The sequence below is a fragment of the Flavobacterium sp. F52 genome (assembly GCF_000278705.1).
GTDB lineage: Bacteria > Bacteroidota > Bacteroidia > Flavobacteriales > Flavobacteriaceae > Flavobacterium > Flavobacterium anhuiense.
This window is the reverse complement of record NZ_AKZQ01000027.1, coordinates 1-230,686: the sequence shown is the minus strand read 5'-3', so window position 1 is coordinate 230,686 and position 230,686 is coordinate 1. Positions and strand designations below refer to the sequence as shown.

Genomic DNA, 230,686 nt, shown 5'->3' with positions numbered 1-230,686 from the left:
CAGCCAAATCTCAAAACTAAGAATATCGAATCATGAAAAAAATACATACTTTTTTAATCCTTATTTTCCTAACTGGAATTATGCAAGCACAAGATCGTCCACAACCCAAACCAGGAAATGCCCCAGTAGTCAACATCAAAAAACCCCAGACCTTTGTTTTAGCAAACGGTATGAAAGTTTTGGTTGTTGAAAACCACAAATTGCCAAGAGTGAGCTATACACTTACTTTAGATAATGCTCCATTTACTGAAGGAAATAAAAAAGGGGTTGATGAATTAACTAGCAGCTTAATCGGAAACGGAACCAAAAAAACAACTAAAGAAGCTTTTAACGAAGAAATTGATTTTTACGGAGCTAATATCAATTTCACTTCTCAAGGTGCTTATGCAAGTACATTATCAAAATATTCGGGACGTGTTTTAGAACTTTTGGCAGAAGGAGCCTTACAGCCAAATTTCACTCAGACAGAATTTGACAAAGAAAAAGCAAAACTTTTGGAAGGATTAAAAGCCGACGAAAAAAGCGTTCCTGCCATTTCAAATAGAGTCGTAGATGTTTTGGCTTTTGGAAAAAATCATCCTGCAGGAGAATACCTTTCTGAAGAAACTGTAAAAAATGTTACGCTGGCAGATGTTCAAAACAATTACAATACTTACTTTGTTCCAGAAAATGCTTATTTGGTGGTTATTGGCGATGTAAAATTTAAGGAGGTAAAAACAGCTGTTGAAAAATTATTCAGCGGATGGAAAAAACAAGCAGCGCCAAAAAACACTTATCCAAATCCGACGAATGTTTCAAATTTACAAATAGATTTTGTTGACGTTCCAAATGCCGTTCAATCTGAAATTTCATTGGTGAATACTATTAATTTAAGAATGAGCGATCCTGATTTTTTCCCAGCAGTTATTGCTAATCAAATTTTAGGAGGCGATTTTAACAGTTATTTAAACATGAATCTTCGCGAGCAGCACGCATGGACTTACGGTGCAAATTCAAGCATTGGAAGCGGAAAATATGTAACTAAATTCAAAGCGTCTTCGGCCGTTAGAAATACTGTTACAGACAGTGCAGTTGTTCAGTTTGTAAAAGAAATTAAAAGAATTAGAACCGAAAGAGTTGATCCAGAAGTTTTAAGAAACGTAAAAGCAGGTTATATAGGAAGATTTGTAATGCAGGTTGAAAAACCTCAAGCTGTTGCACGTTATGCCTTAAATATTGAAACAGAAAAACTTCCTGCTGATTTCTACGAAAAATACATTCAAACCATCAATAACGTAACTGCTGATGATATTTATCGCGTTGCCAACAAATACTTTTTATTGGACAATATGCGAATTGTTATTGTTGGAAAAGGATCTGATGTTATTCCTGGTTTAGAAAAACTTCAGATTCCGATTTCGTATTTCGATAAATACGGAAATCCAGTTGAAAAACCATCAGCAAAAAAAGAAGCACCAAAAGATATTAGCGCAAAAAAAGTTTTTGAAAACTATATTAATGCTATCGGCGGAGAAAAAGCAGTTACAGCTGTAAAAACATTATATATGAATGGTTCCACAACGATTCCGCAAGCTCCTACCCCATTGACTTTTACATCTAAATTAGATTCAAAAGGAAAAATGATGGTTTCGCTTTCTATGGGAACAATGAATTTAATGAAACAGGTAGTTAACGAAAAAGGCGCTTACGTTGAACAGCAAGGGCAAAGAAAAAACCTTGAAGGCGAAGATTTAGCTGAAATGAAAGCCAATGCAGCTCCTTTTGAAGAATTGCAGCTTGTAAAAAGAACCGATCTAAAAGTAGAAGGAATTGAACCAATTAACGGAAGCGATGCCTATGTCATTAAAGACGGCAAAACAAAATATTATTACGACGTTAAATCAGGATTAAAAACTGCCGAATCTAAAGTTCGCGAACAAGGCGGAAAATCAGTTGAACAAATCACTAATTTCAACGATTACAAAGAAGTAAAAGGCGTTAAAGTTCCTTTTAACTTAGTTCAAAATGTAGGCTTTGAATTGGATATCAAAATGTCTGATATCAAGATTAACGAAGGAGTTTCTGAGAAAGATTTCCTTTAAGATGCTAAGGTTCTAAGGTTCTAAGTTGCTAAGATTTTAAGGCTTTGTCAAAGTTCGAAACTTTGACAAAGCTTTTTTATTTCATCATGTTTGTCAGACTGAGTGGAGTCGAAGCCAATCCACTTATAACTCATTAATTTATAATTCATAATTCAAAAATCACTTCTTAGCCGACAGATAAACTCCAATCAAAATAATAAAAGCACCAACAGACTGAATTGGCGTCAGGAATTCATTATCCAATAATCCCCAAAAAAATGCCACGATCGGAATTAAATACGTTACTGATGTTGCAAAAACTGGCGATGACATCTGAATCAATTTAAAGAAGAGAATGTTCGCGATTCCTGTTCCTAGAATACCTAAAATTGCCACAAAAAGTATAGAATGCTGTGTTTCTGCAAAATGTATTTTTTGGCTAATATCGGTTGTGCTCAAAATAATTAATGCTGGTAAAAGCAAAACCGCAAAATTTCCTGTTGTTATACTCACCGAATTTAAATCGTGTAGATATTTTTTAATCAGATTGACGTTGATGGCGTAGCTAAGCGTTGCTATAACCACTAGTAAGACATAGAAATAATTTTGAGTTCCACTTGCAGAATCTCCACTTAAAACCAAAAGCAGACATCCTAGAAGTCCAACAAAAACGCCCAAAACTTGTCGTTTTTGAAATTGAATTCCAAATGCTATAATTCCTAAAACCAAAGTATTTAAAGGCGTTAGCGAATTTAAAATCGCCACAATAGAACTATTTACCTGAGTTTCTGCAATAGCAAAAAGATACGCTGGCATGAAAGTTCCGAAAAGCGAAGTTATGGCAACAAATTTCCATTGACGGCGTGAAATCTTTTTTAGACTATTAAACCCTACAATTAGCAAAAACAACGCAGCAAAAATAATTCGGAACGATCCTACTTGAACAGCGGTTAAACCAACCAATCCTTTTTTGATCAGAATAAAAGAGCTTCCCCAAATAAGAGAAAGAATCGCTAAGTAAATCCACTTTAACTGTTTTGTTTCCATAAATTGCATTTTACTGCAAATTTGTAATTATTTTACGAACTGACCTCTCTCTTTTTATTAATTTTGCAAACAAGTAATTAGCAATCTAAAATTTAATATATAATGAAAATTTCAAAAATCTTATTCGCTGCAGCAATCGCTGGTTTAGTGTTCGTTGGCTGTAAAAAAGCAGAAGACAAAAGTCTTGAAGTCGTAAATAAAGAAAAAAGTGCTCCAAAAGAACACAAACCAATCGCTGCTGAAAATCTTCAAACTGCAAGCTTTACAATTGACGGTATGACGTGTGCAGTTGGATGCGCTAAAACTATCGAAGAAGAATTAGCAAATCTTGACGGAGTTGAAAAAGCAACAGTTGATTTTGACAAAAAAACAGCAACGGTAAGTTTCGACAAAACAATTCAAAATCCAGAATCTTTAACTAAAGTGGTTCAAGAAACTGGAGACGGAAAAACATATAAGGTTTCGAATTTTAAGTCTTAAATTCGAACTTCAACGAAATAAAAATGGCTGTTTCTATTTTTGAAACAGCCATTTTTATTTTACTCTACACTGTTCCGTAGGAACATTTCGTTGGTAGAAAATTATATCATCATGGGCTTTTACGTTCCGTAGTAACGTCTGGTTTTGACTTTTTTTTGACAATTCTGCATATCAAACGTTCCTACGGAACGTAAAATATCTGGTTGTTTTTTTTTACCAACCAAACATTCCTACGGAATGAGACCCTAAAATATTAAAAATGAAAAAAGGATTCAAATCGAATCCTTTCTATTTTTACTTCCACTTCAACGTTTCCATCAAACGCTGCATATCATTTTTGACGTAACTCGCAGCAGGCATAATCGAATCAAAGTTTGGTTTTGCATAAAAGTACATCGAACCAATTAAAAAGTGTTTGGTACTGTCGGTAACGTAAAACTGAGAATTTGTCGCTGCATTTCCATCTACTTGGTAAAACATTCCATAAACCTTTTTCTCTGGATTTAAATATGGCTGTTCCAGAATATCATCGGCTTTAATAACGTGCTCATAAGTCAGTTTTTGAGCATCACGCAGTAATTTATCAATATTGCCATTTACTGGCTTGTACGTCAAATAAATGGTCGCTTTCATCTTTGGATACGTGATGGCAAAACCGCATTCTTTTTCTCCTTTGATAATCGCATCCTCGTTCATTTGAAAAGTGAACGGGCAAGTGTTTTCAAAATTCACATATTTTGCTTCTGGATAATCTAATCGCAGGAAACTAGCTGGTTTCGGAAGAACATCTTTTTTACAGCTTATAACCGTTAGCGCAAGCAAAATTGCTGTTATTGAAAGTATTTTGTTAAGCATTTTTATTTATGGTTACTTTTATTTGTTTTACACGCTTTTTGTCTACTGTTTCTACGGTGAAAATACAGTTTTCAAAAGGCACTTTTTGATCCTTTTTCGGGAAATTACCCAAAATCTCCAGAATAAATCCAGCCAATGTTTCGGCTTCCCCCTTATGAGATTCAAAAACATCTTCGTCAACATCTACAATTCTGTAGAAATCTTTCAAGTTTATTTTTCCTTCAAAAAGAAAATTATTTTCATCAATTTGCGAGAAGTTCAGATTTTCATCATCAAATTCATCACTAATATCGCCTACAATTTCCTCGATAACATCTTCTAAAGAAACCAATCCGGAAGTTCCGCCATATTCATCAACCACAATTGCCAAATGGCTTTTTAAACTCTGAAAATCCTTCAATAGATTATCCAGTTTTTTATTCTCAGGAACAAAGAACGCTTCTCTGATCAAAGAAGTCCAATCAAATTCTTCTTTATCAATATGAGGCAATAAATCTTTTACGAAAAGTACGCCTTCAATTTGATCGATATTATCTCGATAAACTGGAATTCTTGAAAATCCTGTTTCGATTATCTTAGGATAAATTTCTGCGAATGTTTCTGATATTTCCAATGCAAAAATATCAATTCTTGGACTCATTACCTGCTTTGTATCGGTATTTCCAAAAGAAACAATTCCTTCAAGGATTTTCTGTTCTTCTGTTGAAGTCCCTTCAGAATCCGTAAGTTCCAATGCCTGAGAAAGTTGATTGACAGAAAAATTACTTTTTTGCTTTCCTAATTTGTTTTGAAAATATATCGTAACAGCACGCATTGGCAAACTGATCGGAGAAAGCACTTTATCTAAAAATGCCAGCGGATAAGCGACACGTTTGGCAAATCGAATGCTATTTCTGCTTGCATAAACCTTAGGAAGCACTTCGCCAAATAATAAAATTAAGAAAGTAACCAGAATTACTTCTAGCGTAAATTTAAAAGCTGGTGAACCTACATTGGCAAAAATATTTTGTCCTATATACGCAAATAGGATCACTACTCCGATATTGAAGAAGTTATTTGCAACCAATAAAGTTGCTAGAAGTTTTTTAGGCTTATCTAATAAATTTGAAATAATTTTTCCTTTTGCAGGATTATCGTTTAAAGAATTGTCGATATCTTGCTGTGACAAAGAAAAAAGAGCAACTTCAGCACCAGAAACGATTGCTGAAAGAAATAACAAAACAAATATTCCGACGAAACCAATAATTAAATTGGCGTCAAGATTGGTAGAAAAAAGTAAACTGGGCTCTGGGTCCAAATTGCATAAAATTAGTTAAACATCACTCTAGAAAGGCAAATCATTAATTGGAAGCCCTTCGTTAGCAGCATCAAAGTTAGTATTTTTTGCCGACTCTACATCCTGGTTTTGTTTTGTATAAGCAGTTTCTTTTTTGGTTGTCAGAAAAGTAAACTCTGTAACCTGAATTTCGGTCGTATATTTTGTCGTTCCATCTTCTGTCTGCCACTGACGAGATTTTATTCTTCCTTCAACATAAATTTTATCTCCTTTAGAAAGATATTTTTCGCAAATCTCTGCGGCTTTATTACGCACAACCAAATTATGCCATTCTGTAGAGGTAATCTTCTCATTGGTCGTTTTATTGATATACACTTCATTTGTAGCCAGCTGAAAACGTCCGATGCAGTTTCCTCCATCAAAATAATGCATCTTTACATCATCGCCTAAATGGCCAATAAGCATCACTTTATTTAATGTTCCGTTCATAGTTTTTGGTGGTATTTCTACCAAAGATACATTTTTTTAGCAATTTATTTCTTGCTTTTCTATAAAATTATATATCGCAATAGGAAAAGGAAAGGTTTTTAATTTTTGGGAATCTATTCCGTTTTCGATTTTTTCTTGCACTTTGATTTTCCAGAATTGTATATGCAGATGCTGATGCGAAAGCTTATGTACAATGGTCGATTTACTGTAATCTTCTATACTTATAATAGTATATTCTGGAAAAATTTCATCTTTTGCTTTTTTGGAAACTTCGTTAAAACCAACAATTGATTCCGTTTCCAACAACGGAAATTCATATAAATTATGCCAGATTCCTTTTTGGGTTCTTTTCTGAATTAATGTGTTTCCTAAAACATCTTCCAAAATCAGATAATTAAAATATCGATTGGTCACTTTAAGCTTTTTAGATTTGACGGGAAGCATATTTACCTTTCCTTTTTGCAATGCAGCACAACTTTCATTGAAAATGCAAACAGAACATTCAGGGCTTTTAGGCACGCATTGCAGCGCTCCAAACTCCATTATTGCCTGATTAAAAAGCGCTGGATTATCCTTTGGCATTAATTCTTGTGCCAAAGCCGCGAACTCTTTTTTAGTTGCCGGAACCGCAATATCAGATTCGATATCAAAATAACGAGCCAATACTCTAAATACGTTTCCATCAACGACAGGAACAGGTTCATTATAAGAAAAAGAAGCTATTGCCGCTGCGGTATATTCGCCTACTCCTTTAAGCTTAAGCAGTTCTTTATAAGAATCAGGGAAAATTCCATTTAAATCATTACTTATATATTGAGCTGTTTTATGAAGATTTCGAGCACGCGAATAATATCCTAAGCCTTGCCAGAGTTTCAAAACCTTCTCTTCTGGAGCATCTGCCAAATGTTTTACAGTAGGAAATTCCTTTATAAATGAGAAAAAGTAAGGCATTCCTTGCACAACTCTCGTCTGCTGAAGCATAATTTCTGAGAGCCAAATTTGGTACGGATCGACGGTTTTTCGCCATGGCAAATCGCGTTTATTCTGTAAATACCATTTTATCAATATGTTATGAAAATTCATTGCAAAATACTTAGATTGCAAAAGTAAATGTTTATGTAATTAAAATTTAACGAATTAGCTTGATTAATTATTTTTTTAATTCCTATATTTGCAAACTCAAAAAAATAGTACACCATTTATAAAATAAAATAGGAAAGAAAATGACGAAAGCAGATATCGTAGCGAAGATTTCAGAGAAACTAGGTCTTGAAAAAGGAGACGTTCAAGCAACAGTAGAAACTTTTATGGAAGAAGTTAAGACTTCTTTAGAAACTGGAGACAATGTATACTTAAGAGGTTTCGGTAGTTTTATCGTTAAAACTAGAGCTGAAAAAACTGGAAGAAACATTTCTAAAAACACTACTATTAAAATTCCAGCACACAACATTCCTGCGTTTAAACCTGCAAAAGTTTTTGTAGAAGGAGTTAAAACTAACAACGAAGCAAAATAATATTAATTAACATAAATCTGACACAATATGCCAAGTGGTAAAAAAAGAAAGAGACATAAGGTAGCTACTCACAAACGTAAGAAAAGAGCGAGAGCTAACCGCCACAAAAAGAAAAAGTAGTTTTAAACTACTTTTTTCTTTTTAAACGTTCATTGAAATTGGAGTTTGATAGTCTCAGTCACACAATACAGTTTGCAGCTTAAACTGCTTACTGAGACTGAAAACTGGCAACTAACTCCACCGGGTTAATACCTGTTAAAATATTGTTTAATCCATCCTTACAATTCAGTTATGAGTTATGAGTTATAAGTTATGAGTTGTAAAACTTGAAACTTGAAACTTAAAACCTGAAACTAAAAGTCTGGATAAAAATTTACAGTGTGAATAAAGAATTAATCATTAGATCTAGTTCTGAAGCAGTAGATTTTGCCTTATTAAAAGATGGAAAACTAATTGAATTACACAAAGAAGAAGAAAAAAGCAACTTTCAGGTTGGTGATATTTTTATTGCCAAAATTAGAAAACCAGTTGCTGGACTTAACGCTGCTTTTGTGAATGTAGGTTTCGAAAAAGATGCCTTTTTACATTATCACGATTTGGGTCCAAATCTAGCTTCTCAGCTGAAATTCATAAAACTTGTAAGCGCAGGTAAATTAAAAGATTTCTCCCTAAAAACCTTTCAGTTTGAGAAAGAGATTGACAAAGATGGCATCATTACTGATATTTTAAGTGCCAATCAATCTGTCTTAGTTCAAGTAGTTAAAGAACCTATATCAACCAAAGGCCCAAGAATAAGTGCTGAGCTTTCTCTTGCCGGAAGATTTATCGTTCTAGTTCCTTTTTCTGATCGTGTTTCTATTTCTCAAAAAATAGAAGACAAAAAAGAAAAGGATCGTCTAAAAAAACTTGTTCTATCGATCAAACCTAAAGGATTTGGTGTTATTGTTCGTACAGTAGCCGAAGGCAAAAACGTAGCCGAATTAGAAAAAGATTTGCAGAACCTGCTTGGCAGATGGTCTGCAATGTGTAAAAAATTACCAACTGCTCATCATCCATCAAAAGTATTAGGAGAGCTTAACAGAGCTTCTTCGATATTAAGAGATGTATTTAATGATACCTTCAGCGGTATTCAAATAGATGATGAAGAGTTGTACCACCAAACGAAGGAATATCTGCAAGAAATTGCACCTTCAAAACAATCGATTGTTAAGTTTTATCAATCAAATGATACTCCGATTTTTGAGAAATACAATATAGAGAGACAAATCAAAACTTCATTTGGCCGAACTGTTTCCATGAGTAAAGGTGCTTATCTTATTATTGAACACACCGAAGCTCTTCACGTTATTGACGTAAACAGCGGAAACCGTTCTAATAAAGCGACCAACCAAGAAGACACAGCCATGGAAGTAAATATGATTGCCGCAGCAGAAATCGCTAGACAGCTTCGTCTGCGTGATATGGGCGGAATAATCGTAGTTGATTTTATCGATATGTCTAATCCAGAAAACAGGAAAGTTTTGTTCGACTTCTTGCGAGAAGAAATGAGCGACGATAAAGCAAAACATAAAATATTACCGCCGAGCAAATTTGGTTTGGTCCAAATTACAAGACAGCGAGTAAGACCAGAAGTGAATATCAAAACCAGAGAGGAAGATCCTAACAAACATAATGGTGAAATTGAAGCTCCAATTTTAATCATTGATAAGATCACCGCTGATTTAGAAAGACTTTTAAAAACCCACAACAAGGTTGTGCTTAATACACATCCGTTTGTGGCTGCATACCTCAGCAAAGGTTTTCCATCATTACGTTCAAAATGGTTTTTTGAACATAAGAAATGGGTGAAAATCATACCTCGTGACGCTTACACGTACTTAGAATACCATTTCTATGACAAAAAAGGAAATGTTATTACAGAATAAAAACATCAAACCGTCCCGACGCATCGGGACGGTTTTTTTATGCTTTTTCGGATCTCATTTTTATGTCCTATAATGGCATATAAAAAACTTCTATCAGCCATCTAATTATCTACCATACATTATGTTTGTCATATTTTAATTGATTTATATGACAGCTACTACATGTCTTTTTTCGTTAGCCAAAACAAAAAACATCCATTACCTGGTTATTCTTTTTTTGTTTTCATCCAAACTATCGGCACAAAATGACACTATTTATTTTAATTCGGAATGGAAAACTACTGTAAAAGATTCTGCTATTTATTACCGATTGAAACCTGTTAAAATAAAAACAAGAAAAGCCATTGGACGAAAAATACCATATATAGATTCTCTTTATGTTATTAAAGATTATTATGTAAAAAATAATGCATTGCAATTTGAAGGTTACACAAAAGATGTGGAGGGAAACGATAATGTCGGAAAAGCAAAATGGTTTAAGGAAGACGGCACTGTTCTTTACTCAAGAGATTTCAATAAACCTGCTCCAGGAACATTTAGAGTGCCCAGTCCGCCAATCACTTACATAAATTATAGCATCACTGACAAAAGTCTTCTAACTGCAGGTTATGAATTTTGCTTAGACTGCAAAACCAACAATAAACTATTTTTAGGCATTGGATACGGTGTCACAAATAGTTACAATGGGCAATATTATGGTTTACCCGATCTGCATTTATCACAAAACATCTCCATATTATTTGCAAAAATTGGAACCACCCACAAAAATGGCTATATAATGGGCGGACTATCACTAATGAATTTCATAGATTTAGGGTTTGGATATTCCTTACCGTATAATTCAGATAAAGCTCCGGCTTTTGAAGGATTTACGATGAGTATAAATTTAAGATTTACAAGAAATAGAAAAGCTTACAGCCAATTTATAGGCTACTAAATAATTTAAAAAATGAAAACCTGCATCACTATAATCTTCTTAATGTTACTTGCTCCATTGTCAGCTCAAAATGACACAATCTTTTTTGATAAAAACTGGAAAACAAGCAACAAGGAAATAGCTTTTTATTACCGAATTAAACCTTTAAAAGTAAAAACAAAAGATGCTATAGGTTATAAAATCAAAAACATCGATTCTCTTTTTGTTATTAAGGATTATTATCTAATCAATAATCAATTGCAATTTCAAGGCTATTCAAGTGATTATAAAGCGGAACAATTATTTGGCAGAGCGGAATGGTTTAACAAGGATGGAAAAATGATTGACTCCAACAATTCCAATTATAAGAAAAGCAATACTAATTCAAAATTTAAAATTCCAGAATGGCCAATTCTATATTTGAATTATTCAATTGCTGATAAAAGTCTTCTCACAGGAGGTTTAGAATTTTGCCTAACTCAAAGCAAAAATAAACTCTTTTTGGGCGCAGGGTACGGAATTACAAACAGCTATAATGGCAAATATTATGGACTTCCCGATATTCATTTATCATACAATACAGACTATCTTCTATTTGTAAAAGCAGGCAGTTCCTCTAAAAATGCTTATGCAGTAGGTGGTTTAACTGTATTTAATATGATAGATTTAGGTTTAGGGTATTCGTTTGCATACAACAAAGAAAAGATTCCAACTTATGAAGGATTTACTGCTTCAATCTCGTTTCGAATTTCTAAAAACAAAAACGTGTACACGAAACTCAACATCATACAATAAACCTATTCCCTCACAATTTCAATTTTTCTTCTAATTTCATTTCCGCTGGCATCCACAACTGTAATATAATGTGTTCCCGTTGTTGGAGCAATTGGCAATTCATGAAATGTTTTTGTTGTTGCTTTATAAACATCATCTACATACCAAAACAATTCTTTATCTTTTTCGGAATAAGCCACTTTTAAAATCACAGGCTGTACATTACTATTAAAATCTTTTGTCAAATAGATTTTACTATTCGCCTTTGGATAAATAAAATCCATTGTAGTAGTTTGCGTTCCTTCGCATCCTTCTTTGAATGGCGGTAAAGGCAAATATTCGATATGCTGGCTTTTGTAATACCATGCCATAACAGGAGGCAATACAAACCAGTTTTTAGTTACAATATTATCGATACTCTCGCAACTGCTGTTTACCTGAAACTGCTCTGTTTTGTCTAAATGAATTGTTCTGTGATAAGGACAAACTTTAGTCGATTTTCCTTTTTTAGTAACCCATTGCTTAATTTTCGGGCAATTATCCTTTGCCAGATAGCCACTTAAACGGCAAACCTCAACTTCGGCCAAATCATTATAAGGCGTATCAAACCATCTTTGTCTTGGCAGCAAATTAAAAACATCGAATAAAATTGGAGCCGCACTGGTTACTCCCGTCAAAGTTGGCCTTCCCTCACCTGTCGCATTCCCAACCCAAATTCCGACCACATATCTGGAATTGGTTCCAATTGCCCAAGCATCTCGGTTTCCGAAACTTGTTCCCGTTTTCCATGCAATTTTAAGCGAACTGTCGTAAAACTTCCAAGCTTCGTCTCCTTCGGGTCTATTAACCTCTTCCATTGCGTTGTAAGTCAACCAAATTGATCCTGCACCCAAAATATTCTTCTGATCAGTTTCCGAGCCAAGATCAGGCTTAAAATCGTTTTTATAGTTGAGTTCTGTAAATTCGTTAGTTCTGTATTTCGCTTGATGCTTTGTGTAATAATTTAACGTTGAAGATAAATTGGCGTATGTTCGGCATAAATCCCATAAGTTGCTTTCGGCACCTCCTAAAATTAGCGACAAACCATAATGATCAGGCGTTTTATTAATATTCTTTAATTTAAACTTTTGAAGCTCTTCGTAAAATTTATTTACAGTAAATTCCTGAAGCATTAAAACTGCGGGAATATTTAACGAACGGGACAAAGCACGATGTGCAGGCACAGCTCCGTCAAACGTTAAATTAAAATTCTGAGGCGTATATCCCGAAATCTGCGTTGGAATATCCGCCACTAAAGTATTCGGCAACAATTCGCCATCGTCAAGCATGGCACCGTACAAAAGTGGTTTCAAAATACTTCCTGTACTCCTTGGAGCATCGATAATATCAACATCTTTTTGATGGTCTTTATCCGTTGGAGAATTTCCAACATAGCTCATTACATTTCTATTCTGCACATCAATTACCAAAATGGCCAGATTATGAACTTCATTTTGTTTGTACTGATTATAATAATATCGTGCAATTTGATTAACTCTATTCTGCAAAGCATAATCAATTGTAGTTTTTACCCTTGTTCCTTCTTCATCTTTTGCCACTCTCTGCAATAAATGAGGCGCAATTTGAGGAAGATCATACGGTTTTTGAGGAAGAGGCTCTTCTACAGAAAGTTCATACGTCTGCTTGTCGATTATGCCTTCCTGATGAAGTTTTAGCAGAAGCCGGTTTCGTTTGTTTAATAATTTTATCTGATTCTTTCCTGGATAAATTAAACTTGGCGCATTGGGCAAAACGGCTAAAACTGCATTTTCCGCCCAAGATAATTGATTGGATTGTACGCCAAAGTAACGCCATGAAGCCATTTCTAATCCAACAACATTCCCTCCAAATGGTGCATGCGCTGCATACATTTCAAGAATTTCATTTTTAGAATAACCTAATTCTAATCTTGTAGCGAGAATAATTTCTATTATTTTTTCGAAATAGGTTCTGTTTTTTCCTTTTCGAGAAAGTCTGATTACTTGTTGCGTCAACGTACTTCCTCCTCTGACTACTTTTCCTGCTTTTCTATTTTGTTTAAAAGCATTTATCATCGCACCTGGATTAAATCCCGGATGTTTATAGAAATATTCGTCTTCAAAATAAACGATACATTTCTTGAATTTATCTGGAACGCTATCCTGTGCAGGAAACCGCCATTGTCCGTCACGAGCAATTTTAGCTCCTAGAAGTTCGCCTTCTCTGCTTTCTATTACGGTTGAATACGGTTCTTTGAATAAAGTTCGGGGTATCGAAAAATAGTAAATCAGCAAAAGCAGAAATGCAATTGCTGATTTTAGTTTGTTTTTTTTAATCCAGTTTATAATACTCTGGAGGAATGCTTTTAAATTATTTTTCAATACTTATTTTTTTTTCACCGCAAAGGCGCAAAGATTTACGCAATCCCGATAGCTATCGGGACGCAAAGTTTTTCTCTCGCAGATTGAGCAGATTTATTTTATCTGCTTGATCTGCAAAATCTGCGGGAGACTTTTTTTTCTCAAAGCTCACAAAGTTTTTTTGCCACAGATTACGCGGATTAAAAGGATTTTTTTATTCGCCACGAATTCACGAATTTAAATTATGACAAATTAATTTGTGAATTCGTGGCTACCAACTTTACTTCACAACCTCAACCCAGAATCCTTTTGTTCTCGCTAAGAACGTATTATCATACATCGCTTCGCATTGCAAGCCAGGTAAATAATAATTTCCTAAATACGATGCATTTAACAGAATTCTGAACACTTTAGTTTCTCTCGCTTTCATTCCGAAATAGAAATTCGTTCTGTCGTCGCGAATATCAATATAATCAGCGATGTTATTTACAGCGTCTCCATAATCTGTGAAGCGAGTATTTACAATTTCGAATCCTGATGGCAGAATTTGCGATAACGCCACGTTTTGAACACTTTCTCCTCTTTGGTTTTTAATCGTAACCTCAGCAATAAACTCCGTTCCTTGATTAATTCTTGAAACATTGATCACGCTTCCTTTTCTATTTTTGAAAACAATAGAAGCTGTAACATCGCTTTGCACTGCATTTTCTTGTCCTATCGGCAATATTCCAGTATTCAATACACGAACATAAACTGTATTCGTCTTATTGTTTTTCAAAGTAATACTGTTTGTGCCAGAAGCAACAGACAAACTGCGGTCTGCAACCGATTTACCTGTATTGATTGTCTCTCCTTTCCCGTTTTTACTAAATTGGATATTGATTCCTTTCGGACCATTGCTCACCGCAAATTTCGACATTGCATATAAACAGTAAGCTGTTGTCTGCGTACTCATCCATTGATTAGCTGACATTTCTTTGGCTAATTTTGCTGCAGTAACAAATGCTTTTTGTTTTTGATCTAAAAGAAGCATCGTTTCTAAAGCCATTGCACGGTTTCTTTCACTTGAACCATAATAGTAATAGCTGTAGCCATCTGAACTTCCATCAATGCTGGTTTTCAAGAACAAACTTTGCCCAGCCGATTTCTGACCTGCTAAAACATAAGCTGCTGCTAAACGAAGCATACTTTCATTCGAAATACCTTTTGTTTCTCTCAATCTGTTCATAGACGACAAATCGGCATTTCCTGCTAAAGCTAAAGTGTACAAACGATATGCCTGAGCTAAATCATTTCCGTATTTAGGCTCAAAACGCCATTGTTTCGCTTCTTTCTGCTGATAACCTAACCATTTCGATTTGAAATTAATTGGCAGTACATATCCTTTTTTCTCTGCTTCAATCAAGAAATGTCCTGCATAAGAAGTTCCCCAATCGTCTGCAATTGCATTTCCTTGCCAGTAAGGCATTCCGCCATTTGATAATTGGAAATTACCCAATCTCGCAATTCCAGCAGCAATATTTTTCTGAATCAGATCTTTGCGTTTCGCATCAATATCAGCCACATCACTCAAATACAATTGTGGGAAAACTGACGAAGTAGTTTGTTCTACACAGCCATGAGGATACTGAATTAAAAATTGCAATCTTCCATTCAAATTCATTGACGGCATTGACGAAACTTCTAATCTTGCTTTGTTACTTCCTGCAATTCCGAAAGTTTTCCATGAAATTGTTTTAGTGCTATTTGGCGTCAAAACAACATCGGTAAAAGTACTCGTAACTGGATTTGGATTTGTCATATCGATTTCAACATCATAAACTGATTTCTCACTTCCAGATGTTGCAATTACTTGAACTTTTGCAATTCCAGTCGCAGAACCAACAACCAAATTAAAATACGCCATTTTTTCATCAGGCTGTGCAAAATTTAGTTTTTGAACCGCACTTCCCGCAACTTTCAATCCGTTGCTTGTTTTTACCTGAATTGTTACGTTTTTAATTTTATTTTCAGTTGCAAAAACCGTCACAGGCAATGTCACTTTTTCTGATGGTGAAATTTTTCTTGGCAGCGAAGCTAAAACCATCAGCGGACTCTTAACTTGTGTTGCTTTTTCAACACTTCCGTAAGCGCTTGTAGCAGCATCTCCAGCCACAACCATTGTTCGAACTGAACCAATGTATTTTGGCAATTTTAACTGATGTGATTTTGTTTCGCCTTTTCCTAACTTAAATGGCCCGTAATACAGCACTACAGGTTTAAAACGGTTTGCTTTTTTAGCTTTTCCGCCTCCTAAATCTTGGTCGCCACCAATACTGAAAATCTGGTTTATTTTTCCTCCGTAAGCACCAATTACATCATCGTAAACGTCCCAAGTTTTTACTCCTAAAGCTTCGCGAACATAGAAGCTATCCCACGCATTTGGTGTTTTAAAACGAGTTAAATCCAAAAGACCTTCATCTACAACAGCAATTGTATAGGTCATTTCTTTACCTGATTTCTCGCCCACTTTTACTGTAAATGGCTGTTCTGGTCTTAATACATCTGGCATATTTAGAGTTGGTGCCAAAATCGTGTTTTTATCAACTACTTCAATTGGAACAATTCCGTACATGCGAATTGGCGAATCGTTTTTAGTAGAAGCGTGAGGCTGTAATAATGTAATGTTGAAATATACATTGGGCGCCATCGCTCCTGTAATTGGAACCTCAACTTTAGTTTCTCCTTTTTTAGTCTCAGCCCAAATAGTCTGCACTACTCTTGAACCGTTTTCTACAGAAATTAAAGCACGTCCGCCTTCACTTGAAGGGAACGAAATTTGTGCTTTTTCTCCAACGGCATAATTCTTTTTATCTGTAGAAAAAACCAACATATTTGCGGTTGAAGCATCTCTATTGCGTGTTTTCCCTGACCAGATTGGCCAATCGATATTTACAGTTAAAGAAGTCGCATGTCCACTTTCGCCATCTTCAACACGAATTAAGTAACGCCCCCATTCTTCATCGGTTAAAGCAAACTGGAAACTTCCTTTTCCGCTTGAATCCGTATTGATTACAAAGGTTTTGTATGAAGTTGTAGCATTTGACGAATTATAATTGGACAAATTATCGCTTGAAGAATCCCACCACCATCTCCAGTCTACTTTATAAACTCTTACTTCGAGATTACGAGCTGATTTTGGTCTTCCGTTTTCATCAACCGTTACCACATCAAAACGATTATTTGTTCTCGTTTCCAGCATGCTGTACTTGTTTAGTTCTGGCGTTTTAAGTCCAACATAGGTTTTGTACGGAGAATAAGTTGTTGACATAACATCTGTACTAAAATCTCCTCCTTCTTCATACACTTTTGTAATGAATGAAGCGCGAAGCATTCCCGGTGCCTGACCTTGCAATCTTGGCTGAATGTTTACAGATGCTTTTCCGTTTTCATTTAATTTTCCTGAGAAAATATTAATTTCTTCTGTGCTGAATTGTCGTGCTAAATCATCAAAAGTATATTTTTCATAACCTTTAAAAGTAGTTGCCTGCTGAGAGAATTTCGCCTGCATTTCTACATTCAAATTCTTTGCAATTGCGCCGTGAAGCCACGTTACTTCAAGATTATCCGTGTTTGGATAAGAAGCCGAAAGTGTTTTTCTGCTAAAGGTATTTTTTATTTTTAAACGATTTGGTTTGATCGTTTCAATCTTAATACTCTTATAGAATTTAGCTCCACCAACGCTCACCATCGCTTCCCAATTTCCTGTTGGCGCATCCTGATTTGTTGACACTATAAAAGCGTAGTGATTTAAATCGTTTGTTTTTTGAACGGTCTGATAAACTGTTTTACCATTCGGATCGTTTAATCTGAATTTAATCGGATGTGATTTAGGCAATTTATTCACCGCATCATTCAAAATAAATGACAAATACAAATTATCTCCAGGGCGCCAAACGCCTCTTTCTCCATAAATAAACCCTTTCAGACCTTTTTGTAAAGTTTCACCCGCAACATCAAAATTACTTACTGATAACGAAAGTCCGTCATCCAATTTCACATAAGTCGATTGATCGCCTAAAGTTACAATAGCAAAATAAGCGAATTTGTCCAATTGGAAAGATGCTATACCTTCACTGCTTGTTGCTTCTGTTGCTATTTTTTGCTGTTGGAAATTATACAAATCAACTCTAGCATTTGACACCGGCTCTGTTGTAACGATATTATTTACAGCAAATAAATACGATTTATTTTCACCTCTTTTAGCAATAACTCCTAAATCTGAAGCTAAAATATTGGTTGCAATTCTTGCATTGTAATAGTAAGAGCCTGTACAAGGATCTTGGCTTTCTCTCCAATCGTAATCGTCATAATAGTAATAATCGTCGTAAGAGTTTCCGCTGTAATTCACGTCGTTTTCATCTACTTCTTCTTCCTCCGCTTCGTCTTCATTACCTTCTGAAGTTTCGCATTTATAAAGCGAATATTTCTTTTTATAAACAAATTCAACTCTGTAAATTGCGCCTGGTTCTGGCTTGATAATTTTAGATAAATCTAAGGCATATGTATTCCATTTAGAGAGATTTATGAGCGTGCTTTCTCTTAAATTCAAAGTAGTTTTGGCAATTGGCTGCGCTACTTTCTTTAGGTTTTGCCCTCCATTTAATTCGTTGTATTGAAGAAACTGCAGAATATTATTTTTGTAAATCTTATATACTTTTACATCAACAGCGCTTAAGTTTACGGCTTCGAAATTTAATTTTAAATTGTTTGAACTTGGCAGAATCGTTCCATTTTTCACAAAACGAACATTTGGTTTGATCTGATCAAAAGAGATTTTTTCTGTATAATTGTTTTCCAGTTTTTTACCGTACTGGCTTTCTATTCCTTGAAAAACTTCCAGCAATAATTCGCCTGTTACAATTTGTTCAGGTTCTTCGTCTGGCACATATTCAACTACTTCTTCTGCAACTGCTGCAGCTGAATCTACAGCAACTGCGGCTGAATCAACCACAACGGCAGCCGAATCTACAGCGACGGCAGCTGGCTCTTCTGCAACTACTGCTACGGGTTCTTCTTTTTTAGGCGCGTTTTGATTCGTAAAATATACTTTAAGTAAATTTCCTTGTGTAGAAAATTTCAGATTATTAGTGTTTTGAATCGAAACCAATCCAGCAAAATCCTGACCTTTTTCTAAAGGTTCAGAGAAATTAATTAAAACCTGCTGATTGTTTCCGTCTGGAACTTCAACTTTTATAACTTTAAATTCATTGATGCTTGTAATCGGGAAATCGATTTGTCCTTTTTGATCAATATCGAAATCATTTCCGTCGTAAATAATTTCTAAGTTTGAAGCTTCTGACTGACGTTGAATACTATCAATTATAAAACGGAATTCTTTTGCCGGACCAGATACTTTCTCAAACTTAATTTTAAGATTATTTCCGTTATGTTTGGCTTCAACCAGTTTTTGAGCGGTTTCCAAATCAATATTATCAGCTGTTTTTAAAACGCAGTTTAAATATTGATATTCTTTGCTGTACGACTGAATATCGCCTGTATTAATTGTAAAATCCTGTTTTACTGTTTTGACTGTAAAATTGAATTTCGAAAGTTCCTTTTCTTTCTCTTTTGGAATGGCAGTCAGTTTATCTAAGTTTAAAGTAACCTGATATTCTGTTCCCATTTTAAGTTTTTTCTCTGGAATAAAAGCCAAAGTATTTGTCGAAAGTGCAATCACTTTTCCGCTTACACTTGGCGAAATATCAAACAAATCGCTGTCTAATTCCTGATTAGGTTTCCAATCGTTTTTATCGAAAGCCAAAACCACACGGATATCAGAATCTGCAGAAACAATACCGCCTGTGAAACTGGTTATGTAATCTTTGAATAACGAAAAATCAGAATTGAAATCTGCAGCTGATTTGCGTCCACAGGATTCAAATATAAAAACCACTAAAAATACGAGAAATAATCCTTTTGCCTTCACTTTTATTGAGAGTTAAATGGTTAACAAATTCAAAATTTAATAGATTTTACTGTTATAAGATGCAACAGAAAAATACAAATTAAATCACGATAAAAGTAAATTATTTCTTGATTTATTTAAGAAGAAAATTCTCTAATAATGATTATTTAACTTTTGTTGAAGTTTTATCATTGCTCTCAAAGCTCAGAACCTAATTTTGACAACACTTTATCCATCTCAAGAAAGTGTTCTTCGGTATTTGAGGAATAATGCATTTGATTGCCATTTATGACAACAATTACATCATCCGAATGATTTCCATAGAATTTTATTCCTTCAAGCCATTGCCTGAAAAAAACTCCTCTATTTGAAAAATTCTGAGTAATGAAATCTAATTCATTTGGTTCGATTTCATAAAATGTATCACAAGTAAAATCTAATGCGAAACTTGCTTGTAAATACGCCATTGCAGTGAAAAAATCTGTCAAAGTTTCTGTTTCCAGACTCCATTCTTTTTCATCATAACTCATGTAAACTGGAGGATTAGATTTTGACAAATCCTCTTTGTGAATTCCCCAAACGCATCCCTTTTGATTTTCAGAATAAAATATCAAATAATCATCGTTTTTATAATATTGAAAACGTTCTGGAACAATCAACAAATCCTGTGTATGATTTAAGTTTTGAATTTTACCTAATTCAGCATAATAATCAACAAAAACTTTAGGAAGCTGTCCGAAGATATCTTTTACAATTTGAATTTCATCGTTTGTAAAACCATTTGGCTCTGCAATATGAAATAGCTTTTTTATTACTGAAAAATCTGTCATGTTATTTAGTATTACTTACGTCTTTCGAGAAAGAAACGTTTCATTAAATCGGCAGCTTCGTTTGCCATTACACCAGAAACAACAGTAGTTTTAGGATGCAGTTTTGTTCCCATATTAATAAAACCGCGTTGTTCATCTCGCGCACCAAAAACGATTTTAGAAATCTGGCTCCAATACAAAGCTCCTGCACACATTTGGCAAGGCTCGAGTGTTACATAAAGCGTACAATCTTTTAAATATTTTCCGCCCAGAAAGTTTGCCGCTGCGGTAATAGACTGCATTTCGGCATGAGCCGTAACATCATTTAGCAATTCTGTCAAATTATGACTTCTCGCGATAACTTTATCGGCTACAACTATAACAGCTCCAACAGGAATTTCGCCTTTTTCAAAAGCTGCTTCTGCTTCCTGCAAAGCTTTTTTCATGAAATATTCGTCAGTAAAAGGATTTTCCATAGATGCAAAAATAGGATTTTAGAACTTATTTTTTATTACTTTTAAATCGTGATAGATAGAATATGGAAAAAAAACATAAAATAACTGTTCAGACAAACTGCAAATTGTTTTTGCCAATGCTGTCTGCGGTTATAACTGCACTTTTTTTCGGCTGTCAAAATAAAGAAGATAAAAAACAAGAAATTAAAAATGTTGAAGTTGTCACAAATATTTCAGCAACAAAATCACAAACTGTAGATACTACTATAAGCAGAAAGAAATTAGAACAAACGCAATCGCCTACACTAAAAGTTGAACAAGCTACATTAAAGAAAAATATACTAACAGTATCTGGAGAATCTACCAAAGATAAACCTTCTGAACCTGATAAAGTAAAAAAAGATGATCCAGCATCATCCCTAAAACCCTTTTCAAGTTCTAACGCTGAGTTCCCAGGCGGTATCGACCAATTTCATACTTTCTTCATGAAAGAATATAAAAAGCCAGAAAATGTAAATTATTGGAAACTTAATTTTACGCTTGCATTTGCTGTAGAAAAAAACGGAAGTGTTTCATTTCTTGAATGTTCTCCAGCAGTTGAAGAACCTTTAGAAAAAGAAATTATCAGAGTTTTAAGTTTATGCCCGAAATGGCAACCCGGAGAATCAAATGGAAAAAAAGTCAGAATGCAATATTCTGTTCCTATTTTATTGAAGTAGACTCGGCAAGAAAATTAAATTTAAAACCGTAAATTTGCTTTTTACCATACAATGAAAAGCGATTTACTTTCTAACATATACAATCCTGCCGATTTGCGTCTTTTAAAAGAAGAACAGCTTGCTCAAGTTGCTCAAGAACTTCGTCAGTTTATTATTGATATTGTTTCTGTAAAAGAAGGTCATTTAGGAGCAAGTTTGGGCGTTGTAGAACTTACAATTGCTTTGCATTATGTTTTTAATACACCAGATGATTTATTGGTTTGGGATGTTGGGCATCAGGCGTACGGACATAAAATCCTGACCGAAAGAAGAGAAATTTTTCATACCAATAGACAGATTGGAGGAGTTTCGGGTTTTCCGAAAAGAAGCGAAAGTGTTTACGATACCTTTGGTGTTGGACATTCTTCCACTTCGATTTCTGCAGCACTCGGAATGGCGATTGCTTCTAAATTAAAAGGCGAATTCGATAAAGAACATATTGCAGTAATCGGCGATGCTTCTATTGCAAGCGGAATGGCTTTTGAAGGTTTAAATCATGCCGGAGTTACAGATGCCAATATTTTAGTGATTCTAAACGATAACGCCATCGGAATTGATCCGAGCGTTGGTGCTTTGAAAAAATATCTTACCTCGGTTAAAAACGGAAAAAATCCGCGACAAAATAATATTATTAAATCTTTGAATTTTGATTATTCAGGGCCAATAGACGGTCATGATCTTCCTAAATTAATCAAAGAATTAAATCGTCTTAAAAAGATAAAAGGTCCAAAATTCCTTCATATTGTAACTACAAAAGGAAAAGGATTGCAGCAGGCCGAAGAAAATCAGGTAAAATATCATGCACCTGGAAAATTTGATGCCTCGACTGGAGAAATTCATTTAAAATCTGAAGAAAACCTTCCGCCTAAATTTCAAGATGTTTTTGGCTTGACCATTTTAGACTTAGCTAAAAAAAATGAAAAAATAATTGGAATCACACCTGCTATGCCATCTGGAAGTTCATTAAAATTTATGATGGACGAATTCCCAGAACGTGCTTTTGATGTAGGCATTGCCGAACAGCACGCTGTAACGCTTGCCGCAGGAATGGCCACTCAGGGTATGATCGTATATTGCAATATCTACTCTACATTTTTACAGCGTGCTTACGATCAAGTGATTCATGATGTTGCCTTGCAAAATCTGCCAGTTATTTTCTGCCTAGACCGTGCAGGATTAGTCGGTGAAGATGGTGCAACGCATCATGGTGTTTTTGATATCGCTTATCTGCGTTCAATCCCGAATATGGTGATCTACGCTCCGCTGAACGAAATTGAACTGCAAAACATTCTATATACGGTTCAATTTGGAATAGATCATCCTATTGCGATTCGATATCCAAGAGGTCGTGGAGTCTTACCAAATTGGGAAGTAGAAAATTTCGGACATTACGAAAAAATAAATTGGAATGAAGCAAAATGCTTGAAAGATGGTACGAAAGTTGCTGTGCTATCGGCCGGAACAATTGGAAATAATGTTATAGAAGCGCTAAAAGAATCAACTCATTCCAACGAAATTGCCCACTATAACTTTAGTTTTATTAAACCATTAGACATCAATACATTAAACGCCATTTTTTCAACTTTTGAACGTATAATTACTATTGAAGACGGGGTTAAAAATGGTGGTTTTGGAAGCGCAGTTTTAGAGTTTGCGGCATCACATAATTTTAAGAATTCTATTGAAATTTTGGGTGTTCCAGACGAGTTTATCGAACATGGAACCGTAAATCAACTGCAAGAATTGTGTAAAATTGACGTTAAAAGTTTAATAAATCTTTTTTCTAACGGTTCAAAATAATTATTTTGCGAAACCAAAAAAAAATTACCTAAATGAAATTATTGCGTTCTACCCTTTTGCTATTATTGCTTTTGTGTACTTCTAATAACTTTGCCCAGATTATACAAACCACTTTAAGCCCAAATCAAGCACCTAAACCGCCATCCAACTGGAGCAAAAAAAATCAATTAGGGTTTGACATTTCCGAAATTGCTTTTGTAAACTGGAGTGCCGGGGGAACAAGTTCTATTTCAGGTTTATTTAAAGGTGAATTTAATAGAACTTACACAAAGAAAAATCATAAATGGGTAAACGAGCTTATCGTAAAATATGGTTTAAACAAACAAGACGGAATTGAGTTAAGAAAAACAGACGATGCTTTTCAGTTCAACTCAACTTATGGTTTTAGAAAAGATACGGCTTCAAACTGGTATTACTCTTCGAAATTAAACTTCAACACACAATTTACAGACGGTTATAATTATCCAAACCGAGATGTCGCGATCTCTAGACCTTTTGCGCCAGCTTATATCTTTCTGGGAGCCGGAGCCGAGAATTCAAATAAAGAAAAAAACAGAGTATTTTACTTCTCTCCTATTACATTAAAAACTACTTTAGTACTTGACCAATATCTTGCCAATCAAGGTTCTTTCGGGGTTAAAAAAGCGGTTTATGCGCCAGACCCGCTAGATCCTACACAACAGATATTAATTGAAGAAGGCCAAAAAGTAAAAGCCGAATTTGGTATACTTTTTACAGCTTATATGAAAAACGAAATCTATAAAAACGTTTTTTATGAAAACAGATTAAGCTTGTATACCGATTACCTAAACAAATTCGGAAATGTCGATATTGATTATGATACACGCCTTGATCTTGTTGTCAACGCATATGTAAAAGCAAATATAGGCGTTCATTTAATTTATGACGATGATATTAAAACCAAAAAAGATGTGGTTGACCCAACTACAGGAGCAACGACTCAGGTAAATGACGGACCAAGAATGCAGCTAAGACAAGTTCTTGGCGTTGGTTTGGTTTACGCTTTCAAATAAATAAAATAAGAATTAAAAAAAATGCCTCTTTCATGAAATCTTGGAAGAGGCATTTTTTATTTTAAATGAAAATCAATTAACGTTTTTTCTGTCCTTGAATGGTTTCATACAATTCAAGTGCATTTCCATCTGTAAGAAGCGAAACATAATGACAGATATGCAATAAACGTTCGTATAGATTGGTTTTCTCTAAATGATGTTTCTCTGGCAGCATTTTCAAAATGAGTTTATCGTAGTTTGAAGCTGTCCCTTCATATTTATTATTGAATGCTGTTATGAATTTATCCAATAATGTTTGAATGATTTGATAACCGACAATTTCTTTTTCAATCACTTCACGGCTCTGATAGATTTTATCAACACTAAGTTTGATAATATCATTCATTTGTGCTTTGTACTTGCTTTTATCTGTTAATGCATACGGGAAGTTTCCAGCCAAAATTGCTTCTTCATTTTCAACAAAAACATTTACCGCATCATTAATTAAAGTACCAATTGCCAAAGCTCGCAAATAACTAATGCGATCTTCTTTTGTGGTTAAAGATTTATATTTAGAAACTCCAATATTGTCTTTTACCAAATTAATCAAATACTCTAAGGCAAAATCTTCAGAAACCAAACCTAAATTGATTCCGTCCTCAAAATCGATAATTGTGTAACAGATATCATCTGCTGCTTCGACTAGATAAGCCAATGGATGTCTTTCAAAACCAATATCTTCCCCAGATTTATTGGCAATCATTCCCATATCTTTGGCTACTTCTTCAAAGAATAATTTATCCGACTGAAAGAATCCGTACTTTTTATCGGCAATATTATTGGTCGGTTTTTTTGGAAGACTTTCTTTTGGATACTTCATAAAAGCGCCTAAGGTTGCATACGAAATACGAAGTCCACCCTCAATTCCTGGGCGACTTGCTGTTAATACAGAAAATCCGTTAGCATTCCCTTCAAAATCAATCAAATCCTGCCATTGTTTATCAGTAAGCTGGTTTCTATATTTCTGACCATTTCCACTAGAAAAATATTCACCAATTGCCTTTTCTCCAGAATGTCCAAAAGGCGGATTCCCGATATCATGCGCCAATGACGCTGCGGCAACAATTGCTCCAAAATCATTCATATGGTAACCGTGAACTTCTTTTAGATAAGGATACTTTTCAATGATTTTTTTTCCAACCAAACGCCCAAGCGAACGTCCAACAACAGAAACTTCCAAACTATGCGTTAAACGCGTATGCACGAAATCTGTCTTAGAAAGCGGAATAACTTGTGTTTTATCTTGTAAACTTCTAAAAGCGGAAGAAAATATAATTCGGTCATAATCTACCTCAAATCCTAAACGAGTATCATCTTGTTCTACGCGTAATCTTTTGCTTGTATCTCCCTGACGTTTTAATGATAAAAGTTGTTCCCAGTTCATTGTTGAATTTTAGATATTAGATTGATGATTTTAGATTAATCATCGAGACTTCAAAAATACATTTTATTTTTAGGATAAAATATGGCTCAGATTAATTTGATTAGAAGATTAAATGTTTTCTTTGCCACGAATTTTAGTTTTCCATAATATCACCAAACAAAAAAAGCACTCCAAGTTGGAGTGCTTTCATATTATAAGAAATCAAAAATTAAAAGTTTTTAGAAATTCCGATGTTTACTGTTTTTCCAAAATTGACGAAGAATTTGCTATAATCAGAATCATATCCTTCATCATCAAGATCATAGCTTAATGTTTCATATCCTAAACCACCAATACTAAAGTTTAAACCAAAACCTTTTTTCATATTGATAAAAAGCGCAGGAGTTATACCAGTGTAAATCCCGTTACCCCCATTGGTAGAAGTAAGTGATCCATTATCATAATATTTATTTTTCTGATTTTGATAACCGATGCCTAAATCTGCAAAAACTGAAAAAGTTTCGTTTAACGGAACTGTGTAACGTACAAACGCACCTGTTTTATATGCAGTGTATTTTCCTTCTCCGTCTTCAATACTAGATTTTGAATACGTTAAAGAAAGCTCAGCTCCAACTGTCCAGTTCTCATGAAATTGATACCCTACTTTTGGAGAAAAAGCAAGTGCATCTGTTTTGGTCGGCGAAATTTCGCGCTCATTTTTTTCAGAGTTATAACTAAAATTTCCACCAACTAAAATTGTTCCCTTTTGGGCATTTGCAAAGCTAACCATAGCTAATGCAAGAATAAGTAGCATTTTTTTCATATATGGTATTTATTAAGATTTCATACAGCAAACAATTAAAATACCAACATCGAATCGCAATGATTTTCTTAACGATTAATTAAAAAACACTTATTTCAAACAGATTAAAAATTAAAATAACACTAAGAAATGGTTATAAAAAAAGCGCCCCATTTGGAGCGCTTTCTGAAATTGAATATAAAAACTAAAGATTAGAAGTTTTTAGAGATTCCAATGCTTGCTGTTTTACCAAAATTGAAATTAAATCTGCTAACATCTGGACCGTTGTTATCATAATTTAATGTTTCGTAACCTAAACCACCAATGCTGAAGTTAAGACCGAAACCATTTTTCATGTTAATAAAAAGAGCTGGAGTTACACCAATATACATTCCATCTGCTTTATATTTTGTGTAGTTTGATCCAACGTAATCTTTTTCAGTTTGATTTTGGAAACCAGCTCCTAAATCTGCGAATACTGAGAAAGTTTGGCTTAATGGCATTGTGTAACGTACAAATGCACCAAATTTAGAACTGTTTGTTTTGTATTCATTTACACCTTGATCATCTTTTGAAGAAGCAACTGTAAACTCACCTCCAACTGTCCAGTTTTCGTGAAATTGGTAACCTACTTTTGGAGAAAAAGCAAATTCATTTGATTTTCTTTCTGCATTACCAAAATCTCTTGTTTCAGAAGAATAAGAGATGTTTCCACCTACTAATACTGTTCCTTTTTGTGCGTTTGCAAAACTGCAGATAGCTAAAGCAGCTATCACTAACATTTTTTTCATAATTTGGGTTTTATTTTAATTTTAGCATTCCCTTAACAATAACAATGCCGTGAATGCAGGGCTGCCCATTTTTTTTATGATTACTTTAAAAGATAAAATTTTAGCAATCGAGACTATTTCTGTTTACTTTTGTAGCAAATAAAAAGTCATGTCGATAGAAGTAAACAGCATATCAAAAAGTTACGGAGAGCAAAAAGCTTTAAATGAAATTTCTTTTAAAATTGAGAAAGGAGAAATCGTAGGATTTCTTGGTCCAAACGGAGCTGGAAAATCTACGTTGATGAAAATTTTGACCACTTATTTACTTGCCGATAGTGGCTCAGCCCTTGTAAATGGTCACGATGTCATGACAAACGCAAAAGAGGTGCAACGCTCGATTGGGTACTTACCAGAACATAATCCGTTGTATTTGGATTTGTATGTTCGTGAGTATTTGGCATTTAATGCCGATGTTTATAACGTGCCAAAATCAAGAATCGAAGAAGTTATTCAACTGACAGGACTGACACCAGAAAGCCATAAAAAGATTGGACAGCTTTCTAAAGGATATCGTCAGCGCGTTGGATTGGCAAATGCTTTACTTCATGATCCAGAAGTTTTAATTTTGGATGAACCAACTACAGGTCTGGATCCGAATCAGTTAATGGAAATTCGTAATGTGATCAAAAATGCGGGGAAAAATAAAACAGTTTTTTTATCCACACACATTATGCAGGAAGTCGAAGCAATTTGCGATCGTGTCATAATTATTGACAAAGGACAAATCGTTGCAGACAATAAATTAGACCATTTGGTAACTGCCGACAAAAAGCAAGTTATTGAAGTAGAGTTTGATTACAAAGTTGAAGAACAACTTTTGGCTAAACTAGAAAATATTTCTTCGTACATAAATACACATGACATGACATGGGAACTGATTTTTGTCACAGACAAAGATATGCGTCCTGCCATCTTTGACTTTGCCAACGAAAATGGATTAAAAACTTTACAATTGAATCAGAAAAATAAAAATCTGGAAGCTGTTTTTAGAGAAATTACTAAGTAAGTTAGTTTTCAGTCACAGTCACGATCTTCAGTTAGAAAAGCGGTTTGTTTTATAAAAAACAAACCGCTTTTTTTATTGTCTTTTTTCTACAAATCAGAGAAATATAGGTTTTTTCAAAAAAAATAATTATTATTTTTATTTAGACTTGTTATAAATAATATTATATTTGGCAAATCAAATTTTAAATGCCACTATAAGTCATGCATAATTCTTCTATAGCAACAATTGCATTTACATACCGTATATAAATTTCGTTCTTTAAATACCTTGTTTTTTGTTTTTTTTTGTGTTAGTCAAGAGCCTGTTCCTTCAAACAGGCTCTTCTACTTTTATAAGGTTTATATTTTTGAAAGCACTTCTCGCATTTCCTCAATTACAACTTTCACATCATCTTCTGTGGTTCTCCAATTCACAAAAGAAGCGCGAATACCTTTTCTGTTTTGATAAACTGTAGGCGTCATAAATACTTTTCCTGTATCATTCAGAGCAGATAAAAACTGACTTACTTTTTCTTGATTGTGTTCTCCTTTCAACGTAAAGCAGACATTATTCAAACGAATTGGTGCTAAAAGTTCAAAATCATTTTCTATTAAAGCATTTCCAAAATGCAAAGCCAATGCTGTGCTATCTTCAATAAGATCTCTGAAACCTTCTTTTCCGTAAGCCTTAAGCGAAAACCACACAGGGAGTGCACGCAAACGGCGTGAATTTTCGGGAAGCACATTTAGATAATTAAAGTTCTCCAGTGCATTTCCTAAATAAGGCGCATTTGAATTCTGAAAGGTTTCAATCTGAAGATTAATGTGTTCTTTTTTAATCAAATAAAAAGCACTTTCATATGGCACATTCAGCCATTTATGACAATCAATAGTAATACTGTCAGCGCCCTCCCAGCCTTTTACATAGTGTTTGTATTTTTCCGAAACCGCAGCAAATCCGCCAAAAGCACCATCAATATGCCACCAGAAATTGTATTTTTCTTTTAGTGTTGCAATGGCTTCAAAATCATCAAAATCGGCAGTATTTACCGTTCCTGCACTCGAAATAAGGATAAAAGGTTTTCCGTTTAAAGCTTTGATTTTTTCTTCTAAATCAACAATATCCAAAGCCTCACGGTTCCCTTCAATTGTTTTTACAACCGTATAATTCTGGCTTCCAATTCCTAAAAGCGACAAACATTTTATAGAAGAAGAATGGGGTGTCGCTGTTAAGATATTGATTGGTTCTGAAACTCCGTTTTTAGCAAAATCTTTTCCTAACTGTTTCCCAAACCATTGTCTAGCAACTCCAAGAGAAGTGAAATTTGACATCGTCGCGCCTGTAACGAATCCGCCTAAAAATGAATCAGGAAGCTCTAATAATTGCAATAATAAATTAATAGTTTCAAATTCTATTAAAGCTGAATTCCCGCCTTGGGATGTAACTGACTGCGTGTTTTGATCGTAAACCGATGCCAGCCAGTCTCCTACTATAGAGGCTGGTGTTGAACCTCCTGTTACAAATCCCCAATATCTTGGACCTGACGAAGAAACTATCAAAGAAGCCAATCTTTCATTAAATTCTTTTAAAGCTTCAATAGATCCCAAACCCAATTCGTTTAAGACTGTTTTAGGATCAATCGAATAAGTATTCGATGTGGGAATATTTTCGATATTATTGAGAAAATCAATTCCCTGCTGTTTTGTTTTTTCTAAAATATTCTCAAAATTATTGAGATCATGCTGTAATATTGAATTCATAAGTTTGTTGTATTAGTTATGTCGCACAGATTGCGCGGATGAGAAAGATTAATAAAAATTGTGTGTGTGTGTGTTTAAAGAAAAGCTACCACTTCGTTTTCTCTGAGAATCTCGAAACCATCATCGAGCTGATTACATCTCCGTTTGCATTTAATAAAGTAGCAATTGGATCTACCAGTGTCCCTAGAATCATGGCAACTGGCAAAGCTTGTTCCATAGGAAAACCATAAACTGTTATCGCTAAAATTTCACCAATATAACCTCCATTCGGGATTCCTCCTTCGACAATCGAAACGATAACTGTAATTCCGAGTGCCAAAAGAATCGTCATAGGGTCTGAAAAATCTTTACCAAACATGGCAAATAAAAAAGTTATTTTTAAGATAGATGACATGCTCGAACCGTCTTTATGCAAAGGCGCTCCAAGCGGAATCACTAAGTTTCTAACATGTGCTGGAATTCCCATTTTTTCTGCTGCAGCTAAATTGGCTGGAATCGTTGCGATACTACTGCAGGTTCCTACCGCTGTTAAAGAAGGCATTATATTGTTGCTCCAAAAAACTTTAAAAGCTCTCTTTCCGCCAGCAACAAGCGCATATAAACTGAAAAAAACAAAGAAATAGAAGACACAAGCCGCATAATAAACTGCCATAGGTTTTGCATAAACTCCTAGCAATTGTGGTCCGAAAACACCAACCTGATAAGCAAAATAAGCTCCTAAACCAATAGGCGCCAATTTCATGATAATATTCAAAAGCTGTTTCATTACTTCGTTTCCTGAATCTAGAAAACTTTTGAAGGAATTTCCTTTTTCTCCTGATTGTAATGTGGCAAATCCGACTAAAAAAGAGAAAATAATCAGTGCCAACATACTTTTTCGAGACAATAATTCGAAGAAATCATTGGCTGTAAGCAGTTTCGCAATTTGATCTCCTGCTGATCCTGACGCAACTTCTTCAAACGGAACTTTAGCAATTGCTATATCTTCATGAATTGGAAAAAGATAAACCGCGCAAATCATCACAATTGCCGAAATCAAAATGGTAGCGAGAAAAACCAATAACATTATGACAAACAGTTTTCCAAGCTTTTCTGTTCTTTCCAGATTAGCGACCGAAGAACCAATCGTGAAAAAGATAAGCGGAATAATAGCTGTGAAAAGTAAATTCAGAAATATATCGCCAAGGGGTTTTATAATCAAAACATCTTCTCCAAATACTAACCCGAAAATGCTCCCGATTATGATTCCGCCAAGAAGCCATAAAATACTGCTGTAACTCTGCAAAAAATTGATTTTCTTAACTTCCATAATGATAAAAGGATTTAGAATTCAGCAAGCTTTATATTTCCAAACACATAGAAACATAGTTCTCTTCATTTGTTTAAACAAACATAGACTATGTGCGAAAAATTTGTTTTTCTTTTAATTCTTCTCAGTTAAAATTAAAAAAATCTATGTTTCTATGCGTTTAAAAATTTCATTTATTTCTCCAAAACAATAGTCGTAAAAGCCCTGTCAACCAATTCTCCGGTTTTGCTTTTTACTTTTTCGGTCTGTGTTTCTGTATAAACGATTTTAAATTCTGATTTTTTGATTAATTCCTGCGCTTTTTGTGTACTGTACAATTCAAATTCGTATTGTGTAAAAGGCAATGTTTTCATAAAATCTTCTTCGGCAAATGTCAAACAGAAAGTACCGTTCGATTTTAAAACTCTATAAATTTCTGAAAGCAATTCTTCAGGCTTTTGCCAAAAATAAATCGTATTTACAGTGAAAATTTTATTGAATGATCCATCTTCAAATGGAATCGTATTTCCGTCATAAATTGAAAAAAAAGCCTGTTTTTGAGAAACAAAATTTCTATTAATCTGGCGTGCTTCCTGAAACATCAGTTCCGACATTTCCAGTCCGTAATATTTTAGTTTTTCGGCTTGTTCAAACAGAAATTCTACGTGACCTGCGTTTCCGTGGCCTAATTCCAAAATTCTGTTTTCGTTTGAAATATTGAGATTCAGAATCGAATGTTTGGTCATATTGATGTTCGTTTCGTTCATCATATTGGCCATTTCAATTCCTTTTTCTCCCGATGGATGTTTCAATTGAGAGGCTATGGCTTGTAATTCTTCTTGTTTCATGACTGTAAAAGTTAAATTCCAAAATTTAAAAATACAAAAATTCCAAGCCTGTTGGTCATTGCGAGGAACGACAACTAGACCTCAACAACTTTGTCAAAGTTTTAAACTTTGACAAAGTTCTATGCGTGTGCAATTAAAAAACCTGACTTGCAATCTGGCGTATATTCTCAGATTTACCCATTGAATAATAATGTAAAAACGGAACTCCGGCGGCTTTTAATTCTAATGACTGCTGAACTGCCCATTCGATTCCGACTTGTTTGATTTCAGCGTTGTTTTTGCATTTGTCTACTGCATCGATTAAATCTTCTGGTAAATCGATTCTGAAAATCTGCGGTAAAACTTGTAAATGTCTTTGAACAGCAATTGGTTTAATTCCAGGAATAATTGGAATTGTGATACCCATTTCTCTTGCTTTTTCTACGAAAGCAAAATATTTAGCATTGTCAAAAAACATTTGTGTTACTACGTAATCAGCTCCTGCGTCTACTTTTTCTTTTAATCTTTTTAAGTCTGATTGTAAAGAAGGAGATTCTAAGTGCTTTTCTGGATAACCTGCAACTCCAATACAGAAATCGGCTTTATTATCAGTATCAATTACCTCATGCAGATATTGTCCGCAGTTTAAATCTTTGATTTGTTTTACCAAATCAACTGCATAATGATTTCCACCGTCTTTTGGTGTAAAAGATTGTTCATGTTTCATTGCATCGCCACGAAGCGCCATTACGTTGTTGATTCCTAAATAATGACAGTCAACTAGCATGTATTCGGTTTCTTCCTTAGTAAAACCACCGCAAAGCAAATGCGGCACCGTATCAACATTGTATTTATGTTTTATAGAAGCGCAAATTCCAAGCGTTCCCGGACGCATACGAGTCAGTTTTTTATCCAAAAGTCCGTTACCGCGATCAATGTAAATGTACTCTTCACGAGATGTGGTTACATCAATAAACGGCGGATTAAACTCCATCAACGGATCAATATTATCGTATAATTCCTGAATGCTTTTCCCCTTTTGAGGCGGAATAATTTCAAATGAGAATAATGTTTTTCCTTTGGCTCTTTCTATATGTTCTGTTACTTTCATTATTTGTTTTTTGTTTCAAGTTCCAAGTTCCATGTTTCAAGTTCTCTACTGTAACTTGAAACTTGAAACCTGAAACCAAAATAACTTTTTCGTTAGTCTGCTATATTAGGGTTTAACCATTTCATTGCGTAATCAAGCGGTACATTTCGGCGTTTGGCGTAATCTGTCACCTGATCTTCTTTTATTTTTCCGAGTCCGAAATAGCGGCTTTTCGGATTTCCAAAATAATATCCTGAAACTGATGAAGCTGGCCACATTGCCATACTTTCTGTTAGTTTCACTCCAATTTGTTTTTCAACATCCAAAAGTTTCCAAATCGTTGGCTTCTCCAAGTGATCTGGACAAGCTGGGTAACCCGGAGCCGGACGAATTCCTTTATAACTTTCTTTAATCAATTCTTCGTTGGTTAAAGATTCTTCGCTATCATAACCCCAGAAATCTTTACGCACTCGCTCGTGAAGATATTCGGCGAAAGCCTCAGCAAAACGATCCGCAAGCGCTTTCACCATAATCGAATTATAATCGTCTAAATTCTTTTCGTATTCAGCAGCCCATTCATCTACACCAAAACCTGTGGTTACGCAAAACGCTCCCATATAATCTTCTATTCCACTTTCTTTTGGCAGAATAAAATCGGCTAAAGCGATGTTTGGAGCACCTTTTGTTTTTTGCGACTGCTGACGAAGCGTTAAGAATTTCTCTAATACTTTTCCGTTTTCATCGCGCAATTCGATATCATCGTCATTTACCTGATTCGCAGGGAAAATTCCGTAAATACCTTTTGCTTTTAGTTTTTTCTCAGCTAAAATAACTTTCAGCATTGCCTGAGCATCATTAAAAACAGAAGTGGCTTCTTTACCCACAACCTCATCAGTCAAAATCGCTGGATATTTTCCGTACAATTCCCAAGTCTGGAAGAATGGCGTCCAGTCGATATACGGAACCAAAACATCCAATTCTACTTCGATGGTTTGTGCGCCAATTACTTTTGGTTTAGTCGGCGTATATTCAGACCAATCCAATTGCATTTTGTTCTTACGAGCATCTTCGATCGTTAAGAAATTTTTATCTCTCGAACGATTTAAAAACGTTTCTCTAAACGAATCGTATTCTGCACGAATATCTGCCGCATATATTTTTCTATTATGATCTAACAGATTTCCAGCAACAGTAACGGCTCTCGAAGCATCGTTTACGTGAATTACGGTTTCTCTGTATTGTGGCGCAATTTTCACGGCTGTATGCGCGCGCGAAGTCGTTGCTCCACCAATCATAATCGGGATTTTAATATCTTGTTTGTCTAATTCTTTGGCCAAATAAACCATTTCGTCAAGCGAAGGCGTGATCAGTCCGCTTAATCCAATGATATCTACATTATGTTCGATTGCAGCCGAAATAATTTTCTCTGGAGGAACCATTACTCCTAAATCTACAATCTCATAATTGTTACAAGCCAAAACTACCGAAACAATGTTTTTTCCAATATCATGAACGTCTCCTTTTACGGTTGCCATCAGGATTTTCCCGTTTCCTTGTTTATCTCCGGCTTGTTTGCTTGCTTCAATAAAAGGCAATAAATAAGCAACTGCTTTTTTCATTACACGAGCCGATTTTACAACCTGTGGCAAGAACATTTTTCCACTTCCGAATAAATCTCCAACTACATTCATTCCGGCCATCAAATTGATTTCGATAACTTCAATTGGTTTTGTGGCAGCCAAACGAGCTTCTTCTACATCTTCTTCAATAAAAGTATCGATTCCTTTTACCAATGAATGTGTAATACGATCCTGAACCGATCCTAAACGCCATTCCTGAACGGCTTTTTCATCTGTTTTTGCTTCACCTTTTACACTTTCAGCAAAATCCAAAAGTCTTTCGGTTGCATCGTCGCGTCTGTCCAGAATTACGTCTTCAACGTATTCTAATAAGTCTTTTGGAATATCATCGTAAATCGTCAGCATTTCCGGATTTACGATTCCCATCGTCATTCCGTTTTTAATGGCGTGGTATAAGAACACCGAGTGCATCGCTTCACGAACAACGTCATTTCCTCTAAAAGAGAACGAAACGTTACTTACTCCACCGCTGATATGTGCATGCGGCAAGTTTTCGCGAACCCATTTTGTTCCTCTAAAAAAATCCAATGCGTTCAATCTATGCTCTTCCATTCCAGTTGCAACTGGGAAAATATTCAAATCGAAAATAATATCCTGCGGAGGGAAGTTTACCTTATTCACCAAAATATCATACGAACGCGCACAAATTTCCACTCGACGATCGTAATTGTCGGCCTGACCTACTTCATCAAAAGCCATAACAATAGCCGCAGCTCCATAACGTTTGATTAATTTGGCGTGGTGAATAAAGGCTTCTTCTCCTTCTTTTAACGAAATCGAGTTTACAACGCTTTTTCCTTGCACTACTTTTAGACCAGCTTCGATGATTTCCCATTTCGAACTGTCGATCATAATCGGCACTCTTGAAATGTCTGGTTCTGCAGCGATTAAATTCAAAAATTTAGTCATTGCAGTAACACCGTCAAGCATTCCTTCATCCATATTAATATCGATGATCTGTGCTCCACCTTCTACCTGCTGTCTTGCAATATCAAGTGCTTCGTCATATTTCTCTTCCTTGATTAATCTCAAGAATTTTCTTGAACCTGTTACGTTTGTACGCTCGCCAACATTCACGAAAACACTTTCTGGCGTAATAATCAACGGTTCTAATCCTGATAATACAAGGTCTCTTCTTTTTTCTGTCATTTTTTTTTAAAGTTACTAAGATCCTGAGATACTAAGGTTCTAAGTTTTTTATTCTATTTTTTTCTGTGAGGTTTGTAAAACCTTATAGGTATATTCTTTTTCAATATTTTAATTTGGGCGTGCCCCTCCGGGTCGGGCTATCCGTTACAAGTCCTCGCTCTTCCTTCGTCAGGCTGTGGGCTTTTCACTTCTATCCCTCACGCAATCTCGGTTTCATAAGACTATTTATGTTTTCCAAGTTTCAATTTTTATTATTTTATTCTTCCAGCAATTTATCCAATTGATTTTGAAGTGTTTTTTTATCTGGTAGATACAATTGATATTTACTCAAGAGCACTTTATTTGTTATACTATCCGTTGCATATTCAACCAAAATATGATTTTTATGTGCGCCTAAAACAATCCCAATTGGTTCATTATCTCCCTCAGTTGCTTCTTCTTTTTTGAAATAATTCAGATACAAATTCATTTGACCAATATCCTGATGGTCAATTTCGCCTCTTTTCAAATCTACCAAAACAAAACATTTTAGTATTCGATGATAAAAAAGCAAGTCTAAATAAAAATGTCTTCCACCAATACTCATTCGATATTGTCTGCCTATAAAAGCAAAACCTTTTCCCATTTCCATAATGAATTGCTGTAGATTAGAAATAATTTTCTCTTCCAGCTCATTTTCTAAATATTGATATTGTTCAGGAATATTTAAAAAGTCCAGTACAAATGGGTCTTTAATCAAATCTTCCGCATTTTCTACAACATGTCCTTCTTTAGCCAATCTCAAAACGCCTTCTTTATCTTTGCTCAAAGCTAATCTTTCAAACAGTGAACTCTTCATTTGACGTTTTAATTCTCTTACACTCCAACGCTCATGCTGACATTGTTTAGCATAAAAGCCTAATTCTAAATCATTATTTGATTTTAATATTTCTGTATAATGACTCCAAGTCAATTGTCCAGACAGTGTCTGGATATTTTGAAACTTGATATAAAATTGGCGTATCTGAAAAAGATTCGAGCGACCAAAACCTTTACCATACTTTTGTGTCAAATCATTAGAAAGCGTATCCAGTAATTGACTTCCGTATTCAGCTTTTTCATTTCCTTTTTGCTCAAACTCTACAATATGCTGACCTACGTACCAATATGTCTGCACCAAAATTGTATTGACTGATTTTACAGCTTGCTGCCTTCCTTGTTGCAACAAACTGCCAATTTTATCTATAAGTTCATTATAAGGTTGTTTCTCTAAACTCATAATTGTCTTTTACAATTTTAATGTAATAAATTCCGATGATATAGAACTTTATTTCTTCTTAAAACATACCTACAAGGTTTTGAAAACCTTGCAGGAAACGTCACTCAAAAACTGGCGCAACTCTCGGCTTATAATCCTTCGCAACCTCAGCCATTAATCGAATATGATCTGGCGTTGTTCCGCAACAACCTCCTATGATATTAATTAAATTATCCTCTAAATATTCTTTAATGAATGCTTGAGTTTGTTCTGGTGTTTCATCGTACTGTCCGAAAGCGTTTGGTAATCCTGCATTTGGATGCGCCGAAACATTAAAACTTGTGTTATGCGCTAATGTTTTCAAATACGGTTTCAACAAATCGGCACCAAGAGCGCAATTGAATCCTACGCTTAATAACGGAATATGTGAAACTGAAATCAAAAATGCTTCAACAGTTTGTCCAGAGAGTGTTCTTCCTGAAGCATCGGTAATTGTTCCAGAAACCATGATTGGAATATCAAGATTGCGTTCTTCTTTTACTTCTTCGATTGCAAAAAGTGCCGCTTTTGCATTTAATGTATCGAAGATGGTTTCTACTAAAAGTAAATCACAGCCACCATCCATTAAAGCTTCTGCTTGTTGTTTGTACGCAATTCGTAAATCGTCAAACGTTACGGCTCTGTAACCTGGATCGTTTACATCTGGCGACATACTTGCAGTACGGTTTGTCGGGCCAATTGAACCGGCTACGAAACGTGGTTTTTCTGGATTTTTTGCGGTAAACTCATCGGCAACCTCGCGCGCAAGTTTTGCCGATTCATAGTTTAACTCGTAAACCAAATCTTCCATGTGATAATCGGCCATACCGATTGTTGTTCCAGAGAAAGTATTGGTTTCTACGATGTCGGCACCTGCTTCAAAATAAGCGGCATGTACATCGCGGATTGCTTGTGGTTGTGTTAAGGATAGTAAATCGTTGTTTCCTTTTAACGGATGCGGAAAATCTTTGAAACGCTCTCCTCTGAAATCTTCTTCTGAGAAATTATAGCGTTGCAACATTGTTCCCATTGCTCCGTCAAGGATTAAGATATTTTTTTTTATTGCTTCTTGAATTGTTATTGCCATGGCTCTTTTTTTAGCTTCTGAGATACTAAGGTTCTAAGATGCTAAGTTTTTTTATTATGATTGTGAAGTTTAAACCTAACAGGTTTTAAAAAACCTGTTAGGTTTGCTTCGGATACTTTTTTCACTTTATTTCCAAAAGTGCACTATTGCTGGCTCATTAGCCCCGATTGAGCCGGTATCCTCGCAATGAAATGGAGAGATATAGGCGAAAGCGGGAACTACTGACTGCAAAATGCGCCAATGATTCGCTCCTTCTACTGAATTGCTTCGGTAAATATTGTACGTTGTCTGGAAAAGTTTTGAGAAATACTTGTAATGTATTTGTGTTATCTATCTTTAATACTTGAAAATTAGTAAAAAGTAGAATTTAGCACCTTCTTTATGGTAAAGGGTTGCTAAGGTTTCATTGGGTCTGTCCCTCCGCCTTTCGTGATAACTAACAATAATTTTAAGAACAGTGCAAAGGTATGAAATGGCAATTCGATTTGCAAATGTTTTTTTTAAGATGCTGAGACTCTAAGATTCTAAGTTTCTAAGTTTTTTTTAGTTTCTGTTTTTCAAATATAGCCCGCGGTTTCAACCGCGGGAACGTATTGTGATTATGCGATGCGTTTATTCGTTGTCTTCCAGTGGTTGAAACCACTGGCTATATTTTTTTATGTGTTTTGTGTTTATAAAAAATGTTTAAGATTTTCATTGTGTTTTTGCCTGTGCCTTTTAGCTCCGGAGGAGCATAATATTTATAGAAAAACAATGAGCATAACACAAAAGCTCCAGCGGAGCGACATATATGTCGCTCCGCTGGAGCTCTTTTGCAAAACGAATAATTTCTTTTCTACAAATATTTCATCTCTCTGGGATTATTCATGGTAATAAAAAAAAGCCCAAACTAAAAGTTTGAGCTTCTATATAAATCTTAGCGTCTTAGAATCTTAGCGTCTTAGACAATCGCCTTCACAACTGCTTTTGGAGCTTCTTTACGAGTTCCGTCGAAACCATCAACTCCAGAAACTGTTGTATATTTCAATACATATTTTTTACCTGGATTGATGATTTGGTAAGCGGCCTGACACATTAAAGTGGCTTCGTGGAAACCGCAAAGGATTAACTTTAATTTTCCTGGGTATGTATTTACGTCTCCAATTGCGAAGATTCCCGGAATGTTAGTTTGGTAATCTAATGCATTGTTTACTTTGATAGCATTTTTCTCGATTTCTAATCCCCAGTCACCGATTGGACCTAATTTTGGTGTTAATCCGAAAAGTGGAATAAAATAATCCGTTTCGATTTTACGGTGTGCTCCATTTTCTTCGATGTCCAAAGATTCTACGTGCTCTGCACCGTTGATTCCGATAACTTCAGCCGGAGTAATTAATTTAATTTTTCCTGCTGATTTTAATTCCTGTACTTTTTCTACTGAATCAAGAGCTCCTCTGAATTCGTTTCTTCTGTGGATCAAAGTTACTTCTGAAGCTACGTTTGCTAAGAAAATTGACCAGTCTAATGCTGAATCTCCTCCTCCTGCAATAACAACTCTTTTATCTCTGAATTTCTCAGGATTTTTAATGAAGTATTTTACTCCTTTATCTTCATAAAACTCGATATCTTCAATAAGTGGCTTACGAGGTTCGAAACTTCCTAAACCTCCCGCGATTGCGATAACCGGCGCGTGGAATTTAGTCCCTTTGTTTGAGGTTACAATGAAAGTTCCGTCTTCTTGCTTATCGATTGTTTCTGCACGTTCTCCTAAAGTAAATCCTGGCTCAAATTGCTTAATTTGCTCCATTAATCCGTCGATTAAGTCTCCGGCTAAAACTTCTGGGAATCCAGGAATATCATAAATTGGCTTTTTTGGATATAACTCTGATAGTTGCCCTCCTGCTTGTGGAAGCGCATCTAAAATGTGGCATTTTAATTTTAACAATCCTGCCTCAAATACGGCAAATAAACCTGTTGGCCCTGCTCCAATTATAAGTATATCTGTTTTAATCATTATGTTATTGTTTATAATCATTCTTAATAACGCAAAGAAACGAATAAATCCTTGTACTTTCAATGATTTTTATCATTAATTTCTTTCCGAAACTTTTTACTCTCTATTTTTTAATGAAGAGGTAATCTCGTTCATTCTTTTAACCTTTTCTTCAAAATTGCCTTTTAAGGTTTTTCGGTATTCATTCAGATTCTCAACCATTTGATTGATATCTTCTGGAATTACTTCTTCGAAAAACTCCCGAAGTCTTTTGGCTGTCGTCGGCGATTTTCCGTTTGTTGAAATGGCGATTTTGACATTTCCTTTTGTTACGATTCCGCCCAGATAATAATCGCATAAATCTGGCGTATCGGCGATATTGCAAATCAAATAGCGCTTTCTCGCTAAATCGTAAACCTTTTTATTTACTTTCAAATCGTCTGTACAGGCAATTACCATGTGACGTTTTTTGAGCATTTTCTTTTTAAACTTCGATCTTGTTAATGTTATCGAAGGATGTTTTTCGGCCAGAACTTTTATTTCTAAATGAAATTCTTTTGCCACTACCTCAACATTTGCATTCGGACTTGACTTGAGCAAGAAAGAAAGCTTTTCCAGACCTACATTTCCTCCACCAACAATCAATACATTTAAATTGTGAAGCTTTAGAAATATGGGATATAATTCGTTTTGTTCCATGTTACCAATATGTTGTTCCTAACGGAACAATTAATAATGCAAACTTCGGGTTAAAACCTGACGCTACAAAATCGGTTGTCAATCAAATGTTCCTGAGGAACATGCAATTTTAACGAATGGTTTCTTTTGATAGAAATTCTTCGTAAAATCCTTTTAGCTTATTGCTTTCACGGACAACTTCGCCTAAAACAATAATCGCTGGTGAACCTAATTCTTTTTGTTTTACAACTTCTAAAATCGAATCGACTGTGCCTACGCCAACTTTTTCTTCAGCTGTTGTTCCGTTTTGGATGATTGCAACAGGTAAGTTTCCTTTATCTTCTTTTTGAAATAAATCGATAATTTGAGACAATTTGTGCATTCCCATCAAAATCACTACTGTGGCAGAGGATTGTGCTGCTAAAGCTACATCTGATGATAATTTTCTATCAGAAGTTGTTCCCGTAATTACCCAAAAGCTTTCTGAAACTCCTCTTTTTGTTATCGAAATTCCTTGAATTGCTGGAACTGCGACTACAGATGAAATTCCAGGAACTACGATTGTTTCGATTCCGAAACTTTCTGCAAAATCAACTTCTTCTCCACCTCTTCCGAAAATAAATGGATCTCCACCTTTTAATCTCACCACGTTTCCGTATGTCAGTGCATTATCTACAATCAATTGATTGATTTGATCTTGCGTATAAGCATGATTCCCAATTCTTTTTCCAACAAAAATTCGGATGGCATTTTTTGGCGCGTAATCTAGAATTTCTTCGTTGGCCAAAGCGTCATATAAAACCACATTAGCTTCAGCCAATGCTTTTACAGCTTTGAGCGTCAGTAAATCGGGATCGCCCGGACCTGCACCGACTAAAGTTATTTTGGGTTTTATATTATGCATTTGCTAATTCCTGTGCTCTGAAAGTTTCGATTTTATCAAAGAAAACTGTTGCTTGTGCAATGTAATCTTTAGCGAAAGCTTCAGATGGTTCGTTTTTATTGATTTGGTAAACCAAGTCTTTAAAAGTTGAGTTTAATTCGATTTTATTAGTATCAATAAAAACAGTATCAAACAAATCCACGATTCCTGCGTGATTATTTGTTTTTTGGTTTTCTGCCAATAGTAAAGCTTTTGCACCGTTTACAAATCCGGCGTAAGCATGGTAAATCGCATCTGACCATTTTTTCTCATCGAAAGATTCCTGAGCCAAAATCAATTTTTCTTTAGCTTCAAACAATAATGTAGCTACTAAATCGATCACAACTCCGGCACATTCTCCAACTCCAACTGCTTTTACGTAATTGTCCGCGTTACCCCAATCTACAAAATCAGCTTCCGTTAAATTGGTAACATCAGATAATGGTTTTAAAATTTCGTAGAAGTATTTTTCTCCTTTTGAATCGTAATAATTCAGGAATTTTTCTCCATTTCCATTAGCATCAAAATCATTTAAAATAGTGCGTAATGCTTCTGGCCCTCTACGGCTAGGAATTTTGATTACTTTATCAGCAAAACGTCCTTCTCCGTTTCCTAATCTTCCTCCTCCTAACAAAACTTGTAAAGCCGGAGCTACTAATTTTCCTGAGTTGATAGACATTCCTTGGAATCCAATTGCAGACATATTATGCTGCCCGCAAGCATTCATACAGCCTGAAATTTTAATTTCGATTTCACGGTTGTTTAAATACTGAGGATATTCTGTTTTTAAAACTCTTTCTAATTCTTCTGCAATACCGGTACTACTTGCAATCCCCAAATTGCAAGTATCTGTACCCGGACATGCCGTAATATCTCCAACTGAATTATATCCTAAATGAACAAAGTCAAGTTTGGCTAATTCTTGATAAAAGAAAGGAAGATTCTCTTCTTTTACGTGACGTATTACAATATTTTGACGCAATGAAAAACGTAATTCGTTTGCTGCGTAATTTTTAATTAAATCGGCTAATAATCTTGCTTTATCAGTGTAAAAATCTCCCAATAAAACTTTGATTCCAATAGCGTAATAACCTTCTTGCTTTTGCTTAATTACATTCGATTTTTTCCACGCTTCATACGCTTCTGTATCTTCAATTGTAACTTGCGGAACTTCTAAAACTGGTTCTGCAATTGGCCCTTCAAAAGCAGTGGTGTCGATTTCATATGTTTCAAAAGCAATCGCTTTTTTCTCATTTTCAACCAATTCTAAAAAGGCATCTTTCCCGATTTCTTTGATTAAGAATTTCATACGTGCTTTCATTCTTTTAGCACGTTCTCCATATCTGTCAAAAATACGGATGATTCCTTCTGCCGTTGGTATAATTTGGTTAACTGGAACAAACTCTGAAAGCAATTCTGCATGTGCTGGCTGAGATCCTAAACCTCCTCCAAACATGATTTTGAAACCTTTTTGTCCGTCTTTAATTTTCGGTATAAATCCTAAATCGTGCAAATAGCTCAAAGCCGTATCTTCGTCTGAAGAAGAGAACGCAATTTTGAATTTACGCCCCATTTCCTGACAGATTGGGTTTCTTAATAAGTATTGGAACATCCCGTGCGCATAAGGCGTAACGTCAAATGGTTCGTTTACGTCAACTCCTGCCAATTCACTTCCTGTAATATTTCTAACTGTATTACCACATGCTTCACGCAATGTAATATCGTCTTTTGCTAATTCTGACCAAAGCTCAGGTGTTCTGTCTAAACTCACGTAGTGAATCTGAATATCCTGACGTGTTGTAATATGCAGACGGCCTGTTGAATATTTATCTGAAACCTCTGTAATTCTTCTCAACTGCTCGCTGGTTACTTTACCATAAGGCAATTTGATACGAATCATCTGAACACCTTCCTGACGCTGACCGTAGATTCCACGAGCCAAACGAAGACTACGAAAACGCTCATCATCAATTTTTCCTCCGCGGAATAAGTGAATCTTTTTTTCTAATTCGATAATCTCCTTCTGAACTACCGGATTTTCTATTTCTGTTCTAAAACTTTCCATTTCTTTTTAGTTTTTGGTTGTCAGTTGCTGGTTGTTGGTTTGCTGGCAGATAACTATCAACCAAAACCATTTACGATCAATTATCGAATAAACCCTACTCCTGCTGTTGTGTTTGTTGCTGTATCAATTAAGATGAAAGCTCCGTTTGATTTGTTTTCGTTGTACGGATCAAAATATAACGGTTTGCTTAATTTGATGCTCACTTCTCCGATTTCGTTAATTGCTAATTGTGTTGCCGGAGTTGTTCCTGAATAATCTGTTGCAATAGTATTTTTAATGCTTTCTACTTTTGCTAAAACTCTGTTTGTATTATGTTGTACCAAGTATTTTGTTCCTGGAACGAGTTTTTTGCTGTCCATCCAGCAAACTGTTGTCGTAATATCTTTTTCAATTTTTGGGAGCTCATCTGATTTTACAATCATATCACCTCTCGTTACATTGATATCATTTTCTAATTCGATTGTAATTGAAGAACCTGCTGTAGCTTCATCAAATTGCTTATCGAAAAAGTGAATTTTAGATACTTTTGATTCTGTTAACGATGGAAGAACTGTAACTGCATCTCCAACTTTAATAGAGTTTCCGTACAATTTTCCAGCGTATCCTCTGAAATCGTGGTATTCTTCTGTTTTTGGACGAATAACGGTCTGAACTGGAAAACGCGCTTTTCCTGCTTCGTAAACATCATGAGAATGCAATCCTTCTAAATGCTCTAAAACCGTTTGTCCTTCGTACCAAGGCATATTTTCTGATTTATCAACCACGTTTCCACCATTGATCGCGCTTAACGGAATATAGCTTACGTTTTGCTCTTTGAAAGTACTTTTTGCATTTAAAGCCTCAAAATCAGCTTTGATTTTATTGAAAACCTCTTCTGAGTAATCAACCAGATCCATTTTGTTGATGGCCACGATTACTTCTTTTACTCTCAATAAATTGTTGATGAAAAAGTGACGGTATGTTTGCTCAATAACGCCTTTTCTGGCATCAATCAAAATGATAGAAACCTGAGAAGTCGAAGCTCCTGTAACCATGTTTCTAGTGTATTCTACGTGTCCAGGAGTATCGGCAATAATGTAACTTTTCTTTGCAGTCGAAAAATAAATGTGTGCAACATCAATCGTAATTCCTTGCTCTCTTTCTGCTACTAGTCCGTCAGTTGCCAAGGAAAAATCAAGGTAATCGTATCCTTTTTGTTTACTGCTTTTTTCGATTGCTTCTATTTTATCAGTTGTCAACGATTTTGTATCGTACAATAATCTTCCGATTAAAGTACTTTTTCCGTCATCTACACTTCCTGCTGTTGCTATTTTTAAAACGTCCATCTTATATATTGTTTCAGGTTTAAAGTTTCAGGTTTCATGTTCTCTCGAAACTTATAAATCTGTATGTTTTTGTTTTTTTGATTCTACTTTTTAATTATCAATTGTTAATTATTAATTATCAATTAAAAATATCCTTGTTGTTTTCTTTTTTCCATTGCAGCTTCAGAACGTTTGTCGTCGATTCTGGCGCCTCTTTCAGAAATGGTTGATGATCTGATTTCGCCCACAACCTCTTCGATTGTTGCTGCGTAAGATTCAACTGCTGCTGTACAGCTCATATCTCCAACGGTTCTGAAGCGAACAATTCTTTCTTCGATTTGTTCGTCTTCTTCTTGGTACACAAAAGGAGAATGCGACCAGATTAAACCGTCTCTCAAAAAAACTTTTCTTTTATGTGAGAAATAGATTGATGGAATCTCGATTTTTTCTTTCTCGATATAACTCCAAACATCTAATTCTGTCCAGTTTGAAATTGGGAAAACACGAACGTTTTGTCCATTTTCAATTTTTCCATTTAAAATATCAAACAATTCAGGTCTTTGATTTTTCTCGTCCCATTGTCCGAAATCATCACGAACAGAGAAAATACGTTCTTTAGCTCGCGCTTTCTCTTCATCACGACGCGCACCCCCAATACAAGCATCAAACTTAAATTCTTCAATTGCATCTAAAAGTGTTGTTGTTTGCAAACTGTTTCTACTAGAATATTTTCCAGTTTCTTCCACCACTTTTCCTTCATCAATAGCATCCTGAACATTACGAACAATCAACTCTAAACCTAACTCTTCTACCAATTTATCTCTGAAAGCGATTGTCTCAGGAAAATTGTGTCCCGTATCAACGTGCAAAAGAGGAAACGGAATCTTAGCAGGGAAAAATGCTTTTTGCGCCAAACGCACTAACGTAATAGAATCTTTTCCTCCTGAGAAAAGTAAAACCGGTTTGTCAAACTGTGAAATTACTTCTCTGAAAATGTATATCGCTTCACTCTCTAAAGCGTTTGTTTTTAATACTGAACTCATTGTTTTTTTGTTTGATATTTTTTAGTTTCAAGTTTTAAGTTTCAAGTTTGCCTGATCTAAAAATCTCCACTCTTTATTCTATAATCTATTTTCTATTCTCTAAAAAAGTCTTGCCTCTTGCTTCTTTCTTCTATCTATTCTTTCTTAGCACTATGCAGCCCGCACTCTTTATGGCTTGATTCCCACCACCATCTTCCAGCTCTAATATCTTCTCCAGGGAAAATCGCTCTGGTACATGGCGCGCATCCAATACTTACGAAACCTTGTTTATGTAAAGCATTTTGTGGAACATTATTTTCTGAAAGATATATTTCAACTTCTTCTAAAGTCCATTTTAATAACGGATTGAATTTGATGATTTCGAAGTTTCCATCGTATTCAAACAAACTTAAATCTTGTCTGTTTTCTGATTGTTCGGCTCTTAATCCTGTAATCCAAACTGAATTTCCGGCCAAAGCTTTTCTCAACGGAACCACTTTTCGAATAAAACAGCATTCTTTTCGGTTTTCAACTGAATCGTAAAAGCTGTTTGGCCCTTTAGTCTGAAGCAGATTTTCTACTGAAGTTGCTTCTGGAAAATAAACTTCAATCGGTCTTTTGTATTTTTTTAATGTTTTATGAAAAACATCATACGTTTCCTGAAATAATCTTCCTGTATCTAAAGTAAACACCTTAATATCTGTATCACTTTTTGCAATTAAATCGGTAATTACCTGATCTTCTTGTCCAAAAGAAGTCGAAAAAATGACTTTTCCCGGAAATTCTTTTGCTAAAAAAACTAAGGTTTCGTCAAGCGAAAGATTTTTAGTTTTCTCTAATAATTCTTGTACAATAATCGCACTCATAAATCTTTTCCTTTCTAAAATTATCTTTACAATAATTTAGATAATGTTTTTAAACTCAATATTATAATTAGAATCCCAACGGCAACCATCATTGGTTTTCTCTTGATTTTATTTACTAAATAAGCTGCCAAAGGCGCTGAAACGACTCCTCCTAAAATCAATCCGATGATCACCTGCCAGCCGTGGATTCCTCCAAAAAGCATAAAGGTGATACCGCTTGCAAATGAAATCGCAAATTCAGCAGCGTTTACTGAACCAATTGTATATCTTGGGTTTCTTCCTCTTCCTAATAAAGTCGAAGTTACGATTGGCCCCCAACCTCCGCCTCCAACAGAATCCATAAATCCGCCAAAAACAGCTAAAGCGCCCAATTTTTTAGTTTTCTTTTTTACTATACTCTTTTTCAATGCCTTTCTGATAATAACAATTGCTAAAATCATCATATAAACTGCAATAAAAGGCTTAATAACGTCGCCATCAATTACATCAGACAATAAGTAAGCTCCTGTAATCGAGCCTAAAACTCCGGGAATCAATAAATGCTTTACCAGTTTTTTATTAATGTTTCCGAAACGATGATGCGAAAGTGCAGATGCACCCGTTGTAAACATTTCTGAAACGTGAACTGCTGTACTACTTACAACTGGTGGCACTCCGTAAGCCAATAAAAATGACGTTGAAGTTGCTCCGTAACCCATTCCTAAAGTACCATCAACCAATTGAGCAAAAACTCCAATGGCCAAAAACACTAAAAACTCCGCATTAAAACCATTCACAAATCCATCCCACGTAAATTCTGCGTGATGATTATATATTAAAACAGATAATAAACCTACTAGTAAAACAACAGGAATTCCAATCCAAAGCTTTTCCTTAAAAGAATCAGCACTATTTATTTTCAGTTCTTTCTCCATATTTAACATGTTTAAATTTGTTTCAAACCCATTACCCTATCGGGTTAGTAGATTACTTTGCAAAAATACTACTTATTTCTAAATTACAAAGCAATATTATTATTTTTTTAAACCCTAAAACCTTCATTTATTATGTTCTAAAATAGAGCTTTAAGAATTTTGCAGTATAATTTCACAAATAAGGCCGTATTTCAAGATATTCCAACAATTTATGAGTCAAAAACATTTGTTTGTTAAATACATTTTTTAATCTCTATAAAATCGATAGGATTATTATAAAAATATTGTATTTTAGCGCCAAATTTTTTAGCATGGATTTTCAAATAGGTCTTGTAATTGCCGGATTAACTGTTGGTTTCATTGTAGGATTAACTGGAGTTGGCGGCGGTTCCTTAATGACCCCCATTTTATTATACTTTAATATCCCCCCAACAACAGCAGTAGGAACCGATTTACTTTATGCCGCTTTTACTAAAGCCGGAGGAATATTTGTACACAATAAAAAAGGAAACATCAACTGGAAAATTACAGGCTGGCTAACTTTAGGGAGTGTTCCCGCTGCATTGCTGACTTTGTGGATTTTAAACAGCATTAAAACCGACATCGAAACTATAAATCGCGTCATTAAATATAGTTTGGGCTGGGCATTACTATTTACCTCTGTGGCCATTATATTCAAAAAAAAGCTTTTGAAATTTTCTCAAAAACATGCTGGCGATAAATTCCACAGCGAAAGTACTACACAAAATATGCTGACGATTGGAATTGGCGTTTTATTAGGAGCAACTGTAACCTTAACCTCTATTGGAGCAGGCGCATTAGGAACCGTAACTTTATTTTTCTTATATCCTCTATTACCAACACCTCGATTGGTTGGAACTGAAATCGCACATGCTGTTCCGTTAACTTTAGTTGCCGGAATCGGACATGCTTCTATGGGAAATCTAGATTTAAGCTTACTAGGACAATTACTAATGGGATCGCTTCCAGGGATTTATATGGGAAGTATGCTTAGCGGGAAAGTGCCAGATCAGTTTCTTAGAAATGCTATTGCGGTAATGCTCTTCTTGGCTGGATATAAATTAATATTTTAAATAAGCTTTTAAACACAGTATTAGAAATATAAGTTCATGTTAGACTTTGTGTAAAGTTTTTTTGCTGAACTTATATTCCTTATATAGTGAAAAATTAAAAAGCAATATCTGCTAAAGAATTGCTTTCTAATATTTTAAGGGTATTATCTCGAACTTCAGTCATTAATCGGCGTGCTGCGCAAGTTGATTCATCATCGCAATCATCGCATCTTTCGTAGAAATTATGACTTGCACATGGAAGCAATGCAATTGGCCCCTCCAAAATTCGATAAACCTTTGCCATACTGATATCTTTTGGGTCTTTTATCAGATAATAACCTCCGCCTTTTCCTTTTTTAGCCCCCAGAAAACCAGAATTTCTCAGAAGCAACAAAATACTTTCTAAAAATTTAATTGAAATATGCTCGCTTTTTGCAATTTCTGCAATTTGTACAGGCTCATTATTCTCACGTCTAGCTAAATAAGTTAAAGCTTTAATTCCGTATTTTGTTTTCTTTGAAAGCACTATTTTATATTTTAGATTATAGAATCTAGATTTTAGATTTTCCTAAAATGAACAATTCCATATTATTCTGCAACAAAAATAGGCTTTTTAAATGAGAAAAATAATAGTTAGATAGTTAAATTCTACTAATTCTATCAAATTACTTCGTTAATTCCAATTAAATTGAATTCTTGAAACATTCTCATTTCTTCTTCCAAAGCTTTTTTGTTAACTACATAAGTGTGAGAAAGAGAATCATGCCATCCTCTTGATCCTCCTAAAAAAGTGAGTGCATCAAACGGAATAAAACGGCATAAGCTTCTCTTAAAAATAGTGGCAAAATCAGGTTTTTGTCCGTTTTCATCAACTACTACAGTTCCAGTGATAAATTTTGCAATCGATCTTGCAAACAGTCCTTCCATTACCAGATAATACGTAAGCGAAATAACAATTGCAATAATATTCCATCCAAAATCTCCCAAATTGTCCATCCAAATTCCCAAATCTGTAAATCCTAAGCCAATTAAAATGCCGAGAAAAAAAATAATCATCATAAAGACAATGAAAAAAAATAATAGATCTAGAATATAATTTAAAAAACGTGCTCCACTAGAAGCTAATAATTTATCATCAAGAATGTAAGTAGAGTTGCTCATATGCTAATTGGTGTTTTTACTAAATATATTTTGTTGATTCACAACAAAAATATACTTTTTACATCAACAACCATTAAAAAGAATGACGATTTTTAACAGTAATAAATTTACAGTTAAAAATCGTCATTAATATAATTCAGGAATCTAAAAAACCTTTAATTAAGAAAGTGCTTGTTTTAAATCAGCAATTACATCTTCAACCGTTTCTAAACCAACAGAAACACGAACTAAACCTTGTGTGATTCCAACCGCCAACTGATCTTCTTCGGATAATTTGCTGTGTGTTGTAGAAGCCGGGTGCGTAACAATGGTTCTTGTATCGCCAATATTTGCAGATAATGAGCAAAGTTTAATGCTGTTCAAGAATTTTCTTCCTGCTTCGATTCCGCCTTTGATTTCAAATGCAATGATGTTTCCACCTGCTTTCATCTGTTTTTTAGCAATTTCGTATTGCGGATGAGATTTCAAGAACGGATATTTTACACTGTTTACATTTGGATGGCTTTCTAAAAATTCAGCTACTTTTAAAGCATTTTCGCAATGTCTGTCTACTCGAACAGCCAAAGTTTCTAAACTTTTTGACAAAACCCAGGCATTAAACGGCGCTAAAGCTGGCCCAGTATTTCTAGAGAATAAATAAATCTGTCTAATTAATTCTGCATCTCCAACTGTTACTCCTCCTAAAACACGTCCTTGTCCGTCGATTAATTTTGTTGCTGAATGGATAACCAAATGTGCTCCAAATTTAATTGGCTGCTGTAAATATGGTGTTGCAAAACAGTTGTCGATAATTAGAATCAAGTTGTGTTTTTTAGCGATATTTCCAAGCAATTCTAAATCGATAACATCTACTCCAGGATTTGTTGGCGATTCGGCGTATAATATTTTGGTGTTTGGTCTAATAAAACTCTCGATTGTCTCAGGCTTGCTGATTTCGAAATAAGAAGTTTCGATATTCCATTTTGGGAAATAAGTCATAAACAAAGCGTGAGTAGAACCAAAAACACTGCTAGCAGAAACAATATGATCTCCAGAATTTAACAAAGCTGCAAAAGTAGAATATACTGCTGCCATTCCGGTTGCAAAAGCATAACCAGATTCAGCACCTTCCATTTTGCAGATTTTGTCTACAAATTCTGTAGTGTTCGGATTGCTAAAACGGCTGTAAATATTTCTTTCTTTTTCTTCTGTAAAAGAAGCTCGCATGTCTTCTGCATCTTCAAAAACGAAGCTTGATGAAAGGTACAAAGGCACCGAATGTTCTAAATATTGAGATCTTTCTAATTGTGTTCTAATGGCTTGTGTTTCAAAACCAAATTCTTCTGTATTCATTGTGTTGCTTTTTTGTTTTTTTTGTTTGCTTCGCCAGTTCGGCTTCCAGCCTCGTGTCAAGTTTCAGGTTACAAGTTTTAAAACTGAAATCTAAACTTAAACAAGTCAATTATTTATGTGCAATCTGAGCATTTTCTAATTCCCAAATTGACAATTTATCTAATTTACAAAGCTTCGTTATTCAAGACAACTTTGTAGCTAATTGTTGCTGTTGGTTCGACTGTTTTGGCCGCTGAGCAGTATTTCTCAAAAGAAAGCTGCGCTGCTTTTTTCGCTTTTTCAGGGTTGATTTCTCCTTCTAAATAGAAAACCACGTCGATTTCTTTAAAAGGTTTTGCTTCTTCGATTTGTACACGAGTTCCTTCAACCTCAGCATTAAAAGAAGTGATTTCCTGACGCTGTTTTTTCAAGATTGAAATCATATCAATAGCGCTGCAACCTGCAACACCCATTAATACCAATTCCATTGGGCTTGCTCCTAAATCGCTTCCGCCAAATTCGGCTCTGCTGTCAACGTCAACTACGTGGCCGCGTTCATTTTTTACTTTGAAATGAAATGCGTCATTTACTCTGTTTAAAGTTACTTTCATTGTGTTGTTATTTTTTTGTTTTGTTTCGTTTCAGATTTCAATCTAAAATCTAAAATCTAAAATCTAAAATCTAAAATCTGCAATCTAAAATCGTATTTACCCTTTATCAGACAATCTCAAAATATCTCCGAAAACCCCTCTTGCTGTTACCGCAGAACCTGCACCAGCTCCCTGAATAACGATTGGACGATCTCCGTAAGATTCTGTGTAAATTTCGAAGAAAGAATCAGAACCTTTTAATCCGCCTAATGCAGTATCTTTTGGCACTGAAACTAATTTGACTTCTAGATTTCCTTTGTCGTTTTGCAAATCTCCAGACAATTCACCAATGTATCTCAATACATGATTTGGCTGTTGATCTGCTTTTATTTTAGCATAAATTGGATCGAATTCTTTCAATTTCGTCAAGAAATCGGCAGCGCTTCCTTCACGTAAATGCTCTGGAATTAAATTCTGAATTGATATTTCTTCAAACTCATTTTGCAAGTCTAATTCTCTAGCTAAAATTAATAATTTTCTTCCCACGTCGTTTCCGCATAAATCCTCACGCGGGTCTGGTTCTGTATATCCGTTATCAATCGCTTCTTGCAAGATTTCGCTAAACGGAGCATCTTTTGCAGAGAAATTATTGAATAAATAACTCAATGTTCCAGAGAAAACTCCTTTAATTTTAGTAATATTTTCTCCTGAAAGGTGCAATAATTTAATGGTATCAATTAACGGTAAACCTGCACCAACGTTAGTTTCGTATAAATAATTCTTTTGGTTTTCAGCCAGAGCTTTTCTTAATTCTTTATAGAAACCATATGTCAAAGTATTAGCCACTTTGTTAGAAGAAATCAAATCGAAACTGCTTTCTACTAGCGGAATATAGTTTTCAACGAAAGTCGCGCTTGCAGTATTGTCAATCGCAATTAAGTTTTCTAAATGATGTTCATTAGCGAAAGCAATAATATCTTTGATGGTGTAAGCTTCTCCTTTAGTTTCAATTTCATTTTTCCAATTGCTGCTCACTCCATATTTGTTTAGAAGCAATTTTTTAGAATTCGCTATAGCGAAAACATTCAGCTTAATGTCTTTACGTTTTTCAATCGCTGCAGCCGACTCTAAAATCTGGTTGATTAAAGTTCCGCCAACTAATCCGTGACCGAAAATTGCAATGTTGATTTTCTTTGAAACTCCAAAAATCTCTCCGTGAATTACATTTAAAGCTTTGTTTAATTCCTCTTTTTTAACAACCAAACTTACGTTTTTACCTGTTACGGTGTTGTTGAACAAAATCGGGACGATTTTATTTTTAATTAAAGCAGTATATGGTTTGTGGAAAGTGCTCAAATCCTGTCCGATAATCGAAATTACAGATACATTATCTGTAACCGTAATCTGATTTACATCTTTAGAATAAAAGTCATTTTCGAATTCTTTTTCTAATTCTACAACTGCTGTTGTTGCTTTATCAGTTGCAACCACAAGTCCGATTCCTCTTTCTGAAGAACCTTGAGAAATGATGCTTACACTGATATTATTATCTCCCATTACTTTAAAAATTCGAGCGTCAACTCCAGCTTTTCCAAGCAATCCTCGTCCTTCAAGATTTACAAGAGATACATTTTCTAAAACAGAAAGTGTTTTAATTCCTTCTTTAGAAGAATCTGAAGTGATTAATGTTCCGCGGTTTTCGTGGTTGAAAGTATTTAGAATTCGTAACGGAATATTCTTTTCTAACAAAGGAATAATCGTTTTAGCATGAAGAATCGTCGCACCGAAATTTGCCAACTCATTTGCTTCATTAAACGATAAATATTCGATTTTCTTAGCATCTGCAACCAAATCCGGATTTGCAGTGTAGATTCCGTCTACGTGCGTGAAGTTCTGCAATTCTTCAGCATTTAAATAATTTGCGATTAACGAAGCGGTATAGTTACTGCCATTTCTACCTAAAGTAGTTGTGTCGTTGTTGTTATTAGATCCAATGAAACCTGTAACTATATTAACCGTTTCTCCGTTATGTTCTTTAAAATAATTGACTACGTTTTTCTTAGAAAGCTGTTCTAATGGCTGTGCATCACCAAATTTAGAATCCGTTTTCAATAATTCTCTTGTATCTACAAAATTGGCTGGAATTCCTTTTTCTAGTAAAATAGCCGTCAATAATTTAGCCGAAAGCAATTCGCCTTTTGACAAAATCTGATCTTTGATTTTTTTGCTGTAATCGCCAATTAAGCTAACACCCTCGAAAAGTTTATCTAAAACATTAAACTCTTCAGACAAATCAACTTGCGGATAATCTGATATTTGATATTTTTTAAAATTCTCTAATAATTCTTTATAACTGCCATTTTTAGCAGCAATGCTTAAGATAAATTCAAGCTCATCTGTCGCATTTCCACGTGCAGAAACGACAACGGCAATTTTTTCGCCTTGATTTACTTTATCTGAAATGATTGAAACAACTTTGTTAAGTCCTTCTCCGTTTGCTAATGATTTACCTCCAAATTTTAATACTTTCATTTTTATTTCTTTATTGTTTCTGCCTTAAAAATGTCGGCAAGTAAATGATCTAATTGTTTGTACTCGATTAAAAAAGCGTCATGTCCATGAACCGAATCAATTTCGCTGTAGAAAACATTGTCTTTAAACTTCTTCAATTCTTCATAGGTTTCTACGTTTTCTTTTGCCGTAAAAAACAAATCTGAATTGATTCCGATAATATGAATTGAGGCTTTTGTTTTGGACAACAAGTTTTCAAAACTTTCACTATTTCTAGTAATATCAATTGATTTAAGCAATTGGTTCATTAATTTATAAGAAGACAGTTGGAATCTTTTCTGCAATTTTTTGCCGTGATGTGCCAGCCAGCTTTCGATATTAAAAATCAAAAGATCTTGATTGATTGTTCTTTGGAATTTCTCTTTGAATGATTCTGGCGAACGATAACAAAGCATGGCATGAATTCTTGCATCTTCGATTGGTTTTGAAGAATTGTTTAGAATTTGTTCCTGAAGAAAACAATTGGCAATAAGCCAGTCAGTAGATTTCCAGTCACTCGCGATCGGAATAAGGTTTTCTGTTATATTAGGTTCTAAAGCTAAGATTTCCCAAGCAATTCCTCCTCCTACAGAGCCTCCGATAACTGCAAAAAGCTTTTCAATATGTAAAGCTTTTACGCCTTCAATAAAGATTCTCGCGACATCTCTGGCTGTAAAGTCAAGATAATTTTCAATTAAAAAAAAATTGCTTCCATTTCCAGGAACATCAAAGGCTAAAATGGTATAAACAGCAGTATCTATGGTTTTACCTTCGCCAATTAAGTCATTCCACCAGCCGTTTTCTCCAGTTACTTGCGCATTTCCTGTTAAGGCGTGATTAACCAATACAATTGGCGCACTATGCAAAGGCTGTCCTGCCAATGTAAAGTGCAAAGGTATAGAATGGTAAGCTGCACCACTTTCTGTGATGAAATCTTGAATTATAATAGGGTTTGGTATATTTTCCAATTTCAAATCTATTGTATTATCTGATTTGTATATGGAAATATTAGAAAGAAAAACTAGGTTTAACTAGAAAAAATCTTGTTGTTATCTTTCCACGTTTGGCGTGGTAGAATGTAGCACCTTCTTCGTTTTACCGAAGGGTTGCTAAGGCTTCATCGGGTCTAATCCCTCGTCCTTTCTTTATAACATTTCAATACGTGTTTGAACTTAACGGTGCAAATTAACTACTAATTTCTCTAACAAACAAATTTTATCTAAAAGTGTTTGTTAAATTTCTGAAACTTACTTTAGCAAAAACTATTATACGCAAAAATTTACCGAACAAAAATGCCCAGTAAAATTAAGCAGGTTTTACCCTAAATTTATGATGCTTTTCTGTTTAGATAAAAAGCGTTTCATTTTCTTTTGAATACATCAAAAACAATAAAGAGTTCGGCGCTTTTTTTCCAGTTGCCTTACCTTCCTCTGCGATTCCAGCCTCAGTTATTCCGAATCTTGGATGAGCCAATTCGTTTGTTGGTGGCGGATTATTTTTTCTTGTCCTTCTGTTTTTCAAATTTGAAATTTTTTCTGCTAAGTAGTTCAATGTGCTCATGATTTTAAGTTTTAGTTAAGTTGTGTTTTATAATCTTTATTTCTCGTTTATCTTTTTGTTAAATCGCTTTCTGGAATAAAAAAACCCTTTTGGATTTTTCAGATACCAAAAGGGTTTAAGTTTTTACACTCACATATACTTTTAGTATCAACAGACGTATGCGCAAATAAGCGCGACAGAAAACATCTTGTTCATCTGTAAGGATTTATTCATCTGTGATTTATATTGTTTATTTAAATTCTGCATTTGTATTAAATTAAAAAGCCTCCCAAAATTTCTCGGGAGGCTCTTACTATATTATTATTGTATTCTTACAATTTTTTAAGCAATAGACACCCCAACCTCGGTCTTAACCGAAATGGCACAAAACATTTTGTTGACTTTTAAGTTCATTTGATTTCTAGTAGTTTTTGGGTATAACAAATATGCAATTATTTTTTTTATTACACAAATTAAATTCAAGAATTTAATTACAAAAATCGTTAAAAATCAATTTTTTAACGTCAAAAAACATCTTACAAAAACGAAAACGAAATAATACAAGTAAAAAACTTACAAAACAAACTCGTTTTTTCTTAATAATTCCATTTGACAAATCAGTTTATCAAAGAACCTTTTTCTTTTTCGGCTAAAAAATTATAACCAGACTGCCTCCTTAGTCCTAATTCGTTCCACTATTTTTAGGATATCAGTTATAATTCCTCTCGAAATTGCTTGTTTACATGGCGGAGCACTTTGAATTACGATTGGAATATCGGCGTAAGATTTGGTATAAATTTCAAAAATAGTATCGGAACCTTTCAATTGCCCGATTGGAGAGGCTATTGGTTCCGAAATTAATTTGGCTTCTAAAGTGCCTTTTTCTACATCAAACTCTCCTACATAACGGAGTACATGATTTTCTGCTTGAGTGATTTTGGCAATTTTAAATGATTTATCTACAGCCTCTTTATCGAGCACTCCATTTTTTTCCAAATGCTCTTCGGTTATAAAAGGTTTTATATTAATATCTGAGAGATCAAAATCTTTTCCTATTTCTCTGGCCAATATTAGAAGTTTCCTTGCAGTATCATTTCCAGACAAATCTTCTTTAAAATTTGATTTCATCAAACCTAAAAGACTCGCATCTTTTAAAACAGATGAAAACGAAACATCTTCAGATGAAAATCTATTAAAGACGTAACTCAGATTATCGGAAAAAACGCCTCGAATCTTTGTGATTTTTTCTCCCGAATAGTACAAATCTCTTAAGGTCTGCAAAACAGGAATTCCAGTTTCAACCGATGTTTCATACAAAAACTCTTTGTCGTACTTTTTAAGATCTGCTCTTAGTTCTTTATATAAGTCTATTGGGAGCGTATTGGCCTTTTTATTTACTGCTACAATATTAAATCCGTTTTTGATTAACGTATTATAATGTTTCACCAATTCATCGCTAGCTGTTGCATCGACAGCTATTAAGTTTTCAAATTCGTTTTCTTGTGCAAATTCGACAATATCTTCTACCTTAAAAGGAACTGCCAATTGTCTAAAATTGGTTTCCCAAGAATAACCCACGCCTTCTTTCTCAAAAAAAGCAACCGTCGAATTGGTTATAATTGGAAAATGAAAATCGACATTTTTGCTCTCGAGAAAAAAATCCTGACTTTCAATAATCTGATTAATCAAAGTACTTCCGATATTACCAATTCCGAAAAGGATAATGTTTATTTTAAGCTTTGACATAATTTCTATTTTTTAATTTTTGAAACCATATAAGTGATGTAAGTTTATTTCATGTTTTGCAGCAAAAAGCAGACGCATGTGGTGCGTCTCTAGAAAATGCACTTATATTCCTTATATGGTTTAAATTTTATAAAGATGCTTTTCATAAAAAATTACCTTTAGCACATAGGCTAAAGGCAATCTTTCAAACAAAAAACAAAAAAACCTAATTTTTATTGATGCTGAATTGAGAAAGCGAAACGCTCTCAAAAACAGTTTGCAGATCTGCAATTAAATCTTCGATATCTTCAATTCCCACAGATAGACGAATTAAATCTTTAGAAACCCCTGTTTCTATTTGCTCCGATTCTGTCAACTGCTGGTGTGTAGTGCTTGCAGGATGTATAATCAGTGATTTTGTGTCACCGATATTGGCTAATAAAGAGAATAACTTCGTGTCATCTACCACTTTTTTAGCCGCATCAAAACCTCCTCTTAATCCGAAAGTGATAATTCCGCTTTGTCCTTCTGGAAGATATTCTTTAGCCAGATCATTATATTTACTCGATTTTAAACCTGGATAATTTACCCAGACAACCTCATCTTGTTTTTCTAGCCATTCAGCCAGAGCCAAAGCATTTTCACTATGTTTTTTGATTCGGATTGGAAGTGTTTCTAGTCCCTGAATAATCTGGAAAGCATTAAATGGACTCAAAGCAGCACCAAAATCACGCAACCCTTCAATTCGCACTTTTGCTATAAAAGCCGCATTTCCTAAAGCTTCATGATATACTAATCCGTGGTATCCTGCAGATGGCTCGGTAAACTCAGGAAATTTTCCGTTTGCCCAATCAAAGTTTCCAGCATCAATGATAACGCCTCCTAATGAAGTTCCGTTTCCTGCGATATATTTAGTTAAGGAATGAATTACAATATCGGCACCATATTTAATCGGGTTTAATAAATAAGGTGTCGCAACTGTATTATCTACTATAAATGGCACTTTGAATGCTTTGGCTTCTGCCGAAATTGCTTTTAAATCTAATACGTCTAATTTTGGATTTCCAAGAGATTCAACAAAGAAAGCTCTTGTATTTTCTTTTGCCGCTTTTGTAAAATTTTCAGGCTTTGACGGGTCTACAAATGTGGTTGTGATTCCTAATCTTGGCAATGTAACTTTTAAAAGATTATACGTTCCGCCGTATAAACTGTTTGAAGCCACGATATGATCTCCTGCTTTTAGCAAAGTCAATAAAGTTGTTGAAATTGCAGATGCTCCCGAAGCTGTAACCACAGCTCCGATTCCGCCTTCTAGTGCTGCCAAGCGCTGTTCTAGAATATCATTTGTTGGGTTGTTTAATCTTGTATATATAAATCCGGCTTCGGCAAGACCAAATAAATTGGCCGCATGATCTGCATTGTTAAATACGTATGATGATGTCTGGTAAATTGGCACGGCTCTAGTTCCTGCGTTTTTAGTTACGTCATGTCCTGCGTGTAATGCGTTTGTTGCAAATTTTTGTGTACTCATGATTTCTTAGTTTTTTAGGTATTGTTAATACGTTTATATATTGTTATTGTTATTGTTATTGTTATTGATTTAAGCTAAAATATCTTCAGCTTCTTCTTCAAGATCATATAGATGAAACAATAATGATTTCTTCGTTTTTATCTGTAGCGCAGGATCATATTTTAAAGTTTCAGTTGATGATTCTTCCGAATTATTATTTCTTAATAAGTATTGAAATGCGATTGTATTTATATCTAGTGTATTCATGATTTAAAATTTAAAATGTTGGAAATAAAAAAGCCCTTTCGGATGGCGACCAAAAGGGCTTATAGTTTAACTATAACAAAGATTGTCTCTTTCACTTTTGGCAACAGCAAATTGGGATGCACATTTGCATCATCTCACAACACATCATATTTCTTTTTGCTATTGTTTTCATTTTATTTAAAAATTGAATTTGACTATTTTTTTTAAACTCGACTAATTCTATATAGTAAATTTAATAAGTATTTTTTTAACGACCAAATTAAAATGGAAGTTTTATATTATTTTTTTTTGAAATTCCTTTCAAACCTTTATTTAAAAGGCTTGAAAGAAATTATTTTAATTAAAATTTAAAGCTTAAACGAGCAAAACCAAATCTTCCGTTTAATCCAAATTGAGAAACTGCTCTTGAATAGGCAAACTGATTCGCATTTGTCAAATCTGTACTTGGCGCTGGCGACAAAGTTGGAGTTGTATTTGTAAAGGCTGGAGTTGCAGGATTATTTCTGTCTGGATAAACATCTCCTATATTATTAACTCCAATTGTTGCTCTCAAATGTTCGTTGATCTGATATCCCAAAGATAAATCGGTAACCAATTTTGCGCTGTATTCTGGATGTTCGTATACAGAAGAAAATCCGTCTAGATTAACATCTGTTGCTCCTGGATCGGTAACTTTTCCAAAATAGCTGTTTCTTAAATAAATATCCAGTTTTTTAATATTGAAAGTGGTCATCAAATTGGCTTTCAATTTTGGAATAGCTTCTTCTAAATATACTCGGCTTGATTCTGGAAAGAAAGAATAAATATAAGGCTCACCCCCAGCATTCACTATAGATTGCGGAATATGCAAATCTCCTACTCTTTTAGTTTCATTAAAGCTTAGGGCAAAATCGTTTCTAATTGTGAAATCCTGAATTACATCATATTTTTGAGAAATTACTAGATCAATTCCTTTTGTTTCAGAATCGATTCCGTTTGTCCAAAACGAAGCTCTTTCTACTCCTTTTAAATCAAATGCCTGCTGAAATAAAGTCAATGCCTCAGCTTGTTCTGGAGAAGTTGCCGCCGCTATCTGTGCATCTGTTGGTCTTGAATATTGTCCAGACAGTACAATTCTGTCGTTGATTCTTGTAAAATAAGCATCAGTTGCAATGGTTATGTTAGCTTCAGGAATTTTGAATGTAAATCCTGTACTGATGCTTTTTGATTTTTCTGGCTTTAAACTTTCAATTCCAATGCTTTTTGCCGCTTGCGAATCATTGGTAAAATAACCAACTTGATATGGAGCACCGTTTATAAATTGTGTTGAACTTGATTCAAAATATCTTTGCTGTAAAGAAGGCGCTCTAAAACCTGTTTGTCCAGAAATTCTCCAATTGATGTTGTCATTTAGTTTTAAAAGAGAAGCCAGTTTGAATGTAACTGTATTTCCAAAATCTGAATAGTTTTCATAACGTGCTGCTCCATTTATAAGCCATTTTTCTGTAGCATTCAATTCTAAATCAACGTAAGCCGCTCCACTTTGTCTGTCTTTTTCTTTAGCATCAGAAGGCTGAAATCCTGAAAATCCTTGTGCTCCTGCTCCACGTTTGTTTCCGAAAAAGTCAGTTACAATTAATGGTGAATTGCTTGGCAAAATTCCTGAAACTAAATTTCCGTTTACATCATACAATCCGTAAGAAGCTTCTTCTCCTGCTTTAATCTGATAATTTTCGTATCTGAATTCACCTCCAAAAGCAACATTCAACCCAGAAAGAACATCTAGTTTTTTACTAAAATCCAAATTGGTTGTACTTTGTAAAAACGAAACTTTTCCTGCATCAAAACTAAACGGAGAGTTTGTTCCTAAAGTTGCATTGATCGTATTATTTACATCATAATTAAAGGAGTTCGTTCCTAAATTGGTACTTAAATCGGTATCAAATCCAAATAATTGTGTGTTAACCCCAACAGCCGCAGAAGCATCTAAAATTTTTGATTCAATTTCTGGCAAGAATCCATTTTCATACACTTGCGTGAAAGTTCCAGAACCGTTTGGCAATCTGTTAAACGCATACGATTTACCGCCTCTATAAGAAACACCTCCAAAAGAATATAATGAAGTGATTTCGCTCAAAGGATATTTTGCATTAAAATACAATTGTCCTGCAGCCAATTCTGACTGCCCAACACTCATATTATAGTCACTTCTCTGCTGACCTCTATAAGCCAGTTCATTATTAGTAACATCAAAATTTAAAGCCGTTTGCATCTGTGCAATTGTCGATGCTGATGCAATAGCGTTTTGCTGTGCCGTCGTAAAATAGCTTACTTGTGGCGCATACTGTTTTAAAGAAGACAAAATCTGAGCTGAATTTGTGGTCGTATTAATGTTGCTAAATAGCGAGTTAATCTCTACTCCATCTTGCGCCGCTCTATTTTCGACCGCATTGTAAGCATTAAAAATGGCATTGCTTCTAATTCCTGCTCGACTTGTTGCTTGTCTAGTTACCGCAGTTCCTGTAATATTTAAGAAACTTCCTGGCTTGCCTAATGAAGTTCCGTAGTTTAAATCGATTTGGGCAGTTTGTCCGTCTGCTCCTCCTTCAAAATTATTTGATCCTGAAGATAGATTGGCTCCATACTGAATTCCCCCTGTTAGATAATTAGCATTCTTTTTCAGAACAATATTAATAACTCCTGCAATTGCATCAGAACCATATTGCGCTGCAGCTCCATCTCTTAAAACTTCAATTCTTTCTATAGCAAAAGACGGAATCGCATTTAAATCTGTTCCGACAGATCCTCTTCCTGGCGATCCGTTTATGTTTACCAAAGCACTGGTATGTCTTCTTTTTCCGTTTACTAAAATTAAAACCTGATCTGGTCCTAATCCTCTTAATTGTGCGGGATCAACGTGGTCTGTTGCATCTGCTGTAGATGTTGGGTTACTCGTAAATGATGGAGCAACATAATTTAAAATCTGAGTTACGCTCGTTTGCGGTGCTCCTTTTGTTATTTCGGATACGTTAAAAACATCAACCGGAACTGGTACATCTGTTTTAACTCTGTTTTTACTTCTTGATCCAATAATAGTAACTTCAGACAGTTCGTTGTTTTTTAAACTATCCTGCTCTTTTTTATTGTCCTGAGCATAAAGTCCTGAAAATGTCACAAGACCTAAAACGATTAGTACATTTTTCTTCATTTCTTCTTTACTGATTAATTAGTGTTTTTGGCTTAAAAAAAATCTTACAGCTTTTATTTTTTGAATAAAAAAAACCTCTGCGGTTCTGCAGAGGTTCTATTTATATATTTTGAAAAATATTTTACAATAGTGTCTCTGCGGAGAACTCCGGCATCTTACAAGACATCATATTGCAAACTGTAAATTTCATTTGTTTCTTTTGTTTTAACGGGGCAAAGTTGCAAACTATTTTTTAATCGACCAAACAAAAAACCAAATATTTTCTATTACCCTATCAAAATAGTATGTTATTGTTAAATTTCTGCTAGAAAAAATAAAAAAAGTTGAACTTTAATTTGCAAATCAAAATGGTTTCATACCTTTGCACCCGAAACAGAGGAAAAATTTGAACTGATTGCAACCTCTTCATAATGAAATGGTTTCGTTATGAATGCTGAAAGATTCATTTCAGTAGTAAAAAATGCTAAAGCAGAAACTCTCCTTTAGCCCTTTTTAGCAATTACTTTCTCTGCTTAATTTTTAAAAAAACTAATATATTATTATTACATTATTATGGCTTATTTATTTACGTCAGAATCTGTTAGTGAAGGGCATCCAGACAAAGTTGCAGATCAAATTTCGGATGCATTAATTGACAACTTTTTGGCATTTGACGCTGACTCAAAAGTAGCTTGTGAAACATTAGTTACAACAGGTCAGGTGATTTTAGCAGGTGAAGTAAAATCGAATACTTATCTTGATGTTCAGCAAATCGCTCGCGATGTAATCAAAAGAATTGGATACACTAAAAGTGAATATATGTTTGAAGCGAATTCTTGTGGAATTCTTTCAGCTATTCACGAGCAATCTGCAGATATTAACCAAGGTGTTGACAGAGCTAAGCCAGAAGAACAAGGTGCTGGAGACCAAGGAATGATGTTTGGTTACGCTACAAACGAAACTGAAAACTTCATGCCATTGGCACTTGATCTATCTCATAAATTATTACAAGAGTTAGCAATCTTAAGACGCGAAAACAAAGAAATCACGTATTTACGCCCAGATGCTAAATCTCAGGTTACTTTAGAATATAGCGACGATAATAAACCAACTCGTATTGATGCGATTGTAATTTCAACTCAACACGATGATTTTGATACAGAAGCTGAAATGTTGGCTAAAATCAAAAAAGATATTATCGAAATCTTGATTCCTAGAATTATCGCTAAAAACCCAGAGCACGCTCATTTATTCAACGATAAAATCAACTACCACATCAATCCAACAGGAAAATTCGTTATTGGAGGACCTCACGGAGATACTGGTTTGACAGGAAGAAAAATCATCGTTGATACTTACGGCGGAAAAGGTGCTCACGGTGGTGGTGCATTCTCTGGAAAAGATCCAAGTAAAGTGGATAGAAGTGCTGCTTATGCAACTCGTCATATTGCTAAAAACCTAGTTGCTGCCGGTGTTGCTGACGAAATCTTAGTTCAGGTTTCTTACGCAATTGGTGTTGCTGAGCCAATGGGAATTTTTATTGAAACTTACGGAACTTCTAAAGTAAACTTAACTAACGGTGAAATCGCTAAAAAAGTAGAAGCTATCTTTGATATGCGTCCTTACTTCATCGAACAACGTTTGAAATTAAGAAACCCAATCTATAGCGAAACTGCTGCTTACGGACACATGGGACGTAAACCAGAAACTGTTACTAAAACTTTCTCTGCTCCAGGCGGAAACGAAAAAACAGTTACTGTTGAGTTGTTTACATGGGAAAAACTTGATTTTGTTGACCAAGTAAAAGCTGCATTTGGATTGTAATTCAGATCTATAGACTAACTTAGATTATCAGACATCTTAGATTAGCCGAACATAAAAAAGCCGATTTCTAAAAAATAGAAATCGGCTTTTATTTTATATGCTAGTTTTATTAATATGTTCCGTTACTCATTTTAGTTAAAACTTCCTTCATTTGATTTGCAGTTTCTTCATCAACGTCACTAGTAATAAACTTTACTGCTAAAACCTGTGTTTCGATAGCTTTTTGTGTCTGTCCATCTTTATAATACAATTGCGCTAAAGTGTCTAAGTAGTACGGATTGTTTTTAGATATCACCAAACTATATTCAGACCATTTAATTGCCTCTTTAATAAAATTTGAGTTCTGTGGTTTTAATACAACTGTCCATGCCGCGTTATTGCAAATATCTGAATGGTAAAGTTTAAACGAACTCCATCCATCATAAGAATAACTTGAGCTAGAATCTAAACCTCCAAAAATAGCATCTAATTTTTCTATTGGGCTTGGTCCAGCTAATGTGTTATCAAAATAAGAACTGAACTCTTTTAAGTAAGTCGTATTAGACCCATCCTGATCTTCAAGCTGGCTTAAATAATAAAAATAATTTCTATAGGCATCAAAATTTCCTTTTCCAGATGCAATGATCTTTTTGTAAACAGAATTAATTTTCTCTTTATTCATTTCGCCTGTAAGACCGTCCTGAGAAGCGTACAGATTCTGCTGTAATGCATTAGAAATTTCAGAAACAGCACTTCCTATATTATGAACTTCTGGCGCACTATTATTGAAAGCAACTTTATTATTTTCAATATCATCAGAATGTTTTAACAAATAATCTATCGCTAGAAAATCGGTATCATTAAGAATTCTGTCTTGATTAAAAAGCTGTTTTGTAAATCCTTGATTTTTGATTTCTTTTATAATAGTCTCAGCCAAATACATATTTACAGTTTTATCTTTTTGGTGTGCTTCAATCAATTTTTTCCATGTTTGATCTACTTCTTTTTGGTCTAAAGCCGTTTTGGTAATTACAAAATCAGTAGAATTAGGATCGCTTACTGAATAATCTGAATCATAATCATAAGACGTTTCTAATAAAGTCGCTTTATTAAAAGCGTTAATTAAGTCTGCATCTGAGGCTTTTTTGTTCTTTAAAACTTTATCTATAGAAAGGAAAGCATTTGCTTTTTGAAGTTTTCTATAAAAATCGCCATAATAGCTAAACTGATATTGCTGTGTTGTTAAATCTGATTTTGCAACAGCAAGTACATCGCCATTTCCGTTTAAAACCAATACGCTTGGATCATTAGTTATTTTATTATTTTTCAGCCATTTTTTATCATCGGCTCCAGCCAAATAATAATTGTATGTATCATAAAGTGCATTATACGAATCATACATATTATAGCCTGTCTGCGTTTCTTGTTCTTTTATAAAAGCATCAAAAGTTTCTTTTGCCGTTTTATTCTTGCTGTCCACCACAACTACCAAAAATTTGTTGCTGGCTGTTTTGGTAGATTCTATTGCCTTTTTGAGATTGTCTTCTATTTTTAGCTTAAAATCATATTTGGTATAAGAAGCTGGAGGATCAAGAGGATATGCTGCTGCAGGTACCGCAGTTGTATCAACTGGCAGACCATTATATATACTATCTACTACTGCGCTTCCATAAGAACCGTAATCAGGATCTTTCCCAGGATAAGTCCAGTTTGTAACAGACTGTGTTTCTATCGGGACTACTGTTGGAGCTTTAGCCGGCTTCTCATCTTTTTCGTTCACAAACACTAAAGGATCTTTTCCTGCTTGATCAGAAATTTTTAATTCTTTTGTATTCTTATCAAAAGATCCAACAAGATTTAAATCGCTGAGAACTGCCAAATCATAATTGATTGTTATCTCTGAAACATCTTTTGGCAATGCATATTTATTAACATCACTTTTTCCGTTATAATCTTCGTAAACCAAATAAAGGAAATCCGTTTTTTCTATTTCAAAATCTAAATCTGTTTTGATATATTCAGGATCTACTTTTGCTTTTATATCTGAAAGTCTCTGGTATTGAACTGCTTCTGTTCCTTTTTGAGTTCCTATGTAAAAGGAATAATAAGACGGATTCAAAAACTTAATCTTAATTTTTTTTGCTTTTTTATCTTTAACAAAAGAAAGATCAAATCTATTATCTACGGTATTTTTACTTTTTAAGAAAACCAAAGAATCGCCTTTAATTTCATATCCTCCCGAATAAAAAACCAATTCATACTTATTATCATCCAATAAATTTAATTTGATTTTTCCTCCTTTATTTGTAGATAAATAAGTTCCTTTTTCTATTCCATTAGTTTGGGCGAAAGAGATAGAAATTCCGGCAAACAGGAGTGACAAACTCCAAATAAAATTGCGCATAACTACATATTTTGTTGTTAATAATATAGCGCAAAGATATCTGATTCTTCTTTAAACAAATCACAAAAAGTCACAATATTTGCAATTAAAATACTACAAATTGTATTTCAATGAAAATATGATATAACGCGGCTGCACAGTGTATTGCGAAACTCTTGTAGAGAATTGCGAGAAGCTGTCATCATTAAGATATTTTGTGTTCAATAAATTAGTCGCAGAGATTTTATATTCCCATTTGCTGTTCTTTTTTTGATAAATTAAACTGGCGCTTAAAAAATCATACTCATTATCAACAGTCTTATCTCCATTATAATAATGGTAAAATTCATATTCTGAAACAAAAGAAAAACTATCCAAGAAGTAATAATCTAATCTTGCAAATGGTTTATCAGTGTAAAAGGTTGAACCACTATATTTATTTATCAAAAGATTGTAGCCAAATTCGATATTGGGAAGATTTTTATAATTTGTTGAAGCTCGAACGGTATAGCTTTGGCTGAAACTTTCTGTTGTTGACAATTGATTGTTCTGAATATTATTGAATTTCGACCAATTAAAACTAGCATTTGCAGAAGCTTTATAATTCTTTAAAAACGAACGCCCGTAATTTCCCATTCCGCTAAAAGTTTCATCAGCTAAATTGGAGTTGTAAGGAACTGATGATTGGTTAATTCCGTCAAAATCTGCCTTTGTTTTAATCGCATCAACTTTTCTGGTGTAAGTTGCGTTGGCAAAAATGTTCTCAAAATTGAACATATTATACTTGAAATAACGTAACGAATGCACTTGTGAAGTCGCATTTTCTAAGAAACGATTTCCGCGAAACAAACTGCTATAATTAGACAAAACATAACCCGCAGCCAACTGATTTATATCTGTAAAATCGTTTGTTAGAGAGAAATTATACGTCAGCGTTTCTGATTTTTTTATTTGGTATAAAGCGAAGAAATCTGGGAGCACTTTCGTGAAATTTTGGGAATAATCGGTTCCTAATTGTCCGTTTGTCATTTGATACGTATGAAAGCTTACTCCTGGCGTAAACGTAAACTTTCCTGTGAGGATTTTATAATGAAAACCTAAAAAAGCATCATTAAAACGATAATCTACATCATTATTATTTTGAGCATTATTCAAATCGTTTCTCGTTCCATCATCTAACATTTGGAAAATGTGAGAATTAAAGTTCTGATACGAATACGTATTTCCTAAAGTAATATTGAAATTACTTTTTGGTGTAACCATATAATAATAATCTAGTTTTGCATCTAGTTTATTGGTTTTTACAAATCGGTCTTGATTATAATCATTTCTGTTTTGTCCCGAAATATATCCTGATAAATCAAAAGGAAGTGTTTGCAAATTAGCATTATAAAAAGGATTTTCGTCCTGATATAAATGCTGCATTTCAAAAGCAAAGATATTTTTAGCACTTTGCGTATAATACAAACTCAGATTCTGATTAATCGAAGTAGGATCTTGTTTTTTTGTTGTAAAAATATCTTCTGAAGTCGCAACGTTTTGAACAATCTGTTCTCTAAACAAATCTGAGTATTCTTCTTGTTTAGTAAGCTTGGTTAAAATATCATAATCAAACTGAAATTTGTCGCTTGGCTTATAAGTTGAGCTTAATTTAAAAAGTCCCAAATTATTTTTCTGATTGGTATTTTCGTTACTTTTCTGCTGATCTCCAGATTCTAAAATTGTTGTTTGCGATTTAGTTTCTAAGTCGGTTTTTGAAGTTGAAAGAATTCCAAAACCGCTTATATTCCACGATTTTGTAGCTGAATAAGCAAAGTTTGTTGCGCCAAATTTGGTTTCAATTTCTTTTGCACGATTATTACGCAATAACGAAATTCCTAAATCATTTGAAGAAACATTAAAACTGCTTCCGCCTTTTTTCATCATATTTTTAAATCCTCCAGTGAACTTAAAATAATCTTGAGCCGTAAGAGGCAATTCACCAATATTATTAAAATTGGTAATTAAATTGATACTGTATTTTGGGCTGTAGTAGAACAGTTTTGGATTAATAATATATCGGCTGTCCAATTCTGCAACTCCAATTCCTGCGGTCACATCTCCAAACCAAAAGTTCTTTTTTCCTTCTTTCAGTTTAATGTTCATCGCCACATTTTCCTGATCGTTTTCTAGACCTTTTAATTGGCTTATTTCGTTATAATTTCTTAAAACCTGAACTTTATCAATTGCATCGGCTGGAATATTTTTGACGCCCAATTTGGTATCTCCGTCAAAAAAATCTTTTCCCTCAACCATCAATTTGCTGACTTTTTTCCCTTCAACTTCAATTTCTCCATCGGCATTTACCTCAACTCCTGGAAGTTTCTTTAAGACATCTTCAAGCTTTTTTTCTGTTCCAGATTTAAAAGAATCTGCATTATAAACAATTGTATCGCCTTTTATAGAAACAGGCATTTCGCGAACAATTTCTACGCCTTCCAATTCTATTCCAGCGCCATCCAAAACAATATTCTGGGTCATGTTTTCAGACTTCGTAGACACTGCGATTTCTTTAGACTTCATCCCTAAATAACTTATTTTAATAGTATAAGCTGTATTTGGTTTCAAAGTCAATTGAAACTTTCCTTTATCATTGGTTATTCCATAGGAATCCATTGCTTTTGTCCCATTATTGATAGCCATAATATTGGCCATTTCCAACGGATTTTTCTGTTCATCCTGAATAAAGCCATCAAAGCGAACACTTTGAGAAAAGCATATCGAAGTAAAAAGTAAGGCAAATACAAAGAGTGTCTTATTCATTATAAGAATATTGAAAGTTTGGACCCGAGCGATAGCGAACAGGCGAAGCAATTTGGATTTCGGATTTTGAAAAATTGGAATTTTAAAGATATTATCTTCCCATAGGAGGAGGTCCGCCAGCACGGCCGCGATTCATCTCTCTAAATTCTTCCATCTTTTTAATTACTGTTTCGTCATATTCTTTCTGAGAAACTACTTTTCCTTTTTTAGAAGGTTTTATTTCCACTTTATCTTTAGCATTCAAAACAATTTTTGAACATAAAATAGTCGTTGTTCCATCATTGATTTCTAAAATTAATCCTGGAAGTCCCCAATAATTTTCTGGCCCTTGATTGATCGGAATTTCTGGCGTATACCAGGCTGTCACGACAATTTCTTTTGGCATTTCGAAATTATCTGCAAAATTCGTTTTGGTATCTCCAGAAGTCTTTTTCTCTTCATGCTTTTTGTCATCATTTTTTTTAGGTCTGAAGTTTCTAAAATCGGTTTTACTTGCCTGTTTTACAGCTGTCGCTTTGAAGCAATTGTAACCGCCAATTTGCTTGGTTTCTTGTTCTAATTTCCATTCTAATTTTGGAAGAGAATCTACAACAAGAAATTCCTTGCCCATAAATTCTTTATCAACTGTATATGTTTTTGCTTTCACATCCTTATAGAAAGTCCCTCCACCGCCAGTAAGCGAACCAAACATAACTCGAAAACCTCCTTGCTGTTGGCCAGGCGCTTCTAATTTTTCTTCTTCTTTATAAATTGATGCTGCTTTATCGAAATTTAAAATGAATGTTTTTTCGAGCATTTTTTTCATACGCTCTTCCATATTTTTCTGCATTTCTGGCGTAATATCTCTATTACCGCGCATCCCCTCAAACTTTGGCGCTTGTGTTTTTGACTCGTAAACAGCCATTCCCTGGAAATCTTTTTGCGCCTGAATTTGGGTAGAAACAAGCATCAAAGTCATATAAAAAAATATTTTTTTCATTTCATTTTCTTTAAGTGAGTAAATCCGACAAAACTTACATTCAAATGTATTATTTATTTTAAAATTCAAAAAACTAAATATATAAACGGTATTAAGGCATAGACAGAACCGCTTATTTTTTAGACTATTAGATTTCAAAAAGGTTTAAGGCATAAAATTAAAATTTATAAGAAGAGTTTTTGTAATTTGGTACTCTTGTAAAATAATTTCTCATGCTTAAAATAGTGCAAAAAATTTTATTTGCTGTATTTCTTTTCTGCACTTTTCAGGCGCTTTCTGCTCAGGAATGGAGTATAAATCCAACCTTGATTTCGCAGTATAAAAATACCTCAGATACTTTTTTAGGATACGATGCGTTTGGTTATTCATACCAGATAAAGAATAATGTTTTTAGCAAGATTAAAGGAAAAGAAATCTTTGAATATAAGAATGTTTCCTTGGGAAAAATCACAAAAGTCGATCTTCAGAATCCGCTAAAGATTGTTTTGTTTTATGAAGATTTCAATAGTGTTGTTTTATTGGACAATCAATTAAATAAAATGACCGAAATTAATTTTTCGCAGAATGCCACTCCAATTGTGGTGAGTGCCATTGGAATGTCCACACAAAATCAGCTATGGATTTACAATACTTTAAACCAGCAAATTGGTCTTTTTGATTATTTAAAAAATGAGTACAAAACCGTTTCAATTCCACTTACAGAACCAATACAATATTATCAAACTGATTTTAATACTTTCTATTGGATTGACAAGAAAAACAATTTTTACGCTTGCGACATTTTCGGAAAGATAACATCATTGGGAAAGATTGCTGATTTTGATAGAATCGCAATAGTTAATACTTCACAATATCTTTTTAGCAAGGATAATTTATTGTATTTTAAAGGGTTCAACAAATTAAATCCTGAAGTACTTTCTGAGATTAAAATTTTAGAAAAAACCTTTGACAATTTTTATTACAAAGACCAAATTTTATCTATTTTTACAGCTACAGATATATCAAATTATAAAATCGTAACACCGTAATGCACATAGCAATAGCAGGAAACATAGGCGCAGGAAAAACAACTTTGACCAAATTATTGGCAAAACATTTCAAATGGGAACCTCATTATGAAGATGTAGTTGATAATCCGTATTTGGATGATTTCTACCATCAGATGGAGCGCTGGTCGTTTAACCTTCAGATTTATTTCCTAAACAGCCGTTTCCGTCAAGTGCAGCAAATTCGCGAAAGCGGAAAAAAAATCATTCAAGACAGAACGATTTATGAAGATGCGCATATTTTCGCACCCAACTTATATGCAATGGGATTAATGACAAGCCGTGATTTTGAAAATTATACGTCTTTGTTCGAATTGATGGAATCGCTGGTTAAAGCTCCAGATTTATTGATTTATTTAAGAAGTTCTATTCCGAATTTAGTTGGACAGATTCACAAACGAGGGCGCGAATACGAAAACTCTATTTCTATCGATTATTTAAGCCGTTTGAATGAAAGATATGAAGCTTGGATTCAGACTTATACTAAAGGAAAACTTTTAATTATTGATGTGGACAATATCAATTTTGTTGACAATCCCGAAGATCTAGGAGATATCATTAGTAGAATTGATGCTGAATTGAACGGATTGTTTTAAAACAGAAGTTCCTAATTTGCACAAAAAATAACCGCCTCTAAAATTAGAGGTATTTTTTATTTAAATATTTTCTTACATTTGTTTTGCTTTAATAAGATTTCCCTATTTGGGAAAAAATAAATATATTTGCAATGTAAGTTATGAGAATAATAGCGAAAAGAACCCTGCAAAATTTTTGGGAAAGATTTCCAAATTCAAAACAGCAATTATTATCCTGGTATCAAGTTTTTGATAAAAATAGTTTTTCTAATTCTAACGCTATAAAATCTTTTTTTGGGACTGCTGATTTTGTTGGTAATAATAAAGTAATCTTCAATATTTGTGGAAATCATTATCGTTTGATTGTAAAAATCAATTATGAAACTCAAATCGTTTATATTCTTTTTGTTGGAACACATAATGAATATGACGATTTAAAAGATATTAAAAATTTGTAAACTATGAATATAAAACCAATAAAAACAGAACATGACTATAGTTTAGCATTAGAAAGAGTTAATCTTCTTTTTGATGCCAAACCAGATACTGCTGAAGGAGATGAGTTGGATATTCTGGTGACACTAATAGAAAAATACGAACAAATTAATTATCCTATTCCTGAACCCGATCCTATTGAAGCCATTAAATTTATGATGGAGCAAAATGGATTAAGTGATGCCGACTTAGGAATTATTTTGAATAGCCGCTCAAGAGTATCTGAATTGTTTAATCGCAAAAGAGCATTAACAATAAAACAAATAAGAGTTTTAACCGAAGCTCTTCATATTCCAGCTTCAACGTTGATTAAAGAATATGCTTTGAATCAATAAAAAATGCCTCTAAATTTAGAGGCATTTTCTATTTTTAAAACTTTGACAAAGCTATTATTTCGCAGCTTCTACTTTTGCTAAAACTTCTTCCTCAGTACCTTCAAAAACTTCAGTTGTAGTTTTTCCGTCCACTGTTTTGGTAACAGTTCCAGTAGTTTTTCCGTTGATATTTTTAACCTCAACACGAACTGATTGACTTTCTGCATGAGAGTATTTTCCGTTTGCATAAAAATGAGCTAAACATTTAGCTGTTTCTTCTTCAGAACAACCTTTTTCTTTACACATTTTAATACATTCTTCCTTCGTCATTCCAGACATATCGCCGCATTTAGACATTCCTGCATGCATTTCAGTTTTAGCACAGCAAGACGCTTTTCCAGCAATATCTGACGGAGAATGGCCTTCACCCAAAATTGGGGCAATTACCAATCCAATCAAACAAGTTAATTTGATTAAAATATTCATTGAAGGCCCAGAAGTATCCTTAAACGGATCTCCAACTGTATCTCCAGTTACCGCGGCTTTGTGCGCATCAGAACCTTTATAAGTCATTTCTCCATTAATCATAACTCCTGCCTCAAAAGATTTTTTAGCATTATCCCAAGCGCCACCGGCATTGTTTTGGAAAACAGCCCAAAGTACTCCAGAAACGGTAACTCCAGCCATATATCCTCCTAACATTTCAGCAATTAATTGATTGTTATCTGAATAAACTAATTTTCCAATTAGAACAATTGCAATCGGAAAACCAATCGTTAAAACTCCTGGAAGCATCATCTCACGTAAAGCGGCTTTTGTAGAAATTTCAACACATTTTCCATATTCTGGCTTTCCTGTCCCTTCCATAATTCCAGCAATTTCTTTAAACTGGCGACGAACTTCGTACACCATATCCATTGCTGCTTTTCCAACAGAATTCATTGCTAAAGCTGAGAAAACTACCGGAATCATTCCACCGACAAATAACATCGCTAAAACCGGTGCTTTAAATATATTAATTCCGTCGATTCCTGTGAAGGTTACATAAGCTGCAAATAAGGCCAATGAAGTTAAAGCTGCGGAAGCAATAGCAAATCCTTTTCCTGTTGCTGCTGTTGTATTTCCAACTGAATCTAAAATATCGGTTCTAGTACGAACTTCTTTTGGCAATTCGCTCATTTCAGCGATTCCTCCAGCATTATCAGAAATTGGTCCGAAAGCATCAATTGCCAATTGCATAGCCGTTGTAGCCATCATTGCTGAAGCTGCTAAGGCAACTCCATAAAATCCTGCTAGAACATACGAAATCCAAATTGCGATGGCAAACAATAATACTGTTGGAAAAGTAGAAATCATTCCGGTTGCCAAACCTGCAATTACGTTTGTCCCTGCACCTGTAGATGATTTTTGAACTATAGCCAATACTGGTTTTGTTCCTAATCCTGTATAATATTCTGTTACTGATGAAATAGCTCCGCCAACTACTAATCCGACTAAAGTGGCGTAGAAAACACGCATTGACGAAATAGCTTTAGAACCTTCTCCAAAGAAAGTCATTTGCATAGTTTCTGGCAACATGTGCTGTACCAAGAAGAAGCAAGCTACAGCTGTTAAAACAATAGAAACCCAGTTTCCTATATTTAATGCTTTCTGCACTTGTGCTTCTTTAGCATTATCATCTGATATTTTTACTAATGTTGTTCCGATAATCGAAAATAAAATTCCGAAACCGGCAATTGCCATTGGAAGCAAAATAGGTCCAATTCCGCCGAAAGCATCATTAATGCTTCCACCCATATCTTTTATTACATAATTTCCTAGAACCATTGCCGCTAGAACAGTGGCAACATAAGACCCAAATAAATCGGCTCCCATACCTGCAACGTCACCTACGTTATCTCCCACATTATCTGCAATTGTTGCTGGGTTACGAGGATCATCTTCCGGAATTCCCGCTTCAACTTTCCCTACTAAATCAGCTCCAACATCGGCTGCTTTTGTGTAGATTCCACCACCGACTCTAGCAAATAAAGCGATAGATTCGGCTCCAAGTGAAAATCCTGCAAGAGTTTCTAAAACAACCGTCATAGTATCGGTGTCTTTCCAAACTCCTCCAGAAAACAAATGAAAGAAAATGATAAAAAAGGATGTTAAACCTAAAACAGCTAAACCCGCTACACCTAACCCCATTACAGTTCCTCCGCCAAAAGAAACTTTTAATGCTTGCGGAAGACTCGTACGAGCTGCCTGAGTAGTTCTAACGTTTGTTTTGGTTGCTATTTTCATTCCCATATTTCCTGCTAAAGCAGAGAAAAATGCACCAAAAATAAATGCTATTACGATTAATAAATGTGTTTTTACTCCCGGAATAAAAGTAATTCCTGCCAAAGCTAAACTGGCAATGATTACAAAGATGCTTAATAGTTTGTATTCGGCTTTTAGGAAGGCTAAGGCTCCTTCGTAGATGTAATCTGAAATCTCTTTCATCTTACCGTCTCCAGCGTCTTGTTTTAAAACCCAAGTCCTTTTTATTCCCATGAAAAGTAATCCTAAAACTGCCATTATAATTGGCAGGTAAATCATAAATGCATTCATAATATTTTATTGGTTTTGGTTAATAGTCAACAATCTAACTGAACGAATTTAAACAAAAAAGCAATACTCCTGACGGCAGTATTGCTTTTTTTATAATAGAATAAGGTTAAAATTATTTAATGCTAAATAATCCAGCCGGTTTATTTTCAATGTCATCAAAACGTTTTGTGCACTCTGCGATGATATCGTAAGCTTCTTTTACGTCTCCCCATCCTTCTACGTCTACTTTTTTGTTTTCAAGATCTTTGTAAACTTGGAAAAAGTGCTCGATTTCTTTTAATAAGTGAGGATTGATATCAGAAAGATCGTTTAATGAATTCCAGATTGGATCTGAAACTGGTACACAAATAATTTTTTCGTCTGGTCCTTTGTCATCTGCCATGTGGAAAACACCAATTGGTTTAACCTCCATTACACATCCAGGGAAAGTTGGTTCGTTTACCAAAACTAATACATCAAGAGGATCACCATCTAAAGCTAAAGTTTCTGGAATAAATCCGTAATCTGCTGGGTACATCATAGAAGAGAATAACATTCTGTCGAAACGCATTCTTTTAATTTCAAAATCGTACTCATATTTATTTCTGCTTCCTCTTGGTATTTCGATCAATACATCGAAAGTCGTTAATTTGTCTGCGGTCATTTTTGTTTTTTATTGTTTCTATAATTTCGGTTGCAAAAATAACTAAAGAATCTAGTTTTACAATAAAAAACAAGGTTAAATTATCTTCATTAGAGTTTAAAAAACAAGCATTTAATAGCTAATTGTTCTATTTCTTTTTTTTAAGTAATAATGCCAGAGCAAATAGGTTGCATAAGAACGAAACGGGCTCCATTGTTCTGCATGAATTTCCATTTCTTGTTTGTCATGGATATTTAATAATTCTTTGATTGTATTTATGACAGCTATATCGCCTAATGGAATTAAATCGGGTTCTTCAAGACAGAACATTAAATAAATATCTATTGTCCAGTTTCCGATTCCTTTTAATTTAATAAGCTCTTCGCGAACTTGTTTTGCAGATTTTGAAGCTAAACTTTCAATATCCAATTCTTTATTTAAAACTGCTTCTGCTAAAATCTTAATGTACTTTGTTTTCTGACGGCTTACTCCAAGGCTTCTAAATTCTTCGTCAGAAAGAAGAACCATATTTTCAGGATTACAAGTTGTAAAAGCTTTAATTTTTAAGAACGTGGCTTTCGCCGAATCTATAGAAACCTGCTGCTCGAGAATTAATAAAACCAAAGTTTCAAATCCAGGCGGGCGTCTCGGAATTGGCGGTAATCCATATTTTTCAATAATTTGTAGAAATATTGGATTTTTATTGGTTAGAAAGTCAATGGCTTCTTGCATGATGATTCTTTTATGTCTAATCTCAAAAATAAGTAAAAAATAATCTCGCGAAAACGCCAAGTTGCTGAGTTTTCTTTCTCTCGCAGATTTTGCAGATTAAGCGGATAAAAAATCTGCTCGTTCTGCAAAATCTGCGTGAAACAAAAAAGTCGCAAAGATTTTAAACCTCTGCGACTCTGTAACTTTGAACCTTTGTAACTTTTTAAAACTAGAAATAAAATCCAAATGATCCTTTAATTGCAAATTTATGTGCATCTGGCATATCTAGGTAATTTCCTCTCCAAGAGAAATCAAGACGGAAAACTTTAAAGATATTTCCAATTCCTGCATTATATTCCCAGTATACTTTTTCAGGAGCATTGTATGGCAATCCCGAAGCATTAATAGCGCGGTTGGCATCAGAAATAGTTCCATGAACCGCTCTAATTCCTATAAATTCTCTCCAGTTCAGCTTTCTCATGAATGGAATTCTAGCAAATAATCTACCTCCAAAATCATGATTCCACTGCAGGGTTGTATATTGATCGGTAACGAACTCGTAGAAATTTAAGTTACTGAATGTATTCTCAATCGTAAAATAAGTCTGGTTACCCGGAATTACACTCATTAAACCTAACGGAATTGTTCCGAATGTTTTTCCTGTTTCAACTGTAATATTTGTTCTTCCTAAAGGTCCAATAATAATGGGCTGCCTGTAGAAAACCTGAATTTTTTCGTAAGCAAAATCACTGTCAAAAACACCTTTCAATCCATAACTGAAATTGACAAAGAAATGACTGTAGGGACTATCTACTAAATCTCTTTCTACTCCATAACCAATGGTTTTTCTGTTTGGCATAAACTCAAACTGGATATTGGCTTCTGACTGTTTTACCATACTTTCGACAACACCGGCAGGATTTTCAGGAGTTGGCAAAGTAGTGTAATAATCTAAACTAAATGTTTTGGAAGCCGATTCTAATGTTCGATACGAAAGCCCTGCTGAGACAATAAAATTCTTTTTAGGCTCCATTTCTATAGAAATGTTACTTAGATTAATATTGGTCAGTTTTCCATTACTTCCCGTCGTAAACAGAGCTGAAGAGGCGAAACTTCGTCCTAGAACGTCGTTTGTTGTGGTTAAACTCGCACCAATCTGCTCAATGTCACGCCTATTTCCCCCAGAAATTATTAATCTGTTTTTCTTGTCAAGCATCCATTTTCCAGAAACGCCGTATTTGAATTTATTATCATCAAATCCGTAAGCCGTGTAAGCTTGAATACGCCAAGGATCGTTTGGACCGAAATAGGTTCTTCCACCCACTCTTAGCCTTATACCTTCGACTTCATTATATCCAAAAGTTGAAAATATAGGTCCGTAATCGAAATTCTTAAATTCAATATAACCACTTCCTAAAATGGAGACAAGGTTATACAATTGTTTAAATCGCTTGACAGTTTGCAATGTATCAAGCATTTTATAAATTCCCTGTTCGTCTTTATTTAGTTTTTCGAAACGATTTTCCTCCCAGAATTCTGGCGGTCGTTCGTAAACGGCATTATCAATAAAATTGACTTCTTCTTTATAGAATTTCTCTGGCTTCTGAATGTTAAATTTATGATTACGGTATAAAGTTGTTCTTTTACCATAAACTCCTTTTGATTTTTCTTTTTTGTTTAAAGCAAAATCAGACATCATATAATCACGTGTCAAAAGGAAAACGGAATCATTTTCTACTTCAAATTCCTGTTCGATGTAAATATCTTTTACCCAGTTAATATTGGCACTTTTAGTTACACCCATATTAATTTTTTTGATGGCAAAAGTGGTATCATTTACCCAAAAATCTCCTTTAAACGTCAATTCGTTTTTACGTCTTGGGTAAAAAACAATATTGTAACACCATTTTTTATCGATATAAGCACTGTCTTTTAGAACGTAATTGTAAACATCAATTCCTGTTCTTGACAACGGACTTGTGAAACTTTTATCAAAAAACTTTAGGTGGTTGTCGTAAATATTGTAATCAGAATAAAGGTCTTTTACAAAAGATAAAATCTGCTGATTTCCGTTAAAACCAGACATTTTATTTCCCGTAAGATTTTCTTTTACTTTCTTTAATTTATTATCTCCATAAACATCATAAACCGATTCGTTGATGAAGATCGGCAAATAGGTTTTCCCTGTAACGTCAGAAGTATCAACGTGATTAAAGATAAACTCCATTCCTTTAAAAAGCTTGTTTTTCATGAATGCACTATCAATAGTGTTCATGTCAAATTCTACTTTTTCGTACTTCTGCATTTGATATTGATTAAATAGGTATAATCCGTTTTTACGTTTTCTTTCCCATATTTTTCTCAAAATATCCAAGGCTGGATTATTTTTTTTGGAAGTTTTCCCAGTGTAAATTACAACTTCATTCAATGCTTCAGCTTCGCCCAAAACAATCTTAAAATTGTAATTGACTGCTTTTTCTAAAGGAACTTCTTTATCCGAAAATCCTGCCGAAGTAACTATAAGTGCGGTATAAGTATTTGGCGATTCTAAATAAAAACGGCCGTCTTCATTAGAAACGATTCCAATATTAGAACCTTTAAAAACTACATTAGCAAAAGGTATTGGCTGGTTGGATTTGTCCAAAACAACTCCACTCACCTTAGTTTGTGCAGTAACAACATTCGCAAATGCAAATACAATATATAAGAGAAGTAGAGTTAATTTGTTCATTATAAAGTAAAAAAAAACTTCACCAATCCATTCTGCCTGATGAAGTTTTATGAGTATTTTGTATTTGTATTATTTGTATAATACTTTTTTAACCGCTTTTACTACATCACCTGCATTTGGCAACCAGTCTTTTAACAATACTGGAGAATAAGGTGCAGGAGTATCAGCAGTTGTAATACGTTGAATTGGCGCATCAAGGAAGTCAAAAGCTTGCTCTTGAACGATATAAGAAATCTCAGAAGAAAGGCTGGCAACTGGCCAAGCTTCCTCAAGAATTACTAAACGGTTTGTTTTTTTAACCGATTTTAAGATGGCGTCTTTGTCCATTGGACGAACTGTTCTTAAATCGATAATCTCACAAGAGATTCCTTCTTTTGCTAATTCATCAGCAGCGATAAAAGCTTCTTTGATGATTTTTCCAAAAGAAACAATTGTTACATCTGTTCCTTCACGTTTAACATCGGCAACACCTAGAGGAATTGTATATTCTCCATCTGGCACTTCACCTTTGTCTCCGTACATCTGCTCAGATTCCATGAAAATAACTGGATCGTTATCACGGATAGCTGATTTTAAAAGTCCTTTTGCATCATAAGGAGTTGAAGGAACCACAACTTTAAGACCTGGAGTATTAGCAAACCAGTTTTCTAAAGCTTGAGAGTGAGTAGCTCCTAATTGACCAGCAGAAGCTGTTGGTCCGCGGAAAACGATAGGCACATTAAATTGTCCTCCTGTCATTTGACGCATTTTAGCCGCATTATTAATAATTTGATCAATACCAACTAAACAGAAGTTGAATGTCATATATTCTACAATAGGACGGTTTCCATTCATTGCAGAACCTACTGCAATTCCTGAAAATCCAAGCTCAGCAATCGGAGTATCAATTACTCTTTTTTCACCAAACTCAGCTAGCATTCCTTTAGAAGCTTTGTAAGCTCCATTGTATTCTGCAACCTCTTCTCCCATTAAATATATGGATTCATCGCGACGCATTTCTTCGCTCATTGCTTCACAAATGGCCTCTCTAAATTGTATTGTTCTCATATTTTATATTGTATGTTGAATTTTCTGAAGAGCAAAAATAAATATTTTAAATAACTTAAAAGCAAAAATTGAATTTAAAATCGCATGAACTTCTATCTGTTCTCAGGTTTTAACTTTTTAAACTTTATTGTGATAATTACGAAATCGATATAATAACGTATTATCAACACTTAATTCTTTCTAAAATATTTTTCAGACAAACTTCTATCTATTTGTTTAATTCTTGTTTCTTCAAAATTCATTCATCTTAACGTAAAAAACCAAAAATTAGTATTTCTCAGACAAATTTAATTTGCTTTCCAGCTATCGGTTATTGCAAAATTCCTAACAATCAGACAAAATGAATATTATTTTATTTTTAGATTCCGATGAAAATCATCCAAAACTGAACAATCTGCGAAATCGTAATAGTTTTAAAAAATATTATGCATGCATAGTATAATTATTCCAAATTAAATTCTAAATTTGTAAAAGCATATTATAAATTCAAAATATATACTTATGAAAATACTAGTTTGCATCAGCCATGTGCCTGATACTACTTCAAAAATTAACTTTACCAACGGTGACTCAGAATTTGACACTAATGGTGTACAATATGTCATTAATCCTAACGACGAATTTGGTCTTACACGCGCTATATGGTTTCAAGAACAACAAGGTGCTAATGTAACGGTTGTAAATGTCGGAGGTCCTGATACTGAACCAACTTTACGTAAAGCATTGGCTATTGGAGCAAACGAAGCTATTCGCGTTAACGCAAATCCTACAGATGGTTTCTTCGTAGCAAAACAATTAGCAGAAGTAATTAAAAACGGTGGTTACGATTTAGTGATTGCTGGTAAAGAATCTTTAGATTATAACGGAGGAATGGTTCCTGGAATGATTGCTGGAATCTTAGGATACAACTTCCTAAACTCTTGTACAGCTTTAACTGTTGACGGAAACAATGTAAAAGCTGTTCGTGAAATCGACGGTGGAAAAGAAACCGTAAGCACTACTCTTCCTTTAATTATTGGAGGTCAAAAAGGTCTTGTTGAAGAGAAAGATTTACGTATCCCGAACATGAGAGGAATTATGACTGCAAGAACAAAAGCGCTTACTATTCTTGAGCCAGTTGATGCAGCTGTAAATACAAAAGCGGTGAAATTTGAAAAACCAGCTCCAAAATCAGCAGTGAAATTAGTATCTGCAGATAATTTAGATGAGTTAATCAATTTATTACACAACGAAGCGAAAGTAATCTAATAATTAGTTTTCAGTCGCAGTTTTCAGTTTGCAAAACTTGAAACCTTCAACTTTAAACCTCAAAACAAAAAAATCATGTCAATATTAATATATGCAGAATCTGCAGAAGGAAAATTTAAAAAAGTGGCTTTCGAATTAGCTTCTTATGCTAAGAAAGTAGCCGAATCATTAGGAACAACTGTTACTGCTTTAACAGTAAACATCAGCGATGTAAGCGAGTTAGGCAAATACGGAGTCGATAAAGTTTTAAAAGTAAGCAATGACAAATTAGCTGGTTTTAATGCAAAAGCTTACGCTGATGTAATTAAACAAGCTGCTGAAAAAGAAGGAACAAAAGTAGTTTTGCTTTCTTCTACAACAGATAGCATTTATCTTTCACCGCTAGTTGCTGTGGCTTTAAATGCTGGTTTTGCTTCAAATGTAGTTGGATTGCCAGTTAGCACTTCTCCATTTCAAGTAAAAAGAAACGCTTTTTCAAACAAAGCTTTCAACATTACACAAATCGATACAGATGTAAAAGTTCTTGGTTTAGCTAAAAACTCTTACGGACTTTTTGAAAGTGCAGGAGCTGCCGCAGCAGAAGATTTCAATCCAACTGTTGGAGATAATGACTTTGGAGTAAAAGTAGAATCTGTAGAAAAAGTTTCTGGAAAAGTTTCTATCGCTGATGCAGATATCGTAGTTTCTGGCGGACGCGGATTAAAAGGCCCAGAAAATTGGGGATTAGTAGAAGATCTCGCTGCTGTTCTTGGCGCTGCAACGGCTTGCTCTAAACCAGTTTCAGATTTAGGATGGAGACCTCACAGCGAGCACGTTGGACAAACAGGAAAACCAGTTGCAACAAACTTATATATTGCTATAGGTATTTCTGGAGCTATTCAGCACATTGCTGGTATTAACTCTTCTAAAGTAAAAGTAGTGATCAATAACGACCCAGAAGCTCCTTTCTTTAAAGTTGCTGACTATGGTGTTGTTGGAGATGCTTTTGAAATTGTACCACAATTAACAGAGAAATTAAAAGCTTTTAAAGCTCAGCATTCTTAATACAAAGAATTCTCTTTAAAAATATTGCTGCCTAAAAACAAGATGTTGTATCTTTGTTTATAGGCAGCTTTTTTGTTCCATATTTTTTGATTAAAATTGCAGCTTTATTTTCCAACCCAAAATAGTATTAAAATAAGGTGCTAAGTGCCTTTTTTACAAATATATATGAGTCTAGTAAAATTATCCATAAAAGGAATTTCATACAGTCAAACTCAAAATGGCGCTTATGCCTTAATTTTGAATGAAGTCGACGGCGAAAGAAAATTACCTATTGTTATTGGCGCTTTTGAAGCCCAGTCAATCGCTATTGCTTTAGAGAAAGAAATAAAACCGCCACGCCCGTTAACACACGATTTATTTAAAAATTTTGCCGAAAGATTTGATATCGTGGTAAAACAAGTTATCATTCATAAATTAGTCGACGGTGTTTTTTATTCAAGTTTGATCTGCGAAAGAGATAAAATCGAAGAAATTATCGATGCACGAACTTCTGACGCTATCGCTTTGGCGCTTCGTTTCAACGCTCCTATTTTTACTTATAAAAACATTTTAGATAAAGCTGGAATTTATTTAAAATCGAATACTGCCGAAACAGATTCTGGCGCTCAAGAAATTGATGATGTTCTTTCAAACCCAGAAACTTTCGGGCATGAAGAAGAAAGCAACCAATCTGGAGACGTTTACGCAAAACATTCTTTACAAGAATTAAACGAGCTTTTAGACCAAGCCGTTTCTCAGGAAGATTACGAAAAAGCAGCAAAAATTAGAGACGAAATCTCTAGAAGATAAAAAATATGTTCAATCGTTGATTTGTTTATTCGTTAAATCGATTAAACAGTTAAACGAATAACCGAATAAACAATCATGAAACAATACTTAGATTTAGTAAAACACGTTTTAGAAAACGGCAATCAAAAAGGAGACCGTACCGGAACAGGAACTAAAAGCGTTTTTGGCTATCAAATGCGTTTTGATTTAAGTGAAGGTTTCCCAATGGTTACGACCAAAAAACTACATTTAAAATCCATCATTTACGAATTGCTTTGGTTTTTAAAAGGCGATACAAATATCAAATACCTTCAGGAAAACGGAGTGAAAATTTGGGATGAATGGGCAGATTCTAATGGTGATTTGGGTCCTGTATACGGACACCAATGGCGCAATTGGAACAGCGAAGAAATTGATCAAATTTCTGAATTAATCACCGAATTAAAAACAAACCCAAATAGTCGAAGAATGCTGGTTTCTGCGTGGAATCCTTCGGTTCTGCCAGACACTAAAAAATCTTTTGAAGAAAATGTAGCCAATAATAAAGCAGCATTGCCTCCTTGCCATGCATTTTTTCAATTTTACGTAGCTAGTCCAGATCCTGAAAAAGGTGAAACAAAAGGAAAACTTTCATGCCAATTGTATCAGCGAAGTGCCGATATCTTTTTAGGAGTTCCTTTTAACATTGCTTCTTATGCATTGCTGACTATGATGATTGCACAAGTATGCGACTTAGAACCAGGTGAATTTATTCACACTTTTGGTGACGCACATATTTACAATAATCATTTTGAGCAATTGGAACTGCAATTAACGCGTGAACCAAGACCATTACCAAAAATGATTTTAAATCCTGAGATTAAAAACATTTTTGATTTTGATTATAATGATTTTACACTTGTAGATTACGATCCGCATCCTGCCATTAAAGGAAGTGTTGCTGTATAAAAATAAAAAAATCCGCTTAAAAATTTAAGCGGATTTTTTTATACAACTAAAACTCCATTTTCACTCCCGGCATAGTCATTCCATTTGTAAAAATCGGCTTCAGGATCATTAACATAAGTTCCGTCGATTACATACTTAAATTCGTAAATCGCATCTTTCACCAAATCGTAAGTTGCTTTAAACGTTCCATTTTTCAACTTGCTTAAAGTTCCTTCTGAGGCATTCCAGTTATTAAAATCTCCAACCACCGCTGCCGAATCAGCATCTTTGGCATCTATTGAAAATGTAACTTTAACAACCGGCTTCGTTTTGATAAATTGTTTTTTCAAAGACATAACTATTTCGTTTTTAGATTTATACATCTAAAATTAGTTAAATTCAACGAAACACTAACTACCGTCAGAACCGATTTATGATAATGCCAAAAACAGCATATTTTTTTCGCTTTATTGGTAATTTAAAGCAGTTAAAATTTTGTTTTTCAAATTATTGAGTCATTAAAAAGCAAATATTCTATACCCAAAATATTGTCTTTCGAAAATAAATTTTAACTTTATAATCTCATTTTTATCTTATGGAAAAAGAAGTGCACGAACAATACGAATATGCTAGACGCCGATTAAGACAAAAAAAGGTCTTATATTTTCATTTTGTACTTTTCCTGCTTGGAAGCTTATTTTTATTTATTGCCAATAGATTTTTTGGATTTGGACAAGGTGCAACCCAAAATTGGTGCATCTGGGGTATTACCATCTGGCTTTTCCTTTTTATTCTTCATTTTATAAAAGTGTATATAACTGACCGTTTTATGAATAAAAAATGGGAAAGAGAACAAATCGACCGATTAGTTGCTTTACAGCAAAAAAGAATCAGTCAACTTGAATCTTCTATCAACGAAGAGAATGAAAATAAAATTTAGTTAAGCATACCATGATTATAATGATAGCGGCTGCGGCCGAAAATAATGCGCTTGGAAAAAACAATGAATTAGTATGGCATTTGCCAAATGATTTTAAAAGATTTAAATCGCTTACTACTGGTCATCATATCATTATGGGAAGAAAAACCTTTGAAAGTTTTCCCAAACCGTTACCAGACCGCGTTCATATTGTAATTTCTCGTCAAGAAAATTATAAGCCAGAAGGGTGCATTGTAGTTGATAGCATTGAAAAAGCGATCGCCCTGTGTCCTGAAAACGATGACAGTTATGTTATAGGCGGTGGTGAAATTTACAATCTTGCTCTTCCATTTACTGATATTATTGAATTGACCAAAGTTCATCATTCTTTTGATGCAGATGCTTTTTTTCCTAAAATCAATAAAAGCGAATGGGTTTTGGTAGAATCTGAAGAAAATTATAAAGATGAAAAACACCTTTATAATTATACTTACGAAACTTACATTAGAAAATAAATAAAAAACATCCTCTTTTTAGGGAGGATGTTTTTAAATAATTGATTTTTGAAGCTTGACTCGCTCAAGAAAAAATTTTTGTTTAAAAAAATCACAAATGTCGAGAAACATTTGTAAAACTGAATAACATTTAATGTTATTTGAGACCTAAGTCTCAAACGCCTCTAATAACAAATACCACTAAGATATTAAAGGCAGAAAATTAAAATTTCCAAAAACAAATTTAATCCTAAGAACGTACTTTGCGCTTAAATATAGTATTTCCCCCCAAGAACAATACTTACAAAACTCTTTCATGAACAAATGAATTACCAGCACAAAAAAAGTAATCATCTGTTTAAGTCATAGCGACAGTATCAATCATTAAAACTTTAATCATTTTTACTTGAACAAAGTTGCTCATAATAGCGCTATTAGACAATACCAAGATTTAGGGATTTTGGCAAAATACCAAGATTTAGGGATGGCAAAAAACCTCTATAATCAGTTTTAAAATAAATCTTCCAAAACATTTATTTTACAATTAAAAAACTCAATTACAGTTAAACTAGATTGTTTATATTTGCCTAAATAAAAAAAATGTCTGAAAAAATAACTCCGTATAAAGACTCTTCTTTAGGTAAAAAAGAGCAAGTAACCCAAATGTTTGATACCATTTCTGGGAATTACGACAATTTGAATCGTGTAATTTCTTTTGGAATCGATGTTAAATGGCGTAAAAAAGTATTAAAAATAGTATCAGACAAAAAACCAAAAGTTATTCTTGATATCGCAACTGGAACTGGCGACTTGGCCATTTTGCTTGCGCAAACTAATGCTGAAAAAATTATTGGACTAGATATTTCTGCCGGAATGCTAGAAGTAGGAAAAAAGAAAGTGGAAGAAAAGAAACTTTCAAATGTCATTGAACTAGTTTTAGGCGATTCTGAAAACATGCCGTTTGAAGACAATTATTTCGATGCGATCACAGTTGGTTTTGGCGTAAGAAATTTTGAAAACCTAGAAAAAGGTTTTGCAGAAATCTTAAGAGTTTTAAAACCAAATGGTGTATTTGTTATATTAGAAACTTCTGTCCCAGATAAATTCCCTTATAAACAAGGCTACAATTTCTACAGCAAAAACATACTTCCATTAATCGGAAAATTGTTTTCTAAAGATAATGACGCTTATGGCTATTTGTCTGAATCGGCTGCTGCTTTTCCTTATGGAGAGGCCTTAAACAATATTTTAAGAAAAACTGGGTTTATAGATGTTGTGGCAATGCCTCAAACTTTTGGTGTCGCAACAATTTATTCTGCATCTAAAAAATAGTATGAAAAAAGTTGTAATCTTATTTTTATTGGTCTTAACGACAAAAGGACATTCGCAATTTGCTAAAAATATGTTTAGCAAAGATCCTATTATTAATCTTGAAAACTGGCAAAAGCAGCGTATCTACTTTGGCTATTATTTAGGCTTTAATAGTTTTGACTTTAAATTTGATTACAAAACTCCTGTGCAGGAAGATATTCAAGTTAAAAAAACAACTGGTTTTAACGTAGGGGTTGTGGCTGATTTAAGGCTTCAGGAATATATTAATCTGCGTTTTGAACCAGGTTTGTATTATACGAAACGTGATCTTTATTTCCCAGGCATAAGCAACAAAGAAAGTGATTATTTAAGAGAAGTAAACAGCACTTATATTCACTTTCCTTTATTATTGAAATTTTCTGCTAAACGTACAGGAAACATACGTCCTTATTTAGTTGGCGGAATGTCTACAACTTTAAATTTATCGAGTAACTCCAAATCTAAAGACGACAACTTCGAGCAAAAATTTAGAGTAAAACAATGGACAGCCGCTTATGAATTAGGTTTAGGAATTGATATTTTTACAGAATACTTTATTTTCTCTCCTTCTGTTAGAGGAATGTTCGGCATAACGGATGAGCTTATTAGAGATAATACTCCAGACAGTCCATGGACAGGAAACATTGATTCGATGAAATCTAGAGCACTTTTAATAAATTTCACTTTTCATTAAAACAAAATCTCAACTATTTCGTTTAAATTCACTAAGAATAATTGCTGTTGCAGTAGCTACATTTAGACTTTCCGTTTTTTGTAGCTCTCCAAATCTAGGAATTGTGAGACGGCTGGTTATGATTTTTTCAATCTCTTCTGAAATTCCGTTGGCTTCATTACCCATAATAATGATTCCGTCCTGAGGAAGTTTTGATTGATAAATATTTTCTCCATCCATAAAAGTTCCAAAAACAGGCAGTTTTGTTTGAGCAAGAAAAAGTTTTAAATCAACATAACTTACATTCACTCTGGTAATAGATCCCATTGTAGCTTGTACCACTTTCGGATTATATATATCCACTGTTTCTTTAGAACAGATAATCTGCTTAATGCCAAACCAATCGCATAGACGTAAAATAGTGCCTAGATTTCCTGGGTCTCTAATGTCGTCTAAAGCTAAAATCAAGCCTGAATCGATTATTTCTTTTTCGGCTGGAATTTTAAAAACTGCCAAACAAGAATTTGGAGTCGACAAAGCACTTATTTTTTTCAGTTCTTGTTCATTAATAAGAGTGCGTTTTGATGCATGAACCGTTTGAAAATCATTCAACGTGGTGTATAAATGTTCTAATTCAAAATTGGATTGCAGCAATTCTTGAATTACTTTTACTCCTTCAGCAAAAAATAATTGATTAGCAAAACGCTGCTTTTTTTGATGCAAGCCTGATATTAGTTTTATTTGGTTTTTACTAACCATAAAATAATGTACTTTTGAATTAAATATTAAAAAACACTTGAAAAATAATTCCACAAAAATAATAGCATTTCTTCTAATTGCAATATTAATTTGCGCTTGTAATGCCGTAAAAAGAGTTCCCGATGGAAAAAACCTTCTTGTAAAAAATAATATTCTAGTTAACGGAAAATCGACAAACGATGAGATAGCTTCAAATCAGATGTACCAAAAACCAAATGGTAAATTATTAGGCTATAAACTTCGATTAAATTTATACAATTTAGCCAATTTAAATCCAGATTCTACTTATCAGGCAAAATTTAAAAACAATCCTGGAAAATATGAGCGTATGTCTAAGATATTTTCTGCAAAACAAGTGGACCGTCTCGGGCAATCTTTCTATTATAAAGGAATTCATGAATTTCTAAAAAGCACTGGTGAACCGCCAGTAATAATTGATACTTCTAAAACTAAAAAATCATTGCTTCGTTTAAAATACTATTATTTCAATAATGGTTTTTTTAATGTTCAAACCGATTATACTATTGATACGGTTGGAAAAAAGAGAGCTGCCATTAATTATAACATTACCACAGGACCGGCTTACAAGTTAGATACTATTAGAACCAAAATAATGACTCCTGCATTAGATTCATTATACAGAACTAATAACGAGCCCTCTTTATTAAAATCTGGAAATCAATACAAAACCACAGATTTTGAAGAAGAAAAAAACCGCATCACAACCTATTTTAGAAATCACGGCGCTTACTACTTTCAGCCAACCTATGTAACTTTTGATATTGATACCATTGGCAAAAAAGCAAAAGCTGATGTGACTTTAATCATAAACAATAATACCATTCAAGAAAGAGATTCTAGCCGTACAGAGCCTTTTAAATTGTATAAAATTAGCGATGTAAACATTTACACTGATTATTCTGCTGCAAATGCCAAGAAAAAACCAACAGATAGTGTAACGTACAACAACTTTAATTTATATAGCTACAAGACTTTAAAATATAAACCGCGTGCGATTACCGATGCGATTTTCATTACAAAAGGAAGTACTTTTGCCGATTTTAGAACGACTCTTTCGTCTCGATATTTGAATAATTTAAGGATTTTCAACTATCCGTCAATACAATATGAAGTGGACAAAAGAGATTCTACAGCTCAATCTCTTATTGCCAATGTTTATTTGACTCCGAGAAAAAAATACAGTTTTGGAGCCACTCTTGACTTAACGCATTCTAACATTCAGGATTTTGGAATTGGAGCCAGTGTTTCGGAAACGATTCGAAATGTATTTAACCGCGCTGAGACCCTTGAAATTTCTGCCCGTTTAAATGTGGGATCATCTAGAGATATGGCCAATCCGAACAATAATTTCTTTAATGTTTCTGAATATGGTCTGGATATGAAATTGAACTTTCCGAGAATTCTACTCCCTTTTGGAACTGAAAAAATTATCCCTAAAAGCATGATTCCCTACACCTCTATTACTTCTGGTTTTTCTAAGCAGCGAAATATTGGTTTGGACAAAGAAAACTTTACGGGAGGTATCTCGTACAACTGGACACCAAAACGTCATAATACAGCAAAATTCGAATTGTTGAATGCACAGTTTGTCCGTAATTTAAATCCAGACAATTACTTTAATGTATACACTTCTTCTTATGATGATTTAAATTATATCGGGAAAGATTACAATACCAATGTCAACAACTGGGGAGATACACCTGAGGAACAAGCTCGAAAAGATCTTACTATACCCCAAGGAACCACTGGTTTTACAAATGATGTATTGACTGGAAAAACAGCCTTGACTCCAGGCAATTCGCAATATCAAGAAGTTGAAAGCATTGAGGAAAGAAGAGTTCGTTTGACCGAAAATGATTTTATTCTGGCAACCAGTTTTTCTTTTACCAAAACAACCAAAAAAGATCTGGCCGACAATAATTTCTATCAGTTTAGAACTAAAATCGAATCGGCAGGAACTTTATTATCAGCTATTTCAGAGATTGGAAATTTACCTAAGAATTCTAAAGGAAACTACGAGATTTTTAATCTAGAATATTCAGAATATATAAAAACCGAATTTGACTATATCAAACACTGGGATTTTGGAAAAGAGAAAGTTTTGGCAGTTAGAAGTTTCTTTGGAATTGCAATTCCGTTTGGAAATTCAAACTACATTCCGTTTTCGCGAAGTTATTATGGCGGAGGTTCCAATGACAACAGAGCTTGGCAACCTTATGCTTTAGGACCTGGAAGCACCAATGCCGTAAACGACTTTAACGAGGCTAATATGAAATTTGCCGCTAGCGCAGAATTTCGTTTCAAAATTTTCGGAGATGTGAAAGGAGCTCTCTTTGCAGACGCCGGAAATATCTGGAATGTGCTCGATAATGTGATAGATCCAAAAGCAAGATTTGACAACTTAAACGATTTAGAAGAAATTGCTTTAGGAACAGGATTTGGTTTGAGATACGATTTGAGCTTTTTTGTGATACGTTTAGATTTAGGCTTTAAGACTTATAATCCGGCACATGAGAAGGGAGACCGTTGGTTTAAAGAATACAATTTTGGGCACTCGGTTTTAAATTTTGGTATAAATTATCCGTTCTAATGCTAATTAATTCTTATTTTTGCAACCTAAAAACTAAAAACAACTATAAAAAAAAATTAAAATGGCACACAACATTAAACCAGGAGTAGCTACAGGAGATCAAGTACAAGAGATCTTTAATTATGCGAAAGAGAAGGGTTTTGCTCTTCCAGCAGTAAACGTTACTGGATCAAGCACAATTAATGGAGTTCTTGAAACTGCAGCGAAACTTAACGCGCCAGTTATCATTCAATTTTCTAACGGTGGAGCGCAATTCAACGCTGGAAAAGGATTATCAAATGCAGGTGAAAAAGCAGCAATCGCGGGAGGAATCGCAGGAGCAAAACATATTCATACTTTGGCAGAAGCTTACGGTGCAACTGTAATCTTACACACTGACCACTGTGCAAAAAAACTTTTACCTTGGATTGATGGTTTATTAGATGCTTCTGAAAAACATTTCGCAGAAACAGGGAAACCATTATTCAGTTCTCATATGATCGATTTGTCTGAGGAGCCAATCGAAGAGAACATCGAAATCTGCAAAGAATATTTAGCTAGAATGAGCAAAATGGGAATGACATTGGAAATCGAACTTGGTATTACAGGTGGTGAAGAAGATGGCGTTGACAACTCAGACGTAGATAGCTCAAAATTATACACTCAACCAGAAGAAGTAGCTTACGCTTACGAAGAATTATCTAAAGTAAGCCCTAAATTTACAATTGCTGCTGCTTTCGGAAACGTTCACGGTGTTTACAAACCAGGAAACGTAAAATTAACTCCAAAAATCTTAAAAAATTCTCAAGATTTCGTACAAAGCAAATTCAACACTGGACACAACCCAGTTGATTTCGTTTTCCACGGAGGTTCAGGCTCTACACTTGAAGAAATTAGAGAAGCTATCGGTTACGGAGTTATCAAAATGAACATTGATACAGATTTACAATTTGCATACACTGAAGGAATCCGTGATTATATGGTAAACAATATTGAGTACTTAAAAACTCAAATTGGTAACCCAGAAGGTCCAGATGCTCCAAACAAAAAATACTACGATCCAAGAAAATGGGTTCGTGAAAGCGAAGTGACATTCAACGCGAGACTTGAACAAGCTTTTGCTGATTTAAATAACGTAAACACACTTTAAATTTTAGATTTTTGAATTTAGATTTCAGATTTCTAATGAAGCCTGAAATTTAAATTTTGAATTCAGATTGAAAAATCTAAAATTTAAAATCTACATTCTAAAATTAAAAAAATGGCTTGGTTTAAAAGACAAGAAAAAGGGATTACGACCGCTACTGAAGATAAGATGGACGTTCCGAAAGGATTGTGGTACAAATCTCCTACTGGAAAAATTATTGATGCTGACGAATTGGCGAGAAATTTGTTCGTTAGCCCTGAAGATGATTTTCACGTTCGAATTGGAAGCGCAACCTATTTTGAAATTTTATTCGACAACAACGAATTTGTTGAGTTAGATAAAAACATGACTTCTAAAGATCCTCTGCACTTTGTAGACACAAAGAAATATGCAGACCGATTGAAAGATGTAATGGAAAAAACTCATCTTAAAGACGCTGTACGTACGGGAGTAGGAAAATCTAAAGGAAGAGAACTTGTAATCTGCTGTATGGATTTTGCATTCATCGGTGGATCTATGGGAGCTGTTGTAGGTGAAAAAATCGCAAGAGGTATTGATCACGCTATTAAAAACAAACTTCCGTTTGTAATGATTTCTAAATCTGGTGGAGCTCGTATGATGGAAGCTGCTTATTCTTTAATGCAATTAGCAAAAACTTCTGTAAAACTAGCTCAATTAGCTGAAGCTAAATTGCCTTACATCTCTCTTTGTACAGACCCAACAACAGGAGGAACAACTGCATCTTACGCTATGTTAGGAGACATCAATATCTCTGAACCAGGCGCTTTGATTGGTTTTGCTGGTCCGCGTGTTGTTCGCGACACTACAGGAAAAGATTTACCAGAAGGTTTCCAAACTGCTGAGTTCTTATTAGAGCACGGTTTCTTAGACTTTATCACGCCAAGAAAAGAATTGAAAGATAAGATCAACTTATATATCGATTTGATTCAAAATAATGATATTAGAAAATAGTTTTAAAACTATTTAAAATAGAAAATCCCAAGAAATAATTTCTTGGGATTTTTTTATATCTTTATTTTAAATCTTATTCTTTATGGCTAGAATTCTTATTGGTTTTATGATTTGTTTTCTCTTTTTGAATTGTAGTAAAAAAGAAAATCAAGAAAAAGATATCCCTTATATTATTTCACAAAATAATAAAGAAAAAGTTCAAGGTAAAGATACAATTCCCCCTCCTCCACCTATTCCTGGTTACTTATATTATGGGACCAACACTTTCATCATTGATAAAAATTCAAATGTCTATTATTCTCAAAGAAATGAAATAGGACATATTTGCGGAAATTGGGAAAGAAACGATACAATTCCATACTTTATTAATTTGCAACCAAATGATTTAATAGAAATACCTGCTAATAATATATCCGATTTAATAAAAGCAAATTACAAAGACAATTTCAGAAATATAACTTTTATAGCTTCAAAATTAGACACATTAAACTCAAAAATTTATTTCGATTTAGTTAATGCGCTTAAATCATCACTAAAAGAAGATGATTTATATTTTATACGGAGAACAACCAAGAAGAAGACACTGTTTTAAAATATAAGGAAACAAACGGATATTATAATTCTGAACAAATTAAATGGGATAAAAACAGAATTACATTTCCTTTTATAAAACCAAAACTGGAAGAGATAAAAGATTAAATCAACTTGCTTTTCTTAAGTCCTTTTTTAGTTCTTTTTCCGCAATTTTATAAGCTAGTTTTTCGCGCCAAGCAGCATAACGCTCCCTAAAAATCACTTTTATACCGCTGTCTACTGCTCCATGCATAAACAAGCTCCAAACGCTGGCTATTTTTCTAGAAACAGATTGATCCCATGCGCGAAGTGTAAGCGAAAAAGAACCGTCTATGTAACGCATCCAATGCCACATTCCAGTTGGCATGAATAAAGTATCTCCGTGCTCCAGAAAAACTTCATATCCCTCTACTCCTTTTAGAGCTGGAAATTTTTCAAAATCAGGATTAGCCACGTCATAATCTTCTAGAGCGTAAGTCGTATTTGGAAGACAGTACAATCTTTTTTTCCATTTATTATCAAATAATATTATATGTTTTCTTCCGCCAAAATGAGTGTGAAAAAGATGTGGCAAATCGATATCATAATGCAGAAAAGTAATCGCCTTTGAACCTCCAAAAAACATAGCAGGCATACTTTCAATAAAACCTCCCATTAATTCTTTTGGGACTTTTACATCATTAACCAATTCTGGTCTATGCTTGAAAAGATTGAAGAAAAAGATACGCAATTGTGTAGGCTCTCTTTTTATGAGATCCAAGTAATCGCCAAATTTCATAGTGGCAATAGAAGCATTAATTACTTTTGAAGGATCTGCTTTAGAATTATCGACTAATTTTACCTCAATATCACCAGCAATCTCCTTAAAATATTCTGTCGACCATTTCTCCTTTGCAGGCCAATCATTTGTGAGTCCTTTTATAATCAAGGGCTTTTTTTTATCCAAATAATTCTTCTTGAAATCTTCTCTAGAAATAGACTCAACAGTATCGACAGATCTAAGATTAAAGCTCATTGTGTTAAGGATTTAGTTCTTGGTTCTATCAAAAATATCTAATTATTTCGAGCCATCAAAATTTACAGTAAAATAACACAAAAGCAACATTTACATTCCAGTTCGAATAGCTTCAACAGGATCTAAATTTGCTGCCGAAACCGCTGGAAGGATACCAGAAATTAGTCCAATAAAGGCTGCCAAACTTGTTCCTAAAATAATATTTCCAAGACTTAAAACAAATTCAAAATCTAGCATTTTTGTCAAAACAAGTGCAATTCCCCAAACCATCAGAAGCCCAATGATTCCACCAATAACTGACAGAATGATAGCTTCAAACAAAAATTGGAATAAGATAAATTTATTTTTTGCTCCTAATGATTTTTGAATTCCGATAAGATTTGTTCTTTCTTTAACTGAAACAAACATAATATTGGCAATTCCGAAACCTCCAACCAGAAGAGAAAATCCGCTGATGATCCAGCCGACAAAATTCATCTGACCTAAAATTCCATCAATAAAATCGGTAAATCCAGAAAGGACATTAATAAAGAAATTATCCATTTCTCCCGCTTTCATTCCGCGAATTGCTCGTAGTTTTTGCGCAATTTCTGCTTTATAAGCGTCCATATCGACACCTTTAACTGGTTTCAACACAATAACTGGAGTCATAGAATCGCTATCTCCATACATTCTTCTTAAAAAATTAGCAGGAAGATAAACCGAAGTATCATTGCTGTCTCCAAAAAAACCGGCTCCTTGTTTTGCAATTACACCAATTACGGTGAAACGCTGCCCATATAGACGAATATTTTTCCCGATCGGATCGCTTGATCCAAAAAGTCCATCAGCGATGTCATATCCAAGAACAATAACAGGAGTTCCAGAATTAGATTCAGATTCATTATAAAATCTTCCTTTATCAAAACTCAATCCATCAATATCAACCATTTCGCTTGACGACGGAATAATATTTACATCGCTGACTGTTTTAGAATCGTATTTTAAAGTTTCCCTGTTTACAAAAAGCTGGTATCCGACTTGATCAGTATTATTCATTGAGTTTTTTAGGCCAATGTACTCGTCATATTTTACATTTGGAAACTGCTCTCTCTTCCATTGCGGAATTTCAGATGGCCCAAAGCAATATTTCATTAAATAAATTGTATTTTTATCTAAGCTGCTCAAATCTTTAGAGATTTTTTTATCTAAAGAGTCAACGGCAGCCAAAACAGCGATAATCGAAAAAATACCAATCGTAACACCTAAAAGCGACAACAGAGTGCGTAATTTATTATTTCGCAAAGCATTGATGGCAAAGCTCAGACTTTCTTTTAATAATCTTAGATAAACGATCATATTTTTGTATTTTTCAATAAAGTAAAATTCAATAATTTAAATTCAAAAACCTAATAAAAGTTAACTTACTCATCAGTAGATTTTTTTAGCATTTTGTTACACTAATTTTTTTTAATATAATATATAAAAAAACTACTTTTGCAGTCTCAAAATCATAACTACACAATGAGCACAACTAAAAAAATACAATCGGCATTAATTTCTGTTTTTTCTAAAGATGGATTAGAACCAATTGTTAGAAAATTACACGAGCAAAATGTAACACTTTATTCAACTGGAGGAACTGAAGATTTCATCAAAAACCTTGGCATTCCAGTAGTTCCTGTTGAAGATATTACTTCTTTCCCAGAAATTCTTGGCGGAAGAGTAAAAACTTTACACCCAAAAATTTTTGGTGGTATCTTGAATCGTCAAGACAACGAAAGCGACGTGCAGCAAATGAAGGAATTTGATATTCCTCAAATCGATTTAGTAATTGTTGATTTGTATCCTTTTGAAAAAACTGTTGCTTCTGGAGCTAGCGAACAAGATATTATTGAAAAAATTGATATCGGCGGTATTTCATTAATTCGCGCTGGTGCAAAAAATTTCAAAGACACTGTAATTGTTGCTTCTGTTAATGAGTACAGCTTACTTTTGGATTTGATTACTGAGCAAGACGGAGCAACAACTCTAGAAAACAGAAGATTGTTTGCTACTAAAGCATTTCATGTTTCATCTCACTACGATGGAGCTATTTTTAATTATTTCAATACAGACGAGACTATTTACAAAGAAAGCATTGCAAATGGTCAAGTTTTAAGATATGGTGAAAATCCTCACCAAAAAGGATTCTTCTTCGGAGATTTTGACGCAATGTTCAAAAAACTTCACGGAAAAGAATTGTCATACAACAACTTACTAGATGTTGATGCCGCGGTAAATTTAATTGCCGAATTTAAGAATGACGGACCTACGTTCGCCATTTTAAAACACAACAATGCTTGCGGATTGGCTTCAAGAAAAACGATTAGCGAAGCTTATTTAGCAGCTTTAGCTTGTGATCCTACTTCAGCTTTTGGAGGAGTGTTAATTTCTAATACAAAAATTGATTTGGAAACTGCACAGGAAATCAACAAATTATTCTGCGAAGTTGTAATTGCTCCAGCTTATGATGATGAGGCTGTTACAGTTTTACAAGAGAAGAAAAACAGAATTATATTAGTACAAAACGACGTTGAATTGCCAGCTCGTCAAGTAAGAACTTGTCTTAACGGATTGTTAATTCAGGACAGAAATAATATTACGGATAATAAAGAGCATTTAAAAACCGTTACCATTACAGAACCTACTGCTCAAGAAATCGAAGATTTAATCTTTGCTTCTAAAATCTGCAAGAATACAAAATCAAACACAATTGTATTTGCTAAAAACGGAACATTGATTTCATCAGGTACGGGTCAGACTTCAAGAGTTGACGCTTTAATTCAAGCAGTTGACAAAGCAAAAGCTTTTGGATTTGATCTAAATGGAGCTTCGATGGCAAGTGATGCATTTTTCCCATTTCCGGATTGTGTAGAATTAGCTAAAAAAGCAGGAATAACTGCTGTAATTCAGCCAGGAGGTTCGATAAAAGACGAATTAAGTATAAATTATTGCAATGAAAATAATCTTGCAATGGTATTTACAGGAACTCGTCATTTTAAACATTAATTTGTTTAACTTTGTTCGATAAATAATTTATAACATTTTAAACCCCTAAAAAACTTATGGGATTTTTTGATTTCATGACCGAGGATATTGCGATAGACCTTGGAACCGCAAACACTTTAATCATTCATAATGATAAAGTTGTCATTGATAGTCCATCTATCGTTGCACGTGATAGAGTATCAGGCAAAATCATTGCTGTTGGTAAAGAAGCCAACATGATGCAAGGTAAAACACATGAAAACATCAAAACTATAAGGCCTTTGAAAGATGGTGTAATCGCTGATTTTGATGCTTCGGAAAAAATGATCAATATGTTCATTAAAAGCATTCCTGCATTGAAAAAAAGAATGTTTACTCCAGCTTTACGTATGGTTGTATGTATTCCTTCTGGTATTACTGAAGTGGAGATGAGAGCGGTGAAGGAATCTTGTGAGAGAGTAAACGGAAAAGAAGTTTATTTGATTCATGAACCAATGGCGGCGGCAATTGGTATTGGTATTGACATTATGCAACCAAAAGGAAACATGATTGTCGATATCGGAGGTGGTACAACAGAAATTGCTGTAATCGCTTTGGGCGGAATTGTATGTGACAAATCTGTAAAAATCGCAGGTGACGTTTTCACAAACGATATAGTGTATTACATGCGTACACAGCACAACTTATTTGTTGGAGAAAGTACTGCCGAAAAAATTAAAATTCAAATTGGTGCGGCAATCGAAGATTTAGATGGTCCGCCAGAAGACATGTCAGTTCAAGGTAGAGATTTGCTTACTGGTAAACCAAAACAAGTAGATGTTTCTTACCGTGAAATTGCAAAAGCATTAGACAAATCTATTCAGCGTATTGAAGATGCGGTAATGGAAACATTATCTCAGACTCCTCCTGAGTTAGCGGCAGATATCTACAATACGGGTATCTATTTAGCTGGCGGAGGATCTATGTTAAGAGGTCTTGACAAACGTATCTCTCAAAAAACAGATTTGCCAGTTTATATTGCTGAAGATCCTTTGAGAGCTGTTGTTCGCGGTACAGGAATGGCTCTTAAAAACATTGCAAAATTCAAAAGCATCTTAATCAAATAAGATTCAAAATAACAATCAATTTACTTTTATAAGGGTCAAATTTCTATTATTTGACCCTTGTAAAAACTGAAACCTTTAAGCATATCCTGAAACAAAATAACCAGACAAGAAATGCAGCAAATATTTAATTTCATTATAAGAAACAGTAATCGATTGCTGTTTTTGCTGCTTTTAGGTATTTCGTTAGGACTCACGATTCAATCTCATTCTTACCACAGAAGTAAAATAATCAGCTCTGCAAATTTCTTAAGCGGAGGTGTTTATGAAAAAATCAATCGTGTTAATGAATATATGAATTTAAGAGCTGAAAACGACGAACTTGTACTTGAGAACGCAAGATTAAAAAGTCTTTTATTCAACAAAGAAGACACATCAAAAATACCTTTACCTGACACCATTAAAGGGGTAAAACCTGCTGATATCATTGTATCAAAAGTGATTCATAACACATACAGTACGCACGAAAACTTCCTTACTTTAAATTCTGGATCTAATGAAGGCGTTAAACCTGATATGGGAGTAATAAATAGTTTGGGGATTGTGGGTGTTATAGATGATACATCTCCAAGATATTCTACTGTTGTAAGCATTCTGAACATGAAATCTAGAATTAATGCCAAGTTAAAAAAATCAAACCATTTTGGTTCTTTAACATGGGATGGAAAAAGCACAGGATTCGTGCAGCTAAGAGATGTTCCGAGGCTAGCTTCAGTTAAAAAAGGAGATACCATTGTAACAGGAGGACAATCAGTGATTTTCCCTGAAGGAATCAATATTGGTACTGTTGAAACGGTTTATAAAGAAGAACAAACCAGTTTTTATGTTATAAAAGTTAAGCTATTTAACGACATGACAAACTTAGGGCACGTCTATATTATCAAAAGCAAAGACAGAGAGGAACTTATTAATTTAGAAAACAAAGAAAAAAATGAATAGCGCTCTGTTAGTCAATATTTTTCGATTTATTATGTTACTGGCAATTCAGATTGTTATCTTCAACAATATGAATTTCTTAGGATATATAAGTCCGTTCCCTTATATCTTGTATATTATTCTTTACCCAGTAAACAGCAATAAAGCTGGATTAATTATTTCAAGCTTTTTCTTAGGTCTGATCATGGATATGTTCTGTAACTCTGGCGGAATACATGCCACTGCTTGCGTTATTTTAGCCTATTATAGACCCTATATTTTTAAATTTTCTTTTGGTTTAAGTTATGAATATCAAACTATTAAACTAAACGAATCTTTAACACCCGAACGATTTTCATTCATATTGGTTTCGGTCTTAATGCATCACATTGTACTATTTGTTCTGGAAGCATTTCAATTCAAATTTATCTGGGACATTTTGCTCCGAACCTTATTTAGTTCTATCTTTACTATAATCACCTCAATAATAATAATTTATCTTATTAAGCCCAATAAACGATGAGAAAAGTCTTGCTGCCCACTATAATTATTATTGCAGCGTCTTTGCTAGTGATTAGGATTTTTTACCTGCAAATTATTGATGATTCTTTTAAGCTGAAATCAGAAAATAATGCAATAAAAAAAGTATATGACTATCCTGAAAGAGGTTATATTTATGATCGTAACGGAAAACTTCTGGTTGCGAATCAGGCTTCTTATGACATCATGGTTATTCCAAGAGAGATAAAAAAAGACCTAAATATTGCCGAATTTTGTGCTCTTCTGAATATTACACAGGAGGAATACCATAAGCGTATTGAAAAAGCAAAAGTTTACAGTCCAAGACTTCCTTCTGTTTTTTTATCGCAGCTGAATAAAAATGAATTTGCTGCTTTTCAGGAAAAAATCAGAAAATATGATGGTTTTTATTTTCAGAAAAGATCACTTCGCGATTATGAGGTTGATTACGGTGCCAATATATTTGGTTTTATAACTCAAGTAAATGAAAAACAAATTGCTAAAAATCCTTACTATAACAGTGGAGATTTAATTGGAAAGCAAGGTGTGGAAGAAAGCTATGAAGAAATTTTACGCGGTATAAAAGGAGTAAAATATATTCAAAAAGACAAATACAACCGAGAAATTGGTCCTTATAAAGAAGGAAAATACGACACCATTGCCGTTGCTGGAGAAGACATTAATTTAACGATCGATGCTGAACTTCAAAAATATGGAGAAGAATTAATGATTAATAAACGAGGAGGAATTGTTGCTATTGAACCTAAATCTGGAGAAATTCTAGCATTGGTTACCGCTCCTTCTTATGATCCAGGTATTTTAGTAGGACGTCAGAGATCTAAAAATTATACACTTTTATATCACGATTCTATTGCAAAACCTTTATACGACAGAGGACTTTTAGCAGAGTATCCTCCAGGTTCTCCATTCAAAATCCTGACTGGTTTAGTTGCACTTCAAGAAGGTGTAGTAAATGAGCAGACTACTTTTATGTGTCATCACGGATTTAGTTATGGTGGAGGACGTTTTATGAAGTGTCACGGTTTTGGGCCACACCAATTACATAATGGAATTTACAATTCTTGCAATACCTATTTTGGACAAGCCTATATGCTTACCATCAACAAGTACAAAGATCCTGGTCACGCTGTTGATGTTTGGAGCAGCCATGTAAAAAGTTTTGGATTAGGCCAGTTCATGGGTTATGATTTGCCAACTGGTAAAAGGGGAAATATTCCAACTTCAAAAACGTATAAAAGAATTTATCCTAACGGAGGTTGGAGAAGCTCTACTATTGTATCAAATGCAATTGGACAGGGAGAGGTTTTAATGACACCTATTCAATTGGCAAATATGATGGCTACAGTTGCTAATCAAGGATATTATTACACACCTCACATCATTAAAAAAATTGAGGGAGAAAAAATAGACGAAAAGTTCACTACAAAACACGTGACCACGATTGATCAAAAATATTTCCCGCCAGTCATCAGCGGATTATTTGATGTATATAATAAAGGTACAGCTTATGCTCTTAGAGTTGAAGGAATAGATATTTGTGGGAAAACAGGTACTGCTGAGAACTTTGCCAAAATAAACGGCAAAAGAACACAGCTTAAAGACCACTCTATATTTGTTGCTTTTGCCCCAAAAGACAATCCAAAAATTGCTATCGCCGTTATGATTGAAAATGGAGGTTTCGGAGCAACAGTTGCAGGTCCGATTGCGAGTTTAATGATTGAGAAATATCTAAGAAAGAAAATTACAAGAACCGATCTAGAAGTAAGAGTATTAAACAAAAGCTTACTTTCAGAATATGCTAAAGTAGGCGGAATAAGCGATGCTCTTAAAATCGAATCTGTTCCAAAAGATTCTGTTTTGCAAGCAAAAATTGTAAAACCAAAAGCACCGGCCGCAACAGCGCCAAAAACTGAAGTTAAAAAAACAGCCGTAGACACAACAAAGAAAAACTAAGAAAGATTATTTCAAATGAAAAATCAAAGTGTAAAAAATAATATTGATTGGATAAGTGTCTTTATCTACATTGCGCTGGTAACTTTAGGTTGGCTTAATATTTACTCGTCTTCTTTGTTATCTACCGATGGAACGTATCAAAAACAACTTATTTTTATCTGTTGTACTATTCCATTGATATTTGTTGTGCTTTTTGTTGATGGTAAATTTTACGAAAAATATGCAAGTATCATCTTTGGAGTTTCCTTATTGTCTCTTGCAGGATTATTCCTTTTCGGGAAAACTATAGCAGGACAGCGTTGCTGGTATGCCATTGGAAGCTTCACTTTACAGCCATCTGAGTTTGCAAAAGCTGCAACTTCTCTTGCATTAGCCAAATACTTGAGTGACACTCAAATTAACTTAAAAGAAACTAACAGACAAATCCAAGCTTTGGCCATTATGCTATTGCCCGTAATATTGATTTTACCACAACCAGATCCTGGAAGTGCTTTAATTTATAGTGCGTTCATACTTGTTTTATATAGAGAAGGTTTGCCCTCTTGGTATGTTTGGACAGCATTTATAACCATTGTTCTTTTCGTTCTCACTTTAGTTTTAGAACCATATGCGGTAATTGCAATGGCTTTTGTTGTGTTAGCAATTATACACTTTAAAGGAAGAGTCGTAGATAGAAATATCATTTTGAGCGGTATCTTATTAGTTCTAATCTCAGGATTTGTTTTCTCTGTTGATTATGTATTTGACAATGTTTTTAAACAACACCACAGAGACCGTTTCAATATTTTATTAGGCAAAACTGTAGATATGAAAGGTATTGGATACAATACCAACCAATCTGAAATTGCGATTGGTTCTGGGGGATGGCTTGGAAAAGGTTTTCTTGAAGGCACGCAAACCAAAGGAGGGTTTGTACCGGAGCAGCACACCGATTATATCTTTACCACTGTTGGTGAAGAATGGGGTTTTGTAGGTTCATTGGTCGTTATTTTACTGTTCACAGGCCTGCTTCTTAGAATTATTTATTTAGCAGAAAGACAGAAAACCAAATTCAGCCGTGTATACGGATATTGTGTTGCCGCAATTCTCTTTATCCATTTCTTTGTTAACATTGCGATGGTAATTGGAATTTTCCCAACAATTGGGGTTCCTCTACCTTTCTTTTCATATGGAGGTTCTGGACTCTGGGGATTCACTATTTTATTGTTTATTTTCCTTAAAATGGATGCCAATAAGGTGAATGAATGGTAGAATACAAATATTCTCAATCCTTAAAATTCAAATCCAATTAAAGATATCTTTTAATTAACCTATAAATAATTTAAAAGCTGTAATTAAGTTTTAAAAAAACTAATTACAGCTTTTTGATTTTATATTTTGCTTTATTATTTCTTTTAATGCTGAAGAAAATTAATTATCTATACAATTAGAAATATTATTGGCAATAAGCTTTAATGACAAAGCAAAAAAAATCCAAAGCTGAAAAACTTCGGATTTTTTTGTTTTTTATTTGATTATATCTCTTCGTGCGGTCTCTTTTTCAAAAGTTTCAGTAAAACTGGGAATGTCGAAATAATGATGATTATAATAATGATATATTCAATGTGTTTCTTCAAATCTATGCCTTGTTTTAAGAAAACGCCGTATAAATAATGTCCAGCGAAAATTAAAATAAACGACCAAAGAAAAGAACTTAGAATATTATAAAACATAAATTTCTTTTTGTCCATCGAAACGATTCCGGCAACAATTGGAGCAAACGTTCTAAAAATTGGTAAGAAACGAGCATAAATAATTGCTTTACCCCCATATTTTTCAAAAAAATCTTTTGATTGAAGCAAGTACTTTTTCTTAAACCAGAATGTATCTTCTTTTTTGAATAAATAATAACCACTTTTTGCACCAAACCAATAACCAGTCATATTCCCTAAAACTCCCATTACAGCAACTGCTGTAGCAAGCAGAAATACATTTATAAAGTCATTTGGGATGTAAGCTACATTTTCAATTAGATCACGACTGTAAATACCTGCTAAGAAAAGTAAACTATCTCCAGGCAGAAAAAAGCCTGCAAAAAGTCCTGTCTCAGCAAAAACTATAAACAGAACGATAAACAACCCAATCTGAAAACCTCCGACGCTTAAAGTAATATAAAATTCAGGGTTTAGTAACTGAGTCCATTCAAAATTATTCATAAATGTGATTGGTTATTTTTTATAGTTCGTGAAAGTAACAATAATTTACCTTAACCACAATAAAATGCGGTATTTTAAACATAAATTAACTATTAAAAAAAGCCCAAACTAATTGTTTGGGCTCCTCTATTTCTTATTCTCTTACATACTTGCAACAGCTGTGAAGGTTTTCATAATCTTCGGTTGTTGCTTTAACTTCCTTAGTATCATGACCCGCCTTTGCAATTGCTTTATTCAAATCTGCAGGAGAACATTTCTCTTCGTTTAAAATAACCGAAAGCTGATGAGAGCTTACATCCCAACTTGCTGTTTTTACTCCTGGAACACCGTAAGCCGCTTTTTCAATTCGCTTCTTACATTGTTCACAGTTACCGTTTACTTCTGTTGTGTATTTTAAATTCTTATTTTTTTTAGTTTGAGCCTGAGCTGAAAAACCTAAAAAAACCATCATTGCGATTAAAACTATTTTATTCATTGTATTTAATTTTATTATTTATTGAAATTGTTATTTAATTTTAAATCTAAGCCCTGCATAATACATCTGTCCGAAAATTGGAGCATATGCAATAGACGCATCAAAATTAGGTCCAAAAGGATCATTTGCCCCTAAAATTGCTTTTTCTTGTCTATAATTTCCAATATTTTCTCCCCCAACATACACTTCAAAAACTGGAGAAAAAACTCGGGTCACTTGCGCATTCATTACAGCATAAGCAGGTGAAAAATCAGGAAACTGATCTTCTACAGGATTTGAAGCTGTATAAGGCAATTGTTGTTTTCCTGACCAATTATAAGTAAAATCAAACCTCCATTGCTTGTCATTATTCATCGTTGTTTCATATTCTAAATTTCCTAAGAAACGATGTTTTGCCTGAAGCGGGCGTTGGAAAGTTCCTCTTAGATAATCGGTTTGAATGTCATAATATTTATAAGCTGTTCTTAAATTCAAATTATGGATTAATTCGTAATTGAACTCAACCTGAAGACTGTTTGCAAAAGAACTTCCTTTCAAATCATAAAACAACACTTGCTGCGGACTTTGCATCACATCTACAATGGCCTGATTTTGGAAATCTGTTCTATAAAGATCAAAGCCGGCATCGGCATTTCTGTTGAAAAGACGGAATTTCTGAGAAAAACTCACTCCATAATTCCATGCAATTTCTGGGTTTAAGCCGTATACTTTTCCGTTGGAATCTAAAATTGAAAAAGTTCTAGAACTAGCAAAAAGCTGTTGATTTTCAGCAAAAATGTTTGCAGAACGTTTTCCTCTTCCAGCAGAAAAACGAATTACACCATTTTTCCATGGATTATATCTCATGTGCAACCTTGGTGTAACAAAAACTCCCAATCGATTATGGTTATCAACTCTTCCGCCTAAAATCAGACTAAAATTATCTGTATTATCATAAGTATATTCAAAGAAAGCACCAACCGAGTTATCAATTCTGCTGACATCTGCTAAGTTTACAAATTCCTGATATTGGTCATAAGTAAAATTCAGACCAGTTGAAAATTTATGCATCGTATTATTGATAATCGAATTGAAAATCAAATTAGAATAAAAACTATTCTGTTTGATATCATATTGATTTAAACCATAATAAGAGTCTTGTTTATGGCTATTAAAAGCATTTTGAAAGCCAATACTTTGATATGGCATATCTTTAAATACATATCCAATTTTTGTCGAAACATCAAAGCGTTCAGTATTAATTTCTGAACCCCAATAATTGGTTGTGCCACGATCACGATCTTTATCAAAATTTACTTCTCCGGTTTGTTTTTTATCATTCATATATCTGAAATTGATAAAACTCACCAAACCACTTTCTGGATTATAATATTGATAACGGTTTAAAACATTGATTTGTTTTCCTAACGGATTATCGAGAAAACCGTCTTTGTTCATATCGTTTTTGGCTACACGCGCATTTCCGTGAACAAATAAGCTAGTCGCCCATTTGTCTGATAATTTTTTATTGAAATGGGTGTTTAATTCAAAACGAGAATCTGTCGATCCGTAAGCATTCAAGAAGAAAGGAATATCATTTAATGGCTTTAAAAGCTCTGTATTAATCTGGCCAGAAATGCTTTCGTAACCATTTATAACGCTTCCCGCTCCTTTCGTAATTTGGACACTTTCGATCCAAGTTCCAGGCGTAAAGGATAAACCATAGGCTTGAGACGCTCCTCGAACAGATGGAATATTTTCTTCTGTAATCATTAAATATGGACTAGTCAGACCCAGCATTTTAATTTGCTTAGTGCCTGTTAAAGCATCAGAAAAATTGACATCGATTGACGGATTGGTTTCAAAACTTTCAGCCAAATTACAACAAGCTGCTTTAAGTAATTCTTTGCTGGTAATTACAGAAGTGTTGGCTGTTACTGTAAAGGATTTTTTAATTCCTTTTTGCTTTTTAGTGATTTTTACTTCTTGAAGATCTTCCTGTGAAAAAGCAGAAAAAGAAAGCAAAATCATTGCAAAAAGCATTATATTTTTTTGCATAAAAAATTGATTTTAATGTTGAAATAGAATTACATTCTTGATGTTTTTGCAAAAACAAAAACTATCAAAATGTAAATACAAAGCCTTGATTAGGACTTGCATTGCATCTTAACATTAAAATCAGGAATAGAAAATATACTGATGGTATAATTTAAATAAAGGAGGTGCATTCGCATCAGCATAATACGAAAGAACTTCTTTCTTTTTAAAAGTTGGAACTTCTAAAAAAACTAGAGGTTTGTAATCTTGTGCAACTGCTGGGAAAGCAAATTGAAAAAAGAAAAATTTGATAGTTGCGTTGTCTGATTTCTTTTCGAAATGAACAACTTTATCTTTGCAGCAAGAGTTCTTTTTCTCTTTAGAACCACAACATTTCTTCTCAACAACAGGTTCTGCTGTAGTTTTTAAAGAAACCGAAGCAATTTCTCCACCACAATAGTGCACATCAAAAGCAAACCCTATATTGGAAATCAATAGAAGGAGCGCTAAAAACGGACCTGTGCACTTTTTCAAATTCATACTGCAAAGCTATTTAAAAACTATCGAAAAAAAACTAAAACAAATGTTATTTTTTAGTTTTTTGAAGCTGATAATAAAATCCCGGAATGAATAATAATATCAAAATAGGCTGAATTAAAAATCGCCTAACATAAAACAGAAGCCAGCTTCCACCTGGAAAATATTCTAGTATGATATAAAACATCAATAGAAAAACAACTAAAAACACACTATAAATCAGAAGACTAAATTTAAGAATATCACGATCCTGAAATAAAGCGTAAATCAAACCCAAAGACAAAATTGAATTTAAAAAATAACGAAAAAAAAGTCCCGCAAAAAGCTTAAGATTCTCTACTGGCGGATAAGGAATAGACTGAAAATCCGCATTAAAATATACCAGAAAAGGATCGTAAAACAGTTTTCTTTCAAACGTTCTAATCAAAGCAAATCCTATTACGACAGCAATCGTTGCAAAGATTTTAATTTTATTCTCTTTTAAATTATTTAGCATATTTTGAAAATCTATTGATCCAGAAAATCCATAAAATAAAAACATACCCATAAATCATCAATGGGAAGAAAGTTCCGTGCAAGAAATGGGTATATTGCGGAAAGTGGTATACAAGAACTATCAAAAGCGAAATCCTAATGACATTCAATACATATATAGAAATAAGCCCTAAAACTATAAAGAGTAATGTCTTTTTTAAATTTCCTGAAAAAGCAGCCACAAACGACACAAAAAGAATCATCACACTTACGGCATTACATCCTTCAACTATACGCGCTATAAATCTTCCATTTAAAATAATCTCTTGCCACGGATTTTGTGAGCTTTTCTGAATGATGACATCATAATTCAAAAGCTTTAACAATTGCTCCGAATTTTTACCAGAAACCATTGTGATGGCATCAAGCTCATCTGGCTGATAGCTGTTTAAATAAAATTTATAAAGCAGTGTAAAGACAATATATGTCAAAAAGAAGACACCAACGAAAATGAGAAATGGCTTAAACTGGACTAAATATTTTTTCAAGAGATTTTTTTTTCAAATTTATATATTTTTTGAGTTCAGCTTTAAATACTTTTGTATAAAATTTAATATCATGACATTTCAAGAACTACAACCACAGATAAGCAGTATTACTGCTGACAATCAAAAAAATAGAGACGAAAAATTATTAGCAATCTGCAAGCTTTTGAACGAAAATGTAGAGTATTACAATTGGGTTGGTTTTTATTTTGCAAATCACGACACTAAAACTTTACATTTAGGCCCTTACGTTGGTGCAGAAACAGATCACACTGTTATTCCGTTTGGAAAAGGAATTTGTGGTCAGGTTGCAGAAAGCAATGCCAATTTTGTAGTGCCAGATGTTAAAGCTCAAGACAATTATATTGCCTGCAGTTTAACAGTTAAGTCTGAAATCGTAGTGCCACTTTTTGTTAATGGAGTAAATATTGGCCAAATCGACATTGACAGCCATGTAATTGATCCGTTTACAGAAGCTGACGAAAGATTTTTAGAATTTGTAAATCAAGAAGTTGCTAAATTATTCTAGAAGAACTATTTTTAAGATAAAAATAGACTGAATGAAAAGAAACATCTTACTCTTATTGCTTCTGATAATTTCAGTTAATCTGTCTGCGCAAATTAGCATGATGTCTAAAAAAATCTTTTTAGACTCCTTAAATCGTGAATGTACACCCGAAAATCATGCTTACACAAGAGTAATTACCAATTATTCTCAGAAAAGCATCCGTTATGTTGTGACTGACTTCTACAAAAATGGAAGAAAGAAAATGACGGGATCGACCTTAGATCGAGATGTTCTAAAAAAAGACGGGGAATTTATTTACTATTATAAAAATGGTGCAAAAGAATCTGTTATAAATTATTCTGAAGACCATAAAACTGGCAAAGAAATTAGCTGGTACGAAGATCAGAGTAAAAAATGCGAAAAACAGAACATTTGGGATCCGAAAACAAAAAAGCTCCAGACTTTGATTCTAAATTGCTGGGATGTAAATAAAAATCAAACCGTTACGAATGGAAATGGAGATTACGAAGAAACAGATCAGTTTGTTACTCAAAAAGGAACAATCAAAGGCGGATTGAAACAAGGTTACTGGGAAGGGAATGACATTTTACGAAAGATTACGTTTGTTGACAATTATGATCAAGGAGTTTTAATTTCTGGCGTAAGTACTGATGCAAACAATGTCAAATTTTCTTATTCGTCTTTGAGCGAAAAGCAATCTGGTAAAAAAAATCAGAAGTTAAAATAGAAAACGACTTAAATTAAGCAGAAAAAAAATGGATCTAAATATTTAAAAACAAAAATCTTATATCCATTTTTTAGATTCTTTTATTTTTTTTTGATTTTTCTGTTTTTTTAATCTAATTTTGCACCCGTCTTACAAAAGTTGTATGACATACATAAAAATCATTTAAAACAATATTGGAATGTATTTAACTAAAGAAAAGAAAGAAGAAATCTTCGCACAACACGGTGGTGCAACAAACACAGGAAGTGCAGAAGGTCAAATCGCGTTGTTCACTTACAGAATTTCTCACTTAACTGAACACTTGAAAAAAAATCGTCACGATTACAACACTGAGCGTTCTCTTGTACTATTAGTAGGTAAAAGAAGAGCTTTGTTGGACTACTTGAAAAAGAAAGATATCAACAGATATCGTGAGATTATCAAAGTATTGAATATCAGAAAATAATCAATATAGAAAAGAGGTGCGAGAGTGCCTCTTTTTGTTTTTACATTACAGCTGTTTATAATAAGCATATTACAAGAAAAAAAGTTTGGTTTTTCATTGGGTTTTAGATAACAACAACTACACACAACAACAACTACAACACAACTAAAACCCATTGTATAATCAAAAAGGAAAAATTTATGATTCCACAAGTTTCACAAGAAATTATCGATTTAGGAGATGGAAGAAGCATCTCAATCGAAACTGGTAAATTAGCAAAACAAGCCGATGGTTCAGTTGTTGTACGTTTAGGAAACTGTATGCTTTTAGCAACTGCAGTTTCTGCAAGAACATCTAACCCAGGTGTTGACTTTTTACCATTAACGGTAGATTACCGCGAAAAATTTGCTGCTGCAGGACGTTTCCCAGGAGGATTTTTCAAAAGAGAAGCTAGACCTAGCGACAGCGAAGTATTAACAATGAGATTAGTAGACCGTGTATTACGTCCACTTTTCCCAGATGATTACCATGCCGAAACTCAGGTTATGATCCAATTAATGTCTCATGATGATAATGTTATGCCAGATGCATTAGCTGGTTTAGCAGCATCTGCAGCATTAGCTGTTTCTGACATTCCATTTTACAACTTAATTTCTGAAGTGCGTGTTGCTCGTATCGACGGAAAGTTAGTAATCAACCCAAGCAGAGAAGAATTAGAAAAATCTGATATCGACATGATGATTGGAGCTTCTATGGATTCTGTTGCCATGGTTGAAGGTGAGATGAAAGAAATTTCAGAAGCTGAAATGGTTGAAGCAATTAAATTTGCACACGAAGCTATTAAAGTTCAAATTGTTGCTCAACAAAAATTAAGAGCAAAATTAAACTCTCAAGAATACAGAACTTACGAAGGTGAAGTTGAAGACGAAGCTGTTTACGCAAAAGTAAAAGCTGCCGCTTACGATAAATGCTATGCAATTGCACAAGAAGCTTCTGGAAAAGCAGAAAGAGGTGAAAAATTTGCAGCTGTAAAAGAAGAAGCAAAAGCTTTATTTACTGAAGAAGAATACGCTGAAAATGCAGATCTTGCTGGTTTAGTTGGAAAATATTTCTACAAAACAAATAAAGAAGCTGTACGTAATGTAATTCTTGAAAAAGGAATTCGTCTAGACGGTAGAAAAACAACAGAAATCAGACCAATTTGGTGTGAAACTGATTATTTGCCATCTGTACATGGATCTTCTTTATTTACACGTGGAGAAACTCAAGCTTTGGCAACGGTAACTTTAGGAACTTCTAAAGAAGCTAACCAAATCGATTCTCCATCTGAACAAGGCGAAGAGAAATTCTACTTACACTATAACTTCCCTCCTTTCTCTACTGGTGAAGCAAAACCATTAAGAGGAACTTCAAGAAGAGAAGTTGGTCACGGTAACTTAGCTCAAAGAGCTCTTAAAAATATGATTCCTGCAGATTGTCCTTACACTATTCGTGTTGTTTCTGAAGTATTAGAATCTAACGGTTCTTCTTCTATGGCAACAGTTTGCGCTGGAACAATGGCTCTTATGGATGCTGGAGTTCAAATGACAAAACCAGTTTCTGGTATCGCTATGGGATTAATTACTGATGGTGAGAAATTTGCTGTATTGTCTGATATCTTAGGAGATGAGGATCACTTAGGAGATATGGACTTTAAAGTAACTGGAACTGCTGACGGTATCACAGCTTGCCAAATGGATATCAAAATCGAAGGATTGCGTTATGACATTATGGAACAAGCTTTAGCACAGGCTCGTGATGGACGTTTGCATATTTTAGGGAAATTAACAGAAACAATTGCTTCTCCAAGACCAGAAGTTAAAGATCATGCACCGAAGATCATCACTAGAACTATTCCTGGAAACTTTATTGGAGCGTTAATCGGACCTGGAGGAAAAGTAATTCAAGAATTACAAAAAGCTACAGGAACTACTATTGTAATCAACGAAGTTGACGAGCAAGGGGTTGTTGAAATCTTAGGAACTGATCCAGAAGGAATCAAAACAGTATTGGCTAAAATTGATGCCCTAACCTTCAAACCTCAAGTTGGAGAAGCATACGAAGTGAAGGTAATTAAAATGCTTGATTTTGGAGCTGTAGTTGAATATACTGCTGCACCTGGAAATGAAGTATTGCTTCACGTATCTGAGCTAGCTTGGGAACGTACAGAAAATGTTGCCGACGTAGTCAAAATGGGCGATGTTTTCCAAGTGAAATACTTAGGAGTTGATCCTAAAACTAAAAAAGAAAAAGTGTCTAAAAAAGCACTTGTTCCAAGACCTCCGCGTGAGGAGAAAAAAGAGTAATCAGATCTTAGTTTACTAAAGGTTTATTTATAGAAAACCCCAATTCTTTATTGAATTGGGGTTTTTCAGTTTCTAGAAGCAACATTTAATGTCTCTAGCTTTTTTTTGAAATAAATTCTATTCAAAAAAAAACTAAAAAACACACTTCAGCATGGTTTTTCGATTTTTTTTACTAAAAATTCTAAATTTTAATAGTTACACAATGCGTTTTGCATGCCTGTAGCGCCTTTTTATCACAATTTAACAAATTAGCGTTTTATTTGTAACCTTTTTTTTATACTTTTGAAATCTTCCGAAAACCATTAACAAAACCATCGAATCCTTTGAAAAATTACCAAAAAAAAATCGTTTTTCTCATTTTATTTGAATTATTCTTAAACATTCATCCGATCCAGAGTCAAACTAGTAATGATATCAATACTTACAATTGGTTTGACACTACTGTTGGCAGAAGCAATCTGGATATTAACAATGGGATACCGCACACAAATTCATTCAGAACTTTAGGAAATGACATTCATTTGTATTTAGTAAATAAATACGAATTGGGAAAAGTTGTCTATGAAGATCAAGCTTACTATGATGTCAAACTTAAATATGACATCTATAGGGATATACTAGTTTTAAATCCTGACGGTGGATCTGACAATATTGGTATAAACCTGGCACAAAATAAAGTTAGCTCATTTTCTATTCAGGATAAAAACTTTATCAAAAGAGAAAGAAAAAACGAAGATATCCCTGAATTTACCACAGGCTACTTTGAAGAAACTAAAATTTCTCCAGATTTAGTGTTGTATATCAAACATCACAAAGACATGCAGAAGACAATTAACGAAAGCAGTCTTTATTATACTTTCAAAGAAAATAATTCTTTTTTTATCGATTTAAAAGGTAAAATTTATCCAATAAAAAGCAAAAGCGACCTTATTAAATTATTTCCCGAACAGAAAAAACAAATCAATGGGTTTTATTTATTGAACAGAGAACTACGAAAATCCGACTTAAATCAATTCATGAAAAATTTGATGAAATACACTTTTAACTCTCTTTCAATATCAAGCAAATAAAACAAATGAAAAAAATTTTACTCTCCTTATTTATCGTTTTCTCTTTTCAATTGTCTTTTGCGCAAAATACGAATGAGAAATTATCTATTACTTTTAAAGACGAAACCTTAACCAATGCACTTAAAAGTATTGAAGAAGCAACCAAATACAAATTTTACTTTGATCCTACTTGGGTTAATTCTGAGAAGCAATTAATTTCAGGAACTTATACTGATGTAAAAATCGATGATTTGCTTAATAAGATTTTAAGCAAAACAGACTTGAATTATATCATTCTAAAAAACAAGGTTATTTTTACTTTAAATAGCACAATTCACGATACTTTACCAGCAAATTATTTTACTGATGCTCCAGCAGAGACGAATCAGAATACAAATACCGATAGTGAAAATCCAGTATTTCATCAGCAGTACGATTCTTTAAGCACTTTTACAGTAAACAAAAAGTCTTCTATTGTATTCATTGGTAAAGAAAACAAGGAATCTACTAGAAAAACTTTTACAGTTTCTGGATCTATTAGAAACGAAGAAACCGGTAAAGCAGAACCGAATATTTACATTAAAGTTCGAAATAAAAACATCAACACTTCTACTGATCTTGACGGAAATTATTCTTTGCAGTTACCAAGAGGCATAAACATTATAGAAATTAAATCATTAAGCCATAAAGAAGTGGTAAAAACCTTAATGGTTTATGATGACGGGCAATTTGATGTTAGCATCAACGAAAAATCAAATCAGCTTGATGAAGTTGTTATTAAAAAGAAAGGACAGAAAACTACTGAATCTGTTGTTTCAGGCTTAGTTTCTATTGATATTGAAGGAATAAAAAATGTTCCCTTGATACTTGGCGAACGAGACATTCTAAAAGTTGCCACTACCTTCCCTGGTATTAAAACTACAGGTGAAGGTTCTGCAGGATTTAATGTTCGAGGAGGAAAAGACGACCAGAACTTAATCCTTTTAGATAATGCAGTGTTATATAATCCACAGCACTTTTTAGGATTCTTCTCTGCTATTAACCCTTATACGACAAAAAAAGCAGATATCTACAAAGGAAGTATTCCTGCCGATTTTGGAGGAAGATTGTCTTCAGTATTTGATATTGCTACAAAAAATGGAAATCCTGAAAAATTCTCAGGTGAAGGTGCTATTGGCCCTATCACATCAAACCTTACACTTAGTGTTCCAATCGAAAAAAACAAGTCAAGTATTATTGTTGGCGGCCGTGCAACGTATTCTGACTGGATTCTAAAAGCTCTTGACGATGAAGAATTAAAAAATAGCCAAGCGGGATTCTATGATGGAATTTTGAAATACAATAACGCTATTAATGCAAACAATAATTTAGAAGCTACCGCATATTACAGCCATGACCGTTTTAGCTTAAGTTCTGACTCTATTTATAAGTACAGCAACAGATTGGCTTCTATTAAGTGGGATCATACTTTTAACAAAAAAAACAAAGCTGCTTTTATTTTCACAAACAGTGAATATAAATTCAACATTGATTATGATTCGGACGACATAAATTCGTTTGATTTTGGCTATAAAGTAAATGAATCACAATTACAGGCAAAATTTAGCTATCAGCTAAATCCAAAACATACTTTTTCTTACGGACTTGCTAGTAAACTATACAATGTTTCTCCTGGATATCAGCATCCAACAAAACCAGAGGCCACTTTAGTTGCAACAGACGTTGAAAAAGAAAAAGCATTGGAATCTGCGGTTTATTTATCAGATAGCTATAAGTTCAATGATAAATTGCTTATTGATCTTGGGTTGAGATATTCTTATTACATGTCACTAGGGCCTGGTCAAGTAAATACCTATGCTCCCGGCTTGCCATTGAGCGATGAAACTGTAACCGGAACAACGACCTATAAAAATAATGAAGTTATACAAACCTATGGTGGTCTTGAACCTCGTATTGCTGCAAGATATTCTTTCACAGAAGATTTCTCGATTAAAGCAGGTTATGATGTAACTCGCCAGTATATTCACTTATTATCAAGCAACGTTACACAATCTCCAACAGATACTTGGAAATTATCTGATTCTAATGTAAAACCTCAAACTGCTCAACAGGTTTCTTTAGGTTTATTTAAAACTCTAAAAGATGAAGAATACGAAGTAAGCTTAGAAGGATATTACAAAAGATCAAAAAACATTCTTGATTACAAAGTTGGAGCTCAATTATTGCTTAATCAAAATGTTGAAACTGAGCTTTTGCAAGGAGAAGGAAAAGCATATGGAGTGGAGCTCTTGTTAAAAAAATCAACTGGAAGATTAAACGGTTGGATTGGATATACTTATTCTCGTACTTTTATCAAGCTTGATAGCCAATTCAGCTCTGAAATCGTAAATAATGGTGAATATTTCCCTGCGAATTTTGATAAACCTCATGACTTAAGTGCAATTTTTAAAACTATAGATTTACAAAACGTTACAGCTTATCGACTAACTTTTTGTATCAAACAGGAAGACCAATAACATATCCTATTGGTACTTTCCAATACGGAAATTCACAATATACTTTGTATAGCGACAGAAATGCCTATAGAATTCCAGATTACATTCGTTTAGATATTGGAATTAACATCGAAGGAAACCATAAAATTAAAAAGTTAGCGCACAGTTTCTGGAATATTTCTATTTACAATGTTCTAGGAAGAAACAATCCCTATTCTATTTATTTCGTAACAGATCAAAATGGAAAAGTAAAGGGTTATAAAACATCTATATTCTCAATACCTGTACCAAGTATTACTTATAATTTTAAATTTTAGCATTAAAATGAAAAATTACAGTCTATACAAGATTATTATTTTACTTGTAACTGCTATTGCAATTAATGGCTGTACAGAGGCGTATCCATTGGTAACAAACAGGTTTGAAGATGTTTTGATTGTTGAAGCTAATTTTACCAACGAGCTTAAAAAACAGGAAGTGAAACTTACCAAATCTGCAAGGTTTGAAGATGACGACTATCTTCCGGAAAGCGGAGCAGAAGTTTTCATCTCAGATGATGCTGGCAATAAATATAATTTTAGTGAAGACTCTGACAGATATGTTTCGGATATAGAATTTCAGGCTGTGCCAAATGTAAAATATCAGTTACACATTAACACCAAAGACGGTAGATCGTTTGCATCATCGCCAGAAATGCTTACCACGATAACTCCCATGCAAAGTGTGGTGGCAGCAATAGAGCAAAAGGATGATATTAATGGTGTCGGTATTCGTGTCAATAGTTTTGATCCTAAAGCTACATCGACCTACTATAGATTTGAGTACGAGGAAACCTATAAGGTTGTTGCGCCAAAATGGCTGCCAATAAAACTTGTATGGAATGGCGGACCAACCTTTGAATCGAATTCTGCAGACACTAAGACTTGCTATGGTTCTAATAAAAGCGTCGGATTTATGCTGTTAAACACAAACAAATTAAAAGAAGACAGAGTAGATTATCGCATTCGATTTATTAGCGACCAAGATTATATTATCACACACAGATACAGTATTTTGGTTAGACAGTATGTAGAAAGTCTGGCAGCTTACAGTTACTACAATACATTAAATAAAACAGCTGTTTCAGGAGGAACTATAACTTCCCCTTTGCAACCTGGTCTTTTATTGGGTAATTTAAAATCAACTAATGGTAACGCAAAAATTTCAGGCTATTTTGATGTATGCTCCGTATCTACAGAACGGATTTATTTTAATTGGGAGGATCTATTTCCTGGTAAATTCCCTCCGCCTTATGCAGTAGACTGCACACAATTTTGTTATGCAGAAGAACCTAATAATCCTGTTCCTTGTACACACTGTTGTTCTTATATGGAGGATTTACCTCTAGGAAAAATAACCTATTTTTCTGGAGATGGCAACAGTAACCTCAAAACATTTTGGGTTGATGCTCCATGTGGAGATTGCACAAAAATTGCATCTAATATAAAACCTCCTTTTTGGGTAGATTAAATAAAAGTTATCTAGTTTTTAAAAGATTAAATCAACTTAAAAAGAATATCAATAAATGAAATTTTATTTAATAAAAAATATAGCCTTCTTCATACTTCTCACAGTCTTTTTTAATAGCTGTACAGAAGCATATCCGTTAGTAACAAACAGATATGAAGAGGTCTTAGTCGTTGAAGCCAACATAACCAACGAACTTAAAAAACAGGAAATAAAACTTACCAAATCTGCTAAATTTGAAGACGAAGGCTATCTTTCTGAAACTGGAGCAGAGGTTTTTATTACAGACGATGCTGGAAATAAATACAACTTTACTGAAGATTCTGAAAAATATGTTTCAGATATAGACTTTCAAGCAGTTCCTAATACCAAATATCAATTGCATATTAACACTAAAGACGGCAGATCTTTTGAATCATTGCCTGAAATGCTTACAACTATAAATCCAATGCAAAGTGTAGTGGCAGCCGTTGAAGAAAAAGATGGCGTAAATGGTGTTGGCATTCTTGTTAATAGCTTTGATCCAGCTAGCTCGTCAACGTATTATAGATACGAATATGAGGAAACCTACAAAGTTATCGCGCCAAAATGGAGAAAAACAACATTAAAATTGGATGCAAATGGCTTTCCTTATTTTGTCACAAATAATCCAGATACCCAGACTTGTTATGGTTCTAAAAAAAATGTAGAATTATTATTAACAAGTACAAATGATCTAAAAGAGGATCGAGTAAATTATTTAATTCGATTTATTAACGATCAAGATTATATAATTACAACCCGATATAGCATTTTGGTAAAACAATACATCGAAAGTCAAGCAGCATATAATTACTACAATACATTAAAGAAAACAGCAGCTTCCGGAGGAACTATTGTCTCACCAAATCAGCCTGGTTTTTTATTAGGCAACCTAAGATCTACTAATAACTCAAACAGTAAAATAGCAGGGTATTTTGATGTCTGCTCTGTATCTACGGAACGAATTTATTTTAACTACGAAGATTTATTCCCTGGTAAATTCCCTCCACCTTATATTGTAGACTGTAAAGAATTTTGCTACTCAGAAGCAGAAGCTTTTGTTCCTGATCCTTGTACGCATTTCGGTACTTATTTTGACGATTTATCCTTAGAAAAAATAATTTATTTTTCGGGAACAGGAGGCAGTTTTACCTATTGGGTTGAACCTCCTTGTGGAGACTGTACAACAATTGCATCTAGCATAAAACCTCCGTTTTGGGTAGATAACTAAAAAACGATGATTTCTTAATGAAAGTCAGAACCAGATTAAAAAAGAATATATTCAAGCCATGAAATTTCATATAATAAAAAACACGATCCTTCTAACACTTCTTACGATCCTTTTTTGTGGTTGTACAGAAACATTCCCTCTTGTTACCAATACTTATGAAGAAATAATTGTTATTGAAGCAACATTAACAAATGCACTTAAAAACCAAGAGATTAAAATAACCAAAACTTCAAAATTTGAAGACGAGAAAGTAGCTGTTGAAAGCGGAGCTAAAGTTATCGTTAAGGATGACCAAAATAACGAATATTTATTTGAAGAAAATTCGGGAGTATATAAATCTCAAGTAGCTTTTCAGGCTGTTCCAGACAGAAAATATACTTTGGAAGTTACTACCAAAAATGGAAAAATATATCAATCAAGCCCTCAAACTTTAACAACAGTAAATCCTATACAAAGTGTTGTCCCAGCACTAGCGACAAATAAAGACAATGAAACTGGAGTTCAAATCAATGTTAATACTTACGACCCCGCAAAATCTTCAAAGTATTACAGATATGAATATGAAGAGACTTTTAAAGTTGTTGCTCCAAGATGGTCTACATTAAAAATCATCACAACCAGTCCGCAAACTGTTGCCTTAATTGAGAATGATCCAAACACTAGAATTTGCTACTCTAATGCTAAATCTACAAACATTATTTTAGTAAATACAAACGACCAAGCAGAAGATCGCGTAAATCTTCCAATACGATTTATCGAGGAAAATAATTACATTATTGGCCATCGTTATAGCATATTAGTAAAACAATATATAGAAGGATTGGAAGCTTATACTTTTCATAAGACAATGCGAGATATTGCAAGTTCTGAAAGTATATTGTCTCCAAAACAGCCAGGACTAATTTCTGGAAATATAAGATGCATTAATGATTCTTCTACAAAAGTTATTGGTTTTTTTGATGTAGCATCGTATTCAGAACAAAGAATATTTTTTAATTATACTGATTTTTTTCCAAACAAACCGATTCCTTACTTTAACACCTGCGACGATATTATGTATAGATTTTGTTTTGGAGGAGAGGATTGCGAAGGAGAAACTATGATTTATAATATAAATCGTAACTTAAACACCTACATCACAAATAGTGGCATAATTTATACTATGGTCGATAGTGTATGCGGAGATTGCACATCATTTTCATCTAACATAAAACCTTCATTTTGGACAGAATAAAACACATCCTTTTATTGTTTGTATTGATTAATACACAATTTAGCAGAGCACAACAGACTATCACTTTAGATGAAACTTTGTATGTTCATTCTAATGCTACATCATTTGTAACAGGTGAAACTTTATTATACAAAGTTTACTGCCTAAAGTCGTCCGATAAAACACCAAGCAACATAAGTAAAATAGCTTATGTAGAAATTGTTGACAGTAATCAAAAATCTGTATTTAAAACTAAAATCGCACTCGAAAATGGAGTGGGACAAGGTGATTATTTTATTCCGACCACTTTAAAAACGGGCAGTTATAAATTAATCGGATTTACCAATTGGATGCTGAACAAACCTATTTCTGAATTGTTTCAATTAAACATCAATATTATCAATCCGTATAAAACAGATGAAAAAACTAATGCTGAAAAAGTTTTAGCCAATAGCTCAAAAGCAAATGTTTCAGAAAACTTAAAAAATGAAAACATAGCACTAAACTTGAACAAAAAAACGTTTACAAATCGAGAATTGGTAGACTTAAAAATTGAGGCTTCAAATAAAGATTTTAAAGACGGAAACTATTCGCTTTCGGTTAGAAAATTAGACAATATCCCTGCGACAGATAAAATTTCTGCTGTTGCATTTGCTTCTAATCCTTCTTATCCTATGGCATTAGATCTACAAAAACAAGATCAGAAAATAGTTTTGCCAGAAGTTAGGGGCGAAATCATTTCTGGAAAAATTTCTGCTAAAAATAACGTAGACCCAATTGCAAATATTTCTGTTGGATTATCTATTCCGGGAAAATCTTTTGCTTTCAAAGTTGTAAAAACCGATATGAATGGAAACTTTATTTTCAGCATCGGGAAAACATTTTATACTCCAAATATAATTTTACAGATCATTGATGAAAAAGCCAATGCTTATAACCTTGTTGTAGATAATGGTCCTGAAATAGACTACTCGAAACTATCATTTGATAAAAACACAAGTCTATCTTATACTTTTAAGGAAAGCTTATTAGAAAGATCTGTTTCTAGTCAGGTAGAAAATGCTTATTTTCATAAAAAAGTAGACAATATCGAGAAAAGTCCTTCAACAGATGCATTTTATTATCCTCTTGCTAAAGAATATATTTTAGATGACTACACTCGTTTCAAAACGCTGAAAGAAACTATCACTGAGGTTGTTGTAGAAATTTATTCAAAACAAAAAGATAACAATCTTTATTTGCATGTAACCGATCCTAGTGTTTTTCCTCAGCTTCCAGAATCTGCACTTGTTCTTGTGGATGGACAATATGTTGAAAATGCAAACGATTTGGCATTGTACAGCATGAAAAATGTCTACAAAATTGAACTTATAGTAGGAAGATATTATCTTGGTCCAAGATCTTTTAACGGGTTAATTAGTTTTACCACTTTCAATAAAGATTTTAAAAGTACTCAAACAGGAAGTTTCATAGCAAAGCCAACAGTTTTAAGACCGCAACCAAAAAAGATTTACAATAAAGTAAAATACGAAAGTGGTTCTGACAATGACAGAATTCCAGACTTCAGAAATCAGTTGCTTTGGAATCCTGAAGCACATGTAGACAAGAATTCTGAAACTTCATTTTATACTTCAGATCTAACAGGAACATTTGAAATAAGACTTGAAGGTTTTACTAAAAATGGAATTCCTGTGTCAATTTCAGAAAACATTGAAGTTCAAAATACGGTCGTGAATTAAAAATTTCATTTTCGAAATAAACATAACACACACAAAACCTGCCTATTAAAAGGCAGGTTTTTATTTTTATAGAATATTTTTAAAATAATTGTAACTTTTTTGATACTCCTTACGTATAACCATTTGTACACTTTAAAAAATAGGGAGACAACAACATGAGACAACTTAAAATCACCAAGCAGGTAACTAATCGTGAAACTGCATCGTTAGATAAATATCTACAAGAAATTGGAAAAGTTGACCTAATTACCGCTGATGAAGAGGTAGAATTAGCACAAAGAATAAAGGCTGGTGATCAAAGAGCTTTAGAAAAACTAACAAAAGCCAACCTACGTTTCGTAGTATCTGTGGCTAAACAATATCAAAATCAAGGATTAACTCTTCCTGACTTAATTAATGAAGGAAACTTAGGTTTAATTAAAGCCGCTCAACGTTTTGATGAGACTCGTGGTTTTAAATTCATTTCTTACGCTGTATGGTGGATTCGTCAATCGATTCTTCAAGCTTTAGCTGAACAATCTCGTATTGTACGTTTACCATTAAATAAAATTGGTTCTATCAATAAAATCAACAAAATGTACGCATTATTAGAACAATCTAACGAGCGTCCGCCTTCTGCTGAGGAAATTGCAAAAGAACTTGATATGACTGTAAACGACGTAAAAGAGTCTATGAAAAACTCTGGACGTCACCTATCAATGGATGCTCCACTTGTGGAAGGAGAAGATTCTAACCTTTATGATGTATTACGTTCTGGCGAATCTCCAAATCCAGATAGAGAATTAATTCACGAATCTCTTCGTACTGAAATCGAACGTTCTTTAGAAACATTAACCCCAAGAGAGGCAGATGTTGTTCGTTTATATTTCGGTCTTGGCGACCAACACCCAATGACTCTTGAAGAAATTGGAGAAACTTTCGACCTTACTCGTGAGCGTGTTCGTCAAATTAAAGAAAAAGCAATCCGTAGATTGAAACACACTTCTAGAAGTAAAATCCTTAAAACTTACTTAGGATAAGACAATATTTGTTTCAGGTTTAAAGTTTCAGGTTGCTTTTGTAACTTGAAACATAAAACATGAAACCTTTGTACCGCAAACAACAGTTTGATTGACTGTTCGTTTTTTGATTGATGATTGAAACTCCGGCTGATTACCGGAGTTTTTTATTTTTTCTTTCAACGTTTTTTTACCGCAAAGCACGCTAAGAATTACGCAAAGTTCGCTAAGTTTTTTTAAGATATATTTTTAATAGAATTCAGAAAACACAGAGCTTTGCGAACTTCTCATCCTTAAATAATTTTGCGAACTTTGCGTAATTCTTAGCGTGCTTTGCGTTTAAACTTTATCTTTGTAATAAAACAACACACAACACTACAATGAAAAATACATTTATTGCCCCTTCAGTCCTTGCTGCCGATTTTGGCAATCTACAACGCGATGTCGAAATGATTAATAACAGTAAGGCTGATTGGTTTCATATCGATATTATGGATGGAGTTTTTGTACCAAATATTTCTTTTGGAATGCCAGTTTTAGAAGCCATTTCAAAACATGCCAAAAAATATATCGATGTCCATTTAATGATTATCGATCCTGACCGTTACATTAAAACTTTTGCTGATTTAGGCGCAAATGGATTGACTGTTCATTACGAAGCTTGCATACATTTACACAGAACACTGCAAGCTATTAAAGCTGAAGGAATGAAAGCAGGCGTAGCCATGAATCCGCATACCAATGTAGATTTATTGGAAGATATTATAAACGATATTGACGTAGTTTGCATTATGAGTGTAAATCCTGGATTTGGTGGACAATCATTCATCGAAAATACTTATGATAAAGTAAAAAAACTAAAGGCGCTTATAACACGTAAAAATGCTTCAACACTAATCGAAATTGATGGCGGTGTGACCAGCAAAAACGCAAAACAATTAGTAGAAGCGGGCGCAGATGTTTTAGTTGCTGGAAGTTTTGTTTTTAAGGCTGAAAACCCAACAGAAACAATTGCAGATTTAAAAGTCCTTACTGCTTTTTAGGTTTTTAAGATTCGGAAAGAAATCAATTCCAGTCATTTTCTCCAAAGTTTCAATTGGAACTACAAAATCATAAATCGATTGATCACTTTTTTCGTTTGGAACCAAGAAAGCAATTGCTTTATGCTCTTTCCCTTTTTTAGCCAAAACAATTTTATAGAAATATTTAGGAACAGCCACTTTTTCTGTTCCTATTTTTTTATCCGAATCTTTTGCAATCCCGCCAGTTACCACATAAATATCATTGTATTTTCCTGCCCAATAGCGAGTCTTCTGCTCTATCCTATTCCAAATTCCAGCATTAAAATCTCTTTTCTGAGGAGAAATATTCGAAGTATAAAAAGTGTCATTATAAGCATCTTTGCTGAACTCCATATCCCCTGCAGGACAAAGATGACCTTTATCGTAACCTGATTTTTTATAATTTCTCCAATCTGCAGAACCTGTAGTTACTTTTGGATCTTCTATAAAATAGGGACGTTTATAATCATTATTTTTTAAATATTCCTTTTTCAATTCGTAAGCTACCCACTCTGCCTGCTCAAACTTTTCATTGTAAGAAAGCGTATAATATTGATGCTTTACAATCTGTTTGGTTGTTGAAGTCGGGAGATAAGCAGTGGTATATAGAGAATCTCCATAAGTAGAATTTCCTTTAAAAGAAACAATTTCATTACTATTTATTTCTTGAGTATTTTTTACATTTTCTTTTTTACATGACAGTAATGCAAAACCTAGTAAAATCAAACCAAAACAACCTTTCATATTTTTATTTTTAAAAGCTAAACTTACAAAAAAACGCTCCATAAATTCAAAATTTATAGAGCGTTTTTAAACAAATTAAATTCTATTCGAACTTAAGACTTCACTAGTTTATCCTTTTTCATTTTAGGATTAACTGTATTTTTTACCAAACTTTTCGTTTGCAAATCGTCCAATACATTTAAAGCTTCTTCTACATAAACATCTTTAGATAATGCTTGATGCCATGCTTCTCTTTTCTCTTTTAAAGAAGCATCTGCTTTCATCTCTTCTTCTTCGTAAGGAAGCGATTTAAAAATCAGATTGTTTTTGTAATCAGAAATTGGTTTATATTTTTTCCCTTCGTTTTCAACTTGTTCCTGGGTTTCTTTAAAACTCTTAATATTCAAGCTATAAACATTTTCTTTATTCTTGACATCGATCCATTTTGCATTATCATCAATTAATTTGAATTGAGGATTTTGTGCAATTCTGTTTCTACTGTTATTGATAGCTTTAGTAAAGTTTTCATTAGAAGTCCAAGTACTATAATCAGCTGGATCAATTTTATCCCAAGGCATTGCATTATCAATATCTCTCTCACCCATTTTCAAGTAAGCATAACGATCTGGCATTACAACATCACTATGAACTCCTTCTAGCTGAGTAGAACCACCATTAATTCTATAAAACTTCTGCCCTGTAATTTTCAATGCTCCAAGATCTCCATAATTTGCGTTACGCACAAATTGATTTAAATCAAGTACATTTTGTACAGTTCCTTTTCCGTAAGTTTGTTTGCTTCCGATAATTACACCACGTTTGTAATCTTGAATGGCAGCAGCTAAAATTTCAGACGCCGAAGCAGAAAAACTGTTTACCATGATAACCAATGGACCATCCCATTCGATTTTTTTATCTTTATCATATAAAACTTCTTTCTTTTTGCCAGCAGATTTCACCTGAACAATTGGTCCGTCTTCGATAAATAAACCAGCAATATCAACAACTGTAGAAAGAGATCCTCCACCATCATCACGAACGTCAAGTACAATTCCGTTGATGTTTTCTTTTTTCAATCTTTCTACTTCACGAGCAATATCTTTTCCTGCATCACGTCCGTCTTTATTTTCAAAGTCGATATAGAATTTAGGAAGATAAATTACTCCATATTTCAAGCCGTTTTTCTCAACAACACTAGATTTTGCATACGTTTCTTCAATTTCAACAACATCACGAATGATAGAAATTACTTTAATAGAACCATCAACTTTTTTAACTGTCAGTTTTACTTCAGTTCCTTTATGACCCTTAATTTTCTTCACGACATCATCCAAACGCATACCCACAACATCTACAGGTTCCTCATTTCCTTGAGCAACTTTCAAGATTAAATCACCAGCCTCAAGCTGTTTTCCTTTCCAAGCTGGACCTCCAGAAATTAACTCGTCAATTTGAGTAAAATCATTTTTCTTAGTCAAACGAGCTCCAATACCTTCTAGTTTTCCACTAATATTTACATCAAAACGATCTTTTTCTTCTGGTGCAAAATAACTTGTATGCGGGTCAAAACGAGCCATAATCGAATTCAAATACACAGAAAACCAGTATTCTCTATTCAAATCTTTAATTACACCAAAATTATCATCTAGCGATTTTAAAGAGCTTTCGCGAGTTTCTTTTTCTAAAGTCTCAAAAGATTTCTCTTTGTAAGCTGGGTCTTTTTTCTTCTTTTCTTCTTCAATTTTTTGTTTGGTCACTAAAGAAGAAAGAGTCGATAATTTAATTTGTTTTCTCCATCTTTCATTAAGCTCCGTTAAGTTTTTTGCATACGGAATGTGCTCATAATCTGCATTAAAAGTCTCGTCAACATTATAATTAAAAGGCTGAGCTAAAATCGTTTTATAACGTTTTTTACTTTCCTCCATACGCTTCATCAACCTGGTATAAGTAAGGTTAAAGAAAGTAATATCTTTATTCAAAAATTGATCATCAAGCATTAATTCATATTGCTTGAACTCGTCAATATCTGACTGCAGGAAAAATCTTTTTGAAGGGTCTAGAGCGTCAATATAATCCTTAAAAATGCCTTTTGAAAATTCATCATTTATTTCTGCTGGACTATAATGCCCTTTTTCAATAACAAATGCTAATAATTCTAAAAGTGTCTTGTCTCTATTCGGATCTGGGTCGATTGTCCTATCGGCATTCATTTTAAATGCAAACAAGGTAAGCGATAAGCACAATACGGCTATGAGTATCTTATAATTTCTTTTCATAAACTTTATAATAGCATTCATCAATTTTTTTATCTAAGTTACGTTAAAAACTATGCCACGAGAGCTAACGCTTCGATAATTTTTTGTTAAAGATATAAAAATGTTTAATTCGCAAAAAAGTTCTTTACCTTAGTTGACAAATTTTGCAGGATTTGTGACTTATCCTGAAGAATCTGTGATTAAATTTGTTTTTAAAATCTTACAATTGTTAAAATTACACATAATATTTATTAAATGAAAGCTGAGAAACCACTAATATTAGTAACTAACGATGATGGTATTTTGGCTCCTGGAATTAGAGCCCTTATCAGTGTCATGGAAACCATAGGCGATGTCATCGTTGTTGCGCCAGACAAACCTCAAAGCGCAATGGGGCACGCCATCACAGTCAACAATACCTTATTTATAGATAAAATTTCGAAAGACGATGACACAATTGCAGAATACAGCTGTTCTGGAACTCCTGTAGATTGTGTAAAATTGGCAGTAAACGAAATCTTAAAACGCAAACCCGATTTATGCGTTTCAGGAATCAACCATGGATCAAATTCGTCTATCAATGTCATTTATTCTGGAACCATGAGTGCAGCTGTCGAAGCTGGAATAGAAGGCATTCAGGCAATAGGATTTTCTCTTTTAGATTTTGATTGGAACGCCGATTTTGAACCAATTAAGTCTTTCGTGAAAAAAATTGCTTTAGAAACTCTGGCTAATAAACTGCCTCCAGGAGTAGTTTTAAACGTCAACTTTCCAAAATTAAAAGAATCTGAAATTAAAGGAATTAAAGTTTGTCGTCAAGCGAAAGCTTATTATGCGCAGAAATTTGACAAAAGACAAACTCCCTTCGGAAAAGATTATTACTGGCTTGCGGGCAAATTTGTAAACGAAGACAAAGGCGAAGATACTGACGAATGGGCTTTAGCAAACGGATATATTTCAGTGGTTCCGGTACAATTTGACTTGACTGCCCACCACTCTATTCAGCAACTTAATACTTGGAAATTAAATGACTAAAGAAATACTAATCGGTTTTTTAATCGGAATTTTTACTGCTCTTCTAGGAAGCTATCTGTTCATTACATTTTTTACCACATTTGACATTTCATCAGGATTTAAAATGATTCGAGAATACGGATATCTCGGAAAAATAATTACCATAGGAACACTTTTAGACCTTGGTGTATTCGCTATTCTTTTAAAAAGAAACAAAGAATACATGGCTCGAGGTGTAATTTTGGCCGTGATTGTATTGGCAATTTCGACATTAGTTATTTAAATCTTATCTTTGCGAGGTTAGCGCTTTCGCGGATTTACAACTTAGCACATTTACAAAAAAACCAACATGAAGTATTACATAATTGCAGGAGAAGCCTCTGGAGATTTACATGGTTCAAATTTAATGAAGGCATTATATGTTGAAGATCCCGAAGCAGAAATTAGATTTTGGGGCGGAGATTTAATGCAAAAAGCAGGTGGAACTCTGGTAAAACATTATCGCGACTTGGCTTTTATGGGCTTTATTGAAGTGGTTTTCAATTTAAAAACCATTTTAAACAATATTAAAATCTGCAAAAAAGACATCACGGAGTTCAAACCAGATGTGATCATTTTTATTGATTACCCGGGTTTTAATATGCGTATTGCAAAATGGGCAAAGGAATTAGGCTATAAAACACATTATTATATTTCTCCTCAAATTTGGGCTTGGAAAGAAAACCGAATTAAAGCCATCAAACAAGACGTCGATAAGATGTATGTAATATTGCCTTTTGAGAAAAGCTTTTACGAAGACAAACATCATTTCCCTGTAGATTTCGTTGGGCATCCGCTTATCGATGCGATTCAGAATCAGCCTGCCTTTGATGAAGCCTTATTTAGAAAAGAAAATAATCTAGGCGAAAAACCAATCATTGCAGTTTTACCTGGAAGCCGCAAACAAGAAATTACCAAAATGCTGAGTGTAATGCTGAGCGTTGTTGATGATTTTCAGGATTACGAATTTGTTATTGCTGGAGCTCCAAGTCAGGAATACGAATTTTATCAGCAATTCTTAAAAAATAAAAACATTGCATTTGTTTCCAATAAAACGTACGATTTGCTTCGTTCTTCGACAGCCGCTTTGGTAACTTCTGGAACGGCGACTCTTGAAACAGCTCTTTTTAAAGTTCCTGAAGTTGTTTGCTATAAAGGAAGTGAAGTTTCATATCAGATTGCAAAACGCATTATCACTTTAAAATATATTTCTCTTGTCAATTTGATTATGGATCAGGAAGTTGTGACGGAATTAATTCAGGGAGATTGTAATAAAAAACGAATTAAAGAAGAGCTCCAAAAATTATTGGAACCTGACTATCGCAATAAAGTGTTGCAAAATTACGATATATTAGAACAAAAATTAGGCGGAGTTGGTGCAAGTAAGAACACAGCGAAACTCATTGTTGCCGATTTAAAACAAACTAATTAATCTATTTTGAAAAGAATACTCCTTTTTCTGCTTTTAACAATTGCTTTTACTTCTTGTAAATCAACTTCTTCTGTTGCAAACAAAAATGAATCTAAAAAAGAAAACAGATCGTTGGTAAATAATTTAATTGAAAAAGCAACAGACAATATTGGCGTGCGCTACAAAGCTGGAGGAACTACAAAAAACGGATTTGATTGTTCTGGATTGGTTTATACTACATTTGAAAGTGAAAATATACAGCTTCCTAGAAGTTCTTATGAGCAAGCAAAAATTGGAAAAGTAATTCCGTTAAACGATGCCCGAAAAGGCGATCTAATCTTCTTTAAAACCAACAAAAGCAGGCAAATTAATCATGTTGGATTAATCACAGAAGCCAATTCTGATGAAGTAAAATTTGTGCATTCATCAACTTCAAAAGGAGTTATTATTTCTTCTACCAAAGAGCCTTATTACAAGAATTCTTTCGAACAGGTAAATAGAGTCATTCCTTAAAAATTCATTTTATTTATTATTTTTCTTACAAATATTTAATACTTTTATGCCATGAAAGTATTAGATTTTCCGTTAGTAAAAATCACACTTGCGTTTATTCTTGGCATAATCGCTTCTTATTACCTGCATTTTTCTATTTCGATTATTGCCTTTTGGGTTTCAGTTAGCTTTATAGCATTTTGCGGCGCCTTCTTTTGGAATTTAAAGCATAATAAGAAATCTATTTTATTTGGAACCACCTGTTATGTTTTGTCTTTCTTTATTGGGGCATTGACACTTTTATGCCACACACAAAGTCTTCAAAAAAGCAATTACACGCATTGTAAAATAGCTTTCAAAAATCCCGAATTTATCACATTAATTTTAAGAGAAAAATTAAAGAGCAACGATTATAGCGATCGTTACATTGGTCTTGTGAAAACAATATCAGGAAAAGCTTATTCGGGAAAAATAATTGTAAACGTTCAGAAAGACAGCATTCAAAACCCATTAATTGTAGGGAATAGCATTAAAATTCAAACCATTTTAAAGCAAAACAAACCCAGTAAAAATCCGAATCAGTTTGATTACAGCAAATATTTAGCAGACAAACAAATCTATGCGCAGATTTATTGCCAGAAAAAAGAAATTTTGGTCAGCAAAACGGTTCAAAAAGACATATGGTATTATTGCGCACAATTGCATTCCAGAATAATTTCCAATCTTGAAAAATCAAAATTTAATACAGCTGAAATGAATGTTGCTTTGGCTTTAATTTTAGGGCAGCAGCAAGAGATTTCACAAGATATTATCCAAGATTATCAATATTCTGGAGCTACGCATATTTTATCTGTTTCGGGGCTTCATGTGGGCTTTATAATGCTTTTCATCACTTTCATTTTAAAACCTATTCCCAACACAAGAAAAGGCTCTTTTTTAAAACTGGCTTCAATTCTAATTTCTTTAGCAGGTTTTGCCATAATTTCCGGTTTATCTCCTTCCGTTTTGAGATCCGTAGTTATGTTCTCTTTTGTTGCAATTGGAAGTCATTTACGCCGAAACGGCAATATCTATCATACTTTACTAGTTTCTATTTTATTGATTTTACTTTTTGAACCCTATTTCTTATTTGATGTCGGTTTTCAATTAAGTTACATCGCATTATTTTTCATACTTTGGCTACATCCCATTTTAAAAAACATCTATAAACCGAAATACAAGATAATCGTTTACATTTGGGAAGCTCTCACCGTTTCTTTTGCTGCACAAATTGGCACTTTGCCTTTATGCCTTTACTATTTCCATCAATTTCCAGGTTTATTTTTTGTCACAAACATTATTATATTACCTGTCTTATCATTCATTATGATTGCAGGAATTATAGTTATGATTATCGCTATTTTTACAAGCCCGCCATTATTCATGATAATGATTTTTGAAAAAAGCATTTATTTACTAAATTTCATGATTCATGCAGTTGCTTCTGTCGATTCATTTGTTATTCGAGACATCAGCTTTAATTTATATCACTTGTGGGCATTCTCATTCTTCATAATTTGTACGGTAGTCTGGATTAAAAAACCAAGCTTTAACAAATTGACTTTAGTGCTTGCTTCAATTATCTCAATCCAACTTGCTTTCATTTTTACTAAGGCCGAAACTGAAACCGAAGAGGAGTTAATCGTTTACAATGAAAAAAACAACACGCTTATTTCTGAGCGCTTAGGAAGAAACATAGTACTCTATAGTAGAGATACTATCGATAAAAACATGAATAAAAGAAATATAAATTCTTATCTCGTTGGAAATTCAATCAGTTTGTCTAAAATCAAAGAAATTAAAAATGTGCTTTACTTTAAAAATACTAAAATTTTAATAATTGATAGTACTAAAGCTTTTTCAGAAAAAATTCAGCCAGACATTCTAATTATTACCCAAACCTCGAGAATAAATCTAGATCGACTGTTACTGCATATTCATCCAAAAATCGTGATAGCTGATGGTTCAAATTCCAATTCAATTCAGAAATATTGGAAAAATAGCTGTCTTAAAAAAAATATCCCTTTTCATTCAACAAAAGAAAAGGGATACTATCAATTATAATTTTATTCTGGATTTAAAATTGAATTGGATTCAGAAATCCAACTTTTAACGCCAGACCCTGTATAGCCAATAAGTCCTAACTTATTAAAGTTTGTCTTTCCTTTTCTGACCGTTACCTCAGAAAAGCACACTTGAGGAATATCTTCTATACCGAAAGCATTCTTCAACATTAGATTTTGTTCTTTAACAGCATCAGAAGCTGAAGAATCTGAAAGGTCTAGTTTTACCAATATGACATTTCGCGACCATTCTTCAAAATCTCGGGTAGCAAAAATTTCATTTTGAAGTTGAGGACTTACGCCTTGAGCAGTAAAAAAAATTAATAACGGTTTTCTTTTTTCTGCACTTACGGCTACAGCATCATTAATGTCGGTTTTCCAAATTATATTTTGAGAATTCATACAAAATGGACTTAAAAATAGTAGTAGGATGAGTAATTTTTTAGGCATATAATTTAGGGTTTGGTTATGTTAATAAAACTAAAATAACACAAAAAAAGAATTCAATAAAAATTTTTAATGAATTAAAAACCAAGTTATAAGCATTAAAATCAAATTAACAATAAATGGCTCATTTTTTAATAAATGTTAAATAAACACTAATAAAAATAATCAAATTCTCTGTTTCGATTTAGAAAAAAAAATCCCCTCTCTGTAAAACAGAAAGGGGACTAAAAAAAATTAAAATAAAAGTCGAATGAAATCGTTTACTATTCTACTGGATGCAAAATTGCATTTGATTCTGCAATCCAAGCTTTCGCTCCTCCAGGTTTGTAGGCTATTTTTCCTAAAGCGCTAAATGTAGTTTTGTTTTTTCTTACTGATGCCATTGCAAAACATACTTCAGGAAGATCCTGAACTCCAAATGCATTTTTCAATTTTACATTCTGTTCACGATCACTATCTGAAGCGTTCATATCAGATAAATCTAATTTTACTAAGACCACATTGTCTCGTGACCAAACAGCAAAATCGGGTGTTTTAAAGATTTCGTTTTGAAGATTTTCTGCTACACCTGAGGCAGTGAATAAAATCAGCATTGGTTTTTTCTGTTCATTACTTATAGCAATAGCATCTGTCATGTTTGTTCTCCATGCTAAATTTTGTGCTTGCATCATAAATGAACCTATAAAAAACACTAGGGCAAGTAGTTTTTTAGTCATATAAATTGGTTTTTGGTTAGATTAGCAAGACGAAATTAACATTATATTTTAATTATCCAAATTATATTAATATAAAAAATATATTATATGTTTTTTTACATACAATAAAATAATAAATACTCAATTTAAAGCAACTTTACAAAGCGTTTTTCCTACTAAATAAAAAAGGTCCCTTACAGAGTAAGAGACCTTTCATTATTTTTCAAATTAAAATTTACATTTTCTTCGGATGCACTATTCCTTCTGCAACAGTTAACCAAGCTGATGGTCCGCCGGCCACATATCCTGTTTTACCAAGACCTTTAAAGTTAACTCTACCATCTTTGGTTTCTGCACTAGTAAAGAATATAGTTGGAAAACCTTGAATCCCAAAAGCTTGCTGCAATTCATTATTCTGGCTTTTAAGTTCTGGTGTCTGAGGAACAGATCTAGGATAATCCAACTCAACTAAAACAACATTATCTGTTGCCCATTTTTTAAATTCTGCTGTCTTTAAAACTTCATTTTGCAAACGAATACACCATCCGCACCAATCACTACCAGTAAAAAACATCAACATTGGCTTTTGTTCTTTATTACTTACAGTAATTGCTTCTCTAACATCTGTATACCATTTTAATTCTTGTGCCTGAAGATTTGCAGCACCAATTAAAAACAAAGCAATAAGTACTATTTTTTTCATAATGAGAAATTTTATACAAATTTATGCAAAAACTAATTACAATATAATTATTTAACTTCTTGCATTAATTTTCTAATCAACGGAGTTAGCACAATAAATGCAATCCCAGCAACAAGTGCATATAAAGCTAATTGATAATATCCATCCGTGTAAGCAATAAGTTTAGACATTAATGTAGTTCCAGTGTTGGCATCAGACATTTCAGCTCCTAATTTTCCTGCAGCAAATTGGCCAAATGCACTTGAAAGAAACCATAATCCCATCATCATTCCGAACAATCTTTTAGGCGATAATTTTGTTATCACAGACATTCCGATTGGACCAATACATAATTCCCCCAGTGTATACAAAAGATATCCTAAAGCAAATACATCCAACGAACTTAATCCGTCTTGGTTTACAAAATATCGAGCAGCATAAAAAATAAAGAAACCTGCCGCCAATAAAATAAATGACAAACCAAATTTAATAACGGTATTAGGCTCTATTTTTCGTTTAGACATATAGATCCACAAAAATCCTAATAATGGGCTAAAAATAATAACATACAATGAATTTATACTATTATTTACCACATTCGGATCGATATTAAAGAACAATAATTTATTGGTCAAATTATCTTTCGCAAATAACGACAATGAACCTCCTGACTGTTCAGAGATTGCCATAAACATAAAATATGCAAAAATAAAGATAAAGGCAGCAAAAAACTTAAGTTGTTGCTTTCTCTCTTTTATCATTATCAATTCATACAAAAAATATCCCAATGCCAGCACCCCGATCGTATACATAAAATACTCTGTAAAATCAGAATTAATAACCATTATATACACTAATGGAATTACAGCAAAAGAACCTACATAAACGGCTATTTCAGAAAGATTACGTTTTTTAGATGTCCGATTTTCTAATGGGGAATTTCCAATCGGCGCTAAGTGCTTTTTCGTTAAAAGAAAAGTTACAACTCCAATTATCATAACAATTGCTGCAGAAAGGAAGCAAAGACTCCAAGAATAGTTTTTCCCTAAATAAATAGGAATCGCTCCTCCAAGCATTCCTCCAATATTAATTCCTGCATAAAACAGTCCGTAACCTGCGTCACGACGACCGTCGCTCTCATGATACAATTCGCCTACCATTGAAGAAACGTTTGGTTTAAAAAAACCGGTTCCAATAATAGAAAGTGTTATTCCGTAATAAAAGAAATCATGTGGATTTGCCGCAATAAGCAAATTTCCCAAAATCATCACGATTCCTCCAAAAAGAAGTGATTTTTTAAACCCTAAAATTTTATCAGCAAAAATTCCACCGATAAAAGTAAATGCATATACAAAAGCCTGAATCGCCCCATATTGCAAATTTGCTTTCCCTTCAACCAAACCTAATTGATCTACCATGAAAACTGCTAAAACCCCTCTCATTCCGTAGAAACAGAAACGTTCCCACATTTCAACCAAAAACAAGTACCACAATTGCTTTGGGTACTTGCCTTTAAAATTTTGAATTTCTTCTAAAGTAATATTGTTTTCCATTCTAATTATCTAACACCGTGCATTAATTTCTTCAATAGTGGTGTTAAAGCAAACAATAAAATCGCTGCAATACCAGTCAAGACAACAAATACCATAAAGAATTCATATAAATTATGGATTTCAAATCCTGCAAATATTGGATTTTGCGCACTAATCTGATGATGATCCAATAAAGCCAATTGGTCTGCTGAAAGCGTTATTTTTTTATCTAAAACTGCCTGAAGATCTATTCCAAGTTCTTTTGCTTTTGCAAATTTATCACCAGTTGCTGGTAAAATAGAACCTAAAGTTCCTCCTAACGCATATCCAGACGCATTAGACAAAAAGAATACTCCATATAATAATGATGCAAAACGTTTTGGAGATAATTTACCTACCAATGATAAACCAATTGGAGATAAACACAATTCAGCACATGTATTTAAGAAATATAATAAGATAAGCCATTTAACTAATAAAAGCCCTGAAGTTCCGATATAAGAAACCTGAGTTGCAATCATAAAGAAACTGATAGAGATGATTACTAATCCCGCTGCTAATTTTACTGGAGAAATTGGCTCTTTTCCTTTAGCTCTTAAAGTATCCCAAAGAACACTGAAAGGAACTGCTAAAACCACAACAAACATTCCGTTAAAAATTTGAACCATCGATGGCGGCATTGCCCAGCCAAAGAAATGTCTGTCTGTTTGGTTATCTGCAATAAAAGTTAATGATGAACCTGCTTGCTCAAATGCCGCCCAAAAGAAAATAATAAAGAACGACACGATATAAATTACAATAATTCTATCTCTTTCAACTTTAGTTAAAGAGGTGTCAGAAATAATTAATCCTGCTAAAGCCAAACCACTTGAATAAATCAAAGTATAAATCAAGTTCTGACCTACAACGTAATGGAAAAAGAATCCTAAAGCAACAAATGCAATTCCTGCACCAATAAGAGCTTTTGTAGAAAAGTTTGCTTTTTGCGCTTCTCCTTCTTCAAAATCCGAAGCATCATTTTTAGAAGGAAGCCCTCCTAATGGTTTTCCTTCTGGAGAAACCACATATTTATTTTTTAAGAAGTAAAAAAGAATTGTACCTAATAACATAGCCACAGAAGCCGCCATGAATCCCCATCTGAAAGCATGGATATCTCTAATTCCTCCTGCATCTTTAACATCTCCTAATAAAGGACAGATAGACTGACCTAAAAATGCTCCAATGTTAATTCCCATATAGAAAATCGTGAAAGCACTATCTAATTTTGTTTTTTCTTGTTTTGGATACAAACTTCCAACCATACTAGAAATATTTGGTTTAAAGAATCCGTTACCAAAAACAATTACTCCTAACGCAGAGTACATGATGATTTTTGCCAAGCCTAAATTAGATTCGAAAACACTTCCGCTGGTGAACAAAAGCATTTGCCCTATCGCCATTAATAATCCTCCTAATAGGATACAATTTCTGTTTCCTAAGTAACGGTCAGCAACAAAACCGCCCAACATTGGTGTCAAATAACAAAGTCCAAGAAAACCTCCATAAATTAATGATGCTTCTTCTTCCTTCATCAATAATGAATTCACAAGAAATAAGGTCAATAAAGCGCGCATTCCATAAAAATTGAATCGCTCCCACATCTCCGTTCCAAATAATACCCAAAGACCTTTTGGATGCGCTGTTTTTACTTGAGTTTCTCCCATACTATTCTATTTAATTAGGTTTAATGTTTTTAGATTATAAATTTTCTTTAATAAAGTTGGTCATTTTGGTATAAAGCTGAACTCTCGTTTTTCCGCCATAAATACCATGATCTTTATCTGGATAAATTTGAGAATCAAATTGTTTATTTGCCTGAATTAAAGCTTCCATCATCTGCATTGTATTCTGAACATGAACATTGTCATCTGCAGAACCATGAATCAATAAGAACTTTCCTTTCAATTTACCAACGTGATTTATAGGAGAGTTTTGATCGTATCCGCTTGCATTTTCCTGCGGAGTCTGCATATATCTTTCTGTGTAAACACTGTCATAAAATCTCCAGTTTGTAACTGGCGCAACAGCAATTGCCATTTTGAAAACATCGTTTCCTTGGAAAATACAGTTCGAAGCCATAAATCCACCATAGCTCCATCCGAAGATTCCGATTCTTGAAGCATCCACATAAGGATAAGCACCTATTACTTTTGCCGCATCAATCTGGTCTTCAACTTCGTATTTTCCTAATTCTTTTTGAGTTACTTTTTTGAAATCGGCTCCTTTGTAACCTGTTCCTCTTCCGTCAACACAAGCTACAATGTAACCTTGCTGAGTTAATGAAGCGAACCAATAATCATTAGAATTATTCCACTGGTTAGCTACCTGTTGAGATCCTGGACCAGAGTATTGGAACATGAAAACAGGATATTTTTTTGAAGGATCAAAATCTTTTGGTTTTAAAATCCATGCATTCAATTCGTTTCCTTTAGCTGTTTTTAAAACAAAGTATTCTTTTGAAGGAAGATCATACGCTTTCAATTTATCAGCAAGCGCCTGATTATTTTCGATAACCTGAATTTCTTTTCCTGTTTTAGCCTCGTTTAAAGTATAAGTTGTAGGCTGTGTATTACTTGAGAAAGTTGTAATAAAATATTGGAAATTCGGACTGAAAGTCGCTGCACTTGTTCCTGTTTTTGAAGACAAACGCACTTTATTTTTTCCATCTAAACCAATTCTGTAAAGATCTCTGTTGATAGAACCATTTTCTGTAGATTGGTAGAAAATAGTTTTTGTTTTTTCGTCGAAACCGTAGTATGAAACCACTTCCCAGTTTCCTTTTGTAACTTGATTTTTAAGTTTTCCGTTTTTATCATACACATAAATATGATTAAAACCATCTTTTTCGCTTGTCCAGATAAAACTGTTATCTTTTAAGAAAGTCAAGTTATCAGTAATATCAACGTAAGCTTTATCTTTTTCATTTAAAACTACTTTTGCAGTCGCTGTATTACCATCAACAAACAATAAATCTAAATTATCTTGATGACGGTTTAAAACCTGTGCAGAAAGTACATTTGCATCATTTGTCCATTGCATTCTTGCAATGTAGAAATCATTATATTTCCCTAAATCTACTTTTTTAGTTGCTCCAACAGCGACATCATAGATATGCAATGAAACTTCTGAGTTTTTTTCACCTGCTTTAGGATATTTAAAAGTTTCAATTTTAGGGTATAAATCTTTATGGAAGATTGACATTGAAAACTCAGGAACTTGGCTTTCGTCAAAACGAATATACGCTACTTTTTTACTGTCTTTACTCCAGTCGAATGCACGCACAAAAGCAAATTCTTCTTCGTAAACCCAATCAGTTATACCATTTATAACCGCATTTTTCTTTCCGTCTGTTGTAATCGCCGTAGATTTTTTTGAAGCTACATCGTACACATACAAGTTGTTTTCTCTTGCATAAGCGATTTTAGTTCCGTCAGGTGAGAAAGTTGGCTCTTGAATTTGGAAATCAACAAGTTTAATCAGAGATTTTGCTGCGATATCGTAAAGGTAGTAATCAGCAGTAAAGGAGTGACGGAAGATTTTAGAAGAATTACAAGCAATTAAGATCTTTTTTTCAGAAGCATCAAAGGTATAGCTATCAATTCCGTCGACAAGTTCTTTATAGTTTTTAGTATCAATAAGATTCGATACTTTTTTCAGGGTTGCAAAATCGTATAAATCAATCTGCATACTTCTGCTCGCCTGGTCAACATTTAAAACAGTATATTGATTTGTATTTTTCAGCGATTGCAGTTCATCCATTCCTTTAGCCCGGAAAGTACCGCTAAAAACATTTTCGACAGTTATTTTCTGCTGTCCAAAAACAACCGCAGTTAAAAATAAAAATACTGCAGTAAATTTACTTGTATTCATTAGAATTATTTTAAATATAAAAAGAGCCCAATTTTAGTAAAAAAAATAAACATAATACACATTTTAAGTGTTAAATGTTAAAAAAAATAACGATTGCGCACTTTCATGTCTGAAATAGATTGCAATCAAAACTCTTAAAATAGTATCTTTGCCGCAACAATATTATTTAATACATTGAGAATGAACAACGCTGTTGCCGGATTTTCTAAATTATCCAAAAAAGAAAAAATTGACTGGATTGCAAATGAATACTTTTCAAATCCAGAAGAGGCACAAAATATTATAAGAAATTACTGGAATTCAGATGAAAAGATTCAGCAGCTTCATGATGAATTTATAGAAAATACGATCACAAATCTTTATATCCCGCTTGGAGTTGCTCCTAACTTTTTGATCAACGGAAAACACAAAACGATTCCGATGGCAATAGAAGAAAGTTCTGTGGTTGCAGCAGCTTCTAAAGCAGCAAAATACTGGTCTACAAGAGGCGGTTTTAAAGCCACAATTATAGATACCGAAAAAATAGGCCAGGTTCATTTTACTTATAGCGGAAACGCAGAAAAACTGAACAACTTTTTTGAACAGATAAGACCTAAATTCTTCTCAGAAACGCAAAGCATAACCAAAAATATGCAGCAGCGTGGTGGTGGTATTCTTGATATTAAATTAAAAGACAAAAGAAGTTTACTAGAAAATTACTATCAGCTTCATGCTACTTTTGAAACCAAAGACAGCATGGGAGCCAATTTTATCAATTCTTGTTTGGAGCAGTTTGCTTCTACTTTAAAAGAAGAAGCTCAGAATTCTGACTTATGCCAAAATGGTGAAAAGCTGGAAGTTATTATGAGCATTCTCTCTAACTATGTACCGCACTGTCTTGTTAGAGCCGAAGTTTCTTGCCCAATAGAAGATTTAGCAGAAAAACATATTATCAATCCGCAAGAATTTGCAGAACGTTTTGTTCAAGCTGTGCAGATCGCAGAAGTCGAACCTTTTAGAGCGGTTACACATAATAAAGGCATTATGAATGGTGTAGATGCTGTTATTTTGGCAACAGGAAATGATTTTAGAGCTGTAGAAGCTGGCGTACATGCTTATGCTTCCAAAAATGGACAATACGCAAGTTTATCACATGCCAAAATTGAAAACGGAATTTTCACTTTTTGGCTTGAAATTCCTTTAGCCGTTGGTACTGTTGGAGGCTTAACCTCTTTGCATCCTTTAGTAAAATTGTGTCTTGAAATTTTAGAAAAACCTTCTGCTCCAGAATTAATGGAAATCGTAGCCGTGGCAGGATTGGCACAAAATTTTGCTGCATTACGTTCCTTAACCACAACAGGAATTCAGGAAGGGCATATGAAAATGCACCTTAATAATATCATCAATCAATTTGAAGCTACCGATGAAGAGCGTCATTTAATTAAAACGCACTTCAAAAAAACAGCCGTTTCTCATAGCGCTGTGGTAGAATTTATTGAGAATTTAAGAAAATAACCTAGTTAAGAAAATCCAATATTTTAAATTCCAAATTCCAATGTTAGTTCTTGGAATTTGGAATTTCAGATTTGGAATTTATAATAAAAAACAAGTATGCCTACAACCTTTTATAGTAACGGAAAACTTTTTATCGCTGGTGAATATCTCGTTTTAGACGGAGCAGATGCTTTTGCATTGCCTACAAAATTTGGCCAAGATTTGGTCATTGAAGATTTAGACAACAAACAGATCGAATGGAAAAGTTATGATTACGACAAACACTTATGGTTTGAAGAAACAATCTCGTTTGATGAAATTATAAAAGGTTCAGATCCGCAAATTGATAGCGTAAAATCAACTCTAGTCAATATTCTGCATGAAGCTTATATTTTAAATCCAAAATTTATTGATAATGCTAGTGGATATAAGGTAAGCACGCACTTAAGTTTTCCAAGAAATTGGGGATTAGGAACTTCTTCCACTCTTATCAATAACATTGCCCAATGGGCCGGAATTAACGCCTATACTTTATTGAAAAACAGTTTTGGTGGAAGCGGTTACGATATTGCATGCGCACAAAACAACACTCCAGTTTTATACCGAATAAAAGATAATTTTGTACAGCAAGTTGAATTTAATCCCGATTTTAAAGAACATCTTTATTTTGTTTATCTGAATAAAAAACAAAACAGCAAAGCTGCTATATATTCATACAACAATCATAAAAATAGCCATTTATCAGAAAGTGTCGCTCAAAACAACAAAATCACAAACGCGATACTTCATGCCAAAACATTAAAAGAGTTTGCCGCTGCGATACAGAAACACGAAATTCATTTGAGTAATGTTTTAGAAATGCAGACTATAAAAGAGGCTGTTTTTCCAGATTTCAATGGCGTAATAAAGAGTCTTGGAGCTTGGGGCGGAGATTTTATTCTAGTGGTTTCTAAAGAAAATCCGAAAGAATATTTCTTTAATAAAGGATATGAGACCATTTTGACTTATGAAGAAATGATTCTATAAAGCAAATACAACTAATAATTTGCTTTTTTAGTTTTAACGTGTTTTGTTTCCAAACGACGAACCGATTTGCTTTCCTGCTCGTTTGATTCTATAAGCCTATTATGCAAGCGCTCTGCCATTTTTTCGATGCTGTTGGTAATCGAATCGTAAACCACTTCCATACGTCGGTGTTTTTCTTCTTTTACGGCTTTTAGCACATCTTCAACAAAAACCTTATCGTATTTTTCAGCTACAGAATCATGCGTATTGGTTAGCCTGATTACATAATCATTACTCAAAATAGTAACTTTAAAATGCTGTTCTTCGTTACTCAAATAATACTTTCCACCCAATTCATCAACATTGATGTCGGTGCTGCTCACTTTTAAAAGCTCTGTAATAATACCATAAATATGACTTTCTATTTTGGTATATACTCTTGGCTTCCTTCTAAAAAATTTAAAAGTAAAAAACATTAAATGATTTATTATTAAGCTTTTTGTTTATTGGATAATTTATTTTATTGTGTGGCAAAAGCCAAAAATATGTTAAAGTTAAAAATCGAGCAAATTAACTGTAATATTTTGAAAATCACAAGTTTTTTAAATTAAATTTCGATAATTCCTATATACTTTCAGAAAATTAACAGTAAAAATTACAAAATATAATTACTGCTAGATTCTAAAAAGAAAAACCCGAAACACTTAAAGCGTTTCGGGCCTTTATAAGCTTGATTACTGTTTAATTAGTAATTAAATTGTAATCTGTTATCTTCAATTTTAGCGTTGTTTTTCAAAGCTGGCAATACTCTGTTCACATCAGATGCGCTTTGAGCTTTTACTTTCTCTACATAAGCAGCATGATTAGCAATTGCAGGAGCTTTTACAGTTTTAATGTTTTTAACTACATACACACCTGTATTTCCTTCAATTGGAGCAGAGATTTTGTTTGCTGTTAAAGCAAATGCATTACCTACCACTCTTGGCTCTTGTCCAACTCCTCCAGGTAAAACTGGATTATCTAGAGTTACATCAGTAGCTTGCTGAACAGCAACTCCTGCTGCTTTAGCGATAGCCTCAAGGCTTGAACCTTGCATTTTAGCTTTTAACAATTCAGCCTTTTTCTTATTTTTCAAGATTGGCTCTACATAAGGTCTTGCCATATCAACAGAAACTAAACCAGATTTGTTTTCACCTTTATATTGTGCGATAACGTGCCCTACGTTTGCAATTTCAAAACGTTTTACATCTCCTTTATCTGTTTCTTTATCAAAAGCCCATCTTACAATGTTACGTTGGTTTCCTAATGGTCCAAACGCTTCATCCATAGCTTTTGCATTAACTGGCTGAGCAACTTTTAAACCTAATTCTTTTGCTGCAGCATTGAAGTCTTTCTCAGCAGCATCCATTTCAAATTTAGTTGCTAATGTAAATACTTTATCAGAAGTAGCTTCAGATGGCTCGATTTTTTGAGCAATTGTCGCTAAACGAATTCCGTCTTGTTTGTCTGTAATTTTGATAATGTGAAATCCGAAAGGAGTTTCAACTAAACCAACTTTACCAATTCCGTTGCTGAATACAAAATCATTGAAAGGTTTTACCATTTGGTTTGGCCCAAAATATCCTAAATCACCACCTTGCTGAGCAGATGAATCATCAGAACTTGTGAAAGCCAACATCATAAAACTATCTGGATTAGCTTGAACTTGTGCTAAAATTTCTTCAGCTTTAGCTTTAGCTTCTTCTTTAGTTCTTTTTTCTTTTGGGTTTGGAGTTTGAGATCCTTCATAACCAATTAAAATATGGCTAGCTTTTGCATTAACACCAGCTTTAAATCCTTGAGATTTAGAAATTGCATAGTATCTTCCGTAAACATATGGTCCGTAGATTGCTCCAGCAGGCAAGCTGAATAATTTGTCAGCATCAACAGCTGGCAATGCATTTTTAGGAACATAAGTAGAATCGTAAGGAACATCAGAATTTGCATTTACAAATTCAGCAATGTTTGTAGCGTTTTTAAATCCTGGCAATGTATCATTTTTACCAGTTTTTGCATTATAAACAACACTTCCTGATAATAATGCAGTTAATTTAGCTTTAATTTCAGCCTCATCTTCTTTAGAAGCTTTGTCTTCAACTAAAACGTATTGAATTTCGCGAGTTGCATCTGCTTTGAATTTTTTCTCGTTTTTCTTCATGTAAGCAACAATCTCATCGTCAGAGATTTTTACTTCACTATCTTTAATAGAAGAATAAGGAGCTGCAGCAAAAGCAAAACTTACTTTGTTAGTTTCCATTTCATACTTTAATTTTCCTTCACTAGCAGTTGCGTAAAGTCCTGATTTAATTAAAGTATTATAGATTTGAAATTTTGCGTTCAATTCAGCATCTTTCTCTTTTTGAGCAATATATTGTGCTGCTTCTGGGTTTGATTTAAAATAATCTTTGAACTTAACAACATCAAAAATTCCTGCTGCGTTTAAGAACATTGGGTTTTTACCAATATTTGGATCTGATTTTAAAACCTCTAAAATGTGTTTTTCACCAACTCTCAATCCTAATTTATCAAATTGCGATGACAATAAAGCGATTGAAACTTCTTGATCCCAAACTCTGTTTGCAGCTTCAGTGGAAGTTATACCTTGCCCACTTTTTTCAACATTACTAACTTTAACTCTAAAGTCTTCAAATGAAATATCTTTTCCATCGATGCTTCCTACATCTTTTGAACTTTGACCAAATGTTCCTCTTGTGAATAGATCTTGTATTATAAATGCAAATAATGCAAGTGCAATAACTCCTATCAATAAAGCGGAACGCTGTCTAATTTTTGCTAAAACTGCCATTTTATTATCGTTAATTTTATATTCAGTTTGCGAAAATACAATTATCTAGTTAATAACAATACAACTAGCGTTTTATTTTCAACATTTTTTTTCATTAATTTAAAAAATCACTCTTTAATTGTCAATTTGACTAGTTCTATTTTCTTATTTGAAGCCTCTACAATAGAAAAATGAAACTTATCTATTACAATCTTATCCCCTTTTTGTGGGATTTCTTTAGTATGATTGACAATGAAACCTCCTAATGTGCCATACGAATCTTCTTCGGGAATCATTAATTTATAGGTTTCATTCAAGTATTCAACATCCAATCGGGTTGAAAACAAATATTTGCCCTCTTCTATTTCTTCTTCAATTAATTCTTCGTCTAAATCATGCTCGTCTTCGATTTCGCCAAAAAGTTCTTCTACAATATCTTCAATGGTAACAATTCCAGAAGTTCCTCCATATTCATCCAAAACTACTGCAACGTTTTTTCGTTTTTTGATCAATAAATTCAATACATCTTTGATCAAAATTGTTTCAGGAACAAATTCGACAGTCATCAAAACCGATTTTATCGTTGATGGTTTTTTAAACAGATCAAAGGAATGAACATAGCCTACAATGTCGTCTAATGAATTTTGGCTAATAATAATTTTAGAATATCCTGTTTCTATAAACAAAGCCTTCAGATCTTCGACTGTATCAAACAAATCTATATCTACAATTTCTGTTCGAGGCGTCATAATATCGCGCGCCTTTACATTTGAAAATTCTAAAGCATTCTGAAAAATCTGGATTTCAGAGTCCACCTCTTCATCTTCTTCAACTGTACTCATTTGTTCTGTAATATAATTTCCCAGCTCAATACGGCTAAACAAATGGATTTGATTTCCTTCTGTTCTAAAAAATTTACTTAGCACAAAATCTGCGATCCAAATAAAAAATGTAGAGATGTAATAGAATAATCGGTAAAATAAATAAGCGGGAAGTGCCAGAATTTTAATTAAAGAATTGGCATAAATCTGAAAAAACACCTTCGGAAAAAATTCTGAAGTCAGCAAAACTACAAATGCTGCAAGTAGTGTTTGGATAAGAATATTCCACCAATCAGAAAAAACTAGACCAAAATAAGCCATCCAACCTAAAATCAGATCGCCCATAAAAAAACCGTAAATCACCAAAGCCACATTATTGCCTATAAGCATGGCCGCAATAAACTTAGATGGATTTTCGGTCAGTTTTGTTAAGATTCGAGACAAAAAATCGTCTTGCTTCTTTTCAATTTCGAGATAAATTTTGTTGGCGGATGTAAAAGCGATTTCCATCCCAGAAAAAAAGGCGGCTAGTATTAAACAGATTATTATAATACTAATTTCCATTTTTTATTGTTTTTTGTTTCTGTCGTTATGCCTGTTAAGAAATCTTCTTCTAAAGAAAAACATAAAAACAGCCATCCCTGCAATCACAAAATATAAAGGATAGCTCTCATCACCCTCATTTAGTTTTACGATACCATCATAAGTAAAGAAAACTGCAAAAAGGATGTAAACATATTGTGTATATTTTAAGTAACCCATAATATTATAATTCTTCGTTTGATTCAATTTCACCACTTATTCGTTGCGAATTAATCACTTTAAAATCTTTGCTAAAATCTATTCCCTGACCATGGGAAACTCCTTTTGTATCGGTCAATTTAAATTTTCTTTCCGTGTAAAACCATTCGTTTTTCTGGTCGAAATACAATTGTTCTGTTTCTAAAACCTGTCCAGCTTCTGAAGTGATTTTTACTTTTCCTATCAGATCAATGATTCCTGTATTTTTATACGAAACTGCATAATTTCCTCTTATAAAGGTACGTTTCTGCTTTTTATCGTATAAGGTAACATCAATCCCTTTAGGAAATTCTGTAAAAGGAAAATCAAGATTTGAATAATCTAGCATTTTCGGACTTATCAAAACGCCTGTAATGCGTCCAGAATCTGTATATTTAATATTTACAGTATCGGCATCGCTGGCAGGAACAAATTCTGAGAAGTTAATTTTCTGAACTTCTTTAAAATTACTTTCGCATCCAAAAAATAGTGTCACAGCAAAAACTGTGACAGCTACTAGACTATATCTTTTTGGTAAATTCATTTGCCAAATGTAGTAAATTGTAATGAGCTTCTAAAAGATAATATGTTTTGATTATTGGTATTTGCTCTTCACGAACCATTTGTCGTTGAAAGAGAAACTCACACTGAAATTAACGTAATTCTCTTGCACTAAATCTGCAGAAGTTGTACCGCGTTTACCAAATTCAATTCCTAAGTTTACATTTGAAAATGATCCCGGAATTGGAATTCCTGCTCCCAATGACATTCCGATATCTTTAATTGATTCATTATTTACAATCAAACCAATTTTTTCATATTTCAAACCTGCTCTATAGGTAATTCTGCTCATATAACTTGTAAAAGAAGAGTAATTTGGAAGATAGTATCCTCCAAGAGCATATTTAGAGTAGCTTTCGTATCTTACGTTTTCAGCTGCATTGTAATAATTTGCCAACTGTCCGTCTCCTTGAAAAGTCATATTTGCTCCCACAAGCCATTTTCTAGCCTCACCAACTCCTAATCCAATACTTAATTTATTTGGCAGTTTTAATTTTGTTGACTCTGTTGGAACCACATAAGGATCTGGATCTCCTTGAACCGAAATAACTCTGGTATTATCTGAATTCAGGTTGCTTGAGAAAGTGTAACTTAAACTAGAAAACATACTAACCTTTTTGTATATTTTTTTCTGATACATCGTTCCAAAACTAAATGCTGTACCCGAAAGCTCAGAAGTATTTACCTCTGCTGTTCCGTTTTGTACCCCTGTAATTGCTTCAACGCTTGTTGTGGTAATTTTTCCAAAATTATACTGTGCATCTACCCCAATATTCCAGTCTTTCATTATTTTATATGATAAACCAAAATATACCTTATTTACACCACCTTTTCCGTCAAGCTGTGAACTTGTTGCCCCTTCTGTTGCAGAATTATCGTTACGAATTTTATATCCTACTGAAGTTACTGGTATCAAACCGAATGAAGCACCAAATTTTCCCATTGGAATTCCTAATGCCAAATAATCAAAAGTAGAACGCTGTGCTTTTTCTGATGCAGAAGTTGTTTTTAAATTTGAAGTCGCAAATGTTCCTCCAACTGTAAAAGTTGTTTGAATTAAGCTGGCATAACTTGCTGGATTTTCTAAATTTAAGTGAATCGTATCTTGCTCTACTGCAACTCCTGCCATAGATCTGTTTTCAAGAGTTCCCTTGAATCTCACATCTCCTATTCCGAAAAAAGAATAAGGTGAAGCAGTACCTTGTTGAGCGAATGAAACGAACGATATAAGCAAACAAGCGCTTAGTATTACTTTTTTAATCATTGTCGATTTTATATTGATATGTTTGGCTCAAACTCTCCAGAAGGAAATTTGAATTGGCAAATATGGTATTTTTTAATCGTTTAGCCAAAAAATCTGCATCGCCTCCCGTTAAAATTATGATAAAATTTGAAAACTCTTTGCGATATTCATCGATAAAACCGTCAATCTCATAGACGAAACCATTCACAACGCCAGAATGTATGGCTTGCGCGGTAGAGTTTCCTATATAAGAATCGGGAGCTTCTAAGCTTAATAACGGCAGCCTAGCAGTAAAATTATGCAGTGATTCATATCGCAAACGAAGTCCTGGAGAAATGGCTCCTCCCAAATAATTATCATTTTCGTCGATAAAATCGTAAGTAATGCAAGTTCCTGCGTCTATAACCAAACGGTTTTGTTTTGGAAATTGCAATGTCGCCCCTGCTGCCAAAATCATTCGGTCTATTCCCAAAGTTTTTGGAGTTGCATATTTATTGTGAAACGGAAAAACATCTTCGTGAGTAAAAAAATGAACTTTAAGTCTATTTTCGAAGGACAAAAATGATTGTTTTTCGATACTTCCGACTGAAGCAACGACCAAATCGGAGCATTTTGGATATTTTTCTAAAATTTTTTCAATTTTTTTTTCGAGTTCGTTTTTTTCAAAAACAAAATTTTCGAGAGCAGTATTATCCTCAAAGACAGACGCTTTAATTCTGGTGTTTCCGACATCAACCGTTAAAATCATATTTTCTTTTTTGCTTTTGCGAAGATACGAATTGATTTTTTCTAAAAAATGTTTTGCACAAACCAAAAATGATTATATATTTGCACCCGCAACAAGCACGGTACCTTAGCTCAGATGGTAGAGCAATGGACTGAAAATCCATGTGTCCCTGGTTCGATCCCTGGAGGTACCACAAAACCCGAATAGAAATATTCGGGTTTTTTGTTTTTTATACTTTTCTGTTTTTTTAACCGCAAAGAACGCTAGGGCTTACGCAAAAGGTTCGCAAAAGTTTGATTTAAAACTTTGCGAACCTTTTGCGCTTTTCTTTGTGTCTTTGCGGTTAAAAACCTCTTCAAATTTCAAATCAGGCATTTTGGCTAAAGTCATTCCGATCGATGTATGTAAACTCCAGCTAAAGCCGGAGCCAATTCAAAAAACTTTGTGAACCTTTGCGTAAATCTTTGCGCTCTTTGCGGTTAAATCCTTTTTCACTTCGAAATCAATTGTCAACAAATAAATAGTTTTTGTTAAAAAAGTATTGACCGAATAAAAAATAATCTTATATATTCGTAAAACTGTATTTTTATATTTCATTCATTAATAAGATCTCAAAGCAGTTTTTATGACTAAAACTTCTACTAAGGGCATTTGGAAAGTAATTTCGGCCTCTTCTATGGGCACCATGATTGAATGGTACGATTTTTACATTTTTGGCAGTTTGGCTGTCGTTATTTCAACAAAATTTTTCCCTAGCGATAATCCAACCGCAGCGTTTCTATCTACTTTAGCCACGTTTGCTGCCGGATTTGTAGTTCGTCCATTTGGAGCTTTATTCTTTGGAAGGCTTGGAGATATTATTGGACGAAAATATACTTTTATGGCTACCTTATTATTAATGGGCGGTTCAACCTTTTTAATAGGATGTATTCCAAGTTATGAAACAATTGGCTTTCTCGCCCCTTTATTGGTTCTGATTTTACGTCTGCTTCAAGGTCTTGCTCTTGGAGGCGAATATGGCGGCGCTGCCACTTATGTTGCCGAACATGCACCCTCGGGAGAAAAAGGATACTGGACTTCTTGGATTCAAACTACTGCAACCGTTGGTTTATTTATTTCCCTAATGGTTATTCTAGCTACGAAAAGTGTGATTTCTGCAGAAGCCTTTGATTTATGGGGATGGCGCGTTCCTTTCTGGGTTTCGATTGCTATGGTTGGAGTTTCTTACTTGATTAGAAAAAACATGGATGAATCTCCCGTTTTCTCGAAAGCTAAAAAAGAGGGAACAACAAGTACAAATCCGTTGAAAGAAAGTTTTGGAAACCGCTACAATTTAAAATTTGTTCTTTTGGCATTATTTGGAGCCACAATGGGACAAGGCGTTGTTTGGTACACTGGACAATTCTATGCAATGAGTTTCATGAAAACGGTGATGAATATTGATTCTTCGCAAGTTGATGAATTATTAGGAATTGCGCTTTTAATTGGAACTCCATTTTTTATTGTTTTTGGATGGTTAAGCGATAAAGTCGGACGCAAATACATTATGATGCTGGGAATGCTGCTGGCTATTTTTTCTTATAGACCAATTTATAAGATGATGTATGACACAACGGATGTAAGCAAGAAAACGGAGATTCTTGAAACTCCAAGAATTACAACTGAAAACAAGACTAACGGAAGCTCTATTACAATTACGGAAAAAAAATACACAGACGGAACATCCGTTGTGGAGAAAAAAACGTATCTGGACAAAAAAGACACTCAAACTAACGTATCAATAGTAATCAATTCAAGCGATAAATGGACATTGACTTTCCTAGTTTTTATTCAAGTATTATTTGTAACCATGGTTTACGGTCCGATTGCGGCATTTTTAGTCGAAATGTTTCCAACTAAAATCAGATATACTTCTATGTCACTTCCTTATCATGTTGGAAATGGAATTTTTGGCGGATTGCTTCCTGCCATATCAACTTACTTTGTATCACACGCCAAAACAGCAGGCAAAGCCGATTTTTATTTGGACGGATTATGGTATCCTATAATTATTGCTGGAATCTGCTTTGTTATTGGAATGATTTATATTGAAAACAAAAACAAAATTACTCACCTTTAAAATTTAAAAAAAAATGAATGCGATTAAACAAGTTTTAGGGGCGTTATGGATTGCTTTGGCTGCGGCGGCTGCCTATTTTTGTGTATTTGAATTTGGTTTGCCTAAACTTCTTTCAGACCAACAAGACGATTTGGTATTTGGTGCAATTATTCTATTTATACTGACGCCGCTTATTGTTATGGGCTTAGGAACATTTGGATATTATTCTTTAATTGGAGAGTATAATGATCCTAAAAAGAAAAAATAAATAAAAACAATTGCGGTTAAATCATAGAACTCCATCGACTTATTTAATCACCTCGAAAAACATATTTATATTACAAAAAACTACTTTAAGCAAAAAAGGCTGTCCATTTCTAGACAGCCCTTTTTCATTACTAACCAAACCTAATTTTTAATAAACTTCACAACGCGAACTTTATTATTCTCATCAAACGTCTTTACGAGATACAACCCAGAAGCTAAACTACTGACTGAGAATTGATATTCTGTATTTCCGTTTGTATTAAATGTTTTTACTAATTGCCCTGTAATAGAATAGATATCTACTTTTGAGGCTTTAAACCCTAAAGTAAAATAATCGGCAACAGGATTTGGATACAGACTTACTTGATTTCCTTTTTCAAAATCTTCTATTGCCAGATTTGCCTGTTTATTACCATAAATTCTATATTCTCCCGGAGCCAAACTTATTGGAGCGTTTACATCGGTAACGTTAATCGTTGAATTATCCATTAAGTTGTACCACGCTCCAGTATATTGAAATCCTGGAATCATATTTTGTGCTGTTGTATCAAAATTGGCCAAAATCACAACATCTTTAAGTTGAGCAGAAGTCAAATTGCTGTTTGTAATTTTGATATTTACTAGTAAAGTAGTCGCGTTGGCCATTGTTGCTGTTCCTAAAAATACTGGTTCTGTTTTTTTAAGGGTAATCATCTTAGCCCAATCGTTGTAAATCTTGTTTCGATTAGCATCGCCCAACCAATTTTCTGTCCATTGTGGCTGTGGTTTTGTATCCAATTTACAATCTCCCGGAGTCGCAGACGATTCGTCATTTACAGTTCCGTTATTACAGCTAAAAATAGAATCGTCCATTCCCAGTTCTCCAAAATGCCAGATCATTTTTGGACCAGGAATCAGCAAAGAAACTGCTCCAATAGCAGACATTCTAGACAATGCCGTATTTAATGTTTTTACATTATAGCTTCCGTTTGAAGCACCATACTGCACATTTTTATACATCAAACGTTCTTCATCATGACTTTCTGCATAACCCATCAAGCGGTTTGCTGCGAAGCCGCGGTTTGCACTATTCATTCTAAAAATATTACTTTCAGAAACATATCCCATAGACAATTGATTATACTCTTTTGTCATTTTTCCCCACATCATCACACCCTTGCTTGGTGTTTCTGTTACTCTGTAATTTGCCCATTGCTGTTCTTCAGTATCAGAGCCTAAGTGCTCAAAAATAGTATAATGCGTTGGATCTATTGCCCAAGAAAAATCAGCATATTTTTTCAGAATATCTACACGATCTTGTTGGTACGAATCGGTACAAGCATTATCGCTTGACGTACATGATTGCGTAAATCCTTTGGTTAAATCCCAACGGAAACCATCAATTTTATATTCTTCAATCCATTGTTTGATAACACGATTTACATAATACTGTGTTTTTAAAGATTGATGATTAAAATCTTCACCAACGTTATAACTATGTTTTGCTACTGTATTGAAATATGGATTTTCTGCAGTTGGCGAACCAAAACCATCTCCATCAGGATCATTCATCCACATTCTTACCATCGGATTTCTTCCAAAAGCATGATTTAAAGCTACGTCGAGGATTACAGCAATTCCGTTTTGATGGCACAAATCAATAAACTCTTTTAATTTATCTGACGTTCCGTAAAACTTATCTAAAGCCATATGAAATGAAGTATTATAACCCCAACTTTCATTTCCTTCAAATTCCATTACCGGCATTAATTCGATGGCATTAATTTTTAGATTTTTAAAATAATCTATTCGATCAATTAAGCTTTGATAACTTCTTGATGCATCAAAATCGCGAACCAAAACCTCATAGACTACTAATTTCTCTTTTGCTGGTTTTTCAAAATTTGTTACCTGCCAATTGTAAGGAGTCTGTCCTGTTTTTAAGACTGTAACCTCAAAATTTTGTCCTGTCGGATAAACTGGCATATTTGGATATTTTGAAGCAGGAATTGAAGGATCATCGTAAGGAGATAGCACTAAAGTAGAATACGGATCTGCTGTTTTCACCATTGCTGGCGAATTCGCAAGTGGCGTTGTATCGACAACCCAATATTGATACATATTGTTTTGCCCCGAAACCAAGCCAGTTATTTCCAACCAAAATTTTCCCGAAGATGGATCTTTTTTCATGGCATAAGCTGATGTGGGCTGCCAATTGTTAAAACTTCCAGCCACATATACAAAATCTTTTAAAGGCGCATCTAAGACCAAAGTCGCTTTAGTAGCGTCTGAAGCATTGTAATTAATCCCGTCAACCAAACCTGCGGGCATCGCCTCAGAAACAGTATTTGGATTTACAACTACTGCAAATTTCTTAGAAACTGTAGTCGCTCCTTGAGTTGCAATTAATTCGTAACTCTGATTTCCTGTAATATTGGTATGTGTATAGGAATAACTTGAAGTGCTGGCGTTTGTATTAATCGTTGTTCCGTTAGCTTTTAAAGTATAACTACCTGCTCCTCCTGTGTTTGTTGCACTAATAGTAAAATTTGAGCCAGAATTGATGATCGAAGTGCTATTCTCAACCGGAGAAGTCAAAGTAACTTGGAAAGATCCGACTTCAACCAAAATATCTTGCGATTTTTTATCTCCTGTTCCATCTTTCGCTTTAACCAAAAAGCCAATTCGTCCTATTCCGTTTCTTGCAAAATATGTAGCAGGTGTAATTGTTTTGGTATAAGTATCAGTTCCTGCGTTATAGGTAAATTTACTTGCTTCGTTGGATGAAGTCCAAGTCCCGTTGGACGGACTATCCGATTGATTAGTATCATTTACATCATACGACCATGACCAAAGATATAAAGCATTGCCTGTAACGCTCCAAGTGCCTTCATTAATGCTTGCACCCGCGATTGAAATAGTAATCGAAGTTGTTTCTTCAAAAGTGGAGGGATTTATTGAATAAGTAACTGTTTGAGGCTGGGCAAAAACGGTTACTGCCATCAATAAAAATATTGATAGTAAAATTTTTCTCATAATCTCGTGGTTTTGTGTGGTTAGTTAGATTAAAAAAGGGCTATCTGGAGATAGCCCTTTTTCAGTTATTAACTGAAGTTTTTATTGATTAGGAATCATTAGATAACTTCCGTCTAAGTCATTGAAATAAATAACATATTTAGATTTTGCAACTGGAATATTATCTCCAGTACCTCCACCTGAAAAGGCAGTAGTTCCTCCCCATGAAACATCCCACGCATCATTTGCTCTGAATTTCATTCCTCCATCATTTAAAGATGTCACTCCAAGTGTCCAGATATGAGCATTAAAAGTTGATTTCACCATTGGTGTTGATGCATCCCAGCCTTTAGCAGTTGAATCTCCAATAATACCTACTGTACTATATGTTGGCGCTGTAGCTCCTGCTGCGTATGGTTCTAAAGTATAAGCTAACTTTTGAACATCCATTTTAAATTTATAATAGCCTTCAGCAGGGATTTCAATACTTGGAGGATCTTGATCTCCGTCTGTTGCTCTGTAAACTAGAGAACCGTCTTTGCCTCCATACATTGGAGCCCAGCTTCCTAGGTTTTGAATAGCTTTAAAATATCCTTTTTTAAAGTATCCTGTGAATACATATTCATTAGCATTTTTAGCGCTTCTGAACAAGATCTGATTTCCTTTATTATTGTCCCAGCCAGAAACGGTTGCATCACCAACTAAGTACCAATCAACAAAATTATACTCTACTTTTCCTACATAAGGAGTTACAGTAATTGAAATCAAACCTTTTGAAACCTGAGTAAACGATCCTGATACATTAGAGGTAATTTTTACATCATACTCTGCCGCTACTTCTGGCTTTCCTCCTAAATCAATTGCTGCTTGATTTAATTCTTTCGCTAGTACAGAAACCTCTGTAATACTATTTGTAGTGGTTTGCAATGTTTTTGCACTTTTAAAATCTCCCCCTTTCTTGTCTATCAGTAAAGTATATTTTATTGCTACATCTGTTGAATACTCTGCAGCCGACCAAGTAAATTTAGCCACCTCGTCTGATGCTTTTTCAACGTCCAGAACATAATTTTGTCCTGTTGTTGGTGCTGTAATTTCTGGAGCTGCAACAACATTAAGAATTGGTCTTTCGTCTACAGCGTCAGCATTACAAGACACTGCTAACACACCAATAAATGCGATTAAAATTTTATATATATTTTTCATTTTACAGTTCTATTAGATATTAGTATCCTGGATTTTGCTTCAGTGTAGGATTAGCTTGAATAGTTTTAGCAGGAATAGGCATTAAATCTCTGTATGAGTCTGTTGCTACTCCATTCATTACACCACCTTTCCATTGCCAAATTTTGCTTCCTCCTGTAAATTTTCCAAAACGAATCAAGTCTGTTCTTCTGTGGCACTCCCAGAATAACTCTCTTCCTCTTTCTGCTAGGATAAAATCTAGAGTTAAATTTGCACTTGATATTGGAGTTGCTTCTGCTCTTGTTCTAATTTGATTTACATAACCAACAGCAGTCGCTAAATTACCTGTAGTTGCACCACGCACAACAGCTTCTGCATACATTAAATAAGCATCTGAAATTCTAAATACAGGGAAATCAGTATCAGGAATATCAGTTCTTTGAGCTGGTGAACCATCAGCTTTTTTGTTAATGTATTTAGTTACAGCATAACCATCTGTAAATGTTGAGATATTAGTAATATCTAAAGCTTGTCCATCAGTATGAAATGTACCTCTTTTATCTCCTGTAGCTGTTGCATCAGGGAAAAGAGCAACAAACTCTTTACGAGTTCTCGTACCAAACCAACCACCGTCCATTCCTCTTGACGCAGCATCAATACTTCCTCCAATAGCAGCGTGAATAATGAAACTCATTCCTCCACCAGTTGCTCTAATTGCAGTTCCGTCACTAATGATTGGGAAAATAAACTCAGTCTGAGCACCATTTGTATTATTATCAGCAGAGAATAAATAAGCATAAGGAACATTTGCAAAACTATATCCTGAATTAATGATTTCACTACATAAAGTTGCTACTTCATTATTTCTTTCAGTTCCTGTGTATACTTTAGAGTTTAAATAGATTTGAGCTAATAAAAATTTAGCCGCTACCTTATCAACTCTACCATATTCATTAGTTCTAGCATTTGGCAGACTGTTATCTAAATCTTTTAATTCAGACTCTACGAAAGCAAAAACTTCTGCTCTTGATTTTTGTACCGGATAAAAGAATCCAACTGGATCTGCTTCTGTAGTAATTGGCACATTACCAAACAAATCCATTAAGTTTACATAAGAATACGCTCTTAAGAAACGAGCCTCTGCTCTAAAAGTTGCAATTTCAGCTTTCAAATTAGCATCAACACCTCTTGAATTTAATTTCTCATCTGTAGTTTGTCTTAAAAACTCATTTGCCAAACTGATATGATAAGATGCTCTAGAATAGGTTCCGTATAAAAACTCATTATTAGGAGACCATGTCTGAGTATTTAATGTTGGCAAAGTACCATCCGCCCAAGCAATAACTGCTTCATCTGTAGGCAATTCCTGAGTTACAAAAAGCAAACGCAAGTAACTGCTGAAATCTCCCCCTAAACCAGAAATATCTGGAGAAGCATCACCGTCATTACCTCCAACATATAAACCTGCATATAATTTTGCTAAAACTTGTTTGTAAGATGATGGGTCTTCGAAAAAAGTTTCCGATAAAAATTCATCATCATCTTTTGGTGTCACGTTTAAATCGTCAGTACACGAAGTAAGCGTCATACTCATTCCTAAAATAAATAGGAAAAAATAAGATATATATTTAAATGATATTTTCATTTTGTATGTTTTAAATTTTGTTTTTCAATGTACTATTAGAAACTTGCATTTACTCCAAACAAGAATGTTCTTGCTCTTGGGTAAACGTTACCATCAATTCCGTTGAATTTCTCCGGATCCAATCCATCATATTTTGTAAGTACAAAAACATTCTGAACACCAGCTGAGAATCTTAAAGAAACATCTTTTAATAAAGATTTATCTAAAGTATATCCTAGAGTTACGTTATCTAATTTGATAAAAGAAGCATCTTTTACATAATAGTCTGATAAGTAACGTTGTGTTCCATTATCTTCAAAAACAAATCCAGTATTTAAGTAATCTGAGCTCACGTTTGATAAGTCAGTTTGTCTTCTTAAAGCAGCATCAGAATAACCCATATTAGAATTTACATTATCAAAAATGTAATTTCCTAAACTTGCTCTCCAGTTCATTGTAAAATCAAACTTTTTGTAGTTTAAAGTTGAGAATAAACCAAATGTATAATCTGCAGTTGGTTTGTTATATCTGTAACGATCGTTAGCATCAATTTTACCATCTCCGTTTCTGTCTACATAAGCCCCAGCGATTGGTTTTTTGTTAGCATCATATAATTGTTCGTAAACAAAGAATGAGTTTGGAGCCGATCCAACTGTGTTAATTAAAACTTTGTTTCCATTTCCACCTTTAATGTTATCTCCTACCTCATAACCTTGGAAACCTTCAACAGTTTGACCTAAACTTTCAATTTTTTGATCTAAGTATGTAGCATTAACAGCAACATTCCAAGTTAAATTATCTTTTTTAATGATATCAGATTGAAGGCTAAACTCAACTCCTTTTGTTCTTAAATCACCAATATTATTAAATCCTTGGTTTCTTAAGTTAGCTCCATCTGGAACCAATACATCAGCTAATAAGTCAGATGATTTCTTATCAAAATAGTTAAGAGTACCTGTAATTCTATCATTTAAGAATCCGAAATCAACCCCAATATTCATTTCAGCTAATTCTTCCCATTTGATATTTTGATTATATCCTTCTGGTCTAGCTGTTCTGTAAACAACACCATTAAATACATACTGAGTATTAACAGTACCTAAAGTAACTCTTCTTAAATAATCGTACTGAGCAGAAATATCTTGCTGACCTGTAGTTCCATAACCAACTCTCAATTTTAAGCTAGAAAGCGTTTCATTATCTTTTAAGAAAGACTCTTCAGCAATATTCCATGCAAAAGCACCTCCCATAAAGTTACCCCATCTGTTTTCTTCAGAAAAACGTGAAGTTCCGTCTCTTCTATAGTTTAAAGTCAATAAATATTTACTGTCCCAACCTAAATTCACACGACCAAAATACGATTGCAAATTGATGTCTGGATCCGTAATAACATCCTCATTTCTTGTAGCTGCAGGCTGTGTAAGTGCTCCTGATTGATATTTTTCTTTTTGGAACAATTGGTAGTTATAACCAGCAGTAGCATCCAATTTAAGTTTTCCTATATTTTTACTATAAACAAAATAGGTATTTAAGTTTTTGTTTTGAAGGTCATCAGTATAAGTATCATAGTTACCTAAATTCACCCAAGTTCCTGAACTAAAAGGGTTTGGCTGATATCCTAAAGCACTTTCTGTACTTTGTCTGTTGTATCCGCTACTGTCAAATCTGTCAATACCAGCTTCAGCAACAACTCTTAAATCTTCGAAAAAGTGGAATTTATAGTCAACGCTAATATTACCCCATTTTCTTGTAGATTTAGATCTTTTATCTTCTTGATTTAATCTCGCAACAGGATTTTTAGCAGGTAATAATGCTAAATTTCCGTTTGGCTCCAACCATTCAAAATATCCTCCATAACGAGAACCTGCTTGGTAAGGAGATTGAGTTGGATCAAAACTGATTGCAGAACCAATAACTGCGTCTTCGTCCTGAAATTGATTTTTACTGAAAGATAAGTTTCCGCTAATATCAATTTTTAAGTGATTGTCAAATAAAACTGGATTTAACGATATCGATGTCGTAGTTCTTTCAAAAGAAGTATTTCTTAAGATTCCTGGGTTATCAACATTTCCAACAGATAAACGTACTGGTAATTTATCAAATAAAGCACCGCTTACAGAGATATTATTGTTTGTTGTAAGAGCTGTATGGAAAATTTCATCTTGCCAGTTTGTGCTTGCAGCTCCCATTAATGCTTTTTGAGCATCGCTTCCTTTTTCATTTACGAAAGCACGAAATTGATCTGCACTTAAAACATCAACTGTATTAGCAACTGTATTAATACCAACTTGAGAACTGAAGTTTACTTTTACACCACCTTTAGTCCCTTTTTTAGTTGTAATTACAATTACACCATTTGCCGCACGAGAACCATAAATAGCTGCCGCAGAAGCATCTTTTAATACTGTAAAAGATTCAATATCATTTGGATCAATCGTAGATAAAATACTTGTAGCACCACTTGGCACAGCATTACTTAATGGAAGTCCGTCCAAAATAATCAATGGATCATTAGAAGCACTTAATGAAGATCCTCCACGAATTCTAATATCTGCTTTTGCTCCAGGTGCTCCACCTCCAACAACATTCACACCAGCAATACGACCACCAATTAAACTTTCTGGAGTTACGTTAATACCTTTGTTAAATTCTTTTGCTGAAATTTGAGAAACAGAACCCGTAGCATCTTTTTTCTTAACAGTACCATAACCTACTTGTACAACAACTTCTTGTAATTGATTTGTATCTTCGCTTAAAGAAACAGCTAAGTTTTTTTGACCATTAAATACAATAGTCTCTGTTTTGTATCCGATAAATGAAACTAAAATTTTGTCTCCATTTTTCAGATTAGGCAATTGAAATTTACCATCAAAATCAGTAGAGGTACCTCCTGCAGCACCTTGAACATTTACATTTACTCCCGGTATTGGCTGACCTGTGGTATGATCAGTTACCGTACCATTTAAAGTGTTCTGAGCCAACACTGTAAAAGGCAACAATAGGAATAAAAATAACAACTTTTTGTAAATTGTTTTCATACTTTTTGTTTAAATTAGTTTTGAGTTTTTGAATGTTAGTTAAGTTTTTAATTTTACTTCGAATTTCAAAATTATGAATTTATTAACATGCTCAACCATAGACATTTTTTATTGCTTTACGAAAACGTGGTAGTGTTGAAAACTTTCTATATTTTGTAATCTTTTAGCGTTAAAATTGTCAATTATAAAAATTTCAGATACCTTTATTATTAAATAGATTTTTTTCAATTAACTACATGAAACGAAAAATAACCCTAAAACAGATTGCAAAAGAACTGGATGTTTCTATTTCAACTGTCTCAAAATCACTTAGAAACAGCCTTGAAATTGGAGAAGAAACAAGGCTAAAAGTGCAGGCTTTTGCTAAGTTTTACAACTATAAACCAAACAATATTGCCCTTAGTTTAAAAAACCGAAAAACGAAAAGTATTGGGATCATTATTCCTGAAATCGTACACTACTTTTTCTCTACTGTAATCAACGGAATTGAACAGGTTGCGAACGAATATGGCTACAGTGTTGTCATATGCGTATCTGATGATTCTTTTGATAAAGAGGTTCTAAATATGGAGATGTTAGCCAATGGAAGTATCGACGGTTTTATCATGTCTCTTTCTAAAGAAACCCAATATAAAGGCGACTTTCACCACATCACAGAAGTGATCAATCAAGGAATGCCGGTTGTCATGTTTGACCGCGTTACCAATGATATTTTATGCGATAAAGTAATTATTGATGATAAATCTGCAGCTTATGAAGCCGTTCAGAGCTTAATTGACAGCGGACGAAAAAAAATTGCACTCGTAACAACTGTTGATTATGTAAGTGTTGGAAAACTGAGAACAGACGGTTACGAAAAAGCTTTATTAGATAACGGACTGCCTTTTAATGAAGATTTAATCATAAAAATTGAAGATGTCGATACTTGCGAAATAACCATTTCTGAGCTGCTGCACGCCAGAGCTTTTGATGCTGTTTTCGCGGTAAATGAACTTTTCGCAGTAACTATTATCAAAACTGCAAATAAAATGGGGTTGAAAGTTCCCGAGGATTTAGCCGTAATTGCTTTTACAGACGGAATTATTTCAAAATATTCTACTCCAACCATAACTACTGTTAGCCAGAGCGGAGAAAAAATGGGGAATAAAGCAGCCAAAATGCTTATAGAAAGAATAGAAGCTGAAGAAAATGAGGATGAAGAGCACACTGAAAATTACATTACAGAAGTTATAGAAACTCATCTCATAAAAAGAGAATCCACTGACTAAATTTCTTAAAATCAATACTTTCTAAAGCCATAAAGAATATTTATGGCTTTTTTATTAGCATATATAAAAAAATAATTTATAATTTTACGCCCGTCAAGGCTTTTAGTTTTACTTCGAAAGGAACAAAGTTTTGATAAGCAAAGCGCTTATCGTATAATTTTCACAAATTACGATAATGGAAAAGCGTAAATTAAGTTTCTGGGAAATCTGGAACATGAGTTTCGGATTCTTAGGAATCCAAATGGGGTTTGCACTTCAGAATGCAAATGCCAGCAGAATTCTTCAAATTTTTGGTGCCGACGTACATGAACTTTCGTGGTTCTGGATTATTGCTCCCCTTATGGGATTAATAGTGCAACCCATTATTGGTCATTACAGCGATAAAACCTGGGGAAGATTCGGCAGACGAAAACCTTTCTTTTTAGTGGGGGCCATTTTAGCTTCGGTAGGATTAATTCTAATGCCGCAAGCTAACATTTTCATTTCTGTTTTACCTGCCTTATGGGTTGGAGCCGGAATGTTAATGATTATGGATGCCTCTTTCAACATTGCAATGGAACCTTTCAGAGCACTTGTTGGAGATAATTTAAGAACAGATCAGCGTACTGCAGGATTTAGCATCCAAACTTCTTTAATTGGTTTTGGAGCCGTAATTGGTTCTGCATTGCCATACATTCTTACGAAATATTTTGGCGTACCAAATAGCACAGTTCCTGGAAGCGTTCCATTAAACTTAACCTTGTCATTTATAATTGGTGCGGCAGTTTTAATTGGTTCAATCTTAGTTACGCTATTTACAACCAAAGAATATTCGCCAGAAGAATTGGCAAAATTTGAAGATCCGCAAAATGATGCCGTTTCAAATTCTGAAGAAAAGTCAAAAATTACAGACATCTTTACCGATTTTGCAAAGATGCCTGTTACAATGCGCCAATTAAGCTGGGTGCAATTTTTTTCTTGGTTCGGATTATTCGGAATGTGGGTTTTTACCACTCCAGCAATCGCGCATCATATTTACGGTTTGCCGTTAGAAGACACTTCAAGCCAGCAATATCAAGACGCTGGTGACTGGGTCGGAATTCTGTTTGGCGTTTACAACTTAGTTTCTGCCATTGTCGCTTTGTTTTTCTTGCCTTATATCGCTAAAAAAATTGGGCGAAAAGCAACACATTCCCTTTCGTTAGTAATTGGAGGAATTGGATTAATCTCTATTTATTTCATGCCAAATGAAGACTGGGTTGTACTGCCAATGATCTTAATCGGAATTGCTTGGGCGAGTATCCTAGCAATGCCTTACGCGATTCTTGCGGGTTCTATAACACCAAAAAAAATGGGAGTTTACATGGGAATCTTCAACTTCTTTGTTGTTATTCCTCAAATTGTAAACGCTCTAATTGGTGGTCCAATCGTAAAATACCTTTACAATGGAGACGCTATTTACGCCTTAGTTACTAGCGGAGTTAGCTTTCTAATTGCTGCTGCTTTAGTTTCTAAAGTAAAAGACGTAGACGACTTTACTCAAAAATCATAATTAAGAATTTTCCATACAATGAGCAAAAAAGCATTCATATTCGATCTCGACGGAGTGATCGTTGATACCGCTAAATACCACTTTTTGGCTTGGCAAAAAATTGCCAAATCGTTAAATATCAATTTTACGCACGAAGACAACGAACTTCTAAAAGGTGTTAGCCGCGTTCGTTCGCTAGACATTATACTTGGGTTAGGAAATGTTCAAGCTACTCAAGAACAGAAAGATCAATGGTTAATTCAAAAAAATGATGATTACCTATCTTATTTAGTTGACATGGATGAAAGTGAGGTTCTTCCAGGAGTTTTAAAAATTCTAAAACTATTAAAAGATAAAAATCAAGGAATTGCACTGGGTTCTGCCAGTAAAAATGCAAGACCAATCTTAGAAAAAACAGGCGTTCTGTCTTACTTTGATGTTATTGTTGATGGAAATGACGTTACCAATGCAAAGCCAGATCCTGAAGTTTTCTTAAAAGCGGCTCAATTATTAAACATTGATCCAAAAAATTCAATCGTATTTGAAGATTCTGTTGCCGGAATTCAGGCAGCAAATATTGCAGAAATGGTAAGTGTGGGAATTGGTGAGGAAACAATTTTACATGAAGCTGATCACATTTTTAAAGATTTTACCCAAATCGAAACAAGCTTTATTGAAGAGTTAATTGGATAATTAGAAAATGTGTCAGTGAGATAATGCTTCTCATCGACAAATATTCTAATGTAACAATTACCCAAATGAATGTAAAAAGTTAATAAGAAACCAAGGCAATTATCGAATTACCAAATTGCCAAATTATCTAATTTAAAAGATGAATCAAGATTATATAAAACCAGACAATTGGTCAATTATCGAGGAAGGATTTGACGCAGAGCGCGTAAAATCGTCCGAAAGTCTTTTTAGTATCGGAAACGGTGCTATGGGACAACGTGCGAATTTTGAAGAAACATATTCTGGCAAAACTTTTCAAGGAAGTTATATTGCTGGAATCTATTACCCGGACAAGACAAAAGTGGGCTGGTGGAAAAATGGTTATCCAAAATATTTTGCCAAAGTACTTAACGCTCCAAACTGGATCGGAATTGACATTGAAATAAATGAAGAAAATCTTGATTTGAACACGTGTACAGAGGTTAGAAACTTCCGCAGAGAATTGAATATGAAAGAAGGATGGTACAATCGTTCTTTTGAAGCTGTTCTGAAAAATGGAACCGAAATCGCGGTAAACATCCGTCGTTTTCTTTCATTAGATTTAGACGAAGCCGGAGTCATCAAATACGATATTACACCTTTAAACAAAGATGCAAAAATTGTTTACAAACCATATATCGACGCTGGTGTAACCAATGAAGATGCCAACTGGGAAGAAAAATTCTGGGAGCCTTTGGAGGTTAAAAAAGGAACCAACGAAGCGTTTGTAACGGCTCAGACTTTCAAAACGCATTTTAAAGTTACGACTTTCATGCACAATACGATTTTTGCTAACGGAGAAAATGCAAATATTTCACCTTCAACAATCGATTCTACGGTAGATAAAGTTCAGTACACTTACGGAACTATTATCGCAAAAGGACAAACCTCATCAATCCAAAAAATTGGTGGATATACGGTTTCTTTAAACCACGAAAATACTTTGGCTGGAGCCGAAAAAGTAATCAAATCTGCTGTTGCTTTAGGTTATGAAACCTTGCTTCAAAATCAAATTGAAGCTTGGGCTAAAATCTGGGAAATGTCAGATATTACTATTGAAGGTGATGTAAAAGCGCAGCAGGGAATTCGTTTCAACATTTTCCAATTAAACCAAACCTATTCAGGAAAAGATTCTCGTTTAAATATTGGTCCAAAAGGATTTACTGGAGAAAAATACGGGGGATCTACGTATTGGGACACTGAAGCTTATTGCATACCGTTTTACATGGCAACAAAAGATCAGCAGGTGGCGAGAAACTTGTTGACATACCGTTACAATCAATTAGACAAAGCGATTGAAAATGCTAAAGACAATTTAGGTTTCAAAAACGGTGCTGCTTTATACCCAATGGTTACCATGAACGGTGAAGAATGCCACAACGAATGGGAAATCACACACGAAGAAATCCATAGAAACGGTGCGATTGCTTTTGCGATTTACAACTATAACCGTTATACGGGCGATTACTCTTATATTCCCGAAAAAGGCTTAGAGGTTTTAATCGGAATTGCGCGTTTCTGGCACCAGAGAGCTTCTTTTTCAAAAGATAAAAATCAGTACGTAATTCTGGGAGTTACTGGTCCAAACGAATACGAAAACAACATCAATAATAATTTCTACACCAATTATATTGCAAAATGGTGTATTGATTTTGCTGCGGAGCAAATCGAAAAAGTAGCTTCAGAATATCCTGCAGATCATAAAAGAGTAATGGAGAAAGTAAATCTTTCTGCAGAAGAAATCAAAGAATGGAAAAAAGTGGCAGATGACATGTATTTCCCTATTTCTGAAGAGCTTGGAATCTACTTACAGCAAGACGGTTTCTTAGATAAAGAATTAGTTCCGGTAAAAGATTTAGATAAATCACAGCGTCCTATCAACCAAAAATGGTCTTGGGATCGCGTATTACGCTCACCATACATTAAACAAGCCGACGTTTTACAAGGTTTTTATTTCTTCGAAGATCATTTTTCGAAAGAAGAATTAAAACGCAATTTTGAATTTTACGAATCATTTACAGTTCACGAAAGTTCGCTTTCGCCTTGCGTACACTCGATTCAAGCTGCTGCTTTAGATAAAATGGACATGGCATATACCTTTTATTTAAGAACTTCTCGTTTAGATTTGGACGATTATAATAAAGAAGTGGAAGAAGGTTGTCATATCACATCAATGGCTGGTACTTGGATGAGTATCGTAGAAGGTTTTGGAGGAATGCGTGTGAAAAATAATCAGCTTCATTTCTCTCCAAAAATTCCAAAGGAATGGAAAGGCTATACGTTTAAAATCAATTTCAGAAACCAAATTCTTAAAGTATCTGTAAATCATAGCGAAACAACTTTTACTGTAGACGGCGATCAAGATTTAACAATTATCGTTAACGGAAAACCTGTAACTGCAAGTAAATTTGTACAAATAAATTAAATTACAATACATCTAAAATCTAAAAAACATGAAAAACTTATTTTTCGCAAGTTTAATTTTGTTTGCGTTCAGCACTGTTGCAAAAGCGCAGCAATTAAAATCACCCGAAGGAAAGTTCGTAATGGAATTTTCTCTTCAAAACGACGGAACTCCAGTTTACAATTTAAAATACAAAAACAAAGAAGTTATTAAAACCAGTAAACTAGGTCTTGAACTTAAAGATGACAAAAAATCTTTATTGAACGACTTTACAATTGCTGACACGAAAACTTCAACTTTTGATGAAACTTGGAAACCAGTTTGGGGAGAAGTAGATCACATCAGAAATCATTATAATGAGCTGGCGGTTACTTTAAACCAAAAAAGTACTGACAGACAAATCGTTATCCGTTTTCGTTTATTCGATGACGGTTTAGGATTCCGTTATGAATTTCCAGCGCAAAAGAATCTTACTTACTTTGTAATCAAAGAAGAAAGATCACAATTTGCCATGACTGGAGATCATACCGCTTTCTGGATTCCAGGAGATTACGATACTCAGGAATATGATTACACAAAATCAAAATTATCAGAAATTAGAGGTTTATCTCAAAAAGCGTATACAGCAAATGTTTCTCAAAAATCATTTTCACCAACAGGAGTTCAGACTTCTTTGATGTTAAAAACAGCTGACGGAATCTATATCAACTTACACGAAGCTGCTTTGATTGACTATTCTTGTATGCACTTGAATTTAGATGATAAAAATTTCGTTTTCGAATCTTGGTTAACTCCAGATGCAAAAGGAGACAAAGGTCATATGCAGGCGCCAAATCACTCTCCTTGGAGAACGATTATGGTAAGCGATGATGCTAGAGAAATCTTAGCTTCTAAAATGACTTATAATTTAAACGATCCATCAAAAATTGACGATACTTCTTGGATTAAACCAGTAAAATACGTTGGTGTTTGGTGGGAAATGATTACAGGAAAAAGCTCTTGGTCATATACTAATGACTTCCCAACAGTTCAATTGGGAGTTTCTGACTTTTCAAAAGCAAAACCAAACGGAACTCACGGAGCAAACAATGCTAACGTAAAAAAATACATTGACTTCGCGGCTGCAAATGGTTTTGACGCTGTTTTGGTAGAAGGATGGAATCAAGGATGGGAAGACTGGTTTGGCCACTCAAAAGATTATGTTTTTGATTTCTTGACGCCTTACCCGGATTTCGACGTAAAGGGTCTTCATGAATATGCAAAATCGAAAGGTGTAAAAATCATCATGCACCACGAAACTTCTGGTTCTGTTCGCAACTACGAACGCCATATGGACAAAGCATACCAATTCATGAAAGACAACGGTTATGATGCTGTAAAAAGCGGTTATGTAGGCGATATTTTGCCAAGAGGCGAAAACCACTACAGCCAATGGATTGTAAACCACTATCAATATGCAATTGAAAAAGCGGCTGATTACAAAATTATGGTAAACGCTCACGAAGCAGTTCGTCCAACGGGAATTGCTAGAACGTATCCTAACTTAATTGGAAACGAAGCAGCAAGAGGAACAGAATACCAAGCTTTTGGAGGCTCTAAACCAAATCACGTTACGGTATTACCATTCACTCGTTTAATCGGTGGCCCAATGGATTATACTCCGGGAATCTTCGAAATGGATATTAGCAAAATGAGTCCTGATAACAAATCACATGTAAACAGTACAATCTGTAACCAATTGGCTTTATATGTTACAATGTATAGCCCATTACAAATGGCTGCTGATACTCCAGAGAATTACAACCGTTTTCCAGATGCATTCCAATTCATTAAGGATGTAGCTGTAGATTGGTCAGAAAGTAAATATATTGAAGCTGAACCTGGAGATTTTATCACAGTTGCCCGTAAAGCAAAAGGAACAAATAACTGGTTCGTTGGAAATGTAAACGGAGAAACGCCACGCACATCAAACATCGATTTCAGTTTCCTTGAAAAAGGTAAAAAATACACAGCAACAATTTATGCTGATGCAAAAGATGCGCATTACAAAACAAATCCGCAAGCTTACACTATCAAGAAAATTGCTGTAACAAGCAAATCAAAATTATCTCAGTTTTCTGCTCCTGGAGGAGGATATGCGATAAGCATTATAGAAAACAAATAATTTTTTAAAGACAAGTAATTTTCCCCATGATTGCTTGTCTTTTTTTTAATCAACATCTTTTTGTCACATCAAGCGGAGTCGAGATGCCGCAAAGGTTCTCGACTCCGCTCGAACTGACAATGAAGAATAATTTCTTATTACTATGAAAACCCAAAAAACATCATTTATCTATAAATTAGTCTTAATGGTTTTGTTGTTTTCCGCTTCCGCGAAAGCGCAACTCCAAAAAGTAGAACCGCCGTTTTGGTACGCAGGAATGAAAAATTCGGAACTGCAGATTATGTTCTACGGAAAAAACATTGCTCAATATGAAGCTTCGGTTTCAAATAATGTTGTGATTAAAAATGTAGAAAAAACAGAAAACCCAAACTACCTTTTCGTAACCATCGATACAAAAGATGTCAAAGCTTCTGAATTGACTTTTTCATTCAAAAACAAAAACAAAGTCGCTTTTACTCAAAAATACGCTCTTAAAGAAAGAAGAGCCAATTCTGCCGAGAGAAAAAGTTATGATGCTTCCGATTTAATTTACCTAATTATGCCGGATCGTTTTGCAAATGGAAATCCGAAAAATGATAACGATGCTTCATTAACTGAAAAGGCAAACCGTCAAGATCCAAGCGGACGCCACGGTGGTGATATCGAAGGAATCATCAAAAACTTAGATTATATTTCTTCTCTTGGTGCAACAACCATTTGGAGCACGCCGTTATGCGAAGACAACGACAAACAGCATTCGTATCATACATACGGACAGTCGGATGTTTATAAAATAGATCCACGTTACGGAACCAATGACGATTACGCTCGTTTATCGGCAGAAATGCACAAAAAGAACATGAAACTGGTTATGGATTATGTAACCAATCACTGGGGAATTACGCATTGGATGGTGAAAGATTTGCCAACAAAATCGTGGCTTAATCAATTTGAGAATTATACACAAACGCACCACAGACGTGAAGTAATAACCGATATTCATGCTTCAAAAATCGATCAGGAAGTTTGTATTGATGGATGGTTCGTTCCTTCAATGCCGGATTTAAATCTTAGAAATCCGTTAGTAGCAAAATACTTAACGCAAAACGCTATTTGGTGGATTGAGTTTGCAAATCTTGACGGATTCAGAGTAGATACTTATAATTATTCAGACAAAACTGCGATGGCAAATTGGGCAAAGTCTATTACAGATGAATATCCAAACTTTAATATTGTGGGTGAAATCTGGATGCACAATCAGGCGAATTTAGCTTTTTGGCAGAAAGACAGTAAAATTGGTGCAATTGAAAACTACAATTCAAATCTTCCAAGTGTAATGGATTTTACGCTTCAAAGCCAAATCACTTCTGCTTTCAGTGAAGATGAACCAAACTGGGACAGCGGATTGATTAAATTCTACAACAATTTTGCAATGGATTTTCTATATCCAAACACGAATAACATTTTGGTTTTTGCCGAAAATCACGATACAGACCGTATGAACGAAAAGTTCAAATATGATTTGCCAAAATACAAACTAGCTATGACTTTATTGGCAACCGTTCGTGGAATTCCGCAAATCTATTACGGTTCAGAAATTGGAATGGGCGGTGATAAAGGTAAAGGCGGAGATGCCGATATCCGTCAGGATTTTCCAGGCGGATGGGCTGGCGACAAAAACAATGCTTTCACAGCAGCAGGAAGAACTGCTCAACAAGCAGCTTTCTTTGATTTCTCTTCAAAATTATTCAACTGGAGAAAAACAAACGAAGCAGTTCATTTCGGAAAAATGACGCATTACATTCCAGAAAACAACACTTATGTATATTTCAGATATACTGATAAAAAAACGGTTATGGTAGTTTTCAATAACAATGCAAAAGAGCAAGTTGTAAAAACAAATCGTTTCAAAGAAAGCATCAAAAACTACAAATCAGGAAAAGATGTTATCACAGGTAAAACATTTGATTTAGCTACTGAAATCACTTTAGAACCAAAATCGGCCTTGGTTTTAGAATTGGAATAATATCAAACACAAAGTTTTTTCGCCACGAATTCACGAATTATTTTTTGACAATCTTTGAGAATAAAATTCGTGAATTCGTGGCTATTTTTTTAGCACAATCCATCCTAAAATATTTTAAAATAATGAAAAAATACACTTTCCTTTTTTTATCTTTAGTATTCATAATTACGGGTTGTTCTGGCTCAAAATCAGTTACAATGAATGATACTCCAAAAAAACCTTTCGTTTGGGAAGGAGCAAATGTTTATTTTTTACTTACAGATCGTTTTTACAACGGAGACACTTCCAACGACGTCAACTTTAACCGAACCAAAACTCCCGGAAAACTACGCGGATTTGAAGGCGGTGACATTATCGGAATCACTAAAAAAATCGAATCAGGTTATTTTGAAAAATTAGGAATCAATGCCATTTGGCTTACGCCGATTGTCGAACAGATTCATGATGGCGTTGATGAAGGAACTGGATTGAGTTATGGCTTTCACGGTTATTGGGCAAAAGACTGGACAGCTCTAGACCCAAACTTTGGAACAAAAGAAGATTTGGCAAAACTGGTAAAAAAAGCACATGAAAAAGGAATCAGAATCATTCTCGACGGTGTAATTAATCATACAGGCCCTGTAACTCCAGAAGATCCCGTTTGGCCTTCTGATTGGGTTAGAACTGGTGTGGTATGCGATTACAAATCTTTTGAAAACACTACGATGTGTACTTTAGTTGAAAATCTTCCGGATGTGAAAACCGAAAGCACTCAAAACGTAGAACTCCCTCCTTTTTTAATCGAAAAATGGAAAAAAGAAGGGCGTTATGAAAAAGAAATTGCTTCATTAGATGCATTTTTTAAAAGAACAGGCTATCCAAGAAGTCCAAAATATTACATTATAAAATGGTTGACCGATTATATTCTGGAATTCGGAATTGACGGTTACCGCGCCGATACTGTAAAACATACAGAAGAAGGCGTTTGGGCCGATTTCAAAAAGGAATGCGATTACGCTTTTGAAACTTGGAAAAAACACCATCCTTTACAAGTTCTAGATCAAAATCCATTTTATACGATTGCCGAAGTTTACGGTTACGGAATTAGTGGCGGGCAGGATTATGATTTTGGAGATCGAAAAGTAAATTATTTTCAGAATGGTTTCAATAGTCTAATCAATTTTGAATTTAAATGGAATGCCGCACAAAACGATTATGAAGGTTTATTTTCGAAATATTCCAATGCTTTGAATAATGATTTAAAAGGATATTCTGTCCTTAATTATATGTCTTCGCACGACGACGGTCAGCCTTTTGATGCGAATAGAACCAAAAGCATCGAAACAGCCAATAAACTATTACTTTCGCCAGGAACGTCTCAAGTTTATTATGGAGACGAATCGGCCAGATCTTTAGTTGTTGAAGGCACTCAGGGCGATGCAACCTTACGTTCAAATATGAATTGGGATGATATTCAGAACAATCCTGAAATTCAGAAAACACTTTTACACTGGCAAAAATTAGGGCAGTTTAGACGAAATCATCCTGCTGTTGGTGCGGGAGTTCATAAACTAATTAATCCATATCCTTATACTTTTTCCAGAACGTTTACAAAAGGTTCTTTTACAGATAAAGTAGTTATGGGAGTAGATTTACCAAAAGGCAGAAAAGAACTTCCTGTTGGTGATATTTTCCCAAACGGAACAAAACTAAAAGACACTTACTCGAATCAAGAAGTTGAAGTAATTGATGGAAAAGTGCTTATAGATAATGATTTTGATATTGTTTTACTCGAACTGATCTAAAGGTCGCAAGGGAAAATCGCAAGGTTTGCAAAGATTATAAAAAACTTTGCGAACCTTGCGTAAAACTTTGCGACCTTTGCGGTTAAGAAAAAAACTGTAGAATGCTAAAAATAGCTCACAGAGGCGCCAAAGCCTACGAACCTGAAAATACTTTACAAGCTTTTCAAAAAGCATTAGACCTAAATTCAGACGGAATTGAACTCGATGTTCATTTGAGTTCAGATGGATATTTAATTGTAATTCACGACGAAACCATTGATAGAACCACTAATGGAAAAGGTTTAGTCAATGATTTTACTTTAGCAGAATTAAAATCATTTTTGATTGATGGAAAATATCAGATTCCAACTTTAAACGAGGTTTTCGACTTAGTAAATAAAAAATGTTTCGTCAATATCGAATTAAAAGGTTTAGAAACTGCTCCTAAAGTTGTCAGCTTAATAGAGGAATATATTTCAGAAAAGGACTGGAAATACGAGCATTTTATTATTTCAAGTTTCGATTGGAATATGCTGGAAGAAACATCAAACCTAAATCCGAATATCTCAATTGGTGTTTTAACAGAAGAAAACATAGATACTGCTTTGGCTTTCGCCGAAAAAATAAAAGCAAAAGCCATTCATCCTGATTTTCAGTTATTAAATGCTGAAAATGTTCATCAAATGCAGGAAAAAGGTTTTCTAGTTTTACCTTGGACAGTAAACTCAGAAGAAGACATTCAAAAAGTAAAAAGTTATCAAGTAAACGGAATTATCTCTGATAATCCAGATAAAATATAAAATCAACTACGAGAAACTTTGTCAAAGTTTTAAACTTTGACAAAGTTCATAAGGATTTAATAAAAAATTCGTGAATTCGTGGCAGAAGACAAAATATGATCAAAAATTTCGACATAATCATCGTTGGCGGGGGCGCTGCCGGTTTTTTTTCTGCGATTAATATTGCTGAGAAAAACCCAAAACTGAAAATCGCTATTTTAGAAAGAGGAAAAGAAGTGCTTTCTAAAGTTCGCGTTTCCGGAGGCGGACGATGCAATGTAACGCACGCTTGTTTCGAACCCAACGAATTAGTGAAGTTTTATCCTCGTGGAGAAAAAGAACTTCGCGGGCCTTTCCATCAGTTTTGTTCCGGCGATACAATCGAATGGTTTGAAAAACATGGCGTAGAATTGAAAATCGAAGAAGACGGAAGAATGTTTCCTGTCTCTAATTCGTCACAAACGATTATAGATTGTTTCCTAAAAGCAACCGAAAAACTAGGTATAAAAGTTTTGACAGGTCAAAGCGTTCAGTCGATTTTCAAAAAAGAAAATCATTGGAAAATTGATACACAAACTGACAATTATGCTGCTGAAAAATTAGTAATGGCAACAGGAAGCAATCCTAAAATCTGGGAAATGCTTCAGGAACATGGTCATGCCATTGTAAGTCCTGTTCCTTCCCTATTTACTTTTAATATCAAAGATTCACGAATTAAAGAATTACCGGGAGTTGCAGCACAAGTTTCGGTAAAAGTAAAAGATACCAAATTAGAATCGACAGGACCTTTATTAATTACGCATTGGGGAATGAGCGGTCCAGCAATCCTGAAACTCTCAGCTTGGGGCGCACGTATTCTGCATGACAAAAATTATCAGTTTACGATTTTTGTGAATTGGCTAAATGATGTCGATTTTGAAGATGCTGAAAAAATCCTAAAAGATTTAAAACAGGAACATGCCAAAAAAGCTGTTTCTAAAAAATCACCTTTTGACTTTCCGAATCGTTTATGGGAAAGTTTGGTTTTGGCTTCGGGAATTGATTCTGACTCGAGCGATAGCGAACAGGCGAAGCAAACGAAATGGGCAGATTTATCTAAAAATCAATTGCAGAATCTTGCTTCACAACTTACAAAAGCCGAATTTAAAGTCAACGGAAAAAGCACTTTCAAGGAAGAATTTGTAACCGCAGGTGGAATCGATTTAAAAGAAATCAATTTCAAAACCATGGAAAGCAAAATTCATGAAAACCTTTATTTTGCTGGGGAAATTGTCAATATCGATGCTATTACCGGCGGATTTAATTTTCAGAATGCCTGGACGAGCGGGTTTATTTTGGCTCAAAATATTTAATAGAATGAAATTTAAAGGAATTATTTTTGATTTAGACGGAACTTTAGTCAATTCATTACATGACATTTCAGATGCTATGAATAAAGTGCTTACCGCTCTAAATTATCCTACACATAGTTACGACACTTATCAATATTTTATCGGAAGCGGTTTACGAAATCTGGTAAGTAAAGCTCTGCCCACTGCAAACAGCTCTGATGATGAAATTGAAAGTTGTTTTGAATGTATGGTCGATGAATACACTAAAATCTGTACACTCAAAACAAAACCGTATGATGGAATTGTAGAACTGCTTGAAAAACTGACTTCACAAAACATTAAAATGGCTGTTTTCTCTAATAAAGCCGATGAGTTAACTAAAAAAATTGCTCATGAATTATTTCCTGAACAATTTGACACAGCTGTTGGTTTAAGCACAGAAGAACTTAAAAAACCAAATCCGTTTGAAGCGATCGAGATCAGCAAAAAATGGAATTTAAAACCAGAAGAAATCCTATTTGTTGGTGATTCTGACATTGATATGAAAACCGCAATAAACGCTAATATGTTTCCTGTTGGTGTTACCTGGGGTTACAGAACCGAAGAAGAATTGAAAGCCAGCGGTGCAAAAACGGTTATTAATACTGCTTCGGAACTGATTGCTATTTTATAAAATCATGAATCCTTCTTTAAAAAAACAAATACTATCAATTGCTTCGTTTTCTGAAAAAGAAATCGAAACGATAGATTCGTGTTTTGAGTATGAAAAATTCAATGCTAAAGAATACCTTTCGTTAATGGGAAAAATCAGCAACAAGATTTTCTTTATTATTGAAGGATTGGCGCGAGTTTATTATCTTAAGGATGGAAAAGAAATCACGACTTATTTAGGCTGTGACGACGGCTTTATTGCTTCGTATTCAAGTTTTATAAATCAATCTGTTTCTTTTGAGAATATTCAGTGTATTGAAGATTGTGAAGTGCTTTCGATTACTTTTGAAAAAATGCAGTTTCTGTATAATGAAATTCCAAATTGGGAACGTGTCGGAAGAATTCTTGCTGAACAAAATTACCTTTGTATGGCAGACAGAGTTTTAAAACTTCAAATGATTCCTGCCAAAGAAAAATACCAGACTTTTTTAGCTTCGGCTCCAGCCAAAATAATCCAGCGAACACCTTTAATTTATATCGCCTCTTTTCTCGGAATTACACCAGAATCGCTGAGCAGAATCCGTCAGGGCATTTCTTAACATTTATCAAGTGAGTTGAGAAATGGAATTCAAATCTTTGTCAAAATAAAATTTGAAAAAGATGAAGAATATTGCCAAAGACGTTTACCAAATCCCTTTATTTCCTAGAAACTCTATTAATTCTTATTTGATTGAAGATGTTTTAATTGACGCAGGAATCAGAACTTCTGCAAATAAGATTTTTAAAGCAATTAAAGACAAAACCGTTGCCAAACACGCATTAACACACGCCCACGCCGACCATCAGGGAAGCAGTAAAATAATCTGCGAAACCTTGAACATTCCTCTTCTATGCAGTGAGTCTGAAAAAGAGTTTGCTGAAAGCGGTAATGTATTTACAGAATACCCAAATCCGAATCATATTTTTTCAAAATTTCAGAAAAATTTCTGGGCAGGAAAAGGCACTCCCGTTTCTCAAACCTTAAAAGAAGGCGATCAAATAGGTGGGTTTACAGTTATTGAAACTCCTGGACATTCTAGAGGTCACATCTCATTTTTCAGGGAGAAAGACGGCGTTTTGATTGTTGGCGATGCCATGACCAATATGAATCTGCTCACTACAAAAGTCGGATTGCACGAACCTCCACATCTATTTACCGCTGATAAGGAAACCAATAGAAAATCAATATTAAAACTTGCATCTTTAAAACCCAAAATATTGTGTTTTGGCCATGGTCCTATTTTGTTTAATAACGGTGAACTTGAAAAATTCATCCAAAAAAGCAACATTGCTTATTAACAAGAATTTACAGATTCTGTAAGTTTTCATTAAGACTATTCTAATAATTTTACTCTCAACTAATTAATCCTATATGAGAGTAAAATTACTTACCACAATTTCTTTTTTCACCTATCAACTCACTTTTTCTCAATCCGAAAAACTATTAACTGGGAAAGTTCTTTCACAAAACATTCCGCTTAATAAAGTAGAAGTAATTAATAAAACAGCTCAAACCAGTACAAGAACAAATGAACTTGGTGAATTTTCGATTCTGGTTCGTCCAAAAGACAGTCTGTTGTTTTTCTCTAAAGATTATTTTTTTAAAAGGCTTAAAATTTCTCAAGAAAATATAGACCAGAACAATATTGTGGTAAATATGATTCTGAAACCTGAAGAATTGGATGAGGTCTTAATCACAACTATAAAATTCCCCCACGTAGGTCCAGCTGCAGAAGTTTCAGATTCGATTGCATCAATAAAAGCTTCCAATAATTTAAGTAAATATACCGGCGTTTACGATGGCACCATTACAAACGGAATGAATTTTATCGCAATGGGAGAAGGACTTATTAGATTATTCAAAAAGGAAAAAGAAAAACCTAAAAAGAAAACCCCTGAATTGGATTTCAAAACATTCGTAGAATCAACTTGCCCGTTGGACTTTTTCACAAAAGACTTAAAATTAAATCCCGATGAAAAAGCTCTTTTCCTAGACTTTTGTACAGCCGATCCGCAATCGGAAATTATTCTAAAAAAGAAAAATTTACTGTATACGATGGATTTTTTGTTTGCCAAAAATGAAGAATTTAAGAAACTGAAGTAGCCTAACTTGAAACAAAGAAAACTTGAAACTTAAAACAAAACTTATTTATTCAACCACCAAATACTGGCATTTAAAACTGTTGCAAACCCAACCCAAGCTAAATATGGAATCAATAAATAACCAGCAGTTTTATTGATTTTGATGAATTTCAAATACGTTTCGTAAATCATCAGCCATAAAAGCACAATTTCAATTAAAGCTAACATCGGGTTCTTTAATCCGAAGAATAAATAAGACCAAATTGAGTTTAAAATCAATTGAATAATGAAGAAAAGCAGAGCTTTTTTAACTTCCTCGGTATTTTCTTTTATTCTATCCCAAACCAACGCTGCTGCAACAGCCATTAAAATATATAGTACTGTCCAAACCGGCATAAAAATCCAATTCGGCGGATTAAAAACTGGTTTTTCTAGCATGACATACCAAGTTTCAATACTGGGTCTTGTTACTAAACTGGCAGAATATCCTACTGTTAAACAAATTACTAAAGCTATAGCGATTTTTACAAACTTATTCATGACATCAAATTTTGAATTCAAAAATAGGCAAAAGAAAATTTAAACCATAATAAGTTATAATAAGTTCATTTGAAGGATTTAATTCTGTGTTAGGCTGAGCGGAGTCGAAGCCCTTTCCAATTCATAAGCCTTAGACTCCGCTCGGGATGACAATCATGTCAAAGTTCATTTTTAGTAAATCATGCTTATAATTTCTTAAATAACTTACATGTTGAAAAATGAAAAAGTTATCTTTGCCAAAATTTTATAATTCATGTTAACAGCAGCTGATTTTATTCCAAATAAATATACTTCAACAATCGAAAACGGGAACTTTGAATGGAGCGCTCCAAGCAACATTGCCTTAGTAAAATACTGGGGGAAAAAAGAGAACCAGATTCCAGCAAATCCTTCGGTAAGTTTTACGCTTAACAACTGTAAAACAATTACGAAATTGGCTTTTTCTAAAAAAGGCGCTTCGACTCCACCGAGCGGAGCAAATGGTTTTTCTTTTGATTTGCTTTTTGAGGGAAAACCAAAAGAAGATTTCAAACCTAAGATTCAGAAGTTTTTGGAAAGAGTTGAGGTTTATCTGCCATTTTTAAAGGATTATCATTTTACGATTGATACTCAGAATACATTTCCGCACAGTTCAGGAATTGCTTCTTCAGCTTCTGGAATGGCTGCATTAGCGATGAATTTTATGAGTCTGGAAAAATTACTGAATCCAGAAATGACTGATGATTACTTCTATCAAAAAGCTTCATTTTTGGCTCGTTTAGGTTCTGGAAGTGCCTGCCGAAGCGTAAAAGGGAACGTAGTAGTTTGGGGAAATCAGGCTAATATTGAAGGCAGCACAGACTTGTTTGGAGTAGAATTCCCATACACAATCCATGAAAATTTCAAGAATTATCAAGATACTATTTTATTAGTTGACAAAGGTGAAAAACAAGTTTCGAGTACGGTGGGACACGATTTAATGCACAATCATCCGTATGCAGAAAGACGTTTTGCTCAAGCACATGAAAACCTGGATAAATTAATCGCCATTTTTGAAAGTGGAAATTTAGACGAATTCATTAAAGTTGTAGAAAGTGAAGCACTGACTTTACATGCTATGATGATGACTTCAATGCCTTATTTTATTTTGATGAAACCAAACACGCTTCACATCATAAATGCGATTTGGAAATTTAGAAATGAAACCCAAATTCCAGTATGTTTTACGCTTGATGCTGGGGCAAATGTGCATGTACTTTATCCTGAAAACGTTGCAACGAAAGTACTCGAATTTATTCAAGACGAATTAGTTGTATTTTGTCAGAATAGTCAATACATTTGCGACAAAATTGGAAGTGGTGCGATTGCATTATAATTTTCCGTATCTTTAGTTAAATTTTTGGTTATGGACATTCAATTAGAAAAATTAGAACTGATAAAGCTTTTAGCTGAAACAGAAAATCCTAACATCATAAGATCTATTCGAAAAATTTTTAAAAAAGAACAGAAAGATTGGTGGCATGATTTGACTGACGAGCAAAAAGCAGAAATTGAAGAAGGAGAAAGACAAATTGAACGTGGTGAATTTGTTGAATATGAAGAAATGATGAAAAAATTTCGTTAATGAAAAGAACAATAGTCTTTTCAAAAAATGCCGAAAAAAGTTTATTTGAACTATTTGAATATTTAGAAAGTCGATGGTCTGAAAGAATAAAAAATAAATTTATATCAAATCTCGACAAAGTAATTTATCTAATACAAGTTGAACCTGAAATTTTCCCTAAATCGGAATTAAATAAAAATTATAGAAAATGTGTTTTGTCAAAACAAACAACAATCTATTATAAATTCAATACAAAAAGAATTGAAATAATTGCATTTTTCGACACTAGGCAAAACCCAAATAAAATTAAGAAAGACATTAAATAGACCATGAAAGGACCTTTATTTTACTCAAAAATATTACTCTTTGGAGAATACGGAATTATCCGCGACTCTAAAGGACTTTCTATTCCTTATAATTTTTATAATGGCGCTTTGAAAAAAAGCGAAGAACCTACAGAAGAAGCTATTGCTTCTAACAGAAGTTTAAGAAGTTTTGCGGCTTATCTTGAAGTGCTGCATACACAACAGCCAGAATTGGTTACATTTGATTTAGAAACTTTAAAAAATGATGTTGAAACTGGAATGTATTTCGATTCTAGCATTCCGCAAGGATATGGCGTTGGAAGCAGCGGCGCGCTTGTTGCGGCTATTTATGACAAATACGCTACAAACAAAATCACCGTTCTAGAGAATCTGACTCGCGAAAAATTATTGCACTTAAAAAATATATTCTCTCAAATGGAAAGCTTTTTTCACGGAAAAAGTTCTGGTTTAGATCCTCTAAACAGCTATTTGAGCATTCCAATCCTGATTAATTCAAAAGACAATATTGAAGCAACTGGAATTCCAACCCAAAGTTTTGACGGAAAAGGTGCTGTATTTTTGTTAGATTCAGGAATTGTTGGAGAAACTGCTCCAATGGTTAGCATTTTTATGGAAAATTTAAAAGATAAAGGTTTCCGTGCGATGCTTAAAAATCAGTTTGTGAAATATACAGATGCCTGCGTAGAAAACTTCTTGCATGGCGATATGAAGTCTTTGTTTACCAATACCAAAAAACTTTCTAAAGTTGTTTTAAATCATTTCAAACCAATGATTCCGGAACAGTTTCATGGAATCTGGCAACACGGAATTGACTCCAACGATTATTATCTAAAACTATGCGGTTCTGGAGGCGGCGGTTATATCCTTGGATTTACTGAAGATTTAGAACGTGCAAAAGCAGCTTTAAAAGACTATAAATTAGAAGTTGTTTACCAATTTTAATGCTTTAAACCCAGAAATTATTTGAGTAGATTCCCATAAGTTTTCATCCTAAAAAGTTATTTATTATGAAAAGTATTTTTAAAATAATTAAAGCAACTTTTTTAGGAGGAATTCTCTTTTTGGCACCATTGGTTGTACTGCTCGTTATTCTTGAAAAAAGTTATGGCATTATTCAAAAAATTACGCTTCCGCTGGCAGAACACCTTCCTAGAATACATGTTTTAGGAATTGCTCTTCAAGAACTTGCTGGAATAATAATCATAATCCTTATTTGTTTTGTTGCGGGTTTATTGGCGAAAACTGCCAAAGCAAAAAATTTGATTCAGAAATTAGAAGATGGCATTCTGAGCTTTGTTCCTGGATATTCATTTATGAAAAACATGAATGAAAACATTATGGGACTTGAATCTAAGGATGATTTAAAAGTCATTTTGGTACCAACAGATGCTGGATTGCAATTTGCTTTTTTAATTGAAGAGATAAACGAAAACAAATTTGCCGTTTTTATTCCAGATGCGCCAAATCCATGGAGTGGATCTGTAGTTTTTGTTGAAAAGAAAGATATAACAGATGTTGATATTTCTCAAAAACAAGCTTTGGCCTGCATTAGAAAATTAGGATTTGGTTCTAAAGTTTTATTAAAAAACAAGCTTTAATTCTTCTAGAAAAAATAATAGCCTTAAATTACCACTCTAAAAACTATAACCTATAAGAAATGCTGAGCAGACAAAATAAACTTTTAATAATGAAAATTGTTAGTTTGTTCTCTGTGGTTAGAGGTTATAACATTCCAATAATCGTTTTAGCACAATATTTATCGGCAATTTTTATATTGGCGCCAGAAATTAGAGCACTAGATATTCTGTTAGATTTTTATTTGTTTCTAATTGTTTTTGCTTCGGCTATCACAATTGCTTCAGGTTATATTATCAACAATTTTTACGACAGCCAGAAAGACTTAATAAATAGACCCAACAAGTCTATGCTAGATCGTTTGGTAAGCCAGAAAACAAAACTGAATGTTTATTTCAGCTTGAATTTCTTAGCAGTTTTAATGGCTTCTATTGTTTCGTGGCGCGCTTTTTTATTCTTTTCTGCGTATATTTTCATGATTTGGTTTTATTCGCATAAAATTAAAAAGTACCCAATTATCGGAAATCTAATGTCGGCATTACTGGCTGTCACTCCATTTTTTGCCATTTTGCTGTACTTCTACAATAAAATTTCGTTTGAAGAAATCGAAAATCATATGAGTCATTTTGTCGTGATCTCTGCTCATGCAGTTTTCTTGTTTTTACTTTTATTGATTCGCGAAATGATAAAAGATCTTGAAAATCTGAAAGGCGATTTAGTAACCGATTATAGAACCATTCCTGTTTTGTATGGCGAAAAAATTTCAAAACAAATCATTACGGCTTTGACTTTTTTAACCATTGTGCCAGTTTATGTTTTGGTCAACATACATGATGTGGGTTATATGGATATCTATTTTTATATATGTTTTGGTGTCCTGCTTTTCTTCCTGATTTATTTATGGCAATCCAATTCTAAAGAACAATTTCTAAGGCTCCATAATGTTTTAAAATTCCTGATTGTTTCTGGCGTTTTCTGCATTATACTGATTAATCCTAGTGTTTTATGGCATGGAAAGGAATTGATTTCTAATTATTAAGCTATATTCCACGGAGATACACAAAGATTTTTCTGCGAGACTTTGTGTCCAACTTTATGAATCATTGCAAAATATTCAAAATGTTTAAACGAAGCCAATTATCACGCTTCTAATTATTAAAAAATCAGCGCTATTAATCTAAGAACATTGAACTTAGGATTTATTAGCAGGAAAAAACTATCTTTGCACAAATTAATGATTCTATGAACAATAAGGAAGGCAACAATAAAAGAGGCGGATCGAGACCAAACAGCTCACGATCAAACTCTAACAAGCCAAAACCTGCTTTACCAAAACGCGCGCAGGGACCGAAAAAAGTAAAACCTGAAGTAAAAGCAGCTCAAGAAGCAGCAGCTGAAAAATTCAGAAAACAAAATCAGCCGGCTAAGAGACAAAAAGCTTCAGATGAAATTCGCTTAAACAAGTACATTTCTAATTCTGGTATTTGTTCTCGTCGTGATGCCGATATTTACATTCAGTCTGGAAATGTAAAAGTTAACGGAACGGTGGTTACTGAAATGGGGTATTTGGTAAAATTAAATGATGTTGTAAATTTTGATGGTGTTACTCTAACTCCAGAAAAGAAAGAATATATCTTATTGAATAAGCCTAAAAACTTTACGACTGCGCTTGACGAAGGCCAGGAATATCGTAACGTTCTAGAGCTAGTTCGTGGTTCTACAAATGCAAAAATTGCTCCTGTCGGAAGAATGGACAAGAATACAACTGGTTTGTTATTGTTTACTAACGACACCGATATGATTCGTAAATTTACGTTGCCAAATCAAAAATCGTCTAAGATTTACCAAGTTTCTTTAGACAAAAACTTAAAATTTGAAGACTTAGAAAAAATCAGCAAAGGTCTTGTTCTTGACGGACACCGCGTTTTTGTTGAAGAAGTAAGCTATATCGATAATGAGCCAAAAAGCGAAGTTGGCCTTAAATTGCGTACTGCTAACGTAAAGGTGGTGCGTGCTATTTTTGAATCGTTTGATTATAATGTATTACGAATTGACCGTGTTTCATTTGCCGGACTGACCAAAAAGAATCTTCCTCGTGGAAATTGGCGCTTTTTGACCGATCAAGAAATTATCAATTTGAAAAACATGTAATTGTTTTTCAAATTAAATTATAAATGAATCCTGTTTTCTTCTTGAAAATGGGATTTTTTATTTTTAAAAACTAAAAAAATTATGTCCGAAAAGGGTAAAAATAGATCTTCCGATAGATTGGTTTTTGTCTTCTACTGTTTCGTAATTTGAAAAACCTAGGATGATTTTGATTCCGGGAGGAATGCTGTTTAAAATATCTCTTTTTTGATCTTCTAAAAGGAGTTTTAAACTTTCTATTAATTGAAGATTATATCTTAAGTAAGACATTACAAGTAATGCTGAAAAGTTTAGTATTTCTCTGGCTGTTTCGCTTTTTATGCCAACTTCGTTAGAAACCATTTCTGAAATTCTGCCTTTTTTATTTGAAAACAATTCTTTCAGCAATACATTTCCTTCTAAACGGTAGCAGTCGTCGACTGATAAAATTCTGCCTGCATTAAAATCTACTTCTTGGTAAAAAGTGGAATCTTCTTGGATTAGCGAGACAATTTCGGAATAAAAATCAGATTCTTCTGCTTTGTTGTAGAGTCCCATCAGAATTGTGCCGATCGAGACATCTATTCCTTTGATTAAAAGCGCATCATTTTCAAAATAAAACTTGTTTAACTTGGAGACAACATTAGAAGAAATAAAGCGTCTAAGTTCAATTTGTAGGTTTGGGGTCATACTCATAACTTAAAAAATGATTATTTATACTTATTTAAAATAACCGATAAAGTGAGGCTTTTCATCGATTATCGTGATAAAAATATAAAATATTTTAACATTTCCAAAAATTAAGTTAAAAATTTAGGTGGTCGATTTTCAAGCATTTAGCCCTAAAAAATGAGGAAATGAGCAAATATAAAGCTTGACGTAACCTATAAGATACAAAAAATATTTTTAAAATTTTAAGAGTTTTTTTCAAAAAATCAAAAATATAAGAAAAAGCTTAAAGTCAAAATTACCATTTAGAAAATAAGCGCTCTATTTTGCCAAAGGATAGTCAGAAAAATCCCGAGATAAATCACTGAAAAAAAGAAGTTCACAAAACTCGAAGCCAAGAATCCGAGAACAGAACCTGTAGCCGCTTTTAGCGCACGTTTATGATTTTGAGAATCGTATAATAATTCGCCAACAAGCGCTCCTACAAACGGACCAATAATAATTCCAAACGGAATTGGCGCTATAATCCCAACAATCAAACCAATATTGGTTCCCCAGATTCCATAAGAACTTCCTCCAAACTTTTTGGTTCCCTTAGATGGAATCACATAATCTAAAATGGTAATCGTTACCATCAAAACAAAAGTGATTCCAAGAACCCAATAATTGTTTTCTACTGCCTTGGTTAGATACAGGAGCAACAGCCCAACCCAACAGCTTGATAATCCAGGCAACACAGGGAGAAAACTTCCAAAAACACCTACTATTACGCATATAAACCCCAACAGCACTAAAAGTAAATCCATATTATTTTTATCAATTTATTTTTACAAATTACTACTTTATTTTTTTTCGTACAAACCTTAAAATATGTATCTTTAAAGTATGAAAATGCCATGAACCTAGGCAAGCTTCACAAAAAAAAATTGTATTTTTGTTCATTCATTCAATTTTAAAACTTTGAGGCAGTTTTTCCCTTTTTTTATTTGTATTCTTTTTAGTTCTTGTCAATATTTTGAGAAGCAGGTTCCGTCTGAAAAAGAATTACTTCAAAAAGAGCTAAAGTCAATCAATTGGAAAGAAGTTGACGAATATCCTTCTGTTCCTAACTGTGATAAAATTGCCGATAAAAAACTTCGTCAGCAATGTTTTTTTGAAGTCATGTCAAACCTTATCCAAGAAAAACTAAACGTAGATACTTTATCGATATTATATCCAGAATTGGATACTATCGAAGTGAAAGTTACTGTCTTTCCAAATTCAACCATGAAGTTTGAACCTCAGTTTCCTAAAGATTCTGTAGCCTATGACACCATAAAAATTGACAGCATTCTGCATGCTCGCTTAGTCGATTTCCCAAAAGTAAATCCGGCTATAAAACGTGGTATTCCAGTAAAAACACAATTTATTCTGCCTGTTATTCTAAAAGCAAAAGACGATAAATAAGTTTTATAAGGAGCTGATTCCTGCTGTCCGCTATATTTTTTGCTTTTTAAAGAAAAAAGCAAAAAGATGCCGCTCCCATCAGGGCTAAGGAACTCTATTTCAAAAGAAATTATTTTTTAAACTGACGATCTTTCCATTCATAAGAGCCAAACAAACTATATAGGGCTACTGTTGAGCTAAAAAAAGGATACAACAAACTACTCAACAAAAGACTTTTTATTCTAGTTTTAGTCAAAAATTGATTCGTTATTGAAAGCAAAACATAATCGATTGCAAACTTAAAAAAAGCAAAAAGACCAAAAATCGGATAAGACCAAATTCCGAAAAGAAGAAAGAAAAATCCAAAAACAAAACTCAAATTTCCGAAAAAAACAATCAACCCGAGAAATTTACCAAAAGTGCTTTTATATGATGTTGTTTTGGCCGCCCAGCGCACTCTTTGATAAAATAATGATTTCCAGTTTTCGGTTGGTTTTGTAACGACAATTGCTTCGTCAGCTTTTAGATACTGAACTTCTTTTGGAAATTTTTCAATTGCTTTCTGCAGTAAAAAAACATCATCTCCGCTAGCGATTTTTTCGTTTCCATCAAAGCCATTCAGTTTTTCGAATAATGATTTCGTATAGGCAAAATTAGCTCCATTGCACATAAAACCTTTATTGATTCCGAAACTTCCAATGGTTGCACCTTGCAAACTTGTCAAGTCTAATTGCTGAAAATGATCTAAAAAAGAATTTTCACATTGATACCTTACAGCACCAGCTAACATCGAAACTTTGTTCTCCTGAATGTAATTATCAAAGGCCAAAAGCCAATTTTTCAGAACAATGCAATCAGCATCTGTGGTAATAACCCAATCGGTTTTTACATGTTGCATTGCAGTTGTAATCGCGTCCTTTTTTGGAGAATTTGAAATCCGAATATTATCGATTATCGAAACTTGAAACCTGAAACTTGAAACCTGAAACTTTTCATTTGAAGAATCATCAACCAAAATCACTTCAAATAAATCTCTCGGATAATTTAAGTTTGAAAAACTCTCTAAAAGTATAGGCAGATTTTCTTTTTCATTTCGAAATGGAACTATAATCGTAAAACTTGTTTGCGGTTTTAAATCTGTTTTTTGATATTTCTTCACTTTAAAAAAACCATAAATCAGCAAAAAAATGCTAACAATATAAATTGCTAATATGCTGAATAATATCAATGTCATTCTGCTGTTTTAGTTTTAAAATTCAGTACAAAATAACTTCCTAAAACTACTGGCAACACGACATTTAAAAACCACATTAAAGTGCTGATGAAAATTACAATCCATTCGTTAACACCCAAAATTCCGAAGAAATATATCGCAACGCTTCCTTTTACGGCAAAGTCTAAAAATTGAAAAGTTGGCAATGACGAAGCTAAAAAGTAAACCGAAGTAATCGCAGCCATTAAAGTCAAATAAGGAAGATCGACATCAAAACCTAAAAACAAAAAGTAATATTGATGCGAAAAAACCAAATAGCGGCAGATTCCCAAAAAGATATTTTTCTGATGAACCGATTTCGGAATTTCGTTGATTTTATGAATCAGTTTTTCAATCGAATAGCCTTTTACTTTTATCTTTTTAATGGAGAATAACAGAATCAAAATCAGCATAAATCCGCCAAAGAGAATCAGGACTGTTTTAGTTGTAATTACATTAAATTCAGCGTTAAAATACAATAATCCGAAAATTCCAAAAATGATGGTTAGAATCATTTGGATTCCGTTGCAAATCAGGTTTAAAAAAACAACTCTCTTGGCTTCAGATTTTGCATAATACAATGCTTTTCCAGCATACTCACCTACTCCATTTGGCGTAAAAATTCCAGCTGTTAATGCCGCTAAAACCTGTTTTGTGGCTTCGTAAACTGATATTTTATGAATAACCTGCGCAAGATTCTGCCATTTTAAAATCTCAAAATAACGATTCAAAACACTCAAAAGAAGAATAAAAGAAATCCCTAAAACCGACTGGTTTTTCTTGAACAAGACAATAAACTTCTGCCAATCTAATTTGTCGTTGTTAGCCAGCTGATTGTAAATAAAATAAAATGCGCCGCCAACAATCAAAAGTTTGGCCAGAAGAACTAGGAATTGCTTAGCTTTGTGAGGAATTGAAATCATGCCGCAAAAGTAATCAATTTGAAAATGTGGCAATTTGAAAATGAGAAAATGAATTGTTTGATTTTCAAAAAACTTGAAACTTCAAACCTGAAACAAAAAAAATTGACACAAGAACGCATCATATTAGGTATTGACCCTGGAACCACAATTATGGGTTTCGGATTGATTAAAGTAATCAATAAAAAAATGGAATTTCTGCAGTTAAACGAATTGCAACTTTCCAAATACGATAATCATTACCAAAAACTAAGAATCATTTTTGAGCGAACTATCGAATTAATCGAGACGCATTGCCCAGACGAAATTGCGATTGAAGCACCTTTCTTCGGAAAAAACGTGCAATCTATGCTGAAATTAGGTCGCGCGCAAGGCGTTGCAATGGCTGCGGGACTTTCAAGAGGCATTCCTATTACAGAGTATGAGCCTAAAAAGATAAAAATGGCGATTACCGGAAACGGAAATGCAAGTAAAGAACAAGTTGCCAAAATGCTCCAACAGCTTTTAGGTTTAAAAGAATTACCAAAAAATCTCGATTCAACAGACGGTTTGGCAGCTGCAGTTTGCCATCACTTCAATTCTGGAAAAGTCGTTGCTGGGAAAAGTTATTCGGGTTGGGATGCTTTTGTGAAACAAAACGAAGATCGAATTAAAAAGTAGTTTTCAGTCACAGTCACAGTTTACAGCTGAGATTGAGACCGAAAACTGAGACTGAAAACTAAAAAAATGAGCGGTATCTACATCCATATTCCTTTTTGCAAACAAGCTTGCCATTACTGCGACTTTCATTTTTCGACTTCGATGAAAAAGAAAGACGAGATGGTTTTGGCTTTGGCTAAAGAAATTGGTATGCGAATACCCTTCGACTCCGCTCAGAATGACAATATCATTGAAACGATATACTTTGGCGGGGGAACGCCTTCTGTTTTAAATAATGACGAAATAAACTTTTTAATTTCTGAAGTTTACAAAAATTATAAAGTTGTCGAAAATCCAGAAATTACACTTGAAGCTAACCCAGATGATTTGTCGGCGGAACGTATTTTAGAGTTATCCAAAAGTCCGATAAACCGATTAAGCATTGGAATTCAGTCTTTTTATGAAGATGATTTGAAAATGATGAATCGCGCTCATAATTCGGCGGAAGCCAAAAAATGTTTGGAAGAAGCGACAAAATATTTTGATAATATTTCACTCGATTTGATATATGGAATTCCAGGAATGAGCGATGAAATGTGGAGACAAAATATTCAAACTGCTCTGGATTTTGGTATTCCGCATATTTCTAGTTATGCTTTGACGGTTGAACCGAAAACAGCTTTAAGCAAATTAATTCAGACTGGAAAAATTGCTGAACCTCAAGATGAAGTCGCATCCAACCATTTTATGATTCTGGTTGAAATGCTTCAAAAAAATGGTTTTATTCATTACGAATTATCGAATTTCGGAAAAGAAAACTATTTCTCCAAAAACAATTCGGCTTACTGGCTAGGTAAAAAATACATCGGAATAGGACCTTCGGCGCATAGTTATGACGGCGAAAAAAGAGGCTGGAATATTGCTAATAATTCTTTGTATTTAAAAGCAATTCAAAATGATGAACTTCCTATTGAAACTGAAGTTTTAACCATTTCAGATCGTTACAATGAATATATTATGACTGGATTGCGAACGATTTGGGGCGTTTCTTTAGATCGAATTGAAAAGGAATATGGTTCAGAATATTTGAATTATTTACTAGAACAATCTCAAAAATTCTTAAATGATGATTTGCTTTCGATTGATAACAATATCCTAAAACCAACCCTTAAAGGAAAATTTTTAACGGATGGAATTGCTTCAGATTTATTTTATCTAAATTTGGAAGAATAAAATTAGCCACGAAGGCACAAAGGCTCAAAATTATTAAACTTTGTGACCTAGCGTCTTTGCGGCATAAAATCCAAATTTGTGTTAGCAAAAATCAACAACTTCGAAATCGACTTATCTAAACCAATCGATATCTCCATTCCATTAACCAATACAGACGAAAACCCGATTGCTTGGTACATCGAAAAACCGTCAATTGAACCGGTCATTTTTGGCGACTGGATTGGGAAAGTTTCGGAAGGAAAATCATCTACGAATTTCAATAATATTTTCTTTAATCCGCATGGACATGGAACGCATACGGAATGTTTAGGACATATTACAAATGATTTTTACAGCATCAATCAATCCTTAAAACAGTTTTTCTTTTTTGCTAAATTGATTACGGTTGAACCTGAAAAAATTGGAGAAGATTTTGTGATTACGAAAGAGCAAATTGCGAGTTTAATCACTGAAAAAACGGAAGCATTAATTATCAGAACGCTTCCAAATCAGCTGGAAAAAAAATCAAGAAAATATTCGAATACGAATCCGCCGTATTTGTCTGAAGATGCTGCGATTTTCATCCGCGAAAGCGAAATTCAGCATTTATTAATTGATCTTCCAAGTGTAGACAAAGAACATGACGAAGGGAAATTATTGGCTCATAAAGCGTTTTGGAATGTGAAAGACACTCATAATTTAAATCCTGATGCAAGATTTAATGCCACAATCACCGAAATGATTTATGTTTCAGACGAAATTGAAGATGGAAATTATATACTAAATCTTCAAATCGCTTCGTTTGAAAATGACGCTAGTCCATCGAAACCAATACTATACAAAATTTAAAATCAACCACAAATTACACAAATTTTCGCGAATTTCTTTTTTTATTTTGCCACTCCCAATAGCTATCGGGATAAAAAGATTTATACAGATTTAATCATTTGTAAACTTTAATCTTAAAAAATAATTTGTGAAAATTTGTGTAATTTGTGGTTAAAAAACATCCCTTAATGATAACAGTATCAACTGACAAAACAAAACTCGATGTTCCGTTTATACAGAACTTTTTAAAAGATATTTATTGGGCTGCGGGACGAACTATAGAAGAAGTGCAACGTACCATTGATGCTTCGGTTTGTTTCGGAATTTATTTGGATGGCAAACAAATTGGTTTTGCGCGCGTTATAACCGATTATGTTGTTTTTGCTTATTTAATGGATGTTTTTATTACCGAAGAACACCGCGGAAAAGGATATTCATCCATTTTAATCGAAACGATGATGAATGAGCCTCAACTCGAAGAAGTCAAAATCTGGCGATTGGCAACCACTGACGCTCACTTTTTATACGAGAAATTCGGATTTACAAAACTGAATCATCCTGAAAAGATGATGGAAAAAATAGTCAAATGAAAACAGTCTTAAAACTCGAAGAAGCCGCTTTATTTATTCTCGGAATATTTCTTTTTAACCGCTTAAGCTATGAATGGTGGTGGTTTCTGGTTTTGATCTTGGCTCCTGATTTATCGATGATTGGATATGTTTTCGGAAACAAAATTGGTGCTTTTGCTTATAATATCTTTCATCTTAAAGGAGTTGCACTTTTAATTTATGCCATTGGATGTTATTTAAGTATTGAAAGCATTCAATTAACAGGAATTATTCTATTTTCGCATTCGGCTATGGATCGTGTTTTTGGTTATGGCCTTAAATATGAAAAAGGCTTTAAATACACACATTTGGGTGAAATTAGTAAATAAACAGTTATGAATTTAGAAACGTTTTACGAATATTGTCTTTCGAAAAAAGGCGTCAGTGAGCATTTTCCTTTTGACGAAGATACATTGGTCTTTAAAGTCGGCGGAAAAATGTTTGCTTTGTCTTCGCTTTCTCAATGGGAAAAAAACGAACAATCTGTCAATTTAAAATGTGATCCAGACCGCGCACAAGAACTGAGAGCTGAGTATGACGAAATTCAACCTGGATATCATATGAGCAAAGTGCATTGGAATACGATAGCCCTAAACGGAAACTTAGCAGATAAATTTGTAAAAGAGCTCATAGACCATTCGTATGAATTAGTTTTCAAAAGCTTAACAAAGAAAATTCAGAGCGAAATTATCTAATTATAAAATTAGGCATTACATTTGTAGCATCAGTGAAAAACTCAGCGACTTAGAACCTTAAAAAAATGAAAGAACAATTTAAAAAATTTCTGAACGAAGAACAAGATCCAAAAGCGATTGAAAAAATCACTTCTAAACTTAACGATTTATTGATGAAAGGCGAAGAAGTTGGATACATCGCAGTGCAAAAGAAACCTGCTATTACTGTTTTTCCAGACAGCATTGTATTAACTAACAAGCGTATTATTATCTGCAAGCCTAAAAATTTAGGTCTTTCTATGGATTTTACCGATTATACTTGGGATGATATTGCGAGTACTTTTGTAAAAGAGAACATTTTAGGTTCTGAATTTTCATTTGGCACTAAAACAGATTTAGCTGTTTCTATTGATTATATTCCGAAAATTCAGGCTAGAAAAATTTATACTTATGCTAAAGAACAATTGGATTTATTGAAAAATCCTGTTCAAACAGCAACTCCAATTCAGGAAACTGCTGAACCTGTTTTTGAAGAAGAAGCAGAGGAAATTGAAGAAGTTGAAACAGAAGAAGTAACAAGCTTTGCAGAAATTTTACCTGCAGCGCCGGCTGTTACAGAAACTTATGAACCGCTTCCGACTCAGCCAGCAGGAGAACGTAAATTGAGCGATTTATCTAAAGAAGAACTTTTCGATAAATTACAGAATTACAAAAAACTTCTTGATAATGGTTTGATTATGCAAGGAGAATATGATGCTTATAAAAAAGAGATTTTAAGTTATATGTAGTTTAAAAGTACAAAGTTCTGAGTACAAAGTACAAAGATTATTGACTTATAAAATAAAAAAGACCCGAAATAGAGATTCTATTTCGGGCTTTGTATTTAAACTTTGCACTTTGTACTCATTTACAAAGTCGCCTTCTGTTTTTCTACAAATTTATGCGATTGCAGTTCCAGCAATTCTTTTGCATTTTTTCGCTGTAAATCAAATAATCCTTTGTCTTCTGAGATGTCAGCGTAAACTTTATCGTGCATTTCGGCACTGGTTTTCACTAATAAATCGCGTTGGTATTTATTTTGTGCCAAAGTAGCTTTCATTGCAGTTTCGGCTTCTTCTTGTTTGAAATCGAATTCTCCTTTTGGCGCCAATAATTTGGCAATAATTGGTGAAGTTTCGATTGCCAAAAACAACAGCATAATGAAAAATGAAGGCAGCCAAGGCAGTTTATTCAAAGCATTAATTCGCGCCATTAATCCATCGAAACCTTCAATAATGGGTTGGGTTTGCGAAACTTTTTTATCTAAATCGGCTTGAAGCTGTACGCCTGCTTTTTCTTTTTCAGCAATTTTAGCTTCGTTTGTCTTTTTTAAAGTTTCAAACTCTTTAAGAGCGGCATCGTGTTTTTCACGTTTTTCTTTATAAACTGGACCTTTTCCTAATTTTTTAGTTCCAGCAGTTCCCTCTGCTTCTGTAATGTAAGTTGAATATAAAGCGTTTACTTCTTTTTCTTTCTTTACAATATCAGCTTTTAAAGCAGCTATTTCGGCTTTATTTTTATCTAAATCTGTCTTGAAATAAGTTCCAATTTGTTTTTTATTGGCCAATTCCATTTCATTTTTTTCTTTCAATAAAACGGTATTGATTTCTTTTTCAAAGATTTTAATCTCCAAAGGTTTCGAAATTACAATCGCAATAATAATAGCCAAAGCAATACGGGGAGTTGCCTGCAGGAATTCATCCAAAAAACGATCTCTTTTTTTAATCGTAGAAACAATAAAACGATCCAGATTAAAAATCAGCAAACTCCATACAAATCCAAAAATCAGAGCGGGATAAATAGAATCAAAAACGGTAAAAAGTGCATACGCACTGGCCAAGAAAGCCATAACTGCTGTAAAGAAAACTGTGGCACCAATACCAACATATTTGGTTTGTTCTCCTTCTGAACAGTCTTTCAAGAGGTCTCTATCGACTCCTGAACATAGGATAAAAAATTGTTTTAACATGATTGATGATTTTTGATTGTGATTGATACGGCAAATTTAACGCCAAATTTTCAAATACAGTCAAATTATTGTTTTTCTTTTTAATTGTGAATCAATTATTTGTCAGCTTTAGTGTTATTTAAACATTAATAAATTTCAAATTTCAATGGACAATCATAACACTATGTTAATTTTTTTTCAAGGCTTTAGTAATACAGGGGTTTTAGCTTCGCAATCGAAAATCAAACTAAACACACACAATGAAGAAATTTTATCTATTAACCGCATTCTTTTTATTCGCCTTTACAGGTTTTGCTCAGAAAGCGATTATATCTGGAAAGATATTAGACGCCGATGACAAACTGCCTCTTCCTGGAGCTATGGTTCAAATTGTAGGCGAGAAAAAATATACTGTTTCTGACTATAACGGTCGTTTCGAGTTATTAAATATTAATGAAGGAATTTACAAAGTTGAAGTAAAATATATTGGATATACTGCTTTAACTCAAGAAATAAAAGTGGAGCAAGGAAAGAACAATGTAATTGACTTTGCGCTTAAAGCTTCTCAAAACGAACTAAAAGAAGTTGTTGTTGGAGACATCTTAAAAGGTCAGGCAAAAGCGTTAAACCAGCAGAAAAACAACAAAAATATCGGAAACGTAATTTCTTCTGATCAAATGGGACGTTTTCCAGATGCTAACGTGGGAGATGCTTTAAAACGTGTTCCAGGTATCACAATGCAGAATGACCAAGGTGAAGCTCGTAACATCATTATTAGAGGTTTGGCTCCGTCTTTGAACTCTGTTACTTTAAATGGTGACCGTATTCCGTCTGCTGAAGGAGACAACAGAAACGTACAAATGGACTTAATTCCATCTGATATGATTTCAACTATCGAAGTAAATAAAACATTGACTTCAGACATGGATGCTGACGCGATTGGAGGTTCTGTAAACTTGATTACCAGAGCAACTCCAAACGGCGAAAGAATCTCTGCAACACTTGCTGGAGGATATTTGCCAATTCGTGACCACGCTTCTTATACTGCTGGTTTAGTTTATGGAAATCGCTTTTTTGATAATAAATTAGGCGCTGTTTTCAGCGGATCATACAATAATGTAGATTATGGTTCTGATAACATCGAGAACGAATGGGTAAAAGATGATTTTGGAAATGAGTATTTACAAGCATCTGAAATTAGAAAATATGATGTACAGCGTATCCGTCGCAGTGCTTCTGTTGCTTTAGATTACAAATTCAATGACAATAACACGATTTTTGCCAACGCAATTTACAATTGGAGAGATGATAGAGAAAACCGTTTTAGAACCACTTACGATGATATCGAGCCTCTTTATAATGGTGAAGAAATTGTTGGTTTTGAAGGGCGTGTAAAACGTCAGACAAAAGGGGGTTTAGACAATAACAGAAATAAAAACAGAAGATTAGAAGATCAAAGAGTACAAAACTATTCTATTCGCGGAGAGCATTTAATCAATTCGACATTAGATTTAGATTGGTCTGCTAACTATGCAAAAGCAAGAGAATACCGCCCAGGTGAGCGTTATATCGAATACCGCCAAAAAGGTCTAGAAATGTTTGAAGATTTATCAGACATCAGATTTCCTTTAATGACAACTGTTGGCGAGTCTGTTGACGAATTTAAATTTGATTCTGTTACCGAAAATACAGACGAAACTAGCGAAAGCGAATTTGGCGCAAAAGTAAATATACGTTTCCCTTTCTCTGTTATTGCTGGTGAAAAAGGAAGGTTGAGAACGGGGCTTAGACTTCGTTTGAAAGAAAAAGAAAGAAACAATAATTTCTATTCTTATACTCCGCTGAACGATGATATGGAATTATTATCGCAAGTTCCAACGTCTTATTTTGACGGAAAAGATTTTAATCCAGGAAGCAAATATGTGCCAGGAACTTTTGCTTCGGCTTCTTTCTTAGGAAGTTTAGACTTAAACAATGCAACTTTATTCGAAAAAGAAGCTGATCCAGCAGAATATTTGGCCGTAAATTATAACGCTAAAGAAAGAATTACTGCTGCTTACGTTAGATGGGATCAGGATTTTAACGATAAACTTTCTATGGTTTTAGGTTTCCGTGTTGAAAATACTCATATCGATTATACAGGAAACCGTGTATTAGACGAAGAAGAATTAGAAAGTAAAATCAATAATACCAACTCTTACACTAATTTATTGCCAAGTATTTCGCTACAATACAATGCAACAAAAGATCTAATTTTAAGAGCTGCTGCTACAACAGCATTGGCAAGACCAAACTATTATGCATTAGCTCCTTATGTAAATAATATTGCTGCAGATAAAGAAATCACGGCAGGAAATCCAGATCTTAATGCTACTTATTCATACAATTATGATTTCATGGCAGAGAACTATTTCAAATCTGTTGGTTTAATTTCTGGAGGTGTTTTCTACAAAAGATTAAATGATTTTATTTACAACTACAGCGATAACCAATATACTGCTGAAAAATTTGCTGCAGATTTCCCTAATCAGGAAAACCCAATTCCAGCGGGAGAAAACTGGTCATTTTTACAATCAAGAAATGGAGAAAATGTCGATGTTTATGGGTTTGAAGTTGCTTTTCAGCGTCAGTTAGATTTTCTTCCGGGTAAATTCTTAAAAGGATTTGGTATCTATTTAAACTATACTTACACAAAATCTAAAGCAAGCGGGATTGCTGACGAAGATGGAAATGAAAGAAAAAATATCAGTCTTCCAGGGACAACGCCTCATATGTTTAACGGATCTTTATCTTGGGAAAACAAACATTTCTCTGCTAGAATCTCAACTAACTTTACATCTGATTATTTAGATGAATTAGGTTCTGAATCTTACAAAGACAGTTACTATGACAAGCAGTTTTTCTTAGATGCCAATGCTTCTTATAAAATCACTCCAAAACTTCGCTTTTTTGCAGAGGCAAATAACCTAACAAATCAGCCGTTACGTTACTACCAAGGAGTGGCTGCACATACCAAACAAGCTGAATATTACCAGCCACGTTACAATTTCGGATTGAAACTAGACTTGTAATCTGCACTTTTTTAAAATTCTTAAATTAGACAGAGTTTAGCGCTCTGTCTAATTGCATTAAAAATATATAACACAAATGAAAAATACATCTTTAATTGCTTTTTTACTTTTAAGCTTATCCTTTACAGCTTGCAAAAAAGATACTTTAGCTCCAATTCAGCCGAATGCCGTAAAACCAACAGCGGTTACAGAAGCTTTGCCTCACGATACAGACGATCCTTCAATCTGGATTAATCCAACTGATGCTTCAAAAAGTATTATTGTGGGAACAGACAAAGACACAGATGGCGGTTTGTATGCTTTTGATTTAAATGGAAAAATCCTTAAAAAATCAATTCCGTTAAAGCGTCCAAACAATGTTGATATCGCTTACGGATTAATTATTGACGGAAAAAAAGTAGATGTAGCCGTTACGACAGAGCGTGAAGAAAACAAAATCAGAATTTTCAGCTTACCTGATTTAGAGCCAATTGATAACGGCGGAATTCCTGTTTTTGAAGGAGAAACGCAACGCGATCCAATGGGAGTTGCTTTATATACTCGCCCACGCGATGGAAAGATTTTTGCTATTGTGGGAAGAAAAACGGGTCCTTCTGGAAGTTATTTATGGCAATATGAACTTTCTGGAAATGGAAAATTCGCTGCTGCAAAAGTAGTTCGCAAATTCGGAACTTACAGCGGTAAAAAAGAAATTGAAGCAATTGCTGTCGATAACGAATTAGGTTTCGTGTACTATTGTGATGAGCAAGCTGGAATTAGAAAATACAAAGCAGATCCTGCTTTAAATGACAATAAAGAATTGGCTTTCTTCGGTCAGAAAGATTTCAAAGCAGATCATGAAGGAATTGCTATTTACAAAAAAACAGATTCTACCGGATATATTTTAGTGTCTAACCAGCAGGCAAATTCTTTTATGGTTTATCCGAGAGAAGGTGCAAAAGGAAACCCGAACAATCATCCTTTGTTGGCGGAAGTTCCAACTTCTACAATTGAATGTGATGGTGCAGATGTTACAAGCGTAAACTTAGGTCCAAAATATAAAAACGGACTTTTTGTAGCGATGAGCAACGGAATGACTTTCCACTATTATGCTTGGGATTTAATTCAGAAACGCATAAACGACGCTAAAAAATAAAGTTTCAAGGTTTTCAGTCGCAGTCCCGTGTTCAGTGTCTATTTTTTTTACTGCGATTGGAAACCAACTAAAAAAAGCTGTTCATTTCTGAACAGCTTTTTTATTTTGAACACTTTTTTAAATTTAATACATAAAATGATTTAATGCAATTTCTTTCAATCAAGATTATGTTTTTCACTATATCCTTTAAACTGAACTGAAATTTCTCCCCCAATACTACATTGGCAAGTAGATTTATCAGTAAGAATTTTATAACTATTAATTGTATCTTTTTCTGCTGTATTCTCCCATTTAATTACAGCAGGATTGCATTTGCTTCTCGTAATGCTGCAAGCACTAAAATTAGGGATATTAATTTCGGCTTGCTTGTCATTTTCTGTAGCAATTAACTTGTTTTCTGCCATACAAAAATCCTGGCTCGTCACTTTAAGCTCGCTTGGTTTTGCTCCTTTATTGCAAAACAAAATTGCTGTTTCTGTTATTTTTTCTGGCATGGTTCTTCTTTAAATTCTATTGGAACAAACTCTTTGTAATTCCTTTCTTTTGTTCCTACCAATTTTCCTTCTTCTATTTTTAAACTACCATAATCATTAAAATCTTTTATAATAATAGTTTTCCTTTTTTTCTTCCACTTATATCTATGTACTTTGGGATTGGAATTATTATATGCTGATTCTTTCTCTTTTGGAGAACAATACCATACAGATTTAAAAAATACATCAACATATTCCTTTTCAAATTGTAAATAGCAGTATTGATATATTGAACATCCTCCATCATCTAACAATTCTATACATGAGACAGCTGTTTGGGCAACAAAAGATTTCCCTCTAATATTTTGCCCTTTCATGATAAAACTAGCGAACAACAACAAGACAATAAAAACATTATTCATATTTTACCTTTATAAAGTTAATTTAATAATCGTTTTGAGGCTTTTTTCTGTACTTCCATGTAAAATTTTTATAATTAGGATACTTATTTTTATTTATTACAAAATCAATTACGGCACCGCAAATTCCAATACTGCTATCACAATCAGGATCTATTTCATTTCTATAATCATAATAAATAGTATCATTAACTATTTCAGCATACATTTTTTGAGGTTCAGGAATACTACCACAACAATCTCCTCTGAAATAACCTAAAGTAAAAATTACCGTATCTTCCTTTTCAATCCATTTACCAAATTTTTCTTTATCGCTCCATCTATTTTTAGAGTTCGCAAAATAATGATCAAAACAAGTTTGACTTTTTTTTGAATTATTTGGTTTAAAAGAAACCAAAAAAGCACAAATCAATAGTATTAAAAAAATTAAATTTTTCATTTTTTTGTGTTTATAAAATATCACTTTTTCATTTATTAACGACATTACTTTTCTCCTGACTTTTTAAATATATCATCCCAAAAACCTTTGTTTTTGTTTTCCATATAGTTTTTATGCCACTCTTCTTCAAAAATTTCCCATTCTTTTTTGGTGTAGTCTTTGCCTTTATAGGTTTTGAAATAGGCATTGTTTTCTGCTTCTACTTTCGGATCCCATTCTTTACCTGTTGCATCATCAATAATAAAACTATAATTAGGTTGAGCATACCACTGTCCGTCTATTAGCTCACTCTTAATTACATGAATTTGATAATATTTTTTGATTACTGCATCAGGTGTATCATGTCTTAAAGCGGTAGCTTGTCTGGTATCATAAATGTCAACGTTTTTTTCCTTCAAAACAATGTCTCGAATTTCTTTAAATGAATGCTTGAATATTGTATCAAAATTTATTTCATTTACTAATTTTCCAGATTCATCATAATTAAGAATTTTGATCTCTGAATCATTAAATAATAAAATTTCTTCTCTAATATTTCCAGTTTTATAATAGTTATAAACGGATTGGTTTGGATCAAACTCTTTGGTAACTTCTCGTTGGTAGGTCTTAATATTTTGCGTTGCATTACTTGTAATATCCAATTCTCTTACATTAAGTTTATTCGCTAGTATATAACGGTATTCATTCGCAAAACCCTGCTTCCCTTTATTTTCTTCAAATTTTTTTATATCAAATGTTTTCATTGTTTTCAAATTAATTTTACTATTTCTTTCTTGAGCTTTACAAGTATTTAGAATAAGTAAAAAGATTACTGCTAATGCAAATTGTTTCATATTTTTTATTTAAACATTACTTCGAACTATATTCCATTGCCATTTCCAAGTTGATTTTTTTACTTTTGACCCATAGCTCATAAAATTATCTGTAGAGTTCGCTAAATTTATATTTCCATTAGCAAAAACGTATTTTATATTTGATTCTAAAATAGGTGTACTATCTAGATGCGTATGATACAATCCTAAACCATGAAGCCCCTCATGTGTAATTGTATCGTCGTTCCTTATTGCTCCTCGAATTCCGTTAAATAAAAAAACATTTTTAATATTGACATCTTGCACTTGGCCAGGTACTGCCGCTGCCCTACCAGTAAAAGGATTGTCAAAACTATCATACGTATTTTCATCAAAGCAAAATATAGTATAGCAGTCTGTATACTGTGGATTCTGATTTATATATAAATTTCTTATATAATCAAATATACCTGTTTTATCTTCATTTATATTACCCCCTGTATGCTGTGTACTACCACTTATATTATTAAAAATATATTCCCCATAAATTTGATTTCCTGACGGATTAGTTAGTACCTTAAATTTTGAATCTCCAGTTAAATCCAAAGGTAATCCAGTATAAATTTCACTTGTAATTAAACATTGATATAATCCTTGTTGCAATCTCTTTTGTTCAATTGGAGATGCCGACCCAGTTTTTACTCTCAAGCTAGCTATACTAGTTTTTACAGGCACTAAAACAAATTTTTGATTTTTTCTAGCGGTGCTGTCATTTCTAAGTACTATTATTTTTCCTGCCAACTTCCGTTCAAGTAATTGTTCCGCAGATGTTTTTACGGTACTTCCTTTTGGATAAACATAAATTCTAATTTCTTTATCACTATCTAAATCTTTAAGGCATTTAATTTTTATAGTGTTGTCAGCAGAATTCACCAAACCTGTTGTTTTACTTTTATCTTGAAGAGTTATTTTATCAATAATAAACAACGTACTATCATAATCAAATTCTAATTTGTCAATTTCTTCTTCTATATCAACTAATATTTTTAAATCTGCTTGATATGTTGGCTTATTAATTACTGTAGCAGGCATTAAACTTATAAATTCCTCAGAAAACAAAGTAAGATAAGGGACAAAATAATCTGGAGAAGGCATTGTTGCAGGGGAATTAATACCAGCAGGAATTGGTTTTCTGGTAATAGGAATATTTTCGTACTCAGTTTTTAACTGTGCATATGCCGTTCCACTAGCTCCCGATGTTAAGTTGCTTAGACCGTCCTTATATCCTCCCTCAATAATACTGTCATAAGCAGGATCATTTGGATCAGCTAATCCATTATCTTTTTCTCTTAGCCAGTCAAATCCAAACTCACCTTTCCAAGTGGAGAGCGGTCTAAAATAAACAACCGCCAGCGCTATAGAATCTGTAGGCGATGCTTCTATCTCTTTTGCAGTATTAGTAAGACTGTTTCCTTCTGCACCATGCATTTTTGCGGTTCCTGTACTGTTTACAACCGCTTCTTTATCTGAATGTAAAAGAGCCTTTTCTTTACCATGCAGTTTGGTTACTTTTGCTTCAATATCTATTTTGTCATTGCTGTTTATAAGTGCTGTACCGCTAAACAGGTTCATAAAACCTGATATTTTTTGCTGCATGGTTTTACTTAAAACGTAAATACGGCTTAACGCATTAAGTACATAATCGTTTGTAGTAATTTCTGTACTCTGCGATGCATTTATGATTAGTCTTTTTACATTAATTTCAAAAACATCTGTATTTAATTCAATTCTACGCTTGCCGTCAAATTCTAAAAAGCTTTTCGCAGAGTCCTGCAATAATATGCTTCCCTGTGCATCGTTCATCAATAAAAGATTGTTGCTTCGGGTGTGGAGCGCCTTAATATCATTATTTTCAGTGACATAACCGCTTTTTTCTTTTCGGCTGGTCATAGTTCCAACTACAATTGGCAGTTCGGCATTATTGCCCTGAAAATCCACAAATACAGTATCTCCAATCTCGGGAATCCAATGTGAGCCTTTGCCTTCGCCTCCATATTTTTGTACCATTGGTATATACGGCGTTGTCTCGCCTTTAATTTTCTGCCATGGCATCTGTACTTTTACTGCACTAAGCCCGTCAGGGTGTGCGTTGGCAGTTACCACTGCAGTCTGGCTGCTGCAATAAGGCAATAAATCAGGATTTGTTTTAGGCGAAAATACCGCGTCGCTTGTATTTACTGCTTTAAAATGGTTTTCATAGCCACCACCGTCGTCGCAGGTATGCACAATTTCGGTTACGCGATAATAGCTTTCGTGTTGTTTATCAACTCCGCTTATTTTAACATTATTTCCTACTGTGATGCCTGGCACTTCACTTGATGCGACAATTTCCATCAAACCGCTTAATACAGCACGCATTTTATTCTGGGCATATACTTTACTTGTACTGCTTCCATGCCCGCCAACAGCATTCTGATTGAGCTGCATTACCGTTTTTTTACTGTAAACAGCATTAGACTTATTGATGAAATTTTGATGAAAGCCATCAAGCTCTTTTCTGTAATTTATTGTACCATCCGTGCTAGAACTTCCATCACGATTATCATTTTCTATAACTGTAAAGGAAGTGGGCATTAATTTAATACTATACTTAAACTCCTGCATATTTATTCCATAAATCAGGTGAGGCTGGATGACACCGCCTGAATCTCCAAAAATTAAAACCCTGCCGTTATCATAAAAATATTGCCCGTAGCGCATTGCCAGACGGTTTAAAAAAGCAAAACAGCTTTCGTTATATTGTACGGTATAGGCGATAATTTCATCATAAAAGGGTCTCACCTGCATATCAATATTATAACCCGTTTTTACTCTGTTTACAATATCACTCAGCGTCATTGCCGTAAAGGAGTTAGATTCTGGTGCGTTTTCCAGCAGAAAAGAAGTGCTGTATCCTTCTATCAAAAAACTTTCTTCGATATCGTCAATGCAAGATTTTTTCATGCTGACGCCTGCAACTATGCCATAAAACTGCATGACATAATTTTTAGGGTCTGCAAGAATGAGCGGGTCATTAAGCCCATCAATGGGTTTTATCTCAATGCTTATTCTCTCGCCATATAACTGCTGAGAAACAGGCATAATACTCTTAAACTCTTCTACTAAGAAATCCTGTCGCACTTCTAGAGAAAAAGTATGATGGTCGTGAATTTTCTGCACGACTTTTAAGCTGGTAAAATTGGTGATTACAGTCTGTCCAATTTTTATTGTGGTAATAGTTTGCAAAGCCATGATGCAGCTGGATTAAAGGTTATCTGTTTTCCAATTGCTCTCAAATGTGGTATTGCCAATTTTAACTTCATTTGAAGTAAGCAGAATTTCAGTTGTCATAGGGGAAGCTCCCTCACTCTGAAACTTTTTTCTGAAAGAAATGCAGTAGGCTTTTTTAAAGGCAACATTTTTCATCGTGCTCATAGCATCTCTGCGATAAAAAATAATTTTGCCGTCTTTTACACTGGTTTTAGAAACCATCCAGTCCGAAAATAAATCGGTTTGCGTGCTTTCAACAACAAGTTTAATCTGACCACCTTTTGTCTTGCTTGCTGGTTTGCCATTACTGTCTGTCTGTTGGGTAAAATGGATCTCAAACTCTAAAACATTAAATGCTTCATTGTCTAATTCTAGCTTTGCTAAAAAACTCATATTTATATAGGTATTGATTAAGCTATCACGAAATAATATTTCTAACTTTAATCAATAATGAGAAGTGGTATTTAAGCAATAAAATATTACATTTAAATATACCTCTAATATACAAAAATTTTATTTAATTGTAAGAAAAATATTCTTTTTAAATATTCGTCGTTAACAAAAAAAGCTTCAGATTTCTCTGAAGCTTTTTTATTTTGAATTAAATAATTCCTTTTATTCTGTAATTGGTGCACCTGCTAAGATTTCAGCATTTGCAAACTCTTCAAATTTGGCAAAATTAGCTTTGAATTTATGAGCTAATTCTAACGCTTTTTTATCGTATAAATCTTTGTCTTCCCAAGTATTTCTAGGATTCAAAATCTCGTTTGGCACATTTGGACAATCTTGAGGAATTTCAATTCCAAATACATCATGATTTTTAAACGCTACATCATTCAATTCTCCTTTTAATGCTGCAGTAATCATAGCACGAGTATATTTCAACTTCATACGGCTTCCTGTTCCGTAAGCTCCACCAGTCCATCCTGTGTTAATTAACCAAACTTTTACTCCCGCATCTTTCATTTTCTTGCTTAACATTTCAGCATAGCGAGTTGGGTGCAAAGGCATAAATGGCGCTCCAAAACAAGCAGAGAAGTTTGGTTGAGGCTCAGTTACACCCGCTTCTGTTCCAGCAACTTTTGCTGTATATCCAGAAATAAAGTGGTAAGCCGCCTGACCTGGAGTCAATCTTGAGATTGGAGGCAAAATTCCGAAAGAATCAGCCGTTAAGAAAAATATATTTTTTGGATTGTGTCCAACCAAACCTGGCTGTACATTATCAATATGCGTAATTGGGTAACTTACACGAGTGTTTTGTGTGATAGAAACATCATCAAAATCAACAACGTTTGTTCCTGCTTTGAAAACCACATTTTCTAAAAGCGCTCCTTTTTTGATTGCTCTAAAAATGTCTGGTTCATTTTCTTCTGTTAAATTAATAACTTTTGCATAGCATCCGCCTTCAAAATTGAAAACAGTGTTTTCATTTGTCCAGCCGTGCTCATCGTCTCCGATTAATTTACGTTCTGGATCTGCAGATAAAGTTGTTTTTCCTGTACCAGACAATCCGAAGAAGATTGCTGTGTCTCCTGCTTCACCAACATTGGCGCTACAGTGCATTGGAAGTGTATTTTTGAAAACTGGAAGAATAAAGTTTAATGCAGAGAAAATTCCTTTTTTCATTTCTCCAGTATAACCTGTTCCACCAATTAAAGCAATTTTTCTAGTAAAATCTAAAATAGCAAAATTAGACTGGCGTGTTCCGTCTACAGCAGGATCTGCCATAAAACTTGGAGCACAAACTACTGTCCATTCTGGAGTAAAGTTTGCCAGTTCTGAAGCTTCTGGGCGTAAGAACATATTGTAGCAAAACAAATTTGACCAAGCTGTTTCTGTTACAACACGAACATTCAATCTATAATTTGGATCAGAGCACACATAAGAATCGCGAACAAAAACTTCTTTGTTTGATAAAAATGCTGTTACCTTATTATAAAGCTTTTTAAAAGCTTGGGGCTCAAATGGGATATTTACATTTCCCCACCAAACTTGATCTTTAGTAATATCGTCTTTTACGATAAAACGATCTTGTGGAGAACGACCTGTAAATTCACCTGTATTAATCGCTAACGCTCCGGTAGAATTCTCAACACCTTGACCTGACTGCAAAGTAATCGCATGTAATTCATCTGCAGATAGTTGATAACGAACTTTTGCATTTTCAATTCCTAACTCTTTTAACGAAATCGATTGCGCGAAAACTGTATTAGTGTCCATAAATTTTTAAGTTGTGTGTGATTTTTTGTTTAAAGCAAAATTACAGATTAATTTTTATTTCTTTCAAAATACTTAAATTTCACTTTGATTTATACGAAAAAAGAGAAATTTCACTTTAAAAATTACAAAAAGAAAAAAATAACCGCTTCTAATTTGTTTAATTACAACCTATTAAGTGATTTTGTTATATTATTTTTGTTTAACAAGAGAAAATACAAAAAAGTCACACAAATAAAGTTATATGTTATTTATGTGACAAAATTAAAGATTAATTCTTAGACAGAATTTTTTTTTCGGGATTTTATGATTTTCTCTTCAAAATCGTAAAGAATAATAGCGTCCAAGCAATAATTAATAAGAAACCACCCAAAGGTGTTGCGAATACGATAATTTTAGATTCGAACAAAGTGTAGTCTTTTGTTGCCAATAAATAGATTGAACCGCTGAAAAGCAAAACGCCAGCCACTACCAAATTATAGATCGTTTTTAAGGTCTTTTCTGCAAGGTCTTTTTGCGTTGATAAAAAAAGAAGAAAAAGAGCGTGGTACATTTGGTAACGAACACCAACTTCAAAAGTATTTAATTGGTCAACCGACAGATATTTTTTCAATAAATGAGCACCAAAAGCACCCAAAATAATAGCCAACATACCAATAAAAGCTCCAGTTAAAATGATTCTTCTTTTCATAATATATCTCTTTTGAAATTTCAAACAAAAATACTTCAAACGAACTGAAAAACCGTCTTTGTTTCTAGATTATTTAGAACAAAATCAGATTATTTTTTGGGTTTTGCGAAAAAAATAATTTTATTTTCTTTAATTTGAATTGTTATATTTATAACATTTAAATATATTTGTGTTAAATATTTAAGACATGAGAAACATTTTAATATTTGGAGCAGGAAGATCTGCATCTTCTTTGATTCGCTATTTATTATCAAAATCTAATGAAGAAAAACTGCATTTAACGGTGGCTGACCTTTCATTGAATCTTGCGAAAGCAAAAACACAAGATCATCCAAATGCCACTCCGCTTGCCTTAGATATTTTTAATGCCGACGAAAGAAAAAAAGCTATTGCAAATGCATCAATAGTCATTTCGATGCTTCCTGCGCATCTGCATATTGAAATTGCGAAAGATTGCCTTGAATTTAAAAAACACCTTGTTACAGCATCTTATATTAGTGACGCTATGCAGGCTTTAAACGAAGAAGCCATTCAAAACAATCTGATTTTCATGAACGAAATTGGTCTTGATCCAGGAATCGATCATATGAGCGCCATGAAAGTTATTGACGAAATCAGATCGAAAGGCGGTAAAATGCTTTTGTTTGAATCTTTCTGCGGCGGACTTGTAGCTCCTGAATCTGACAATAATTTATGGAACTACAAATTTACTTGGGCGCCAAGAAATGTAGTTTTGGCGGGTCAAGGCGGTGCTGCGAAGTTTATTCAGGAAGGCACTTATAAATATATTCCGTATAGCGCTTTGTTTCGCAGAACCGAATTTTTAGAAGTAGAAGGCTACGGAAAATTTGAAGCGTATTCTAACCGCGATTCTCTTAAATATCGTTCGGTTTATGGTTTAGATGATATTCTTACTTTATATAGAGGTACAATTAGAAGAGTGGGGTATTCTCGCGCTTGGAATATGTTTGTACAGCTTGGAATGACTGATGATAGCTATATTTTAGAGGGGTCAGAAAATATGAGTTATCGTCAGTTTATCAATTCTTTCCTTCCGTATCATCCAACAGATTCTGTCGAAATTAAAACTCGATTGATCTTAAAAATCGATCAGGACGATATTATGTGGGACAAGCTTTTGGAATTGGATTTATTTAACCCAAACAAAAAAGTAAATCTGCCAAATGCTACTCCTGCTCAAATCTTGGAAAAAATCTTGACCGACAGCTGGGCTCTTGAACCTGAGGACAAAGATATGATCGTGATGTATCATAAATTTGGTTACGAACTGAATGGCGAAAAGAAGCAAATAGATTCTAAAATGGTTTGTATTGGCGAAGACCAAACGTATACTGCAATGGCAAAAACTGTTGGGCTTCCGGTTGCGATTGCTACTTTATTAATCTTAAACGGAAAAATCACAACTCCAGGCGTTCAGCTTCCGATTAAAAAGGAAGTTTACGAACCAATTTTGAAGGAGTTAGAAGAATATGGGGTCATTTTTAACGAACAAAATGTACCTTATTTTGGATACAATCCAGATTTGTTCTAGTCTGGATCTGCATGTTTATTTTTAGAATTTTTTTTTAATTAGTTTTTAATTTTATCCGCTTCTCCCATCAAGAAGCGGATTTTTTTTCTTTTAAGGGACAAAGGTGCAAAGTAACAGAGTGACAAAGGTTTTATGCTTCTCAATAAAATTGAGTTGCCTCCAGCTTTAGCTGGAGATTTTCAAATGCTAATATAAAAAGGCTTTAGCCAAATATTATTATTCTACAAAGTCCAGCGTTAGCTGGAATCTTTCCAATAGCCTTTGTTACTTTGTTACTTTGTCTCTTTGCTACTTTGAATTGTTATTGGCAAAGTATAAAGCACACGAACTGGCTGTCCATTTTGAATTCCTGGATTCCATTTTGGAGAAAGTTTTAAAACACGAATTGCCTCATCGCCTAATCTAAAACCTAAATCTTTTACTACTTGAAATTCTGAAAGCGAACCGTCTTTTTCAATCATAAATTCTACTAAAATTTTCCCTTCAATTTTATCTGCTGGTGATTTAAAATTTTTCCCAATAAATTTGTAGAACTCCAATATTCCTCCTGGAAATTCTGGCTGTCTTTCGATATCGTTAACCACTGCTGTAGTTTCTTTTCCTGGCGTTTCTCGAATTTTATTTTTATGTGCATCTTCATTAGCCATAATTGTTATGGTTCCGGCATTTCGCACCTGATTTTCACCATACGCTTTATCATAACCTTCAGCAGTAAACAATGTTACTTGATAACTTTGTGGAAACCTCTTGCTTCTGGCGTTTTTATAAACAAAACTATTAAAGTAAGAAACAAAATGATCTGCTTGATATTCATTCAATTTCGAATTAGAAACATGTTTGCCATCAATCCAAACTGCATAATTATTGCTATTCTTAAAGCTTTCATATTCCTTTAAATCTGGAGATTTTTTCGCGAGAAATGGCTGAGGAGGAATACTTTTTTCTCCTGTTCTGTCAGCTCAGAATATTTCTTTTTAACAATAATGCCATTATTTTTGTTTTTGAAAACAAAAGCCGTTTTTGAATAGTATTTGTCGAGAGACGAAACATTCTGTTCTGTTTTTACATCAGTTTTAATTTCTTGAGCTATTGTTTCTACGCACAAGAGAAACATTAACCCAACAGCAATAGGCAAGGCAGCAATTTTCTTTAGAAACGCTACATTTTTTGATGTTGTTTTTTTCATCATAATTAATCGTTTTTTTGTTACTAAATAATTCAAATTACTGGCCAAGTAAATCGTTTGATTTCCACTACTCTTTTCTAAAAGTAAATTTTGATAAAATGGAACATTCTTATAAATTGTTACAATTTCTTGATCGGCAAGAAATTCATGATTGAGCTGTATCGCTTTTTTATAAAATAAAAAGATCGGGTTAAACCAAAAAACGGTCTTTAAAAACTCCACAAACAAAATATCTAATGTGTGCTTTTGTGTAACATGAACCAATTCATGCGCGTATAACTCTGCTTCAATATTTTGCTTATTATAATCATCGGCATTGATAAAAATATAGTTCAAAAAAGTGTGCGGAAGGATTTTTTCTTCTACCAAAATCAATTTTGAATTCTTAAAATCAACTGATGGATTACATTTTATTTTAGATCTAAAATTTATAATGTTTCTTCCAAATCTTATTGCCAATATTAAAGTTACAAATGCATACAAACTCCATAAAAAAACCAATTTATAGTCGGTTTTTTCGACCGCGGTTTCTATATGGATGGGTTGATTTATAGCAATTTGATTTGTAACATCTAAAGGAATTTCTTTAACAATTTCAAATGAAATATATGGAATGACTAATGAAAGTGTAATCGAAAAAAGCAAAAAAAATCTGTTAAACTGATGCATCTTTTCTCGCTCCAATACCAAATGATAAAAGGCAAGAAAAACACCTAAAGCAATCGACGATTTTAAAAGATACGTTATCATTTTTTCTTTTTTTGAATTTCTGAATCGATTATTTTTTTAAGATCTTCCAATTCTGAAGCCGATAAATTGGTTTCGGTCGTAAAAAACGAAGCAAACTGCGAAGCCGAATTATTAAAGAAATTGCTAATTAGTCCTTTTACATGTTTCGCAAAATAGTCTGTTTTCTTTACCAGCGGATAATACTCTCTCGAATTTCCAAATTCGTTATACGCCACAAACTTCTTGTCAATCATCCTTTTCAATAAAGTTGCAACCGTTGTTGTGGCCGGTTTTGGTTCTGGATACGATTCTAGTAAATCTTTCATAAAAGCTTTTTCAAGCTTCCATAAATGTTCCATTAACTGTTCTTCTGCATTTGATAATTGTATCATGGTTTCGTGTTTTCAAGTTTTTCTGTTTCAGCCAATTCCTTTTTATATTCCTCCAAATTCCATTCAATATTCAATTTTGTCGCATATTCGGCCATTGTGCCAAGTCCGACCTCAGCACGCCTTTTGTCTACATTATCCGGATCTATCATTGGCGCTATGCATATTTTACCAGTCTTTTTATTCTTCAAACTCTGACTGCCATAAATTTGTTTTTTTCCCTCTCTCAAAGCTACTCGATCTTCTAAATATGCTAGGTTTCCTGGATTGGCATTGCCATTTTTAACGGCCTCTCTCATCATAGGCAGATATTTTTGCTGATATTGTAAATCGGCATGCTGAATAACCAGAAACAAAGTCTGATTTCCCTGTGTTCCTACCACATTTTTTCCCAACCAGCCTCTTTCATCCAGTATTTTCATCACCTTAATGAGGTTGATACTGTCTTTTCTTTCCATAATCTTTCCAATGCTGTCAATTTTCTTTTTATCAGGTTTTGAAGCTCTGTAAACATTCATAAACTCTCCACGAATTTCCTGATCTTCGGTATAAATTTCTGCAAGTTGTTTTTCTAGCGCCTTATCATAATTTGCGCCAATAACATCCAATTTCTTTTGCAGTTTTTCAATTGTTTTATTCCACTGTTTTTCTGAATGCAGGTGCTTTAAATCTTCATCAATTTTTATATGAGCCATATTCTCATATCCGTTATCAATAGAGAGATTCAGCCATTTAAATGCTTTTTTATGCTGCCCTGCCATAGAAGCCGAACAGCTAGCATTATATAAATCGGGCCAAGATTTCTGTTCTATTTTAAACGCTTTATCATAGTACGAAACAGACAAATCATAGTTTTTTGCAGTGTAGCAAGAATCTGCTTTATGAACCCACTCTTTATATGTTTGAGCTTGCATGAAAAGACAGCGCAGTATAATAAAGGAAAGCGTGATTATTTTTTTCATGATTTAGAGGTTGGTTAGTTTATTTAATATTTTGTTCCGAAATCAATTGTCCTCGATCGTAATTCTTAATTTCCTTTAATTTTCCTTTGTCCGAGTAAAACTTCCATTCTCCAAAATAAAACCAATGCGTTTCAACCGAATTCGTTTCTAATTTTGTTTTTCCTTTCGATTCCAGTTTTCCGTTTTCGTAATAACTTTTTACGACACAGATTCCGTTTTTATATTTTTCTGTTTTGTAGATTTTTCCGTTAATGTACGATTTCCATTTTTTAACCGGAAGATCATTTTTATAATATTCATACGATTTGTAATTCGTTCCATCTTGCGAATAACTATCAATCCAAACACCTTCTTTTTTCTTGTCAATTTTCTGATTGATCGGTTTGCTTTTACAGCTCAAAAGCATTGAACCCAAAAGAAATACTAAAAAGATATTTTTCAAATTCACCATTGCTCTACAATTATAGATTCGTTTCTACAAATGTAGAGTTAAATTTTAAATATGCAAGAAAAAAGTTCCTTTTTTAGTTACAAAGGTTCAGAGAGACAAAGTGACAAAGGTTTTTCTTTTGAATTTTAAAAAGTTCAAAATATTAGAAACAAAAAAAATCCGCTCATTTCTGAACGGATTCTAAACTTACTTACTATGTATATTACTTCTTTTCAAAATAAATGCGCTTACTTTCTTCATTTTCTGTATCAATATAAATTGAAAAGGTTTTTAAACTTTTAACTTTTTTTCCATTTAAATAAGCATATTTCCATTTTGGCGAAAGCTGAACAACACGCAAAGCTTCTTCATCTAAACCAAAACCCAGATTCTTCAAAACCTTGATATCTGACAAAGAGCCATCTTTTTCCACTACAAACTGCATCGAAATTTCTCCCTTCACTTTTTTTCTCACAGCCTTTTTAGGAATCTTAAAATTGGTTTTTACAAAATCACGAAATCTATAAATTCCGCCTGGGTAATCAGCTTCGATATGAACAGCAACAAAAATATCATCATTTGACTGATCGCTTTTTTGTGATGTAAGATCCTGAGCCATACTTTTGGCGCTAAACAAAATCATTATCAATATAAAACCTTGACTTAGTATTTTTTTCATATCTGTAATTTCTGTCTTTTGCAGACAAATATAATTGTTTAGTTAATTTAAATTGTTCTGATATTATCCTGTCGAAAAATCTCAGCGCATAATTTAACCGCAAAGAACGCAAGGATTTTATTTTAGGCTTGCACATAAAAACACAAAGTTCGCAAAGCTACGAGATGAAGCTTTGCGAACTTTTATAATCTTATTTTTAAAGAACCTTTGCGCTCTTTGCGGTTAAAAAAACTTATTTAGAAAGCTCCACAAAATACTTGTAAAACAACGGAATAGTCTCAATACCTTTCAAGTAATTAAAGATTCCGAAATGCTCATTTGGCGAGTGAATAGCATCGCTATCCAAACCAAATCCCATTAAGATCGTTTTACTTTTTAATTCTTTTTCAAACAAAGCCACAATCGGAATACTTCCGCCAGAACGAACCGGAATTGCAGGAACTCCAAACGTTTCTGTATACGCTTTATTTGCTGCCTGATAACCAATGCTATCAATTGGCGTTACATAACCTTGACCACCGTGGTGAGGCGTTACTTTTACTGTAACTCCAGCCGGAGCAAGACTTGTGAAATGTTTTGTGAAAAGTTCTGTAATCTCTTCCCAATCCTGATTTGGAACCAAACGCATCGAGATTTTAGCAAAAGCTTTGCTCGCAATAACCGTTTTAGCACCTTCACCAGTATAACCGCCCCAGATTCCGTTTACGTCTAAAGTCGGACGGATAGAGTTTCTTTCGTTGGTTACATATCCTTTTTCGCCGTAAACATCAGCAATGTTTAAAGCATTTTTATATTTTTCTAAGCTGAAAGGCGCTTTTGCCATTTCTGCTCTTTCTTCTGCAGATAATTCTTCTACTTTATCGTAGAAACCTGGAATCGTAATATGATTGTTTTCGTCGTGAAGCGAAGCAATCATTTTTGCCAGAATATTAATTGGATTCGCCACAGCTCCACCGTATAAACCTGAATGCAAATCGCGGTTCGGACCTGTAACTTCTACCTCAACATAACTCAAACCTCTTAAACCTGTCGTGATAGATGGTTGTTGATTAGAGATCATTCCTGTATCTGAAATCAAGATAACGTCGTTTTTCAGTTTTTCCTGATTACGTTCTACGAACCAAGCCAAACTTGCAGAACCCACTTCTTCTTCACCTTCGATCATGAATTTTACGTTACAAGGCAGCGTATTGCTTTGCACCATTAACTCAAGCGCTTTTACGTGCATGTACATCTGACCTTTGTCGTCACACGCTCCACGCGCGAAGATCGCTCCTTCTGGGTGAATATCTGTAGTTTTAATAACCGGTTCAAAAGGTGGTGAAGTCCATAATTCTAATGGATCTGGCGGTTGTACGTCGTAGTGGCCGTAAACTAAAACCGTTGGAAGATTTGGATCTATAATTTTCTCTCCGTAGATAATTGGGTAACCTGGAGTGTCGCAAGTTTCAACATAATCGCACCCTGCTTTTGATAAACTTTCTTTTACAGCCTCTGCTGTGTCAATAACATCTTGAGAATATGCAGTGTCGGCAGAAACCGACGGAATTTTTAATAATTCGATCAATTCGTTGATAAACCGATCTTTATGTTGTTGAACGTAGGACTTAATATTTTCCATTTAAATTATTTTTATAGAAACCCAAAAGTACAAAAAAGAGAATTAAAAAAAATTTTCAAAAAATGCTTTGATAATTCAAAAGTATGCCTATCTTTGCACCCACAATTACCGCGGATATGGCGAAATTGGTAGACGTGCCAGACTTAGGATCTGGTGCCGCAAGGCGTGTAGGTTCGAGTCCTATTATCCGCACAAAAAAAAGCTTCTGAAGATTTTTCAGAAGCTTTTTTGTTTGTTATATTTTTTCTTTCTAATTTATTAAGATTTGTTTTCTATATTTGAAAATTCCGGGAACTAACATTAATTAAAGATATTTTTTCGAATTGATTGTTAAGCTGCCTTAATCAATGTTCAACAAAATGATATATAAATGAATTTTATAGAATATCACGATACAATTGGAAAAGCACTTTCAAATTTAAAACTAACAACAAGTTATATTAGCGGTAATCAAGATTTTATGTATCAAGCGACCGAGCTTGGTGCCTTAAGACGATCAATAAATTTAGTCGAAGAAGTTCCTTACTTAGATAAGGAGATCAATAATTTAAAAAAATCTTGGCTATTTTTGTCAACTTCTGAAACTCAGAAGATAAATTCTTCTCAAAGCTCTGAGGTTGAGAACTTAATTAGAAACTTAAGAATTAAGCTGGAGACTTTTAAAGAAATTGCAGAAACATCAAAACTTTTTAATGACACTGAAACAATTTCAATTAGAATTCCAGAAATAAATTCTTTTGAAAATCTTCAAAAATATGCAAGCGACTTTAAAAAAGCTATTGAAATACCTATAATAGATGAATCAATAGGAGGTAAAGCTACAATTCTTAGCGCTGATGAAGGCTCAATTATCTTTTATGTATCACTAGGAACTATTGCAGCAGTTAAATTAGTAGCTGGTATTTGTTGGGCTGCGGCAGTTATTAAAAAGAAAAAAGCTGAAGCCGATATATTTGAACAACACGCAAAAACTTTAGAACTTAAAAATGATTCAATTTCGATTTTTGTTGAGGCTCAAAAAACTCAATTAAAAAATATACTTGACGCAGAGGCCACATCCATAGCAAACAAAGAGTACAATCACAATGATCCTGAAACAATAGAAAGACTTAAATTATCTATATCAACCGTTGCAGAACTTATCGACAAAGGCGTGCAAATATTACCTTTAAGCAAAGACGAAGACATTCAGAAAAGTTTTCCAGATTATAAAGCTCCAAACTTAATCGAATCATCAATTAAACAAATTGTTACAAATACATAAACAAAGAAAAAGCTCTACAAAGATTGGATTTCCGTTGCGGAGTTACTTGCGAAGATTTCTCGTTCCTCGAAATGACAAACCGTGCGTTAATTCATCTTTATCAAATCACCTTGACGAAAGGAGCTTTTCAGCATCACCAACAGTTTGTACACTATGAAAAAAATTGCGGAAATCACTCTGGAATTTTTTGTCGGTTTTGCTTTTGGTTTCTCCTTTCGTCGAAATGAAGATATTTTTAAAACGTTATTTTCTCTTATTCAACCTCCAAATAAGGATGCAAAATTTCGGCTAATTCATTCAGCCAATAAAAACCTTTTTCTAAGTTTTCTTTTTGAGCATAGACATATCCTCTTTCATCATCTCTCATAACAACTAAAGCAATTGCATAATTTAATTGCCGTATCGCTTTTGCCAAATCTTTGGCATCAATAACATTATTAAAAAAATCTAAGAGTCTTTTTTCTGTTTCTTTCGAAAGATCGTTTGTAGCCATTGTCTTATTTTTTATTTGAGGCAAATATAATAATTTGTAGGCATGTATGCTATCAAAAGAGAAATAAATCTTTCCACTTTTGAAATATGAACATTTCAGAAGAAAATTATATTATAAATCTTGGCATTCACATTAGACAATTACGTGAAAAGAAAGACTTATCGCAGCAAGATTTAGCTGATGATTCTGGCATGACTAAATCTCAAATAGCAAGAATAGAAACTGCTAAAATTAATACTTCAATAAAAACTCTCGTAAAAATTGCAAAAGGTTTAGATATTGAACCTAAAGAATTGCTTGACTTCCCTTTGAAATAGAAACATTTATTAAAAAAGATGGGTATAAAAAAATATTTTTTAGACTTTTTTAATGATTGGCGAAGACCAATTTTATTTTGGATAATTTCTATTTTTCTTTTAGTCACTTCTAATTTTTTAAAAAACCCAATCTTTGAAAACATTTGTTTTTCAGTATTTGGATTAGGACTGTTGGTTCTACTTATTTCAGCTTTTTATCAATTACTTCAAAAGAAATGGCTCAAAAGCATAGGAACATTCTTTTTATTAGGAGGAACGATTCTTGCATTTTCATTTTACATGATCATTCTATTTTTTATAGAACAAAACACTCCTGATACTTGGGCGGACAATTTAACAATTCCAAAAAACATACCGATTAATAATCCAGTTGATCTTGACTATTATGCAAAATTCGAATCGCAAAGACCTGATAGTATAACAAATAAAGTTGTAACAAAAACAGAATTTCAGCTTTACAATTCGTTTCAACCTGGACTTTATGAATATGATTTTTGGATTGGTCAAATCGAAAAAGGAACCATTTATTTAAAAGCTTTTGAAATCACCCAAAATGAAGCTCTATCTGTTAAGCAATTAAAAAGAAGAAGTTCTATTAAAGTTTTCAATCCTTCTCACGACATAAAAAAATTTGGTACGGTTGGCGACTTCACAATTTACGAAGGAGATTGGGGAAAACCATATGCCGCAAGATTTGAAGTTTGGTTTAAACCTGATAATGGAGAAAAAGAAAGGAAATTATTTTCTAAAAATTATAAAATTGAGGGATGGATGAGATAGAAATGTTTTAGGCTAAAGCCTCTTCCTTTTTAAACATAAAAAAAACCTCCAGCTAAAGCGGGAGGCAATTCATATAATTCATTTGCTTTTTAAGTCTAGTTTGTCATTTCGACGAAGGAGACTCGAAATGACAATACTTTATGGTTACAATGCATAAAAAACTTTGCGGAGTTACTTGCGAAGATTTCTCCTTTCGTCGAAATGACAAAAAATGCGAAAAACTCTGCTCCCGATAGCTATCGGGATTGCGAGATTAAAAACCATAAAAGATTTTAAATTCAGAAATTTCTTTAATTATTTTACGCTTTAATATTTAAATATTCTTACTTTTAAAAAACCAAAAACCTAATTCTCAAAATTTCGCTTGTTTTTAAATTTCAAAAAACATTTAGAACACATGAGAAAATACAGATTACTAGTCCTTTTTTTAGCAATTATTGCTGTCTTTTATTTTGCAAGAACAATTCGAAGTTTTACTGTTCAGCACGAAACCAAAACTCTTAAATCGGAGCATTTTATCGTTTCCTATACCGGAATTTATAAAAGTGAAGCTGAAAAAGTCAGCAAACACCTTGAGGAAAACTATTCTAATATAAGAGAAAATTTAAAAGATGTAGAACACGACGCGATAAAGGTTTTTGTTTACGGTTCGCAATTCAAGTTTAATGAAGCGACAGGTTTAACAGAAAATACAAAAGGCACAAGTCGTGGTCCAAACGAATTTCATTTTGTATGGACGAATTGGTTTAATTCTATTTTTCCAGACGATCCTCTCAAAACGGCTTTGCATGAGTTTACACATTGCGTTCAGCTCAACATATTAATCTATAAAGCAAAAGACACCATCATCACCCAAGACCGACTGACTTTTGATAAGGAATTTGATAAAAAGTTCAAAGCCGAATATCCTCGCTGGCTCTGGGAATCGATCAGTATTTTTGAAGCAGGAGAAGTTAATTCGCTAAGCGTAAAATACGCCAAAAGCAAAAACCTGACTTTAGAAGATCTTAATCACGGCAATCAGATTTACAACATTGGCTACACCATAATCGAATATATGACTCAAAAATGGGGAAAAGACATTCTACCCAAACTGATTGCGTCTTTCGGCAACATCGAAAAAACATTGAACGTAACGCAAGAGGAATTTGAAAAAGGCTGGATGGCTTTTTTGGAGGAGAAGTATTAGGTTTACAATTTCAAACATCTAGTTTGTCATTCCGAGGAACGAGGAATCTCACGCGGGATTCGACACAGATTGGCTTTTCGTTGCGGAGTTACTTACGGAGATTTGCTTCGCCTATTCGCTATCGCTCGAGTCTCCTTCGTCGAAATGACAAGATTTTGGTTACAATATGAAAAAAAACCTTTGTCAAAGTTTAAAACTTTGACAAAGGTCTCGTATCACTTGGAATTTGGGATTTTAAAAAATTGGAATTTATTTCCCTAATAATTCTAAAATCTTATCCACATTTACTTCACTATAATCATTAATATAAAAATCGCATGGCGGAAGCTGTTCTTTTGTATGCGTACTCAAAACGCCTACGACTTTCATTCCGGCATTTAATCCTGCTGTAATACCCGAAAAAGAATCTTCGAAAACCACACAATCTGACGGAGAAACTCCAACACGTTCTGCCGATTTTAAATATACTTCGGGATTTGGTTTATGAAACGTAACGTCTTCGCTGGACATCATCGAATCCATTTTTTCGCCGAGTTTTAGGAAGTTGGCAATTAAATCCAAGTTCGCGCGAGGCGCCGATGTGGCAACAGCCGTTTTGAAACCACGAGATTTTAATTCGTTTAAAAAATCCATATAATGCGGAATCGTTTCGACTTTGTCTTTGTAAATCTCACGGAACATCCCTTCTTTTTCATCTTCCAGTTTTATCAATTCTTCTCCCGCAATCGGACGTTTGAAGAAATGCGTCATGATATAACTATTGTGTTTTCCATACATATGTTCTTCAAATTCTTCCTGAGTGTACGGAATATTATATTTATCGAAAAATTTTTCAAAAGCGATCACATGATGCGGATTTGTGTGTGAAATCACGCCGTCCATATCAAAAATTACACATTGCTGGCTCATATTTTTTATTTGTTTTTAACAGCTGCAAGATACAATGATTTATGTTTTTGTCGAATTTAAAATTCAGAATATCTTTACAGCGTCATTTTTTATAACTTCGTTAATACAGAATTAAATAATCTATGGAAAACGGAAAATTCAACGGGAAAAATGTGATTTGGGAAAGCAAGACAAAACAAATCTTTTTGATTATTATTTGCTTCGCATTTACTTTTATGGTTTTATGGACTGGAAAGACCAATTCATTTCGTTTTTGGTTTCCATTAATCTTATTTGGAGGAGGCGGATTTTTTTTACTTATCCGATTTTTAAATCCAAAAAACATATTTGTTTCTCCAAATTCAAAACTAGCACAAGAAATATTTTCTTCTCAAACCTCGCAAAATCAAGATGAACTAGGAATATTTGAATACAGCGAAAACGGCTTTAAAATTACCGACGAAAATAGTTCTAATACTTATGAATGGAATAACATTGAAACTGTTCTAGCTTACAAAATAGATTTACTTACGTATGACGAAATTTGTATAGATGTTTATACTGATGATTTAAACAAATTCACTATTTCAGAATCGACTTGGGGATGGTTTCAATTTATCTCCAGATTGAGCGAAAATATCAAAGCAATCCAAATCGACTGGTACATAAATATTACTAATCCAGCGTTCGAAACAAATCTTACCCTATTATACGATAAAAAGAATCGTACAATAGAGGAAATAATAAAAGCGCAATAGTACTTTCTAGTAAATCCAAAAACATATAATTCTGATAGCTAAAACGAATCGCTACATTTTTATTTAGCCACAGATTAAAAAGATTGAAAGGATTTGTCTCTCGCAGATTTGGCAGATTACGCGGATTATTTATTCCCTTATTTAAAAAAACAAATCTGCTCAATCTGCCACACGAGCGATAGCGAACTGGCGAAGCAAATCTGCGAGAGTAAAAAAATCTCTGCGCCTTTGCAAGAATAATAGACAAAGATTGGCAAAAACTTTAAACTTTAAACCTGACTCGAGAGCTATGCTCGAACAGGCGAAGCAAACAAAATTTTTACCCAATCCAAATCTTGCTTTTCACCAAAGTCATAGTCTGTCTCAAATGCTGATTACACGCAATAAGAATAATCAAAACCAATAAACCGTAATCTACAATGGTATAAATTTCCATATCTGCCAATAAAGTCGATTGTTTGGTGATGCTTCCGAAAATCTTTTTCATGGCTAAAACATTCGCATTGTCTGCCGAATATCCTTTGGCAATAAAACTCTGCGTCGCGTTTGCAATGTTTTGCTGTGCTTCGGGATTTTCGCCTGTTACAAATTGACTAAGCTTTAAAAAGTGTTTTTTGTTTAAAAATACGGTTGCATTCTGCATGACGCAAAATCCAATCGTGCTTCCCCAGAAACGTCCAGAAACGCCGACAATTCCCGAAGAAACCGCCATATCTGCAGGAACCGAAGATGTGGTAAAGAGAATTAACGGAACAAATAAAAACCCCACTCCGATACCCTGCAAAAAGTACGGAACAATAATATCTGATAAAGCCACATCGGGCACAAAAAGAAACGTAAACCAAAAATGATATAAGGCAATCAGCGAAAAACCAATCAGAAAAATGATTTTGGTAGAAACCGATTTCATGAGGAAATAAGCCGCCAAAATCAATCCGATTACATTTCCGAGTCCGTTAATGTATTGCACGCCCGCAACTCGGGACGGATCCCAATTCCAAATCGAATACATCGCCGAATGGCAAAGACTCAGCGTTGCTCTACTGATGTAAAACAAGAAAAACAATAAAAACCCAATTCTCAGATTGGCATATTTAAAAACTTCAAAATTAAAAGTTGGCCTTTTAACCAAAAGCTCTTTGAAGATGAACAAACCTCCCGTAATAAGTGCCGTAATAAGCATTAAAACCATTTGAGAAGATTCGAACCAATATTTTTTCTCGGCATACACAAAAAAGTAGGCACCGCAAAGAATAGCTGTTAAAACCAAAAAATAGCTCATCCAGTCGATTTGATACAACGGGATTTTCTTTGTTGTTCGGTGCCCACGAAAAGTAACCAAGATTAAAAAGACATTTAAAACCTGCAGTCCGCCTGAAACATACAGCATGTATTTCCAGTCGTAATGATCCAGAAACCAAACCGCAATATTCATAATAAAGGGTGTTGACAACAGTAGAGAACCATAATAAAAGGAAAAACCAATTATAATGGCATTTTTAGAATCAAACTGCTCAATAAGCAATTGTCTGATGGTGACGGCAGGAAGCGCCATTAAGATTCCTTCGGCAACTCTCAGCAATAGAAAAACCGCAAAATTATCGACATAACCCGATGCCACAATCGTAACTCCAATTAAGGAATAAACTCCTATAAGGTAATTTTTGGCAGGGAAAAAACTCGAAAATCGGCTTTCTATCAAAATTGTAGCCAGCAGAGTTCCGTACGTAACACACATTGCAAACTGCAAATCTTCGGGCTCGATGTCCAGAAAACTCGCCGCATACGTTACGTTTGACGTATAAACTCCCAATAAAATCATGGAATGCAAGAGACAAACAAACAAAATTGTAATGATTGCCCATTTTGGAACCCATGATTTAAAAATACTTTTATCTTCCATTTTAGTGTGCTGCGATCACAGTAATATTCATTCCTGCTCTTAAAAAGTCAGTTTGTTTGTCGCTGTCTTTCAACTGAATTCTAACCGGAATTCTTTGTTCGATTTTTACGAAGTTACCCGTTGCATTATCTGGAGGAAGCAATGAAAATCTTGCCCCGCTCGCTGGCGATAAAGACGCAATTGTTCCTGTAAAAGTCTTATCGCTCAAAGCATCGGCTTTTATTTCAACATCTTGTCCAACTTTTAAATATTGCAATTGCGTTTCTTTAAAATTGGCCGTAATCCATTTTTCTTTACTTACAATAGAAAGCAAAGATTGTCCTTCTTTTACCAATTGTCCTGGCTGTAAAGTTCTTTTTCCAGCCCAACCATCGTAAGGCGCTGTAATTATAGTATACGAAAGAAATAAAGCAGCATTATCAGCCACGGCTTGTTTTGCAGCAATATTCGTTTGTGTTGTCGGAACATTGGCTTCAGCAACAGAAGTGCTTAAAGCCGATGAATGAATTCTATTTTTCATTTCCTGAAAATGTGCCTGTGCTGACTCGTAATCTGCTTTTACTTTTTCTAATTGCTGAGAAGTTGCTGCCTCTTCGCTTACCAAAGCTTTGTATCTTTCGTATTCCAATTTGGTTTTCCAAAGATTCGATTTTGCAGCTTCTAATTGCGCTTCGTTAATCGCTGTTGCGCTTGCTGTATTTATGGCATTTTTCTCAGCCACAACGCTATTTTGTTTCGCATTCTGAACATCGGCAAGAGCCACATTCAATTTCGATTGGTATTCTCTGTTATCAATTACGACCAAAGTATCGCCTTTATGCACAAACTGATTTTCGTTGAAACGAACCTCTTGCACATAACCTGTAATTCTCGACATAATTGGCGTCACATATTGCTCCACCTGAGCATCATTCGTTTCTTCGTGATTTCGGTTAAATACATAAAACCAAATTCCCAAAATAACACCGCTTATTACCAGCGTGCACGCAATAATCGTTATTAGTATATGAAACGTTTTATTTCTTCTAGTTTCATTTTTAATCTTAACCATATCTTTCTTTTCTCTTTAACTTAGTTCTTTTCTAAAATGTCTTTTCTCTTGCTTCTTTCGTCTATCAAGTCTTTTCTCTTGCCTCTTTCTTCTTAAGGCTTTAGCCTACTTTTTCACTAGCATCTAACTCTGAGGCATTATTCCCGCCGTATGAAGCAGTTCATAATGTTTTAAAACCGCATCCAATCGCGTAGAAATTTTGTTGTATTTCGCCTGAAGCAAAGCATTATCGGCATCGACCATTTCGGTAATTAAAACCAATTGGTTTAAGTATTTCAGCTTTACAATTCGGTAATTTTCTTCTGCTAAATCCAACGCTTTATCAACGACCACAAACTTTTCAAGGATTTCCTGATATTGCGTGTGTTCTTTATACAGCTTATCCTGAATTTCCTCTTTTACAATTTCATTCTGCATTTCCTGCCATTTGATTTTGGTATTGGCCTGCTCCATTTTGGTCTTATTTTTATACAAAGACGAAAGGTCAAAAGTGGCTTCGATCCCCACTTGTCCCAAAGTGTACAAATACGGATTTGGCGGAAAGAATTTGTAGTTTGGATAATAAAAACCGTAGTTTCCAAAGAAATGAACACTTGGCAGATAATTTCCTTTAACCAATTTCAGTTCCGTTTTGCTGATGTTTAATTCTTGGCTTGCAATACGCATCTCTTCGTTCTGCAAAGCCTTAGTCATATAAAAATCATACGGATCTAGACCGTTCATTTCATCAAGACTTGACGTAGTGTCGATTGCAATTTCTTCGTTTTCCGGAATCTGGATCAGCGTTTTCAGATCGTGAAGTGCGATTTTAATGTTTTTGGAGTTAGTTAACGCATTCAATTCGCGATCTGAAAGCTGTAATTCGGCACGAATAACTTCGTTTTTCGTAACCGTTCCATGTTTTTGAAGCGATTGCACTTCTTTCAGTCGGCTTTTTTCTTCTTTGATGTTTTCTACGAATATTTTCTGAAGTTCCATCATCTTATAAATCGCCAGATAGTTTGCCACCACTTCAAGCTCGATATCATTTTCGGCCTTTTCGGTTTTTATTTTAGCAATTTCGTTTTCCTGATTCGCAATTTTGATGGCATTATTAATCTTATTTCCAGCATAAATTGGCATTTTAAAAGTCGAATTTACCTCATAAATTTCAGGAATTGCTGGCGTAACTTCTTTGTCTTTCAAAAACCCGCTTCCTTTGAATTCGGTAATATTCGTGATGCGAGAATACATGCCATTTAACTGTACGTCTGGCAGTCGAAGTTCTTTTCTTTCTTTAATATTTTGCTCTGCGAGCGTGACCTCCAATTGAGATCTAAGGATTTTTTTGTTATTTTCTTTGGCCAGTTTCAAAGCTTCTTGTAATGAAACCGTGTGGACTTCCTGCGCTTGTAAGCCATTGAATGCTAAAATCATTAAGATTAACAGCAGTATTCTGGGAAAACAATCGTCTGTAGAATTTGTTGTTTTAAGGAACATAAATACATTAATATTTGATGCTGCAAAGTTCCTTCATTTTTCTCGTGACTGATAATTCTAAAAAGCCAACAACATATTCATTTCGGACAAACGTTAATATTCTATTTTCCGAAAACGTTATATTAAAACACTGAAAAACAATTTATTACAAAATAGATTTGGATTGTGATATTTCACGCAGATTTTAGCAGATGCTCGCAGATTTTTCTTTTTATTCTCGCAGATTCCACAGATTGTGCAGATTGTTAAAGAATTTTAAAAAAAATCTCTAAATCTGCGAAATCTGCGAGAGAAAAATTTTTAGCGTGAAATAACTAAATCTGTCAAATCCGCTTAAATCTAAATGAATCTGCGTGAAACAAAATTTTTATTTTCGCTCTAAAATCTCTTCACCGTTTAAGTAATCGGAAGGTCTTTGACCTAAAATCTTGAAGAAAGTATTACTGAAAGTTGGAACGCTATTGTAACCAACTTCTTCGGCTACCTCTTTTACTGAAAGTTTCCTTTCTAATAAAAGTTCGATTGCTTTTAAGATTCTTCTAATGGTATAATATTGAATAAAGGACATTTTGAGATCTTTTTGAAACAAACGATACAAAGAGCGTTCGCTAAAGCCAAATTCATGAGCTACATCGGCAAACAGAATCGTTTCTCCAAGATTGTTTTCAATATGGCGCAGAATTTTTCCAAGACGTTTGTCCTTCGGTTGTGGCAATTCTAAAGGTAAATTATTAGTGCAAATTTGCGGAAGAATCGCTTTTATCGCTTTGGCAATGGTAAAATTTGGAGTTCCTTTTTTAAGATCGCCATTCCATCGATTGGTAAAAAGCATCATTTGAAGGAGCAGATTATTTACTGGGTAAATTCCTTCTATTTTATAAAAGTCATCTTCTTCTTTTTCAACAGGAAAATACAGATTTCGCATCGTAACGCTTTCCGATTTCGGCTCGATACTATGCTCCACACCACTCGGAATCCATATAAAATGTCTTGCTGGCAAAAAATAAGTTTTGGTTTCTGTAGTTACAAAAACAACATCGCCTTCAGCGTAAAGTAATTGTGCTTTATTATGTCTGTGTGGCGGAATAAACAATTCACCCATCAAATCGTGGTGGCAGTAAATGCTCTTTTTATCAGCATCTACTTTTTTGATGTAGTATTTATCGAGTTTTTGACCGGAATGTTCCATAATATAAAGATAGGAAGAAATTTAACCGCAAAGCACACAAGGTAAAAGCACAAAGTTCGCAAAGATTAAATAAAACCTTTGCGAACTTTGCGTAAAATCTTAGCTCCCGATAACTATCGGGATTGCGGTAAAATTTAAAAACAAAAAAGCCTTTCCGTGAAGAAAGGCTTTTAACAACTTAGGCGGTCTGGACGGGACTCGAACCCGCGACCCCATGCGTGACAGGCATGTATTCTAACCAACTGAACTACCAAACCCTGCGTTATTGCGAGTGCAAAAATACAACAGAATTTCGTTTCTGCAAGCGTTTTTACGAATAATATTTGAGAAATTTTTAATTGGTTAAATTCCAATATTTTAAAAATTCACTTTAAAAGTAAAATAGAAGAAGTTTCTTTCTTTTTCTTAACCGCAAGGCACGCAAAGGTTTTTCACGTAGCATCATTTGTCCCGTTTTTAAACATAGCTCGTGGTTGAAACCACGGGCTATGTTTTAATATATGATGGAAAATCTTTGTGGAATTACTTGCGGAGATTTCTCCTTCGTCGAAATGACAAACTGTTCGTTGAAATCAGAATCAAGCAAAAAAAATCGCAAAGCTTAATCAATTCTAAGCATTGCGACTTTGCATTCTTTAAAAAATATCTTTGCTCCCGATAGCTATCGGGATTACGTAAATCTTAGCGTTCTTTGCGGTTAAAAACAAAAAACCAAAAGTGTCTTAAATCAAAAAAGCCATCCACAAAAGTGGAAAGCTTTTCATTGGTCTAACTACTAAACCAGCTACGAGTTACAAAGTCGTAGCAAAACAACACAACTAATCTTAGATACCGTTTTTGGGCAAAAAAGCCTTTCTGTTAAGAAAGGCTTCTCCCAATATTGCGGTCTGGACGGGACTCGAACCCGCGACCCCATGCGTGACAGGCATGTATTCTAACCAACTGAACTACCAAACCTCTGCGTTATTGCGGTTGCAAAGATATAACAGAATTTTATTTCTGCAAGCGTTTTTATAAAAAAAATGAAATTATTTTTTAAAATATTATCCAAAGTTTTGTTTTTCAACCAAATATGTAGTCAATATTTTTTCAAAATTGTCGCCCACATTTACCGGAACGTACTTAATTTGGTTCTTTGCGCAGGTTAAAGCCAAATTTTTAAAGTACGCCTCTACCCTTTCTTCGTATTGCTCTTTTACGTTATCAGCAAAAATAGAAACCTCATCTCCCGATTCTAAATCGATGAATTTTCGTGGCGTATTATCAAAATCAAACTTCAATTCGGTTTCATTATCAACCACATGAAATAAAACTACTTTATGTTTGTTGTGTTTTAAATGTTGCAATGCGTTGAATAATTTCTCATCATCTTCTGTATGAAACATATCGGTAAACAAAATAATCATCGAACGACGATGCATTTTTTCCGCAATTTGATGCAAATATGTAATCGTATCGGTTGTTTTTTTGACTTTTGGTTGAACCAATAATTCTTCCAGTTTATTCAGAAGCATTCTATGATGACGGTCACTTCCTTTTTCTGGAGCGTAATATTCGTATTTATCTGAGAAAACGCTTAAACCAACGGCATCGCGCTGTTTCTTTAAAATATTCATTAAAACTGCCGAAGCCAAAACGGCAAATCCAATCTTCTTTTCATAAAATGGCTGATTCGATTTCAATTCCGGATAATGCATTGATGACGAATTATCTACAATCAAATGACAGCGTAAATTGGTTTCTTCCTCAAAACGTTTCGTATACAAACGATCGGTTTTGGCGAATAATTTCCAATCGATATGTTTGGTGCTTTCGCCTGCATTATAGACTTTATGCTCGGCAAACTCAGCCGAAAATCCATGAAACGGACTCTTGTGCATTCCCGATATAAAACCCTCCACAACCTGATTCGCCAGCATTTCAAGATGCTGAAAACTGGAGACTTTCTCTATTTCCGATTCAATTTTCATTCGGTTTCTTTTTTTATGTTTTGTGCTTTATAAAGCAAATCTGTCGCCTGAAACAATTTGCGTTTCAAGATCGGACTAAAATTAGGGTTTTCCTTTAAGAATAGCTGTACTTCATCAAAAGCAAATTTCGAAGAATACTTCCCAATCGTATTGTCCAGCCAATCTTTCGGAAAGAAAATATCTCCCGTACGCTGAATTTCATCAACCAAATCTAATGAAAATCTAATATACTTTTGCGCACTTTCCTGACGAAGCGGATGATTTATATTGGCTAAACCTACAGAAACCCAAGATTCTTTCTCACGATTTGCATCGTCTTTTAAAGATTCCATAAAAGCATTTCGAACCGACTCATCTTTCGATAAAGAAGGAAGCAAGAATTCAAAACGTTTTTGTTTATCAGGATTTGTAAATGAAGTTCTTGTTTTCTCCAAGATTCCATCAGCCAGTGGATGTTTGAAAATCGCCAGATTCATAGCCATATTGGTATAATCGTCTTCATTTAATCTCAAATTCGGAATCAAAATTTCTCTATTCCAAACCTTATATAAACTGGCTTTTGCAGAATTGGAATAGGCAATTGAACTGAATAATCCGAACAATGTCTTTTTGATATTCGAAGATAAATTGGCTTGCAAACGTTCATTCAAAACACCTTCAAGCTGTTTCTGAACTTTATTTTGCTGTTTTTCAGTCAGAAAGCGCCAATAAATCGTATTTAAATTTCCTGTTGCAATTCGAAGAACCAACTCGTTTTCTTCCGATTGAATTCCTTTTAAAAAGCATTCAAAAGCTTTTTCTGACGAAACATTTCCAATCAAAGCATTTTCATAAAGATTACTATAACTCGAAGCTCTCGCCATTTCATCTTTCAAAGAAGAAATATAATTTAAATTATTCCCGTCAAGCGGAAAAACGCCGTATCCAAAACCATTATAATTGTAAATAACAGCTAGCGGTTTTTCGAGTCCTTCAGCTTCTTTTACAACTGTATTTTTATCATTAATATTAACTGATAAAACTTTTACATCTTTAGCATAAACTAAACCAATCTGAAAAACCTGAGGCCAGATATTCTCTGATTTATCTTCTGCTTGTTGCTGTATTTCAAAACTTTTAATTCGGTTTTTAGAATCATATTCAATTTTATCCGTGAAGATGGCTCTTCCAGATTTATTTACCCAGACATCGCTCCATTTTTTCATATCCAAAGGCGTTTCAGCATCTAGAAGTTCTACGAGATTATTCCAGTCGGCGTTGTCATTGGCGTATTTCTGAATATATTTTTGAATTCCTTTCTGAAAAGCTGCTGCCCCCATTGAAGCTTCTAATTGGCGCATCATGATTGGTGCTTTGTTGTAAATAATAGCTCCGTACAACGAACCCGCATTTTTTAAATTAGCCAAATGCTGTTTGATCGGATGTGTTCCTAAAGATCGATCTTCCGCGTAAGCGCTAGGATAATGCGCGGTAAAAAATTGCAGATTATGATTGACTTTTGGAAAAATCGGATTCATGATTTTATCGGCCATGAAGTTTGCAAAAACCTCTTTCATCCAAACATCATCGAACCATTTCATCGTAACCAAATCCCCAAACCACATGTGTGAGGTTTCGTGCGCGATTAATTTGGCTCGGTTTAATTTTTCACTGTCGGTTGCACTGTTATCCAAAAACAAAGTCGATTCTCTATATTGAATCGCACCAACATGCTCCATTCCGCCATATTGAAAAACGGGAATTGAAGCAAAATCCAGTTTTTGAAAAGGAAATTTATAATTGGTATATTTTTCTAAAAACTCTAAAGATTGCTGATGTAAATTAAAAATAGTATCGGCACTTACGCGAAATTTCTCTGGACTGTTCTCACGATACAACATCGTCATTTCCAAACCGGGTTTCTGTGTCACGCTTTTGAATTTTCCTGCAACAAAAGAAAACAAATATGTACTCATTTTATCTGATTCTCCAAATGTATAAGCCGTAAAATCTCCTTTTTCGAGTTTTTCTACAACATCAGCTCCAGCCAAAACTGACCAGTCTTTTGGAACAGAAAGACTCAATTTATAAGTTGCTTTTAAATCGGGCTGATCCAAACAAGGAAATAAAGTACTCGCGCGATCTGGAACTAACAAAGTATATAAAAAATCGTCATTTCTGTTTAAAGATAAATTACCCGCAATGAATGAAATGGAAACTTTATTTTTTCCTAAAACCAAAGCCGAAATTGGAATTACAATATGTCCGTTTTCATGAATAATAGAAAGCTTTTTGCCGTTTGCTTCAACTGTTTTTATGTTGGAAGTCTTCTCTTTAAAATCTAAAATTAAGGGCTGACTTAAATCAGATAAACTCAAATTTACAATCAAACTAGAATTTATATTTTCTGATTTCTGATTCGGAATTTCGAAAGACAAAATGTATTGAAGATCTGAAATCTGCTTTTTACGAAATTTCGCCAGCTGTTCTAAAACACCATTTTCTAATAATTCATTTTCTTTTACCTGAGAAAAACTATTGAAAATCAATATAAAAAAACAAAGAAAGCTGTAGAAAATTTTCATTTTTAAGGAATATAAGATTTGCTAAAATTAGCAAAAGCATTGATTTTTTACAAACAATTATCGCAACAACATTGCATTTAAAAATAAGATTTCTATATTTGCAACACTATTGCATTAATTCTGGTTGAAAATATCAGAAGTAATCTTAACGAATGAAAAAGAAGCTTAAATTTATAAATCTCTTCATGCCTTTGATTGTATTGTTCGCAATACTTTTTCCGGCTGTCCATTCGTATGAGCATATTTTGGACACTCATTCGCAGAAAGAGAAAATAGAATTTTCAGTTTCAGAAAAGCCACAATTCAAGGCCAAACTGCATTCGTTTCATAAATGTTCAATTTGCGATTTTAAGTTTAGCGCTGTTGGCACATTTGAATTTCAAGCTTTTCAGTTTTTCAAGAATAATCCTGTTGTAAAACACATTAGTTTTTACAGCAAACCGCATTTTGCATTTTTTAAGGGCGCTCTTTTCTCACTTCGAGCCCCACCTTTTACACTTTAGTATTTTTTGTGTTTCTGATTGTTTTGCAATTTGGCTATTTAGTTGTTTTTATGATTGCAAAATCTTAAAACATTCAACAGCTATTCTATTCATTTTAAGAATATAATGAAATGTATTGATATTGATATTGATATTGAAATAGCTTTTTCTACACAAAAAACCTTCCTTTTTATCTATCAAAGCATTTATAACTAAATCCTAATTCGGGTTTTAGTTATGGCTGTGCCTTTTTAAGCATTTGTTTGTTCTCGCAAAGCCGCGAAGAC

The 230,686-nt window shown here is 34.0% G+C and carries 197 protein-coding genes, 4 tRNA genes and 2 riboswitches (1 of these 203 cut by a window edge); of the genes, 95 read left to right on the top strand and 106 right to left on the bottom strand.

Annotated elements, in window-relative coordinates; translation table 11 throughout:
- Positions 1 to 20, top strand: partial view of a M16 family metallopeptidase gene (locus FF52_RS14570; protein ID WP_035691622.1) — the 3' portion only. 1,303 nt of this gene lie to the left of the window's left edge; 20 of the gene's 1,323 nt are visible here — the last part of the coding sequence; the start codon falls outside the window, past its left edge; its stop codon occupies positions 18 to 20.
- Between the two features lie 12 nt (positions 21 to 32).
- Positions 33 to 2,081 carry a M16 family metallopeptidase gene (locus tag FF52_RS14565; protein ID WP_008466654.1) on the top strand — a complete coding sequence of 683 codons (2,049 nt, stop codon included), beginning with the start codon at positions 33 to 35 and terminating at the stop codon, positions 2,079 to 2,081.
- A 159-nt stretch (positions 2,082 to 2,240) separates the two neighbouring features.
- Here FF52_RS14565 and FF52_RS14560 read toward each other — a convergent pair whose 3' ends face one another.
- A complete protein-coding gene (locus FF52_RS14560; protein WP_035691618.1) occupies positions 2,241 to 3,107 on the bottom strand; it encodes a DMT family transporter in 867 nt (288 codons plus the stop codon).
- Positions 3,108 to 3,209: 102 nt separating this feature from the next.
- Here FF52_RS14560 and FF52_RS14555 point away from each other — a divergent pair, with 102 nt between their 5' ends.
- The gene (locus tag FF52_RS14555; protein ID WP_008466652.1) at positions 3,210 to 3,587 is read left to right on the top strand and encodes a heavy-metal-associated domain-containing protein; all 378 of its coding nucleotides are present in this window, start codon (positions 3,210 to 3,212) and stop codon (positions 3,585 to 3,587) included.
- A 294-nt stretch (positions 3,588 to 3,881) separates the two neighbouring features.
- Here the strand turns inward: FF52_RS14555 and gldD are convergent, their stop codons facing one another.
- From gldD to mutY, 4 genes are read right to left on the bottom strand one after another with little or no spacing between them, the layout of a single operon-like run.
- Positions 3,882 to 4,442, bottom strand: a complete 561-nt coding sequence (gene gldD, locus FF52_RS14550; RefSeq protein WP_008466650.1) for a gliding motility lipoprotein GldD — start codon at positions 4,440 to 4,442, stop codon at positions 3,882 to 3,884.
- Positions 4,435 to 5,739 carry a gliding motility-associated protein GldE gene (locus FF52_RS14545; protein WP_008466648.1) on the bottom strand — a complete coding sequence of 435 codons (1,305 nt, stop codon included), beginning with the start codon at positions 5,737 to 5,739 and terminating at the stop codon, positions 4,435 to 4,437. The genes gldD and FF52_RS14545 overlap by 8 nt, the downstream gene beginning before the upstream one ends.
- 27 nt (positions 5,740 to 5,766) lie before the next feature.
- Positions 5,767 to 6,207: a single-stranded DNA-binding protein gene (locus tag FF52_RS14540; RefSeq protein WP_008466647.1), complete on the bottom strand. Its 441-nt coding sequence runs from the start codon at positions 6,205 to 6,207 to the stop codon at positions 5,767 to 5,769.
- A gap of 36 nt (positions 6,208 to 6,243) precedes the next feature.
- Positions 6,244 to 7,290: an A/G-specific adenine glycosylase gene (gene mutY, locus FF52_RS14535; protein ID WP_008466645.1), complete on the bottom strand. Its 1,047-nt coding sequence runs from the start codon at positions 7,288 to 7,290 to the stop codon at positions 6,244 to 6,246.
- A gap of 140 nt (positions 7,291 to 7,430) precedes the next feature.
- Between mutY and FF52_RS14530 the strand changes: the two genes are divergently transcribed.
- The 4 genes from FF52_RS14530 (at position 7,431) to FF52_RS14515 (ending at position 11,357) form a co-directional block, all read left to right on the top strand.
- Positions 7,431 to 7,721 (top strand): HU family DNA-binding protein, encoded by a 291-nt coding sequence (locus tag FF52_RS14530; protein ID WP_007805026.1) that lies wholly within the window; start codon positions 7,431 to 7,433, stop codon positions 7,719 to 7,721.
- A gap of 380 nt (positions 7,722 to 8,101) precedes the next feature.
- The gene (locus FF52_RS14525) at positions 8,102 to 9,646 is read left to right on the top strand and encodes a ribonuclease E/G (RefSeq protein WP_008466642.1); all 1,545 of its coding nucleotides are present in this window, start codon (positions 8,102 to 8,104) and stop codon (positions 9,644 to 9,646) included.
- Between the two features lie 148 nt (positions 9,647 to 9,794).
- Positions 9,795 to 10,583 (top strand): hypothetical protein, encoded by a 789-nt coding sequence (locus tag FF52_RS14520; protein WP_008466640.1) that lies wholly within the window; start codon positions 9,795 to 9,797, stop codon positions 10,581 to 10,583.
- Between the two features lie 12 nt (positions 10,584 to 10,595).
- Positions 10,596 to 11,357, top strand: coding sequence for a hypothetical protein (locus tag FF52_RS14515; RefSeq protein ID WP_008466639.1), 762 nt, complete (start codon positions 10,596 to 10,598; stop codon positions 11,355 to 11,357).
- 2 nt (positions 11,358 to 11,359) lie between these two features.
- On the opposite strand, the gene pbpC is transcribed toward FF52_RS14515, so the two are convergent.
- The 4 genes from pbpC to FF52_RS14495 form a co-directional block, all read right to left on the bottom strand.
- Positions 11,360 to 13,735, bottom strand: a complete 2,376-nt coding sequence (gene pbpC / locus FF52_RS14510; protein ID WP_008466636.1) for a penicillin-binding protein 1C — start codon at positions 13,733 to 13,735, stop codon at positions 11,360 to 11,362.
- A gap of 259 nt (positions 13,736 to 13,994) precedes the next feature.
- On the bottom strand, positions 13,995 to 19,682 hold the full coding sequence (locus FF52_RS14505; protein WP_008466635.1) for an alpha-2-macroglobulin family protein: 5,688 nt from the start codon (positions 19,680 to 19,682) through the stop codon (positions 13,995 to 13,997).
- A gap of 176 nt (positions 19,683 to 19,858) precedes the next feature.
- A complete protein-coding gene (locus FF52_RS14500) occupies positions 19,859 to 20,491 on the bottom strand; it encodes a hypothetical protein (protein ID WP_008466633.1) in 633 nt (210 codons plus the stop codon).
- An 11-nt stretch (positions 20,492 to 20,502) separates the two neighbouring features.
- Entirely contained in the window at positions 20,503 to 20,946 is a 444-nt protein-coding gene (locus FF52_RS14495) for a nucleoside deaminase (protein ID WP_008466631.1), read from the bottom strand.
- Between the two features lie 62 nt (positions 20,947 to 21,008).
- On the opposite strand from FF52_RS14495, the gene FF52_RS14490 reads away from it, so the two are divergent.
- The 3 genes from FF52_RS14490 to FF52_RS14480 are packed head-to-tail and all read left to right on the top strand — an operon-like array spanning position 21,009 to position 24,517.
- Positions 21,009 to 21,644, top strand: a complete 636-nt coding sequence (locus tag FF52_RS14490; RefSeq protein ID WP_008466629.1) for a hypothetical protein — start codon at positions 21,009 to 21,011, stop codon at positions 21,642 to 21,644.
- A 51-nt stretch (positions 21,645 to 21,695) separates the two neighbouring features.
- Complete coding sequence (locus FF52_RS14485; RefSeq protein WP_008466627.1) at positions 21,696 to 23,483, top strand: 1-deoxy-D-xylulose-5-phosphate synthase; 1,788 nt, start codon at positions 21,696 to 21,698, stop codon at positions 23,481 to 23,483.
- Positions 23,484 to 23,515: 32 nt separating this feature from the next.
- Positions 23,516 to 24,517, top strand: a complete 1,002-nt coding sequence (locus tag FF52_RS14480; protein WP_008466626.1) for a DUF3078 domain-containing protein — start codon at positions 23,516 to 23,518, stop codon at positions 24,515 to 24,517.
- A 76-nt stretch (positions 24,518 to 24,593) separates the two neighbouring features.
- Here FF52_RS14480 and FF52_RS14475 read toward each other — a convergent pair whose 3' ends face one another.
- The 3 genes from FF52_RS14475 to FF52_RS14465 all read right to left on the bottom strand — a co-directional run bounded on the left by FF52_RS14475 (position 24,594) and on the right by FF52_RS14465 (position 27,512).
- Positions 24,594 to 25,940: a deoxyguanosinetriphosphate triphosphohydrolase gene (locus FF52_RS14475; RefSeq protein WP_008466624.1), complete on the bottom strand. Its 1,347-nt coding sequence runs from the start codon at positions 25,938 to 25,940 to the stop codon at positions 24,594 to 24,596.
- A gap of 208 nt (positions 25,941 to 26,148) precedes the next feature.
- Positions 26,149 to 26,742 carry an outer membrane beta-barrel protein gene (locus FF52_RS14470; protein ID WP_008466622.1) on the bottom strand — a complete coding sequence of 198 codons (594 nt, stop codon included), beginning with the start codon at positions 26,740 to 26,742 and terminating at the stop codon, positions 26,149 to 26,151.
- 191 nt (positions 26,743 to 26,933) lie between these two features.
- Positions 26,934 to 27,512 (bottom strand): outer membrane beta-barrel protein, encoded by a 579-nt coding sequence (locus FF52_RS14465; RefSeq protein ID WP_008466621.1) that lies wholly within the window; start codon positions 27,510 to 27,512, stop codon positions 26,934 to 26,936.
- Positions 27,513 to 27,660: 148 nt separating this feature from the next.
- Between FF52_RS14465 and gldA the strand changes: the two genes are divergently transcribed.
- Positions 27,661 to 28,557 carry a gliding motility-associated ABC transporter ATP-binding subunit GldA gene (gene gldA / locus FF52_RS14460; protein WP_008466620.1) on the top strand — a complete coding sequence of 299 codons (897 nt, stop codon included), beginning with the start codon at positions 27,661 to 27,663 and terminating at the stop codon, positions 28,555 to 28,557.
- A 338-nt stretch (positions 28,558 to 28,895) separates the two neighbouring features.
- Here the strand turns inward: gldA and FF52_RS14455 are convergent, their stop codons facing one another.
- The 15 genes from FF52_RS14455 to FF52_RS14385 form a co-directional block, all read right to left on the bottom strand.
- Positions 28,896 to 30,296 (bottom strand): pyridoxal phosphate-dependent decarboxylase family protein, encoded by a 1,401-nt coding sequence (locus tag FF52_RS14455; protein WP_008466619.1) that lies wholly within the window; start codon positions 30,294 to 30,296, stop codon positions 28,896 to 28,898.
- 85 nt (positions 30,297 to 30,381) lie between these two features.
- Entirely contained in the window at positions 30,382 to 31,605 is a 1,224-nt protein-coding gene (locus FF52_RS14450) for a dicarboxylate/amino acid:cation symporter (RefSeq protein ID WP_008466618.1), read from the bottom strand.
- Positions 31,606 to 31,778: 173 nt separating this feature from the next.
- Positions 31,779 to 32,432, bottom strand: coding sequence for a class I SAM-dependent methyltransferase (locus FF52_RS14445; protein WP_008466617.1), 654 nt, complete (start codon positions 32,430 to 32,432; stop codon positions 31,779 to 31,781).
- Positions 32,433 to 32,565: 133 nt separating this feature from the next.
- Positions 32,566 to 33,522: a methylenetetrahydrofolate reductase [NAD(P)H] gene (gene metF / locus FF52_RS14440; protein ID WP_008466616.1), complete on the bottom strand. Its 957-nt coding sequence runs from the start codon at positions 33,520 to 33,522 to the stop codon at positions 32,566 to 32,568.
- A 92-nt stretch (positions 33,523 to 33,614) separates the two neighbouring features.
- The gene (gene metH / locus FF52_RS14435; protein ID WP_008466615.1) at positions 33,615 to 36,290 is read right to left on the bottom strand and encodes a methionine synthase; all 2,676 of its coding nucleotides are present in this window, start codon (positions 36,288 to 36,290) and stop codon (positions 33,615 to 33,617) included.
- Between the two features lie 256 nt (positions 36,291 to 36,546).
- Positions 36,547 to 37,548 (bottom strand): PDDEXK nuclease domain-containing protein, encoded by a 1,002-nt coding sequence (locus FF52_RS14430; RefSeq protein WP_008466613.1) that lies wholly within the window; start codon positions 37,546 to 37,548, stop codon positions 36,547 to 36,549.
- Positions 37,549 to 37,648: 100 nt separating this feature from the next.
- A complete protein-coding gene (locus FF52_RS14425) occupies positions 37,649 to 38,653 on the bottom strand; it encodes a homocysteine S-methyltransferase family protein (protein ID WP_008466611.1) in 1,005 nt (334 codons plus the stop codon).
- A 323-nt stretch (positions 38,654 to 38,976) separates the two neighbouring features.
- Positions 38,977 to 39,092, bottom strand: a riboswitch (SAM riboswitch).
- 501 nt (positions 39,093 to 39,593) lie between these two features.
- On the bottom strand, positions 39,594 to 40,646 hold the full coding sequence (locus FF52_RS14420) for an NAD(P)/FAD-dependent oxidoreductase (protein WP_008466609.1): 1,053 nt from the start codon (positions 40,644 to 40,646) through the stop codon (positions 39,594 to 39,596).
- A gap of 96 nt (positions 40,647 to 40,742) precedes the next feature.
- Positions 40,743 to 41,324: a precorrin-2 dehydrogenase/sirohydrochlorin ferrochelatase family protein gene (locus FF52_RS14415; protein ID WP_008466607.1), complete on the bottom strand. Its 582-nt coding sequence runs from the start codon at positions 41,322 to 41,324 to the stop codon at positions 40,743 to 40,745.
- Between the two features lie 109 nt (positions 41,325 to 41,433).
- Positions 41,434 to 42,207, bottom strand: a complete 774-nt coding sequence (cobA, locus tag FF52_RS14410) for a uroporphyrinogen-III C-methyltransferase (RefSeq protein ID WP_008466605.1) — start codon at positions 42,205 to 42,207, stop codon at positions 41,434 to 41,436.
- A complete protein-coding gene (locus FF52_RS14405; protein ID WP_008466603.1) occupies positions 42,200 to 44,290 on the bottom strand; it encodes a HEPN domain-containing protein in 2,091 nt (696 codons plus the stop codon). Before FF52_RS14405 ends, cobA begins: the two co-directional genes overlap by 8 nt.
- An 80-nt stretch (positions 44,291 to 44,370) precedes the next feature.
- On the bottom strand, positions 44,371 to 45,615 hold the full coding sequence (locus tag FF52_RS14400) for a sulfate adenylyltransferase subunit 1 (RefSeq protein ID WP_008466602.1): 1,245 nt from the start codon (positions 45,613 to 45,615) through the stop codon (positions 44,371 to 44,373).
- A gap of 122 nt (positions 45,616 to 45,737) precedes the next feature.
- Positions 45,738 to 46,637 (bottom strand): sulfate adenylyltransferase subunit CysD, encoded by a 900-nt coding sequence (gene cysD / locus FF52_RS14395; protein ID WP_008466601.1) that lies wholly within the window; start codon positions 46,635 to 46,637, stop codon positions 45,738 to 45,740.
- 134 nt (positions 46,638 to 46,771) lie between these two features.
- The gene (locus tag FF52_RS14390) at positions 46,772 to 47,482 is read right to left on the bottom strand and encodes a phosphoadenylyl-sulfate reductase (RefSeq protein ID WP_008466599.1); all 711 of its coding nucleotides are present in this window, start codon (positions 47,480 to 47,482) and stop codon (positions 46,772 to 46,774) included.
- 26 nt (positions 47,483 to 47,508) lie between these two features.
- Entirely contained in the window at positions 47,509 to 48,396 is an 888-nt protein-coding gene (locus FF52_RS14385) for a sulfite exporter TauE/SafE family protein (RefSeq protein ID WP_123906987.1), read from the bottom strand.
- 311 nt (positions 48,397 to 48,707) lie between these two features.
- On the opposite strand from FF52_RS14385, the gene FF52_RS14380 reads away from it, so the two are divergent.
- Positions 48,708 to 49,490: a sulfite exporter TauE/SafE family protein gene (locus FF52_RS14380; RefSeq protein WP_008466596.1), complete on the top strand. Its 783-nt coding sequence runs from the start codon at positions 48,708 to 48,710 to the stop codon at positions 49,488 to 49,490.
- Between the two features lie 94 nt (positions 49,491 to 49,584).
- On the opposite strand, the gene FF52_RS14375 is transcribed toward FF52_RS14380, so the two are convergent.
- The 11 genes from FF52_RS14375 to FF52_RS14330 form a co-directional block, all read right to left on the bottom strand.
- Complete coding sequence (locus FF52_RS14375) at positions 49,585 to 49,995, bottom strand: RrF2 family transcriptional regulator (RefSeq protein WP_008466594.1); 411 nt, start codon at positions 49,993 to 49,995, stop codon at positions 49,585 to 49,587.
- A 134-nt stretch (positions 49,996 to 50,129) separates the two neighbouring features.
- The gene (locus FF52_RS14370) at positions 50,130 to 50,630 is read right to left on the bottom strand and encodes an RDD family protein (protein WP_008466591.1); all 501 of its coding nucleotides are present in this window, start codon (positions 50,628 to 50,630) and stop codon (positions 50,130 to 50,132) included.
- A gap of 159 nt (positions 50,631 to 50,789) precedes the next feature.
- On the bottom strand, positions 50,790 to 51,962 hold the full coding sequence (locus tag FF52_RS14365) for a trans-sulfuration enzyme family protein (RefSeq protein WP_008466590.1): 1,173 nt from the start codon (positions 51,960 to 51,962) through the stop codon (positions 50,790 to 50,792).
- Between the two features lie 164 nt (positions 51,963 to 52,126).
- The gene (locus FF52_RS14360; RefSeq protein ID WP_008466587.1) at positions 52,127 to 52,552 is read right to left on the bottom strand and encodes an OsmC family protein; all 426 of its coding nucleotides are present in this window, start codon (positions 52,550 to 52,552) and stop codon (positions 52,127 to 52,129) included.
- A gap of 96 nt (positions 52,553 to 52,648) precedes the next feature.
- The gene (gene thrA, locus FF52_RS14355) at positions 52,649 to 55,063 is read right to left on the bottom strand and encodes a bifunctional aspartate kinase/homoserine dehydrogenase I (RefSeq protein ID WP_008466585.1); all 2,415 of its coding nucleotides are present in this window, start codon (positions 55,061 to 55,063) and stop codon (positions 52,649 to 52,651) included.
- Between the two features lie 2 nt (positions 55,064 to 55,065).
- Positions 55,066 to 56,055, bottom strand: a complete 990-nt coding sequence (locus FF52_RS14350; protein ID WP_008466584.1) for an alpha/beta fold hydrolase — start codon at positions 56,053 to 56,055, stop codon at positions 55,066 to 55,068.
- Between the two features lie 72 nt (positions 56,056 to 56,127).
- Positions 56,128 to 56,235, bottom strand: a riboswitch (SAM riboswitch).
- A gap of 190 nt (positions 56,236 to 56,425) precedes the next feature.
- Positions 56,426 to 56,641 carry a hypothetical protein gene (locus FF52_RS14345; protein WP_008466583.1) on the bottom strand — a complete coding sequence of 72 codons (216 nt, stop codon included), beginning with the start codon at positions 56,639 to 56,641 and terminating at the stop codon, positions 56,426 to 56,428.
- Positions 56,642 to 57,277: 636 nt separating this feature from the next.
- Positions 57,278 to 58,366, bottom strand: a complete 1,089-nt coding sequence (locus tag FF52_RS14340; RefSeq protein ID WP_008466582.1) for an aspartokinase — start codon at positions 58,364 to 58,366, stop codon at positions 57,278 to 57,280.
- A gap of 205 nt (positions 58,367 to 58,571) precedes the next feature.
- Entirely contained in the window at positions 58,572 to 59,876 is a 1,305-nt protein-coding gene (locus tag FF52_RS14335; RefSeq protein ID WP_008466581.1) for an O-acetylhomoserine aminocarboxypropyltransferase/cysteine synthase family protein, read from the bottom strand.
- A gap of 69 nt (positions 59,877 to 59,945) precedes the next feature.
- On the bottom strand, positions 59,946 to 60,122 hold the full coding sequence (locus tag FF52_RS23660; RefSeq protein ID WP_157498604.1) for a hypothetical protein: 177 nt from the start codon (positions 60,120 to 60,122) through the stop codon (positions 59,946 to 59,948).
- Between the two features lie 340 nt (positions 60,123 to 60,462).
- Entirely contained in the window at positions 60,463 to 63,309 is a 2,847-nt protein-coding gene (locus tag FF52_RS14330; RefSeq protein WP_008466579.1) for a TonB-dependent receptor plug domain-containing protein, read from the bottom strand.
- A gap of 552 nt (positions 63,310 to 63,861) precedes the next feature.
- Here FF52_RS14330 and metK point away from each other — a divergent pair.
- Positions 63,862 to 65,112 (top strand): methionine adenosyltransferase, encoded by a 1,251-nt coding sequence (gene metK / locus FF52_RS14325; RefSeq protein ID WP_008466577.1) that lies wholly within the window; start codon positions 63,862 to 63,864, stop codon positions 65,110 to 65,112.
- A 109-nt stretch (positions 65,113 to 65,221) separates the two neighbouring features.
- On the opposite strand, the gene FF52_RS14320 is transcribed toward metK, so the two are convergent.
- The 3 genes from FF52_RS14320 to FF52_RS14310 all read right to left on the bottom strand — a co-directional run bounded on the left by FF52_RS14320 (position 65,222) and on the right by FF52_RS14310 (position 71,255).
- Positions 65,222 to 67,495, bottom strand: a complete 2,274-nt coding sequence (locus FF52_RS14320) for a hypothetical protein (RefSeq protein ID WP_008466576.1) — start codon at positions 67,493 to 67,495, stop codon at positions 65,222 to 65,224.
- A 93-nt stretch (positions 67,496 to 67,588) separates the two neighbouring features.
- Positions 67,589 to 70,276 carry a carboxypeptidase-like regulatory domain-containing protein gene (locus FF52_RS14315; RefSeq protein ID WP_008466575.1) on the bottom strand — a complete coding sequence of 896 codons (2,688 nt, stop codon included), beginning with the start codon at positions 70,274 to 70,276 and terminating at the stop codon, positions 67,589 to 67,591.
- A 91-nt stretch (positions 70,277 to 70,367) separates the two neighbouring features.
- On the bottom strand, positions 70,368 to 71,255 hold the full coding sequence (locus tag FF52_RS14310; protein ID WP_035691612.1) for a GLPGLI family protein: 888 nt from the start codon (positions 71,253 to 71,255) through the stop codon (positions 70,368 to 70,370).
- 212 nt (positions 71,256 to 71,467) lie between these two features.
- Between FF52_RS14310 and FF52_RS14305 the strand changes: the two genes are divergently transcribed.
- The 4 genes from FF52_RS14305 (at position 71,468) to FF52_RS14290 (ending at position 73,706) form a co-directional block, all read left to right on the top strand.
- Positions 71,468 to 72,283: a hypothetical protein gene (locus tag FF52_RS14305; protein ID WP_008466573.1), complete on the top strand. Its 816-nt coding sequence runs from the start codon at positions 71,468 to 71,470 to the stop codon at positions 72,281 to 72,283.
- Positions 72,283 to 72,897, top strand: coding sequence for a deoxynucleoside kinase (locus FF52_RS14300; RefSeq protein ID WP_008466572.1), 615 nt, complete (start codon positions 72,283 to 72,285; stop codon positions 72,895 to 72,897). The genes FF52_RS14305 and FF52_RS14300 overlap by 1 nt, the downstream gene beginning before the upstream one ends.
- Before the next feature lie 140 nt (positions 72,898 to 73,037).
- Entirely contained in the window at positions 73,038 to 73,334 is a 297-nt protein-coding gene (locus FF52_RS14295) for a type II toxin-antitoxin system HigB family toxin (RefSeq protein WP_008466570.1), read from the top strand.
- A 3-nt stretch (positions 73,335 to 73,337) separates the two neighbouring features.
- Positions 73,338 to 73,706, top strand: coding sequence for a helix-turn-helix domain-containing protein (locus FF52_RS14290; RefSeq protein ID WP_008466567.1), 369 nt, complete (start codon positions 73,338 to 73,340; stop codon positions 73,704 to 73,706).
- Positions 73,707 to 73,760: 54 nt separating this feature from the next.
- On the opposite strand, the gene FF52_RS14285 is transcribed toward FF52_RS14290, so the two are convergent.
- The 5 genes from FF52_RS14285 to FF52_RS14265 form a co-directional block, all read right to left on the bottom strand.
- A complete protein-coding gene (locus FF52_RS14285) occupies positions 73,761 to 76,280 on the bottom strand; it encodes a sodium-translocating pyrophosphatase (RefSeq protein ID WP_008466565.1) in 2,520 nt (839 codons plus the stop codon).
- Between the two features lie 112 nt (positions 76,281 to 76,392).
- Entirely contained in the window at positions 76,393 to 76,923 is a 531-nt protein-coding gene (locus tag FF52_RS14280; RefSeq protein ID WP_008466564.1) for an inorganic diphosphatase, read from the bottom strand.
- Between the two features lie 111 nt (positions 76,924 to 77,034).
- Positions 77,035 to 77,634: a DNA-3-methyladenine glycosylase family protein gene (locus tag FF52_RS14275; RefSeq protein ID WP_008466563.1), complete on the bottom strand. Its 600-nt coding sequence runs from the start codon at positions 77,632 to 77,634 to the stop codon at positions 77,035 to 77,037.
- A 208-nt stretch (positions 77,635 to 77,842) separates the two neighbouring features.
- Entirely contained in the window at positions 77,843 to 80,344 is a 2,502-nt protein-coding gene (locus FF52_RS14270) for a DUF5686 and carboxypeptidase-like regulatory domain-containing protein (protein ID WP_008466561.1), read from the bottom strand.
- Positions 80,345 to 80,413: 69 nt separating this feature from the next.
- A complete protein-coding gene (locus FF52_RS14265) occupies positions 80,414 to 81,391 on the bottom strand; it encodes a pyruvate dehydrogenase complex E1 component subunit beta (RefSeq protein ID WP_008466560.1) in 978 nt (325 codons plus the stop codon).
- Positions 81,392 to 81,892: 501 nt separating this feature from the next.
- On the opposite strand from FF52_RS14265, the gene FF52_RS14260 reads away from it, so the two are divergent.
- From FF52_RS14260 to FF52_RS14245, 4 genes are all read left to right on the top strand, one after another.
- Complete coding sequence (locus tag FF52_RS14260) at positions 81,893 to 82,639, top strand: electron transfer flavoprotein subunit beta/FixA family protein (RefSeq protein ID WP_008466558.1); 747 nt, start codon at positions 81,893 to 81,895, stop codon at positions 82,637 to 82,639.
- A gap of 75 nt (positions 82,640 to 82,714) precedes the next feature.
- Positions 82,715 to 83,683 carry an electron transfer flavoprotein subunit alpha/FixB family protein gene (locus tag FF52_RS14255; RefSeq protein WP_008466557.1) on the top strand — a complete coding sequence of 323 codons (969 nt, stop codon included), beginning with the start codon at positions 82,715 to 82,717 and terminating at the stop codon, positions 83,681 to 83,683.
- Between the two features lie 165 nt (positions 83,684 to 83,848).
- Positions 83,849 to 84,472 (top strand): bifunctional nuclease family protein, encoded by a 624-nt coding sequence (locus FF52_RS14250; protein WP_008466556.1) that lies wholly within the window; start codon positions 83,849 to 83,851, stop codon positions 84,470 to 84,472.
- Positions 84,473 to 84,547: 75 nt separating this feature from the next.
- The gene (locus FF52_RS14245) at positions 84,548 to 85,399 is read left to right on the top strand and encodes a thymidylate synthase (protein WP_008466555.1); all 852 of its coding nucleotides are present in this window, start codon (positions 84,548 to 84,550) and stop codon (positions 85,397 to 85,399) included.
- A 38-nt stretch (positions 85,400 to 85,437) separates the two neighbouring features.
- Here the strand turns inward: FF52_RS14245 and FF52_RS14240 are convergent, their stop codons facing one another.
- On the bottom strand, positions 85,438 to 85,734 hold the full coding sequence (locus tag FF52_RS14240) for an isoamylase early set domain-containing protein (RefSeq protein WP_008466554.1): 297 nt from the start codon (positions 85,732 to 85,734) through the stop codon (positions 85,438 to 85,440).
- 239 nt (positions 85,735 to 85,973) lie between these two features.
- Here FF52_RS14240 and FF52_RS14235 point away from each other — a divergent pair, with 239 nt between their 5' ends.
- The 4 genes from FF52_RS14235 (at position 85,974) to FF52_RS14220 (ending at position 88,835) form a co-directional block, all read left to right on the top strand.
- A complete protein-coding gene (locus FF52_RS14235) occupies positions 85,974 to 86,318 on the top strand; it encodes a 2TM domain-containing protein (RefSeq protein ID WP_008466553.1) in 345 nt (114 codons plus the stop codon).
- A gap of 11 nt (positions 86,319 to 86,329) precedes the next feature.
- Positions 86,330 to 86,812: a dihydrofolate reductase gene (locus tag FF52_RS14230; RefSeq protein WP_008466551.1), complete on the top strand. Its 483-nt coding sequence runs from the start codon at positions 86,330 to 86,332 to the stop codon at positions 86,810 to 86,812.
- Positions 86,813 to 87,391: 579 nt separating this feature from the next.
- On the top strand, positions 87,392 to 88,123 hold the full coding sequence (ubiE, locus tag FF52_RS14225; RefSeq protein WP_008466549.1) for a bifunctional demethylmenaquinone methyltransferase/2-methoxy-6-polyprenyl-1,4-benzoquinol methylase UbiE: 732 nt from the start codon (positions 87,392 to 87,394) through the stop codon (positions 88,121 to 88,123).
- 1 nt (position 88,124) lies between these two features.
- A complete protein-coding gene (locus FF52_RS14220) occupies positions 88,125 to 88,835 on the top strand; it encodes a porin family protein (protein ID WP_008466547.1) in 711 nt (236 codons plus the stop codon).
- A gap of 9 nt (positions 88,836 to 88,844) precedes the next feature.
- Here FF52_RS14220 and FF52_RS14215 read toward each other — a convergent pair whose 3' ends face one another.
- Positions 88,845 to 89,573, bottom strand: a complete 729-nt coding sequence (locus tag FF52_RS14215) for an RNA methyltransferase (protein WP_008466544.1) — start codon at positions 89,571 to 89,573, stop codon at positions 88,845 to 88,847.
- A gap of 37 nt (positions 89,574 to 89,610) precedes the next feature.
- Between FF52_RS14215 and FF52_RS14210 the strand changes: the two genes are divergently transcribed.
- From FF52_RS14210 to FF52_RS14195, 4 genes are all read left to right on the top strand, one after another.
- Entirely contained in the window at positions 89,611 to 92,184 is a 2,574-nt protein-coding gene (locus FF52_RS14210; RefSeq protein WP_008466542.1) for a BamA/TamA family outer membrane protein, read from the top strand.
- Between the two features lie 61 nt (positions 92,185 to 92,245).
- Positions 92,246 to 93,313 (top strand): class II fructose-bisphosphate aldolase, encoded by a 1,068-nt coding sequence (gene fbaA / locus FF52_RS14205; RefSeq protein ID WP_008466540.1) that lies wholly within the window; start codon positions 92,246 to 92,248, stop codon positions 93,311 to 93,313.
- Positions 93,314 to 93,424: 111 nt separating this feature from the next.
- Positions 93,425 to 94,282 (top strand): acetyl-CoA carboxylase, carboxyltransferase subunit beta, encoded by an 858-nt coding sequence (gene accD, locus FF52_RS14200; RefSeq protein WP_008466538.1) that lies wholly within the window; start codon positions 93,425 to 93,427, stop codon positions 94,280 to 94,282.
- Positions 94,283 to 94,364: 82 nt separating this feature from the next.
- Positions 94,365 to 94,874, top strand: coding sequence for a hypothetical protein (locus tag FF52_RS14195; protein WP_008466536.1), 510 nt, complete (start codon positions 94,365 to 94,367; stop codon positions 94,872 to 94,874).
- A gap of 108 nt (positions 94,875 to 94,982) precedes the next feature.
- On the opposite strand, the gene FF52_RS14190 is transcribed toward FF52_RS14195, so the two are convergent.
- Both FF52_RS14190 and FF52_RS14185 read right to left on the bottom strand, forming a co-directional pair.
- Positions 94,983 to 95,870, bottom strand: coding sequence for a cupin-like domain-containing protein (locus tag FF52_RS14190; protein ID WP_008466534.1), 888 nt, complete (start codon positions 95,868 to 95,870; stop codon positions 94,983 to 94,985).
- A gap of 90 nt (positions 95,871 to 95,960) precedes the next feature.
- Positions 95,961 to 97,208 (bottom strand): ABC transporter permease, encoded by a 1,248-nt coding sequence (locus FF52_RS14185; protein ID WP_008466532.1) that lies wholly within the window; start codon positions 97,206 to 97,208, stop codon positions 95,961 to 95,963.
- A 165-nt stretch (positions 97,209 to 97,373) separates the two neighbouring features.
- On the opposite strand from FF52_RS14185, the gene purH reads away from it, so the two are divergent.
- From purH to rodA, 6 genes are all read left to right on the top strand, one after another.
- On the top strand, positions 97,374 to 98,900 hold the full coding sequence (gene purH / locus FF52_RS14180; RefSeq protein ID WP_008466530.1) for a bifunctional phosphoribosylaminoimidazolecarboxamide formyltransferase/IMP cyclohydrolase: 1,527 nt from the start codon (positions 97,374 to 97,376) through the stop codon (positions 98,898 to 98,900).
- Between the two features lie 56 nt (positions 98,901 to 98,956).
- Positions 98,957 to 99,985 (top strand): rod shape-determining protein, encoded by a 1,029-nt coding sequence (locus FF52_RS14175; RefSeq protein WP_008466528.1) that lies wholly within the window; start codon positions 98,957 to 98,959, stop codon positions 99,983 to 99,985.
- Positions 99,986 to 100,096: 111 nt separating this feature from the next.
- Positions 100,097 to 100,921: a rod shape-determining protein MreC gene (mreC, locus tag FF52_RS14170; protein WP_008466526.1), complete on the top strand. Its 825-nt coding sequence runs from the start codon at positions 100,097 to 100,099 to the stop codon at positions 100,919 to 100,921.
- Complete coding sequence (locus FF52_RS23895; protein ID WP_008466524.1) at positions 100,914 to 101,420, top strand: hypothetical protein; 507 nt, start codon at positions 100,914 to 100,916, stop codon at positions 101,418 to 101,420. Before mreC ends, FF52_RS23895 begins: the two co-directional genes overlap by 8 nt.
- A complete protein-coding gene (mrdA, locus tag FF52_RS14160; RefSeq protein WP_008466522.1) occupies positions 101,417 to 103,390 on the top strand; it encodes a penicillin-binding protein 2 in 1,974 nt (657 codons plus the stop codon). The genes FF52_RS23895 and mrdA overlap by 4 nt, the downstream gene beginning before the upstream one ends.
- Before the next feature lie 15 nt (positions 103,391 to 103,405).
- The gene (gene rodA / locus FF52_RS14155; protein WP_008466520.1) at positions 103,406 to 104,641 is read left to right on the top strand and encodes a rod shape-determining protein RodA; all 1,236 of its coding nucleotides are present in this window, start codon (positions 103,406 to 103,408) and stop codon (positions 104,639 to 104,641) included.
- Positions 104,642 to 104,904: 263 nt separating this feature from the next.
- Here the strand turns inward: rodA and FF52_RS14150 are convergent, their stop codons facing one another.
- The 6 genes from FF52_RS14150 to xrtF all read right to left on the bottom strand — a co-directional run bounded on the left by FF52_RS14150 (position 104,905) and on the right by xrtF (position 109,635).
- The gene (locus FF52_RS14150) at positions 104,905 to 105,585 is read right to left on the bottom strand and encodes a DedA family protein (RefSeq protein WP_008466518.1); all 681 of its coding nucleotides are present in this window, start codon (positions 105,583 to 105,585) and stop codon (positions 104,905 to 104,907) included.
- 133 nt (positions 105,586 to 105,718) lie between these two features.
- The gene (locus tag FF52_RS14145; protein WP_008466516.1) at positions 105,719 to 106,060 is read right to left on the bottom strand and encodes a heavy-metal-associated domain-containing protein; all 342 of its coding nucleotides are present in this window, start codon (positions 106,058 to 106,060) and stop codon (positions 105,719 to 105,721) included.
- Between the two features lie 30 nt (positions 106,061 to 106,090).
- Entirely contained in the window at positions 106,091 to 108,097 is a 2,007-nt protein-coding gene (locus FF52_RS14140) for a TonB-dependent receptor plug domain-containing protein (RefSeq protein ID WP_008466514.1), read from the bottom strand.
- A 120-nt stretch (positions 108,098 to 108,217) separates the two neighbouring features.
- Positions 108,218 to 108,616, bottom strand: a complete 399-nt coding sequence (locus FF52_RS14135) for an HYC_CC_PP family protein (protein WP_008466512.1) — start codon at positions 108,614 to 108,616, stop codon at positions 108,218 to 108,220.
- 46 nt (positions 108,617 to 108,662) lie between these two features.
- A complete protein-coding gene (locus FF52_RS14130; protein ID WP_008466510.1) occupies positions 108,663 to 109,109 on the bottom strand; it encodes an exosortase F system-associated membrane protein in 447 nt (148 codons plus the stop codon).
- Positions 109,099 to 109,635, bottom strand: coding sequence for an exosortase family protein XrtF (gene xrtF / locus FF52_RS14125; protein ID WP_008466508.1), 537 nt, complete (start codon positions 109,633 to 109,635; stop codon positions 109,099 to 109,101). Before xrtF ends, FF52_RS14130 begins: the two co-directional genes overlap by 11 nt.
- Positions 109,636 to 109,705: 70 nt before the next feature.
- On the opposite strand from xrtF, the gene FF52_RS14120 reads away from it, so the two are divergent.
- The 13 genes from FF52_RS14120 to rpe all read left to right on the top strand — a co-directional run bounded on the left by FF52_RS14120 (position 109,706) and on the right by rpe (position 124,952).
- Complete coding sequence (locus FF52_RS14120) at positions 109,706 to 110,161, top strand: GAF domain-containing protein (protein WP_008466506.1); 456 nt, start codon at positions 109,706 to 109,708, stop codon at positions 110,159 to 110,161.
- A 31-nt stretch (positions 110,162 to 110,192) separates the two neighbouring features.
- Positions 110,193 to 110,888 (top strand): hypothetical protein, encoded by a 696-nt coding sequence (locus FF52_RS14115; RefSeq protein WP_008466505.1) that lies wholly within the window; start codon positions 110,193 to 110,195, stop codon positions 110,886 to 110,888.
- Positions 110,889 to 111,066: 178 nt separating this feature from the next.
- Positions 111,067 to 111,333 (top strand): 30S ribosomal protein S15, encoded by a 267-nt coding sequence (gene rpsO / locus FF52_RS14110; RefSeq protein WP_008466503.1) that lies wholly within the window; start codon positions 111,067 to 111,069, stop codon positions 111,331 to 111,333.
- 179 nt (positions 111,334 to 111,512) lie between these two features.
- Entirely contained in the window at positions 111,513 to 113,657 is a 2,145-nt protein-coding gene (locus FF52_RS14105; protein ID WP_008466501.1) for a polyribonucleotide nucleotidyltransferase, read from the top strand.
- Between the two features lie 323 nt (positions 113,658 to 113,980).
- Positions 113,981 to 114,727: a hypothetical protein gene (locus tag FF52_RS14100; RefSeq protein WP_008466499.1), complete on the top strand. Its 747-nt coding sequence runs from the start codon at positions 113,981 to 113,983 to the stop codon at positions 114,725 to 114,727.
- A gap of 5 nt (positions 114,728 to 114,732) precedes the next feature.
- Entirely contained in the window at positions 114,733 to 117,222 is a 2,490-nt protein-coding gene (locus FF52_RS14095; RefSeq protein ID WP_316928759.1) for a TonB-dependent receptor, read from the top strand.
- Positions 117,198 to 117,518: a hypothetical protein gene (locus FF52_RS24000; protein ID WP_316928758.1), complete on the top strand. Its 321-nt coding sequence runs from the start codon at positions 117,198 to 117,200 to the stop codon at positions 117,516 to 117,518. The genes FF52_RS14095 and FF52_RS24000 overlap by 25 nt, the downstream gene beginning before the upstream one ends.
- A gap of 7 nt (positions 117,519 to 117,525) precedes the next feature.
- Positions 117,526 to 118,710, top strand: coding sequence for a DUF4249 domain-containing protein (locus FF52_RS14090; protein WP_008466498.1), 1,185 nt, complete (start codon positions 117,526 to 117,528; stop codon positions 118,708 to 118,710).
- Positions 118,711 to 118,765: 55 nt separating this feature from the next.
- Entirely contained in the window at positions 118,766 to 119,959 is a 1,194-nt protein-coding gene (locus FF52_RS14085) for a DUF4249 domain-containing protein (RefSeq protein WP_008466494.1), read from the top strand.
- Between the two features lie 58 nt (positions 119,960 to 120,017).
- Positions 120,018 to 121,193 carry a DUF4249 domain-containing protein gene (locus FF52_RS14080; RefSeq protein ID WP_008466493.1) on the top strand — a complete coding sequence of 392 codons (1,176 nt, stop codon included), beginning with the start codon at positions 120,018 to 120,020 and terminating at the stop codon, positions 121,191 to 121,193.
- Positions 121,181 to 122,911 (top strand): hypothetical protein, encoded by a 1,731-nt coding sequence (locus tag FF52_RS14075; RefSeq protein WP_008466492.1) that lies wholly within the window; start codon positions 121,181 to 121,183, stop codon positions 122,909 to 122,911. The genes FF52_RS14080 and FF52_RS14075 overlap by 13 nt, the downstream gene beginning before the upstream one ends.
- 155 nt (positions 122,912 to 123,066) lie before the next feature.
- Positions 123,067 to 123,930: a sigma-70 family RNA polymerase sigma factor gene (locus FF52_RS14070; protein WP_007804760.1), complete on the top strand. Its 864-nt coding sequence runs from the start codon at positions 123,067 to 123,069 to the stop codon at positions 123,928 to 123,930.
- 359 nt (positions 123,931 to 124,289) lie between these two features.
- Positions 124,290 to 124,952 carry a ribulose-phosphate 3-epimerase gene (gene rpe / locus FF52_RS14065; protein WP_008466490.1) on the top strand — a complete coding sequence of 221 codons (663 nt, stop codon included), beginning with the start codon at positions 124,290 to 124,292 and terminating at the stop codon, positions 124,950 to 124,952.
- On the opposite strand, the gene FF52_RS14060 is transcribed toward rpe, so the two are convergent.
- Positions 124,929 to 125,714, bottom strand: a complete 786-nt coding sequence (locus FF52_RS14060) for a DNA/RNA non-specific endonuclease (RefSeq protein WP_035691633.1) — start codon at positions 125,712 to 125,714, stop codon at positions 124,929 to 124,931. The two genes, rpe and FF52_RS14060, sit on opposite strands and share 24 nt — an antisense overlap.
- A gap of 92 nt (positions 125,715 to 125,806) precedes the next feature.
- Positions 125,807 to 127,990: a carboxy terminal-processing peptidase gene (locus tag FF52_RS14055; RefSeq protein ID WP_008466486.1), complete on the bottom strand. Its 2,184-nt coding sequence runs from the start codon at positions 127,988 to 127,990 to the stop codon at positions 125,807 to 125,809.
- Between the two features lie 213 nt (positions 127,991 to 128,203).
- On the opposite strand from FF52_RS14055, the gene surE reads away from it, so the two are divergent.
- From surE to FF52_RS14030, 5 genes are all read left to right on the top strand, one after another.
- Positions 128,204 to 128,983 (top strand): 5'/3'-nucleotidase SurE, encoded by a 780-nt coding sequence (gene surE, locus FF52_RS14050; protein WP_008466485.1) that lies wholly within the window; start codon positions 128,204 to 128,206, stop codon positions 128,981 to 128,983.
- Complete coding sequence (locus FF52_RS14045) at positions 128,976 to 129,245, top strand: hypothetical protein (RefSeq protein WP_008466484.1); 270 nt, start codon at positions 128,976 to 128,978, stop codon at positions 129,243 to 129,245. Before surE ends, FF52_RS14045 begins: the two co-directional genes overlap by 8 nt.
- A gap of 66 nt (positions 129,246 to 129,311) precedes the next feature.
- Complete coding sequence (lpxB, locus tag FF52_RS14040) at positions 129,312 to 130,433, top strand: lipid-A-disaccharide synthase (RefSeq protein WP_008466483.1); 1,122 nt, start codon at positions 129,312 to 129,314, stop codon at positions 130,431 to 130,433.
- Between the two features lie 6 nt (positions 130,434 to 130,439).
- Positions 130,440 to 130,925: a C40 family peptidase gene (locus tag FF52_RS14035; protein WP_008466482.1), complete on the top strand. Its 486-nt coding sequence runs from the start codon at positions 130,440 to 130,442 to the stop codon at positions 130,923 to 130,925.
- A gap of 51 nt (positions 130,926 to 130,976) precedes the next feature.
- On the top strand, positions 130,977 to 133,007 hold the full coding sequence (locus FF52_RS14030) for a ComEC/Rec2 family competence protein (RefSeq protein WP_008466481.1): 2,031 nt from the start codon (positions 130,977 to 130,979) through the stop codon (positions 133,005 to 133,007).
- A 2-nt stretch (positions 133,008 to 133,009) separates the two neighbouring features.
- Here FF52_RS14030 and FF52_RS14025 read toward each other — a convergent pair whose 3' ends face one another.
- The 6 genes from FF52_RS14025 to FF52_RS14000 form a co-directional block, all read right to left on the bottom strand.
- Positions 133,010 to 133,456: a thioredoxin family protein gene (locus FF52_RS14025; RefSeq protein ID WP_035691607.1), complete on the bottom strand. Its 447-nt coding sequence runs from the start codon at positions 133,454 to 133,456 to the stop codon at positions 133,010 to 133,012.
- A 260-nt stretch (positions 133,457 to 133,716) separates the two neighbouring features.
- Entirely contained in the window at positions 133,717 to 134,169 is a 453-nt protein-coding gene (locus FF52_RS14020) for a hypothetical protein (protein ID WP_008466479.1), read from the bottom strand.
- A gap of 214 nt (positions 134,170 to 134,383) precedes the next feature.
- Positions 134,384 to 134,851 (bottom strand): thioredoxin family protein, encoded by a 468-nt coding sequence (locus FF52_RS14015; RefSeq protein WP_008466477.1) that lies wholly within the window; start codon positions 134,849 to 134,851, stop codon positions 134,384 to 134,386.
- 47 nt (positions 134,852 to 134,898) lie between these two features.
- Complete coding sequence (locus FF52_RS14010; RefSeq protein WP_008466476.1) at positions 134,899 to 136,383, bottom strand: peptide MFS transporter; 1,485 nt, start codon at positions 136,381 to 136,383, stop codon at positions 134,899 to 134,901.
- Positions 136,384 to 136,388: 5 nt separating this feature from the next.
- A complete protein-coding gene (locus FF52_RS14005; RefSeq protein WP_008466475.1) occupies positions 136,389 to 138,065 on the bottom strand; it encodes a peptide MFS transporter in 1,677 nt (558 codons plus the stop codon).
- Between the two features lie 34 nt (positions 138,066 to 138,099).
- Positions 138,100 to 140,271 (bottom strand): S9 family peptidase, encoded by a 2,172-nt coding sequence (locus FF52_RS14000; RefSeq protein ID WP_008466474.1) that lies wholly within the window; start codon positions 140,269 to 140,271, stop codon positions 138,100 to 138,102.
- Between the two features lie 180 nt (positions 140,272 to 140,451).
- Here FF52_RS14000 and FF52_RS13995 point away from each other — a divergent pair, with 180 nt between their 5' ends.
- Together FF52_RS13995 and FF52_RS13990 are read left to right on the top strand one after the other, a co-directional pair.
- A complete protein-coding gene (locus tag FF52_RS13995; protein ID WP_008466473.1) occupies positions 140,452 to 141,765 on the top strand; it encodes a hydroxymethylglutaryl-CoA reductase, degradative in 1,314 nt (437 codons plus the stop codon).
- A gap of 96 nt (positions 141,766 to 141,861) precedes the next feature.
- Positions 141,862 to 142,770: a GYDIA family GHMP kinase gene (locus FF52_RS13990; RefSeq protein ID WP_008466472.1), complete on the top strand. Its 909-nt coding sequence runs from the start codon at positions 141,862 to 141,864 to the stop codon at positions 142,768 to 142,770.
- Between the two features lie 11 nt (positions 142,771 to 142,781).
- Here the strand turns inward: FF52_RS13990 and FF52_RS13985 are convergent, their stop codons facing one another.
- From FF52_RS13985 to FF52_RS13955, 7 genes are all read right to left on the bottom strand, one after another.
- Positions 142,782 to 143,225, bottom strand: a complete 444-nt coding sequence (locus FF52_RS13985; protein WP_008466471.1) for a hypothetical protein — start codon at positions 143,223 to 143,225, stop codon at positions 142,782 to 142,784.
- A 269-nt stretch (positions 143,226 to 143,494) separates the two neighbouring features.
- On the bottom strand, positions 143,495 to 145,594 hold the full coding sequence (locus FF52_RS13980) for a peptidylprolyl isomerase (protein ID WP_008466470.1): 2,100 nt from the start codon (positions 145,592 to 145,594) through the stop codon (positions 143,495 to 143,497).
- Positions 145,595 to 145,701: 107 nt separating this feature from the next.
- Positions 145,702 to 146,958 (bottom strand): hemolysin family protein, encoded by a 1,257-nt coding sequence (locus tag FF52_RS13975; RefSeq protein ID WP_008466469.1) that lies wholly within the window; start codon positions 146,956 to 146,958, stop codon positions 145,702 to 145,704.
- Positions 146,959 to 146,961: 3 nt separating this feature from the next.
- Positions 146,962 to 147,156, bottom strand: a complete 195-nt coding sequence (locus FF52_RS13970) for a hypothetical protein (RefSeq protein ID WP_008466468.1) — start codon at positions 147,154 to 147,156, stop codon at positions 146,962 to 146,964.
- A 4-nt stretch (positions 147,157 to 147,160) separates the two neighbouring features.
- Positions 147,161 to 147,718: an LPS export ABC transporter periplasmic protein LptC gene (gene lptC / locus FF52_RS13965; protein WP_008466465.1), complete on the bottom strand. Its 558-nt coding sequence runs from the start codon at positions 147,716 to 147,718 to the stop codon at positions 147,161 to 147,163.
- 51 nt (positions 147,719 to 147,769) lie between these two features.
- Positions 147,770 to 148,999, bottom strand: a complete 1,230-nt coding sequence (locus FF52_RS13960) for a membrane protein (protein ID WP_008466463.1) — start codon at positions 148,997 to 148,999, stop codon at positions 147,770 to 147,772.
- Positions 148,992 to 149,726 carry a type III pantothenate kinase gene (locus tag FF52_RS13955; protein ID WP_035691631.1) on the bottom strand — a complete coding sequence of 245 codons (735 nt, stop codon included), beginning with the start codon at positions 149,724 to 149,726 and terminating at the stop codon, positions 148,992 to 148,994. Before FF52_RS13955 ends, FF52_RS13960 begins: the two co-directional genes overlap by 8 nt.
- 99 nt (positions 149,727 to 149,825) lie before the next feature.
- On the opposite strand from FF52_RS13955, the gene FF52_RS13950 reads away from it, so the two are divergent.
- The 3 genes from FF52_RS13950 (at position 149,826) to FF52_RS13940 (ending at position 152,071) form a co-directional block, all read left to right on the top strand.
- Positions 149,826 to 149,898 (top strand) — tRNA-Phe (locus FF52_RS13950).
- Between the two features lie 432 nt (positions 149,899 to 150,330).
- Entirely contained in the window at positions 150,331 to 151,824 is a 1,494-nt protein-coding gene (locus FF52_RS13945) for an MFS transporter (RefSeq protein WP_008466459.1), read from the top strand.
- A 13-nt stretch (positions 151,825 to 151,837) separates the two neighbouring features.
- Complete coding sequence (locus tag FF52_RS13940) at positions 151,838 to 152,071, top strand: DUF6814 family protein (protein ID WP_008466457.1); 234 nt, start codon at positions 151,838 to 151,840, stop codon at positions 152,069 to 152,071.
- Positions 152,072 to 152,211: 140 nt separating this feature from the next.
- Here FF52_RS13940 and FF52_RS13935 read toward each other — a convergent pair whose 3' ends face one another.
- The 4 genes from FF52_RS13935 to FF52_RS13920 form a co-directional block, all read right to left on the bottom strand.
- Entirely contained in the window at positions 152,212 to 155,085 is a 2,874-nt protein-coding gene (locus FF52_RS13935) for an alpha-amylase family glycosyl hydrolase (protein ID WP_008466456.1), read from the bottom strand.
- Between the two features lie 81 nt (positions 155,086 to 155,166).
- The gene (locus FF52_RS13930) at positions 155,167 to 156,267 is read right to left on the bottom strand and encodes a SusE domain-containing protein (protein ID WP_008466454.1); all 1,101 of its coding nucleotides are present in this window, start codon (positions 156,265 to 156,267) and stop codon (positions 155,167 to 155,169) included.
- 19 nt (positions 156,268 to 156,286) lie between these two features.
- Positions 156,287 to 157,891 (bottom strand): RagB/SusD family nutrient uptake outer membrane protein, encoded by a 1,605-nt coding sequence (locus FF52_RS13925; RefSeq protein WP_008466452.1) that lies wholly within the window; start codon positions 157,889 to 157,891, stop codon positions 156,287 to 156,289.
- A gap of 35 nt (positions 157,892 to 157,926) precedes the next feature.
- Positions 157,927 to 160,908 carry a SusC/RagA family TonB-linked outer membrane protein gene (locus FF52_RS13920; RefSeq protein ID WP_008466450.1) on the bottom strand — a complete coding sequence of 994 codons (2,982 nt, stop codon included), beginning with the start codon at positions 160,906 to 160,908 and terminating at the stop codon, positions 157,927 to 157,929.
- A gap of 236 nt (positions 160,909 to 161,144) precedes the next feature.
- On the opposite strand from FF52_RS13920, the gene FF52_RS13915 reads away from it, so the two are divergent.
- From FF52_RS13915 to FF52_RS13855, 13 genes are all read left to right on the top strand, one after another.
- On the top strand, positions 161,145 to 162,176 hold the full coding sequence (locus tag FF52_RS13915) for a LacI family DNA-binding transcriptional regulator (RefSeq protein WP_008466448.1): 1,032 nt from the start codon (positions 161,145 to 161,147) through the stop codon (positions 162,174 to 162,176).
- A gap of 175 nt (positions 162,177 to 162,351) precedes the next feature.
- Positions 162,352 to 163,707: an MFS transporter gene (locus FF52_RS13910; protein ID WP_008466445.1), complete on the top strand. Its 1,356-nt coding sequence runs from the start codon at positions 162,352 to 162,354 to the stop codon at positions 163,705 to 163,707.
- Between the two features lie 18 nt (positions 163,708 to 163,725).
- Positions 163,726 to 164,379, top strand: a complete 654-nt coding sequence (pgmB, locus tag FF52_RS13905; protein WP_008466443.1) for a beta-phosphoglucomutase — start codon at positions 163,726 to 163,728, stop codon at positions 164,377 to 164,379.
- Positions 164,380 to 164,518: 139 nt separating this feature from the next.
- Complete coding sequence (locus FF52_RS13900; protein WP_008466441.1) at positions 164,519 to 166,822, top strand: glycoside hydrolase family 65 protein; 2,304 nt, start codon at positions 164,519 to 164,521, stop codon at positions 166,820 to 166,822.
- 28 nt (positions 166,823 to 166,850) lie between these two features.
- Positions 166,851 to 168,965 carry a glycoside hydrolase family 97 protein gene (locus tag FF52_RS13895; protein WP_008466439.1) on the top strand — a complete coding sequence of 705 codons (2,115 nt, stop codon included), beginning with the start codon at positions 166,851 to 166,853 and terminating at the stop codon, positions 168,963 to 168,965.
- Between the two features lie 142 nt (positions 168,966 to 169,107).
- Positions 169,108 to 170,970, top strand: a complete 1,863-nt coding sequence (locus FF52_RS13890) for a glycoside hydrolase family 13 protein (protein WP_035691604.1) — start codon at positions 169,108 to 169,110, stop codon at positions 170,968 to 170,970.
- Between the two features lie 122 nt (positions 170,971 to 171,092).
- Positions 171,093 to 172,754, top strand: a complete 1,662-nt coding sequence (locus FF52_RS13885; protein ID WP_008466434.1) for an alpha-amylase family glycosyl hydrolase — start codon at positions 171,093 to 171,095, stop codon at positions 172,752 to 172,754.
- A gap of 101 nt (positions 172,755 to 172,855) precedes the next feature.
- Positions 172,856 to 173,533, top strand: a complete 678-nt coding sequence (locus FF52_RS13880; protein ID WP_008466431.1) for a glycerophosphodiester phosphodiesterase — start codon at positions 172,856 to 172,858, stop codon at positions 173,531 to 173,533.
- 95 nt (positions 173,534 to 173,628) lie between these two features.
- A complete protein-coding gene (locus FF52_RS13875) occupies positions 173,629 to 174,864 on the top strand; it encodes an NAD(P)/FAD-dependent oxidoreductase (protein WP_008466429.1) in 1,236 nt (411 codons plus the stop codon).
- Between the two features lie 4 nt (positions 174,865 to 174,868).
- Positions 174,869 to 175,516, top strand: a complete 648-nt coding sequence (locus FF52_RS13870; RefSeq protein WP_008466427.1) for an HAD family hydrolase — start codon at positions 174,869 to 174,871, stop codon at positions 175,514 to 175,516.
- Positions 175,517 to 175,520: 4 nt separating this feature from the next.
- Positions 175,521 to 176,093 (top strand): Crp/Fnr family transcriptional regulator, encoded by a 573-nt coding sequence (locus FF52_RS13865; RefSeq protein WP_008466426.1) that lies wholly within the window; start codon positions 175,521 to 175,523, stop codon positions 176,091 to 176,093.
- A 61-nt stretch (positions 176,094 to 176,154) separates the two neighbouring features.
- Positions 176,155 to 176,832, top strand: a complete 678-nt coding sequence (locus FF52_RS13860; protein WP_008466424.1) for an MBL fold metallo-hydrolase — start codon at positions 176,155 to 176,157, stop codon at positions 176,830 to 176,832.
- A gap of 73 nt (positions 176,833 to 176,905) precedes the next feature.
- Entirely contained in the window at positions 176,906 to 177,637 is a 732-nt protein-coding gene (locus FF52_RS13855) for a hypothetical protein (RefSeq protein ID WP_008466422.1), read from the top strand.
- A 41-nt stretch (positions 177,638 to 177,678) separates the two neighbouring features.
- Here FF52_RS13855 and FF52_RS13850 read toward each other — a convergent pair whose 3' ends face one another.
- Positions 177,679 to 178,155: a TspO/MBR family protein gene (locus tag FF52_RS13850; RefSeq protein WP_008466421.1), complete on the bottom strand. Its 477-nt coding sequence runs from the start codon at positions 178,153 to 178,155 to the stop codon at positions 177,679 to 177,681.
- A gap of 253 nt (positions 178,156 to 178,408) precedes the next feature.
- Between FF52_RS13850 and FF52_RS13845 the strand changes: the two genes are divergently transcribed.
- The 7 genes from FF52_RS13845 to FF52_RS13815 all read left to right on the top strand — a co-directional run bounded on the left by FF52_RS13845 (position 178,409) and on the right by FF52_RS13815 (position 183,789).
- Entirely contained in the window at positions 178,409 to 179,509 is a 1,101-nt protein-coding gene (locus FF52_RS13845; protein ID WP_008466420.1) for a diphosphomevalonate/mevalonate 3,5-bisphosphate decarboxylase family protein, read from the top strand.
- 30 nt (positions 179,510 to 179,539) lie between these two features.
- A complete protein-coding gene (locus FF52_RS13840) occupies positions 179,540 to 179,758 on the top strand; it encodes a hypothetical protein (RefSeq protein ID WP_008466418.1) in 219 nt (72 codons plus the stop codon).
- Positions 179,758 to 180,063, top strand: coding sequence for a type II toxin-antitoxin system RelE/ParE family toxin (locus FF52_RS13835; RefSeq protein ID WP_008466416.1), 306 nt, complete (start codon positions 179,758 to 179,760; stop codon positions 180,061 to 180,063). Before FF52_RS13840 ends, FF52_RS13835 begins: the two co-directional genes overlap by 1 nt.
- Positions 180,064 to 180,066: 3 nt before the next feature.
- Positions 180,067 to 181,005 (top strand): mevalonate kinase, encoded by a 939-nt coding sequence (locus FF52_RS13830; protein WP_008466414.1) that lies wholly within the window; start codon positions 180,067 to 180,069, stop codon positions 181,003 to 181,005.
- A 65-nt stretch (positions 181,006 to 181,070) separates the two neighbouring features.
- Positions 181,071 to 181,661 carry a DUF502 domain-containing protein gene (locus tag FF52_RS13825; protein ID WP_008466412.1) on the top strand — a complete coding sequence of 197 codons (591 nt, stop codon included), beginning with the start codon at positions 181,071 to 181,073 and terminating at the stop codon, positions 181,659 to 181,661.
- A gap of 59 nt (positions 181,662 to 181,720) precedes the next feature.
- Positions 181,721 to 182,677: a geranylgeranylglycerol-phosphate geranylgeranyltransferase gene (locus FF52_RS13820; protein ID WP_008466409.1), complete on the top strand. Its 957-nt coding sequence runs from the start codon at positions 181,721 to 181,723 to the stop codon at positions 182,675 to 182,677.
- Positions 182,678 to 182,880: 203 nt separating this feature from the next.
- Positions 182,881 to 183,789 carry a pseudouridine synthase gene (locus tag FF52_RS13815; RefSeq protein ID WP_008466407.1) on the top strand — a complete coding sequence of 303 codons (909 nt, stop codon included), beginning with the start codon at positions 182,881 to 182,883 and terminating at the stop codon, positions 183,787 to 183,789.
- Positions 183,790 to 183,852: 63 nt separating this feature from the next.
- Here the strand turns inward: FF52_RS13815 and FF52_RS13810 are convergent, their stop codons facing one another.
- Together FF52_RS13810 and FF52_RS13805 are read right to left on the bottom strand one after the other, a co-directional pair.
- Positions 183,853 to 184,455, bottom strand: a complete 603-nt coding sequence (locus FF52_RS13810; RefSeq protein ID WP_008466405.1) for a DUF937 domain-containing protein — start codon at positions 184,453 to 184,455, stop codon at positions 183,853 to 183,855.
- 284 nt (positions 184,456 to 184,739) lie between these two features.
- Entirely contained in the window at positions 184,740 to 185,240 is a 501-nt protein-coding gene (locus FF52_RS13805; protein WP_008466403.1) for a DUF456 domain-containing protein, read from the bottom strand.
- A 154-nt stretch (positions 185,241 to 185,394) separates the two neighbouring features.
- Here FF52_RS13805 and FF52_RS13800 point away from each other — a divergent pair, with 154 nt between their 5' ends.
- Positions 185,395 to 185,880 (top strand): hypothetical protein, encoded by a 486-nt coding sequence (locus FF52_RS13800; RefSeq protein ID WP_008466401.1) that lies wholly within the window; start codon positions 185,395 to 185,397, stop codon positions 185,878 to 185,880.
- A gap of 109 nt (positions 185,881 to 185,989) precedes the next feature.
- Here the strand turns inward: FF52_RS13800 and FF52_RS13795 are convergent, their stop codons facing one another.
- Both FF52_RS13795 and FF52_RS13790 read right to left on the bottom strand, forming a co-directional pair.
- Positions 185,990 to 187,093: a glycosyltransferase family 2 protein gene (locus tag FF52_RS13795; protein WP_008466399.1), complete on the bottom strand. Its 1,104-nt coding sequence runs from the start codon at positions 187,091 to 187,093 to the stop codon at positions 185,990 to 185,992.
- A complete protein-coding gene (locus FF52_RS13790) occupies positions 187,090 to 188,034 on the bottom strand; it encodes a lysylphosphatidylglycerol synthase domain-containing protein (protein ID WP_008466396.1) in 945 nt (314 codons plus the stop codon). Before FF52_RS13790 ends, FF52_RS13795 begins: the two co-directional genes overlap by 4 nt.
- Before the next feature lie 102 nt (positions 188,035 to 188,136).
- Here FF52_RS13790 and ruvC point away from each other — a divergent pair, with 102 nt between their 5' ends.
- From ruvC to FF52_RS13755, 7 genes are all read left to right on the top strand, one after another.
- Positions 188,137 to 188,691, top strand: a complete 555-nt coding sequence (ruvC, locus tag FF52_RS13785) for a crossover junction endodeoxyribonuclease RuvC (RefSeq protein ID WP_008466394.1) — start codon at positions 188,137 to 188,139, stop codon at positions 188,689 to 188,691.
- Positions 188,692 to 188,757: 66 nt separating this feature from the next.
- On the top strand, positions 188,758 to 189,903 hold the full coding sequence (gene hemW / locus FF52_RS13780) for a radical SAM family heme chaperone HemW (RefSeq protein WP_008466392.1): 1,146 nt from the start codon (positions 188,758 to 188,760) through the stop codon (positions 189,901 to 189,903).
- A 78-nt stretch (positions 189,904 to 189,981) separates the two neighbouring features.
- Entirely contained in the window at positions 189,982 to 190,731 is a 750-nt protein-coding gene (locus tag FF52_RS13775) for a cyclase family protein (RefSeq protein WP_008466390.1), read from the top strand.
- Positions 190,732 to 190,898: 167 nt separating this feature from the next.
- The gene (locus tag FF52_RS13770) at positions 190,899 to 191,300 is read left to right on the top strand and encodes a GNAT family N-acetyltransferase (protein ID WP_008466389.1); all 402 of its coding nucleotides are present in this window, start codon (positions 190,899 to 190,901) and stop codon (positions 191,298 to 191,300) included.
- Positions 191,297 to 191,647: a DUF4260 domain-containing protein gene (locus tag FF52_RS13765; RefSeq protein ID WP_008466386.1), complete on the top strand. Its 351-nt coding sequence runs from the start codon at positions 191,297 to 191,299 to the stop codon at positions 191,645 to 191,647. Before FF52_RS13770 ends, FF52_RS13765 begins: the two co-directional genes overlap by 4 nt.
- A 6-nt stretch (positions 191,648 to 191,653) precedes the next feature.
- Entirely contained in the window at positions 191,654 to 192,013 is a 360-nt protein-coding gene (locus tag FF52_RS13760) for an MmcQ/YjbR family DNA-binding protein (RefSeq protein WP_008466385.1), read from the top strand.
- 65 nt (positions 192,014 to 192,078) lie between these two features.
- The gene (locus FF52_RS13755; protein WP_008466384.1) at positions 192,079 to 192,780 is read left to right on the top strand and encodes a PH domain-containing protein; all 702 of its coding nucleotides are present in this window, start codon (positions 192,079 to 192,081) and stop codon (positions 192,778 to 192,780) included.
- A 119-nt stretch (positions 192,781 to 192,899) separates the two neighbouring features.
- Here FF52_RS13755 and FF52_RS13750 read toward each other — a convergent pair whose 3' ends face one another.
- A complete protein-coding gene (locus FF52_RS13750) occupies positions 192,900 to 194,000 on the bottom strand; it encodes a DUF4407 domain-containing protein (protein ID WP_008466381.1) in 1,101 nt (366 codons plus the stop codon).
- Positions 194,001 to 194,239: 239 nt separating this feature from the next.
- Between FF52_RS13750 and FF52_RS13745 the strand changes: the two genes are divergently transcribed.
- Together FF52_RS13745 and FF52_RS13740 are read left to right on the top strand one after the other, a co-directional pair.
- On the top strand, positions 194,240 to 197,050 hold the full coding sequence (locus FF52_RS13745) for a TonB-dependent receptor (RefSeq protein WP_008466379.1): 2,811 nt from the start codon (positions 194,240 to 194,242) through the stop codon (positions 197,048 to 197,050).
- Positions 197,051 to 197,126: 76 nt separating this feature from the next.
- Positions 197,127 to 198,185, top strand: coding sequence for a phytase (locus FF52_RS13740; protein WP_008466377.1), 1,059 nt, complete (start codon positions 197,127 to 197,129; stop codon positions 198,183 to 198,185).
- A 155-nt stretch (positions 198,186 to 198,340) separates the two neighbouring features.
- On the opposite strand, the gene FF52_RS13735 is transcribed toward FF52_RS13740, so the two are convergent.
- The 8 genes from FF52_RS13735 to FF52_RS13700 form a co-directional block, all read right to left on the bottom strand.
- Complete coding sequence (locus FF52_RS13735; protein ID WP_008466376.1) at positions 198,341 to 198,679, bottom strand: DUF4280 domain-containing protein; 339 nt, start codon at positions 198,677 to 198,679, stop codon at positions 198,341 to 198,343.
- Positions 198,664 to 199,080, bottom strand: a complete 417-nt coding sequence (locus FF52_RS13730; protein WP_008466373.1) for a hypothetical protein — start codon at positions 199,078 to 199,080, stop codon at positions 198,664 to 198,666. The genes FF52_RS13735 and FF52_RS13730 overlap by 16 nt, the downstream gene beginning before the upstream one ends.
- A 22-nt stretch (positions 199,081 to 199,102) precedes the next feature.
- On the bottom strand, positions 199,103 to 199,516 hold the full coding sequence (locus FF52_RS13725) for a hypothetical protein (protein WP_085949282.1): 414 nt from the start codon (positions 199,514 to 199,516) through the stop codon (positions 199,103 to 199,105).
- Between the two features lie 44 nt (positions 199,517 to 199,560).
- Positions 199,561 to 200,349: a hypothetical protein gene (locus tag FF52_RS13720; RefSeq protein ID WP_008466369.1), complete on the bottom strand. Its 789-nt coding sequence runs from the start codon at positions 200,347 to 200,349 to the stop codon at positions 199,561 to 199,563.
- Positions 200,350 to 200,358: 9 nt separating this feature from the next.
- Positions 200,359 to 203,598, bottom strand: coding sequence for a phage baseplate assembly protein V (locus FF52_RS13715; protein ID WP_008466366.1), 3,240 nt, complete (start codon positions 203,596 to 203,598; stop codon positions 200,359 to 200,361).
- 12 nt (positions 203,599 to 203,610) lie between these two features.
- Positions 203,611 to 204,009, bottom strand: coding sequence for a type VI secretion system tube protein TssD (gene tssD, locus FF52_RS13710; RefSeq protein ID WP_008466364.1), 399 nt, complete (start codon positions 204,007 to 204,009; stop codon positions 203,611 to 203,613).
- 222 nt (positions 204,010 to 204,231) lie between these two features.
- Positions 204,232 to 205,836: a phosphoenolpyruvate carboxykinase (ATP) gene (gene pckA, locus FF52_RS13705; protein WP_008466363.1), complete on the bottom strand. Its 1,605-nt coding sequence runs from the start codon at positions 205,834 to 205,836 to the stop codon at positions 204,232 to 204,234.
- A 301-nt stretch (positions 205,837 to 206,137) separates the two neighbouring features.
- Positions 206,138 to 206,524 (bottom strand): DUF423 domain-containing protein, encoded by a 387-nt coding sequence (locus FF52_RS13700; protein WP_008466361.1) that lies wholly within the window; start codon positions 206,522 to 206,524, stop codon positions 206,138 to 206,140.
- Positions 206,525 to 206,711: 187 nt separating this feature from the next.
- Here FF52_RS13700 and FF52_RS13695 point away from each other — a divergent pair, with 187 nt between their 5' ends.
- Entirely contained in the window at positions 206,712 to 208,076 is a 1,365-nt protein-coding gene (locus tag FF52_RS13695; RefSeq protein ID WP_008466359.1) for a saccharopine dehydrogenase family protein, read from the top strand.
- Positions 208,077 to 208,348: 272 nt separating this feature from the next.
- Here FF52_RS13695 and FF52_RS23195 read toward each other — a convergent pair whose 3' ends face one another.
- From FF52_RS23195 to FF52_RS13660, 7 genes are all read right to left on the bottom strand, one after another.
- On the bottom strand, positions 208,349 to 208,894 hold the full coding sequence (locus FF52_RS23195) for an energy transducer TonB (RefSeq protein ID WP_008466357.1): 546 nt from the start codon (positions 208,892 to 208,894) through the stop codon (positions 208,349 to 208,351).
- Positions 208,895 to 208,968: 74 nt separating this feature from the next.
- Positions 208,969 to 210,012 (bottom strand): M56 family metallopeptidase, encoded by a 1,044-nt coding sequence (locus tag FF52_RS13685; RefSeq protein ID WP_008466354.1) that lies wholly within the window; start codon positions 210,010 to 210,012, stop codon positions 208,969 to 208,971.
- Positions 210,009 to 210,383 (bottom strand): BlaI/MecI/CopY family transcriptional regulator, encoded by a 375-nt coding sequence (locus FF52_RS13680; protein ID WP_008466353.1) that lies wholly within the window; start codon positions 210,381 to 210,383, stop codon positions 210,009 to 210,011. Before FF52_RS13680 ends, FF52_RS13685 begins: the two co-directional genes overlap by 4 nt.
- Entirely contained in the window at positions 210,380 to 211,342 is a 963-nt protein-coding gene (locus FF52_RS13675; RefSeq protein WP_008466351.1) for a DUF6624 domain-containing protein, read from the bottom strand. Before FF52_RS13675 ends, FF52_RS13680 begins: the two co-directional genes overlap by 4 nt.
- A 19-nt stretch (positions 211,343 to 211,361) precedes the next feature.
- Positions 211,362 to 211,793: a hypothetical protein gene (locus FF52_RS13670; RefSeq protein WP_008466349.1), complete on the bottom strand. Its 432-nt coding sequence runs from the start codon at positions 211,791 to 211,793 to the stop codon at positions 211,362 to 211,364.
- A 202-nt stretch (positions 211,794 to 211,995) separates the two neighbouring features.
- Complete coding sequence (locus tag FF52_RS13665; protein WP_083847510.1) at positions 211,996 to 212,451, bottom strand: energy transducer TonB; 456 nt, start codon at positions 212,449 to 212,451, stop codon at positions 211,996 to 211,998.
- A gap of 232 nt (positions 212,452 to 212,683) precedes the next feature.
- On the bottom strand, positions 212,684 to 214,072 hold the full coding sequence (locus FF52_RS13660; protein WP_008466344.1) for a dipeptidase: 1,389 nt from the start codon (positions 214,070 to 214,072) through the stop codon (positions 212,684 to 212,686).
- A gap of 110 nt (positions 214,073 to 214,182) precedes the next feature.
- Here FF52_RS13660 and FF52_RS13655 point away from each other — a divergent pair.
- Together FF52_RS13655 and FF52_RS13650 are read left to right on the top strand one after the other, a co-directional pair.
- Positions 214,183 to 214,264, top strand: a tRNA-Leu gene (locus FF52_RS13655).
- A 178-nt stretch (positions 214,265 to 214,442) separates the two neighbouring features.
- Positions 214,443 to 215,336: a hypothetical protein gene (locus FF52_RS13650; protein ID WP_008466342.1), complete on the top strand. Its 894-nt coding sequence runs from the start codon at positions 214,443 to 214,445 to the stop codon at positions 215,334 to 215,336.
- A gap of 253 nt (positions 215,337 to 215,589) precedes the next feature.
- Here FF52_RS13650 and FF52_RS13645 read toward each other — a convergent pair whose 3' ends face one another.
- Positions 215,590 to 215,829: a hypothetical protein gene (locus tag FF52_RS13645; RefSeq protein WP_008466340.1), complete on the bottom strand. Its 240-nt coding sequence runs from the start codon at positions 215,827 to 215,829 to the stop codon at positions 215,590 to 215,592.
- An 86-nt stretch (positions 215,830 to 215,915) separates the two neighbouring features.
- Here FF52_RS13645 and FF52_RS13640 point away from each other — a divergent pair, with 86 nt between their 5' ends.
- The 3 genes from FF52_RS13640 to FF52_RS13630 all read left to right on the top strand — a co-directional run bounded on the left by FF52_RS13640 (position 215,916) and on the right by FF52_RS13630 (position 218,115).
- Positions 215,916 to 216,146, top strand: coding sequence for a helix-turn-helix domain-containing protein (locus tag FF52_RS13640; protein ID WP_008466338.1), 231 nt, complete (start codon positions 215,916 to 215,918; stop codon positions 216,144 to 216,146).
- An 18-nt stretch (positions 216,147 to 216,164) separates the two neighbouring features.
- Entirely contained in the window at positions 216,165 to 216,926 is a 762-nt protein-coding gene (locus FF52_RS13635) for a hypothetical protein (protein WP_008466336.1), read from the top strand.
- 397 nt (positions 216,927 to 217,323) lie between these two features.
- Positions 217,324 to 218,115 carry a hypothetical protein gene (locus FF52_RS13630; protein ID WP_008466333.1) on the top strand — a complete coding sequence of 264 codons (792 nt, stop codon included), beginning with the start codon at positions 217,324 to 217,326 and terminating at the stop codon, positions 218,113 to 218,115.
- 249 nt (positions 218,116 to 218,364) lie between these two features.
- Here the strand turns inward: FF52_RS13630 and FF52_RS13625 are convergent, their stop codons facing one another.
- Entirely contained in the window at positions 218,365 to 219,024 is a 660-nt protein-coding gene (locus FF52_RS13625) for an HAD family hydrolase (protein WP_008466331.1), read from the bottom strand.
- Positions 219,025 to 219,146: 122 nt separating this feature from the next.
- Between FF52_RS13625 and FF52_RS13620 the strand changes: the two genes are divergently transcribed.
- Positions 219,147 to 219,761: a hypothetical protein gene (locus FF52_RS13620; protein ID WP_008466329.1), complete on the top strand. Its 615-nt coding sequence runs from the start codon at positions 219,147 to 219,149 to the stop codon at positions 219,759 to 219,761.
- A 319-nt stretch (positions 219,762 to 220,080) separates the two neighbouring features.
- Here the strand turns inward: FF52_RS13620 and FF52_RS13615 are convergent, their stop codons facing one another.
- The 8 genes from FF52_RS13615 to FF52_RS13580 all read right to left on the bottom strand — a co-directional run bounded on the left by FF52_RS13615 (position 220,081) and on the right by FF52_RS13580 (position 229,917).
- The gene (locus FF52_RS13615) at positions 220,081 to 221,664 is read right to left on the bottom strand and encodes an MFS transporter (RefSeq protein ID WP_008466328.1); all 1,584 of its coding nucleotides are present in this window, start codon (positions 221,662 to 221,664) and stop codon (positions 220,081 to 220,083) included.
- Position 221,665: 1 nt separating this feature from the next.
- Positions 221,666 to 222,715: an HlyD family secretion protein gene (locus FF52_RS13610; protein WP_008466326.1), complete on the bottom strand. Its 1,050-nt coding sequence runs from the start codon at positions 222,713 to 222,715 to the stop codon at positions 221,666 to 221,668.
- A gap of 123 nt (positions 222,716 to 222,838) precedes the next feature.
- A complete protein-coding gene (locus FF52_RS13605; protein WP_237718549.1) occupies positions 222,839 to 224,131 on the bottom strand; it encodes a TolC family protein in 1,293 nt (430 codons plus the stop codon).
- 430 nt (positions 224,132 to 224,561) lie between these two features.
- Positions 224,562 to 225,383 (bottom strand): AraC family transcriptional regulator, encoded by an 822-nt coding sequence (locus FF52_RS13600; protein WP_008466321.1) that lies wholly within the window; start codon positions 225,381 to 225,383, stop codon positions 224,562 to 224,564.
- Positions 225,384 to 225,566: 183 nt separating this feature from the next.
- A tRNA-Asp gene (locus tag FF52_RS13595) sits at positions 225,567 to 225,640 on the bottom strand.
- A gap of 626 nt (positions 225,641 to 226,266) precedes the next feature.
- A tRNA-Asp gene (locus tag FF52_RS13590) sits at positions 226,267 to 226,340 on the bottom strand.
- Positions 226,341 to 226,426: 86 nt separating this feature from the next.
- A complete protein-coding gene (locus FF52_RS13585; protein ID WP_008466319.1) occupies positions 226,427 to 227,353 on the bottom strand; it encodes a DUF58 domain-containing protein in 927 nt (308 codons plus the stop codon).
- Positions 227,350 to 229,917, bottom strand: coding sequence for a M1 family metallopeptidase (locus FF52_RS13580; RefSeq protein WP_008466317.1), 2,568 nt, complete (start codon positions 229,915 to 229,917; stop codon positions 227,350 to 227,352). The genes FF52_RS13585 and FF52_RS13580 overlap by 4 nt, the downstream gene beginning before the upstream one ends.
- Positions 229,918 to 230,686 lie beyond the last annotated feature (769 nt).

What these genes read in the sequence shown, in the direction of transcription:
- FF52_RS14565 (WP_008466654.1), top strand. Translation starts at nt 33, where the DNA reads ATGAAAAAAATACATACTTTTTTAATCCTTATTTTCCTAACTGGAATT.
- FF52_RS14560 (WP_035691618.1), bottom strand. Translation starts at nt 3,107, where the DNA reads ATGGAAACAAAACAGTTAAAGTGGATTTACTTAGCGATTCTTTCTCTT.
- FF52_RS14555 (WP_008466652.1), top strand. Translation starts at nt 3,210, where the DNA reads ATGAAAATTTCAAAAATCTTATTCGCTGCAGCAATCGCTGGTTTAGTG.
- gldD (WP_008466650.1), bottom strand. Translation starts at nt 4,442, where the DNA reads ATGCTTAACAAAATACTTTCAATAACAGCAATTTTGCTTGCGCTAACG.
- FF52_RS14540 (WP_008466647.1), bottom strand. Translation starts at nt 6,207, where the DNA reads ATGAACGGAACATTAAATAAAGTGATGCTTATTGGCCATTTAGGCGAT.
- mutY (WP_008466645.1), bottom strand. Translation starts at nt 7,290, where the DNA reads ATGAATTTTCATAACATATTGATAAAATGGTATTTACAGAATAAACGC.
- FF52_RS14530 (WP_007805026.1), top strand. Translation starts at nt 7,431, where the DNA reads ATGACGAAAGCAGATATCGTAGCGAAGATTTCAGAGAAACTAGGTCTT.
- FF52_RS14520 (WP_008466640.1), top strand. Translation starts at nt 9,795, where the DNA reads ATGACAGCTACTACATGTCTTTTTTCGTTAGCCAAAACAAAAAACATC.
- FF52_RS14515 (WP_008466639.1), top strand. Translation starts at nt 10,596, where the DNA reads ATGAAAACCTGCATCACTATAATCTTCTTAATGTTACTTGCTCCATTG.
- FF52_RS14500 (WP_008466633.1), bottom strand. Translation starts at nt 20,491, where the DNA reads ATGACAGATTTTTCAGTAATAAAAAAGCTATTTCATATTGCAGAGCCA.
- FF52_RS14495 (WP_008466631.1), bottom strand. Translation starts at nt 20,946, where the DNA reads ATGGAAAATCCTTTTACTGACGAATATTTCATGAAAAAAGCTTTGCAG.
- FF52_RS14490 (WP_008466629.1), top strand. Translation starts at nt 21,009, where the DNA reads ATGGAAAAAAAACATAAAATAACTGTTCAGACAAACTGCAAATTGTTT.
- FF52_RS14485 (WP_008466627.1), top strand. Translation starts at nt 21,696, where the DNA reads ATGAAAAGCGATTTACTTTCTAACATATACAATCCTGCCGATTTGCGT.
- FF52_RS14480 (WP_008466626.1), top strand. Translation starts at nt 23,516, where the DNA reads ATGAAATTATTGCGTTCTACCCTTTTGCTATTATTGCTTTTGTGTACT.
- FF52_RS14475 (WP_008466624.1), bottom strand. Translation starts at nt 25,940, where the DNA reads ATGAACTGGGAACAACTTTTATCATTAAAACGTCAGGGAGATACAAGC.
- FF52_RS14470 (WP_008466622.1), bottom strand. Translation starts at nt 26,742, where the DNA reads ATGAAAAAAATGCTACTTATTCTTGCATTAGCTATGGTTAGCTTTGCA.
- FF52_RS14465 (WP_008466621.1), bottom strand. Translation starts at nt 27,512, where the DNA reads ATGAAAAAAATGTTAGTGATAGCTGCTTTAGCTATCTGCAGTTTTGCA.
- gldA (WP_008466620.1), top strand. Translation starts at nt 27,661, where the DNA reads ATGTCGATAGAAGTAAACAGCATATCAAAAAGTTACGGAGAGCAAAAA.
- FF52_RS14455 (WP_008466619.1), bottom strand. Translation starts at nt 30,296, where the DNA reads ATGAATTCAATATTACAGCATGATCTCAATAATTTTGAGAATATTTTA.
- FF52_RS14450 (WP_008466618.1), bottom strand. Translation starts at nt 31,605, where the DNA reads ATGGAAGTTAAGAAAATCAATTTTTTGCAGAGTTACAGCAGTATTTTA.
- FF52_RS14445 (WP_008466617.1), bottom strand. Translation starts at nt 32,432, where the DNA reads ATGAAACAAGAAGAATTACAAGCCATAGCCTCTCAATTGAAACATCCA.
- metF (WP_008466616.1), bottom strand. Translation starts at nt 33,522, where the DNA reads ATGAAAGTAACAGAACATATAGAAAGAGCCAAAGGAAAAACATTATTC.
- metH (WP_008466615.1), bottom strand. Translation starts at nt 36,290, where the DNA reads ATGACAGAAAAAAGAAGAGACCTTGTATTATCAGGATTAGAACCGTTG.
- FF52_RS14430 (WP_008466613.1), bottom strand. Translation starts at nt 37,548, where the DNA reads ATGAGTTTAGAGAAACAACCTTATAATGAACTTATAGATAAAATTGGC.
- FF52_RS14425 (WP_008466611.1), bottom strand. Translation starts at nt 38,653, where the DNA reads ATGGCAATAACAATTCAAGAAGCAATAAAAAAAAATATCTTAATCCTT.
- FF52_RS14420 (WP_008466609.1), bottom strand. Translation starts at nt 40,646, where the DNA reads ATGATTAAAACAGATATACTTATAATTGGAGCAGGGCCAACAGGTTTA.
- FF52_RS14415 (WP_008466607.1), bottom strand. Translation starts at nt 41,324, where the DNA reads ATGGAACAAAACGAATTATATCCCATATTTCTAAAGCTTCACAATTTA.
- cobA (WP_008466605.1), bottom strand. Translation starts at nt 42,207, where the DNA reads ATGCATAATATAAAACCCAAAATAACTTTAGTCGGTGCAGGTCCGGGC.
- FF52_RS14405 (WP_008466603.1), bottom strand. Translation starts at nt 44,290, where the DNA reads ATGGAAAGTTTTAGAACAGAAATAGAAAATCCGGTAGTTCAGAAGGAG.
- FF52_RS14400 (WP_008466602.1), bottom strand. Translation starts at nt 45,615, where the DNA reads ATGGACGTTTTAAAAATAGCAACAGCAGGAAGTGTAGATGACGGAAAA.
- cysD (WP_008466601.1), bottom strand. Translation starts at nt 46,637, where the DNA reads ATGAGTTCAGTATTAAAAACAAACGCTTTAGAGAGTGAAGCGATATAC.
- FF52_RS14390 (WP_008466599.1), bottom strand. Translation starts at nt 47,482, where the DNA reads ATGAGTGCGATTATTGTACAAGAATTATTAGAGAAAACTAAAAATCTT.
- FF52_RS14385 (WP_123906987.1), bottom strand. Translation starts at nt 48,396, where the DNA reads ATGGAGAAAGAACTGAAAATAAATAGTGCTGATTCTTTTAAGGAAAAG.
- FF52_RS14380 (WP_008466596.1), top strand. Translation starts at nt 48,708, where the DNA reads ATGGATTTTCAAATAGGTCTTGTAATTGCCGGATTAACTGTTGGTTTC.
- FF52_RS14370 (WP_008466591.1), bottom strand. Translation starts at nt 50,630, where the DNA reads ATGAGCAACTCTACTTACATTCTTGATGATAAATTATTAGCTTCTAGT.
- FF52_RS14365 (WP_008466590.1), bottom strand. Translation starts at nt 51,962, where the DNA reads ATGAATACAGAAGAATTTGGTTTTGAAACACAAGCCATTAGAACACAA.
- FF52_RS14360 (WP_008466587.1), bottom strand. Translation starts at nt 52,552, where the DNA reads ATGAAAGTAACTTTAAACAGAGTAAATGACGCATTTCATTTCAAAGTA.
- thrA (WP_008466585.1), bottom strand. Translation starts at nt 55,063, where the DNA reads ATGAAAGTATTAAAATTTGGAGGTAAATCATTAGCAAACGGAGAAGGA.
- FF52_RS14345 (WP_008466583.1), bottom strand. Translation starts at nt 56,641, where the DNA reads ATGAGCACATTGAACTACTTAGCAGAAAAAATTTCAAATTTGAAAAAC.
- FF52_RS14340 (WP_008466582.1), bottom strand. Translation starts at nt 58,366, where the DNA reads ATGTCAAAGCTTAAAATAAACATTATCCTTTTCGGAATTGGTAATATC.
- FF52_RS14335 (WP_008466581.1), bottom strand. Translation starts at nt 59,876, where the DNA reads ATGAGTACACAAAAATTTGCAACAAACGCATTACACGCAGGACATGAC.
- FF52_RS23660 (WP_157498604.1), bottom strand. Translation starts at nt 60,122, where the DNA reads ATGAATACACTAGATATAAATACAATCGCATTTCAATACTTATTAAGA.
- FF52_RS14330 (WP_008466579.1), bottom strand. Translation starts at nt 63,309, where the DNA reads ATGAAGAAAAATGTACTAATCGTTTTAGGTCTTGTGACATTTTCAGGA.
- metK (WP_008466577.1), top strand. Translation starts at nt 63,862, where the DNA reads ATGGCTTATTTATTTACGTCAGAATCTGTTAGTGAAGGGCATCCAGAC.
- FF52_RS14320 (WP_008466576.1), bottom strand. Translation starts at nt 67,495, where the DNA reads ATGCGCAATTTTATTTGGAGTTTGTCACTCCTGTTTGCCGGAATTTCT.
- FF52_RS14315 (WP_008466575.1), bottom strand. Translation starts at nt 70,276, where the DNA reads ATGAATAAGACACTCTTTGTATTTGCCTTACTTTTTACTTCGATATGC.
- FF52_RS14310 (WP_035691612.1), bottom strand. Translation starts at nt 71,255, where the DNA reads ATGAAAAAAATATTTTTTTATATGACTTTGATGCTTGTTTCTACCCAA.
- FF52_RS14305 (WP_008466573.1), top strand. Translation starts at nt 71,468, where the DNA reads ATGCTTAAAATAGTGCAAAAAATTTTATTTGCTGTATTTCTTTTCTGC.
- FF52_RS14300 (WP_008466572.1), top strand. Translation starts at nt 72,283, where the DNA reads ATGCACATAGCAATAGCAGGAAACATAGGCGCAGGAAAAACAACTTTG.
- FF52_RS14295 (WP_008466570.1), top strand. Translation starts at nt 73,038, where the DNA reads ATGAGAATAATAGCGAAAAGAACCCTGCAAAATTTTTGGGAAAGATTT.
- FF52_RS14290 (WP_008466567.1), top strand. Translation starts at nt 73,338, where the DNA reads ATGAATATAAAACCAATAAAAACAGAACATGACTATAGTTTAGCATTA.
- FF52_RS14285 (WP_008466565.1), bottom strand. Translation starts at nt 76,280, where the DNA reads ATGAATGCATTTATGATTTACCTGCCAATTATAATGGCAGTTTTAGGA.
- FF52_RS14280 (WP_008466564.1), bottom strand. Translation starts at nt 76,923, where the DNA reads ATGACCGCAGACAAATTAACGACTTTCGATGTATTGATCGAAATACCA.
- FF52_RS14275 (WP_008466563.1), bottom strand. Translation starts at nt 77,634, where the DNA reads ATGCAAGAAGCCATTGACTTTCTAACCAATAAAAATCCAATATTTCTA.
- FF52_RS14270 (WP_008466561.1), bottom strand. Translation starts at nt 80,344, where the DNA reads ATGAACAAATTAACTCTACTTCTCTTATATATTGTATTTGCATTTGCG.
- FF52_RS14265 (WP_008466560.1), bottom strand. Translation starts at nt 81,391, where the DNA reads ATGAGAACAATACAATTTAGAGAGGCCATTTGTGAAGCAATGAGCGAA.
- FF52_RS14260 (WP_008466558.1), top strand. Translation starts at nt 81,893, where the DNA reads ATGAAAATACTAGTTTGCATCAGCCATGTGCCTGATACTACTTCAAAA.
- FF52_RS14255 (WP_008466557.1), top strand. Translation starts at nt 82,715, where the DNA reads ATGTCAATATTAATATATGCAGAATCTGCAGAAGGAAAATTTAAAAAA.
- FF52_RS14250 (WP_008466556.1), top strand. Translation starts at nt 83,849, where the DNA reads ATGAGTCTAGTAAAATTATCCATAAAAGGAATTTCATACAGTCAAACT.
- FF52_RS14245 (WP_008466555.1), top strand. Translation starts at nt 84,548, where the DNA reads ATGAAACAATACTTAGATTTAGTAAAACACGTTTTAGAAAACGGCAAT.
- FF52_RS14240 (WP_008466554.1), bottom strand. Translation starts at nt 85,734, where the DNA reads ATGTCTTTGAAAAAACAATTTATCAAAACGAAGCCGGTTGTTAAAGTT.
- FF52_RS14235 (WP_008466553.1), top strand. Translation starts at nt 85,974, where the DNA reads ATGGAAAAAGAAGTGCACGAACAATACGAATATGCTAGACGCCGATTA.
- FF52_RS14230 (WP_008466551.1), top strand. Translation starts at nt 86,330, where the DNA reads ATGATTATAATGATAGCGGCTGCGGCCGAAAATAATGCGCTTGGAAAA.
- ubiE (WP_008466549.1), top strand. Translation starts at nt 87,392, where the DNA reads ATGTCTGAAAAAATAACTCCGTATAAAGACTCTTCTTTAGGTAAAAAA.
- FF52_RS14220 (WP_008466547.1), top strand. Translation starts at nt 88,125, where the DNA reads ATGAAAAAAGTTGTAATCTTATTTTTATTGGTCTTAACGACAAAAGGA.
- FF52_RS14215 (WP_008466544.1), bottom strand. Translation starts at nt 89,573, where the DNA reads ATGGTTAGTAAAAACCAAATAAAACTAATATCAGGCTTGCATCAAAAA.
- fbaA (WP_008466540.1), top strand. Translation starts at nt 92,246, where the DNA reads ATGGCACACAACATTAAACCAGGAGTAGCTACAGGAGATCAAGTACAA.
- accD (WP_008466538.1), top strand. Translation starts at nt 93,425, where the DNA reads ATGGCTTGGTTTAAAAGACAAGAAAAAGGGATTACGACCGCTACTGAA.
- FF52_RS14195 (WP_008466536.1), top strand. Translation starts at nt 94,365, where the DNA reads ATGGCTAGAATTCTTATTGGTTTTATGATTTGTTTTCTCTTTTTGAAT.
- FF52_RS14190 (WP_008466534.1), bottom strand. Translation starts at nt 95,870, where the DNA reads ATGAGCTTTAATCTTAGATCTGTCGATACTGTTGAGTCTATTTCTAGA.
- FF52_RS14185 (WP_008466532.1), bottom strand. Translation starts at nt 97,208, where the DNA reads ATGATCGTTTATCTAAGATTATTAAAAGAAAGTCTGAGCTTTGCCATC.
- purH (WP_008466530.1), top strand. Translation starts at nt 97,374, where the DNA reads ATGAGCACAACTAAAAAAATACAATCGGCATTAATTTCTGTTTTTTCT.
- FF52_RS14175 (WP_008466528.1), top strand. Translation starts at nt 98,957, where the DNA reads ATGGGATTTTTTGATTTCATGACCGAGGATATTGCGATAGACCTTGGA.
- mreC (WP_008466526.1), top strand. Translation starts at nt 100,097, where the DNA reads ATGCAGCAAATATTTAATTTCATTATAAGAAACAGTAATCGATTGCTG.
- FF52_RS23895 (WP_008466524.1), top strand. Translation starts at nt 100,914, where the DNA reads ATGAATAGCGCTCTGTTAGTCAATATTTTTCGATTTATTATGTTACTG.
- mrdA (WP_008466522.1), top strand. Translation starts at nt 101,417, where the DNA reads ATGAGAAAAGTCTTGCTGCCCACTATAATTATTATTGCAGCGTCTTTG.
- rodA (WP_008466520.1), top strand. Translation starts at nt 103,406, where the DNA reads ATGAAAAATCAAAGTGTAAAAAATAATATTGATTGGATAAGTGTCTTT.
- FF52_RS14150 (WP_008466518.1), bottom strand. Translation starts at nt 105,585, where the DNA reads ATGAATAATTTTGAATGGACTCAGTTACTAAACCCTGAATTTTATATT.
- FF52_RS14145 (WP_008466516.1), bottom strand. Translation starts at nt 106,060, where the DNA reads ATGAATAAAATAGTTTTAATCGCAATGATGGTTTTTTTAGGTTTTTCA.
- FF52_RS14140 (WP_008466514.1), bottom strand. Translation starts at nt 108,097, where the DNA reads ATGCAAAAAAATATAATGCTTTTTGCAATGATTTTGCTTTCTTTTTCT.
- FF52_RS14135 (WP_008466512.1), bottom strand. Translation starts at nt 108,616, where the DNA reads ATGAATTTGAAAAAGTGCACAGGTCCGTTTTTAGCGCTCCTTCTATTG.
- FF52_RS14130 (WP_008466510.1), bottom strand. Translation starts at nt 109,109, where the DNA reads ATGCTAAATAATTTAAAAGAGAATAAAATTAAAATCTTTGCAACGATT.
- FF52_RS14120 (WP_008466506.1), top strand. Translation starts at nt 109,706, where the DNA reads ATGACATTTCAAGAACTACAACCACAGATAAGCAGTATTACTGCTGAC.
- FF52_RS14115 (WP_008466505.1), top strand. Translation starts at nt 110,193, where the DNA reads ATGAAAAGAAACATCTTACTCTTATTGCTTCTGATAATTTCAGTTAAT.
- rpsO (WP_008466503.1), top strand. Translation starts at nt 111,067, where the DNA reads ATGTATTTAACTAAAGAAAAGAAAGAAGAAATCTTCGCACAACACGGT.
- FF52_RS14105 (WP_008466501.1), top strand. Translation starts at nt 111,513, where the DNA reads ATGATTCCACAAGTTTCACAAGAAATTATCGATTTAGGAGATGGAAGA.
- FF52_RS14095 (WP_316928759.1), top strand. Translation starts at nt 114,733, where the DNA reads ATGAAAAAAATTTTACTCTCCTTATTTATCGTTTTCTCTTTTCAATTG.
- FF52_RS14090 (WP_008466498.1), top strand. Translation starts at nt 117,526, where the DNA reads ATGAAAAATTACAGTCTATACAAGATTATTATTTTACTTGTAACTGCT.
- FF52_RS14085 (WP_008466494.1), top strand. Translation starts at nt 118,766, where the DNA reads ATGAAATTTTATTTAATAAAAAATATAGCCTTCTTCATACTTCTCACA.
- FF52_RS14080 (WP_008466493.1), top strand. Translation starts at nt 120,018, where the DNA reads ATGAAATTTCATATAATAAAAAACACGATCCTTCTAACACTTCTTACG.
- FF52_RS14070 (WP_007804760.1), top strand. Translation starts at nt 123,067, where the DNA reads ATGAGACAACTTAAAATCACCAAGCAGGTAACTAATCGTGAAACTGCA.
- rpe (WP_008466490.1), top strand. Translation starts at nt 124,290, where the DNA reads ATGAAAAATACATTTATTGCCCCTTCAGTCCTTGCTGCCGATTTTGGC.
- FF52_RS14060 (WP_035691633.1), bottom strand. Translation starts at nt 125,714, where the DNA reads ATGAAAGGTTGTTTTGGTTTGATTTTACTAGGTTTTGCATTACTGTCA.
- FF52_RS14055 (WP_008466486.1), bottom strand. Translation starts at nt 127,990, where the DNA reads ATGAATGCTATTATAAAGTTTATGAAAAGAAATTATAAGATACTCATA.
- surE (WP_008466485.1), top strand. Translation starts at nt 128,204, where the DNA reads ATGAAAGCTGAGAAACCACTAATATTAGTAACTAACGATGATGGTATT.
- FF52_RS14045 (WP_008466484.1), top strand. Translation starts at nt 128,976, where the DNA reads ATGACTAAAGAAATACTAATCGGTTTTTTAATCGGAATTTTTACTGCT.
- lpxB (WP_008466483.1), top strand. Translation starts at nt 129,312, where the DNA reads ATGAAGTATTACATAATTGCAGGAGAAGCCTCTGGAGATTTACATGGT.
- FF52_RS14030 (WP_008466481.1), top strand. Translation starts at nt 130,977, where the DNA reads ATGAAAGTATTAGATTTTCCGTTAGTAAAAATCACACTTGCGTTTATT.
- FF52_RS14025 (WP_035691607.1), bottom strand. Translation starts at nt 133,456, where the DNA reads ATGCCTAAAAAATTACTCATCCTACTACTATTTTTAAGTCCATTTTGT.
- FF52_RS14020 (WP_008466479.1), bottom strand. Translation starts at nt 134,169, where the DNA reads ATGACTAAAAAACTACTTGCCCTAGTGTTTTTTATAGGTTCATTTATG.
- FF52_RS14015 (WP_008466477.1), bottom strand. Translation starts at nt 134,851, where the DNA reads ATGAAAAAAATAGTACTTATTGCTTTGTTTTTAATTGGTGCTGCAAAT.
- FF52_RS14010 (WP_008466476.1), bottom strand. Translation starts at nt 136,383, where the DNA reads ATGGAAAACAATATTACTTTAGAAGAAATTCAAAATTTTAAAGGCAAG.
- FF52_RS14005 (WP_008466475.1), bottom strand. Translation starts at nt 138,065, where the DNA reads ATGGGAGAAACTCAAGTAAAAACAGCGCATCCAAAAGGTCTTTGGGTA.
- FF52_RS14000 (WP_008466474.1), bottom strand. Translation starts at nt 140,271, where the DNA reads ATGAATACAAGTAAATTTACTGCAGTATTTTTATTTTTAACTGCGGTT.
- FF52_RS13995 (WP_008466473.1), top strand. Translation starts at nt 140,452, where the DNA reads ATGAACAACGCTGTTGCCGGATTTTCTAAATTATCCAAAAAAGAAAAA.
- FF52_RS13990 (WP_008466472.1), top strand. Translation starts at nt 141,862, where the DNA reads ATGCCTACAACCTTTTATAGTAACGGAAAACTTTTTATCGCTGGTGAA.
- FF52_RS13985 (WP_008466471.1), bottom strand. Translation starts at nt 143,225, where the DNA reads ATGTTTTTTACTTTTAAATTTTTTAGAAGGAAGCCAAGAGTATATACC.
- FF52_RS13980 (WP_008466470.1), bottom strand. Translation starts at nt 145,594, where the DNA reads ATGGCAGTTTTAGCAAAAATTAGACAGCGTTCCGCTTTATTGATAGGA.
- FF52_RS13975 (WP_008466469.1), bottom strand. Translation starts at nt 146,958, where the DNA reads ATGGAAATTAGTATTATAATAATCTGTTTAATACTAGCCGCCTTTTTT.
- FF52_RS13970 (WP_008466468.1), bottom strand. Translation starts at nt 147,156, where the DNA reads ATGGGTTACTTAAAATATACACAATATGTTTACATCCTTTTTGCAGTT.
- lptC (WP_008466465.1), bottom strand. Translation starts at nt 147,718, where the DNA reads ATGAATTTACCAAAAAGATATAGTCTAGTAGCTGTCACAGTTTTTGCT.
- FF52_RS13960 (WP_008466463.1), bottom strand. Translation starts at nt 148,999, where the DNA reads ATGATTAAAAAAGTAATACTAAGCGCTTGTTTGCTTATATCGTTCGTT.
- FF52_RS13955 (WP_035691631.1), bottom strand. Translation starts at nt 149,726, where the DNA reads ATGATTTTAACGGTTGATGTCGGAAACACCAGAATTAAAGCGTCTGTC.
- FF52_RS13945 (WP_008466459.1), top strand. Translation starts at nt 150,331, where the DNA reads ATGACTAAAACTTCTACTAAGGGCATTTGGAAAGTAATTTCGGCCTCT.
- FF52_RS13940 (WP_008466457.1), top strand. Translation starts at nt 151,838, where the DNA reads ATGAATGCGATTAAACAAGTTTTAGGGGCGTTATGGATTGCTTTGGCT.
- FF52_RS13935 (WP_008466456.1), bottom strand. Translation starts at nt 155,085, where the DNA reads ATGAGAAAAATTTTACTATCAATATTTTTATTGATGGCAGTAACCGTT.
- FF52_RS13930 (WP_008466454.1), bottom strand. Translation starts at nt 156,267, where the DNA reads ATGAAAAATATATATAAAATTTTAATCGCATTTATTGGTGTGTTAGCA.
- FF52_RS13925 (WP_008466452.1), bottom strand. Translation starts at nt 157,891, where the DNA reads ATGAAAATATCATTTAAATATATATCTTATTTTTTCCTATTTATTTTA.
- FF52_RS13920 (WP_008466450.1), bottom strand. Translation starts at nt 160,908, where the DNA reads ATGAAAACAATTTACAAAAAGTTGTTATTTTTATTCCTATTGTTGCCT.
- FF52_RS13915 (WP_008466448.1), top strand. Translation starts at nt 161,145, where the DNA reads ATGAAACGAAAAATAACCCTAAAACAGATTGCAAAAGAACTGGATGTT.
- FF52_RS13910 (WP_008466445.1), top strand. Translation starts at nt 162,352, where the DNA reads ATGGAAAAGCGTAAATTAAGTTTCTGGGAAATCTGGAACATGAGTTTC.
- pgmB (WP_008466443.1), top strand. Translation starts at nt 163,726, where the DNA reads ATGAGCAAAAAAGCATTCATATTCGATCTCGACGGAGTGATCGTTGAT.
- FF52_RS13900 (WP_008466441.1), top strand. Translation starts at nt 164,519, where the DNA reads ATGAATCAAGATTATATAAAACCAGACAATTGGTCAATTATCGAGGAA.
- FF52_RS13895 (WP_008466439.1), top strand. Translation starts at nt 166,851, where the DNA reads ATGAAAAACTTATTTTTCGCAAGTTTAATTTTGTTTGCGTTCAGCACT.
- FF52_RS13890 (WP_035691604.1), top strand. Translation starts at nt 169,108, where the DNA reads ATGAAAACCCAAAAAACATCATTTATCTATAAATTAGTCTTAATGGTT.
- FF52_RS13885 (WP_008466434.1), top strand. Translation starts at nt 171,093, where the DNA reads ATGAAAAAATACACTTTCCTTTTTTTATCTTTAGTATTCATAATTACG.
- FF52_RS13880 (WP_008466431.1), top strand. Translation starts at nt 172,856, where the DNA reads ATGCTAAAAATAGCTCACAGAGGCGCCAAAGCCTACGAACCTGAAAAT.
- FF52_RS13875 (WP_008466429.1), top strand. Translation starts at nt 173,629, where the DNA reads ATGATCAAAAATTTCGACATAATCATCGTTGGCGGGGGCGCTGCCGGT.
- FF52_RS13870 (WP_008466427.1), top strand. Translation starts at nt 174,869, where the DNA reads ATGAAATTTAAAGGAATTATTTTTGATTTAGACGGAACTTTAGTCAAT.
- FF52_RS13865 (WP_008466426.1), top strand. Translation starts at nt 175,521, where the DNA reads ATGAATCCTTCTTTAAAAAAACAAATACTATCAATTGCTTCGTTTTCT.
- FF52_RS13860 (WP_008466424.1), top strand. Translation starts at nt 176,155, where the DNA reads ATGAAGAATATTGCCAAAGACGTTTACCAAATCCCTTTATTTCCTAGA.
- FF52_RS13855 (WP_008466422.1), top strand. Translation starts at nt 176,906, where the DNA reads ATGAGAGTAAAATTACTTACCACAATTTCTTTTTTCACCTATCAACTC.
- FF52_RS13850 (WP_008466421.1), bottom strand. Translation starts at nt 178,155, where the DNA reads ATGAATAAGTTTGTAAAAATCGCTATAGCTTTAGTAATTTGTTTAACA.
- FF52_RS13845 (WP_008466420.1), top strand. Translation starts at nt 178,409, where the DNA reads ATGTTAACAGCAGCTGATTTTATTCCAAATAAATATACTTCAACAATC.
- FF52_RS13840 (WP_008466418.1), top strand. Translation starts at nt 179,540, where the DNA reads ATGGACATTCAATTAGAAAAATTAGAACTGATAAAGCTTTTAGCTGAA.
- FF52_RS13835 (WP_008466416.1), top strand. Translation starts at nt 179,758, where the DNA reads ATGAAAAGAACAATAGTCTTTTCAAAAAATGCCGAAAAAAGTTTATTT.
- FF52_RS13830 (WP_008466414.1), top strand. Translation starts at nt 180,067, where the DNA reads ATGAAAGGACCTTTATTTTACTCAAAAATATTACTCTTTGGAGAATAC.
- FF52_RS13825 (WP_008466412.1), top strand. Translation starts at nt 181,071, where the DNA reads ATGAAAAGTATTTTTAAAATAATTAAAGCAACTTTTTTAGGAGGAATT.
- FF52_RS13820 (WP_008466409.1), top strand. Translation starts at nt 181,721, where the DNA reads ATGCTGAGCAGACAAAATAAACTTTTAATAATGAAAATTGTTAGTTTG.
- FF52_RS13815 (WP_008466407.1), top strand. Translation starts at nt 182,881, where the DNA reads ATGAACAATAAGGAAGGCAACAATAAAAGAGGCGGATCGAGACCAAAC.
- FF52_RS13810 (WP_008466405.1), bottom strand. Translation starts at nt 184,455, where the DNA reads ATGACCCCAAACCTACAAATTGAACTTAGACGCTTTATTTCTTCTAAT.
- FF52_RS13805 (WP_008466403.1), bottom strand. Translation starts at nt 185,240, where the DNA reads ATGGATTTACTTTTAGTGCTGTTGGGGTTTATATGCGTAATAGTAGGT.
- FF52_RS13795 (WP_008466399.1), bottom strand. Translation starts at nt 187,093, where the DNA reads ATGACATTGATATTATTCAGCATATTAGCAATTTATATTGTTAGCATT.
- FF52_RS13790 (WP_008466396.1), bottom strand. Translation starts at nt 188,034, where the DNA reads ATGATTTCAATTCCTCACAAAGCTAAGCAATTCCTAGTTCTTCTGGCC.
- hemW (WP_008466392.1), top strand. Translation starts at nt 188,758, where the DNA reads ATGAGCGGTATCTACATCCATATTCCTTTTTGCAAACAAGCTTGCCAT.
- FF52_RS13770 (WP_008466389.1), top strand. Translation starts at nt 190,899, where the DNA reads ATGATAACAGTATCAACTGACAAAACAAAACTCGATGTTCCGTTTATA.
- FF52_RS13765 (WP_008466386.1), top strand. Translation starts at nt 191,297, where the DNA reads ATGAAAACAGTCTTAAAACTCGAAGAAGCCGCTTTATTTATTCTCGGA.
- FF52_RS13760 (WP_008466385.1), top strand. Translation starts at nt 191,654, where the DNA reads ATGAATTTAGAAACGTTTTACGAATATTGTCTTTCGAAAAAAGGCGTC.
- FF52_RS13755 (WP_008466384.1), top strand. Translation starts at nt 192,079, where the DNA reads ATGAAAGAACAATTTAAAAAATTTCTGAACGAAGAACAAGATCCAAAA.
- FF52_RS13750 (WP_008466381.1), bottom strand. Translation starts at nt 194,000, where the DNA reads ATGTTAAAACAATTTTTTATCCTATGTTCAGGAGTCGATAGAGACCTC.
- FF52_RS13745 (WP_008466379.1), top strand. Translation starts at nt 194,240, where the DNA reads ATGAAGAAATTTTATCTATTAACCGCATTCTTTTTATTCGCCTTTACA.
- FF52_RS13740 (WP_008466377.1), top strand. Translation starts at nt 197,127, where the DNA reads ATGAAAAATACATCTTTAATTGCTTTTTTACTTTTAAGCTTATCCTTT.
- FF52_RS13735 (WP_008466376.1), bottom strand. Translation starts at nt 198,679, where the DNA reads ATGCCAGAAAAAATAACAGAAACAGCAATTTTGTTTTGCAATAAAGGA.
- FF52_RS13730 (WP_008466373.1), bottom strand. Translation starts at nt 199,080, where the DNA reads ATGAATAATGTTTTTATTGTCTTGTTGTTGTTCGCTAGTTTTATCATG.
- FF52_RS13725 (WP_085949282.1), bottom strand. Translation starts at nt 199,516, where the DNA reads ATGAAAAATTTAATTTTTTTAATACTATTGATTTGTGCTTTTTTGGTT.
- FF52_RS13720 (WP_008466369.1), bottom strand. Translation starts at nt 200,349, where the DNA reads ATGAAACAATTTGCATTAGCAGTAATCTTTTTACTTATTCTAAATACT.
- FF52_RS13715 (WP_008466366.1), bottom strand. Translation starts at nt 203,598, where the DNA reads ATGGCTTTGCAAACTATTACCACAATAAAAATTGGACAGACTGTAATC.
- tssD (WP_008466364.1), bottom strand. Translation starts at nt 204,009, where the DNA reads ATGAGTTTTTTAGCAAAGCTAGAATTAGACAATGAAGCATTTAATGTT.
- pckA (WP_008466363.1), bottom strand. Translation starts at nt 205,836, where the DNA reads ATGGACACTAATACAGTTTTCGCGCAATCGATTTCGTTAAAAGAGTTA.
- FF52_RS13700 (WP_008466361.1), bottom strand. Translation starts at nt 206,524, where the DNA reads ATGAAAAGAAGAATCATTTTAACTGGAGCTTTTATTGGTATGTTGGCT.
- FF52_RS13695 (WP_008466359.1), top strand. Translation starts at nt 206,712, where the DNA reads ATGAGAAACATTTTAATATTTGGAGCAGGAAGATCTGCATCTTCTTTG.
- FF52_RS13685 (WP_008466354.1), bottom strand. Translation starts at nt 210,012, where the DNA reads ATGATAACGTATCTTTTAAAATCGTCGATTGCTTTAGGTGTTTTTCTT.
- FF52_RS13680 (WP_008466353.1), bottom strand. Translation starts at nt 210,383, where the DNA reads ATGATACAATTATCAAATGCAGAAGAACAGTTAATGGAACATTTATGG.
- FF52_RS13675 (WP_008466351.1), bottom strand. Translation starts at nt 211,342, where the DNA reads ATGAAAAAAATAATCACGCTTTCCTTTATTATACTGCGCTGTCTTTTC.
- FF52_RS13670 (WP_008466349.1), bottom strand. Translation starts at nt 211,793, where the DNA reads ATGGTGAATTTGAAAAATATCTTTTTAGTATTTCTTTTGGGTTCAATG.
- FF52_RS13665 (WP_083847510.1), bottom strand. Translation starts at nt 212,451, where the DNA reads ATGAAAAAAATACTAAGTCAAGGTTTTATATTGATAATGATTTTGTTT.
- FF52_RS13660 (WP_008466344.1), bottom strand. Translation starts at nt 214,072, where the DNA reads ATGGAAAATATTAAGTCCTACGTTCAACAACATAAAGATCGGTTTATC.
- FF52_RS13650 (WP_008466342.1), top strand. Translation starts at nt 214,443, where the DNA reads ATGAATTTTATAGAATATCACGATACAATTGGAAAAGCACTTTCAAAT.
- FF52_RS13645 (WP_008466340.1), bottom strand. Translation starts at nt 215,829, where the DNA reads ATGGCTACAAACGATCTTTCGAAAGAAACAGAAAAAAGACTCTTAGAT.
- FF52_RS13640 (WP_008466338.1), top strand. Translation starts at nt 215,916, where the DNA reads ATGAACATTTCAGAAGAAAATTATATTATAAATCTTGGCATTCACATT.
- FF52_RS13635 (WP_008466336.1), top strand. Translation starts at nt 216,165, where the DNA reads ATGGGTATAAAAAAATATTTTTTAGACTTTTTTAATGATTGGCGAAGA.
- FF52_RS13630 (WP_008466333.1), top strand. Translation starts at nt 217,324, where the DNA reads ATGAGAAAATACAGATTACTAGTCCTTTTTTTAGCAATTATTGCTGTC.
- FF52_RS13625 (WP_008466331.1), bottom strand. Translation starts at nt 219,024, where the DNA reads ATGAGCCAGCAATGTGTAATTTTTGATATGGACGGCGTGATTTCACAC.
- FF52_RS13620 (WP_008466329.1), top strand. Translation starts at nt 219,147, where the DNA reads ATGGAAAACGGAAAATTCAACGGGAAAAATGTGATTTGGGAAAGCAAG.
- FF52_RS13615 (WP_008466328.1), bottom strand. Translation starts at nt 221,664, where the DNA reads ATGGAAGATAAAAGTATTTTTAAATCATGGGTTCCAAAATGGGCAATC.
- FF52_RS13610 (WP_008466326.1), bottom strand. Translation starts at nt 222,715, where the DNA reads ATGGTTAAGATTAAAAATGAAACTAGAAGAAATAAAACGTTTCATATA.
- FF52_RS13605 (WP_237718549.1), bottom strand. Translation starts at nt 224,131, where the DNA reads ATGATTTTAGCATTCAATGGCTTACAAGCGCAGGAAGTCCACACGGTT.
- FF52_RS13600 (WP_008466321.1), bottom strand. Translation starts at nt 225,383, where the DNA reads ATGGAACATTCCGGTCAAAAACTCGATAAATACTACATCAAAAAAGTA.
- FF52_RS13585 (WP_008466319.1), bottom strand. Translation starts at nt 227,353, where the DNA reads ATGAAAATTGAATCGGAAATAGAGAAAGTCTCCAGTTTTCAGCATCTT.
- FF52_RS13580 (WP_008466317.1), bottom strand. Translation starts at nt 229,917, where the DNA reads ATGAAAATTTTCTACAGCTTTCTTTGTTTTTTTATATTGATTTTCAAT.